Raw genomic sequence first — 177,292 nt, forward strand, 5'->3', positions numbered from 1 at the left:
CTATCTTTCTCTGCTCGCTGTCAGCTGTAGCGTCAGCGCCGCAAAATACCCTGTTCTGACAGAAAGTTCGCCAGAGAAAGCAGGGTTCAACGTCGAACGGCTTAACCAGATGGCGAACTGGATTAGCCAGCAAGTGGACGCCGGTTATCCGGGAGTAAGCCTGCTGATTATTAAAGATAATCAGATTGTGTATCGCAAAGCCTGGGGCGCGGCGAAAAAGTACGATGGCAGCGCGTTAATGGCGCAGCCTGTAAAAGCCACCACCGAGACGCTGTATGATCTGGCCTCAAACACCAAGATGTACGCCACTAACTTCGCTCTGCAAAAGCTAATGAGCGAAGGCAAGCTGCATCCTGACGATCGGATTGCGAAATATATTCCGGGGTTTGCCGATAACCCGAACGACACCATCAAAGGCAAAAACACGCTGCGGATAGCTGACCTGCTGCATCACAGCGGCGGTTTCCCGGCAGATCCACAATACCCTAATAAAGCGGTCGCAGGCGCGTTATATTCCCAGGATAAAGGCCAGACGCTGGAGATGATTAAGCGCACGCCGCTGGCGTATCAGCCCGGCAGCAAGCATATCTACAGCGATGTCGATTACATGCTGCTTGGATTTATCGTCGAGTCAGTTACCGGCCAGCCGCTTGACCGCTATGTTGAAGAGTCGATTTATCGCCCGCTCGGCCTGACGCACACAGTGTTTAATCCGCTACTGAAAGGCTTTAAACCGCAACAAATCGCTGCCACGGAACTGAACGGTAATACCCGCGATGGCGTGATCCACTTCCCGAATATCCGCACCACGACTCTCTGGGGTCAGGTACACGATGAAAAAGCCTTTTATTCGATGGGCGGCGTTTCCGGGCACGCTGGTTTGTTTTCCAATACCGGCGATATTGCCGTGTTAATGCAAACGATGCTGAACGGCGGTGGCTATGGCGATGTGAAGCTGTTCAGTGCAGAAACGGTGAAGATGTTTACCACCAGCTCTAAGGAAGACGCTACTTTTGGCCTCGGCTGGCGCGTCAATGGTAATGCCACCATGACACCGACGTTTGGCACGCTGGCAAGCCCGCAAACCTACGGTCACACGGGCTGGACCGGGACGGTAACCGTTATCGATCCGGTGAATCACATGGCGATTGTGATGTTAAGCAACAAGCCACATTCGCCAGTTGCCGATCCGCAAAAAAATCCCAATATGTTTGAAAGCGGTCAGTTGCCAATTGCAACTTATGGTTGGGTAGTTGATCAGGTGTATGCGGCGTTAAAGCAGAAGTAATAAAAAGGCCAGTCAGTAATATTACTGGCTGGCCTGAGAGTGCTGACAAACTCAAAACTGCCTGATGCGCTACGCTTATCAGGCCTACGCGGAGCCCGCAATATATTGAATTAGCAAGATTTCGTAAGCCGGATAAGGCGTTCACGCCGCATCCGGCGTGTACAACGCACACTTGGTCAACAATCTGAGGCCAGTCAATAATGTTACTGGCTGGCCTGAGAGTGCAGACAAACGCAAAACTGCCTGATGCGCTACGCTTATCAGGCCTACGTGGGCCCGCAATATATTGAATTAGCACGATTTCGTAGGCCGGATAAGGCGTTGACGCCGCATCCGGCGTGTACAACGCGCACTTGGTCAACAATCTGAGGCCAGTCAGTAATGTTACTGGCTGGCCTTTAATCAATGAATCAGAAACGCTTACAGCGCCATCAACTTGTCCAGCGACGGAGCGAAATAATAGCCGCCGGTAACCGGTTTGGTGAAACGCAACATCGCGTCTCGCTTACCATCGGTATCGCCAAACATGCTCAGCAGTTGCTGCTCAATGTTATGCAGACGTGCGCAATAAGCGCAGAAGTACAGGCCGTGCGTGCCACTGGCGGTGCCGTACGGCAGGCTCTGACGAACAATCTTCAGCCCTTTGCCATCTTCTTTCAGATCAACGCGGGTGAGGTGAGAGGTTTCCGGACGTTCGTCGCCGTCGATCTCTTCGTTGGCCTCTTTAGTACGGCCGATCATCATCTCCTGATCGTGAACGCTCATACGGTTGAGCTGCTTCAGGTTGTGCTCCCAACGCTGCACAAACACATAGCTGCCGCCCGCATCCACGCCATCTTTGATAACCGCCACTTCGCGACGCGTCTCTTCACCCGCCGGGTTTTCTGTACCGTCAACAAAGCCGCTCAGGTCACGCTCTTCCACCCAACGGAAACCGTGGATCTCTTCTTTCACTTCAATGCAATCACCAAAGGCTTCCATCGCCGCCTGGGCGACGGAGAAGTTTACGTCATGACGCAAAGAAAGAATGTGGATTAACACATCGAACTGAGTGGTCGGCGCAAGGCCTTTACCGTAGCCCGGAAAATCTTTCAGCTCTTCGGCGCCAACGCCGCCGCTCAGAGCACGCCAGGTATTGTTACCAAAGGCAACGACTGCACCAAGATGTGCGTCCGGGAATTTTGCTTCAAAAGTCGCCAGTTTGTCGGCAAATGTTTTACTGGCCGCACGCAGGGCATCAACTTCCCCTTTTACGTTGGCTTCGATCCAAATCGCCGCGCGGCAATGTTCTGGCAAAATGCCACTCTGAACCTGAGACATTGTTCCTCCTGAAAATAAGAATGCCACGCAATCCGTGGCATTGTTGGGCGCTATTTTACGTGTTTTTTGTGATTAGCGGTTTGCTCAGACGCAAATTAACGTCGCCAGATAATTTTACTGACTTTCCAGTTTTTCAAGGTATCGTCCGAAGGCATTAACCCTTCAGGGCCGCTCCATTCACCGCTGAACTGGTAGCTAATATGTTGACTGCCTTCAGCTTTACATTCGACAGCACGATCATCATTACCGTCTGCTTTTTGGCAATTGCCAAATGCTTTGCTGTAAAGGTCGCTAAACGGTGTACCAATTTTAACACCGGTGTCAGCAGGAATATTGCTATCTGAAACGTCAATGCGGCTGATTGTACCTTGATCACCGTTAATCACCATCGCCACGCTGTCGCCTTTCATCACTTCAAAAAAGCGCACAACATTACCGTTAGCGGTTTTCATTCCGCTGCGCAGGCGATAATCACCATCAAGTGCACCAGCAATAGCTTGTTCTTGTAATGGTGTGGACGCCGTTAATTCCCCCACGCCCTGCTCGCTCACTTTGGTAGAGGAACCAAACCAGTTCCACGGATTAGCGGCAGACCAGTTAACTGACGACATCGTGGAACAGCCAGTTAGCATCAACGGCATAGCGCATAACAATAAACGCAGCGATTTCATGTCACTTCCTTTGGTTATTCAATAACGTTGCTTGGAGTGCTAATTTGCAAAAAAGTGCCGCCAGAGGCTGATGACAAACACAAAATTGCCTGATGCGCTACGCTTATCAGGCCTACGTTTTCCTGCAATATATTGAATTTGCGAAATTTTGTAGGCCGGATAAGGCGTTCACGCCGCATCCGGCATAAACAAAGCGCACCTCTGCGTTATTCTTTTTCTTCATTAAAACAAGCGCGTAAACGTCGATTGGTCAAAAGCCAGATTAACGCCACAATATCCGCCACTACCAGCGCCAGACCAATACCGCTAATTGATTCACCGTTCAGCCACAGCCACGGTTGCCAACAAAGCAAAACGAGCTGCGCCAACAGCAACAGAAAATAGAGCACATGCCAGCAACGAGGAAACGTAGCACGCCGACCACTCAGCAAAAACGCCAGCACCGCTGGAATGCCTGGAATCAACCCCAGCCAGAAATTATCGTGATCGGGATAAAACAGATACAGCAACGCAGTACCCTGCTCACGCGACGCGCCGGCAATCACAAACAGCACCCACGTTCGCGCCTGGAGTAAAAGCACAAGCCAGAAGAGGAAGGGTAAACGCAGGCGTCCGTGCGCATCATAATAGACAGGATGAAACTCAGTACTCTTCATCTTCAATCAAACGCTTGCCCAGACTTAACACGTCGGCGTGTTCATATCCCAGACGTTCATACATCCCAAGCACCATGTCATTATCTTCCGGCACGTTGATCTGAATTTTCGGGCAGCCGCGGGCAATTAACTTTTTCTCCAGCCGATTAAGCAACGCGTTAGCAATGCCGCGCCCGCGAAACTCCGGATGCACGCCAAGATAATAAGCAGACCCACGATGCCCGTCATAACCGCCCATCACCGTTCCCACCACTTCACCGTTCACTTCCGCGACCAGGAACAAACTGACGTCATGGTTCATCTTGCGCTCGATGTCCATTTCCGGATCGTTCCACGGACGCAGCAAGTCGCAACGCTCCCAAAGGGTGATGACCTCTTCGAAATCTTCCTGGCGAAATACGCGTATCTCCATGGTATTGGTTACCTTTTTGGGGGTTAAAAGGGTGATTATGGCGTGAACGGTCGAATTAGCCAATATCTGACGAAAATCGGTTGAAAAAGTGGCATAATGGCACGTTGTCATTTATTGAAATGAAAAGTAAAACAATTCTCACCAGCAAACCGTCGTAACGGATTACGCGATACGATATAACATCTGGAACTTCATTATTACAACTCAGGCCGTATGAGCACTTTTAAACCACTAAAAACACTCACTTCGCGCCGCCAGGTGCTGAAAGCCGGATTGGCTGCCCTGACGTTGTCAGGAATGTCACAAGCCATCGCCAAAGAAGAACCTTTAAAAACCAGCAACGGACACACTAAGCCGAAAACCAAAAAAGCCGGGAGCAAGCGGGTAGTCGTTCTCGATCCAGGCCACGGCGGGATTGATACCGGGGCGATTGGCCGCAACGGGTCGAAAGAAAAACACGTGGTGCTGGCGATTGCCAAAAATGTCCGTTCCATATTGCGCAATCATGGTATTGATGCGCGGCTGACACGTTCTGGCGACACCTTTATTCCACTGTACGATCGCGTTGAAATCGCCCATAAACATGGTGCTGACCTGTTTATGTCAATTCACGCCGACGGTTTTACTAACCCGAAAGCTGCCGGAGCATCGGTCTTTGCCCTCTCTAACCGTGGCGCAAGTAGCGCGATGGCAAAATATTTGTCGGAACGCGAAAACCGTGCAGATGAAGTCGCCGGGAAAAAGGCGACCGACAGGGATCACCTATTGCAACAAGTGCTGTTTGATCTGGTGCAAACAGATACCATTAAAAACAGCCTGACGCTCGGCTCGCATATTCTGAAAAAGATTAAGCCGGTGCATAAACTGCACAGCCGCAATACTGAACAAGCCGCGTTTGTGGTGTTGAAATCACCGTCGGTTCCTTCGGTGCTGGTGGAAACCTCGTTTATCACTAACCCGGAAGAAGAGCAGCTGTTAGGCACGGCGGCGTTTCGCCAGAAAATCGCCACAGCGATTGCCGAAGGCGTGATCAGTTATTTTCACTGGTTTGACAACCAGAAAGCACACTCGAAAAAGCGGTAAGTTATGAAACCCGACGCACACCAGATTAAACAGTTTCTGCTCAACCTTCAGGATACGATTTGTCAGCAGCTGACCGCCGTCGATGGCGCAGAATTTATCGAAGATAGCTGGCAGCGTGAAGCGGGTGGCGGCGGGCGTAGTCGGGTGTTGCGTAATGGTGGTGTTTTCGAACAGGCGGGCGTCAACTTTTCTCACGTCCACGGCGACGCGATGCCCGCTTCCGCCACCGCTCATCGCCCGGAACTTGCCGGGCGCAGTTTCGAGGCGATGGGCGTTTCTTTAGTGGTGCACCCGCATAATCCGTATGTTCCCACCAGCCACGCTAACGTGCGCTTTTTTATGGCCGAAAAACCGGGTGCCGATCCCGTCTGGTGGTTTGGCGGTGGTTTTGACTTAACCCCTTTCTATGGTTTTGAAGAAGATGCCATTCACTGGCACCGCACCGCCCGCGACCTGTGCCAACCGTTTGGCGAAGATGTTTATCCACGCTACAAAAAGTGGTGCGACGATTATTTCTACCTCAAACATCGCAACGAACAGCGCGGCATTGGCGGACTGTTCTTTGATGATCTGAACACGCCAGACTTCGACCACTGTTTTGCCTTTATGCAGGCGGTAGGTAAAGGCTACATCGACGCTTATTTACCGATTGTTGAACGGCGTAAAGCAATGGAATACGGCGAACGCGAGCGCAATTTTCAGCTCTACCGTCGCGGTCGCTATGTCGAATTCAACCTGGTATGGGATCGCGGCACACTGTTTGGCTTACAAACTGGCGGGCGCACCGAGTCTATCCTGATGTCAATGCCACCACTGGTACGCTGGGAGTATGATTATCAGCCAAAAGATGGCAGTCCAGAAGCGGCGTTGAGTGAGTTTATTAAGGTCAGGGATTGGGTGTAACTCCCTTACCCCAACTCCTGCATCCGCTGATGCAACGTCAACGACGGCTTCTCGGCAAACAGTTGCTGGTAATCCGTAGCGAATTGCCCCAGATGCCAGAATCCCCACTGCATGGCGGCATCTTTTACCGTTGTGCTTTGCGACCACGGGCTTATCAGTTCACGGCGCACGGCGTTCAGGCGAATGCGTTTCAGCCACGCGTTCGGGCCAATACCTAAAATAGCGTGAAACGCGTTTTGTAGCGTGCGGCGGCTGACGTGCAGATGATTACATAAGTCCAGCACGGTTACCGGTTCGGACATGTTTTCCAGCACATATTCACGGGCGCGGGAAAGCAATCGGCGGTAACTCTGATGACTGATGCTTTGCGCCGTCACCATTGGCTGCGCTTCTTCCAGCATCGCCCCCATCGCCATTAGCAAATTATCACCAAGCACTTTACGCACCGCAGGCTGATGCAAATTCTCCGGGTTCTCGCAAAATGTCGCCAGAGCCTGTTGCACAAAACCCCACAAAGCGGCTTTATGCTGCTCTTTCACTTCCAGCGCCGACTGGTTACGCAGCATATGTAATACCCGATCCGGATTATGCAAAAAGTTAGCCTGCCGGGTAATGACATCTTCTGAAAGCACCACGCCAAGGATCGTGTAATCGTCTGGCGTACTCAGTTCAAACTCCGTGCCGCCAGGGCGCGTCGCAATTTCCGCGCTTCCCAGACATTGCGATCCAATGAATCCTTGTTCGCCGCGCGTCGCCGGAATGCCAAACCAGAACGAGTTCGGCCAGACCAGGCACGACTGGCGCAGCGCCAGACCGGTGTACTCACGAAAGACCTGAATATCATCGAGTAGAATTTCCGTAAATTCACCATGAAACTTGCCCGGATGCAGCTGATCGTAAATCTGCTGCCAGGCGGTAATCGTCAAAGCATGTTCATAGACATCCGTTGTCTGTCGTTGATGAACATTATCCACTTCGACCTTCGGCGTAAGCTTCAGGTTTTCGGATAAGGGTTCATGATAAAGATGGTGCAAATTGGCTGTACGGGTCTTTTTCATGATGTTAATGCCGGGTGTTATATGACACCCGGCACCTCCGACAGATTAATGGGACTTGAGACGATAACGACTGCTGCGTTTACGTAACGTCCCAGCAGAAAAGAGCTGTTCGAGCGCATTTCTGGCTTTTTCCAGCGGCCAGTCAAAGTGGGCAGCCACTTCTCCTGCCGTCATTCCCTGACGTACTGATGTTAACAGCGTCAACAACTCGTCAGGAGACTCCTCGACGATAGCAGGCACGCAGGGTTCCTTTCCAGGTTGCTTCGGCTGGCGGTTAAAGCCACCAATCAGCCACTGGGTGTCATCATCTGGCCGACCGATTTCTTTACGGCTGATGACACGCCCGGTACGCATCGCAGCAGCACAACCTGCGTCCAGCGCCGCACGACACGCCTCCAGATCGCCTTCCACCACCAGCGTTAACCGGCCAGGGTCAAGCACTTCATGACTCAGCAGACGCACGTTAGCCGCTTTCAGCATCGCATCCGCCGCATCGATTGCGGCGACCATGCCGTCCACTTCCAGCAATCCCAGTGCATTGATCATCAGCAACCTCCGTTACGCACGCTGGATTGGATTACGCGCGATTTCCAGCACTGCATCGGTAAAGGCGTTGCAGGCCGCTTTACACGCTGCCTGGCTACCGGTTAAAAATGCCGCTGAATAGTTGGTCTCAGACGGCGGCGGGACATAGGTCACCAGCTGTACGTCGGCAGATTTCAACGCTGCATCAATGCCGTAGGTCGCTTCCAGCGGCGGTGCCACCAGATACGCCATCGGATCGCCAAGCGTGATCCCGGCGGTTGATGAGAGATAAGAACCGGTACGCGAAACTACATGTGCCAGGAATGCCGTATCTTGCGCATCATTAGCCCACTGGAAAGCAGCGCCATTTTCAATATGCGCAACCATCGCATCCAGACCTGCACGCACTTCCGCCGGGTTTGGCCCACCAAGCATAATCAGCACTTCACCGGCAGTCGGTGACGGGCCGTGTGCCGCTCCCGCATACAGCGAGCGACCATATACCACTTCTACCATCGCTTGTTTGGTCGCTTCGTCAGCCGCAATGTAGGTTACGTCATCGGAGTCGGCAGAAATCAGACCGAGGCTACGAATATGCGGCGGCAATTTCAGTTCACGCGCAAAATCGGCGTTAACGGAGGCAATCACCCGCATAGCGGTGACAGACGGTCGAATCAAATCTAAAGCTGGCATGATGCCTCCTTATCGGGTCATGTTGATGCCGGATGCTTTCTGCTCCAGCATACGTTTTGCCAAATCCACAATGACTGCTGCGGCTTCAACCGGCGGGGTACCGCCCTGGTGAATGTTAGAGATGCAGGTACGGTCGGCCTCAACGGTGGTCGCCATACGCGGCGAGTAAACGGCGTAGCAGGAGAGGCTTTCTGACTGCCCCAACCCCGGACGTTCGCCCACCAGCAGGATCACCACTTTCGCCCCGAGGATCTCACCGATCTGATCTTCAATCTTCACGCGACCATAACGAACAAAGAATGGTGTACCGACTTTCAGCCCGGCCTGTTTCAGGCCCGCCATCAGCGGTGGCAGGATCTCTTCGTAGTTCACGGTGATCGCATCAGTCGACAGGCCATCGGAGATAACGACCTGGACGTCCGGATTGGCGACACACTGTGCTTTCAGCGCTTCAACAGCTTCTGCACACAAGCGGCGACCCATATCCGGGCGAGTCAGGTAGAGATTTTTGTCGCTGATTTCGGAGCGGACTTCCAGCAAGCCCTGCGCTTTCACCCACTCTTCCGGCACTTCTTTAAGTACGGTATCTTTCGAACGAGAGTGATCGGCCAGGAAACGCAGCAGCGCCTGGGTGCGCGGACGCGGACCGGCACGACCGGTACAAACGCGGGCCACGGTGCTGCGGCGCAGTTCTGTTAACACATCCGCACGATGCGGATTTTCAACGCCAATCCACGCTTTTGCTTCCGCGGAACCTAAATCCAGCGCACAGCTTTCCGAGGTCACCGGTGCCGCACAGTTGGTGGTGGCGCACTTTGCTTCTGACGGCGCGGGGGCCGTTTGTCCCATTGACGCCATCACGCTGCGTACAATTTCTTCAATCTGTTTTTGATCCATGATGTGTTATCTCCGCGTCATCAGAAGAACAGTGACGGATCGCCCGCCCGTTTGGTCAGGCGACCGTTTGCCATAATGCCCATGCTTTCCAGCCAACGTTCAAACTCTGGTGACGGACGCAGGTTGAGTAACTGACGCACAGTGGCGGTGTCGTGGAACGCCGTGGTCTGGTAGTTGAGCATGATGTCATCGCCCAGCGGCATCCCCATGATGTAGTTGCAGCCTGCGGTCGCGAGCAGGATCATCAGGTTTTCGTTGAGGTTCTGGTCAGCGTCAGCGTGGTTGGTGTAGCAGCAGTCACAGCCCATAGAGATGCCACTCAGCTTGCCCATAAAGTGATCTTCTAAGCCAGCACGGATAATCTGGCGGTCGTTGTAGAGATACTCCGGCCCAATAAAGCCGACCACGGTGTTGACGATAAACGGATCGTAATGACGCGCCAGCCCGTAGTTACGCGCTTCCATGGTCACCTGGTCTGCGCCGTAGTTGGCTCCCGCCGACAGCGCCGAACCTTGCCCGGTTTCAAAGTAGAGGCAGTTTTCCCCGGCAATACGGTTGAACTCCGCGCCCACTGCGCGCGCTTCGTCGAGCATCGCCAGCTCCACGCCAAACTCTTTCAGCCCTTTTTCGCTGCCGCAGATACTCTGGAAAATCAGCCCGCCCGGCGCGCCGCGACGGATCGCTTCAATTTGCGTGGTGACGTGCGCCAGTACACAGCCCTGGGTTGGGATGTTGAATTTGTCGATCACGCCATAGATGGTGTCCAGCACGCGGCTTAAGTTTTCCACGTCGTCCGTCACTGGGTTTACGCCGATCACCGCATCGCCCACCCCGAAGGAAAGCCCTTCGTAGATTTGCGCGGCGATACTTTGCACGTCGTCACGGGTATCGTTCGGTTGCAAACGGGCGCTGAAGGTGCCCGGAATACCGATAGTGGTATTGGCCTTTTTGATCACCGGCATTTTCTTCGCGCCGTAGATCAGGTCCGCGTTGGAGCAAATCTTCGCTACCGCCGCAACCACTTCCGAAGTCAGCCCTTTGCGGGTAAAGGCAATGTCGTCCACGCTGGTTTCGTCGCTCAGCACATACTCACGCAGTTCGCTGATGCTCCAGTTTTTAATCTGGTTATAGGCCGTTTCGTTAACGTCGTCCTGAATCAACCGCGTCACACAGTCATCTTCATAGGCAATCACCGGATTGTTGCGGATGTCTGCCACCGTCATTTCCGACAACACCTGCTTTGCCGCCACGCGCTCCTGTGAGCTTGCCGCTGCGACGCCCGCCAGCACATCCCCCGAACGCAGTTCGTTGGCTTTAGCCAGCACCTCTTTTACATCCTTAAACTGATATACATTGCCGAACAATGTGGTCTTTAGTTTCATAAGTCGTTCCCTCAGGAAGGAAATGCGAGTGATTTCACCGTCACCGGCACAACCGATCCGCCAAAAAGAGGCGTACCAATGTCGATATAGTCCCCCGCGCGGACAATCACTTCGTCAATGACTGCCAACGGGAGTTGTTGTAGCTGTGGGCGCAACAACATGCCCAGAGCTTTACCAAAGTCCTGCCCGGCCACCACCAGCAGGGGATGCGGATTCGGAAAACGCGCGACGAAATCGACCAGCGCGTTGATGACCGTCAGTACCGCGGCGTAACGCACAGGCAGCGAGGCGGGAAGCGCCAGCACGTACGCGTCAGTTTTGGGATCAAGATCCAGCTGAATCAGCGCCTGTTGCCAGGCACTCACCAGATCCGTTTCATCAATCGGGATCGCCACCGGCAAATTGCGCAGCGGCAGTTGTACGCCCTCAAGCCAGATTGTGCTGCCAGAGAGCGAAAGGGTATGCGCGCCCGCGCCAATCACCGTGGCGCGCACGGTTTGCGCCGGAAACTGTACGTTCATCTCACGCAGGCGCGGATGGTCATGCAGCGCCGTTGCCAGCAGCGGGCCAATATCGGCAAAACAGAACGGGTCGGCGGGCTGGTGGCGATAACATTCGCCCACGCCGCCAGAAAGCGTAATGATTTCGGGCGTAACACCTGCGGGCAGCAAACCGGTTTGCATTAATGCCTGTGCGAGCGGCGAGAGCGTTCCGTCAATCACTTCGACAATCAGTTCTGCCATCCGCCGGGTAACCTGCACCAGCTGCGCGCCGGTCAGCGAACGGGCGTCAGTGCCTGCACCGAAGCACTCATCCACAATCATCTGCCCCGGTTTATGAGCGTAGACCACGCGCCCCTGGCTGTCGGTTTCCAGCAGGCGACCACCGACGTTGAGGCAGGCAGTGCCGCTGATTTTTCCGGCATCGAACAGGGCGTAGTTCGCGGTGCCACCGCCGATGTCGATATTCAGTACCCGACACAGCCGTTGTTCAGAAAGGGTTTGCGCCCCGGCACCGTGACCGGCGATCACGGATTCGAGGTGCGGCCCGGCGCTGGCGACGACAAAATCGCCCAGCGACTGAGAGAGCGCCATCACCGCCGGGCGAGCATTGCGGGTTTTTGCGCTTTCACCGGTGATGATGATGGCACCGGAATCAACGCTTTCTGGCGCAATGCCCGCGGCCTGATATTGCTCGAGGATTAAGGTTTTCAGTTCCGCTTCTTTTAAACCGCCCTGTTTATCGACAGGAGTAAAGAACACCGGACTTTGCCAGCTAATTTCGCGTTTGATGAATTCGTAGCGCGGCACCTGCGACACCGCCGCACGGTTAACCAGCTCCAGGTGGGAGAAGATCACCTGGGTGGTGGTGGTGCCGATATCGATACCGACGCTCAGTAGCTGGCGAGTACTCACGATTGCGCCTCCGCTGCGGTTTTAGCCGTGGTCGCGTCTTCTTTTGGCACCAGCATCATCGCTACGCCAATCGCCGTAACACCGCCAATCAACTTGCCGACAATCATCGGGAAGATCATGGCGTTCATGTTGGCAGCGGCGAAGCCTAAGTGGTCGCCCAGGGCGAAGGCAGCGGAAACGGCGAATGCGCAGTTGATCACTTTGCCGCGGGTATCCATCTGCTTCATCATGCCGAACATGGGGATATTGTTGGCAAGCGTTGCCACCATGCCTGCCGCCGCGATGTTGTTCATATTCAGCACTTTACCGACGCTCATCAGCGGTTTTTCAAACCAGCGAGTCAGCAACAGCACCATCGGATACGCACCTAACAGCACGCAGGAGATAGAGCCGATAACTTCAATGGCGCGCATCACTTCGCCTGGTTTATCGCCAGGGGCCATAAAGATAGGATCAAGTCCTGGGATCAATTCCCAGCCGAGCAGGAATTTCACTACTGCGGCAGCAAGACCGAGGGTGATCAATGCGACGAGAAATTTGGCAAAGATCTGGAAGCCATTGATCATTTTTTCCGGGATGAATTTCAGCCCCAGCGCCACCAGTACCGCGACGATAAGTACCGGGATCATGTTCATCAGGATCAGGGCAAAAGTGAATTCCACCGGCTGACCGTTGATTTGCACACCGGAATACATAGCCACCAGACCACCAGCGATACAGCCAATCGGAATGGTCACAATGCCCGCCAGTACGCCGAGCGCCAGGTAACGACGGTCAGAAGGTTCGATAATGCCGAGCGCCACCGGAATGGAAAACACAATCGTTGGCCCCATCATCGATCCGAGAATTAACCCAGAGTATAGCCACGCTGCTACGTCGCCGCCCGCCAGCTCTTTGGCGAGGAAGAAGCCGCCCATATCGCACGCCAGCAGCGTTCCGGCGAACATTGATGGGTTTGCGCCGAGCATTTCGTAAACCGGGATAATTACCGGCCCAAGTACGTGGGCCAGTACCGGTGCCAGCGCGGTCATACCGACCATCGCCAGGCCCAGAGCGCCCATTGCCATAAAGCCTTCTTCGAACTGACCGCCTGATCCTTCGATACTTTTACCGAACTTACCGAGGAAACGAGCAGAACCGCCGAACTGCGACAGGATCCTGTCTACGGCAGCTATCAGCATAAAGAACATCATGATGTACATGATGATTTCGTTAATTCCCATCGCCTTTACTCCCTGTTAGTTGTTATTTATTAGCGGATGCTGCGTGAAGCCTTATCCGCCCTACATGTGCAATCCCGTAGGCCGGATAAGACGCGGCAAGCGTCGCATCCGGCATTTGCACCGCGCCACTGGCGGATGCGGCGTGAACGCCTTATCCGCCCTACATGTGCAATCCCCCAGGCCGGATAAGACGCGGCAAGCGTCGCATCCGGCATTTGCATCGCGCCACTGGCGGATGCGGCGTAAACGCCTTATCCGCCCTACATGTGCAATCCCGTAGGCCGGATAAGACGCGGCAAGCGTCGCATCCGGCATTTATTGCGCCGCTGCATACAGGCCGATAATCTGCTCCAGGCTGGCGGTACGCGGGTTGCTGCGCAGACAAATATCGTCCAGCGCGGCCTGTGCCCATGCACCGTAATGCGCAGATGTCGCACCAACATCGCCCAGTCGTTTACCAATCCCAACTTCCGCAATCAGCTCACTTACCGCGTTAATAGCGTCACGATCGTCGGATTTTTTAGTTCGCAGCGCCCGACCAATCTGGCTAAAGCGTTCACGACAGACCATCCGGTTAAATTCCATCACCGTTGGCAGCAGCATGGCGTTCGCCAGACCGTGCGGAATATGCAGCGCCGCGCCCGGCTGATGCGCCATCGCGTGGCACAACCCCAGCCCGGCGTTGGAAAACGCCATTCCCGCCATGCACGAGGCGAGCAACATGCTCTCGCGGGCGGCAAGGTCGTGACCGTAGCCCACCGCTTTCGGCAGCGATTTGCCAATCATCGCAATGGCACCAATCGCCAGACTGTCGGTAAACGGTGTGGCGTTCAGCGCGCTGTACGCTTCAATGGCATGAGTTAACGCATCAATGCCGGTCATGGCCGTGACATGCGACGGCACACCTTCGGTCAGCGCGGCGTCGAGGATCGCCACATCCGGCATCAGCGAGGCATGCGCTAACACCTGCTTGCGCCCGCTCACCGCGTCGATAATCACCGTCACGTTAGTCGTTTCAGAGCCAGTTCCGGCGGTAGTTGGAATGGCAATCAGCGGCAAGCGCGGTTGCAGAACGCTGGTTTCTGACATTTCTGCCAGCGTGATATCCGGGTTCGTCACCAGCAACGCCACGGCTTTCGCTGCATCGAGCACCGAGCCGCCGCCAAACGCGATCACCCCATCACAGCCTGATTCACGCAACTGCGCCACGGCTGCACACACGTCGGTGATGCACGGTTCGCCCACCGGACATGGCCAGAGCGTCATGGCGATACCTTTTACGGCCAGGCTGCGCGTCAGCCCGGCGATCATCCCCGCCTGATGCAAAAAGCTGTCTGCCATCACGAACAGATGTTTCAGCCCACGCGTTTGCACTTCCTGCCCGCAACTGCTCACCGCGCCCGGACCGCAAAGCGTCACCGGTGGAACGCTAAATGTTTTTACCCGTTGCAGATTCAGGGTGTCGAACGCCTGAAAGAGCGCGCTCTGCAATTCATTTTGCATATAGCCCCTCCGCTTTCTCTCGCCCGCTACTGGCAATCGCCAGCGGGGTCATAAATAGACTGTGCTGCGGTAAATACACCTGTAACGCCGGGAATTGTTTACGAAACAGTTCCGCCACGCCCGGTTGCATACAGGCACCGCCCGCCAGCCATAAATCGGCAATGCCCTGCCCTTCAATATGTCGGGCGACAATGTCTGCCATTTTTTCGTAGACCGGTTTCACAACCGGCCAGATTTCCTGCGCATTACTGCGCTTGTACTGCTCCGCCTCTTCCAGCGAAATACGGCGATTTCCGGCAAGGGTCAAAGAGATGTGATGTCCGCCGGTCGCTTCATCTGCCGAGTAAGTCACCTTGCCCTTTTTCACGATGGCAATGCCGGTAGTGCCGCCGCCGATATCCACTACGCCGGCGTTGTCCAGTTGCAGCAGATCCGCGACTGCGGTTGGTTCATCCAGCACATGGCTCACTTCCAGCCCGGCAGACTCCAGCACGTTGATGGAAATACGCGGGTCCGTACCAGGAGGAAAAGAGGTCGCCGCATGGCTAAAACGGCGACCGAATTGCTGCTCAAGGGTGTCGAGATGGCGACGAATAATGGTGACAGCGCCGAAGAAATCCCAGACGATGCCGTCGCGGACCACATCGGCCCAGTCGAGGCATACCGCCACCGGCTGACCGTCGCGGTCGACAACCATCGACACCACATCGCAGGTGCCCAGATCCACCCCCAACCACAGCGGAGATTCCGTAACGGCGGGCGTCTGGTTACACAGCGTTGCCGCCGTTTGCAGACGTGGGGTGAGCCATTGTTCGTCGTGCGCCATCTGTTACTCCTTAAACAATGCGAAACGCATCGACTAATACACAGCGACGCAGACGGACAAACGTACGCGCGCTGGTTACCCCTTCACCGGTTGGCGTGGTGATGGTCATGGTGGTCCAGCCTTCCCCGCCCAGCCCCAGCCCGGCAATGCACGGTCCGTTCTTGACGAAAATGCTGGTATCAATAGCGTTCGCCATCTGATTCATGTTCTCGATATTGCGCGAGTGCATTGCCGCCGTGTGGTGGCAACCGCCTTCCAGTTTCACCGCCAGCGCAATGGCATCCGCCACGTTGGCGACGCGCACGACGGGCAGCACCGGCATCATCAGTTCGGTCACGGCAAACGGATGTTCTGCGGTGGTTTCCACAAACAGCAGACGCGTTTCTTGCGGAACTTTAAGGCCGATTGCCGCCGCGATTTTGCCTGCGTCGCGACCAACCCAGTCACGGCTGACGGTGCCTTTTCCGCGCTCGTCGATATTTTTCAGCAACACCGGTTGCAGCTGCTGCGCCTGTTCTGCGGTCAGTTTCACCGCGTGCTGGCCTTCCATCAGACGCATCAGTTCATCGGCTACGCTATCAACAACAATCAGTACCTTTTCGTCGGCACAAATGATGTTGTTATCGAAAGACGCGCCTTTGACGATGGACTGAGCAGCACGGGCGAGGTCAGCGGTTTCATCCACCACTAGCGGCGGGTTGCCAGCGCCTGCGGCAATTAGACGTTTATTGGTGTGTTTACGCGCCGCTTCTACTACCGCTTCGCCGCCGGTCACCACCAAAAGGCCTATGCCCGGAAACTTGAACAAGCGTTGCGCGGTTTCGATATCCGGATTTGCTACAGTAACCAGTAAGTTTTCCGGCCCGCCTGCGGCAACAATCGCCTGGTTGAGCAGCGTGATCGCCCGCTGGGAGACTTTTTTCGCCGCCGGATGCGGGGCAAAAATGACGCTGTTGCCCGCGGCAATCAGGCTGATGGCGTTGTTAATTACGGTTGCCGCCGGGTTAGTGGACGGCGTTACCGAAGCCACTACGCCCCAGGGCGCGTTTTCAATTAACGTCAGGCCGTTGTCGCCGGTCAGCACCTGCGGAGAGAGGCACTCTACGCCCGGCGTGCCGCGCGCCTGGGCGACGTTTTTGGCAAACTTATCTTCAACGCGACCCATGCCGGTTTCACTGACGGCAAGTTCCGCTAAATCTCTGGCGTGTTTTTCGCCTGCTTCACGAATGGCAGCAATGGCTAACTGGCGCATTGCCACGCTTTTTAACCCAAGTTGCGCCACTTTAGCGGCTGCAACGGCGTCATCCAGGGAAGCGAAAACGCCCATCTCATGAACGGCGGCGGGCGGCGTATCACTGCTTTGCATTTTCAGCAGTACCGCTTTCACCACCTGTTCAATATCCTGTTGATTCATGATGTTCTGCCTTATTTGTGGAAAATTACCTGACCGCCAGACACCACCTCATCGACGATGCCAATCACGCATAGATCGACCGGTGACGTTTCGCTTTTATGCGCCTGGCGGGCGGAACTACCGCTCACCAGCAACACCCACTCCCCGGTTCCCGCGCCAATATTGTCGATGGCGACGGCACATTGCCCGTCAGGCTTACCTTGTGGATCAATCATTTCCACCATCAGCAATTTGTCATGCGCCAGTCCGTGATGGCGTACGGTACAAACAATTTGTCCAGTGACGACTGCCAGTTTCATACCCGCCTCCGTGGCGTATTTCAGGTAAAAGCTCCCCCTACCCTCCGCAGAAGGTAAAATGAAAAAGGAGAGAGCGTGACGCCCGAATCGACGTCACACAGGGTGATTACAGGTTGCTGCTATCGCCTTTCAGGCCGATCGGAAAAACTTCTTCCAGGTCGCCGTGCGGACGCGGGATAACGTGTACGGATACCAGCTCGCCGATACGCTGTGCCGCTGCGGCACCTGCATCGGTCGCGGCCTTACAGGCTGCAACATCACCGCGAACCATCGCAGTACACAGGCCACCGCCAATCTGCTTAACACCAACCAGCTTGACACGCGCAGCTTTAACCATCGCGTCAGAAGCCTCAATCAGTGCAACCAGGCCCCGGGTTTCGATCATTCCTAATGCTTCCATTGTGTTTTCCTCTTTATAAGGGTCCAGAACGGGACCGTTCATTCAACCAGTGTTTGTAAACTGCTCTCGCGGTTCACTTCTGTCTGACGTGGTACGGCTGCTACCAGCGCCAGTTCGATAATTTCCTGCACGCTACAACCACGAGAGAGATCGTGCATCGGCGCGGCAAGTCCTTGTATCAATGGCCCGACAGCACGATATCCGCCGAGTCGTTGTGCGATTTTGTAGCCAATATTTCCGGCTTCCAGCGACGGAAAAACCATTACATTAGCTTTGCCCTGTAGCGGGCTGGCAGGCGCTTTTTGCGCCGCGACATCCGGCACAAAGGCGGCGTCAAACTGCAACTCGCCATCGACTACCAGCTTTGGTGCGCGCTCACGGACGATTTCTGTCGCCTGCTGGACATTGGCAACGCAGGGGTGACGGGCGCTACCGTTACTGGAAAACGACAGCATCGCCACGCGCGGCTCTTCTCCGGTGATGGCGCGCCAGGTTTCGGCGCTGGCAAGCGCGATATCCGCCAGCTGCGCCGCCGTCGGCTGTGGCACCACGCTGCAATCGGCAAAGCCCAACGCCGGGCCGCTGTACTGCGGCAACATCAGGAAAATGGAGGAGAGCGTTTTACAGCCCGGCTGCAAACCAATAATGCGTAATCCGGCACGCAGCACATTCGCTGTAGAAGAGAGGTTGCCTGCAATACAGACATCCGCTTTACCGGCGCTAACCATTGCGGCGGCGAACATCAGCGGATCGGTGAGTTTTTCCAGCGCATCCGGCGGTGTTTTTTCTCCCGCGCGAGCTAACCAACGTTGGGCAAATTCTTCCCGCATTGTGATGTTGCCATGCGGATCAATCACCTGTAGCCCGTCCATCGCTACGCCGTGACTGAGCGCAAACTGACGAAGTTCAAACGGACTGGCGACCAGAATAGGCGTCGCCAGTCCTTGTTGATGCAGGTACTGCGCGGCTTTCAGTACGCGCTGGTCTAACGCATCCGGAAAAACCACTCTGGCGGGCGCTCGCAACGCCAGTTCACGACAACGTTCAATAATCATTGCGTTTCTCCCAGTCGTTGTTGGATCTGCTTCACCGTTAGCGGGTGCTTCGTTACGCTCAGGATCATCATTACGTAAACCGTGCTGGAAAGGCGGTTCAGCGCCTGCAAGATGTCCGGGCGTAATACTTCAAAACTGCGGTTGATAAACACCTGCGCCGCTACGGTTTCGGCTTCACGCACTTTGGTGCGTAGCAGATTCAGCAACGCCGCATCGCGTCCGTGGCTGGCTTCCGGCACCAGATGATCGTGGTCGAGATAGCGCAGCGGCTGGTGAGAAAGCCGGTGCAGATCTTCATCAGAAAGTCCGACAATCGCCTGGCAGCCCAGCGGTTCGCTCAACGCATCGGCACGCATAATGTTGCCAAGACGCGAACGGATATCCGCCAGCCACGGCTGCCACGGTTCTGCCAGTTCAATTTGCAGCCACACTGCCAGCGCAATGGTGCTGTCGAGAACAGCGCGAAAACCCAGACGCGGATCGCTTTTGGCGACCATTTTTTCCGCCGACAGGTGAGTCAGCGTATCCGGCTTTTTCGCCACCGGCTGGCGGCACAGTTCGCAGCATGCCTGCGGATGGTCATCGCTACTGGTCAGACCGTGAACGGGCTGCGGCTGCTGCTGTTCATCGTCAACGAACAGGCTGCCCCGCTCGTCAATAAACTTGATGCGCAGATGGCGGCTTTCCAGTAACTCCCGGGCAGAGGGCGTCAGGCGACTGTCCGCAGGGAGATGGATCTCTGCGCCTTCGCTGAGCGTATGGTTCGCTCTTAGCCATGCTTCGGTGATGAAATCTTTCATAGGGATTGCCAGTTAGCCGGCCAGGCGACATACAGGAATTTCACGCTGGATGTCGTACCAAATTCAATGCTGGAGCCTTTCGGGATAAACATCACGTCGCCCGCTTTGGCGATCATGGTTTCGCCTTCGTGGCGAACATGCAGTTCCCCTTCCAGTACCATGTCGATTTCGTCGTAGTTCAGGGTCCACGGGAAGAAGGCGTTGTCCCACTGCATAAAACCGGCGGCCATGCTGCTGCCGTCGTCTCCGGTGACCAGATCCGTTAAACCGACGCAGTGCGGCTCTGCACCGTCGAAACGACCAAACTTAACGCTGCTGCCGTCGATCACTTTAATGCCGCCTTTACCCGTCACCGATTTAAAGCTCGGCTGCATTGCGCCCTGCTCCAGCGACTGTTTTTCCTTCATCACTTTTTCCATCAACTGCGCGACCAGACTTTCGGTAAACTGGCCTTCCGGCAACTGGGCGATGATGGTTTCGCGGATGCGCTGGATGTCGTTTTTATCGGCTGGCGCGCTGGCGGGAACGGATGCCGTTACCGGGGTCGATTCATCGCATTCGGTGATGGTAAAACCCAGCAGGTCCGCCACTTCGCGGGCTTCCGGGGTAATAATGCTGGCGCGCAGAACCACGGACATTGCCTGTTCGCCGCGCGCGTGTGCTTCACGAATATCATTCGCTGTGATGAGTTTTTTCACCTGCTTCCTCCTGTTCGGTGAGAGATGCCAGATAATCCACCAGTTGCTGCACGCTTTGCGGGTCATGGCTGTTTAGCGTGAAAATTGGCTCTTCAAAGCCAGTCTCAAGCAATAACTGTCGCGTTGCGGTGACGTCAGCATCCGGCATGTCCGTTTTACTGATGACGGCGATTTGCCGTTTACTGGCGCCAATATCCAGCAGCCCGGCAGGTAATCGGCTTTCCGGATCATTCGCGCCGTGGACATATATCAGCATGTCCACATCCTGTAGCGTGGTTATTAAGGCGTGATACCACCGGGGATGGCTAAAATATTCACCCGGAGTATCAATATCACCATTATGATTAAATTCCACAGCCTGTGTTTTTCTGGCGAGGGTATAATCTCCCTGCAACGCATTAAATAACGTTGTTTTTCCTGCCCCGACGGTACCCACAAACGCAATTCGTTTCATGAATGCCTCGTATTAACTTTTGGTCATTTCACAAAGCGTATAATTTAATAAGCGTCCTAAACCGCTGACGGTTTGTGATAACGCTTCTTCTACTGCGCCCACCGAGCCATAAATCACCAGCGCGCCGCTAAAACGGTCGAGAAAACCGATATGCACATCAGCGGCTTTTAGTGCTAAATCACCGGCAATCATCGCTGTTTCGCCTGGAGTTAGCGTCATAATGCCAATTGCGCCCGCATCCGGAACGCCGATTTTCTTCGCCAGTTCTTCGCCTGGATGCGCGATCAGATGCGCCAGCGTAACCTGTTTTCCGGGTACAAATTCCTGAATGATGCGTTCTTTGTCCATGAGTCGCCGCCTGTAAAAAACGTGAGTGTATCGTGACAATTTTTCGTCAGAGTAAATAACAAAATTCGGCAATCGCGTTTAAAAGGTGAGATAGATCACTAAGAATGGAGAGATATTTACCGTGAGATATAAACTTTCATATGCAGCGCATGAATAAATATAAAAATATTACTTTTTAATGTCGGGTAATTTATTTGCTATTAGTAAAAGCAGTAAGAGGTATTGATAATATAAAAATCGCTTACCCCGAATTACTCAGGGTAAGCGTGATAGTTAAGGAAGAATTACAGCGGCTGGGTTTGCGCTTCAACCACGGCGAGCGCCACCATGTTGACAATACGACGCACTGACGCGATCGGCGTTAACACGTGAACCGGTTTTGCCACACCCATCAGCACCGGGCCGACAGTGACACCTTCCGAGCTGGAAACGCGCAGTAAGTTGTAACTAATTCGAGCTGCTTCCATGTTCGGCATCACCAGAATATTAGCGGAACCTTTCAGGGTGCTGTCCGGCATACGGTCGTTGCGAATCGCTTCTACCAGCGCCGCATCGCCGTGCATTTCACCATCAATCATCAGTTCTGGCGCACGTTCCCTGACCAGTTCCAGCGCCTGACGCATTTTGCTCGACGACGGGCAGTCAGAAGAACCAAAGTTGGAGTGCGACAACAGAGCAACGCGCGGTTCAATACCGAAACGACGGACAGTTTCTGCCGCCATCAAGGTGATCTCCGCCAGCTCTTCTGCGTCTGGTTCGTCATTGACGTAGGTATCGGCAATAAAGGTGTTACCACTCGGCAGCAGCAGCGCGTTCATTGCACCTGCGGTGTGAACGCCATCGCGATAACCAAAGACATTTTTCACCACGCTAAAATGTTCATGATAATCGCCCACCGTACCGCAGATCATTGCATCGGCTTCCCCACGCTGAACCATGATCGCACCGATCACCGTCGGGTTGCTGATCAGCGCACGCTGCGCCTGTTCCTGAGTGACACCACGGCGCTTCATGATCTGGAAGTATTCGCTCCAGTACTCTTTAAAACGCGGATCGGATTCGTTATTGACAATCTCAAAATCAACGCCCGCTTTGATCTGCAAGCCCAGTTTCTGAATACGCATTTCGATAACGTTCGGACGCCCGATAAGGATCGGTTTCGCCAGTCCCAGGGTTACCAGTTCCTGAGTCGCATGCAGAACGCGCGCCTCTTCCCCTTCCGGCAGAACTACGCGCTTCGGCGCTTTGCGAGCCTGGGAGAAAATCGGCTTCATAAACAGGTTGGTTTTGTAAACGAACTCAGTCAGCTTATCGATGTAGACATCGAAATCAGCAATCGGACGCGTCGCTACGCCGGACTCCATCGCCGCTTTCGCCACCGCAGGGGCGATCTTGACGATCAGACGCGGATCGAACGGTTTTGGAATGATGTATTCAGGGCCAAAACTCAGATCCTGATCGCCATACGCTGAAGCCACCACTTCGCTCTGTTCCGCATGGGCCAGTTCTGCAATCGCGCGTACCGCCGCCAGTTTCATCTCTTCATTGATAGCCGTTGCGCCAACGTCAAGCGCTCCACGGAAGATGAACGGGAAGCAAAGCACGTTGTTGACCTGGTTTGGATAGTCAGAACGGCCGGTACAGATGATGGCATCCGGACGCACTTCTTTCGCCAGCGGCGGCAGAATTTCCGGTTCCGGGTTCGCCAGCGCCAGGATCATTGGCGCGCGAGCCATTTTCTTCACCATCTCCTGAGTCAGCACTTTCGGGCCGGAACAGCCAAGGAAAATATCCGCGCCTTCAATCACATCATCGAGGGTACGTTTGCCGTCATCCACTACCGCATATGCGGCTTTGGTTTCCGCCATGTTTGGCTCACGCCCTTGATAAATAACGCCTTTTGAGTCGCACACCACGATGTTATGTTTTTGCAGACCCAGCGCCACCAGCAGGTTCATACAGGCAATTGCCGCTGCGCCCGCACCAGAAACCACCATCCGTACGTCGGAGATATTTTTCTCTACCACGCGTAAGCCGTTGAGAATGGCGGCGGTGCTGATAATTGCCGTCCCGTGCTGGTCATCGTGGAATACCGGAATGTTCATCCGCTCGCGCAGTTTCTGTTCAATATAGAAACATTCTGGCGCTTTAATATCTTCGAGGTTGATACCGCCGAAGGTCGGTTCAAGTGCGGCGACCACTTCGATAAATTTGTCCGGATCCAGTTCATCCACTTCGATGTCAAACACATCTATCCCGGCGAATTTCTTAAACAGAACGCCCTTACCTTCCATCACCGGTTTACCTGCCAGCGCGCCAATATTACCCAACCCCAGCACTGCAGTACCGTTAGAGATAACTGCTACCAGGTTACCGCGCGCGGTGTATTTGTAGGCTTTTAACGGATCTTTTTCGATTTCAAGACAAGGCGCGGCGACACCCGGTGAATAGGCCAGCGCCAGATCGCGCTGCGTTGCCAGAGGTTTGGTCGGAGAAACCTGGATTTTTCCTGGTACAGGAAATTCATGGAAATCAAGTGCACTTTGTTTTAACTGCTCATCCATTTGGTTGTTCCTTTCACGTAACGTTCACAAAAATAGGTGTGGGCAACGGCCTCAGCCCACAACGTGGCGCACATTATTACCTTGCCGGAGCTTCGAGACTCTGAGCAAGCCCAAACTCTCCCCCATTAAATAATGTTTTGGTAATAATCCTATAACACTGATGTTACCTGCTTCATCCAGCAATACCATGCCTGTCTGCTATGCTTTTTTGATGCGTTTAGCGAAATTTCTCAGAAGTGTGAATTAACGCACTCATCTAACACTTTACTTTTCAAGGAGTATTTCCTATGAACGAGTTAGACGGCATCAAACAGTTCACCACTGTCGTGGCAGACAGCGGTGATATAGAGTCCATTCGCCATTATCATCCCCAGGATGCCACCACCAATCCTTCGCTGTTACTCAAGGCTGCCGGTTTATCACAATATGAGCATTTAATAGACGATGCCATTGCCTGGGGTAAAAAAAATGGCAAGACCCAGGAACAACAAGTCGTTGCGGCCTGTGACAAACTGGCAGTCAATTTCGGTACAGAAATTCTCAAAATCGTACCCGGTCGCGTGTCGACAGAAGTTGACGCACGCCTCTCTTTTGACAAAGAAAAGAGTATTGAAAAAGCGCGCCATCTGGTGGACTTGTATCAACAGCAAGGCGTTGAGAAATCACGCATTTTGATAAAGCTGGCTTCAACCTGGGAAGGAATTTGCGCGGCAGAAGAACTGGAAAAAGAAGGTATTAACTGCAACCTGACGCTGCTGTTTTCTTTTGCTCAGGCACGGGCCTGTGCAGAAGCTGGCGTTTTTCTGATTTCCCCGTTTGTAGGTCGTATTTATGACTGGTATCAGGCGCGCAAACCGATGGATCCGTATGTGGTAGAGGAAGATCCAGGTGTCAAATCTGTGCGCAACATCTACGACTACTACAAGCAACATCGCTACGAAACCATTGTGATGGGCGCGAGCTTCCGTCGCACCGAACAAATCCTCGCCTTAACCGGCTGTGACCGTCTGACTATCGCACCGAATTTGCTGAAGGAGCTGCAGGAAAAAGTTTCGCCAGTGGTACGTAAATTAATCCCACCTTCTCAGACGTTCCCACGCCCAGCTCCCATGAGCGAAGCGGAGTTCCGTTGGGAGCACAATCAGGATCCGATGGCGGTAGAAAAACTGTCTGAAGGCATTCGTCTGTTCGCCGTTGATCAACGCAAACTGGAAGATCTTCTTGCCGCCAAACTATAAACCAGCCACGGAGTGTTATATGTCCCGAAAAGACCTTGCCAATGCGATTCGCGCGCTCAGTATGGATGCAGTGCAAAAAGCCAATTCTGGTCACCCCGGCGCGCCAATGGGTATGGCAGATATTGCCGAAGTGCTGTGGAACGATTTTCTCAAACATAACCCCACCGATCCGACCTGGTATGACCGCGACCGCTTTATTCTTTCCAACGGTCACGCCTCGATGTTGCTCTATAGTTTGCTACATCTGACTGGTTATGATTTACCGCTCGAAGAACTGAAAAATTTCCGTCAACTGCATTCGAAAACGCCAGGCCATCCAGAGATTGGCTATACGCCAGGCGTTGAAACCACCACGGGTCCTCTTGGGCAAGGGTTAGCGAACGCGGTTGGACTGGCGATAGCGGAACGCACGCTGGCAGCGCAGTTTAACCAGCCGGATCATGAGATTGTCGATCACTTCACCTATGTGTTTATGGGCGACGGCTGCCTGATGGAAGGTATCTCTCACGAAGTCTCTTCGCTGGCGGGAACGTTGGGACTCGGCAAGCTGATTGGCTTTTACGATCACAACGGTATTTCGATTGATGGTGAAACCGAAGGCTGGTTTACCGATGATACGGCAAAACGATTTGAAGCCTACCACTGGCATGTGATCCACGAGATCGACGGTCACGATCCGCAGGCGGTTAAGGAAGCAATCCTCGAAGCACAAAGCGTGAAAGATAAACCGTCGTTGATTATCTGCCGTACGGTGATTGGCTTTGGCTCGCCTAATAAAGCGGGTAAGGAAGAGGCCCACGGCGCACCGTTGGGTGAAGAAGAAGTGGCGCTGGCGCGGCAAAAACTGGGCTGGCATCATCCGCCATTTGAGATCCCAAAAGAGATTTATCACGCCTGGGATGCTCGCGAAAAAGGCGAAAAAGCGCAGCAGAGCTGGAATGAGAAGTTTGCCGCTTATAAAAAGGCCCATCCGCAACTTGCAGAAGAGTTTATCCGTCGGATGAGCGGTGGTTTGCCGAAGGACTGGGAGAAAATTACCCAAAAATATATCAATGAGTTGCAGTCGAATCCGGCCAAAATCGCTACCCGTAAAGCGTCGCAAAATACGCTTAACGCTTACGGGCCAATGCTGCCGGAACTGCTTGGCGGTTCGGCGGATCTGGCCCCAAGTAATCTCACTATCTGGAAAGGATCTGTGTCGCTGAAGGAAGATCCCGCAGGGAATTATATTCACTACGGGGTGCGTGAATTTGGCATGACCGCTATCGCCAACGGCATCGCGCACCACGGCGGCTTTGTGCCGTATACCGCGACGTTCCTGATGTTTGTTGAATACGCCCGTAACGCCGCGCGGATGGCGGCACTGATGAAAGCGCGGCAGATTATGGTTTATACCCACGACTCAATTGGTCTGGGCGAAGATGGCCCGACGCACCAGGCAGTGGAGCAACTGGCCAGTCTGCGCTTAACGCCGAATTTCAGCACCTGGCGACCGTGCGATCAGGTGGAAGCCGCCGTAGGCTGGAAGCTGGCGGTTGAGCGCCACAATGGGCCGACGGCGCTAATCCTCTCAAGGCAGAATCTGGCGCAGGTGGAACGTACGCCGGATCAGGTTAAAGAAATTGCCCGTGGTGGTTATGTGCTGAAAGACAGCGGCGGTAAGCCGGATATTATTTTGATTGCCACAGGGTCAGAGATGGAAATCACGCTACAGGCCGCAGAGAAACTGGCGGGAGAAGGGCGTAATGTACGCGTAGTTTCCCTGCCCTCGACCGATATTTTCGACGCCCAGGATGAAGAATATCGGGAGTCGGTGTTGCCTTCTAACGTTGCAGCTCGCGTGGCGGTGGAAGCGGGTATTGCCGATTACTGGTACAAATACGTCGGCCTGAAAGGGGCGATTGTCGGGATGACGGGTTACGGGGAATCTGCTCCGGCAGATAAGCTGTTCCCATTCTTTGGCTTTACCGCCGAGAATATTGTGGCAAAAGCGCATAAGGTGCTGGGGGTGAAAGGTGCCTGATGGTGCCAGGATGCTGCATGTTCCCCTCACCCTAACCCTCTCCCCAAAGGGGCGAGGGGACGGTCCGTGCGCTTTTCAGGGCCGCACCTGCGATTTTGTTTAACGCGTGATCCACAACGTGGGCCAGGCGTCTGGCCCATGCCAGTTATCGCAGGTCGGTTCTGCGGCGTAACGCACCAGGCGAAAACGCTGACCGTCAAAGCGCCAGCGCGCCTGAATACCACAATCGCTTAATCCGCGACCTTTCGCTAAGGTCACCAATTCACGCGTTTTTTCATCAAATGTCGCGTTCATCAGTTCCAGTTCATTCGTCTCCTGACCGTTGTTGAATGGCAAACGTAACCGCACCGGGCGCGAGGCCAGTGGCTTTTTACGCGACACAATCCACGCAAGATCAATGGTGTTATACGCGCCTGCTTCACAGCTAATCATCATTAATGCTTTATCATCGGTCAGCGCCGTAACGGTCACTTCACGACGCAACGGATCAAGCGAACAGCGCAGACCATTCATCCGCCAGTTACCGTAATCCAGCAAATCGTTACGTTCTTCACTAGAAAGCGGTGTCGGCGTCGGGTTCACCACGGCGACCTCTTTTAGCGCAGGCGCTGGCGGCACACTCAGCGGCGGCTCGTCCCCTTTTTTAATCCACGCGGTTTCACTGCCGACACGCTTTTGCTGGGCATCAATAAACAACAACGCTGCTTTTAATCCGGCCAGAGAAATAGTCTGATCGCCGTCACGTAAGGTGACGGCCTTCCCTTCCTGAATCATCTTTAAAAATGCAGTGATGGTCGCCGTATCATCGGTCACTAATAACCACGGTGAAATCCGCCATTTGTCCCCGCTTAACGCCAGCGGCTCACCATCTAACAGCAGTCGCGACGCTATCGCCTCTTCTGACGCACCCGGTGAATGCAATCCACCACGCTCGATACGTAAAACGGCGTCGGTATGCGCCCCGGCGCTGCGGCTTAGAGTCATCACCAGTCCATTATGATCGCCTGTGTTTCGCGCCACGCAGAAGTTTTGGTTATTACAGGTGACCTGCCAGTCGGAAAACGCCCGTTGCGCTGGTGCCGCCCACGCCAAAGACGTCGGCAACAAAGCGAAAAAAAAGAGAAGAAAAATGCGATAGCGCATGGACGGTACGACCCCAGAAGTTCAAACAAACAGCACAAGTCGTATCTTCGTTGCGCAGGTAGCGCGGCTCAATCGGATTTATCGGATTGAGCCAATAATAATCAACTAAATATTATTGTTATTTTTCAGTCCATTAAATGCGACGCTTGCAAATAGTTAAGTAATAACACCGTCTTACCGTCTCGTATCTCACCGGTTTTGATCATCTCCAGTGCCTGGCTGAACGGCAGCTCGAGCACTTCAATATCTTCATCTTCGACGCCGCCACCGGCGTTAGCGCGCTGATTGTCACTGTATTCAGCGATAAAAAAGTGGATTAGCTCAGTCACGCCGCCAGGCGACATATACAGTTCAAATAATTTGCGCACTTCGCCCACTTCATACCCTGTCTCTTCAATCGCTTCTTTTCGAATGCAGACTTCTGGTTCATCGTTGTCCAGCAGCCCGGCGCAGGTTTCAATCAGCTGCCCGCTTTCATTGCCATTAACCCACGTGGCGACGCGGAACTGGCGAATCAGTACTACGGTCTTTTTCTTCGCGTTGTACAGGAGGATTGTCGCGCCATTGCCGCGGTCGTAAACTTCACGTTTATGGCGGATAACTTCGCCATCTTTGCGGGTAAGATCGTAGGTAATGTTGTGCAGGGTGAAATAGTTATCGGAGAGAATTTTGTTTTTAATGAGGGTGATTTGTTGCGTCATACCGACTCCACAGCGCGAAATGAACGATTATCTTACGCTGTGAAGTCATGTTTGTCTGCGGAGGCTATCAGTGAGATTTGACTGATTTTACCCCCAGCCAGTCAATAATCCCCTGTGCCGCATGGCGGCCTTCGGCCATTGCGGTAACCACCAGATCCGCACCACGTACGGCATCGCCACCGGCGAAGATTTTCGGATTGGTGGTCTGGTACCGGTACTGGCTTTCCACATCCGCGATGATGCGGCCCCATTTGTCTACCGTTACACCGTGCGACTCCAGCCACGGCATACCATGGGGATTAAAGCCAAATGCCATGATCACCGCGTCAGCTGGCATGACAAATTCACTGCCTTCCACCGGTACTGGACGCCGACGCCCCTGGGCATCCGGCTCGCCAAGACGCGTACGCAGGAAACGAATCCCGCAAACGTGACCTTGTTCATTCAGCTCAAGCGCCACCGGCTGGACGTTAAATTCGAAGTTCACCCCTTCTTCACGGGCGTTCTTCACCTCTTTTTTCGAACCTGGCATGTTAGCTTCATCACGACGATAAGCGCAGGTGACGTTACTCGCGCCGTGGCGCAGCGCAGTGCGTACACAATCCATCGCGGTGTCGCCGCCGCCCAGTACCACGACGTTGAGTCCGGCGGTATTGATAAACGGCTCTTCCGGTAGCTCTTCGAGTCCCATCACCTGTTTAGTGTTGGCGATGAGGAACGGCAGCGCGTCATAAACGCCCGGCGCATCTTCATTGGGTAAACCCGCTTTCATGGAACGGTAAGTGCCTACGCCAACGAAGACCGCGTCGTATTGTTCCAAAAGCGAATCCAAAGAGACATCTTTACCCACTTCACAATTGAGTTCGAAGTGAATCCCCATTGCGCTGAAGATTTCCCGACGGCGTGCCAGCAGTGATTTATCCAGTTTGAAAGAAGGAATGCCGAAAGTGAGCAAGCCACCGATTTCTGGATGGCGATCGTACACCGTCACCGCCACGCCATTGCGGGTCAGAACATCCGCACAGGCCAGCCCTGCCGGACCCGCACCGATAATCGCCACCCGCTTGTCCACTTTGGTGACATGGCTTAAGTCAGGACGCCAGCCTTTCGCCAGCGCCTGATCCGAAATGTAGCGTTCAATGTTGCCGATAGTTACCGCGCCGTGCTCATCGCGAATGGTGCAGGCACCTTCGCACAGCCGGTCTTGCGGGCAAACGCGCCCGGTAATTTCAGGCAGGGTGTTGGTCTGGTGAGAAAGCTCAACGGCGGCGTCGATATCTCCGGCTTTCACCAGTTCAATCCACTGCGGAATATGGTTATGCAGCGGGCAGGTCCATTCACAAACGCTATGCTCGCCGCACTTCAGGCAGCGCGAGGCTTCCCGTTGTGCCTGGTCGGCACGAAACGGCAGATAAATTTCATCAAAGCCAGTTTTGCGTACCTCAATCGCCAGTTTATCCGGTTCGCCGCGCGCGGGGGTTGCCTGCATTTGTTCTACTTTACTGATGACTGGCATTTCTTGTGCCGGGACGCTCGCATGCCACGGTTGATGTTCCTGGCGCGCGGTGCGCAGGCGGCGGGATTTCGCCATGCCGGAGAGTGCGGAGTCGGTCACCAGTTGCAGCGCGTCCGCCGGACAATTCTCGACACAGGCAGGGCCGTTCTCTCGCCCTGCACACAGGTCACATTTATGCGCGGTGGCTTTCACTTTACCCACGGCGACAGGCGTCAGGACAATTTGCATAGTGCCAAACGGACAGGCCACCACGCAGGATTTACAGCCAATACACTTTTGCTGATTGACCTGAATGCTGTCATCAACGTGGCTGATCGCGCCATTAGGGCAGCTACGGGCGCAAGGCGCATCTTCACAATGGTGACAGGTCACTGCGCTACGTTGCTGCTGATGTTTGATAACCGTAATTCGGGGGTGGAAATGGTGCTGACTCAACACGTGTTGCTCATCATTGTGAGCCATCACACAGGCCACTTCACAAGCATGGCACCCCAGACATTGCTGACTGTTGGCCATAATAAAACGATTCATAACGACCTTCTTTTTTGGTTGTAAAAACCTTATTCTTTATATGAGTGTTGTTATTACCCGACTTACAGGGGAATCGGCAATGTTCATTTGCCCGGAACAAGTAACTATTTCGCTATAAACTGTGGCAGATCAAATAATCCCATCATTGACTAAATTGCGTTTCAGCGAACTGGAACATTAATGATTTTTTGTGGAGAAGACGCGTGTGATTGTTAAACGACCCGTCTCGGCCAGTCTGGCCCGGGCCTTTTTTTACATTGTGCTGCTGTCGATTCTTTCCACGGGTATCGCTCTGCTAACTCTGGCGAGCAGCTTGCGCGACGCTGAGGCTATCAATATTGCCGGATCGCTGCGTATGCAGAGTTACCGCCTGGGCTACGACTTGCAAAGTGGCAGTCCACAACTCAATGCACATCGCCAGCTGTTTCAGCAGGCACTGCATTCACGGGTATTAACCAATCTCAACGTCTGGTATGTACCAGAGGCAGTAAAAACTCGCTATGCGCATCTGAATGCCAACTGGCTGGAGATGAATAACCGACTCATTCAGGGCGACTTGCCGTGGTATCAGGCCAATATTAATAACTATGTTAATCAGATAGACCTGTTCGTGCTGGCTTTACAGCACTACGCTGAACGCAAAATGCTGCTGGTAGTGGCGATTTCGCTGGCTGGCGGTATTGGTATTTTCACGCTGGTCTTTTTTACTCTGCGCCGCATACGCCATCAGGTGGTTGCTCCGCTGAATCAACTGGTAACCGCCAGTCAACGTATTGAACACGGGCAGTTCGACTCGCCGCCGCTGGATACCAGCCTACCCAATGAACTGGGTCTGCTTGCAAAAACCTTTAACCAGATGTCGAGCGAGCTTCATAAGCTGTACCGCTCGCTGGAAGCGTCAGTAGAAGAAAAAACTCGCGATCTCCACGAAGCCAAGCGACGTCTGGAAGTTCTTTATCAGTGTTCGCAGGCGCTGAACACCAGCCAGATTGATGTGCATTGTTTCCGCCATATTTTGCAGATTGTTCGCGACAATGAAGCAGCTGAATATCTGGAGCTGAACGTTGGGGATAACTGGCGGATTAGCGAAGGGAAGCCAAACCCTGAGCTACCAATACAGATTTTACCGGTCACCATGCAAGAGACTGTTTACGGCGAGCTGCACTGGCAAAATAGCAACCTGTCGGCCTCTGAACCGCTACTTAACAGCGTTTCATCGATGCTGGGCCGTGGTTTGTACTTTAACCAGGCTCAGAAGCATTTCCAGCAGTTGTTGTTGATGGAAGAGCGCGCGACCATCGCCCGCGAATTGCACGACTCGCTGGCACAGGTACTTTCTTATTTACGTATCCAGTTGACGTTACTGAAACGTTCGATACCCGAAGATAACGCCACTGCACAAAGTATCATGGCCGATTTCTCCCAGGCGCTGAATGATGCTTATCGGCAGTTACGCGAGCTGTTAACCACTTTCCGACTGACGCTACAGCAGGCGGATCTTCCCTCTGCGCTGCGTGAAATGCTGGATACATTACAAAACCAAACCAGCGCCAAATTGTCGCTCGACTGCCGTCTGCCAACCCTGGCGCTGGATGCGCAGATGCAGGTACATTTGTTGCAAATTATTCGCGAAGCGGTGCTGAACGCCATGAAGCACGCCAACGCCAGCGAAATTGCCGTTAGCTGCGTCACCGCGCCGGATGGCAATCACACAGTCTATATTCGTGACAACGGTATTGGCATCGGTGAACCGAAGGAACCCGAAGGCCATTATGGTCTGAATATCATGCGAGAACGCGCGGAAAGATTGGGTGGGACGCTGACTTTTTCGCAACCTTCCGGCGGCGGCACGTTAGTGAGTATTAGCTTTCGCTCTGCGGAGAGCGAGGAAAGCCAGCAGATATGATGCCGCTTACTGTTCAATAAATACTGGCACTTTAGGTTCAGTATAAAAGGGTATGATAATTTACATTATCTCCTTTTTTTCTCCACGATTGGCTCGTACCTTGCCGCTACAGTGAAGCAAGGCATGCCCATAACGATACGCAGCAATACGAGGTCCTCTTTTAATGGCGAATTTCTTTATTGATCGCCCCATTTTTGCCTGGGTGCTGGCAATTCTGTTGTGTCTGACAGGAACCCTGGCCATTTTCTCTTTGCCCGTTGAACAGTACCCGGATCTCGCGCCACCGAATGTGCGAGTGACCGCTAACTATCCGGGCGCGTCGGCCCAGACACTGGAAAACACCGTGACCCAGGTTATCGAGCAGAATATGACTGGCCTCGATAACCTGATGTATATGTCATCACAAAGCAGCGGTACTGGACAGGCGTCGGTAACCCTCAGTTTTAAAGCTGGCACAGATCCGGACGAAGCAGTGCAACAGGTGCAGAACCAGTTGCAGTCGGCCATGCGTAAACTGCCGCAGGCGGTGCAAAATCAGGGTGTAACGGTGCGTAAAACCGGGGATACCAACATTCTGACCATTGCCTTCGTATCAACCGATGGTTCGATGGATAAACAGGATATCGCCGATTACGTTGCCAGTAATATTCAGGACCCGTTAAGCCGCGTGAACGGTGTTGGTGATATCGACGCTTACGGTTCACAATATTCGATGCGTATCTGGCTGGATCCGGCAAAACTAAACAGTTTCCAGATGACAGCCAAAGATGTCACTGACGCCATTGAGTCGCAGAACGCACAGATTGCGGTTGGGCAGCTTGGCGGCACGCCGTCTGTCGATAACCAGGCACTCAACGCCACCATTAACGCCCAATCACTGTTGCAAACACCAGAACAGTTCCGTGATATCACTCTGCGAGTGAATCAGGACGGTTCGGAAGTGAAACTGGGTGATGTCGCCACCGTCGAAATGGGTGCGGAGAAATACGATTATCTTAGCCGTTTCAACGGAAAACCAGCCTCGGGGCTGGGGGTAAAACTGGCCTCCGGCGCGAATGAAATGGCAACGGCAGAACTGGTGATCAACCGTCTGGATGAACTGGCGCAGTATTTCCCGCCCGGACTGGAGTACAAGGTGGCGTATGAAACCACCTCGTTTGTTAAGGCCTCCATTGAAGACGTAGTGAAAACTCTGCTAGAAGCTATTGCGCTGGTTTTCCTCGTTATGTATCTGTTCCTGCAAAACTTCCGCGCTACGCTGATTCCAACTATCGCCGTGCCGGTAGTGTTGATGGGAACCTTCTCGGTGCTTTATGCCTTCGGCTACAGCGTGAACACCTTAACCATGTTCGCGATGGTGCTGGCGATCGGCCTGCTGGTGGATGACGCCATCGTGGTGGTGGAAAACGTCGAACGAATTATGAGTGAGGAAGGACTCACTCCTCGCGAAGCCACACGTAAATCGATGGGGCAGATCCAGGGCGCACTGGTCGGGATTGCAATGGTGCTTTCTGCCGTATTTGTGCCAATGGCCTTCTTTGGCGGCACCACCGGGGCTATCTATCGCCAGTTCTCTATAACCATTGTTGCGGCAATGGTGCTGTCGGTTCTGGTGGCGATGATCCTGACTCCAGCATTGTGCGCAACACTACTTAAGCCATTGAAAAAAGGTGAACATCACGGGCAGAAAGGCTTTTTTGCCTGGTTTAACCAGATGTTCAACCGCAACGCCGAACGCTACGAAAAAGGGGTGGCGAAAATTCTCCACCGCAGCCTGCGCTGGATTTTGATTTACGTCCTGCTGTTAGGCGGCATGGTGTTCCTGTTTCTGCGTCTGCCGACGTCGTTCCTGCCTCTGGAAGACCGTGGCATGTTTACCACCTCGGTACAATTACCCAGCGGCTCGACTCAGCAACAGACCCTGAAAGTAGTGGAACAGATCGAGAAATATTACTTCACCCATGAGAAAGACAACATCATGTCGGTGTTTGCCACTGTAGGTTCTGGCCCTGGAGGAAACGGGCAAAACGTGGCACGAATGTTTGTCCGCCTGAAAGACTGGAGCGAACGCGACAGTAAAACAGGCACTTCGTTTGCCATTATCGAACGTGCAACGAAAGCATTTAATAAAATCAAAGAAGCTCGCGTTATCGCCAGTAGCCCGCCAGCTATCAGCGGCCTTGGCAGTTCCGCTGGATTTGATATGGAGCTGCAGGACCACGCTGGGGCGGGTCACGATGCGCTGATGGCCGCGCGTAATCAGCTGCTGGCGCTCGCGGCGGAAAACCCGGAGCTAACCCGTGTGCGCCATAACGGCCTCGACGACAGTCCGCAGTTGCAGATTGATATCGACCAGCGTAAAGCTCAGGCGCTGGGCGTTGCCATTGACGATATTAACGACACGCTGCAAACCGCGTGGGGGTCAAGCTATGTGAATGACTTTATGGATCGCGGTCGCGTGAAGAAAGTCTATGTGCAGGCTGCCGCGCCGTATCGCATGCTGCCAGATGACATCAACTTGTGGTATGTACGTAACAAAGACGGCGGCATGGTGCCTTTCTCCGCCTTCGCGACCTCTCGCTGGGAGACTGGCTCGCCGCGTCTGGAACGCTATAACGGCTATTCTGCGGTAGAAATTGTCGGGGAAGCCGCTCCGGGCGTCAGTACGGGTACAGCGATGGATATTATGGAATCGTTGGTGAAGCAGTTGCCGAACGGCTTTGGACTGGAGTGGACAGCGATGTCGTACCAGGAACGACTTTCCGGTGCGCAGGCTCCGGCGCTGTATGCCATTTCATTGCTGGTGGTATTCCTGTGTCTGGCGGCGTTGTATGAAAGCTGGTCGGTGCCGTTCTCGGTAATGCTGGTTGTACCGCTGGGGGTTATCGGCGCGCTACTGGCAACCTGGATGCGCGGGCTGGAAAACGATGTTTACTTCCAGGTGGGCCTGTTAACGGTCATTGGTTTATCGGCGAAAAACGCTATCCTGATTGTTGAGTTTGCCAACGAGATGAATCAAAAAGGCCACGATCTGTTTGAAGCGACGCTCTACGCCTGCCGTCAGCGTTTACGCCCAATTCTGATGACATCGCTGGCATTTATCTTCGGCGTACTGCCAATGGCAATCAGCAACGGTGCCGGTTCCGGCGGTCAACACGCAGTCGGTACTGGCGTAATGGGTGGGATGATTTCTGCCACCATTCTCGCGATTTACTTCGTGCCACTATTCTTTGTGCTGGTGCGTCGTCGCTTCCCACTGAAGCCTCGACCAGAATAAGCAATAAAAAAGGCGACATACGTATATGTCGCCTTTTTCAACTGTCTGATAAAGAACCTGACGTCAGGTTCTTTCATTTCCTGTTCTGGAAATTACTTACGAAGCATAACTTCGATAAAGTCTTTCCAGTTCCCCAGTTCACGTTCAATCATAACAACCTCTCTTATAATTATGGGTATTCTACGGAAACAATATACCGTGGTGAAGCTAATTTATTCGATTGCTGTGATTACTACCTCCGGGGCAAAGCCTACATAAATACTATGGCCCTGTGACAGGGATTTTTATGTGATGAACAGCAACATTTCGACATATTCATACGGATTCTAATACTGAATTAATTTTGTTGAAAATACAAAAATATACCAAGGAGAACATTCTTAATAATTGCATTAAAATTGTTCACAACCATTTAATAATTGTTAAGTTAAATACCTTAATAATGTTATATTACCTGATAATCATTTGCGGGAAAAATGTATTGACCGTTAAATGATTAGTTATTCTTAATAATCGCAAAAGGATTCACTATGGTTACCCTTTACGGTATCAAAAATTGTGACACCATAAAAAAAGCACGCCGTTGGCTGGAAACCAATAACATCGACTTTCGCTTTCACGATTACCGTGTTGATGGCCTGAACAGTGAATTGTTGAACACCTTTATCAATGAATTAGGCTGGCAAGCGTTACTTAACACCCGTGGCACTACCTGGCGCAAACTGGACGAAGCCACCCGCAACAACATCACCGATGCGGCCTCCGCTATGATATTAATGACTGAAATGCCTGCAATCATCAAACGCCCATTGCTCTGTGCGCCAGGGAAGCCTATGCTGCTGGGTTTCAGTGAATCCAGTTATCAGCAATTTTTCCATGAGGTGTAGTCTATGTCGTGTCCGGTTATTGAGCTGACACAGCAGCTTATTCGCCGCCCATCCTTAAGTCCTGATGATGCAGGATGTCAGGCAATCATGATCGACCGTCTGCAGGCAATCGGTTTTACCATTGAACGCATGGATTTTGCGGATACGCAGAATTTTTGGGCGTGGCGTGGGCAAGGAGAAACATTGGCCTTTGCCGGACATACTGACGTAGTCCCCCCTGGCGATGCCGACCGTTGGATCAACCCACCATTTGAGCCGACCATTCGCGATGGCATGTTGTTCGGGCGTGGCGCAGCTGATATGAAAGGCTCGCTGGCGGCAATGGTGGTGGCAGCAGAACGTTTTGTCGCACAACATCCAAACCATAAAGGCCGACTGGCGTTTCTGATCACCTCAGACGAAGAAGCCAGCGCCCATAATGGCACGGTCAAAGTAGTCGAAGCTTTAATGGCGCGTAATGAACGGCTGGATTACTGCCTGGTCGGTGAGCCGTCAAGTATCGAAGTGGTTGGCGATGTAGTGAAAAATGGTCGTCGCGGATCGTTAACCTGTAATCTCACCATTCATGGCGTGCAGGGGCATGTGGCCTATCCGCATCTGGCAGATAACCCGGTACATCGTGCTGCGCCATTCCTCAATGAGTTAGTGGCTATTGAATGGGATCAGGGGAATGAATTTTTCCCGGCAACCAGTATGCAGATTGCCAATATTCAAGCGGGAACCGGCAGTAACAATGTTATTCCGGGTGAACTGTTTGTGCAGTTTAACTTCCGTTTCAGTACTGAATTGACCGACGAAATGATCAAAGCGCAGGTGCTTGCCTTGCTGGAGAAATATCAGCTGCGCTACACCGTCGACTGGTGGCTTTCTGGTCAGCCATTTTTGACAGCGCGCGGTAAACTGGTGGATGCGGTGGTTAACGCCGTTGAGCACTATAATGAAATTAAACCGCAGCTACTGACTACAGGCGGAACGTCCGACGGGCGCTTTATTGCTCGCATGGGGGCGCAGGTAGTGGAACTCGGGCCGGTCAATGCTACCATTCATAAAATTAATGAATGTGTGAATGCTGCCGACCTGCAGCTACTTGCCCGTATGTATCAACGTATCATGGAACAGCTCGTCGCCTGATGAGTCGTTCTGTAAGAGGAAATAAGCATGGACTGGCTGGCTAAATATTGGTGGATTCTGGTGATTGTCTTTTTGGTGGGCGTCCTGCTGAACGTGATTAAAGATCTCAAGCGCGTCGACCATAAGAAATTTCTCGCCAACAAGCCGGAGCTTCCCCCGCATCGTGATTTCAACGATAAGTGGGACGATGATGACGACTGGCCGAAGAAGGATCAACCGAAGAAGTAAGCTGGGCGCTCAACCGCAGGCCGGATAAGGCGTTCACGCCGCATCCGGCAATGGTGAACGATGCCTGATGCGACGCTCACGCGTCTTATCAGGCCTACGCGGCTGTTATTACATCATTTCAATCACATCATCATCGCCAGGCTTACCGCCGCTTAGCGCTTCGTCGAAATAATGTTTCGGAATGGTATAACGCAAGTGATCCAGGGCAAATTGCATACTGCGATTGTCGATCGCATGGCCTAAATCCTCCACGATATCCAGCGTCACGTCACCACCGGCACTGATTAACGCTTCCTGCGCCGCAACTGCATGCGCCAGATCGATAACCGGATCTTCACCGCCATGAATCAGGTGAATTGTCGTGGCTGTAGACGCGGTTTCCGGCAGGCTCGCATAGCGTCCGTTAAAGGCAATGACGCGTGAGGCAAGGCCCGGTTCGGCTTTAATGCTCTCCAGCGCCATAATCGCGCCTTGTGAGAAACCGATTAGCGCCGTGGCGTTAGCCGCTACTCCGCTCTGTTTCTGCCAGTAGCGCACCGTCTCAATAAAGGTCGGCATGATGGCATCCACGCGCGCCTGGCGGTTTTCTTCCGTTATGCCCTGCACCGAAAACCACTGGCGCCCCGCCGGATTACCGCTCGGCTCCGCGCCACCGACACTCACCACCAGCGCATCCGGGAATAGCGGTGCAAACCAACTGCCGATCTCCCCCATCGCTACCGGGTTATCGCCGACACCGTGAAAAAGCAGTAACAACTGTTGCGCAGGTTTATCCGGGCTTTGAACAACAAAATGGTCATGTTTCATGGCGAACTCCTTAACTGATGTCATTAATTTTACGCCGCTGACTCACAATGACCATGAGATAAAATTGAAGGAGTCAGTGAAAAAATTGCCATTGCGTTATGCGATCGCGCAGGCGTTCAGCACGGGCATCATCAAGTGCGAATAGCGCCTGTGCCGCCTCTTCACGCTGACGGGCCAACAGCGCCTTACGACCCGAAAGTTTAAGTGTGGTACATAACTGCGCGTCGCTGACGTTTTTCTGCAAGCGCCCACGCAGCGCTGGTAATGTCAGTTCACTGATTTGCAGCAGACGCATTAAACAGCCTAACGACGTTAAAAGCGGACGATGAGCGAAAGCAAAACCAGCCAGTTCCAGCCAGTCGCCATCAGTAACCACGACATCGTTAAGCGGATCGACTGGAATAGTTTCGCCATTCCACTGCGCGAGAATTTGCGCATCGCGGCGTAAACGAAAATGCTCACGTTCTGCCAGTTGCTTACCCGCTTCACTAATCGGTAACAACGCCATCGCCGTGTAACAGCCGCTACTGGCTTCGCGATGATTGCCCATCCGCACCAACACAAATCCGCATCGTTGCCAGAAACGCCATAATTCCTCGGTGTAGCCAAAGCTGACCGAAAGGTAGTCGAGGCCATGCGTATATTGCAAAGCGCTGGCAATAAGCTGTTGCCCAATGCCTTCGCGCTGACGCGCCGGATGGACTGCAATCCGGCTGACACGTCGCCCGTACAACGTCGCCGCCAGTGGATTGCCACCATGTGCCGCCAACGACTGTGCCACCAGATTGCCCCGTGGGCGACGATAACCCGCCCATACCGCCTGACTGAGTTCTTCCGGTAGCCCGCCCTCATCCACCAGCCACAGCGCCCCGGCGATCTCGTTTTCGCAAGCCGCCTGTAAAAAATGTTGCCCTGGTGCATCCATCATCCGGCGTAAATCCAGCGGTGATGTCCGGTAATGCGCACCAGACAATAGCTGATATACCTTTAACGGTGTATCCGGATCGCTTCGCCATAAGGCCTGTTCAAAAGCGGAAATGACGATGTCACCTTGTGGTTCGGGAGTGAAGTTTTCGTCGTCAAAAACCAGTGCTTCACTGACTATTTTTTCCAGTGGACAGCCCTGCGCCCAGCGGATCGGCTGTTGCAATTCAAAACGGTGAAGACGCGGAAAACGAGCGCAAAATTTCAGCAAGAATCCTCGTCCGGTGCCTTCATAGCCCTGTACCGTTGTAGTTAACAAGGTACGTGAGAAACGCGATACCAGCTGATGCAACAGTGGAGCAGGAATAGCTGCTGCTTCGTCAACCACCAGCCAGTCGGCTTTTTCATCACTGGCTAATAAGGCATCTGGCGCCACAAAGCGATACTTCTCGCCCGCAAACTGCGCCAGCACATCCGTTGCAGCCTTCGCAGGTGCTGTAACAATCGCACTGCCAGCAATACGAGAAATGAGTTGCCCCGCCAGCGCCGACTTACCGCGCCCGCGCGCAGCAGTTACCGCTGTCACGCCCGGCGGCATGGTCAGCAGTTGCTGTAATATGTGCTGTTGTTCTGATTGCGGCTCGCCAGTAGCAGGGCGCCAGTCTGAACGAGGAGCAAAATGAGCCAACTTGAACGGCTGATTTTGTCGCCAGAGGATAGCGTTGTTATCTGCCGCAAGTACACGTTTGAGATGTTGGACAAAATGCGGAGTCGCGACAGGACCAGGGCAATCACTCCAGCGCAGCGAATCGACATCAGGATGGTTTTCCCATTCTTCCCATGCGGGGAACAACACCACCAGCCAGCTTCCCGCTTTCAGCGTTCCGCTAAGTGCCGCAAAAGCGGCGGCATCAAAGCCCTGGCGGGCGTCGAATACCGCATGCTGAAACTCGCGCCCAAGTAACGTTTGCAGTGCTGATGGCGTACAGTGGTTTTCAGAAGCTGGCTGTGGCGAAACCCACAGCCAATCGCCCGGTAAGACGTCACGCAACTTAAGCGCATGATCACCGCACCAGCTTCCTTCGCCGCTCAACACCAACAAGCGGCGAATCCCTTCGCGTTTCATTTGCGCTGTTAATGTGTAAAGCGCAGTCAGTTCAGCCATCCCTGCCCCGGAAGTTAAATGCTTTTACCGAAAGTATTGCATTGTGCCGGATCGCCGCTGTCGAAACCACGTTTAAACCAGCTGTAGCGTTGCTGAGATGTACCATGGGTAAAGCTGTCTGGCACCACCTGTCCCTGACTTTGCTGTTGTAAACGGTCATCGCCGATGGCCTGCGCCGCGTTCAGCGCCTCTTCCAGATCGCCGGTTTCCAGAACGCCTTGCTGCTGCATGCTATGCCCCCAGACACCGGCAAAGCAGTCGGCCTGGAGTTCCATACGCACAGATAAGCGGTTGACTTCCGCTTGCGTCGCGTTTTGTTGCAGCTGACGGACTTTCGGCTCGATACCTAACAGTTTCTGCACGTGATGACCGACTTCATGGGCAATCACGTACCCTTGAGCAAAATCACCATCCGCGCCCAGTTTGTCTTTCATGTCATCATAGAAGGAGAGATCGATATAGACCGTGCCATCCGCCGGGCAATAAAACGGTCCCATAATGGACTGCCCCGCCCCGCAACCGGTGCGAGTCATTCCACGATACATCACCAGCTTCGGCTGCTGATAGGTCTTACCCATCTTCTCGAATTGCTGTCCCCAGGTGTCTTCCGTGGTTGCCAGAATCACCGAAGTGAATTTTGCCGCTTCGTCTTCATTTGGGCTAATTGAACGCGTTGATTGCTGTTGTGAAATGGGCTGTCCGGTCATCAATCCAGTTAAATCAACACCATAGTAGCCAGCGACCAACACAACCACTAATAAAATTAACCCACCTTTACCGGTTGGTAAGCGAAAACCGGGACCGCCCATTGACGGACCACCGGAGCTGTTTCGCCTGTCTTCAACATTGTCACTTTCACGACGCCCTTGCCAGCGCATAGATACCTCAACAATATATTCATTATAGGAATGATCGTAGGTGGTTCAGAGGAAGATTACCACAGGAAAGCGGGAGGAAATGATGGAGGAATGAGCGTTCAATTCATGTCTAACAAGAGCTGTCATCTTGCCGTGCCAGCAGCACGGCAAGATGGTGAACAGAAAAATCAGTCCAGCTGAACACCCAGACGGCGGGCGACGGCTTCATAGGCTTCGATCAAGCCACCGAGGCTCTGGCGGAAACGGTCTTTGTCCATTTTCTCCAGCGTTTCTTTGTCCCAAAGGCGGCTACCGTCCGGGGAGAACTCGTCGCCCAGTACCACTTCGCCTTTGTACAGACCAAACTCCAGCTTGAAATCGACCAGAATCAGACCGGCATCGTCGAACAGTTTTTTCAGCACGTCGTTCGCTTTGTAGGTCAGCTCTTTCATGCGTGCCAGGTTCTCTTTGCTTACCCAGCCAAAGGTTTCGCAGTAAGATTCGTTGACCATCGGATCGTGCATGGCGTCGTTTTTCAGGAACAGATCGAACAGCGGCGGGTTCAGCTCAATACCTTCTTCGATTCCAAGACGTTTCACCAGAGAGCCAGCAGCACGGTTACGCACGACACACTCAACCGGCACCATATCCAGTTTTTTCACCAGACATTCGGTATCAGAGAGCAGACGCTCCATTTGAGTCGGGATACCCGCTTCAGCCAGTTTGCTCATAATGAAGTAGTTGAACTTGTTGTTCACCATACCTTTACGATCAAACTGCTCAATGCGCGCGCCATCCCCTGCTGACGTATCATTGCGGAATTCGAGCACCAACAGGTCCGGGTTTTCCGTGCTGTATACGGTTTTCGCTTTACCACGATACAACTCAGCTTGCTTTTGCATCTTTATCACTCCTGGGTGTGAATTAACGTTTTAAAATCTTTTGCTGTCTGGTGTGCCTGTCGTTTTGCCGGATGCGCCGTGAACGCCTTAACCGACCTACGCTGACAAACAAATTTCGTGCGAATTAACGCTAAAATCGCGTTTTTCTGCTGACGCACACGTTTGCGTATCATATCAGAAAAAAGGGCCGGATGACTCCAGCCCTGTATTTTTACTTGCTAAACGCAGCCTGGAAGACAGATACCAGTGCGTCGTTTTGGCTTTGTGTCAGCGTATGACCTTTTGGATCAATAAACTGTAAGCTGCTGCGGTTATCTAAATCGCCAACCTGCAGTTTGTAGTCGCCGGATGCCAGTTCAGGATCTCGGGCGCCCAGTTCCTGCCAGTCGCTGTCAGACAGTGGCTTGTAAGTTACGGCCATGCTGCCCTGTGAACGAGTGCTGTCGGTCACTTTCATGCCCACTTTTTCCAGCGCTGCAGGCAGACGTTGCCATACTACGTTGAACGGACCACGCACGACCAGCATCGGTAAACCAGTGTCGTCAGCGGCGCTTTGTACATCCATTGTTGTGGAAGCACGATTTTGCGCCGCATTAGCCGCGTCGGTGACGGATTTATCCAGACCAGCGGAAATGACGTTCATCATCTCAGCGCTGTAACGCTGCATAGACGCTGCATCTGCAACCGGCTTGCCGGCCTGCTCCAGGTTCAGCAATTTCACCGTTACCGCCTGCTGATAACCCTGCGGTTTAACAGAGATTTGATAACGACCACGATACTGCTCGTCTTCGTCCAGACGGTTCCATTGTACCCAATCAGTGGTCAGCGTCTGACCGGCATCATCGCGTTGGGTAATGGTATAGTTTTTCGCCTGCAGAACGCTAACGACCTGTGGCCACAACGTTGCACCACGACCATTTTCCACCAGCAGCGAAGCGGTATCACCCGTGAACTGAGTACGCGCGCCTGAAACCAGTGCCAGCGGCTGCGCTGGCGGACGAATATCTAACGCTTTACCAACTGCGCCACTACCGTTAGTTACCGGAATCGCATAGTCGCCGGAGGTCACCGGCAAAATCATTCCTGCCGGGGCGTGAAGTTCTGCAAGCGGTGCCGCTTCCAGGTAGGCTTCATCGCCGCTCACCTGACGCTTATAACGTGAGTCCGAACTACAGGCTGCGAGTAAAAGAACAAGCGAAACACCCGCAACCTTTGCCAGGCGCGACTTTTGTACAGAGTAAGCCATCAAATCTCCCTAAACTTTACAGCAAACCGGCATGCTTAAGCGCCGCTCTGACCGTCTCACGACCACTGTCGGTGATTGGCGTCATTGGCAGGCGCAGCGTATCGGTCGCCACAAGACCCAGTTCCTTACATGCCCATTTCACCGGGATTGGATTGGGTTCGACAAATAGTTTGTTGTGTAATGGCATCAGACGCTGATTAATAACGCGTGCCTCGGCAAAATGCCCTTCTGCCGCCAGTTTGCACATCTGGGCCATATCTCGCGCTGCGACGTTAGCCGTAACGGAAATTACGCCATGACCGCCTAACTGCATGAAGTCCAGCGCGCTCGCATCATCGCCGCTCAGCAGAACAAAATCGTCTGTAACCAGCTCTTTGATCTGGTTTACCCGCGTTAAGTTCCCTGTTGCTTCTTTGATTCCGACAATATTTTTCACTTTCGCCAGACGGCCCACCGTTTCTGGTAGCAGATCGCAGCCAGTACGGGACGGCACATTATACAGAATTTGCGGCAGGTCAGTATGTTCAGCGATGGCTTTGAAATGCTGATACAGGCCTTCCTGCGACGGACGGTTGTAGTAAGGGGTCACCGTCAGGCAGCCGACGATACCGCTGTTATTGAAACGCTGCGTCAGGCTAATGGCTTCTGCGGTAGCGTTAGCGCCGGTTCCAGCAATCACCGGAATGCGCCCGTCAGCCAGCTCCAGCGTCATCATCACCACATCGCCATGCTCGTCATGGTTCAGGGTGGCAGACTCGCCAGTAGTGCCAACAGAAACGATCGCCGAAGTACCGCTGGCGACATGATAATCAATCAGTTTTTTTAAGCTAGCCCGACAGACATTACCTTTTTCATCCATCGGAGTAACAATCGCGACAATACTTCCCGTGAACATGGGCCATCCTCTGTGCAAACAAGTGTCTCAATGGTACGTTTGGTATGGCATTAAAAGCAAGCAAACAGAACCGTTCTGATTGTTGTATGCATGTTTTTTTTATGCTTTCCTTAGGAACATCTCACCCCCTTAAAGGAATAACCAGTTTGACACTGTCATCGCAACATTATCTGGTGATCACTGCGCTGGGTGCCGATCGCCCAGGAATTGTGAATACCATCACTCGTCATGTCAGTAGTTGCGGCTGTAATATCGAAGACAGTCGCCTGGCGATGTTGGGAGAAGAGTTCACGTTTATCATGCTGCTTTCCGGTTCATGGAACGCCATCACCTTGATTGAATCAACGTTACCGTTGAAAGGCGCCGAGCTGGATCTTTTAATCGTGATGAAACGAACGACCGCTCGTCCGCGTCCACCGATGCCCGCATCTGTCTGGGTTCAGGTCGATGTGGCGGACTCCCCGCATTTAATTGAGCGCTTCACAGCACTTTTCGACGCGCACCATATGAACATTGCAGAGCTGGTGTCACGCACGCAACCTGCTGAAAATGAACGGGCTGCACAGTTACATATTCAGATCACCGCCCACAGCCCGGCATCTGCGGACTCAGCAAATATTGAACAAGCCTTCAAAGCACTATGTACAGAACTCAATGCGCAAGGCAGTATTAACGTCGTCAACTATTCCCAACATGATGAACAGGATGGAGTTAATTAATGAATCCACTGAAAGCCGGTGACATCGCACCGAAATTTAGCTTGCCGGACCAAGACGGAGAACAAGTTAATTTGACCGACTTCCAGGGACAGCGTGTTCTGGTTTATTTCTACCCGAAAGCCATGACCCCCGGCTGTACCGTACAGGCCTGCGGCTTACGCGATAACATGGAAGAGTTAAAAAAAGCGGGCGTTGATGTGCTGGGTATCAGCACCGATAAACCTGAAAAACTTTCCCGTTTCGCAGATAAAGAACTGCTTAACTTTACGCTTTTGTCCGATGAAGACCACCAGGTATGCGAACAATTCGGCGTCTGGGGCGAGAAGTCTTTCATGGGCAAAACCTACGATGGCATTCACCGCATCAGCTTCCTGATCGATGCCAACGGCAAAATCGAACACGTATTTGACGATTTCAAAACCAGCAATCACCACGACGTAGTGCTTAACTGGCTAAAAGAACACGCCTGATTACTTTGCTCCATTCCGTGCTGGCTGCGCTTGCGGCCAGCACATTTCACATCCGGTGATGTAAATCGCGCCCTGCAACGCTCGTTTCAAGGCCCTTTTCGCTGAAGATTACTCTTGAGCGATTTGACCATCCGGCCAGGCATGGATTACCGCTTTGATTAGCGTCGCCAGTGGGATAGCGAAGAATACGCCCCAGAATCCCCACAGCCCGCCGAAAATCACCACCGATAAAATAATCACCAGCGGATGCAGGTTAACGGCTTCAGAGAACAACACTGGTACGAGTAAGTTACCGTCCAGCGCCTGGATAATCAGATACACTGCGAAGCAGCTCCAGAACTCGGTGCCAGCGCCAAACTGGAATAGCGCCACGCCGACCACCGGAATGGTCACCACAAATGCGCCAATGTACGGAATAAGCACCGAGAAACCGACCAGCACCGCCAGCAGTAGCGAATAGTTCAGCCCGAAGAGTAAGAATCCCAGCCAGGTGGCGATACCCACCACGATCATCTCCAGTACCTTTCCACGGATATAGTTGGTGATTTGTTGATTCATCTCCTTCCACACCTGTCCTGCCAGTCCACGGTTGCGCGGCAGCACCCGACGAACGGCGTTCAGCATCTGCTCTTTGTCTTTCAGCAGGAAGAAGACCATCAATGGCACCAGCACCAGATAGACGGCAATGGTCAGCAAACCGACCAGCGAGGCGAGAGAGATTTTCACCACCGAATCGCCCATGGTAAGCATCCGGCTACGCATATTTTCAGCCATCGCATCAATAATGCCCGCATCCATCAACGCCGGATAACGGCGCGGCAACGTGGCGGCAAAATCAGAAAGCTTATTGAGCATGCCCGGCATATCGCGGATTAAATAAATGCCCTGTTGCCAGGCGATAGGCATGACCACAAATGCCATCAGTAGCAGGATGCCAACAAACAGGACCAGCACAATCGACGTCGCCCAACGGCGGGAACAGCCTATAGATTGCAGGCGCACAGTGGGCCACTCCAGCAAATAGGCCAGCACAATAGCCACCAGCAACGGCGCGAGTAATCCACTAAAGAAAAAGATAATGCCAAAACCGGCAACTAAAATAACCAGCAAGGCAATCGCTTCCGGGTCGCTAAAACGGCGGCGATACCATTGCATCAACATTTCGAGCATAAAGACCTTCCCTGAACCTCAAGAGGGGGATTGCGATCCACAATTGTATCGAAATGTCACAAAAAAGACTTCGCTTTTTATGACGGATTCAGGAAACTGAAAAGTCATTTGAGTGGGCTAGTCTTCACCGTTACACTCAAAGACGGCGCGGTGGGAACGATATTTCACAGTATCGGTCAAATGACTATCTCCAGAAATACAGGACAGAGGTTATGTTCAGGCAGTTGAAAAAAAACCTGGTTGCTACCCTCATTGCTGCTGTGACCCTCGGTCAGGTGGCCCCGGCGTTTGCCGATAGCGCAGACACCTTGCCGGATATGGGAACCTCCGCAGGAAGCACGCTTTCCATTGGTCAGGAAATGCAAATGGGCGACTATTACGTTCGCCAATTACGCGGCAGCGCGCCGTTAATTAATGATCCGCTATTAACGCAATACATTAACTCGCTGGGGATGCGTCTGGTTTCGCATGCCAATTCAGTTAAGACGCCATTCCATTTCTTTCTGATCAATAACGACGAAATTAACGCCTTTGCTTTCTTTGGCGGCAACGTGGTGCTGCATTCTGCCCTGTTCCGTTATTCCGATAACGAAAGCCAATTGGCTTCGGTTATGGCGCATGAAATCTCCCACGTCACCCAGCGTCACCTGGCGCGAGCGATGGAAGATCAGCAACGTAGCGCACCGCTGACCTGGGTCGGGGCGTTAGGTTCTATTTTGCTGGCGATGGCCAGCCCGCAGGCGGGAATGGCGGCGCTAACCGGTACGCTGGCAGGAACACGCCAGGGAATGATCAGCTTCACCCAGCAAAACGAACAGGAAGCAGACCGCATTGGGATTCAGGTGCTGCAACGCTCGGGGTTCGATCCGCAGGCGATGCCGACCTTTCTCGAAAAATTGCTCGATCAGGCACGCTACTCTTCGCGTCCACCGGAAATTTTGCTGACTCACCCGTTGCCGGAAAGCCGTTTGGCTGATGCTCGTAACCGTGCTAATCAGATGCGCCCGATGGTGGTGCAATCGTCAGAAGATTTCTATCTGGCAAAAGCGCGTACTCTAGGGATGTACAATTCCGGACGTAATCAGCTCACCAGCGATTTGCTGGATGAATGGGCGAAGGGCAATGTTCGCCAGCAACGGGCGGCACAGTATGGCCGTGCTTTACAGGCGATGGGAGCCAATAAGTTCGATGAAGCACGGAAAACGCTTCAGCCATTACTGGCGGCAGAACCGGCTAATGCATGGTTTCTCGATCTGGCAACCGATATTGACCTTGGGCAACACAAAGCCAATGACGCGATCAATCGGCTGAAAAATGCCCGCGATTTACGCACCAGTCCGGTGTTGCAGCTCAATCTGGCAAACGCGTATCTGCAAGGCGGTCAACCGCAGGAAGCGGCCAATATTCTGAATCGCTATACTTTTAATAATAAAGATGACAGCAATGGCTGGGATTTGCTGGCACAGGCGGAAGCCGCGCTAAATAACCGCGATCAGGAACTGGCTGCGCGAGCAGAAGGTTATGCACTGGCCGGGCGACTCGACCAGGCCATTTCTCTGTTAAGTAGCGCAAGTTCTCAAGTGAAATTAGGCAGCCTACAACAAGCGCGTTACGATGCGCGCATCGACCAGTTGCGCCAGTTGCAGGAACGCTTTAAGCCTTATACCAAGATGTAATTTGCATTAAAGGAAGAACAATGACCAAACAGGTAAAAATCTACCACAACCCACGCTGCTCAAAGAGCCGTGAAACGCTGAACCTGCTGAAAGAAAACGGCGTGGAGCCGGAAGTGGTGCTCTACCTTGAGACACCAGCCGATGCGGCAACGCTGCGTAATTTGCTGAAAATGTTGGGTATGAATAGCGCCCGTGAATTGATGCGCCAGAAAGAGGATCTTTATAAAGAGCTGAATCTTGCAGACAGTTCGCTTAGCGAAGAAGTGCTGATTCAGGCGATGGTGGATAATCCGAAGCTAATGGAACGCCCGATTGTGGTCGCGAATGGCAAAGCGCGGATTGGTCGTCCACCGGAGCAAGTACTGGAAATCGTAGGATAAGATGTGCCCCATCGCTAGCTGAAGCGCATTGCCGGATGCGACGCTTGCCGCGTCTTATCCGGCCTACGAATACAATGGATTCACTTCGCCTGGGTCGGATAAGGCGTTCGCGCCGCATCCGACAATAAACGTTTTGTCTACAGCTTTAGAATTTCTTTCACAAACGGAATGGTCAACTTACGTTGTGCAGTAATTGATGCACGATCCAGCTGATCCAACGTCATAAACAGCGTGCGCATCTCTCTGTCGAGCCGCTTCAGCAAGAAACGTCCCACATCTTCCGGCAGTTCAAAGCCACGCAAACGGGCGCGTAACTGTAAAGCCTGCAATTTGTCTTCATCTGAAAGCGGCTGCAGCTTGTAGATCTGCCCCCAGTCGAGACGTGACGCGAGATCCGGTAATCCCAGATTCAACTGACGTGGCGGGCGATCGCCAGTGATCAGCAAGCGTGTTTTACCCGACTCCAGAATCCGATTGTAGAGATCGAAAATAGCCATCTCCCACAACTCATCGCCAGCAATACACTCAATATTGTCGATGCAAACTAGCGACAGTTGTTCCATACCATCGAGCACTTCCGGAACAAACCAGGTGCGTTTATCCAGCGGGACATAACCTACCGCATCGCCACGCTGCGACAATTCCGCGCAAGCCGCGTGCAGCAGATGGCTGCGCCCCGCGCCTTCGCGTGCCCAGAGATAGATGTAACCGCTATGTTCCTGACGCAGCACGTTTTTCATCGCGGCCAGTAAAGAGGAGTTATCCCCCGGCCAGAAACTTGCAAAGGTTTCGTCGTCAGGAAGATAAAGTGGCAAAGAGAGCTGTGCCGGTGTGTTCAGAGATACCTCAACCAGGGATTTCACAAAATCGCGAGCAGTTTACCACAGAATTCCATCATGTTTGAACCGGGCAGCATTACTGCCCGGCCGCTACATTATTTTTCTGTTATATCGGCATCTTCTGCATCCAACACCACTTCTTCCGGGCGGAGCACGCTAATCAATTTAAAGATCAGGCTTAAACCAATGCCGACGATGGTCGCCAACGCCATACCTTTCAGTTCTGCTGCACCTATGTTTACCTTCGCGCCGCTGACGCCGATGATCAGGATCACGGAAGTCAGGATCAGGTTCTGTGCTTTGTTGTAATCCACTTTCGATTCAATAAGCACACGAATACCAGAAGCGCCGATGACACCGTAAAGTAGCAGCGAAACGCCGCCCATCACCGGCAGTGGGATCATCTGGATAGCAGCAGCCAGTTTACCAACACAGGAGAGCAGGATAGCGAAGATCGCCGCGCCACCGATTACCCAGGTACTGTAGACGCGGGTGATAGCCATAACACCGATGTTTTCCCCATAGGTGGTGTTTGGTGTGGAACCAAAGAACCCGGAGATAACGGTCGACAGACCATTAGCGAACATGGAACGGTGCAGACCGGGATCGCGCAGCAGATCTTTTTTCACGATGTTCGCCGTTACCACCAGATGCCCAACGTGTTCGGCAATGACCACCAGTGCCGCTGGCAGAATGGTCAGAATGGCGAACCACTCAAAGCGCGGTGTATAGAGGGTTGGCAGCGCAAACCAGTGAGCGTTAATAATCGGCGTAGTATCAACAATTCCCATTGCGAAGGAGAGCGCGTAACCCACCAGCACACCAATTAAAATCGGGATAATTGCCAGGAAACCCCGGAACAGCACGGAACCTAAAACCGTAACCGCCAGCGTGGTAATGGAGATGATGATGGTTTTGGAATCTGGCGTTTGCCCTTCAGCCGGGAGTAAGCCTGCCATGCCAGCAGCCACGCCCGCCAGCTCCAGACCGATGACAGCAACGATTGCCCCCATTGCCGCTGGAGGAAACAGCACATCCAGCCAGCCAGTCCCTGCTTTCTTCACAATAAAAGAAACCAGACAGAACAGCACGCCGCACATAATAAAGCCGCCCAACGCGACTTCATAACCCAACGGCAACAGCAGTAACACCGGAGAAATAAAGGCAAAGCTCGAACCAAGATAAGCCGGGATTTTCCCTTTACAGATGAAGAGATACAGCAGTGTTCCGATACCGTTAAATAACAGTACGGTCGCCGGGTTGATATGAAATAAGACGGGGACCAGGACGGTTGCACCAAACATGGCGAACAAATGTTGTAAACTAAGCGGGATTGTCTGTAAAAGTGGCGGTCTTTCACTCACCCCGATAGCACGGCGCGTCATAGTATTATCCTCTGTATATTATGTGTTATAGGCGCTTTACTCAAAAAAAAGCCGACTCTTAAAGTCGGCTTTAATTATTTTTTATTCGTTATTTCGTACCAAAGATTTTATCACCGGCATCGCCGAGGCCCGGAATAATGTATCCGTGCTCATTCAGCCCCTGGTCAATCGATGCGGTATACAGCTCAACGTCCGGGTGCGCTTTTTCCAGTGCAGCGATACCTTCTGGTGCAGCTACCAGCACCAGAACTTTGATGCTGCTGCAGCCCGCTTTTTTCAGCAGGTCGATGGTCGCGATAACAGAACCACCGGTTGCCAGCATTGGGTCTACGATCAGCGCCATACGCTCATCGATGTTAGACACCAGTTTCTGGAAGTACGGTACTGGCTCCAGCGTTTCTTCATTACGGTACATACCGACTACGCTGATGCGCGCGCTCGGAACGTTTTCCAGCACACCGTCCATCATCCCCAGGCCTGCACGCAGGATCGGCACCACGGTAATTTTCTTACCTTTGATCTGGTCGATTTCTACCGGGCCGTTCCAACCTTCGATAGTGACTTTTTCTGTTTCGAGGTCGGCGGTCGCTTCGTAAGTCAGCAGGCTACCCACTTCGGAAGCGAGTTCGCGAAAGCGCTTGGTACTGATATCTTGCTCACGCATCAGTCCCAGCTTGTGTTTGACGAGTGGGTGTTTGACTTCCACGATCTTCATACTCTTTCTCCTTTGAGGGCAGCCACAAAAAAAATCGACGGATTATACCGCCTTTTTTTAGGGCGGCAATATTATTTTCGTTGACTTTAGACAAACCAACAACGATTAGATAATAAATTATTTTATATTCAAATAGTTATTAATCACAAATATCGCTCATAACAATCATTCATTGCCTTTGTCCATGCACGACTTCGCTGCCATGTAGGCTGAAAAAGGTTATGTAAAGCAGTCTCGCAAACGTTTGCTTTCCCTGTTAGAATTGCGCCGAATTTTATTTTTCTACCGCAAGTAACGCGTGGGGACCCAAGCAGTGACCGATAAAACCTCTCTTAGCTACAAAGATGCCGGTGTTGATATTGACGCAGGTAATGCTCTGGTTGGCAGAATCAAAGGCGTAGTGAAGAAAACGCGTCGCCCGGAAGTGATGGGCGGTCTGGGCGGCTTCGGTGCGCTGTGTGCATTGCCGCAAAAATATCGCGAACCTGTGCTGGTTTCCGGCACTGACGGTGTAGGCACCAAGCTGCGTCTGGCCATGGACTTAAAACGTCACGACACCATTGGTATCGATCTGGTCGCCATGTGCGTTAATGACCTGGTGGTACAAGGCGCTGAACCACTGTTTTTCCTCGACTATTACGCAACCGGAAAACTGGATGTTGATACCGCTTCAGCGGTGATCAGCGGCATCGCCGAAGGTTGCCTGCAATCAGGCTGTTCGCTGGTAGGTGGCGAAACAGCGGAAATGCCGGGGATGTATCACGGCGAAGATTATGATGTTGCTGGTTTCTGTGTTGGGGTGGTAGAAAAATCAGAAATCATCGACGGATCTAAAGTTAGCGACGGCGATGTGCTCATTGCACTCGGCTCCAGCGGCCCACACTCGAACGGTTACTCGCTGGTACGCAAAATTCTCGAAGTCAGCGGTTGCGACCCGCAAACTACAGAGCTGGACGGCAAACCCTTAGCCGACCATCTGCTGGCGCCAACCCGTATTTATGTGAAGTCCGTGCTGGAATTGATTGAAAAGGTTGATGTTCACGCCATTGCTCACCTGACCGGCGGCGGTTTCTGGGAAAACATTCCTCGCGTATTACCAGAAAATACCCAGGCAGTGATTGATGAATCCTCCTGGCATTGGCCGGAAGTGTTCAACTGGCTGCAAACGGCAGGCAACGTCAGCCGCCATGAAATGTATCGTACCTTCAACTGCGGCGTAGGGATGGTTATCGCCCTGCCTGCTCCGGAAGTGGACAAAGCTCTCGCCCTGCTCAATGCCAACGGTGAAAACGCGTGGAAAATCGGTATCATCAAAGCATCTGATTCCGAACAACGCGTGGTTATCGAATAATGAATATTGTGGTGCTTATTTCCGGCAACGGAAGTAATTTGCAGGCAATTATTGATGCCTGCAAAACCAACAAAATTAAAGGCACCCTACGGGCAGTTTTCAGCAATAAGGCCGACGCGTTCGGCCTTGAGCGCGCACGCCAGGCGGGTATTGCAGCGCATACGCTTATTGCCAGTCAATTTGACAGTCGGGAAGACTATGACCGGGAGTTGATGCACGAAATCGACGTGTACGCCCCCGATGTGGTAGTTCTGGCCGGTTTTATGCGCATTCTCAGCCCAGCGTTTGTTTCCCACTACGCCGGGCGTTTGCTGAACATTCACCCTTCCCTGCTACCGAAATATCCCGGTTTGCATACCCATCGTCAGGCGCTGGAAAATGGCGATGAAGAACACGGTACATCGGTGCATTTCGTGACCGATGAGCTGGACGGCGGCCCGGTGATTTTGCAGGCTAAAGTTCCGGTTTTTGCCGGTGATACGGAAGATGAAATCACCGCTCGCGTGCAAACTCAGGAACACGCTATTTACCCGCTGGTCATTAGCTGGTTTGTTGATGGTCGTCTGAAGATGCATGAAAACACCGCGTGGCTGGACGATCAGCGTCTTCCACCGCAGGGCTACGCCGCCGACGACGAGTAATCTTCCGCATATTTAAAGCGCCAGCGCTACTGCTGGCACTTTTCATTTCTCCTGTAAATCGCAGGCTTCAGCAGTTTTTTTTCCCCTTTTCTGGCATAGTTGGACATCTGCCAACATTGCTCGCCATAATATCCAGGCAGTGTCCCGTGAATAAAACGGAGTAAAAGTGGTAATGGGTCAGGAAAAGCTATACATCGAGAAAGAGCTCAGTTGGTTATCGTTCAATGAACGCGTGCTTCAGGAAGCGGCGGACAAATCTAACCCGCTGATTGAAAGGATGCGTTTTCTTGGGATCTATTCCAATAACCTTGATGAGTTCTATAAAGTTCGTTTCGCTGAACTGAAGCGACGTATCATTATTAGCGAAGAACAAGGTTCTAACTCTCATTCCCGCCATTTGCTGGGCAAAATTCAATCCCGCGTGCTGAAAGCCGATCAGGAATTCGACGGCCTTTACAATGAACTGTTACTGGAGATGGCGCGTAACCAGATTTTCCTGATTAATGAACGCCAGCTCTCCGTTAATCAACAAAACTGGCTGCGACATTATTTTAAGCAGTATCTGCGTCAGCACATTACGCCGATTTTAATCAATCCTGACACTGACTTAGTGCAGTTTCTGAAAGATGATTATACCTATCTGGCAGTGGAGATTATTCGTGGCGATACAATCCGTTACGCGCTGCTGGAGATCCCATCGGATAAAGTTCCGCGCTTTGTGAACTTGCCACCGGAAGCACCGCGCCGACGCAAGCCAATGATTTTGCTGGATAACATTCTGCGTTACTGCCTTGATGATATCTTCAAAGGCTTCTTTGATTATGACGCGCTGAATGCCTATTCGATGAAGATGACCCGCGACGCCGAATACGATTTAGTACACGAGATGGAAGCCAGCCTGATGGAGCTGATGTCTTCCAGTCTCAAGCAGCGTTTAACCGCAGAACCAGTACGTTTTGTTTATCAGCGTGATATGCCTAACGCGCTGGTTGAAGTGTTGCGTGAGAAACTGACTATTTCCCGTTACGACTCTATCGTCCCCGGCGGCCGTTACCACAATTTTAAAGACTTTATTAATTTCCCTAATGTCGGCAAAGCGAATCTGGTTAACAAACCACTGCCGCGTTTACGCCATATCTGGTTTGATAAAGCCCAGTTCCGCAACGGTTTTGATGCCATTCGCGAACGCGATGTTCTGCTCTATTATCCTTATCACACCTTTGAGCACGTACTGGAACTGTTGCGTCAGGCCTCGTTCGACCCGAGCGTGCTGGCTATTAAAATCAACATTTACCGTGTAGCAAAAGATTCACGCATCATCGACTCGATGATCCACGCAGCGCACAACGGCAAGAAAGTGACCGTGGTGGTTGAGCTACAGGCGCGTTTTGACGAAGAAGCCAACATTCACTGGGCGAAGCGCCTCACCGAAGCAGGCGTGCATGTGATCTTCTCGGCGCCGGGGCTGAAAATTCACGCCAAACTATTCCTGATTTCACGTAAAGAAAACGGTGAAGTCGTGCGTTACGCACATATCGGGACCGGGAACTTTAACGAAAAAACTGCGCGTCTTTATACCGACTATTCGCTGCTGACCGCCGATGCGCGTATCACCAACGAAGTGCGGAGGGTATTCAACTTTATTGAAAACCCATACCGTCCGGTGACATTTGATTATTTAATGGTGTCGCCGCAAAACTCCCGCCGTCTGTTGTATGAAATGGTGGATCGCGAGATCGCCAACGCACAACAAGGACTGCCCAGCGGTATTACTCTGAAACTGAATAACCTGGTCGATAAAGGACTGGTCGATCGTCTGTATGCGGCATCCAGTTCCGGCGTGCCGGTGAATCTGCTGGTACGCGGGATGTGTTCGCTGATCCCCAATCTGGAAGGCATTAGCGACAATATTCGTGCTATCAGCATTGTTGACCGTTACCTTGAACATGACCGGGTATATATTTTTGAAAATGGTGGCGATAAAAAGGTTTACCTTTCTTCCGCCGACTGGATGACGCGCAATATTGATTATCGTATTGAAGTGGCTACGCCGCTGCTCGACCCGCGCCTGAAACAGCGGGTGTTGGATATCGTAGAAATTCTGTTCAGCGATACGGTGAAAGCGCGTTATATCGATAAAGAACTCAGTAATCGCTACGTTCCCCGCGGTAATCGCCGTAAAGTTCGGGCGCAGTTGGCGATCTACGACTACATAAAATCACTCGAACAACCAGAATAACCTATGCCAATACACGACAAATCCCCTCGCCCGCAGGAGTTTGCTGCGGTCGATCTTGGTTCAAACAGTTTCCACATGGTTATTGCCCGTGTGGTGGATGGCGCCATGCAGATTATTGGCCGCCTGAAACAGCGGGTACACCTGGCAGATGGTCTGGGGCCAGATAATATGTTGAGTGAGGAGGCGATGACTCGCGGTTTAAGCTGTCTGTCACTGTTTGCCGAACGCTTGCAAGGTTTCTCTCCCTCTAGTGTCTGCATTGTCGGGACACATACGCTACGTCAGGCGCTGAACGCCACTGATTTTCTGAAACGCGCCGAAAAGGTTATCCCCTATCCGATTGAAATTATTTCCGGTAACGAAGAAGCTCGTCTGATTTTTATGGGTGTGGAACATACCCAGCCGGAAAAAGGTCGCAAACTGGTTATTGATATTGGCGGCGGCTCAACGGAGCTGGTAATAGGAGAAAATTTCGAACCGATTCTCGTCGAAAGCCGCCGGATGGGTTGCGTCAGCTTTGCCCAGCTTTATTTTCCGGGCGGGGTCATCAATAAAGAGAATTTTCAGCGCGCACGTATGGCGGCGGCACAAAAACTGGAAACATTAACCTGGCAATTCCGTATTCAGGGCTGGAACGTTGCGATGGGGGCTTCCGGCACGATTAAAGCCGCCCATGAAGTGTTGCTGGAAATGGGCGAGAAAGACGGAATCATCACACCAGAGCGCCTCGATAAACTGGTGAAAGAAGTTTTACGGCATCGTAACTTCTCGGCATTAAGTTTGCCGGGCCTGTCGGAAGAACGGAAAACGGTTTTTGTTCCTGGTCTGGCTATTTTGTGTGGTGTATTTGATGCCTTAGCAATTCGTGAACTGCGGCTTTCTGACGGGGCGCTGCGTGAAGGCGTTTTGTATGAAATGGAAGGACGTTTCCGCCATCAGGATGTGCGTAGCCGCACCGCCAGCAGCCTCGCCAACCAGTATCACATTGACAGTGAACAGGCCCGACGGGTGCTCGACACAACCATGCAAATGTACGAACAATGGCGGGAACAGCAACCGAAGCTGGCTCATCCACAACTGGAAGCATTACTGCGCTGGGCCGCCATGCTGCATGAAGTCGGATTAAGCATTAATCATAGCGGCCTTCATCGCCATTCGGCGTATATCCTGCAAAATAGCGACTTGCCTGGATTTAATCAGGAACAACAACTGATGATGGCGACGCTGGTGCGTTATCATCGTAAAGCGATTAAGCTCGACGATCTGCCGCGCTTTACGCTGTTTAAGAAAAAACAGTTCCTGCCATTAATTCAGCTGTTGCGCCTTGGCGTATTACTTAACAATCAACGTCAGGCAACCACGACACCGCCGACATTGACCCTGATTACTGATGACAGCCACTGGACGTTGCGTTTTCCACATGACTGGTTTAGCCAGAACGCGCTGGTATTGCTTGATCTGGAAAAGGAGCAAGAATACTGGGAAGGCGTGAGTGGCTGGCGGTTAAAAATTGAAGAAGAAAGCACGCCGGAAATCGCGGATTAATATGAAATGAAAACGGGCCAACTTGTTGCGTTGGCCCAAATGAATTACGCGCTTTCTCGAACAGGTTCTCTTTCAGCCGTAATCGCAATTAACGGCTGCGGTTCACCAATCAAAAAGCCTTGCAGGTAATCAATACCCAAAGAGTGCACGGCGTTGCGAATCTCTTCATTTTCAACATACTCCGCAACCACTTGCATTTTCTTCATTCGTGCCAGATGACAAATCGATGCCACTATCTGGTAATCCAGACTATTCGAGGCAATATTACGGATGAAGCTGCCATCAATTTTTAATAAATTGGCATTCACATTTTTTAGCCGTGCATAACTTGCGTATCCGGTGCCGAAATCATCAATAGCAATCTGGCATCCTAACTCCTGAAGATGTTGTAACGTGTTCTGTGCCTGCTTAACGTTGGTAAGGGCATTACTTTCGGTGACTTCAAAGATAAGCTGCCACGCCTCTATTTGGTATTTCGCTAATAACTGACTAATTTTAACCGGAAAGCGGGCCTGACAAACTGAAGTTGGCGACAAATTAATCGCAAATCGTTGGGCGGGCATTTTCTCTTTATTTTCCGCCATAAATTGCAATGTATGTTCGATGACCCACATGTCGATACTGGACGATAAGCCAAATTCATGCGCAACCGGCAAGAAATTATCAGGATTGATGAGTTCATCATTCTCCCCTCGCATACGCAGCAAGATTTCATGATAGACATCGCCGCGCACACCAGTAATTGGCTGGGCCATAAGGCAAAAATCGTCGTGTTCAAGCGCCTGCTGTAGCCGATTCATCATTGCCACTTTGTCTTTTAATTCTCGCTGCAGATACATTGCCCCGCGACGCTGCATATTTTCCGGGGTATTAGTCACTATAGAGAGTTCAGCAACCGTACTTAGCTCGCCTAACAGCAAATAAATATGATTCACTGGCGAACGGACATAGCAATAGCTGACGCCAATCTGTGGTTGCAATGGCATATCATCCCAAAAGAAACGAAACTGCTTAAGATGGTTATCCAATGCGATAATGCGCTCCTGGTGAGACTCTGTATTCAGTCGCAGCGCGAGATCATTGCCAGAAAGCTGATAAACGTCTTCTCCGGGTTCCAATAAAGATGCCAGCCAATGTGAAAGCTTTTGTTTGTATTGGATACGCAGCATGATGCCATAGTTCTTTACCAGCATTTCCATACCGGGAATGCGTAAATAACATAGCGCCGACCAGGGCGCATCACGCAGCGCGCGATTCAAGGCACGAACATTCGGCAGGTGAACAACCGGGTCCACGTAAGCCAGCCGCTGAATGCGTCTGGTCACCGCTCGTTGACGCGTTGCCAGAACAGCCATGTAATTGACGATAAAAGAAAATACCAGATAACTGGAGGAGGTTATGGTCAGTTGAGTGGTATACCCATGATAAAAGGGAATATAATTCTGGTAGCTATGGATACTTATCATCAGCACAATTGCCCAGAGCAACGAGATCAGCTTGTAGCCATAACGCATCGCTCCCCACATCATCAGCGGCAGCAATAACGACAAGGTATAGTTGGTGCTGAAAATTGTGCTTTTTTCATTTAAAGGCATACATAGCAGCAATAACAATGCGCCCAGAGCAAGCAACCACAGCGCGAACTCTTTTTTTGTAACTTTACTGTCAATCTGTTGTTTTAATTGAGAATAGTAGCATCGCAAATAAAATGGATTTCGTACAGAACGAATGATGAAGTAGCAAAGCGGAACGCCGATCAGATTACCCACCAACAAGGCCTGGTAATTGATTAAGGTTCCCAGATTAAAGGGCATGACACCAACCAGATTTGTTCTGCTCGCCAGTAAACCTACAAACGCCGCAAACTGGAAGAGCACCAGAAACAACGTTGCAGGGAAAACAATCTGCCAAAAAATGCGCTGGGAAATTAAGCGGGTATCACCATGTGAAACGTTGTTACGCCGGGGGGTAAACACCCTATAGCCCCCCCAACAAAGAATGATAATGATAATGAAATTAACCGTTAACGAGATCGTTTCATAAAAACCAAGTTCGGCATACTTGCGAACAAAAATCCCTAAAGCAATACCTGGTAATGCTGCCCAGCTAAAAAACATCATCATGCTGATCATCAGCGCTAGCGGCAGATAAAAGAGAAAAACTTCACCAGAAGAAATATGTGCGTAAGTATTTATATGGGCGAAAACGGGCAAGATTATAGACGGCAGGAACAGCGGAAGCCCCCACCATTTATCACGTATATTTATATAAGTTGCATTCAGTTTCATAGATGCTCAGCAGAACCCCTTACATCCTGAAAGGGTGTATTCAGACAGGCATCCCACCTGACTTCGATGGATGATTATTCATCGCTATTAAGGAACATTGATTCTAATTGTCATATGAAAGTTCCAATTGATATATATCAAACAAAATTACCCTGATTAATGAATTATTACGTTTATAATGTTAACTCGTCATTATCACATCATCACTGTAAATAATTAAATTAACTTCCATAACATTAAAATATGTATCAGCTGACGCTTTTTTACATAATGAACAATTGACCATTGCGCCCAGGTATGCCTTAATGTAAGTACCGTCCATGGCATGGACATACCTTGAGGAACCCTTTTGTGAGTCAGCCAACCAGTATGCGAAAACGACACCGATTTAACAGTCGCATGACTCGTATCGTATTGCTTATCAGCTTTCTCTTCTTCTTTGGCCGCTTTATCTACTCCTCCGTTGGCGCCTGGCAGCATCATCAGAGCAAAAAAGAAGCTCAGCAATCCACACTCTCTATCGAATCTCCGGTACAACGCTAGCGGTTACCTTCATCACCTTTACTGAACAAGACGGCTCAATGCTGTCCGATACGGTTGCTCTTTGTTGTTATCAAAGCGGCAGGCATTTATTTATCTAAATTTTTACATATTTGTCCTGATTTCGAATCATTCTGCAATAAGACGCAATGTATATTAGATATAATATATATTTTTTTATTATGCGTGCGTGCAATTTTATTTATTTGATGAATTTAAATAAATTTAATCTATTCTTCCATAGTCTATACATTTACTTTCCTCTTTCGATGATCTTAAATGTCTTGTTTTTCGTAAAGTCTATAACAAGGAATAGTGATGAAATTTAAAAAATGTCTTCTGCCTGTGGCAATTTTAGCGTCATTCATGTTGGCAGGATGCCAATCAAATGCTGACGATCATGCCGCCGATGTTTATCAAACTGATCAACTGAATACCAAACAAGAAACCAAAACCGTTAATATCATTTCCATTCTTCCCGCAAAAGTTGCCGTAGACAACTCCCAAAATAAGCGGAACGCACAAGCCTTCGGCGCGCTTATTGGCGCAGTCGCTGGCGGCGTTATCGGCCACAACGTCGGGTCTGGCAGTAATTCCGGAACGACGGCAGGTGCAGTTGGCGGCGGAGCTGTAGGCGCAGCAGCGGGTTCTATGGTGAATGATAAAACCTTAGTGGAAGGTGTTTCTTTAACTTATAAGGAAGGCACCAAAGTGTATACCTCCACCCAGGTGGGTAAAGAATGCCAGTTTACGACGGGTTTAGCTGTCGTTATTACCACGACGTATAACGAAACGCGTATTCAGCCAAACACCAAATGTCCTGAAAAGAGCTAGTAATCAGGAGGAGTCATGAAGAAAGTTTTTCTTTGCGCCGTCTTAGCCGCTGTTAGTAGCTCGGCTTTCGCCTCTTCATTACAGGATCAACTTTCAGCTGTCGCAGAAGCTGAACAGCAAGGTAAAAATGAAGAACAAAGACAGCATGACGAATGGGTAGCAGAGCGCAACAGGGAAATTCAGCAAGAGAAACAGCGTCGCGCAAACGCTCAGGCCGCCGCCAATAAAAGAGCGGCGGCAGCAGCAGCGGATAAGAAAGCTCGCCAGGATAAACTGGACGCCGAAGCCACTGCGGATAAAAAACGCGATCAAAGTTATGAAGATGAGCTGCGCAGCTTAGAGATTCAGAAACAAAAGCTGGCGCTGGCGAAAGAAGAAGCCCGCGTTAAGCGAGAGAACGAATTTATCGATCAGGAGCTGAAGCACAAAGCCGCGCAAACTGATGTCGTGCAATCTGAAGCTGACGCTAACAGAAATGTGACAGAAGGCGGCCGCGATTTGATGAAAAGCGTGGGTAAAGCAGAAGAGAATAAATCGGACGGTTGGTTTAATTAATCGTCTTTCTACCACAAAGCCCATGATTCGTGAGAGTTATGGGTTTTTTAATGCCAAAGGATGCACTACCCCAAAAAGTTGGACTCCAACAACATTATGTGAACAGGTCAGAGATGTTCAAAAAATCGAGTTTACCAAAACGATTCGAGGCGTTTCCAATATAGTTGTTTTCTAACAAGTTAATTTGTCTTTTCTGTGTTATCAGAATTTACTTATTGGTTCGATTTTGACTGGCAAAATATATGGTTTATTTTGAATTTTTCGAGCAATCGCATGTCCGATTGCTACAAAAGGTTTCTCAATAAAATTATACGATATAATAGATACTATGAAGGTTGCGCAGACCAAAGCAAGAAAAACCCCAAAACCCTTGCTATCCAATATCCCATAGGGCTTAAGGTATACAACAGCCAGGGTATAAACAACCATATGATTAATGTAAAGTGAATAGGATATTTCACCAACATAAGTTAGCGCCTTATTACAATATACATTTCTGCATTTAGAAATAAGAACCAGAGGAGCAACAATCATAAATGAATACCCCCCCCACGCCACAATTCCAGGACCAGTTTTTAAACCAAGGCATAGAAGAAGGAGGGCAAACAGAGCAGTAATATTAAGAAATTGAATAACAGGCATTTTATCTAAAAAATCAAAAGGCACATTAATGTACGCCTCTGCCACAACCATCCCCAATATAAAATCATAACTTATGGGGTTAGAAACAAATACTAGATTGCGAATAATTCCATCCCCAAATGGTGGTTGCGCAATGGGGTTTAAAAAAACATTTCCATGGAAGTACACTTGGCTCAACATACAAATAGTTATTAATATAGACGAAGCAATTATAGTCCTGTATTTGTGGCTTATGCATAATGAAACACAAAATACAGTATAAAACCAAATCTCATAAGTTAAAGTCCATGCTGGTATTATTATACTATAACCTGACCAAGGACCAATAAAATTATAATCTATAGGTATGAGCATATAGCTTTTTATTATCTGTGATATTGTATATATTGTTTCATAATTCAGGGATATAACTAAAGTCAACACTATGAAATACACAGGATACAATCTAAAAAAACGTTTTATTGCAAACTCCAATGGTTTGTTTCTATCTTTATTGATTGAGGAATAGGTTATTATAAATCCACTTATGACAAAAAAAATGTCAACACCTACTTCTCCGATCCTAAACATGATATCCCCTAAATCCTTTTGGGCATACACTCCGTTTAAATATACTCTAAAATGGAATGCAATAACTAATAGCACTGCAATTCCCCTAAGAACTTGAATTGAGTCTAACTTATTTACTTTCCTTTCCATGTCAAAAATTTACTTGCTGATGATTTTTTCAAACCTTATCAAATTTAGTGAACCTTTTCAATTAAAATATATTTTAAATTTTCCCTTGCGAGTTAAATCTTACAGTCCATTATCACGGAATACGTTATATGTCTACGAACTAGACTAACTGATAGATTACTATTTATAACTCTATTTTTATCCTTAATTCAAACTGACGTAAAAATGGTAAATAAATTGTTTTAATTTTGCTTTAAATATTGTTGCATGCTGCCAATGACGCACATGGAGAGATTACCATAATTAACACACTTCCAATCTATCATCACCTAATATTAACATTGGCAACAACCATTATTTCTTCGATAAAATACAGCAACCGATAAACCTTCAATGAGATGTTTAATACATTAATTAAGATAATTAACGTTACAATATAGATTATTAGCTCATCCGAAAAATCCCAAATTTCAGGACGGTGATATAAATTGCGGTAATTGCGTAACATTACTTGACCATCATCAATATTACTTACATTTTTCAGTGTATTTTGTACGACATATAAAATGCGCATACAAACACAGATTTTATCCAACAGCCAATCAGGTCGAGTTTCTAGCTAAGGTTTTATTGCGCGCTTTTTTATAACAGAATTTTCGCTGGCGGGATGAGGCATATTATTAACGTTAGAATAAGAACGGCTATAAGCAAGCCAACGCCCGATTTACAGCATTATAAAAAGAGCCAGAATTTTGGTGGCTAAACATTTTCCAACATACCGGTGCAGCAAGCTATGCCTTACCAACAATCCTGTTCATCACACTTTTTCGCTGGGTGTACCAAATACCCAACACTCAAAAATCGACTCCATAAACAGGTACCTACGTTCACCTATGCCACGTTTAATACGTCAAAGGAAAGCAGCACATGGCAAAAAGCAAAACGCCGCCAGACTTACGCTGGAGCTGTAATTTGCCATCTGCACCATTCTCGTTCGCGACCGGCAAAGATGCTACCTAACGATATTTCTTGTTCTGCCTTTGCGAATTTGAACCTACATCATTGCAGATTAACATTTCCACGGTGGGCATTGATATTGGTTTAAAAGATTTGTTCGTCACCAATACCGGGTTAAAACAAAGCAATACCCGCCTTAAAGCTAAATACACGGCACTCATGTCACGACTCCAGCGCCGGTTGAGCCAGAAAGACTAATGATGAAAACACGTTACCAGAACCCGCTTAAAGGTGGTCCATCTCAAGGCGAAAATAGCCAAGTGCTTGATGGATGTTCTACGCAAGAAATCCTGCAACGAAAATCAGGTTGTTTGAGTCAACTCTCTAAAAATGAGGAACACGATACGCAACCCGTCGCTGTCCAGAGCGAGAGCATACGCGGGATGGGGCGAGCTTTAGTATCAGTGCCGATACAAAAACGAATGGGCGGGATATTCAGTTGCAGCCATAGAGCAATTTCCCCGTCCTCAAAACGCTCTAGTTACTGGTATATCCACTGCAAAACAAAGCCTCCTGGCGTGTGTAAATGGCACTGTCCGGAATGTGAGACAAACCACGAATGCGGCACGGAATATCAAAGTTGCCGGGCTAGCAGTGTTAGTCCATAGAGAGCCTGTAATCTATTAATAGTATTGTTGCTATTTATATTCAGCTCAGTGAAGTGGGGATCCTCATCGTTTACGGCGGCGAGCAATCATTTTTTTCGAATATTAAAGATGAGGCGGGCAAAAATTGAGCAAAAAAATCGAGTTTGTTAACACGTTACGAGGCGTTGCCAGCATGGTTGTTATGCTGGCTCATTATATAATATCATTTAATGCATTTTCTGGAGGTTATGGTGGCCTGCCAAAAATAGAAGGCGGTGTGTTTGATTTTGCTTCTGGTCTGTTAGGTTTTGGAATGCCAGGTTTCAGTTACGGAGCATTTGGTGTAGCTCTGTTTTTTTTAGTAAGCGGTTTTGTTATACCATTATCCCTAACAAAATTAACCACTCAGCGATATGGAATACTTGCCTTCATAGTTTCCAGGGTTTTAAGAATATGGCCAGTATATATAATCGGTTTTACTATATCATTACTGTTCAGGTGGCTGTCATTTCATGGTTCAGAATTAAAAGATGCCTACAACATACATGATGTCATTTATCATTTGACTCTTTTCAGGGATTGGATTGGCGGAATGCCTTTAGATGGAGTAGGCTGGACGCTTGAAATTGAGATTAAGTTCTATCTTCTTTCTGCTGTATTCGCCTATGCAACGGTTAAAGGAAAACAATATCTAACAGTCGTCGCTATACTCGGTGCTTTAACTGGTTACTACTATGGCGTACAAACCCCAATATATTTCATGTTCCCTCACAGCATTTTATATTGTTTCCAGTTCATACTTTTTATGACAATAGGAACTAATTTATACTTATTATATTCAGGCGCAATAAGCAAGAACAAAGCTATAATGTGGATCTGGTTATCACTAGCTTCATTTATATACATTTGCCCTTCTGACGCAAAATTAGGATATCTAATCGCATTCTTAGTATTTGTGTCATGCTATATTGGAAGAGATAACTTCACTGGTAGTATAGTGACATCATTTTTTGCTAAAATAAGCTATCCAATGTATGTGGTTCACGCACTTTTTGGATACGTGACAATGTGGTATATGATTAATGCAGGATTAAACGAATATATTGCTTTATTAATTCAAATAACTCTTACTATATCATTGTCTTATTTTATTCATCTGTATTTTGAGATACCATCTCAGAATTATGGGAAAATAGCATCAGACTTCATAACTGGAAAGAAAAAGACAGTAGAATCTGGAGTGACAGTTTAGTGGTATTTCTGTGCCAAATTTTCTGTTTTTTTAGAAATATCCTTCTGATAGATAACCATATATACCTGGCTCGCCAGCTATGTTACATGTCCAAACCTTTGGCTGGCCTGACGCAGGGTTACTATTTATGCCCACTCACCAACATCCTAAAATTCAGTGTTTGGAGCGGATGAATATGGAACACAACTTTCTGATGTAGAAGAGTATTATTCATTCATTTGTGCAAGCCAGAGAATACAGTACGAGTTTCGTGTCAGTTTCATCGTGGTCATAGCTCCGACATTATCCATAGACTGGAAACACACACCGATGTCTTCAGACTGAAGCGAGTGGTCACTTGGCTTGAACATTGCAATCGATGAAGATTTGATCTCAGCTGCCGGATAAAAAACTTACGCCTGCAGTAATTAGCATGGTATTTTATGCTAAAGATAATCCTCCGAACCTTTACCGTAAATACTTCAGAATCTCAAATCTTTTTAATGCCATCACCAATATCGGCAAAAAAGTGAAATAGAATGAATAGATATAAATACATATAAACAAAAGCCCCCTGTAAAACAGAGGGCTAATGATGAAATTAAATAATTGTATGATTAGCTACGAACTAGCAGTTAATCACTCCCACTCAATAGTCGCTGGCGGCTTGCCGCTGATGTCATACACCACGCGGGAAATACCGTTCACTTCATTGATAATACGGTTGGAAACGCGGCCGAGGAAGTCATACGGCAGGTGCGCCCAGTGTGCGGTCATGAAGTCGATGGTTTCGACAGCACGCAGAGAGACAACCCAGTCGTATTTACGACCATCGCCCATTACGCCAACAGAACGTACCGGCAGGAAGACAGTGAACGCCTGGCTGACTTTGTCGTACAAATCCGCTTTACGCAGCTCTTCAATGAAGATGGCATCAGCACGGCGCAGCAAGTCACAGTACTCTTTCTTCACTTCGCCCAGTACACGAACGCCGAGGCCCGGTCCCGGGAACGGGTGACGGTACAGCATGTCGTACGGTAGGCCCAGCTCCAGACCAATCTTACGCACTTCGTCTTTGAACAGCTCTTTCAGCGGTTCTACCAGGCCCATCTTCATCTCTTTCGGCAGGCCGCCCACGTTATGGTGAGATTTGATGACGTGTGCTTTACCGGTTGCAGAAGCAGCTGATTCGATAACGTCAGGGTAGATGGTGCCCTGTGCCAGCCACTTCACGTCTTCCAGTTTCAGCGCTTCTTCGTCGAATACTTCTACGAAGACGCGACCGATGATTTTACGTTTTGCTTCAGGATCGTTTTCACCAGCCAGTGCTGACAGAAAGCGATCTTCTGCCGGTACGTGAACAATGTTCAGGCCAAAGTGATCGCCAAACATATCCAGAACCTGCTCTGCTTCGTTGAGACGCAGCAGGCCATTGTCGACGAATACGCAGGTCAGGTTTTTGCCGATAGCGCGGTGCAGCAGCATTGCGGTTACGGAAGAATCCACGCCACCAGAGAGGCCGAGAATTACTTTATCATCGCCTACCTGCTCGCGAATGCGGGCTACAGCGTCGTCGATAATTTTTGCCGGCGTCCACAGAGCTTCACACTGGCAGATATCCAGTACAAAACGCTCCAGCATACGCATGCCCTGGCGGGTGTGGGTGACTTCCGGGTGGAACTGCACGCCGTAGAAGCGTTTTTCTTCGTTGGCCATAATGGCAAACGGGCAGTTTTCGGTGCTGGCAACAGTGATGAAGTCGGACGGGATAGCAGTAACTTTATCGCCGTGGCTCATCCAGACGTCGAGCAGCGGTTTACCGTCTGCGGTCAGAGCATCTTCGATACCGCGAACCAGGGCGCTGTCGTTAACAACTTCAACCTGCGCATAACCAAATTCACGTTCGTTGGAGGCTTCAACGTGACCGCCCAACTGCATCGCCATGGTCTGCATGCCATAGCAAACGCCGAATACCGGTACGCCTGCTTCAAAAACATACTGCGGCGCGCGCGGGCTATTTTCTTCAGTAGTACTTTCCGGGCCGCCGGAAAGAATAATGCCGCTTGGGTTGAAGTCACGAATTTGTGCTTCTGTCACATCCCACGCCCACAGTTCACAATAGACGCCCAACTCACGCACGCGGCGCGCAACCAGTTGAGTGTACTGAGAACCGAAGTCCAGAATGAGGATGCGATGCTTATGAATGTTTTCCGTCATTGACGCTTATTCCGAGGCAAGTGAAACAGATAATATAAATCGCCCGACATGAAGTCGGGCGAAGAAAATCAGGAGCCCAGACGGTAGTTCGGGGACTCTTTGGTGATGGTCACGTCGTGAACGTGGCTTTCCTGAATGCCCGCACCGCTGATACGTACAAACTCCGCTTTAGTACGCAGTTCGTCGATAGTACCACAGCCGGTCAGGCCCATACAGGAGCGCAGGCCGCCCATCTGCTGGTGAATGATCTCTTTCAGGCGACCTTTGTAGGCTACGCGGCCTTCGATACCTTCCGGCACCAGTTTGTCGGCAGCGTTGTCGCTCTGGAAGTAACGGTCAGAAGAGCCTTTAGACATCGCGCCCAGGGAACCCATCCCACGGTAAGATTTGTAAGAACGGCCCTGGTAGAGTTCGATTTCACCCGGGGATTCTTCAGTACCCGCCAGCATGGAGCCGACCATCACCGCGCTTGCGCCAGCGGCGATAGCTTTGGCGATATCGCCAGAGAAACGGATACCACCGTCAGCGATAACCGGAATGCCGGTGCCTTCCAGGGCTTCTACTGCGTCAGCAACGGCGGTGATCTGCGGAACACCTACGCCAGTCACGATACGAGTCGTACAGATAGAGCCAGGGCCGATACCGACTTTAACCGCGCTGCAACCGGCTTCTGCCAGAGCGCGTGCACCCGCGGCTGTTGCCACGTTGCCGCCGATGATTTGCAGATCCGGATATTTAGCACGGGTTTCACGAATACGTTGTAGAACGCCTTCAGAATGACCGTGAGAGGAGTCGATCAGCAGAACGTCAACGCCTGCGGCAACCAGCGCATCAACACGTTCTTCGTTACCAGCACCCGCACCAACCGCTGCGCCAACACGCAGACGACCTTGTTCGTCTTTACAGGCGTTTGGTTTACGTTCTGCTTTCTGGAAGTCTTTCACGGTGATCATGCCGATCAGGTGGAATTCGTCATCAACCACCAGCGCTTTTTCAACGCGTTTTTCGTGCATTTTTGCCAGCACCACTTCACGGGCTTCGCCTTCACGCACGGTGACCAGACGCTCTTTCGGTGTCATGTAAACGCTAACCGGCTGGCTCAGGTCGGTCACAAAACGCACGTCACGACCAGTGATGATGCCGACCAGTTCGTTTTCTTCGGTAACGACCGGATAGCCCGCAAAGCCGTTACGTTCCGTCAATTCTTTCACTTCGCGCAGCGTCGTGGTTGGCAGAACAGTCTGCGGGTCAGTCACCACGCCAGATTCGTGTTTTTTCACACGGCGAACTTCTTCAGCCTGGCGTTCAATGGACATGTTTTTGTGGATAAAGCCGATACCGCCTTCCTGAGCCAGAGCAATAGCCAGGCGCGCTTCCGTTACGGTATCCATTGCTGCGGAAAGCATAGGGATATTCAGACGAATAGTTTTCGTCAGCTGGGTGCTGAGGTCAGCAGTATTCGGCAGAACGGTAGAATGAGCAGGAACGAGGAGAACGTCGTCAAACGTCAGAGCTTCTTTAGCGATACGTAGCATGGGCAATATCTCGACCAGAGTGGTTAATAAATATTGCCGCGGCATTATACAGAGCGTAACCGATTGCATCTACCCCTTTTTGCAAATAATGCTTGCGCTCCCCGGCCAGCACGTTACTATCGATTGAATAACCTGCTGATTTAGAATTTGATCTCGCTCACATGTTACCATCTCAATCCCCCGCAATTTTTACGGTTAGTCGCCTGAATCAGACCGTCCGTTTGCTGCTTGAGCAGGAGATGGGGCAAGTGTGGATCAGCGGCGAAATCTCTAACTTTAGCCAGCCATCTTCCGGGCACTGGTACTTTACGCTTAAAGACGACACCGCCCAGGTGCGCTGCGCGATGTTCCGCAACAGCAACCGCCGGGTCACCTTCCGCCCACAGCATGGGCAACAGGTTTTAGTTCGCGCCAATATTACGCTCTACGAGCCGCGCGGCGACTATCAGATTATCGTCGAAAGTATGCAGCCAGCCGGCGAAGGCTTGCTGCAACAGAAGTACGAACAGCTCAAAGCGAAGTTGCAGGCGGAAGGGCTATTCGACCAGCAATTCAAAAAATCGCTCCCCTCCCCCGCGTACTGTGTAGGTGTAATCACCTCGAAAACCGGTGCCGCGCTGCATGATATTTTGCATGTGTTAAAGCGTCGCGATCCGTCTTTGCCAGTGATTATCTATCCCACAGCCGTTCAGGGCGATGACGCGCCAGGGCAAATCGTTCGCGCCATTGAACTTGCGAATCAGCGCAACGAGTGCGACGTGTTAATCGTCGGGCGCGGCGGCGGTTCGCTGGAAGATTTGTGGAGTTTTAACGACGAACGCGTGGCGCGGGCGATTTTTGCCAGCCGTATTCCGGTGGTCAGCGCTGTCGGGCATGAAACCGATGTCACCATCGCCGATTTTGTCGCTGACCTGCGCGCACCGACACCGTCGGCTGCCGCCGAAGTGGTGAGCCGTAATCAACAAGAGTTACTGCGCCAGGTGCAATCGGCCCGTCAACGGTTGGAGATGGCGATGGATTATTATCTCGCCAACCGCACGCGTCGCTTTACGCAGATTTATCACCGATTACAGCAGCAGCATCCACAGCTCCGGCTGGCACGCCAGCAAACCATGCTAGAGCGTCTGCAAAAACGAATGAGCTTTGCGCTGGAAAATCAGCTTAAGCGTGCCGGGCAACAGCAGCAGCGATTAACACAGCGGCTGAATCAGCAAAACCCACAACCGAAGATTCATCGCGCACAAACGCGCATTCAGCAATTGGAATATCGTCTGGCAGAAACCCTGCGAGCACAGCTTAGCGCCACGCGTGAACGTTTCGGTAATGCAGTAACGCACCTGGAAGCAGTTAGCCCTCTTTCGACGCTGGCGCGTGGTTATAGTGTCACCAGTACAACCGATGGCACAGTGTTGAAGCAGGTTAAGCAGGTGAAAGCGGGCGATTCGCTGACCACGCGGTTAGGTGATGGCGTGGTGATTAGTGAAGTCAGCGCCGTAACGAAAACCCGCAAACCGCGCAAAAAAGCCGCTAACACGTAGGCCGGAAAAGAGGCGCCAGCATCGCATTAGGCAATAGCGCCCAGGCTACGCCAAATGCGCTCCCCTCGTCACTGGAAACAAGTAACCAGACCAGGTTTATTGGCTAACGTGATACTACAATCCTCTGTGCCAGTGCTCTCGTCCATCCCACACCGTTGAGAGGACAAGTAAGGGAAACTTGGCGAAGCTGGCCATCCCAGCGAATTAAACACAGCATACAATGTCTCTAACTCATTGTATGTCGGCGCATTTTCTATATTTCCACACTGCTTCGAGATATCCCATTTGCTGGCATCAGTAATATGCGCAGAAGCCCAGTTTTCGTAGTTAATAATCGGTGAGGATACGGGATTGGCCCCGGACGGTAATTCAGTTGTCAGTATCGGTCGATGTAATGTTTTTCCATTCACCACTGCCGTGTCTGCCATATGCCCCCAGAAGTGAGCAGAAGATACATTTGGGCTGGTCAATACGGTGAAAATAGTGTCCATCATTGCAGTCACTGTTGGGTATTTATCCAGCGTTACCGTCAGCGGCGTTTTATAACCCGGCGTATTGTCCTGACGAACAGTAAAGTTTGCCGTGCCGTCTGCCCCCGTCACGCCACTGATCTCGTTCCCACTAACCGCCAATAGGGTAGCCGCCCCCGATGATGGCTGGATGGTAATATCATCCATAGCCGCCACATCGCCATATAGCGTCGCCCCACTATTACGCGGAGAGGCATCACCACGTCGCAGAGTAAACGCCACATTTGGCACAGGTTTCCCGGCGCTGTCTTTCACCGTCACGGTGACTGGCATTGCCTCGCCCTTCTTCACTTTCGCCGCCTGAGCGGTGGAGTCAAATGCCGTTGACGTCAGGGTGACGGTAGAAACCGTTGAGTGAGGGTGCACCAGGCACGCCTGGAAGGCGCGGCTTTTAGATACAGTAACAATTTGACCTGTATTGAAGTCAAATGATTCACAAGAATTCGCGCCCGCAGGACAATCTGCATTTGTCCACCACACATAGCTATTCTGTTTCACCGGCCAGCCAATCTCATTGACGATAGAGCCATTCGGATAGCGGTTGTATAAAGATTGAAGCTCATCCAACGATGGATATCGTGCGGTTTCACAAGGGGTAAGCTCCGGCAAATATCGCTGGGTAATATATGGCGCAGGCCAGCTTTCATTATTTATATTCACTTTAGTGAGCGAATAACCGCCACCGCTGGTTGCCCCCATTTCGGCCCACAGTTTCATCCGCTCAAACTGCGTTCCGTCTGCTGAGCTTACCGTTTCTGGCATATGTCCCCAGAAGTTGGCTTTTGACGTATCCGGGCTTGTTACTACGGTATACATCAGGTCGAGATCTGACTTCACCGCTGTTTTGCGCGCAAGCGTCGCCGTAAACGGTGTTACCAGCCCCCAGGTGTTATCCTGCGTAGCGGTTAACGTGATGATGCCATTACCGTCCGTAACCCCGTTCCAACTGGCGTTATCTGCCGCAAAGTTGTAATTGGCTTGCGCAACCGGCGTCAGGAACTGTAGCAGCAGATCATCTGCTGTCGAGCTTTTGAAATCACTCGGCGTGCGCACTTGTGCTGTCGCACGCGACAACGTGACGCTTTCATAGGCGGCAGGTCTGCCCGCATCATCCGTGACCTTGATGGTTAACGGTATTGATTCGCCCTTCTTCGCCCATGCGGTCGGACGGTTGTCGTTGATGCCTGTTTTGTCCGCATTCAGCAACGTAGAGGTCAACTCAATCTTCGTTGCCTCAGTGTGCGGGTCAACCAGGCAGAGCATTAAATTGCCCGCCGTCGATGTGGTACTTTCGTTGCGGATAGCACCGTCCATCAGATTAAGCACCTGGTTATACCATGTTGAACTTGAAACAGTTTGATCGTACGCCCACCAGTAATTACCTGCGTTAAGAGGCAGCCCCAAATCAGTTTCCAGCGCACCATTTGGATGGTCGTTGTAAAGCCCCATTAGCTCGCTACTGAAGGGTTGATAAGGCGAAGTGCAGCCTGAGATCGAACTGTTCGCTTTGTTCGTTGCATCTGGTCGCGCCCAGTCTTCATTGTTGATGTTAAAGGACGCGGTCCCGGACAACTCGGCCTTCAACTGTGGTCGCCTGAACTTGACGCCCGCGCTGCTGGTAAAGGTTTCCGGCATATGGCCCCAGAAATTAGCTAACGGCGTATCCGGGCTGGTAATGGTGGTAAAAATCGCACTCAACTCAGTTGAGGTTCTTCCACTGCCGTCATCAATGGTCGCCGTCAATGGAATACGCCCGCCAATCCCCTGATAATTTTGATAAATGGTAAACGTTAACGTGCCGTCAGGCCCGGTCATGCTGTAGAACTTCTGACCATCATTAAAATAACCGTTGGAGTTATTGTAGCTATCCCGAACATAAATGAGTTTTGTCTGATTGGTGATCTTCTGTGTATTAGCCGTACTCTTCGTACGCGGTACTGTGGTGCCGTGGTTTAACGTAAACGGCACATACCCCATCGGATTGCCCGCAGCATCTTTCGTGGTCACCGTCAGGGTGATGGTATCTCCGGTATCGCTGTAATCGGTTCGTACTTTCACCGCATCAACATTGTCATATTTCGCGGTTTGCGTTGATGTCAGCTCAATCGAGTTCACCGGCGGATTCGCGGTAGTCTGACAGGTTAAATACCCCAGGTCTGCCGATGCAAGGCTTTTGCTGGTGCCTTTGCTAATATCCACGGACATATATTTACGATCACTGATACTGTTTTTATCCGGGGTGCTGGAGTCGTATGTTTTTTGCACTGGCCAGCCATCAATGGCATGGCCCTGCCAACTGCTGGAAAGGGCGACCAGCGCATCCTGAGTAGGGATGTATTCCGCACCGCAGCCATTCTTACTGGCATCACCTGCTTGTGCCGAGGTAAACAGTGCCCACGTTTCGTTATCCTCGTCCTGGGACTTACGCTTGTTGGTCACCGCAAGCTCGGCAAACAGTAATGGACGCTTAAAGGTCAGCCCGCCCGCAGTCAGTGTTTCCGGCATGTGACCCCACATCTTCGCCTTGTCAGTATCCGGGCTGGTGGGTACAGTAAAAATGGTGTCCATCGATGCATTTATCGTTGGATCAGAATAGAGCGCTGCAGTGAGCGCTGTTTTAGTGCCATGGGTATCCGGACGAGTGATGGTCAGAATTTTGCTGCCATCAGCGTCTGTTAACGCGGCGTATGCGGTGGCAGAGTCATTCAGTGACGCTTCATCAGACATACCTGCATCAACCACTACTGGTGAGACAATATTGTCACTACCGGCGACATGTTTTTCATTATTTCGGGTATAACCATCGCCACGCTTAAGGGTAAACGGCATTGCCGGCATTGGGTTACCCGCAGCGTCTTTCACCGTGACTTTCACTCGTAACGTTTCGCCTTTTTTCAGTTTTGCCGCATTAAGCGCGCTATTCCACTGTGCCTGATCCACGACCTCCAGCGTAATGGTGCTGGCTGCTGGGTTGGCGTCCCTCAGGCAACTCATATATACCCGATCATTGCCTGTATTCTGAACATTGCCATTATTCAGCCAAACTGAGGCAAGGTGCGGGACTCTATCAATCGGTGTGCTGCTCCAGTACTCTTTAAATACCGTAGGCCAGCCGTGATTGGTTAGGATCCTGTTATTACTGTTCGCATTGTACAACGCAGTCAGTTGTGTTTGACGCGGTACTTTCCGGGTTTCACACCCGCCCGCCGACGTGTTTTCGATATCGGCCTGTGCGACGATCACCCATTTTTCGTTATTTTCCTCACGCGAGTCTTTGCCATTACTCACTTCCAACAATAATTTCGGGCGATTAAAGGTCGTGGAGTCAACGGTTATCGTGTCGTCCATGTGCCCCCACATTCTCGCTCCCATCACATCCGGGCTGGTGGGAACGGTAAAGATCACATAATAGTTAATAGTGTTCGGCAAAACTGAATTAGGAGGCGTGACAACAAGTCGCGTTCTTAAGCCAACGCCTTGTGGCTGCTCAACAACTACGGTTGCCTGCCCCTGTGCGTCTGTAATACCGGAGTAAACCATTGAGGATTGTGAGGTACCGTACTGCGTCCCATTCAGGGTTATTGCGCCGTTACTGGGATCGGTAAACCCGGTTGCGCTTTCTTCACGGTCAAGACTGATATCTTTGGTAATAGTAAAAGCCGTGAACGGTACCCGCTCGCCATTCAGGGCATTAACCGTGCGCACCGTCATGGTGATTTGTTCACCGACTTTCGCCCGTGCCAGGCTGCCCGAGGTAGTATCACGATCGGTTGTCACTTCAACCTTCGCCACCATCTCATTACCAGAGCACGAGAGATAGTTTTGTTTAAAACCGCTATAACTGTCGACGTTCCCTGTTCCGAGGTTTACCGATGAATGTGTTGTCTGCTCCGCGGCAGTTAAATAGTCCTTTACTGCGGTTGGCCAGCCATACTCAGTCCCGATGATATTGCCAGGGTAAGCCGAATACAGACTTTCCAGTGAGATCTCACGCGGTATATGCCCCGTGCCGCATTCTTCCTGCATACTGGTATTTTGATCGAATAACGCCCAGTCTTCGTTATTTTCCCGTACTGTGCCTATTTCATGCGTGGTTTCAGCCGCCAGCAGCGGTCGTTTATATAAACTGCCAGCATCAATAATGCCGTGCATGTGGCCCCACATCCGCGCATATTCGCTGTCCGGACTGGTCACCACCGTAAAGACCACATCTTTGGCATCTTCCGCATTGAAATTACTGCGCATTTTCGCCGTAATATGCGTTTTAACGCCTGCGCCTTCAGGCTGCGTCAGCAGCAGAGTTGCCTGACCATTGACGTCGGTCATTCCCTCATAATTATGATCATCTACCTTTTGCAGGTTGGTGCCGCCGGAAATTTGTACCGGATGCGCTTCCCACGCCGGGTCGGTTTGATTTTTGCGGTTAACGCCGTCATCGAGATGCAGCGAGAAGTAGTAATAAGCCAGCGGCTGATTGTTATTTTTTTTATCGGTAATGGACAGGCGCATCGTAGTGCTGTCACCGACCTCTGCCTTCGCGGCATTTATACTTTCATCAAAGTTACTGGGCGTGAGCACCAACTCTGGCTCAACATCGGGTTCTGCTTTATCCACACAGCTCACGATATACTTTGTACTGTCTGGTTTTTGCGCTTCGCTGCGGTTAGACACATCAGCCGCGTGGTGCTGCCCGGTACTTCCTGCCAGAGATGACCAGTAATAATCACCCTGCATCGGCCAACCGGCGGTCTCCTGAATAGAGTTAGGGATCACCGTAGCCAGCGCGCCAAACTGGCGCATGCCTGGCAAAATATCGCAGTGGTTATCTGCGCCACTCCAGGTGAAGGTCGACCAGGTTTCACCGTGATCATTCACGCTGCCATCTTCGTTATCAACTTCCGCCGCCAATTTCGGACGACTAAAGGTGTAATTCATGGCCGTCAGGGTTTCCGCCATATGGCCCCACATATTGGCCTGCGGGGCATCCGGGCTGGTGAGTACAGTAAATATCACCGCCGTTTCACTGGTTTGTGAGATGCCAGAAAGGCTGACCACCAGCGGCGTTTTGACACCAGGACCATTGGGCTGTATCACCGTGACGGTAGCCGTACCATTAGCATCGGTTGTGCCGTGATACTCTGTTGCTGTGGTGGTGAGTTCGGTGGTGCCAAGTTTGACAGGTGAGGTGTTATTGACCACGCCCTGGCGGTTTTCAGCATCTTTTCGTTTGATAACAAAAGGGATATTGCCCGCAATATTACCTTCACAATCTTTGGTGGTTACGGTTAAGGTGATTGAACCGTCGACAGTAGTCTTTGCCGCTTGTAACGTATCGTCATAGCCACTGGCGCTAATTGTCACCAGGTCTCCCTGGGCGGGAGCAATATTCAGCGTCACTTTATGTTCAGCCAACGGCACCGTCCCCTGATTAGGCACCCCAGTTAACGTGTAGAGGTAGAGTAAAGGTAGCGCTTCCTGCTCATTGATTCGCGGCCACGCCACCAAAGAACGCCCTGCCAGATTCTGCGCGCAGAAAGAGCGGTCCGGGCGTGGTTGTGGGCTGAGCGGCGTATCTGGCGTCGCGGCATCCGCCCACACAAGAGATACAGCAGGAGGCGTCTGGTTTTGCCAGCCTAGCACGGGGGGATTAGAAAAAAGATCGCCTTCAGGATCGTGAGGGTTAACCAGAATCATTCTCGCCGCTGTGTCATCAACACTGAATGCGCTGGGTTTTACAGATGCCTGAATGTCGTAGGTTTTGCTCGGATCAAGCTGAACGCTTCCCTGATAAACGGGTACGCTGGCGCTCTCTGCCCCAGGCACAGTGCCATTGATTGCGTCGGTCGAGATGCCAGTTTGTTGCCACTGGCCACCTTTTAATACTGCCCCAACCTGAAAAGAGAGGAAGAGCAGAAAAACCGCCGTTATTGCTTTTATCAGTTTCAAAGTCCCATCCATGATTGAAACCTGCCCGTTTAAAGTTACTTTTTCACTTCAACCCACTTTGCTTAACGCTGGCTAAGCAAAGTGTGCGGAGAAGCACCATTCCCTTGCTGAAATGACCAGATTGCTGACAAAGTGCGCGTTATTCATGCCGGATGCAGCGTTGATGCCTTATCCGACCTACAAAATTGTGCAAATTCAATACATTGCAGGAACCATGTAGGCCTGATAAGCGAAGCGCATCAGGCAGTTTTGCCTTTGTCATCAATCTGACCATTCCCTTGGGGGAATGGTGCTGGTAAAGATTATTTTCTCTGGTAATCGATGGACAAACCGTAGCCCTGAACACCATCCGCGCCAAGGGTGAGGCCACCTTCGCTGTAGTCGAACGCAGTTTTCGCTTCGGCGTTGGTAACCGGGATAACCAGGTCGCTGTTGTTGTAGCTCGGGTTGACAATCCCGCCGTTGGTATGCAGTTGCAGGCTGGTACCGGTAAAGCGCCAGCGGTAGTTGTAATCGTTGGTAACTTCTTCACCCGTATCGTAGGAGCCGTTGTTGTTTTTATCTTTCCACAGCATGACCTGATAGGTGGTATTGGTTTTGAGTTTGGTTTCTTTGCCCAGCAGGTTTGTGTTAACACCCTGCTCATGAATGACAACTTTAACCGCATCGTCAAATACCGGACCTTCCGGAATATCATCGCTGTCAGAACCACCGCCCGCGTTGGTGGAGAGGTCTAACAGGATCAGTTGTTCTGCAACGTTAGGATCACCGGTCGTGGTGGTCGGGGTAATTTTCAAACCGATGTAGCGATCGGCATCCGCTGCGGCAATGGTATAGGTGTCACTGCCCGTTGTACCGATCTCTTTCGGATCGCCCCCCGCCTGGTTGCTATAGCTCATCCATTGCAACGTCGCTTTGGTTGCAGTGTTGTTGTCGTCAAGGTCGCCCTGGGTATCGCCAATGGCCCAGTTTGCAGTTAACTTGTCACCAATATGAAATTGCTTCTCGCCATCGGTTGAAGCAGAACGTCCGCCACGATCAACGGTAATGGACACATGAGATTTATCAGCATCGGTGATTTCCGTCGCGCTACGAGTGATCCACGGCACTGTACCCTGAATCGTTCCGGTAGTTTCTGTCTCTGATTGCCACTGACCCGCCCTAAGGTTGCCCTGCCCTTCTGCCATAGCAGCAGGCACTGCGCAGTATCCCGCTAAAGCCAGCGCCAGCGCGACTTTAGTCATCGGTCGCTTTAAATAGTGTTTCATTCAACTCTCTCCTTGATTAATTTCCAGCGGCTGGCCGATCGGCCATTACGCCGATCTAGTGCTTGCTGTAAACCACACGTAATCCATACCCCTGCACGCCATCCTCTTTTTGGGCACCAAATTTCTGTACCGCTTCCTCGTTAGTGGCAGGGATGACAATATCTTCATTACTGGTATTCGATTGCGCACCGGTGTAGCCATTGACGCTGTGTCCGGTAAATTCCCACTGGTAGTCGTATTGCGCCATTTCTTCTTCCGTCAGTTTTTCCGACTGCTGGAAAACGCCATCTTTGTTGGCATCACGCCATAAGACAAAACGGTAGGCGTTATCCACCGGCAAATGTTCTTTGTCGTTATCAATAAGGTTGACAGGTTTAGTCGCAGATACACGGTAGATAAAGGCATTAACGTCATTGCCCCCCGCCCCGAGGAAAGTCACATCGACATAGTTACTATCGTCATACGGCGCGGCCTTTGCTTTCCAGCGGAAGGTGCCGGGCAAAGTACTGGAGAGGGTGACGATTCCTTTCTCTTTATCTTGCTTCGCGATAAAGACGCACGGGTTATCGGTCGAGCAGGGTTTATTGGTGAGGGTGACTTTTTTATCCTGAGCATCGTAAAGCTGCGGACTCAGGCCATCTTCCGGCAGCGCATTACCGTTACGGTCAGTGTCATCACCAAAGCTATCGGTAACATCGAGATCCATCACCACGCCATCGACGCCATCCGCCTGAGCGCTGGCTTCATGACTGTGATTGTTTTCATCCGGCACATCCGCAATGTTGTTGACGATCAGTTCAATTTTGCGATCCTGCTGAACGGTGATTTCCACCACGCCGGAGTTTTGCCGGTTGCCTTTTTCATCTTCCAGCGCCAGACGCACGCGCCAGGTATTGAGTTTTTCCTGTTCGGCGGGATCAGAGCTGTACTGCCAGGCTGGCAGCACCAGATTCCAGTGGTTGTTGTTCCCTTCCGTGAGGGTATTTTCTTTGATAACCGGCATCACCAGAGTACGCGCAGCGTTGTTTTTCGCCTGCCAAGAGGCGACGACAATCTTATAGTGATGATTGATTAGCGCATTGATTGTCCACTTACATTTTTCCAGTCCTACCGCAGCTTCGGGGGTATCCTTGATGACACAATCCGGGTGTTCATTGGTGGCGTCAGCCTTCAGCCACAACGTAACGTCGAGAGGATCTTTTTCTTTATATTCCAGAACAATGAAATTATTGCGCTCAACAAAGTCATGGCGGCTGCCCATCAGCGAGTGAGCTGCTTTGACGTTATCGCTATTCAGTTGATCTTTTAGCGGAACACCGAACTGATAGTTAATCGTGGCGTTAACGCTAAGATCACTGTTATCTCCGGTACCTGCTTTATAATCCGTCCCGACAGTCAGTAACGGAACGGGTTGATAGTTCACGCCAAGCGTCACTGCATAGGGATCTTTTTCTAAATTATCGGTGCCGAAGAGCGCCACTTCGTCACCATAATATTGCTCGAAAACAATTTTGCTCCCCAACTGAGGATAAGAAGGAAGCCAGGCTTCCGCCCGGACATCCCAGCCACGTGCGGGGCGTTCTAAATAGAAATCAAAATCTTTTGAATCTTTCCACTCTGAAAGCGGATGATAATAGTTACCAGAAAATTTTAAATAATCCGTCCAGGCTTCTGTTCCTAAACCTAAACGGCGATGTCCGCGGGTGAAATCATAATCATAAAATATATTCCCCCCCAGAAGCCATTTATCAAAATTATGTCTTACACCTAAACCTATATTACCTATCGTGCGTTCTTCTTTTCGTTGCGCAGAAAACTGACTGAAATAGACTGTGCTCTGATTGTCATACCAGGGGACAAAATAGTCGATTGAACTGCCGTCCAGATCGCCACCCTGACCGATGGAAAGGTTAGAGCGAACTTTACCATAAGGAGAAAGCGCACCTTCGATATAAGACTGTGCAGATGATGTGATTTGCCCTTGCAGATAGCTTCTCGCCTGGGATTCAAGAGCTTCTGGAGTCAGGTTCTCGAAGCCCTGCTGGGCGGACTCGGTAACGTAATTGACACCACGTTCCTTGAAAGATTTGCCTTTGTTACTTTGTTCTTCTTGTTGAGCCGTTTCGCTTGCCAGATCAGGTAATGAAGATTCGCTTTGCTTAATATTTATCTCCGGTGCCGCATAAGCAGCACCAGAAATAACGATTAGCGTTATATAGCGAATCCATCGCAGCATCTTTTTCCCTGTGAAAATTTAATTCTGAAATAATGTCTAATATTGTATTCCAGATAGCACAGGAACTGCACGCCATAAGTGCTAAATATAGTCTTAAAATTATAAGAATGTGACTTTACACATTTTTAATTAGTCGTTAATCTAATAGGAAAGAGATTATAATATTTATATTAGGAATATATAATGTGAAATCATATATTCCAGTGATATTAAACAATGACAAATTCAATACGGGTTTTAGAAATTAAACCGTGACCATGCTGGCAGAAATAATCCACCGCACCACACGCTTTTAATACCTGCAACGGTTGGTGGCAGTCAGGACAAAGAGCCTGGACTATGAAATCTTTGTTACACGTTGCGCAGTGAGTAGCCTCGCCATTACGTTCGAGAGGGTTTTGGCAGATTGGGCAGCTGAGTTCCATAAATGATCCTCACATTTTTATGGGTTTCCCTCTCCATATGGAAAGGGAAACCAGATAAGTAATTACTTACTTTTCTTGATATGCTTCATCAGGCGCTTACGCTTACGCATCTGGGTCGGCGTCAGGGTGTTACGCTTATTCGCATACGGGTTTTCCCCTTCTTTGAACTGAATACGAATCGGCGTCCCCATCACATCCAGAGACTTGCGGAAATAGTTCATCAGATAACGCTTGTAGGAATCCGGCAGGTCTTTTACCTGGTTACCGTGAATCACCACAATCGGCGGGTTATAACCACCAGCGTGGGCATATTTCAGCTTCACACGACGACCACGTACCAGCGGCGGTTGGTGATCTTCAACAGCCATGGTCATAATTCGTGTCAGCATAGACGTACCCACGCGACGGGTGGAACTGTCATAAGCTTCACGCACTGATTCAAACAGGTTACCAACACCACTGCCGTGCAATGCAGAGATAAAGTGCACGCGAGCAAAATCGATAAAGCCCAGACGGAAGTCCAGTGTCTCTTTTACCTGCTCTTTCACTTCCTGGCTCAGGCCATCCCACTTGTTCACAACAATGACAAGTGAGCGCCCACTATTGAGAATAAAGCCCAGCAGGGAGAGATCCTGATCGGAAATACCTTCGCGCGCATCAATCACCAGCATCACCACGTTGGCATCTTCAATCGCCTGCAACGTTTTGATTACGGAGAATTTTTCTACTGCATCGGTGATTTTTCCGCGTTTACGTACGCCAGCGGTGTCAATGAGTACATACTCACGTCCGTCACGTTCCATTGGAATGTAGATGCTGTCACGCGTCGTACCTGGCATGTCGTAAACCACAACACGCTCTTCACCAAGAATACGGTTAGTAAGCGTAGACTTACCGACGTTCGGGCGCCCAACAATCGCCAGTTTGATTGGCAGGCTTTGTGGGTCGAAGTCGTCTTCCTCTTCTTCTTCGCCGTTTTCTTCTGCTTCAAATTGCGCCCAGTATTCTGCGTCTTCGTCCACTTCTTCTTGCGGTGCGAGATCTTCCATCCACGGCAGCAGCACGTGCTCCAGCAGACTTAATACGCCACGCCCATGAGAAGCGGCAATTGGGTAGATTTCGCCTAAACCGAGCGAATAGAAATCAACGACTGCCTGGTCTGGATCTAAACCATCAGTTTTGTTTGCCACCAGGAAGGTAGGTTTTTCTCGGGAGCGTAGGTGCTTAGCAATAGCTTCATCTGCTGGCATCAGGCCCGCACGGGCATCAACCATAAACAGTACAACATCTGCTTCTTCAATCGCCAGCAGCGACTGTTCCGCCATGCGGGTTTCAACACCGTCTTCTGTACCGTCAATACCGCCGGTATCAATACAGATAAACTCGCGCCCTTCAATTTCTGCACGACCGTACTTACGGTCACGAGTCAGACCCGGGAAATCCGCAACCAGCGCATCTCGGGTGCGAGTTAGACGGTTAAATAACGTGGATTTTCCTACGTTAGGGCGCCCGACAAGCGCGACCACAGGTACCATGTTTAAAGCCTCATTTTTATAAATCATCAGACAACAATCGCTTTTTTTGCGTCGTTGTTAAAAACAGGAAAACGGCCCCTGTCCAGGAGCCGTTTTCAAAGTGAACGACAGAGACGATTAACGTGTAATGGAGTACACAGTCCCGTCTTTTGCCTGGATCAGCAGTTTGCCATCAGCGGCAACCGGTTCGGTCTGGAAACCGGAGCTATCAACTTTTTGCTGGGCAACGAAACGACCATCTTCGACGTTAATCCAGTGCAGATAGCCTTCACTGTCACCCACTACCAGGTTGCCATTATACAGCACCGGAGAAGTCAGCAGGCGATGCAGCAGATCGCTTTGCGTCCACAGCGTAACGCCGCCATCAATGGTCAGCGCCATCACCCGATCATTCTGATCGACCAGATAGATGCGGTTGCCATCAACGATGAAATCATTCACCGAACCCAGCTCACGTTTCCACATAATCTGACCGCTGCGCAGATCGAGCGCCGTCAGGTTACCATTATAGGCCAGTGCAAAAACAACACCGTTAATGATTACCGGTGTTGTGTCAACATCGCTCAGACGGTCGATTTCAGTAGAGCCGGTCGCCTGCGAGATACGCTGTTGCCAAATCATCTGGCCCTGTTGCATCAACACTGCGCTGACGCGGCCATTATCACCACCAACGACTGCCGCGCCAAATGCTGTTGCTGGTGCAGATTCGCCACGCAAAGAGAGCGAAGGCATATCGAGGTTAACTGTCCATTTAACAGCACCGTCTGCTTCGTTCAGCGCTTGCAACTGACCGTTACTGGTGTGGATAAGTACCAGACCATCGCTAACCACCGGGCGAGAAAGTGCTTCACCCGCGACTTTAGTTTGCCATGCTACAGTACCATCGCTGGTATTCAGCGCGTAAACCTGCGCCTTTTCACTGCCAATGTAAACGTGTCCACCTGCTACGGTCACGCCGCCAGAAAGCAATGCCGGCTCTTTAGACAACCAGCCATCTTTCTCGGCCAGACTGACAGACCAGATTTCTTTGCCGTCATCCGCATTCATCGCTTTTACTAAACCAGCGCGGTCCGCTGCATAGACAACGTTGTCCGCCAGTGCCGGATGAAGATTAGAATAGAAGTTGCCAATGCCGCTACCAACAGAGGTGCTCCACGCCGTGGTCGGCGTAAACTGGTTCTCAACGGTCGGCAATGGGGACATCTTTACCACATCTTCTTCGCTGTTAAACAGCGAACAGCCGCTTAAAAGAGTAACGGAAAGCAGTCCTGGCAGCAGTAATTTACGCAATTGCATCGGGTCCCTCTCAGATGGACAAATTATTAATTTTCATCTGCATCATTTCGCTCAGTGCAGGGGTAACATCGCTTTTAACGCCTGCCTCCCATGCACTACGCGCACCTTGCTTATCACCTTTGCTCAGCAATGCTTCACCACGCAGATCGGCAACAATGGCAGCCCACCCTTCACCTTTAATGGTTTCAAGGGTTTTCAGCGCGGCATCAGCCTGCTTGAGCTGTACCTGAACTCGGGCAAGACGCAGATTTATCACGGCTTTGAGATTTTCATCGCTCGTGTCCGCCAACCCTTGTTGCAATTGGGCGGCAGCTTTCTCTAGTTCATTTTTGTCAACAAATTGCTGCGCAAGTTCCAAAGAAGCCAGCGCGCCATAAGTATTTTTATTTTCAGCAGCAAATTTTTCTGCCGCCGGAATGCTGTCTGGTTTGCCTTCGCTAACTGCGGTAACCGCATTTTGATAGGCAAGAGAAGCGGAGCGTGCGGAATCAACCTGGTGGCTGTTCCAGTAGCGCCAGCCAATCAGTGCGCCAACGCCCAAAATCACCCCAACAGCCAGTGCTTTGCCATTTTCAGCAAAAAAGCGTTTAACCGCTTCAACCTGGTCGTTTTCGTTCTCGTAAATTTCCACGCTGTCCTTCTCCTTCCTTAACCCAGTAACGTGCGCAAATGCGCGGCTACGCTATCCTGCGCAACTGCCGTTTGCTCACCAGAGCGCAAATCCTTCACTACTGCCGTGCCGTTGGCCACTTCGGACTCACCCAGCACCACAGCAACGCGTGCGCCCCATTTATCAGCACGGGCAAACTGTTTCTTAAAGTTGCCGCCGCCGTGGTTGGTCATCAATTTCACGCCTGGTAATTCATCACGCAGACGCTCAGCTAACGCCAGCGCCGCTGATTGTGTATCGGCGCCTGAAGCCACCAGGTATATATCGACAACGGGATCGGCTTTAAATTCCGGATTAACTGCCTGAACTAACAACACAAGACGTTCGAGGCCCATCGCAAAACCGACTGCCGGTGTTGCACGACCACCCAGTTGTTCAACCAGACCGTCATAACGACCACCTGCGCACACGGTCCCCTGGGAACCGAGGCTGTTAGTCACCCATTCGAAAACGGTACGATTGTAGTAATCCAGACCACGCACCAGACGCTGATTGACGGTGTAGGCAATACCTGCACTCTCCAGCAGTTTGCACAGACCAGCAAAATGCTCGCGAGACTCTTCGTCAAGATAATCGCCTAATGCCGGAGCGTCGTTGAGTAACGCCTGCACTTCCGGATTTTTGGAATCCAGCACGCGCAGAGGGTTGGTGTACATGCGGCGTTTGCAGTCTTCGTCCAGTTTTTCTTTATGCTGTTCGAGGAATGCCACTAAAGCATCGCGGTAGTTCGCTCGCGCTTCCAGTGAACCGATTGAGTTCAGTTCGAGGGTAACGTGTTCAGAGATACCCAGCGCACGCCACCAGCGAGCAGTAAGCATGATCAGTTCGGCGTCAATATCCGGACCTTGCAGACCGAAGACTTCACAACCCAGCTGATGGAATTGACGATAACGGCCTTTTTGCGGGCGCTCATGGCGGAACATCGGCCCGATATACCACAGACGCTGTTCCTGATTGTACAGAAGACCATGCTCGATGCCGGCGCGTACACAGCCCGCCGTCCCTTCAGGGCGCAAAGTCAGGCTGTCGCCATTGCGATCCTCAAAGGTATACATCTCTTTTTCAACCACGTCGGTGACTTCACCAATCGCACGTTTGAATAGCGGGGTCTGCTCTACAATCGGCAAGCGGATTTCACTGTAACCGTAGCTGCCGAGCACGTTTTTCAGTGTGCCTTCAATGCGCTGCCAGATGGCCGTTTCGCCAGGCAGGTAATCGTTCATGCCGCGAATGGCTTGAATGTTTTTTGCCACGTTTATTCTCTTTCTGAATATAAAAATGAACCCTCAACGCTTCCGTCAATGTTTCGGGAGCTATGCGGGTTCAATCATACACGGGAAGCGAGGCGCTTCCCATCACGTTATTATTTTTCAACCTGCTGAACGTCAATTCGACGCGCTTCGTCCAGTTGACTGGCTTTCGCACGAATGCGCGCTTCCAGCTGGTCGATCATGTCATTGTTGTCCAGACGGTCTTTGCGCACGCCGTCTTCATAGAGGCCGCTTTTCTTGTTGCCGCCCGTGACGCCGAGTGTAGAAACCAGTGCCTCGCCAGGGCCATTCACCACACAACCAATGATCGAAACGTCCATCGGGGTAATGATATCTTCCAGACGCTGCTCAAGTGCGTTAACCGTACCAATGACGTCAAACTCCTGACGCGAGCAGGTCGGGCAAGCGATGAAGTTGATCCCGCGCGAACGGATACGCAGCGATTTCAGGATATCGAAACCGACTTTGATCTCTTCAACCGGATCGGCCGCCAGCGAAACGCGCAGCGTGTCACCAATGCCTTCAGACAGCAACAGACCTAAACCGATGGCAGATTTCACCGCCCCACTGCGCGCGCCGCCGGCTTCGGTGATCCCAAGATGCAGCGGCTGATCGATCTGTTTTGCCAGCAGACGATAAGATTCTACTGCCAGGAAAACGTCTGACGCTTTGACACTGACTTTAAACTGATCGAAGTTCAGACGATCGAGATGATCAACATGGCGCATAGCGGACTCAAGCAACGCCTGCGGCGTCGGTTCGCCATACTTTTCTTGCAGATCTTTTTCCAGCGATCCGGCGTTAACGCCGATACGGATCGGAATGTTTTTATCGCGCGCACAGTCAACCACCATGCGAATGCGCTCTTCATTACCGATATTGCCTGGGTTAATGCGCAGGCAATCAACGCCGTATTCCGCCACTTTCAGCGCAATGCGATAGTCAAAGTGGATGTCGGCTACCAGCGGTACGTTAACCTGCTGTTTGATGAGTTTGAACGCTTCTGCCGCGTCCATCGTCGGTACAGAGACACGAACGATATCGGCACCAACACGTTCCAGCGCTTTGATTTGATTGACCGTCGCTTCGACATCCGTCGTACGCGTATTAGTCATGGACTGTACGGCGATGGGAGCTCCATCGCCAATCGGCACATTCCCAACGTAAATACGTGTTGATTTTCTACGTTGAATTGGAGCCTGGTTATGCATGCAAAATCTCCCGCGTTACCCGTCTGTTACTGCGCCGGTGATTGTTCGGCATTTAGGGTCAGACGCGCAACCTGGTTAGTTCTGATAAAACGACTCAGATCGACAGGTTTCCCTTGATACTGGATCTGTACTGCGGCTGGCGCACCAATTTTCAGTTTATACGGTGCCTGGCCGGTTAAATTCAAATTACCGTCTTTACGCTGCATCCCGCTGAACAGTTTTTTACCGGTAGCATCGGTGACTTCCAGCCAGCAATCGGCAGTAAAGTTCATCACCAGCGCATTCGGGTCAGCCGCCGGCGTGGTCACACCAGCCTGATCGGTTGGCAGTGGCGCCGCGTCATTTGGCGTCGTTGCAGTTGGCGCGGTCGTAGCCGCGGTATCCACATTCGCCTGCGAAGGCGGAACAACCGCGTTCTGCTGTGGTTCAACGGCTGGTGCTGACGTGGTCACGTCTGACGTTTGCGTGTTTGCAGCGGTAGTATCCGCAGGTGCTGACGTCGTGGTGGAGTCACTCTGGCTAGCGTTTGAGGAGGTATCTAACGGCACGCTCTGCGCCTGGCTGCTATTACCGTTCAGTTCCGCTGTGGTCTGATCGGCCATAGTCGTGATCTCTTCCTGCTGGGCTTTGTGATCTTGCCACCACCAGGCACCGCTCAGTCCAATCACCACGAATAACACCAGCCAGGTGAAGGTCATCAGCCAGCCATCGTGTTTTTTACGTCGCTTACCGAGAGAGAAACTCTGCATAGGCGCAACTTTTGCGGTCCGTAACGGAGCTTGTTTTTCCAGCCCCGGCAGCAGTTCTTCTTCCGGAATATGCACCAGACGTGCATAAGACCGGATATACCCGCGCAGGAATGTTGATGCAAGGTCGGCTGGCGCCTTATCTTCTTCAATATCGCGTACCGTGGAAACCTTCAGACAAAGTCGTTCGGCAACGGCTTGCTGGCTAAGTCCAAGTTGTTCGCGGGCATTACGCAAGCGAGCGCCGGTAGTAAGTGCTTCATTTTGGTCGTGCGTGGCTTCAGTATTCATTCGCTGCAGGTACGTTTAAATGAGAATTGAGATGCCGGTGAGTCATCATGCTCACCCACACCGCGAGACATCCATTAAGTTAACCTTTATCATACAGTATAAGACTGTCTGTGTGCTCATGACAAAGCCCACATGAATCAAAGCTAACTTACTGTTGCATCGTTACATACTGCCTTAAAGTCAGCAAAAACGCACCGTTAATATTGATCAGACAATTGCAACTTAATGCTATATTCATAAAAGATTACGCCACGGTACAAAAAGTAACCGTGGCGTAAAAGACATCAAACCGTTTTCACGTCGATGGCTTCACCCTGCATCCGTTTGCGCAGGGTACGTTTAGTACGGTCGATAACCTCACCCGCTAATTGCCCGCAGGCTGCGTCGATATCATCCCCACGCGTTTTACGCACGATGGTTGTGAACCCATAGCTCATCAACACTTTTGAGAAGCGATCGATACGACTGTTCGAACTGCGGCCATATGGCGCGCCCGGGAACGGGTTCCACGGAATCAGGTTGATCTTACACGGCGTATCTTTCAGCAACTCCGCCAGTTGATGCGCGTGCTCAGTACCGTCGTTAACATGGTCAAGCATCACATATTCAATGGTGACGCGGCCCTGATTGGCATTGGACTTTTCCAGATAGCGGCGTACTGCAGCGAGGAAAGTTTCGATATTGTACTTTTTGTTAATCGGTACAATTTCGTCACGAATTTCGTCGTTTGGCGCGTGCAGAGAGATTGCCAGCGCAACGTCAATCATATCGCCCAGTTTATCCAGCGCCGGAACAACACCCGATGTAGAGAGCGTCACGCGACGTTTAGACAAGCCAAAGCCAAAGTCGTCGAGCATGATTTCCATCGCCGGAACGACATTGTTCAAGTTGAGCAGCGGTTCGCCCATGCCCATCATCACTACGTTAGTGATTGGACGCTGACCGGTGATTTTTGCTGCGCCAACGATTTTCGCCGCACGCCACACCTGGCCAATAATTTCCGACACCCGCAGGTTACGGTTGAAACCTTGCTGGGCAGTGGAACAGAATTTACACTCCAGCGCACAGCCAACCTGCGAGGAGACGCAAAGTGTGGCACGGTCGTCTTCCGGAATGTACACCGTTTCAACACGCTGATCGCCCACGGCAATTGCCCATTTAATGGTGCCGTCAGATGAACGCTGTTCTTCAACCACTTCCGGTGCGCGGATCTCCGCCACCTCTTTTAACTTGCCACGCAACACTTTGTTGATGTCGGTCATCTCATCAAAGTTGTCGCAGCAATAATGATACATCCACTTCATCACCTGATCGGCGCGGAAGGGTTTTTCACCTAATTCTTTAAAAAACTCCCGCATCTGCTGACGGTTGAGATCCAGCAGGTTGATTTTTCCATCTTTCGTGGTGACGTTTTCAGGTGTGACTAATTGTTCAGACATATGCTATTCCGGCCTCGTTATTACACGTTATGGCCCCTGGAGGGTTGAAAAAAGAAACGCCCCGGTGAGCGACTGCTCGTCCGGGGGCGCTGCATTGTACAAATTCTGGCGCATGGATGCCACGTTTGCACGCGGCATTTACGAAAATATTAACGCGTGCGCGGACACACTTCGCCTTCACCGAAGAAGTAGGCGATTTCGCGAGCTGCAGATTCTACGGAATCAGAACCGTGGGTACCGTTTTCGGTCAGGCTGTCAGCGTAATCAGCACGCAGGGTACCGGCCAGTGCGTTTGCCGGGTTGGTCGCACCCAGCAGATCGCGGTGACGCTGAACGGCATTTTCACCTTCCAGCACGGAAACCACGATCGGGCCAGACGTCATGAATTCAACCAGACCATCAAAGAACGGTTTTCCATCGTGTTCAGCGTAAAAGCCACGAGCCTGTTCAACGGTCAGGTGCAGCATTTTGGTGCCGACAATTTTGAATCCAGCAGCTTCAAAGCGCGCAAAAATATTACCAATAACGTTTTTTGCTACTGCATTCGGTTTGATGATGGAAAAAGTACGTTCAATAGCCATGTTTACCTCTGTAAAGTGTTCTGTTGTTGTCTGTACCAGCGTACGAGATGGCGCGGATTATAATGAGCAACAGGGCCGTTGACTATTGATGAAGGTAACATTTTTTTAAAATAAAATGAGCTTTAGCAACAACTCGACTTTTATGGTGCTCTCATCCCATAGCGATGACGTTGGCAATAAAGACAATTTTGCGCATTTTGCTGAAAAGTAAGAAAGGATTTTTGACAGGTTTTACAGACTTTGCGATTAGCATGAAGATTCACAATTTTTGCCGGTAGAATTGTCAATTCAACGGTCATTGCCTGATGAAAACAAACAGCAATACAGTTTTGGCATCCGTTACACAAGGCATCATTTATTTGTAAATGGCCTTCGTTAAGCGAAAAGACCTGTTGCCCGCAGGCCCGCCAGCATGCACCGCAAAGCTGACACTTTTGAGGATCAATTATCGGGCGAGCATCACTAATCTGGGGCCAAAAATAATGTAACCGACGTAATCCTGGTTGTATTTGTGTCATCTGAACATCCGCACGCTGCACATGGAACAAACGACGCCGGGAAACATTCACCTCACTGGTATGTGGAGATACCACAGACCAGCCTTCCTCGCCATATTGCCGTAAGCGTTCATTTAACAGCAATAACGCGCGCTCCCATGCCTTCTCCTGACTCAGATCAATCGCGATCGCCGTGATCCCCTGTTCTTTATGCCATAACAAAAGTTCTTCCAGCGTCGGCGCAATAGTGGTGAAAGGTGCGACCAGGGTGTGATTGCGAAAATAACGTAAAGGAGAATTAACGCCACGAATAGCCTCTTGCGGGCAAATAAACTGGCAAACTGCACACTGAATACATTGTTCAGCGTCGACCGCTACTCCCTCTTCTGTCAGCGTTAGCGCCTGTGCCGGGCAAGCCTCGACACAGGCATGACATGTTGCAAAACGAAAGCGTTGGCGCGCGCATTCCGCGCCAATCGTTATGTCATGACTTAACATTAGCCGATACTAAAAAAGACAAAACGCAGCATAACTTCACTCCCCACTAACAATATGCTGCCGAACAACGCCGCCGGGATATTCTTTTTACAACCACCGAAAGCAAAGAACATCATCCCAATGACGGAAATTCCCCAGCTTAGTGTCAGTATGGGTTTTAACTGTCCCAGCATCGCTAATGACGCATGTGGCAGTGTAGCTATCTGCATCGCATTCGCCGTTAAATCCCCTACCCACAACGGCTGAACCAACAAGCGCAACAGAACCAGGAGAGCGATCACCAACACGCATCCATTACGCAGGGCATCAATCTGCGGCAAAATTCCGCTAATACGAAACACTGCTACCAGCGCTGAACCGAGGATTCCCACTGTACCTAAGAACATAATCAGCGTGTTGTAATGCTGCCAGGTGATAATCGACGTATGGATGTAAACTTGCGCCATGCAGAAAACATCAACAATTCCGACCACTGCCGCTAGCATAAGAAGGAGTTGCCAGCCGCCTTTGCGTAACATGACCAGTAATGTGGTTAAACCCAATAGCGCCAGATACAGCGCACCAAAGATAATTTCCCGACTCAGCCATGAACTGGAAAAGTGACTTAGCGCATGCATCGCATTAAGTGGATAACCCAGGTGTAAGGTAGAAATCAGTAACCCTACTGCCCCGGCCAAAAAAGCCAACAGTAATGGCGGCCGCATAACCGGGCGGGCGCTGGAGGTGATTAAAATATGACGATGAAGAAACGCCAGCCACAGCGTCATACCGACCGATGCCTGTAACAACAGCGTAAAAGCCATTAACGGTAATTCATGCATGATGTGACGCCTCCTTTTCCGCGCCCTGATGCGGTTTAATCACCAGATTTGGCTGCGTAATCGACGAATCAGGTAAACCTTTCACATCACTGACATCGCCATACTTTTCACGTAACTCGTCAATAGGGCCGAACTTAATCGCCCCCAACGGGCACGTTGCCACGCAAATGGGTTGTTCTCCTTTAGCTTGCAGATCAATACAGAAATCGCATTTCGACATCTGCCCGGTCTGCTCATTCATTTGTGGTGCGCCGTAAGGACAGGACCAGGCGCAGTAACCGCAACCGACGCACTTATCAGTATTCACGCGCACAATGCCGTCTCCGGGACGCTTATGCATCGCCATCGTCGGGCAATTTTTGGTACAGATCGGATCCGCGCAATGGTTACAGGAAACAGAAAGGGTATAAGCAAAGACATTATGACTCACACCGCCCTCTCCAGTGGCGATGAAGCCACCGCCGTTCACTTCATACACGCGGCGAAAACGTCGCCCAACCTCAAGGTTGTTTTTGTCTTTACAGGCCACCTGACACGCTTTACAGCCAGAACAACGCGAAGAGTCAATAAAGAACCCTAATTGTTTGTCGCTGACAGATGCAAATTCTTTAAATTGGCTCATGCTTTCTCAACCTCCACCAGCATTGTTTGATGCGAATTCCCTTTCGCCAGCGCCGTAATGCGGGTCGAACTCAGTACATTGGCACAGCCTCCGCGATCGATACCTTGTGCATCCGGTTGCCACCATGCCCCCGCCTGCATAGCAACTACGCCAGGGATGATACGGGGGGTTATTTCCACCGGGATAATGCTCACACCACGATCGTTATAAATTTTTACGCTATCTCCTTCGCTAATCCCGCGCTGTTTTGCATCTTGCGGATTCAGCCAGAGTTTTTGCGTCTGAACTTCTTGCAGCCACGGGTTAGCATACTGGGTGGAATTAGCACGGTTTTTCCCTTTCCAGGTGATGAGCTGCAACGGGTATTTCGCCGTCAGTTTATCTTCTGGCCCTTCAAATGCAGGGACATAGTGCGAAAGCGCGGGAATTTCTGGATCTTGCATATCAAAAAGACGCTTAGAGAAGATCTCAATTTTGCCGGAAGGCGTCGGGAAAGGATTATTCTGCGGATCGCGAATATTTGCTTCGAAAGCGATGTGCGGCGCACTTTTAAAAAGATGTCGACGTGTTTTTTGCAGGGTCGCGAAGTCCGGCAAATTTTCATCCGGCATCGCCAGACGAGTTTGCTCCCAGATATGCTCTACCCATTGCTTCTCATCACGTCCTTGACTGAACTCGGCTTCGACACCCAGTTTTTTCGCCACGTCACGCAACCAGTCATAATCGGTGCGACGCTCAAACTCCGGCTCAATCAGTTTTTCTGACAGAATAAGATAGCTCGCAGTTCCCCATGTTTCGCCGATATTCCAGCGTTCCATAAAGCTGGTTTCCGGCAGCAACACATCGGCATATTTCGCGCTCGGAGTCATGAACAGATCGCTGAGTACGATGAATTCTATTTTAGATTCGTCTTCAAGGAGCTTCGCGGCCTGGTGGACGTCCGGGTTCTGGTTCGCCAGATAATTACCTGCCAGTGAGAACAGCAGGCGGATATTACTGTCGAGTTTATCGACACCTTTAAGCCCATCTTGCGGTGTAACTTTAGAAGCATCATCCGCCGCCTGCATCCAGTTCATAATCGAGATTTTCGCTTGTACCGGATTTTCTGGCATATCGGGTCCAACGCAGAATTTACGATTAGAACTCCCGCCATAACCTGCCGCCCAGCCACCTTTGATGCCGACGTTACCGGTAATCGAGGCCAGTAAAGTTGAACCTCGCGCGGTGCGTTCGCCGCAAATATGTCGCTGCGGTCCCCATCCCTGAATCAGGGCTGCGGGTTTCGTATTAGCGTAATCGCGTGCCAGTTGACGAATAGTTTGTGCCGGAACGTGGGTAATTTTTTCTGCCCATTCCGGCGTTTTGTGAACGCCATCTTTGGCCCCAAAAAGATACGCCACCAGCGATTCGTTGGCTGGTACGCCTTCCGGCATAGAATTTTCATCAAAACCGAGAGTATACGTGTCGATAAATGTCTTATCGTGGAGATTCTCGCTGATAATGACGTACATCATCGCGTCCATCAACGCATTGTCCGTGGTCGGCAGCAGCGGGATCCACTGATCGGCAAGTGAAGATACGGTGTCGGAATAGCGCGGATCGACGACGATAAAACGCGTACCGTTTTGCTTCATTTTTTGAAAATAGTAATTGGTGTGACCGAAGATGGTTTCCGTTGGGTTATGCCCCCAGAGGATCACCAGTTTGGTATCCAGAAGAGTATCCATCGAGTTACCGCTCGCGGCCACGCCATACGTGTAAGGCGTGGCCGCCGCAGTATTACCCAGACTAACTGAGTGATAATATTCAAGATAACCACCGGTTAAATTTAACAGCCGACGCGCCATCGCATCGCCAGAAAATGTTCCACCAGAAACAGCCGTCCCGACATGGACATAACGTGAAGCCGGACCATATTGTTGCGTGATCCTTTTCAGGTTATCGGCAATTAAGGTCGTCGCCTCATCCCATGAGATACGCTCAAATCTTCCCTCCCCTCGTTTACCTACCCGCTTCATCGGATATTTCAAACGGTCAGGATGATAAACAAATTTACGATAGCCGCGACCACGAACACAGGCGCGCATAATCGGCATTTGTGAATCGAGTTCGTTATCGGGAAGTGTGGTAATTTGCGTTACCACGCCGTCGCGCATATGCGCCCGAATATCGCACTTACCTCCGCAGTCAAATGTGCTACAGGTGGGCACGACTTTATCAGCTACTGGAGCTGTAACTTCTGGCGACGCATCTGGGAATTGCGCCTTTGCGGTAGAAGAAATAAAAGGCAAAGTGATAAGCGCGGAAGTCGCTTGTAAAAAACTACGTCGTGATACTTGCGGAAATGTAATGCGTTCCTTTTCGTCTGGCGTATCCATCTTGCGTTCCCGAAAATGAAAAAATAAATATTCACGTATTTATTCGAGAACAATGCTGATAACAATCAAATAATTACTCATTTTAAAAAAACGTGAGATTATTAAATTATTAATGCATTCAAAATATAAATACCATAATTAGATTAATAAATATTTTGTATATTTCACTGAAATGAAAAATGTACTGTCGCGATTTGCCCCACGTCATCCATCACCAGCAATTGATAATCGCCTTTATCCGTCAAATGCAGGGTCACGTTGCGCCCACGTTCAGTTAACGGTTCGCCGTTCAGAAACCACCAGCGTTCACCTGCCCCTCCACTTGATTGCAACGGCAAAGTCGCTTCCGCTGCGCCCGGTAAACGTTTAATAATCGCGCCATCGCGAACGCCTGTCAGCTGCAGCGGGAGCTGGGCATCGTGACCGTATGGCGGGCAAATTGTCGAGGCCTGTGGTAAGCGCACAGCGCGGCGTTCTGATGCGGGCAACCAGGGTTCCAGCGGTAGCGGCCAGACATTTATCATTTCTTGTCGCGCCTGCGGGCAATCAGCGGCAACACGTTTGCCGTTTTCATCCAGCCAGATGGGGAAACGAATGCCATTAATGCCTTCCTGCTCCGGCAGTAACAGAGTTGGCGGCTGGCTCCCGTCCAGCAGCCAGGTTGCCAGGCGGCGGCGACAGTTACCGTCACCTTCCGGTAAGGACTGTCCGCCCGGCCAGCAGATAACTCCACGGCTTACAGAGTCAGGACGCGGGTCTTCCGGCAGATTCGCACTGCGCGACAGTAAGATATTATTCACCTGATTCAACAGCGGTACGGCGCTGGCAAAGCCAAACTGGCCGACCACCGGCGTGCCGTCCGGCCTGCCGGTCCAGATACCGATCACATAGCGAGCGTTTATCCCTATCGCCCATGCATCGCGATAGCCATAACTGGTTCCTGTTTTCCATGCCAGTGGTACGACGCGTGGCAAAGCGCCATCCGGAAGCGGCTGCGCTTTATCTGCCATAATACGGCGGATAATCCACGCGGCCCCCGGTGACATTAACGGTCGCTCAAGTAATGGGTCGCCCGGTTGTAACCGCAACTTACCCACGTTACCGTGGCGAGCAAACGCGGTATACGCTGCCGCCATATCTTCCAGTTTTGCACCTGCGCCGCCGAGAATGAGCGAAAGATTCGGCGCAGCGCCGTTGGGCAGATACAACGGCAATCCAACATTGCGTAACTTTGCCGCAAACCGTTTCGGTCCATAGGCTTCCAGCACCTGCACAGCAGGTAAGTTCAACGAGCGCACCAGCGCCTCGCTCATGCTGATCGGGCCATGAAATCCGCTATCAAAGTTACCTGGTCGATAATCACCGGTGCGCCGGGGAACATCTTGCAACAGCGATGCCGGGTGGATCAAGCCTTCATCCAGCGCCAGACCATAAACAAACGGTTTGAGTACCGATCCCGGCGATCGGATCGCATTGACCATATCAACATGGCCAAAGCGTGAATCATCATTAAGATCAACCGATCCCACCCAGCCGCGAACACGCATATCGGTATGATCAACCACGATCATCGCCAGTGAGCTGCGCGGCGGCAATCGTCCTTTCCAGTTTTGCGCCAGTTCTTCCAGACGTCGCTGAAGCCCGGCATCCAGCGTAGTAACGATTTTGTCGCTTTTACTTTTACCGAGCATCATGCGCGAAAACAGCGGTGCCAGTTGCGGCATTTGTCGGGGTGCCAGCCAGATGGGTTCTTCCCTTGACTCTTTTACCTGCTCACGGGACCACACACCTTGCGCAGCCATCCGTTCGAGCACTTTATTACGCGCGGCTTCGGCACGTTCCGGCCAGCGATCCGGGCGAAGACGGCTGGGCGCTTGCGGCAAAACCGCCAGCATTGCCGCCTCGGAATAGCTCAAATTCGTAGGCGATTTTCCGAGATAAGCCCAGCTTGCCGCACCGATCCCCTGTAACGTACCACCAAACGGGGCGCGGTTAAGATACAAGGTCAGAATTTCACGTTTAGACAGGTGCCATTCCAGTTGAAATGCGCGCCAGAGTTGGCGAATTTTACCGCCAAAGGTTTTCGAATGTGGATCAAGCAGGCGTGCTACCTGCATGGTGAGCGTACTGCCGCCGGAGACAACCCGACCAGAAGTAAGATCCTGCCAGGCAGCACGAGCCACCGAGAATGGATTCACCCCCGGATGCTTCCAGAACCAGCGATCTTCATAATTGATCAGCGCTTCAAGGTAACGTGGAGAAACATCTTCGATGGTTACCGGATAACGCCAGATGCCGTCAGCATCGGCAAAGCGCCAGAGCGGCGTACCATCCTGCGCCACGACGACGCGTGCGGGGTTAACTTCATGTAGCGGCAGAGGCCAAAGTTTATCTGCTCCCCACGCCGCCAGAATGATAATAAAGGGCGTGACTGCCAGCGTTATCCAGCAGCCACGTTTGGTTAACAGACGAGGCATTTACGGTCTGATAATCAGCAAATCTTCAGCCGCGCCAGTCGCCCGCCATTGGGGAACATACATTGATTCCACCATCGGTTGCGGTACCTGATACGTTCCCGGCGTCACCGCCCGCGCCAAATACACCAGCGTTACCGGTTGGTATTCATCAACGGCAACCGCCGCCACAAAGCGATCGTCACGAAACTCAATATGCTTAATGTTCGCTTGTTGCATTTGATTGAGTAGGTTTTGCACTTCGCTGCCACTTTGCTCCAGGCTGGCGCTGCCGTTTGCCAGGTTCTGGTTTTCCAGTTCCAGGCCCGCTGGCAGTAAATCAACGACCAAAGCATCCGGCACGCTGTTACTGGCTTTTACCTGCAACCAGACCAGCACCAGATCGCCGCTACGCAACGAGTCCAGAGACTTACTCTTACCGTCAGTACCAAGAATATGACGCTCGATTTGCAGCACATTGCTCGCAGGTAACGGTGCGGATTGCGGATAACCGCTGGCATCCACACGCAGCCATAACGGCTGGTCACCACGGTTGCTCACCTGCAAGGTGTAAAGTTGATCGCTATTCAGATTGTTGGTTTGCGCTTTCTCGCCTGTCAGCGGCTCGGCAGACAAAGACGTCTGCGCCTGCCATTTACCCGGTAAATCCTGAAGAGTACGGGCGGCCAGGAACAGCGCGTTACTTTCCTGGGTCGAGAGCCAACGTTCGCCAAATGCCTGCTGTGAAAGGGTGTTAAGCAATGCATTCTGTGCATCAGGCAGTAGCTTGTTCTCTTCAAGTAAGGAGAGCATTAACGCGTTGTCGCGCAGTGGGCTACCGTAATCACCCAGCCATTTCCGTTCATCGTTACGCGGCGTTTTCAGCGCCAGCGCAATCGCCTCTTCACCACGCGTCGCATCACCCATGGTTTTCAGCGCAACGCCAAGTTGCAGCAGCGGTAAACCAGAAGCCGCATCTGCACGACGCTCCCAGATTTCACGCAGCGCACCCAGCGGCGCTTTTTGCTGCCGTGCCAGCACCAGCGCTGCGTAAGACTGAACGGCGAATTTACTGGCTTTGAGATTATCCGCATACGGGATCGACATCATGCCCGGGTCTTGTAAATAGCGCAGCAGACGCTCATTCCCCCGGTTAATGGCGTCCGTCGGCACGCTGTAACCTTGCTCACCTGCGCGGACCATGAAATCCATCACGTAAGCCGTCAGCCAGTACTCTTCGTCACCGTTTTTATCCCACAGCGCAAAGCCACCGTTATCACGTTGCATTTGCAGCAAACGGGAAATGCCGATATCAACTGCCGCACGGCGTTTCTCATCACTGTCGCCTTTGATGCCCAACGCCTGTAGCTGGGCTGCGTTGGTATAAAGTGACGGGAACAGGCCGCTGGTGGTTTGCTCCAGGCATCCGTAAGGATACGCTTTTAATTCTTTGATATAACGTGCAATGTTCAACGGTGGTTTGCCGCTCAACAACAATTGCCCTTCCAGGGTAACAGGTGGGAAGTTTTGCAATCCATCCGCCGGAATCGACCATGTCTCACCAGGCTGCAACGCCGTACCGTAATTAACCGTTTGTGCCGGGAATGCCGGACGGACGCCGATTTTCCACTGTTTATGCTGATCGGCAACGGCTTCACCTGGCAAATTAAGGCCACTGATAGTCGCCTTAATTTCACCATCGCCAAACCCCGTCAGCGCACGCACCGGGATAAACAGCGTGGTACGCACCCCTGGCGCTAATTCAACAGGTGAAGGGGAATTACTCACCATTTCAAGCAAACCACTGGCGGTCAGAGCAACGTTAAGTTTTTGCGGTTTATCCGTCAGGTTGGTGATATCCAGCGTCAGGCGCGAGGTGTCGCCGCTAGCCATAAAGCGCGGCATGTTTAGTTCAGCTATTACGGGTGCCGCAACAACCACTTTGCTTTCGTTGCTGCCGAAATCATCTGCCGTCCATGCTTGCGCCATGACGCGCAATTCACCGTTAAAATCGCCAATCGGCAATGTAACCGTGCCTTCGCCCTGTTCATTGAGCGTGACCGGCAGTGCCTGTTGCGCGACAATATTGACGTGATTTACTGGCGGTTTGCCACCGCGTTTCAGTTCATCACCGTCGCCACCAAAGCGCAGTGCTGCCAGACGCCCCTGACCTTCAATAACCTGACCGTAAATATCATAAATGTCTGCGCCGTAGCGTTTCTGACCAAAGAACGCCTGCCACGGATCTGGCGTAACGTAGTCAGTAATATTCAGCACACCACTATCAACGGCAGACACCAGCACATTCACCTGTTTTGGCTTCTCGCCATTTTTAGTGCTGGCTTTAATTTTCACGGTTAATGGTTGATTGGGACGCATTTTGGCTGGTGTTTCCAGCGCCAGCTCGAGGCGACGGTTTTCATCACCAAGCGGCAAATGCAACACACCAACCGCGCGTTTTGGCGTCGCGGAGCGAGATTTATCACCAGGACGCACCACCAGCGTACTCAAATAAAGGTCATGACGATTCCAGGTTTTATCGACCGGAATCGTCAGATCCAGCCCTTGTGCCGGGACATCAATCTCTTGCCACCAGAGTGGCCCTTCACTGGACTCCACCATCGCGTAGCCTTTACCCGCCGTTGGCGCGGCAATATGCAACTTAATGGTGTCGCCTGGGCGATAACTGGCCTTATCCAGTTTCAGCGTGACGCGGTCCGGACGCACTGCGCCGCTACCGTCGCTATTATCCTGCCAGCTATATCCGGCCCAAAAACGCACGCTACTGACCGCTTCATTTGGCGCTTTGACTTCAAGACGGTAAGCGCCCCACTCTACCGGAAAACTTACCTTGCCGGTTTCGTCCGCTTTCAGATCCAGCGTTTGCTCATTTTCGATCAGATCTTTTTGATCGAACTGTGACTTCCAGCCTTCATCTTCTGACCAGTTCCAGTAGTAATCACGGCGTTCGCGAATCAGGCGCACCTGCAAGCCCGACACGGCTTTTTTCACGCCTTGCGCATCGCTATAAACGATGTCAAAAGCGGCGTTACTGCCTTCATCAACAATGGGCTGTTTCACCGTGCTGTCAGTGCGATAATCGTAAACCGATTTCAAGGCGAACTGCGGACGGATCCCCGGCAATGCATCGGCAGGCCAGATAGCCTGCTCAGCGCGGCGCGTCACCGGGCGACCGCCCGATTCCAGCAAACTACCCTGGAAAATAACCTGTAATGGGGAATGCGTTTCCTTCCACTGGCTTTCTGTAGAAACTTCGCCGCGCCCTTTATCATCCAGCGTCAACTGAACTTCATCCAGCGTGCGGGAAAGGTTTTCGGCAGCAATATCGCCAAATTCGAAACCAGGCAATGCAGAAACCGCTTCACGCAGCGGCCGCAGGAAAAGCTGTCCCTGCAAGGTATTACCATTAGCGGGCGCACCGTACAGGTAGTACCCCACCACCGAGAATTTCACTTCATCTTTTGGCGTTAATGGCGTTTTCTCGCCGGTCAGATTCAACGCCATGCGCTCCGGCATAAAATCTTCGACGTGGAAATCCCACATCCGATATTGGTTATCCCCAGTGTTGGCTCGGATATGCCACATTCCGGTTGCCGCAGTACTATCCAGCGGCCAGGTAAAGTGGTAAAGGCCATTTTCCGGCTGGCTAACAACACTACGCAATACCTGCCCGTCGGGTTTAATCACGTCCAGTTTGATGGGTTGATCCGGCAGAGCTTTACCATCTGCATCACGCAGTAAACCGTTGAGGATTACCGTTTCGCCAGGGCGATAAAGATCGCGCGGGCCAAACATAAAGAACTGTTTGCTGTAGCCTGGCGCGCCAGCAATGTTAAATTCCGCTAAGTCTAGTGCCGGTAGTTTTAAATCGAGCAGCGTTGTCTGACCGTCTTTACGTGCCAGCAGTAGCGCCGCGTTTTTATCATTTTCCAACTGCACATGGCCCTGTGAATCAGTGGTCGCCTGAGTCAGGGTCTGCCCTTTCTCATTTAATAAAGAGACTTCAATTCCTTGCTGGGCCGCGCCGTTTTCCAGGCTTTGAGTAAAGATATCCAGACGATTGTGATAACGGTGGGCCGATACGCCGATATCACTTAACGTAAATAGCGTGGCTGGATTACTGTAATCGTAATGTCCGGCCTGATTCATTACAGCCAGATACACGCCCGCCTGCTGAAGCGGCTTGATATCGCCTAGTGGCAGCAATAATTTTTCGCGGGTATTACGCGCAGGATTGAGATCAAACCGCCCGGTATAGACCAGGTCCGCCATCTCCAACAGTTTGTCTGATTGCCAGTTCGCCAGCGAGTTACGGTATTCCCACTGGCTAATGAAAGCTGGCAGCGATTCCGGCTTAACACGGAAGAAGTTAACATCGACATTGTTAACGTTGAGCGCCATTACCGGCAGTCCTTCCACAACTTTTCCAGGCAGCAGCGAACCACGGCTGGCAAAACCGACGCTGGGCTGGATATCGCGGGTGGTGATAGTTTTTTCGTAATCTTTACTGAAGGTTGCGTTGTTGAGTGCCTTAACTTCCTTGCCAATAGTGACGATCAATTCACGTTTCGGTTCGAGGTGGCGTAAACGCAGTTCTTTGAGATTATCTGACAACTCCCAGGCACCATCCACTTTGCCGCTCTTTTTATCGACGACATGAATAACACGCGAGAAGTCCTGAGCCGGGTCGAGAGGGACGGAGAAAGTCAGTACCAGCGTGGCTGCGCCATCGAGCTGTACCTCGGAGAGATCCAGCAATGTCAGTGCCTTACCCGCGCTCTGTTGCGCCAGTTTTTGTCGCTCCGGCGCGGAGAGCTTCGCAGAAGTCGCATTTGTCGAAGATGACTCTTTAGTAACTTCAGAAGGCGCATCTTTTTTCACCGCTGTTGGCGCGTTATCGTTGTTGTCGCACCCTGCCAGCGCCAGCATTAGCATGCAGGCGGCTACGCGTAACTTTTTCATTTTTCATCCCTGCCACAATGGCCCGTTAGCAACGTCGAATAATTATTATGCGTGAGAATTTACGTTATGTAATTCAGTATCACGTCCATACAATCCGAATTTTAGTGAGAATTGTGGCTCAGACAGCCAAATCAGCCTCTTTTGCTTGTCGCTTTTCACTAAACATCCGACAATTTAGCCTAACCCCGGCAAAAATGGAGATGCCTATGACCACGACATGGTTTGTAGGAGCCGACTGGCTCGCCGAACATATTGATGACCCGGAAATTCAGATTATCGATGCCCGCATGGCGTCGCCTGGACAGGAAGATCGTAACGTTGCTCAGGAGTATCTGAATGGACATATTCCCGGCGCAGTGTTTTTGGATATCGAAGCGCTTTCTGATCACACTTCCCCGCTTCCGCACATGCTGCCGCGCCCGGAAACGTTCGCCGTGGCGATGCGTGAATTAGGCGTTAACCAGGATAAGCACCTGATTGTCTATGACGAAGGTAATCTTTTCTCAGCCCCACGAGCATGGTGGATGCTGCGCACCTTTGGTGTAGAGAAAGTGTCGATTCTGGGTGGTGGACTTGCAGGCTGGCAGCGTGATGATCTGCTGTTAGAAGAAGGTGCAGTAGAGCTGCCGGAAGGAGAGTTTAATGCCGTGTTTAATCCTGAAGCCGTGGTGAAAGTAACCGATGTGTTATTGGCAAGCCATGAAAATACGGCGCAAATTATTGATGCCCGCCCGGCTGCACGTTTTAACGCGGAAGTTGATGAACCTCGCCCAGGTTTACGTCGCGGACATATTCCCGGCGCGTTGAATGTTCCGTGGACGGAACTGGTACGAGAAGGCGAACTGAAAACGACCGATGAACTGGATGCAATATTTTTTGGTCGCGGCGTCAGCTACGACAAACCCATTATCGTCAGTTGCGGTTCTGGTGTAACGGCAGCCGTGGTGTTGCTGGCACTCGCGACCCTGGATGTGCCAAACGTGAAACTATACGACGGTGCGTGGAGTGAATGGGGCGCGCGAGCAGATTTGCCGGTTGAGCCAGTGAAATAAGCTTTATACAGGCAATAAAAAACCGCCGATTTGGCGGTTTTTTATTGCTGGTCTGGTTCGCGGCCTTTCCAGCAGGTTGACTTGTGTTGCATGAGCAACGCAGGCACCCCACAGTGTGAAAATACTCTCTTTTATGCCTGGCTATGTCAAGATAATAAATAGAGTAATTATTCAAACATGAGAGTATTATTCTTGACGGCCCTTTTCGCCGTCTCGCAAACGGGCGCTGGCTTTAGGAGAGGATGTCCCATGACCGTAAATGCAGACACCCCACAGGGCTTGCTATCGCGGCAATATCGCCAGTGGTGCTGTCGTAATGCGGTCTTCGCATGGACCGCACAATGAAGATACGGTGCTTTTGTATCGTACTTATTGTTTCTGGTACGCTGTTTTCCGAAGTAAATAATAACCGGAGTCTCTCCGGCAACAATTTACTGGTGGTTAACAACCTTCAGATCAGCAAGTAAGCCCGAATGCCGCCCTTTGGGGCGGCATATTTTAGATTATCCGATTCTGTTTAAAGTCACGCAAAAAGCCACCCCAGCGACGTTCATAGAATGGCGCAATATGTTCGGTAATAAAGTGGCTAATTCCTTTTTCCCCTTTTTTCACCTGACAAATATCGATTGGTTCATCGCCAGGTAATGTATCGGTCGCTACACTTCCCGCCGCCTGAATAATTTCTTCGATATCGCCATCGGCTTCAATGCCAATAAGCAAATTAGGTTGCGCCTCTTCGTTCTCTTTAATTGAACAAATAAAAGCACGCTTCACCGGCTTAATGGTTTTAAATAAGGTGGTGAGTGAATCAATCATTTGTGCTGGTGGCTCTGCGACTTCCGATAATATCAGCGATTCGCCGCCTTCCAGTACTTCCTGGCTGCTCAACGGATTCCCTTCTTCACCGATCAGCAAACTGATTTCACGCGGCATAAATTCTTTACCGGTTGGCAGTTTGGCATTAAGGAAGAGTGTTTCGCCAAGGGTCATCTCAAACAATGTGCGAACGGGCATTACGACAAATGCCTGTTCGCCTTCAACCGCCTGTTGAAGTGCTTCTAACGAGGTGAAAAAAGGAATAACGCTGGTGCCGTCTTCTTTTTCCCAGTGCTGTAAATCAAGCGCGCTATCTTCAACCACAGCCTCGCCCTGCGCCGCCGTACCTGGCACCCAGACGGTGGATTCCAGTAGAGTGCGGAAAAATGCCGGGCGGTGAGCCGGTTCGGTTGCTGCTTTTTCCAGCAGGTCTTCAAGTTCGTTTTTTGTTTCGGACATAAGAACCACAATTCATTCAACGTTCGGGGCGGAAGTGCCTGATGCGCTACGCTTATCAGGCCTACAAGGGATTCGCAATTTGTTGAGTTTGCAATACTTTGTAGGCCGGATAAGGCGTTTACGCCGCATCCGGCATATTAGTTTACGCCGTTAACAGATTAGCAATCGTGCGCACACCAAGTCCCGTAGCACCCGCAGACCACTGTTCAACCGGCGCTTTACGGTAAGTCGCCGAGCAGTCGATATGCAGCCAACCTTGCTGATAGTTCTCAACAAAGTGAGACAGGAAGCCCGCCGCCGTACTTGCACCAGCCGGATAAGCAGCACTGCCTGTATTGTTCAGTTCGGCAAAGTTAGACGGCAACTGGCTGCGGTGGAATTCCGCCAGCGGCAAACGCCAGAACGGTTCGTTCTCCTGCGCGGCACTCGCCAGTAAGCGACCGGCCAGCGCATCGTCAAAACTGAACAACGCGTGATAATCATTACCCAGCGCGGTTTTCGCCGCCCCGGTGAGGGTCGCGGCATCAATAATCAGTTCCGGTTTCTGCGCACTGGCGTCAATCAGGCCATCTGCCAGCACCAGACGCCCTTCGGCATCAGTGTTCATCACTTCAACTTTTTTACCGTTGCGATAGGTAATGATATCGCCCAGCTTGAACGCGTTGCCGCTGATCAGGTTATCGGCACAGCAGAGGAACAGCTTCACGCGCTTGTTCAGACCGCGCGTAATGGCAAACGCCAACGCTCCGGTAACCGTTGCCGCGCCGCCCATGTCCGACTTCATCGAGTCCATAAATGCGGTCTGTTTGATGCTGTAGCCGCCAGAATCAAAGGTGATACCTTTACCTACCAGGCACGCATACACCGGCGCTTCTTTATCGCCAGTCGGGTTGTAATCCAGCGCCAGCAATACCGGGGAACGTTCTGAACCGCGCCCGACAGTGTGCAGCCCCATATAGCCTTGATCACGCAGATCTTCGCCTTTGGTGATCCGATAAGTCACACGATCGTCTGCGACGTTGCTGATCAGATCAACTGCACGCTGTGCCAGTTGCGATGGTCCCAGCTCTTCCGCCGGTGCGTTGATGGTGTCACGCACCCAGTCGATGATCATCAGACGGTTATCCAGTTCCTGGCGCTGGGCATCGTCCAGATCCGGCCACTCCACTTTACGCGTACCTTTCGGGGCTTTGTAACCTTGCCAGAATGCCCAGCAGCGATCCGCATCCCAACCTTCACCGCTTAACTGAACATGCTTGATACCCAGACCGTCAATCTTGCGCGCCGCACGCTGGATCAGCCCCAGATCGTCTGCCCCGTTCAAATGCAGGGTAATGCCATCATTATTAATGCTGTAAGTTGCTTTTTCTCCCCAGCGCGCGTCGGCAGGTTGGGTAGAAAGGGTAATTTTCATCGCTTCTGTCATTTTAGTTATCCTTATTCGTTTAACAGCAAAACGGGCTACCCCAGGCAGCCCGTTTATTCATTCGGCTTCGTCCAGCCAGACCAACAAAATCGCTTCGAGGATTTTCTCGTTGGATGCCTGCGGGTCGTCGTCGAAATCTTCCAGATCGCAAATCCACTGATGCATATCGGTGAATCGAACCGTTTTCGGATCAAGATCGGGATACGCATCGTACAGTGCTTCGCCAATTTCGCGGCTATCGGTCCACTTAAGTCCCATACTAACCTCTGTTAATGCTCACGCGCATGGTTGATAGTGTAACGCGGGATTTCGACCACTAAATCTTCGTCGGTGACGCGCGCCTGGCAGCTTAAACGGCTTTCCGGCTCCAGTCCCCAGGCTTTGTCCAGCATGTCGTCTTCCTGCTCTGAGCTTTCCGGCAGTGAGTCAAAACCTTCACGAACGATGCAGTGGCAGGTGGTGCAAGCACAGGATTTTTCACAGGCGTGTTCAATCTCGATACCGTTACGCAGAGCTGCGTCGAGAATGGTTTCACCGCTATTAGCTTCCAGAACAGCGCCATCAGGGCAGAGATCCTGATGAGGCAAAATAACAATCTTTGGCATATTAAACCTCGTCCACGGAATGGCCTTTCAGCGCACGACGAACCGACTGGTCCATGCGGCGAGCGGCGAAATCCTGGGTTTGTTTGTCTACGTTTTTAATCGCTTGTTCGATGGCGTCAACATCATCGCCCTGCGCCACTTCACTCAGGTGAGCGGCAGCAGCATCAATAACCTGACGCTCTGCGGCGCTTAACAGCGCGGCATCAGCAGCCAGCGCGCCGTGCAGACTTTCCAGCACACGCGCCGCTTCTACTTTTTGTTCTGCCAGCATTCGGGCTTTTACGTCCTGCTCGGCATAGCTCATTGAGTCTTTGATCATCGAAGCGATTTCGCTGTCGGTCAGACCGTAGGACGGTTTGACCTGAATAGACGCCTCAACGCCGGTGGATTTCTCCATCGCCGTCACGCTCAAAAGACCGTCAGCATCGACCTGGAACGTCACGCGAATATGCGCACCGCCAGCCGGTAGCGCCGGAATACCACGCAGCGCAAAACGCGCCAGCGAGCGGCAGTCCTGCACCAGTTCGCGCTCACCCTGCATTACATGGATAGACATCGCCGTCTGACCATCTTTAAAGGTGGTGAAATCCTGGGCGCGGGCCACCGGAATCGTGGTATTACGCGGGATCACTTTCTCCACCAGGCCGCCCATAGTCTCGAGGCCCAGCGACAGCGGGATCACATCCAGCAACAGCATTTCGCTGTCCGGCTTGTTACCCACCAGAATATCCGCCTGAATCGCCGCGCCAATAGCGACGACTTTATCCGGGTCGATGGAAGTCAGCGGTGGACGACCGAAAAATTCGCCTACCCGTTCACGCACCAGCGGCACGCGAGTAGAACCGCCCACCATCACCACTTCCAGCACTTCATCAGCTTCTACACCCGCGTCTTTCAGCGCGCGACGACAAGCCAATAAGGTTCGTTTTACCAGTGGCGCGATCAGTTCATTGAATTGTTCACGGCTGATTTCGCCCTGCCAGCCCGCAACGTTAACGGTCACGGAGTCCGCATCGCTCAGCGCGATTTTGGCTGCAATGGCGGCATCCAGCAGTTCACGCTGAACGCGGTTATCGCTACGGTCAGGAATGCCCGCCTGCTCGCGAATGTAATCCGCCAGCAGATGGTCGAAATCATCGCCGCCGAGCGCGGAATCACCGCCGGTTGCCAGCACTTCAAACACGCCGCGACTTAAGCGCAGAATGGAAATATCAAAAGTCCCGCCACCGAGGTCATAAACGGCGATCACGCCTTCCTGACCGGAATCCAGCCCGTAGGCGATAGCCGCAGCGGTCGGTTCGTTAAGTAAGCGCAGGACGTGAAGGCCCGCCAGACGCGCCGCGTCTTTGGTGCCCTGACGCTGGGCATCGTCAAAGTACGCCGGAACGGTGATAACTATACCATCCAGCTCGCCTGCCAGGGCTTCAGTTGCCCGCGCCGCCAGTGCTTTGAGGATGTCCGCAGAAACGCGCACCGGGTTCAGCAGCCCCGCCGCCGTTTCAATCATCGGCAGGCCGTTTTCGCTGGCCTGGAATTGATAAGGCAGATGCGGATAGCGTTGCTGGATATCAGCCAGCGAGCGTCCCATCAGGCGTTTAACAGAACTAATTGTGTTGGCGGTATCGAGCGCTGCATTAGTACGCGCGTCATAACCCACCGAATGCCCTTGCTGTTGATAGTGAACAACAGATGGCAGCAGGTGACGGCCTTCATGGTCGGCTAACGTTTCGGCCTGACCGCTGCGCACTGTCGCCACCAGCGAGTTGGTTGTGCCCAGGTCAATACCGGCCGCCAGACGACGCTGATGCGGCGCAGCACTCAAACCAGGTTCACTAATTTGTAATAAGGCCATGTTTAGCTTCCAGAAATTAAAAATCGAGCAGTTTTTCTTCGAGTTGTTCGGCACTGCTTCGCAGTTTATCGAGAAAACGCAGCTTACGCACGGTATCCGCCGCCGCGTCCCACGTCTCGTTGTCTAACTGTTCAACCATCAACTGATGGCGGGTATCAAACATCTTTTTCACGCGTTTGATAAAGCTTTCCAGCCGCGCTTCATCTTTCGCCTGTTCGATCTCGTCCAGTTCTTCACGCAGCTCCAATTGTTCCATCAGGAACGCGGTGTCGCGCACAGTGTGCTGCTCGCTGGCGAGATCAAAACCGTGCAAAGAAAGCAAATATTCCGCGCGCATTAACGGATGACGCAGCGTTTGCCAGGCCTGGTTAATGGTTGCAGATTGCTGTACGGCGGCGAGTTGTTCCGCCTGGCTTCCGCTGGCGAATTTATCAGGATGATACTGACGTTGTAGATCCTGAAAACGCAGGCTCAGCGCCTGGGTATCGAGTTGATAACGGGCAGGCAAGCCAAAGAGGGTGAAGTAATCCATAACATTCTCAGGGCTGCGATCCGCCGCGATAACGGCGAATCAGGTAAAACAAACCCCACGCGCAGCTGACCACGGTGGGGTTATCGGTATGCGCATCAAACGTGGAAGCTTTCGCCGCAACCACACTCATCTTTGACGTTCGGGTTAGTGAATTTAAACCCTTCGTTCAGACCTTCTTTTACGAAGTCCAGCTGCGTACCGTCCAGAAATTGCAGGCTTTTGCCATCGACCACGACTTTCACGCCTTTGTCTTCAAACACGATGTCTTCCGGCGTCGGTTCGTCAACAAATTCCAGTACATAAGCCATACCTGAACATCCGGAGGTTCTCACGCCCAGACGCAGGCCAAACCCTTTGCCACGGTTAGCCAGAAAGGTATTTACTCGCGCTGCTGCACTGTCGCTCAGTGTAATCGACATAACCAAACCTCAACTCTTATTTTGCTTCACGTTTGCTTTTATAGTCCGCAATGGCGGCTTTGATCGCGTCTTCTGCCAGAATAGAACAGTGAATTTTCACCGGCGGCAGTTCAAGTTCTTCAGCAATATCGGTGTTTTTGATCGCCTGCGCTTCGTCGAGAGACTTCCCTTTCACCCATTCGGTGACCAGGGAGCTGGAAGCGATAGCGGAACCGCAGCCGTAAGTTTTAAAACGCGCGTCTTCAATGATACCTTCATCGTTGACTTTAATCTGCAACTTCATCACGTCGCCACAGGCCGGTGCACCCACCATGCCGCTGCCGACGTTCTCGTCGTTGTTGTCAAAGGAACCCACGTTACGCGGATTCTCGTAATGGTCGATAACTTTTTCGCTGTAAGCCATTATAAATTCTCCTGATTCCGATACCGATTAATGATGAGCCCATTCGATGCTGTTCAGATCCACGCCCTGCTTGTACATTTCCCACAGCGGAGAAAGGTCACGCAGACGACCGATGGATTTACGAACTAACTCGATGGTGTAGTCGATCTCTTCTTCAGTAGTAAAACGACCTAAAGAGAAACGGATAGAGCTATGTGCCAGTTCGTCGTTCAGCCCCAGCGCGCGCAGCACGTAGGACGGTTCGAGGCTTGCTGACGTACAGGCGGAACCGGAAGAAACCGCGAGGTCTTTCAGCGCCATAATCAGCGACTCACCTTCAACGTAGTTGAAGCTGACGTTGAGAATGTTCGGCGCACCGTGTTCCAGGTCACCGTTCAGGTAAACTTCTTCGATATCTTTGATGCCGTTCCACAGACGGTTACGCAGGCCGCGCAGACGTTCCATCTCGGTCGCCATCTCTTCTTTTGCAATGCGATAGGCTTCGCCCATACCGACGATCTGGTGAACAGGCAGAGTGCCGGAACGCATACCGCGCTCGTGACCGCCGCCGTGCATTTGTGCTTCGATGCGTACGCGCGGCTTACGACGCACATACAGCGCACCGATACCTTTCGGGCCATAGATTTTGTGACCGGAGAAAGACATCAGGTCAACTTTCAACTGGCTCAGGTCGATAGGCAGTTTGCCCACGCTCTGGGTTGCATCAACGTGATAGATAATGCCACGAGCACGGCACATTTCGCCGATAGCCGCGATATCCTGCACCACGCCGATTTCGTTATTTACGTGCATGATGGAAACGAGGATGGTGTCATCACGCATCGCTGCTTCAAGTTCTTTCAGGTCGATAATGCCGTTACGCTGCGGTGCCAGGTAGGTGACTTCAAAACCTTCGCGCTCCAGCTGACGGCAGGTATCCAGTACCGCTTTGTGTTCGGTTTTGCTGGTGATGATGTGCTTGCCTTTTTTCTGATAAAAGTTGGCTGCACCTTTGATCGCCAGGTTGTCAGATTCGGTTGCACCAGAGGTAAAGACGATTTCACGCGGGTCAGCGCCGACCAGATCAGCAATCTGATTACGGGCGATATCAACCGCTTCTTCAGCCTGCCAGCCGAAACGGTGAGAACGGGAGGCCGGGTTACCAAAGGTTCCGTCCATCGTCATAAACTGCATCATTTTCTCGGCAACACGCGGGTCCACCGGCGTGGTTGCGGAGTAGTCGAGATAAATCGGTAATTTCATTGCTCTATAAACTCCGTACATCACTCAATGCAAGGAACCAGGCTACCGGCTGGATGTACGACCGTGTTTACGGAGCGCGATACGCCCCGGCCTGATTCTGAATACTTTTTATCTTTTATGCGCGCAACTTAACATCAATTGCATCGTTACGATTGCTGCGTGGCGCGTCGTGAGTATGCTGACGACCAGACACATCCAGCACTTCCTGGTTATTAACCAGTTCGCCTAAAGTAATGTTGTTGAGAAAACCGGTGAGACGGTCGCTCAAATCACGCCACAGCGCGTGGGTCAGGCATTTATCGCCGCCCTGGCAGCCGCCTTTACCCTGACAACGGGTGGCATCTACAGATTCGTCAACGGCGCTAATCACTTCGCCAACGGCGATGCTGCTGGCATCTTTGCCTAACAGATAACCACCGCCTGGTCCACGTACGCTGGAAACCAGACCATTTTTACGCAGACGGGAAAACAGTTGTTCCAGATAAGAAAGGGAAATTCCCTGACGTTCGGAAATATCAGCCAACGGTACCGGGCCTGCTTCGGAGTTGAGCGCAACGTCAAGCATTGCGGTCACGGCATAGCGCCCTTTAGATGTCAGTCTCATGTCTTACTTCACCTCAAACTCGCCCCTGCCCGGGGTTTTTTATTGTAAAAGTGGGGGTATTGCATAGCAGGGTCAAGTCTGACATTCCCGAGTAAATTGGTCAACTATTTACTTGACTGATTTAGTCGGGTATTTAACCTTCAGTGCCATTTTTTTATCGTGGCGTTTGTACCTGTTGTCGGATGCGGCGTAAACGCCTTATCCGACCTGGGGCTCTGTGCACTGTAGGCCTGATAAGACGCGTTAGCGTCGCATCAGGCAAACGCTGTCGGATGCGGCGTGAACGCCTTATCCGACCTGGGGCTCTGTACACTGTAGGCCTGATAAGACGCGTTAGCGTCGCATCAGGCAAACGCTGTCGGATGCGGCGTGAACGCCTTATCCGACCTGGGGCTCTGTGCACTGTAGGCCTGATAAGACGCGTTAAGCGTCGCATCAGGCAACCACTGTTATTCGGCCTTATTACCTTTATTCTGCTGCTCTATAGAAGCCAGAATCCCGCGCAGGATATTCAATTCCTGGCTTTCCGGGCGCGCACGGGTAAACAGACGGCGCAATTTATTCATCACCTGCCCCGGATGGTTTTCACGGATAAAACCGGTTGCCAGCAACGTTTGTTCAAGATGACCATAAAAACGCTCCAGATCATCGACCAGCGGATACGGAGTCTCTTCATGTTCAACCTGCTTGCCGTTTTCCTGGGTCGCAAGCCAGGCCATACGCACTTCATAGGCAATAACCTGAACCGCCATCGCCAGGTTCAGCGAACTGTATTCCGGGTTAGCCGCAATCGCGACATGATAATGGCACTTCTGCAACTCTTCATTGGTCAAGCCAACGCGCTCGCGACCAAAGACCAGCGCCACCGGAGTATTTGCCGCTTCAGCGACGCTTTTCAGACCGCATTCGCGCGGGTCGAGCATCGGCCACGGCAGCGTGCGCGAGCGTGCACTGGTGCCAACCACCAGGCTACAACCGGCTAACGCTTCGTCGAGCGTATCGACGATGTGAGCATTACCAATCACATCGCTGGCCCCTGCTGCCAGGGCAATCGCCTGGGAGTCAGGTTTCACCAGTGGATTAACCAGCCACAGATTGGTTAATCCCATTGTTTTCATGGCACGGGCAACAGAACCCATATTGCCGGTGTGTGACGTCTCCACCAGCACAATTCGAATATTTTGCAGCATTGTCTTTCTTCATCTAAAGATTATTCACGCATCTTATCATAAAACGAAGACAGATGCCGATCTCGCTGCTATACTCTGCGCCGTTTTCCCGTTCTTTAACATCCAGTGAGAGAGACCGATGCATCCGATGCTGAACATCGCCGTGCGCGCAGCGCGCAAGGCGGGTAATTTAATTGCCAAAAACTATGAAACCCCGGACGCTGTAGAAGCGAGCCAGAAAGGCAGTAACGATTTCGTGACCAACGTAGATAAAGCTGCCGAAGCGGTGATTATCGACACGATTCGTAAATCTTACCCACAGCACACCATCATCACCGAAGAAAGCGGTGAACTTGAAGGTGCCGATCAGGATGTTCAATGGGTTATCGATCCACTGGATGGCACTACCAACTTTATCAAACGTCTGCCGCACTTCGCGGTATCTATCGCCGTTCGTATCAAAGGCCGCACTGAAGTTGCTGTGGTTTACGATCCTATGCGTAACGAACTGTTCACCGCCACTCGCGGTCAGGGCGCACAGCTGAATGGCTATCGTCTGCGCGGCAGCACCGCTCGCGATCTCGACGGTACTATTCTGGCTACCGGCTTCCCGTTCAAAGCAAAACAGTACGCCACTACCTACATCAACATCGTCGGCAAATTGTTCAACGAATGCGCTGACTTCCGTCGTACCGGTTCTGCGGCGCTGGATCTGGCTTACGTTGCTGCGGGCCGTGTTGACGGTTTCTTTGAAATCGGTCTGCGTCCGTGGGACTTCGCGGCAGGCGAGCTGCTGGTTCGTGAAGCAGGCGGCATCGTCAGCGACTTCATCGGTGGCCATAACTACATGCTGACCGGTAACATCGTTGCAGGTAACCCGCGCGTTGTGAAAGCCATGCTGGCGAACATGCGTGACGAGTTAAGCGACGCACTGAAGCGTTAAGTTCTCTGGCGGGTGACTTTCCTCACCCGCCCTCGCCTTTCAGGCGCTATTCCGAAATACTTTCTCACCGCTTTACTTTCCTTTGCCACTCTCCCACCATCTTTTCCCGATTAATGGATTACAAAAAAGCAGTAAGGAAAGGTCATGGTTCTGCCAGCGAACAAACGCGTTCTCAAAATTCTGTTTATTCTTTTTATTGCTGCTTTCTGCGTTTATTTAGTGCCGCGTATCGCCATCAACTTCTTTTATTATCCCGACGACAAAATTTACGGTCCTGATCCCTGGTCTGCGGAATCTGTTGAATTTACTGCTAAAGACGGCACACGGCTGCAAGGCTGGTTTATCCCCTCTTCCACTGGTCCCGCCGAAAACGCTATTGCGACCGTAATTCATGCTCATGGCAATGCCGGGAATATGTCCGCCCACTGGCCGCTGGTCAGTTGGTTACCAGAACGCAATTTCAATGTTTTTATGTTCGATTATCGCGGTTTTGGTAAATCTAAAGGCACGCCATCACAAGCCGGATTACTGGACGATACACAAAGTGCCATCAATGTGGTGCGCCATCGCAGTGATGTAAATCCAAAGCGGTTGGTGTTGTTCGGGCAGAGTATTGGCGGTGCAAATATTCTCGACGTTATTGGACTGGGAGATCGCGAGGGCATACGCGCGGTGATCCTCGACTCCACATTTGCCTCTTATTCGACCATCGCCAACCAGATGATCCCCGGCAGTGGCTACTTACTTGATGAGAGTTACAGCAGTGAAAACTACATCGCCAGCGTCAGCCCCATTCCACTTTTACTGATTCACGGCAAAGCTGATCATGTTATTCCATGGCAGCATAGCGAGAAATTATTTGCCCTGGCGAAAGAGCCAAAACGCCTGATTTTGATCCCCGATGGCGAACATATTGATGCCTTTTCCGATCGTCACGGAGACGTTTATCGCGAGCAGATGGTAGATTTTATCCTTAGCGCATTGACTCCACAGAATTAACCTTATGGTCGAAACCAGATAAAACAGCAAGAAATCACCTTAATGGATGGTATTAAACTGCCAGGAAGTGTTTATATCGATAAAAATTCTGTGATGTTTGTCATCATTTCTGACTAATAGCATTCCATTCACCGTATCCCTAAGCAAACTTTAGCTATTCTTATAAATTATGCTTATGGGAGATCTACAGATGATACCTACACTTGCCCCACCATCTGTACTTTCAGCTCCCCAGCGCCGTTGCCAGGTATTGTTGACGCTGTTTCAGCCGGGGTTGAGCGCCACCACGGCAACTTTCAGCGAGCTTAATGGTGTGGATGATGAAATGGTGAGTCGCGATATCAGCGAAACAGGACGGGAGATCCAGCGCTATCATCAACTCACGATTACAACTGGATATGACGGGAGCTACCGGATTGAAGGTACAATACTTAATCAACGCTTATGTTTATTTCACTGGCTACGCCGCGCTTTTCGCCTTTGTCCGTCATTTATCAGCAACCATTTTACGCCCGCGTTAAAGGGGGAGCTAAAGCGTCAGGGGATTGCTCGTAATTTTTATGACGACACCAATCTACTGGCGTTAGTTAATCTCTGCTCGCGAAGGCTGCAAAAACGCTTTGACGCGCGTGATATTCATTTCCTGTGTTTGTATCTGCAATATTGCTTATTGCAACACCATACCGGAATCTCGCCCCTGTTTAACCCGCTGCAACGTCGCTGGTTGGAATCTTGCATTGAGTTTCAGGTCGCACAGGAAATTGGCCGTCACTGGCAACGGCGGGCGCGTCAACCTGTCCCCCCAGGTGAGCCGCTATTTATGGCATTACTTTTTTCCATGTTGCGGGTTCCCGATCCACTGCGAGACACCCACCAGCATGGCAAGCAGTTGCGTCTGTCAATTAACCGTCTGGTACAGCATTTTCGTCAGTTAAGTAACGTCCGGTTCTATGATGAACAGGGGTTATGCTATCAGCTTTATACTCACCTCGCCCTGGCGTTAAACCGCTGTTTGTTTTCTATCGGCATTGATAACACTTTACCGGAAGAGTTCCGTCGACTTTATCCACGGCTCGTGCACACCACCCGCGAAGCGCTGGTCGGGTTTGAAAATGAGTACAATGTCAGTCTTTCCGATGAAGAAAGTTGTCTGGTGGCAGTGATTTTCGGTGCATGGCTGATGCAGGCAAATGAAATTCACGAAAAGCAGATTATTTTGCTGACGGGCAATGACAGCGAACGAGAAGCGAATATTGAGCTGCAATTGCGTGAGATAACAATACTGCCACTCAATATTAAACATATGTCTGTGAAGACATTTTTGCAGATTGGTGCGCCGCGCAACGCCGCACTTATTATTGCGCCTTATACCATGCCGCTACCGCTTTTTTCACCACCGCTGATTTATACGGATCTGACCCTGACGGCACATCAACAGGAACAGATCCGCAAAATACTTGAATCAGCATGAGGGAACGACTTTCGGGCGCAAAAACATTGCCGGAAACGCCACCAATGCCATCACCCAGAACACGCCATGCCCCAGATATTGATACAGGAAACCGGCGAAGACGGTCATGATGGCGATACTGCCGCCCATCGCGACGGCAGAATAAACTGCCTGTAAGCGGATCACCTCGCTCCCCTGACGAGCAGCAATGTAGCGCATGGCCGCCAGGTGGCACACGGTGAAGGTGCCGCAATGCAGAATTTGCACCATAATCAACCACGGCAGCTCAGTGGTTGCCCCCATAATGCCCCAACGCACAACCCCGCATACCGCCGAGATCAGCAACATATCACGGGCGCTACAACGGCGGAAAAGCTTATTACTCAGCGCAAAGATAATGACTTCCGCCACCACGCCCAGCGACCACAAATAGCCCACCGCCGAGGCCGAATAGCCTGCCGCCTGCCAGTAAATGGCGCTAAAACCATAATAAGCCGCATGCGCCCCCTGCAACAAACACACGCAGGCGAGAAAACGCCAGTTCTGGCGAACCAGCGCCAACCACGCTGGCCAACCGGTGCTCTCCTGCTGGCGGCTTGCTCCTTGTGGTTGAATGGTCGGGCGAATAAGAAAACCGAGCAGCATAGATGCTACGCCTAGCGTCAGCAAGGCCAGAATAACCCGATAATCGAATACGCTGACCAGTTTTCCCGTTAGCGCCGAGCCAATGACAAACGCCACCGAGCCCCAAAGTCGCACTTTGCCATAATCAAGCGGGAACTGCTTTTGCCACGTATTCGCCAGTGCATCGGTCAACGGTACCAGCGGTGAGAAAAAGAGGTTAAAGCCAATCATCACCAGCATCAGCCACGCTACGTGCGCCCCCGCCCAGAAGGCGACAGCAAAGAGAAGTGTCAGCAGTGCCAGCACGCGCAAGGCGGAAATCAGGCGAGAAGGATCGCTGACGCGAGGCGCGATGAGCAAACTCCCGAGAAAACGGGCAACCAGCCCGGCCCCCAACAACAGGCCGATGGTTTCTGGCGTTAAGCCAATCCCCTTAAGCCAGACGCTCCAGAAAGGTAGAAAAATACCGTAGCTAAAAAAGTATGTGAAATAACCGAGCGCCAACCAGCGCGTGGATTGCAAAACCATGAGTCCCTCCCGTCAGGAGGCGTTAGTCTGGAGTTAATCGAATGTTGGTGCAAGTTGAAAAATAAGAATATTCGAGTCCGCTTCCCGCCGATTGTCATGCATATCAGGAAATGACAAAAAGATGCGACCCGCGACGCATGTTGCAAAAATAATGCGTAATTATGCCGTTACGCTTGCCAAACGTTCCTGCACAATGGCGATGAAATCATGTAATGCCGGCTTCATCTCCCCTTTCTTCCACGCCATCAGTAAAGCAATGGAAGGCACATTTCCGGCAATGGGACGAAAAACAACCTGCCCGGTATTAAAATTATTCATATAACCGGGTATCAAAGTGACGCCCAGCCCCATGCCCACCAGATTCATGGTCACCAGAATATTCGTTGCCACCTGGACGATATTTGGCTGGCTGTTTTCTTGTGCAAACCACGCTTTAACGATCGGCGCAAGCGAACCGGAATACGCCGGATCGGTACTGACGAAATTCACGCCATCCAGTTGCGCGGCGGTGATCTCTTTTTCATGTGCTAAAGGGTGATCAACCGGTAACACCACCACTAATGGTTCGTCAAAAAGCTCCAGATAATCAATCTCCGGGCTATAAACAGGATGGCGCATTAAGCCGACGTCGAGTTCACCACGGCGAATTTTTTCTTCCTGTTGCGTGGTAATTAAACTCACCAACTCGATCAAGGTTTCTGGCTGCTTCAGCCGGAACATGGGCAATACTTTTGGCAGTAAATTCACTTCCGCCGATGGCACAAAGCCAATGGTTAATTGTCTGTCTTCCTGAACAATTTTCCGCGCCCGTAATTTGGCATTTTCCGCTTGTTCGAGGATTGCCAGCGCGTCCTGGAGAAAACATTCTCCCGCCGCCGTCAACGCGACTTTACGCTTATCCCTCACCAGTAACGAAACACCGACACAGTTTTCGAGATCGCGGATCTGGCTGCTTAACGAAGGCTGTGAGGTATGCAGTTTTTCCGCCGCACGGGTGAAGTTCAGCGCCTGAGCCACTGCGACGAAATAGCGTAAATGCCGTAGTTCCATCACCTTCCCCTTGTTATCGAAAAAACGTCTCAGCTGGTAGAAATTAACTATTTCACATATTAGCAACCAACCAGCAACATCCTTATGGCACAAAAATAGAAGGTCAATACATCTTATCTTTCAGGATTAAAAAATATGACCACACCCTCAGATTTGAACATTTACCAACTGATTGACACCCAAAACGGTCGGGTCACTCCGCGTATTTATACCGACCCGGACATTTACCAACTGGAGCTTGAGCGTATTTTCGGTCGTTGCTGGCTATTTCTCGCCCACGAAAGCCAGATCCCAAAACCCGGTGATTTCTTTAACACCTACATGGGAGAAGATGCGGTTGTCGTAGTGCGTCAGAAAGACGGCAGCATCAAGGCGTTTCTCAACCAATGCCGCCACCGGGCCATGCGTGTGAGTTATGCAGATTGCGGCAACACTCGCGCCTTTACCTGCCCGTATCACGGCTGGTCTTATGGCATTAACGGCGAGTTGATCGATGTACCGCTGGAACCTCGCGCCTACCCACAAGGGTTGTGTAAATCCCACTGGGGGCTAAACGAAGTTCCTTGTGTGGAGAGTTATAAAGGGCTGATTTTTGGCAACTGGGATACCAGCGCACCGGGCCTGCGTGATTACCTGGGTGACATTGCCTGGTATCTGGATGGCATGCTGGATCGTCGCGAAGGCGGCACCGAAATTGTCGGCGGCGTACAAAAGTGGGTGATCAACTGCAACTGGAAATTCCCGGCAGAGCAGTTCGCCAGTGACCAGTATCATGCTCTGTTCAGCCATGCTTCTGCCGTTCAGGTATTAGGGGCGAAAGATGATGGCAGCGATAAGCGCCTCGGTGATGGACAAACCGCCCGCCCGGTGTGGGAAACCGCCAAAGATGCGCTGCAATTTGGTCAGGACGGTCACGGTAGCGGTTTCTTCTTTACTGAAAAACCGGATGCTAATGTCTGGGTCGATGGCGCAGTTTCAAGCTATTACCGCGAAACCTATGCCGAAGCAGAACAACGTTTAGGTGAAGTTCGCGCCCTGCGCCTGGCGGGTCATAACAATATTTTCCCCACGCTTTCATGGCTCAACGGCACTGCCACGCTCCGCGTCTGGCATCCGCGCGGCCCTGATCAAGTCGAAGTGTGGGCGTTCTGTATTACTGACAAAGCCGCCTCCGATGAAGTTAAAGCCGCTTTTGAAAACAGCGCCACTCGTGCTTTTGGTCCTGCTGGTTTTCTCGAGCAGGATGACTCGGAGAACTGGTGTGAAATCCAGAAATTGCTGAAAGGCCACCGCGCCCGCAACAGCAAACTGTGTCTGGAAATGGGGCTTGGTCAGGAAAAGCGTCGCGACGACGGCATTCCTGGCATTACTAACTATATCTTTTCAGAAACTGCCGCTCGTGGAATGTACCAACGCTGGGCCGATCTTCTGAGTAGCGAAAGCTGGCAGGAAGTGCTCGATAAAACCGCCGCTTACCAGCAGGAGGTGATGAAATGAGTGCGCAAGTTTCACTGGAGTTACATCACCGCATTAGCCAGTTTCTCTTTCACGAAGCCAGTCTGCTGGATGACTGGAAATTTCGTGACTGGCTGGCACAGCTCGACGAAGAGATTCGTTACACCATGCGCACCACGGTTAACGCGCAAACGCGAGACCGCCGCAAAGGCGTCCAGCCACCGACAACCTGGATTTTTAATGACACCAAAGACCAGCTGGAGCGGCGAATCGCCCGTCTGGAAACGGGCATGGCATGGGCAGAAGAGCCGCCGTCACGCACCCGCCACTTAATCAGCAACTGCCAGATAAGCGAAACCGACATCCCAAACGTATTTGCCGTGAGGGTGAATTATCTGCTTTATCGGGCACAAAAAGAGCGCGATGAAACGTTCTATGTCGGGACTCGTTTTGACAAAGTTCGCCGTCTGGAAGACGACAACTGGCGCTTGCTGGAACGGGATATCGTCCTGGATCAAGCGGTGATCACTTCCCATAACCTGAGTGTACTGTTCTGATGAATCGAATTTATGCGTGTCCCGTTGCGGATGTGCCGGAAGGTGAGGCTCTCCGGATCGATACCTCGCCCGTCATCGCCCTGTTCAACGTTGGCGGCGAGTTTTATGCCATTAACGATCGTTGCAGTCACGGTAATGCGTCGATGTCAGAAGGGTATCTGGAAGATGACGCCACGGTGGAATGCCCACTGCACGCCGCCAGTTTTTGCCTGAAAACGGGCAAAGCGTTATGCCTGCCCGCCACCGATCCGCTGACAACCTATCCAGTGCACGTTGAAGGTAGTGACATCTTCATCGACTTACCGGAGGCGCAGCCATGAGCGATTTACATAACGAATCTATTTTTATTACCGGCGGCGGCTCGGGATTAGGCCTGGCGCTGGTCGAGAGATTTATCGAAGAAGGCGCGCAGGTTGCCACGCTGGAACTGTCGGCGGCAAAAGTCGCCAGTCTGCGTCAGCGATTTGGCGAACATATTCTGGCGATAGAAGGCAACGTGACCTGTTATGCCGATTATCAACGCGCGGTCGATCAGATCCTGACTCGTTCCGGCAAGCTGGATTGTTTTATCGGCAATGCGGGCATCTGGGATCACAATGCCTCACTGGTTAATACTCCCGCAGAGACGCTCGAAACCGGCTTCCACGAGCTGTTTAACGTCAACGTACTCGGTTATCTGCTGGGTGCAAAAGCCTGCGCTCCGGCGTTAATCGCCAGTGAAGGCAGCATGATTTTCACACTGTCAAATGCCGCCTGGTATCCTGGCGGCGGAGGCCCGCTGTACACCGCCAGTAAACATGCCGCAACCGGGCTTATTCGCCAACTGGCCTATGAACTGGCACCGAAAGTACGGGTGAATGGCGTCGGCCCGTGCGGCATGGCCAGCGATCTCCGCGGCCCGCAGGCGCTCGGGCAAAGTGAAACCTCGATAATGCAGTCTCTGACGCCGGAGAAAATTGCCGCCATTTTACCGCTGCAATTTTTCCCGCAACCGGCGGATTTTACGGGTCCGTATGTGATGTTTGCATCGCGGCGCAATAATCGCGCATTAAGCGGGGTGATGATCAACGCTGATGCGGGTTTAGCGATTCGCGGTATTCGCCACGTAGCGGCTGGGCTGGATCTTTAAGGAAGCACGATGAAAGAAAAAACGATCATTATTGTCGGTGGCGGGCAAGCGGCGGCAATGTTTGCGGCCTCGCTACGCCAGCAAGGATTCACTGGTGAGCTGCACCTGTTTTCCGATGAGCAACATCTTCCTTATGAACGCCCCCCGCTCTCGAAAACCATGTTGCTGGAGGATTCCCCGCAGTTACAGCCCGTGTTACCCGCTATCTGGTGGCAGGAAAACAACGTTCATCTGCATTCTGGCGTAACCATCAAAACATTGGGACGCGACACACGGCAGTTAGTATTAGCCAACGGCGAAAGCTGGTACTGGGATCAGCTGTTTCTAGCAACGGGCGCTGCAGCCCGACAGTTGCCCTTGCTTGATGCACTTGGTAAACGCTGCTTTACCCTGCGCCATGCTGGTGATGCCGCCAGACTACGGGAAGCACTACAAGCTGAACGGTCAGTGGTGATTGTCGGTGCCGGTACTATTGGTCTGGAACTGGCGGCCAGCGCCACACAGCGCGGTTGTAACGTGACAGTGATTGAGCTGGCGACAACAGTGATGGGACGTAATGCGCCGCCCCCCGTACAACGCTATCTTTTGCAACGCCATCAGCAGGCTGGTGTGCGCGTCTTGCTCAACAATGCCATTGAGCATGTAGTCGATGGTGAGAAAGTAGAGCTGACGTTGCAAAGCGGCGAAACGCTTCAGGCCGATGTCGTGATTTACGGTATTGGCATCAGCGCCAACGACCGCCTGGCACGTGAGGCCAACCTTGATACGGTAAATGGTATTGTCATTGACGAGGCTTGCCGCACCAGCGATCCAGCTATTTTTGCCGGTGGCGATGTGGCGATAACTCGTCTTGAAAATGGTCTGCTGCACCGCTGCGAAAGCTGGGAAAACGCCAATAATCAGGCGCAAATTGCCGCTGCCACAATGTTGGGGCTACCGCTTCCGGAGCTACCACCGCCGTGGTTCTGGAGCGATCAGTACAATGATAACTTACAGTTTATTGGCGATATGCGTGGCGATGACTGGGTTTGTCGTGGCAACCCGGAAACCCAGAAAGCGATTTGGTTTAATCTGCGAAACGGTGTGCTTATCGGCGCGGTAACGCTGAATCAAGGGCGTGAGATTCGCCCAATCCGCAAATGGATCCTGAGCGGAAAACCCCTTGATGCGAAATTGCTAATTGATGAGAACATCGCGTTGAAAACACTGTAACCAGGATTATTAGCGAATATCTCGGCAGCTGGGGCGTGGCGAGGTACCAGAGTGTGTATTACGTTTAAATCACATTATCTTGCAAAGGGATTGGTTATGAACTCACTACGTTATTTTGATTTTGGTGCCGCCCGCCCCGTTTTGTTATTAATTGCCCGTATCGCCGTCATCTTAATTTTCATTATTTTTGGTTTTCCCAAAATGATGGGCTTTGACGGGACGGTACAATATATGGCCTCGCTGGGCGCACCGATGCCAATGCTGGCGGCAGTTATTGCGGTGATTATGGAAGTACCCGCCGCGATATTAATCATACTTGGCTTTTTCACCCGCCCGCTGGCGGTACTGTTTATTTTCTATACGCTGGGTACGGCGGTGATTGGTCATCATTACTGGGATATGACTGGCGATGCGGTCGGGCCAAATATGATTAATTTCTGGAAGAATATCAGCATTGCTGGCGCATTCCTGCTGTTGGCGATTACCGGACCGGGGGCGATTTCTCTCGATCGACGTTAGGAAAGATGCCGGATACGGCGTGAACGCCTTATCCGGCCCACCGCTCCGGCACCGATTGTAGGCCTGATAAGACGCCATAAGCGTTGCATCAGGCATCGTGCGCCGAGTGCCTGATGCGGCGTGAACGCCTTATCCGGCATTTTATAAATTACAGCAACGCAACCCGCAACGACATCTCTGAAATTGTTGATTCCCCTGGTGCAAGCGCAATGAGATCACCACCTTCCGGGCGATGATGGTCATCTGGCGCATGACTCATCGGTTCCAGACAGAAGAAATCAAACGCATATCCTTTATCAAACGCCGGGTCGGAAACAAAGACGAAATAACACGGTGCAGGCGGCGTCGTTTCCATGATGATGGCGTAACCCTCCTGCGGCTGCTCGATGCGGGCCTGACCATTCCATCCGGCAAAACCATTGTTCACCCACTGACGCGGCAACGGCGCAAGCTGGTTGAAATCCAGTTCCTGCGGTAGCTGCTCGCAAAACTCACCCGCCAGCCACTGCTCCCGCTCCAGCCAGTAACCGCTCGCCTGCGCCTGAATCCGCGTTTGTGGTGATAACGGAAAATAAGGATGCCAGCCAGTACCAAATGGCAGCGTCTCTACCCCTTCATTACTGACAGAGAGCGTCACCGTCAGCGTATCCGCCGTTAAATGAAACGCCTGGCTTACCCGATAGTGATAAACACCGCTGCGATGTTCATACACCAGACACAAACTATCATCGCTACGCGAGACACATTGCCACTGACCCAGCCAGCCGTCACCGTGCAGATAATGTGCATCCCATTCAACATTCGGTTGCAGATGATACTCTCGCTCCTGCCAGACAAAACGGTTACCGCTCACCCGGTTTGCAAACGGCACCAGCGGAAAACAGGAGGCATCGGTTGCCACACCGTTTTTTTTACCGGCACGTAAGAGCGGCGTCGTGTCACGCCAGAAGCCTTCGATTACGCCGCCCTGGTCAGAGATATCCAGCTTTAGCGGTCCGTGAGATAAGGTATAGATGGTCATCCGCTAACTCCTTAATCCGGGAAGTTAATCACAACTTTCCCGCATTTGCCGCTCGCCATCAGCGCATAGGCATCACCTGCCTGTTCCAGCGAGAAGCGATGGGTAATGGCGTTACGCGGCCACAGTTTCCAGTCAGTCAAATCGTGGGCGCATTTTTCCATATGGAACAAACTGGTCACCCAGGAACCAATAATTCGCCGTTGATGGTGCATCAGGTCGGCGCTAACCTCGAACTCTACTTTTCCGGTTTCACCAATGTAAACCACGCGTCCCCAGTCAGCGGTGGATTACAGTGCCAGTAAGCGACCTGCGGCATTACCGGAACAATCAAGCGCAACATCCGCGCCGCCGTGAGTGAGTTCGGCGATTATCTGCGGCAGACCTTCAGTGGTCGCTAAATAGCCGTGATCCATCACTCCTAACTGTTTCGCCATCGCCAGACGTTCCGGCAGCATATCAACGCCGATGATCCGTTTTGCACCACGACCTTTCGCCAGCATCATCGCCATCATGCCGACCGGCCCCAGACCAACCACCAACACGTTATCACTGCCGGAAACTTCGCCGCGCAAGATCCCTTCATACGCTGTGCCAACGCCGCAACTGATAAACGCGCCATCTTCGTAGCTCAGCGCATCCGGCAGGAGGATCAGATCTTTTTCTTCCGCCAGCAGATATTCGGCATGACCGCCGTCACGCTGCCAGCCGTAAGCCGCTTTTCCTTTGCCAGTACAAGAGATAGGAAAGCCGCGGCGGCAGTTCGGGCAAAAACCACAGCCAGAAATGTGATACACCAGCACGCGATCACCCTCTTTAAAATGGCGACAGCCTTGCCCCATCGCCACAATTTGCCCGCACGGCTCATGACCGTTGATAAAGCCCTGGTATAACGGTTTATCGGGCGCCGCCGCCGTGGCGCGGTGTTGATGGTAGATATAGTGGACATCGCTTCCGCAAATCCCGGAGGATTTCATTTTGATCAGTACCTGGTTAATCCCCGGCGTCGGCACCGCAACTTCCCGCAGATCGACGGTCGAATTTCCTGGTAAATAAGCTGCCAGCATCGTTTTCATAAATCCCTCATTAACAATACGATTAATTTTCATCCCTGCCGCACCCGCGCCAGGGGCGTTAAGGTTTAGCGTTTCGCTTTACTGCTACGCTGGGTCAGCAAGATATTCGCCAGCACCGCCACCACGATGATGACGCCGCGCACCACCTGCTGGAAAAAGGAGTTAATCCCGAGCAGCACCAGACCGTTACCGATTAGCGTAATCACCAGTACGCCAAGCAGCGTACCGAACAACGAGCCGCGACCACCGGAAAGCGCCGTACCGCCGACCACGACCGCGGCGATGACGTCAAACTCCAGACCGTTTGCGGCACCTGCGTTACCGGAACCGAGGCGCGCCGCCAACAAAATGCCGGTCACCGCCGCTAATAATCCCGAAAGGGTAAAGATAAGAATGCGCACCCGACGAACGTTAATACCGCACAACTGCGCCGCCGTGGCATTACCGCCAACAGCAAAAACCGAGCGCCCGAAGGCGGTTTTGCGGCTGATAAACACAAACAGCGCAAACAACACCATCATGATCAGCGCGGATACCGGCACACCAAGAAATTGTCCGCCCAGCCAGTCCAGCACCTCATTTTCGTCAATCGGCACTGGCAGGGCGTTGGTCATAAACAGCCCCATTCCGCGCAGGGCGCTCCACAGCCCCAGCGTGGCAACGAAACTTGGCACGTTAAACACGCCGCGCAGTACCCCGGCGAGCGTTCCCATCAGCGCGCCTAACAGCAACACCAGCAGACAAGCAATCGCCAACGGAACTTCAAATTGCAGCAAAAATGCCAGGCACACCGAGACAAAAGCCACCATCGGCCCAACGCTGACATCAATTTCACCGGAGATAATAATCAGCGTCATCGCCCAGGCGGCGATCCCAATGGTGGCGGCATCGCGCAGCACGTTCATCTGGTTATTCAATGAGATAAAACCCGGCGCGTTCAGAGAAAAGACCAGATAAAGAATGGCGATTACCACCAGCAAACCGATCTCATTAATATGGCGACTGACAAATTGTTTGAGCGAGACGCTCTTGCCCTGCGGCAATGGTAATGACGAAGCAGACATCTTAGGTTCCTCGGTAAAATTCATCAGTGCACAGACAGAATGGCGGACATCAGCTCATCCACATTGACCGGAGCGTGAAACTCCTGCGAGAACGTACCGTGCTGTAACAACAGAATGCGGTCGCACACCAGCGGTAACTCCTCCACTTCACTGGAGATAAACACCACGCTTTTTCCTTCGGCAGCCAGCTCACGGACAATACGGTAAATCTGCTGTTTGGCTTCGATATCGACGCCGCGCGTTGGCTCGTCGAGCAACAAAATCTGGCTGGCGGCATAGACCCAACGACCGATCACTACTTTTTGCTGATTGCCGCCAGAAAGCGTGCCGATGGGCGTTTCGCTACTGGCGGCCTTGACCGTCATCCGCTGCATCACTTCTTCGGTCAGGCGGCGGATGGTGGACCATTGCAGCACTCCGTTGGCGCTGATTTTTTGCCGATTGGTCAGCACTGTATTTTCGTCAACGCCCAACCAGGGAATGATCCCCGCTTCTTTGCGGTTTTCTGGCGTATAGCCAATGCCGCGTTTCAGCATGTCGCCGTAATCGGGGCGCGTGATTTTCTCGCCGTTGATAACAATTTCGCCCTGTTCATACGTCTCCAGCCCAACAATCGCCTTCAGCAATTCACTGCGCCCTGCCCCCAGCAGACCAGCAATGCCGAGCACTTCGCCACGACGTAGCGTAAAACTGATATCCTCCAGCTTGGGCTTATGGCGTAACGCACGGACTTCCAGCACGGCCTGATCCACAATTTCCTGAGGTGCAACCGGCGCAATATCAACGTGATCGCGCCCTAGCATTAGCGACACAATATGATGCGTGGAAGTGTTTTCGAGCATCACATCGCCCGCCACCTGACCATCGCGCATGACGGTGGCACAGGAGGCAATGCGGCGGATTTCTTCCATCCGGTGGCTGACATAAATCACCGCCACGCCCAGTGCTGACATTTTTTTCACGGCGCTGATTACCAGTTCAACTTCCGCACTGGCAAGCGAGCTGGTAGGTTCATCAAGAATGACCACGCGCGGCTCGCCTTTCATCACCCGCGCAATTTCCACCAGTTGCTTTTGCGCCGGGCTTAGCCCTGAAACAAGTTGTTCAGGGCTAACGTCAACGCCCAGCGCCTGTAAGCAACGTTGGGCATCCTGCGCCATTTGCAGGTAATCAATCATGCCGTTGCGGCGGGGCCACTGACCGAGGCAGAGGTTTTCCGCCACTGTCAGCCCTTCCACCAAACTTAACTCCTGATAAACCGCGCGTACCCCCAGTTCAGCGGCACGGCGAGTCAGCGTAGCTTCGTCGCCTTCCAGTCGCGTCTCACCAATCCAGATATCACCGCTATCCGGACGTTCGCTACCGGTAAGCATTCGAATGAGGGTCGATTTTCCCGCACCGTTTTTGCCTAACAGCGCGCGAACTTCACCTTTATTGAGCGTGAAGTTAACGTTATCCAGCGCAACGACGCCTGGATAACGCTTATTTCCTGCCACCACTTTTGCTACCGGGACTGCCTCTGTTGCCGTGAACATAGGGACCTCTGCGAATCAGCTATTAGGGCAGACCATCAACGTGCGTTGCCAGCCACTGTTTACCGTCTTCAGTTTTGGTATAGAGATCGATTGGCACCTGAATCACTTTTTCACCGTCGGCTTGTTTATTGATAACCTTCAATGTTTGCGCGAAAACAGCATTGCCCATTTTCTTACCAGAAATATCCACTACCGCTTTCAGCACCTGGTTATTTTCCAGTTCCTGAGCAATTTCAGTGGTCATATCCGAACCGAAAACAGCAATTTTTCCAGCCTGATTTTGATTACGTACCGCTTTTACCGCGCCGAGTGTCGCACCGCCCGATTCCCCCATAATGGCGTTGAGATCCGGCGTGGAGATAATCAGTTTTTCACCAACGGAAATCGCTTTATCTAAAACAGTCCCTTCCTGATTAGCGACAATTTGCGCGCCGGGAACGCGGGCTTTTAATACTTCTTCAAACCCTTTACGTCGTTGCACACAAACTTCAAAGGCTTCGCAATTGATGACGGCAATTTTCGGCTGGTCAATTTTGTTGGCAATAAAATAATCGGCGGCAGCGTTACCCAGTTTTTTACCAAATTCCAGCGGGTCACCCACCAGATATGCCGAGACATATTTATCGACACCCTTTTGATTAATACAGGTGTTGTAGCAAATCACCGGAATACCCGCTTCACTGGCGCGACGAACGGTACGGCTACTGCCATTTTCAGACACTGCCGATAAAATAATGGCATCGACATTACGCGCCACGAGGGTATCAACAAAGGTACTTTCTTTCGAAATATCGCCCTGGGCGTTAGTTTCAATTAACTGTACCTGTACTGAAGAATCTTTTGCCGCATCCTGAACGCCCTGACGCACTCCGGCGTAATATCCCTGGGTATCAAGGTATATTGTGCCAATGGTCATTTCTTTATCCGCAGCGTTGGCAAATAGTGCGCTACCCAATAGCGTAGCCATTAATAATAAATTACGGGTTGTTGTCATTTTTTTAGGCATAGTGCCTCCTGTAGGGTTTTTATTTACAACGGCTTATTTTAATTATTTGAGCGTGAGCGGCAGCGCGTGCCGCTCAAATATTACAGTTAATAAGGTTTAGTGAACGTAGTTAAAAATAAAAGGCATCACAGTGGTGAATAATGCCGCTTTCGGCCAGGCCGGATTAATCGCCGTCAATTCAGCGCGAGCAGACTCATATTGCGCAACCTCCCCGAGTCCCGCGGACGCCAGCATCGCCACCATCAGGCATTTTTCTTTATGCTGCTGTTGTAAATCGCCATACAGCGACAACAGATCAGGTTGTGAAACAGCAAAGAAATCCGCCTCAATACTGGTTTTCGCCATCTCTTGCGCCCACTGTTTCATTTCACTAAACAGTTGCTGTGCGATTTGTTGTTCGCCCAGCAGTCGCAGCGCCATTCCTTGCCAGAAGAGATAATCAACCGGCTGATCGTTGTAATAACTGTGGATGTTAATGGTGCGATCGCCGGTCGCCGCCAGACGTAAACAATGCGTCGCTTCAGTTTCATCGCCCTGCGCGTTGGCGCATATCGCCTGCCAGAACCAGATGTCGTTATCAGTTTGCCCCGGTAAACGGCCTTCGCTTAAATTCTCCGGATAATGCAGCGCGGCATGAAGCAGTTCGCTGGCCTGCTGCGGCTGTCTGGCATCAAGATGCTGCCAGGCGCGTAATAACTGGTTGAGGATAAACTGACTGGTGACCTTCCCTTCCCCGCCTTCCCACGGGTGGAATTTGCGCGTGGCGAGAATGTCCGCCGCTTTGTCTGCCTGCCCCGTGAGATGCCACAAATTGAGCAGTTCTGCGGTCATGTCGTCGCGTTTCAGCGCAATTTCCAGATTATTTTCCAGACGCGCCAGTCGTTTCTCCGGTGTGGCTCCACTTAACTTATCAAGCAAATCCCGTTCGAAAAGCAGACGTGCATCCTGCGGCGCAAGCTGATAAGCATTATCAAGATAACGCGCGGCCAGCTCATAATCGTGTTGCTTATTCCACGCATGGATCGCTAACCCGCGCCAGCCGTCGGCAAACTCCGGCGACATCTCTACGCAACGTTGCCATAAGGCAATGGCTTTGTTGTAGCTACGTTTGTTGTAGTAGAAGCAGGCCAGTAAATGGCGAGCAAACCAGCACTCTTCAATACTCTCCAGCGCCGCCACTTCTTCCAGCGTATTCGGGAAACGGACAAACTGCGGGAAGACATCAATGGCTTTTGCGACCAGTTCGCCACGTTCGGCTTTCGGCAGCAAGCTGGCTTGCAGGTAAAGCGGCAGCGTGCGCTGGCAGTCCAGTGCGTTCAGCATCTCTGCCGCCAGGGTGGGCATTCCCCAGTTAATCAGTTGCCCGGCGGTCATCAGGGCGTTAACGTCGCGTCCCTGACACAGACCGCGCCACTGCGCGAGAGCTGATTCGCTACGACCATCGAACCAGTTCAGCCACCACAGAGTGGCGTTCAGCGGATAATCGCGCAGCAGTTTCTCGCGCTGCAAACGCGCGTTGTCCTGACGACCAATTAACACCAGCAGCAGATTATGCAGGCAAAGCACTTCCTGATTGGTTGGGCAGGCGCGAAGACTTTGTTGGCAAAAATCCAGACCCGCGTCGAAGTTACCATTACGCGCCGCCAGTCGTGCCAGACCATAATAGCCTCCGGCTTTACTGTTGCCGCTCCAGACCGCACGCCAGAAATCCTCTTCGGCTTGTTGATATTGTCCCTGACGTTCGTAAGCACTGGCGCGAATCAAACTCGCCTGTCCGCACTGCGGATTTTTGTTCAGCGCATGTGCGCGTTTCAGAGCCTGAGTGGCATACGCCACCGCTTGCGGGAAATCTGCGCGGTTATATTCCAGCATCGCCAGCGCCAGGTTACAGCGGTAATCCAGCGGATCCAGCGCCACGCCTCGCAGGTAGTAATCGAACGGTGAACGGCTGGCGTGATGATATTGCTCCAGATGCTGACCGATAAACCAGGCTTCATCTGTACTGGTAATGTCTTGTGCTGACAGTGGCGCTTTGGCGACGTCCGGCAACGGCAACTCTTGCGGCTGATGTTCCTGATAACTCAGTACAATATTGCCGTCGGCATCAGAGAGCTCAATGGTCAGTCTTTCAGGATTGATACCGTGTAACACGCCCTGGATGGCGGTCGCTGGTGTCAGGGCCACGGCATCATCAAGTAACGCGTTGCATTTGCCGATTTCGCGGATCGCCAGGCGGTATCCGTTCAACGGAGAGATGGCATACAGCCCCCACTCAATCCCCCGCTCACTACGCTGGAGTTTAATCACCGCATCGCGGGAGGCGTTTTGCACCATGCCCAAAGAATGGTAAGGCAGGAAATACTGCTCAAAACGCTTCTCTTCGTAAGCATCAAGCCAGGTAAAATCAGGCTGGTTATCGGCAAAAATACCGGTCATCAGTTCGATATACGGACCGTTATTGTCAGTCAGGCTCTTATCCCACGCCTGGCCAAATTCACTGTGTCCCCAGCTCCACTGTTTTTTACCTGGCGCGATGTGGTGGTTGGCAACGTGTAGCAAACCGCCATCTTCATCGTGACACCATGCGCCGACAAAATCGTACTGTGATTTTTCAGCCATATATGAGGTTGGAACGGGCACATTTTTATAGCGAGAAATGTCCACTCCAGCGGAGTAGTCCACTTTGTAGTAAGTGCCGGTAGCGATAGGGAAAGCGGAGACGGCCCGTTTGCCGTGATCAAACACCGCCGTTACATCCGGCGGGAAGACGCTCTGATGCCCTTCCCCCCCTTTCACTGCCGGGTTGGCCCACCACAAGAAATGACGCGGCGTGGCGTTGCCGTTATAGACGCGGCTGGCGATTTCCAGCGCAGCCCGTTCAGGGCGCAGTGTGAAACCTGTCATCACCTGTAAACCGTGCATCGGCTCCGTTTCGCCGACCCACACCGTCTGTGCGCCGTCTTCATGGGCTTCGAGGGTGAAATCGACGGGCATAAAGGTGGTCGGGCGATGGTGTTGCGGCCAGTTAAACTCAATCCCGCCAGAGATCCACGGTCCCAGCAGCCCCACCAGCGCAGGTTTAATGACTTCATTGTGATAGACAAAATCGCGCTGTTTAACTTTATCCCACGCGCGATGCACCCGACCGCCCAGTTCCGGCAGGATCATCACTTTGATGTAGTCGTTTTCCAGCCACACCGCCTGCCAGGATTTCAGGGTTTTCTGTTCACTCAGCGTATCGGTCACGCCGTAGGGATAAACCGCGCCGGACGATCCCTGATAAACGCGATTTTCCAGGAACATGGGATGTATATCCTGCGGCCCGGTTTCATAGGTCGGGATCTCAACGCGCTCTTGCCACACTTTTACTGGAGTCATGGTGCCCTCAATATTAACAAGACATACTGAATTAAAAGATTTGTGGCAGTGTATTGAACAATCTGGCAATGTTTTCGCGGAATAATCACGCAATTAACTAAACAAGGTTTAGTGAAGATGAGAGCCTGCATTAACAATCAACAGATTCGCCACCATAACAAATGCGTGATTCTGGAACTGCTGTACCGACAAAAACGCGCCAATAAGTCGACGCTGGCCAGGCTGGCGCAAATTTCGATTCCGGCAGTCAGTAATATTTTGCAGGAACTGGAAAGCGAAAAACGGGTGGTGAATATCGACGATGAAAGCCAGACGCGCGGGCATAGTAGCGGTACATGGCTGATTGCGCCGGAAGGTGACTGGACGCTGTGCCTGAACGTGACGCCCACCAGTATTGAGTGTCAGGTTGCTAATGCTTGTTTAAGTCCGAAAGGTGAATTTGAGTATTTACAGATTGATGCACCGACGCCGCAGGCGCTGCTGTCCGAAATCGAAAAATGCTGGCATCGCCACCGTAAATTGTGGCCGGACCGCACCATCAATCTGGCGCTGGCAATCCACGGTCAGGTTGATCCAGTGACAGGAGTGTCGCAAACCATGCCGCAAGCGCCGTGGACAACGCCGGTTGAGGTGAAGTATCTGCTGGAAGAGAAGCTCGGCATTCGGGTGATGGTCGATAATGACTGCGTGATGCTGGCGCTGGCGGAGAAATGGCAAAATAATTCGCAGGAACGGGATTTCTGCGTGATCAACGTTGATTACGGCATTGGCTCGTCGTTCGTGATTAACGAGCAAATTTATCGCGGCAGTTTGTATGGTAGCGGACAGATTGGTCACACCATCGTTAATCCGGATGGCGTTGCCTGCGACTGTGGACGTTATGGCTGCCTGGAAACCGTCGCCTCGTTAAGCGCATTAAAAAAACAGGCGCGAGTATGGCTAAAGTCACAACCTGGCAATACTCAGCTTGATCCAGAAAAACTGACTACCGCGCAATTAATTGCCGCCTGGCAAAGTGGAGAACCGTGGGTCACCAGCTGGGTTGACCGCAGTGCCAACGCCATTGGTTTGAGTCTGTATAACTTCCTCAACATCCTCAATATTAATCAGATTTGGTTGTACGGTCGCAGTTGCGCCTTTGGTGAGAACTGGCTTAATACTATTATTCGCCAGACAGGATTTAACCCGTTCGACCGCGACGAAGGACCGAGCGTGAAAGCGACGCAAATTGGCTTTGGGCAATTAAGCCGCGCACAACAGGTGCTGGGAATTGGCTATTTGTATGTTGAGGCGCAGTTACGCCAGATTTGATGACGCGATAACGTAAAAAGGCTTCCCGAAGGAAGCCTTTTTTCAACAGATTAACCGTTTCGCTTATGCGTAAACCGGGTAACGTGCGCAGATGTCGAGAACTTTACCTTTGATGCGCTCAATAACCGCTTCATCATTGATGCTGTCCAGCACGTCACACATCCAGCCAGCCAGTTCTTTCGCTTCTGCTTCTTTGAAACCGCGACGCGTAATCGCCGGAGTACCCACGCGAATACCGGAGGTCACAAACGGGCTCTTCGGATCGTTCGGTACGCTGTTTTTGTTGACGGTGATGTTAGCACGGCCCAGAGCTGCGTCTGCTTCTTTACCGGTCAGGTTTTTATCAACCAGATCAACCAGGAACAGGTGGTTATCAGTACCGCCGGAAACCACTTTGTAGCCGCGCTCGAGGAACACTTCTACCATCGCTTTAGCGTTTTTCGCGACCTGCTGCTGGTAAGTTTTGAACTCAGGCTCCATCGCTTCTTTCAGAGCAACCGCTTTACCGGCGATTACGTGCATCAACGGACCGCCCTGACCACCAGGGAAGACGGCAGAGTTCAGTTTTTTGTACAGCTCTTCGCTACCGCCTTTTGCCAGGATCAGGCCGCCGCGCGGACCCGCCAGGGTTTTGTGAGTGGTAGTAGTAACTACGTGAGCATGAGGAACCGGGTTTGGATAGACGCCGGCAGCAACCAGGCCCGCAACGTGCGCCATATCAACGAACAGGTAAGCACCGATGCTATCAGCGATTTCACGCATTTTCGCCCAGTCAACCACGCCGGAATATGCAGAGAAGCCACCGATAATCATTTTCGGCTTGTGTTCTTTGGCTTGTTTTTCCAGATCTGCGTAGTCGATATGACCGGTCGCATCGATACCGTAAGGAACGATGTTGTACAGTTTACCGGAGAAGTTAACCGGAGAACCGTGAGTCAGGTGACCGCCATGCGCCAGGTTCATACCCAGAACGGTATCACCTGGTTCCAGCAGCGCGGTGTAGACCGCAAAGTTAGCCTGGGAGCCGGAGTGCGGCTGGACGTTAGCGTAGTCAGCGCCGAACAGCTCTTTCGCACGATCGATCGCCAGTTGTTCAACGATATCAACATACTCGCAACCGCCGTAGTAGCGCTTGCCCGGATAACCTTCAGCATATTTGTTGGTCAGCTGAGAACCCTGCGCCTGCATTACGCGCGGGCTGGTGTAGTTTTCGGAGGCGATCAGTTCGATGTGCTCTTCCTGACGTACTTTTTCCTGCTCCATAGCCTGCCACAGTTCGGCATCATAATCGGCAATGTTCATTTCACGCTTTAACATCCGCATCTCCTGACTCAGCTAACAATAAAATTTTTTCGCCTAATTTTGGCGGTCCTGATGGACAACGGCGAACAGTATAACCGAATCATTGTGCGATAACAGGTCTTGACAAAGGAATTTACGCAAACGATTACCTTCAAGCTGTGCAAGGCTTTGGAGAATAAAGGGCCTGCAACCGGAAACGGATTTCTTTTCAGGTTTGTGATGCAAATTTTTCACTTCATCACATTCTTGATGAAAAACACCAAAAGAACCATTTACAGTGCAGGGCTATTTTTTATAAGATGCATTTGAGATACATCAATTAAGATGCAAAAAAAAGGAAGACTCTATGCTTGACGCTCAAACCATCGCTACAGTAAAAGCCACAATCCCTTTACTGGTGGAAACAGGGCCGAAGTTAACCGCCCATTTCTACGACCGTATGTTTACTCATAACCCAGAACTCAAAGAAATTTTTAACATGAGTAACCAACGTAATGGCGATCAACGTGAAGCCCTGTTTAACGCTATTGCCGCCTACGCCAGTAATATTGAAAACCTGCCTGCGCTGCTGCCAGCGGTAGAAAAAATCGCGCAGAAGCACACCAGCTTCCAGATCAAACCGGAACAGTACAACATCGTCGGTGAACACCTGTTGGCGACCCTGGACGAAATGTTCAGCCCGGGGCAGGAAGTACTGGATGCGTGGGGTAAAGCCTATGGCGTACTGGCTAATGTATTTATCAATCGCGAGGCGGAAATCTATAACGAAAATGCCAGCAAAGCCGGTGGCTGGGAAGGTACTCGCGATTTCCGCATTGTAGCTAAAACGCCGTGCAGCGCACTTATCACCAGTTTCGAACTGGAACCGGTCGACGGTGGCACAGTGGCAGAATACCGTCCGGGACAATATCTCGGCGTCTGGCTGAAACCAGAAGGTTTCCCGCATCAGGAGATTCGTCAGTACTCTTTGACCCGTAAACCGGATGGCAAAGGCTATCGTATAGCGGTGAAACGCGAAGATGGCGGGCAGGTATCCAACTGGCTGCACAATCACGCCAACGTTGGCGATGTTGTGAAACTGGTAGCTCCGGCGGGTGATTTCTTTATGGATGTGACGGATGACACGCCGGTAACACTGATCTCTGCAGGCGTAGGGCAAACGCCAATGCTGGCGATGCTCGACACGCTGGCAAAAACAGGTCATAGCGCTCAGGTAAACTGGTTCCATGCGGCAGAAAATGGCGATGTTCACGCCTTTGCTGATGAAGTTAAGGAACTGGGACAAACACTGCCGCGCTTTACTGCGCACACCTGGTATCGTCAGCCGAGCGAAGCCGATCGCGCTAAAGGTCAGTTTGATAGTGAAGGTCTGATGGATTTGAGCAAACTGGAAGGTGCGTTCAGCGATCCGGCAATGCAGTTCTATCTCTGCGGTCCGGTCGGCTTCATGCAGTTTGCCGCTAAACAGTTAGTGGACCTGGGTGTGAAACAGGAAAACATTCATTACGAATGCTTTGGCCCGCATAAAGTCCTGTGATTTGATGTTGCCGGATGGAAACATCCGGCAACCATGACGCGGTTTAAATTGCCGCGTCGTCCTCTTCGCCGGTACGGATACGAATGACCCGTGCCACATCAAAGACGAAAATTTTACCATCACCAATTTTGCCGGTTTGCGCCGTACGAATAATCGTATCTACGCAGATATCAACAATGTCGTCCGGCACGACGATCTCAATTTTCACCTTCGGCAGAAAATCCACCATATATTCCGCACCGCGATACAGCTCAGTGTGGCCTTTCTGGCGCCCAAAGCCTTTCACTTCGGTCACGGTCATGCCGGTAATACCGACTTCGGCCAGTGCTTCACGGACATCGTCCAGCTTGAAGGGTTTAATAATCGCATCAATCTTTTTCATGCTATTCCTTGAAAAGGTCGCCTGTCTTTTGATCTGCTAAACGTAACACATTACGCCAACTCATTCCTTGAAATCGTTTGCATCCAGCTCGTGTCGGGAAAGCAGTTTATAAAATTCTGTCCGGTTGCGCCCCGCCATTCTCGCCGCGTGGGTGACATTGCCTTTAGTGATTTGCAGCAACTTACGCAAATAGTTGAGTTCAAACTGGTTACGCGCCTCAACAAAGGTTGGCAGCGCCGTGTTTTCGCCCTCCAGCGCCTGCTCTACTAATGCATCGCTAATCACCGGAGATGAGGTCAGCGCCACACACTGTTCAATTACGTTCACCAACTGGCGCACATTGCCCGGCCAGCTGGCAGTCATCAGGCGTTTCATCGCATCGGTGGAGAACGCACGGACAAACGGTTTATGCCGTTCTGCTGCCTGACGCAACAAGTGATTTGCCAGCAGCGGAATGTCTTCTGTGCGCTCCGCCAGCGCCGGAATTTTCAGGCTGACAACGTTGAGGCGGTAATAGAGATCTTCACGGAATTCCCCGCGCGCCATCGCTTTTGGCAGGTCGCGGTGAGTGGCAGAAATAATCCGCACGTCGATGTCAATATCGCGGTTACTGCCCAGCGGGCGGACTTTGCGCTCCTGCAATACGCGCAGCAATTTTACCTGTAACGGCTTAGGCATATCGCCAATCTCATCGAGAAACAGCGTACCGCCTTCCGCCGCCTGGAATAAACCTTCGCGATTGCTGACAGCGCCAGTAAACGCGCCACGCGCATGACCAAACAGTTCCGACTCCAGCAACTGCTCGGGCAATGCGCCACAGTTAATAGCAATAAATGGTTTGCTGTTGCGCGGGCTGGCGTTGTGGATAGCCTGGGCGAAAATCTCTTTCCCGGTGCCGCTCTGGCCATTAATCAAAACGCTAACGTCTGATTGCGCCACCAACCGCGCCTGTTCCAGCAAACGCAGCATCAGCGGGCTGCGGGTGACAATCGCCGCGCGCCAACGTTCGTCGGTGGCTGGGGCGGATTGCTCCAGCGCATCATCAATTGCCTGATATAGCGCGTCTTTATCGACGGGCTTGGTGAGGAAACTAAACACGCCCTGCTGTGTCGCGGCGACAGCATCGGGAATAGAACCATGCGCGGTGAGGATGATTACTGGCATTCCCGGCTGCACTTTCTGGATTTCAGCAAATAGCTGCATACCGTCCATTTCATCCATCCGCAGGTCGCTGATGACTAAATCTACTTTTTCGCGATTCAGTACCCGTAATCCTTCAGCGCCACTTTCCGCCGTGACCACGCTGTAGCCTTCACTGGTCAGGCGCAGACCAAGCAATTTCAGCAATCCCGGATCGTCATCGACCAATAATAAATGCGCAGGTTTATGGCTCATCAGGGGTGACCTCATTGGTGGATGGCGCGTTTTTTTCACTCTCGTGCGGCGTGTCCGGTGGAAAATTTCCGGCCGGTTTGCGGGTCGAGAGCTGGCGTTCAATGTCCGTCAGGTTTTCCAGCTTACGGGTAGTGAGTTCCAGTTGTTGCTGTAGAACGTGATGTTGCTGGCGCAGGGCGTCCAGTTCGCTGTCGCTGGATTGCTGGAGTTTGCTGTAACGTTGGCGCTCTTCCGCCAGTTGCAGTTGCAATGCCTGTCCGTCGCGCCAGAGTTGATACAACGGGCGAACCTGCGCCGGGATTTCAGTACTTAACGCGTCAATGCGCGCGACCAGTTGGCGGCGCTCAAAAGGCGTGATTTTGGCGTCGGCGAGCAAAATCCCCTGCTTAAAGGTATTTTGCCAGCTGCCATCACCATACTTGCGAGCTTCCTGACGCGACTGCGCTGGCATTAAGCGGTTGGCGCAATCCATCGCCCGTAGCCAGTAAAGCGGGTTAGTTTCAGTTGATTTACCTTGCAGCGCCCAGATGTCGCTACATTCGGTTGGAAGATAATCAGCCAGTTGATAAACCGGAATTTTTTCTTCTACTGGCGCATTAATGGCTGGTTTATTGTGATTCTGCACGCAGCCCAGCAATGCCAGACAAGGCAACCCCGCCAGCCACAGCCGTCGGGGCAATAATCGTTGAAAAATGTGTCGCATATTCACCAGACTTAGAGCCTATCCCAGTGGGCGTAATTGTTGCAGGCAGTTTGGGCACAGACAGCGCGGAGAAACCGGAGCGTACATGTCGTACGTGAGGATTTCGAGCTCCGCCCGGGGCCGAACTGGCAAATAAAATAGCCTAATGGGATAGGCTCTTAACATTATTTCGTGTTTTTCGACGAAGGCAATTCAATGCGGAAACAAACGTCTTGCCCGCTCTCGTCGACCAGATACAGTTCCCCCTGCATACGGCGAATACAATCCCTGGCAATGCTTAATCCCAGACCGCTGCCCTTCACCGCCCCTTTTCGCTGGTGGCTTCCCTGAAAAAAGGGTTCGAAGATCATGGCGCGTTCCTCTTGCGGAATGGGCGTGCCTGTATTGATGACATCAATATAAACCCGCGCGCCATGTAAACTGCTGCGAAGGCGAATGTTACCGGATTCAGCCCCGTAGTGCACCGCATTGGAGTAAAGATTATCCAGTACGCTCATCAGCAACATGGGCTCCGCCAGGCAATCTATTGCTTTGAGATCGACGTCGGTATGCATCATTTTAGCCCGTGCGGGCAGGCTGTGAGCGGAAACCACCGTCTCCACCAGCGGCGCCAACTCTACGTTCTCCAGTTCCACCGCACTGTCCGCCTGTTTACGGTTGTAATCAAGCAGTTGTTCGATCAGTTTTTGCAAATTGCGGCTGCTGCTATCAAGAATGCTCACCACCTCTTTTTGCTCTGGCGTAAGCGGCCCGACAACCTGATCAGCCAGTAATTCAGTGCCCTCGCGCATACTCGCCAGTGGCGTTTTTAATTCATGAGATAAATGTCTTAAAAATTGATGGCGTTGGGATTCCAGCCATGACAGGCGCTCACTTAACCATAGAATACGTTGCCCAACCGAGCGTAACTCGCTCGGGCCACTGAACGAGATGCTATTGCCCAGTGAGCGCCCCTCCCCCAGACGATTGATCATGCGCTCGATATTTTTCACCGGACCGATAATCATCCGCGTGAAAAGTAGCACCATTACCAGACTCACCAGAAACAACACCAGTGACTGCCAGCCGAAATACTGTCCGCGTTCGGCTATCTCTCGCTGGAGTTGCTGCCCGCGTGAGAACACCACGGTGCGCGTGGCCTGTACCATTTCGGCATTGGCATTGGCAAAGGCTTCCAGACGCGCGGCAGCTGCCGCATCCGGCCCACTATTGTTACACTGAAGTTGGGCAAGATTGTTCAAATCCTGACGTAATGCCTGGTATAGTTTATCGTCCGGCAACACGCCTGCGTGGGCATCGAGCATTTTACTGTAACGTTTACGCTGGCTTTGATAGACCTTCGCAAGGGTTGGGTCGTCCAGCACGCAATACTGACGGTAGCTACGCTCCATCTCCAGTGCCGCATTAGTCATTGCCTCACTACGCCGGGCGTCAATAAGCGTTGTGCGATTGACCAGCGCCGCCTGATCGCTAAGCGCATTAAGGCTTTGCCATGCTTGCCATGCCAGTACCAGCAGAGGCAGCAGAATCAGCAAGAATGCCAGCATGACTAATTGTCGTAATGAACGGGGAAAAACGGGCCAGCGTTTCAAGGTGTTACTCTCGTCAGACGCGAATAGCCTGATGCTAACCGAGGGGGAGTTCAGATACAACAAAGCCGGGAATTACCCGGCTTTGTTATGGAATAAGGCGGTGCCTAACTCGACGTTTCGCCCGATGGTTGATATAGCTACGCTGATATCAGAAGTTGGACGGCAGGCACCTTGTTGTGCGTCATTCGAATTTTATGTAGCACGTCCCGAAGGGGCTGACATAAGTAGGTGAATGAGCCACTGGTTACTATTATGCAGTAACTGTGCCAATAAATAAAATAGTTTGATAACGTACTGATTCTACGTTGTTTTGATGGATTTATGGCTGTTTCACGATTTGTTTATAAATCAGTCACTATGTCGCCTAACAGAGACAGTTAAGGATAAAAGTATTCGTTTTAAATTAAATCAACAAGTTAAGTGTCTCCTGTGAGCGACATGGCAAACCACCCGTTGTCGTGATTTACAGACACAAAAAAAGCTCCCGGAGTCGGGAGCTTATAATTGTTGGCAAGATTGGTGTTTGCGTTAACGCCTTATCCCAGCTGCTTACGCGCATTGCGGAAAATGCGCATCCACGGACCATCTTCCCCCCAGTTTTCCGGATGCCAGGAGTTGCTGACGGTACGGAATACACGTTCCGGGTGCGGCATCATAATGGTGACACGACCGCTTTCGGTAGTGACCGCAGTAATACCGTTCGGGGAACCGTTCGGGTTAGCCGGGTAGGTTTCGGTGACTTTGCCGAAGTTATCGACATAGCGCAGTGCCACCAGCCCTTTGTTTTCCAGTGCCGCCAGATGCGCCGCATCGCGCACTTCCACGCGCCCTTCACCGTGAGAGACAGCAATCGGCATCTGCGAGCCTACCATCCCCTGCAACAGCAGCGACGGGCTTTGGGTTACTTCTACCAGACTGAAACGTGCTTCAAAGCGATCGGAGGTATTGCGCACAAAACGTGGCCACAACTCGCTACCCGGGATCAGTTCACGCAGATTAGACATCATCTGGCAACCGTTACATACCCCCAGCGCCAGCGTTTGCGGACGGTGGAAGAAGGTTGCAAACTCATCGCGTACACGGTTGTTGAACAGAATAGACTTCGCCCAACCTTCACCTGCGCCCAATACGTCGCCATAGGAGAAACCGCCGCAAGCTACCAGTGCGTGGAAATCCTCCAGACCAGTGCGTCCAGCCAGCAGGTCACTCATATGCACGTCGATAGCATCGAAGCCTGCACGGTGGAAAGCTGCCGCCATTTCAACATGCGAGTTCACGCCCTGCTCACGCAGCACGGCAACTTTCGGACGTGCGCCAGTGGCAATAAACGGTGCTGCCACATCTTCGTTGATATCGAACGACAGTTTCACATTCAGGCCAGGATCGGCGTCGTTGGATTTCGCCTGATGCTCCTGATCGGCACACTCCGGGTTATCACGCAGGCGCTGCATTTGCCAGGTAGTTTCTGCCCACCAGACACGCAACGTGGTGCGGCTTTCGCTAAATACAGTCTGCCCGTTGGCGGTAATCACAAAACGGTCACCGGAAACCGCATGGCCTACATAATGGACGCAATCAGCAAGGCCATGCTGTGCCAGTACTGCTTCGACCGCTTCACGGTCAGCGGCACGAACCTGAATCACCGCACCCAGCTCTTCGTTAAACAACGCCGCCAGGCGATCGTCGCCCAGAGAGGCGATATCCGCTTCAATGCCACAATGACCGGCAAATGCCATTTCCGCCAGCGTTACCAGCAGGCCGCCATCAGAGCGGTCGTGGTACGCGAGCAGCTTACGCTGTGCAACCAGCGCCTGAATCGCATCATAGAAGCCTTTCAGTTGCGCGACGTCGCGTACATCAGCCGGTTTGTCGCCAAGCTGACGATAAACCTGCGCCAGCGCCGTTGCGCCCAGCGCGTTATTGCCTTTGCCCAAATCAATCAGCAACAGTGCGTTATCTTCGGTAGAAAGCTGCGGCGTGATGGTGTGACGAACATCTTCCACGCGGGCAAATGCAGAAATCACCAGCGACAACGGCGAGGTCATTTCGCGCTCTTCGTTACCTTCCTGCCAGCGGGTTTTCATCGACATAGAGTCTTTACCCACAGGGATCGTCAGCCCCAGCGCCGGACAAAGCTCTTCGCCCACCGCTTTAACGGCCTCATACAGGCCCGCATCTTCACCAGGATGACCTGCCGCCGCCATCCAGTTGGCGGAAAGTTTGATGCGTTTGATATCGCCAATCTGCGTTGCCGCAATGTTAGTTAACGCCTCACCAACTGCCAGACGGGCAGAAGCGGCGAAATCCAGCAGTGCAACCGGCGCCCGCTCGCCAATCGCCATCGCTTCACCGTAGTAGCTGTCGAGGCTGGCGGTAGTGACCGCGCAGTTAGCGACCGGCACCTGCCACGGACCAACCATTTGATCGCGCGCCACCATACCGGTTACGCTGCGGTCACCAATGGTCACAAGGAAAGTTTTCTCCGCCACGGTCGGCAGATGCAGCACGCGTTTCACCGCGTCAGCAATGGTGATCCCTTCACGGGCCAGCGCGTCGCCTTTCGCTTTCAGCGTTTGTACGTCGCGGGTCATCTTCGGCGTTTTGCCAAGCAGGACGTCCAGCGGCAGATCAATCGGCTGATTATCAAAATGACGATCGTGCAAAGAAAGATGCAGTTCTTCTGTCGCTTCACCAATCACCGCGTACGGTGCGCGCTCACGCTTACACAGTTCGTCAAACAGCGGCAACTGATCGGCAGCAACCGCCAGCACGTAGCGTTCCTGGGACTCGTTACACCAGATTTCCAGCGGGCTCATGCCTGGCTCGTCGCTCAGGATGTCGCGCAGTTCGAATTTACCGCCGCGTCCGCCGTCGCTCACCAGTTCCGGCATGGCGTTAGAAAGACCGCCTGCGCCGACGTCGTGGATAAACAGGATTGGGTTGGCATCACCAAGCTGCCAGCAACGGTCGATTACTTCCTGGCAACGACGCTCCATTTCCGGGTTGTCGCGCTGGACGGAAGCAAAGTCGAGATCCGCATCAGACTGACCAGATGCCATAGAAGACGCTGCACCACCGCCAAGACCGATGTTCATTGCCGGACCGCCGAGGACGACCAGCTTCGCACCGACGTTGATCTCGCCTTTTTGTACGTGATCGGCGCGAATATTGCCAATCCCGCCGGCCAGCATGATCGGTTTGTGATAACCACGCAGCTCTTCGCCGTTGTGGCTGTTTACTTTTTCTTCATAGGTACGGAAGTAGCCGTTCAGTGCCGGACGACCAAATTCGTTGTTAAACGCCGCGCCACCCAATGGGCCTTCGGTCATGATGTCCAGCGCGGTGACAATGCGCTCAGGCTTACCAAAATCCTCTTCCCACGGCTGTTCGAAGCCTGGAATACGCAGGTTGGAAACAGAGAAACCAACCAGACCGGCCTTCGGTTTCGCACCGCGCCCGGTGGCGCCTTCATCACGAATTTCGCCGCCGGAGCCAGTCGCCGCGCCCGGCCACGGAGAAATCGCCGTCGGGTGGTTGTGAGTTTCTACTTTCATCAGGATGTGCGCCGGTTCCTGATGGAAATCGTAGCGGCCCGTTTCGTGGTCAGCAAAGTAGCGGCCCACTTCAGAACCTTCCATTACGGCGGCGTTATCTTTATAAGCAGAGAGAACGTGATCCGGCGTGGTTTCGAAGGTGTTTTTGATCATCTTGAACAGCGATTTCGGCTGTTGTTCACCGTCGATAATCCAGTCGGCGTTAAAAATTTTGTGACGACAGTGCTCGGAGTTCGCCTGGGCGAACATATACAGCTCGATGTCGTTCGGGTTACGACCAAGCTTTGTGAAAGCATCTTGCAGATAGTCAATTTCATCGTCCGCCAGTGCCAGGCCGAGACGCAGGTTTGCGTCGATCAGCGCCTGGCGTCCCTGCCCCAGCAAATCTACGCTGGTGACCGGAGTCGGTTGATGGTGAGCAAACAGCTGCTTCGCATCATCTAAAGCAAAAAAGACCGTTTCCATCATGCGGTCGTGCAGTTCAGCGGTAACCTGCTGCCATTGTTCATTGGTCAGCGTACCGGCTTCTATATAGTAAGCAACGCCGCGCTCAAGGCGGTTTACCTGTTGCAGCCCGCAGTTATGTGCGATATCGGTCGCTTTCGAAGACCAGGGAGAGATGGTGCCTGGACGCGGGGTCACCAGCAGTAATTTGCCTTCCGGGGCATGGCTGGCGAGTGCCGGGCCATATTTCAACAGGCGTTCAAGTTGCGCGTGCTCTTCTTCGTTTAACGGCGCATTGAGGTCAGCAAAATGGACATACTCGGCGTAAATGTTGTGAACCGGGAGCCTGGCAGCCTGAAAACGCGCCAGCAGTTTATTGATTCGGAATGCCGACAGTGCAGGCGAACCACGCAGAATTTCCATCATAAGTCTCTCGTCTTCTAAGCTTTCGGTGTACCCAAGGGGGGAAACGGGCGTCATTATAAAGAATCTGTTGCGCTGACGAAACCGTTTGCGTGGAAATAAAATCACCATCATGAATTAGCAACGCGTGCCGCCAATGGCTGTAATAAGTTGCCAACTGGCACAGGTTTACGCAAAATGCCGCTCATTGATGATTATACCTTTGTTTAGCATATCGTTTTTTCAAGCCAGGACACGAACGACACAGAGAATTAACTAATTGAAAAAATTAAAGATTAATTATCTGTTCATTGGCATTCTGGCGCTGCTTCTCGCGGTAGCTCTCTGGCCATCTATTCCGTGGTTTGGTAAAGCCGACAACCGTATCGCCGCCATTCAAGCGCGGGGAGAATTGCGCGTGAGCACCATTCATACTCCCCTCACCTGGAATGAGATTAACGGTAAATCTTCCGGGCTGGATTATGAGTTGGCCAAACAATTTGCCGATTACCTCGGCGTGAAACTGAAAGTGACCGTACGGCAGAATATCAGCCAGTTGTTTGACGATCTCGACAACGGCGACGCCGACCTGCTGGCTGCCGGTCTGGTTTATAACAGTGAGCGGGTAAAAAACTATCAACCAGGTCCTACCTATTATTCCGTTTCACAACAACTGGTTTACAAAGTGGGTCAATATCGCCCGCGCACGCTGGGTAATTTGACGGCGGAGCAGCTCTCCATCGCACCAGGACACGTCGTTGTTAACGATCTACAAAGACTGAAAGAATCTAAGTTCCCGGATTTAAGCTGGAAGGTGGACGACAAAAAAGGCTCTGCGGAATTACTGGAAGATGTCATCGGAGGTAAGCTGGATTACACCATTGCTGATTCTGTCGCCATCAGCCTGTTTCAGCGAGTTCACCCGGAACTCGCCGTGGCGCTCGATATCACCGATGAACAACCAGTGACCTGGTTTAGCCAGTTAGATGACGATAATACCCTTTCCGCAGCTCTGCTCGACTTCTTCAACAAAATGAATGAGGACGGCACGCTGGCACGCATTGAAGAGAAATACCTGGGGCATGGCGATGATTTTGATTACGTCGATACGCGCACATTTTTACGCGCTGTCGATGCGGTTCTGCCACAATTAAAACCGTTGTTTGAGAAATACGCTGAGGAAATTGACTGGCGTTTGCTGGCAGCTATTGCTTATCAGGAATCACATTGGGACGCGCTGGCCACCTCACCGACCGGTGTGCGTGGAATGATGATGTTGACCAAAAATACCGCGCAAAGCCTGGGCATTACCGATCGTACCGATGCCGAACAAAGCATCAGCGGCGGCGCGCGTTATTTGCAGGATATGATGAGTAAAGTGCCGGAAAGCGTGCCAGAAAATGAACGGATTTGGTTTGCGCTCGCCGCTTACAATATGGGTTATGCGCATATGCTGGATGCTCGCGCCCTGACAGCAAAAACCAAAGGTAATCCTGACAGTTGGACCGATGTCAAACAACGTCTTCCTTTACTTAGCCAGAAACCCTATTACAGCAAGCTGACTTACGGTTATGCGCGGGGACATGAAGCTTACGCCTACGTCGAAAATATTCGTAAGTATCAGATTAGTCTGGTGGGGTATCTGCAAGAGAAAGAAAAGCAGGCAACAGAAGCGGCAATGAAGTTGGCTCAGGATTATCCGGCGGTGTCGCCAACAGAATTGAGTAAAGGGAAATTTCCTTTTCTCTCGTTTCTTTCACAGTCGTCATCTAACTATCTGACACACTCCCCTTCGCTGCTGTTTTCCAGGAAGGGAAGTGAAAAGAAACAAAATTAATCCGCAGAAGATTGCGCTTTTTTCTGCGCTTTGATTTCCTGGCGGCGCATGCGAAAAAAGTCGCTGAGTAGCGCTGCACACTCTTCCGCCAGTATTCCTTCTGTGATTTCCACCCGGTGATTCATGCCCGGATGGTGCAATACATCCATTAATGATCCGGCAGCCCCCGTTTTCGCATCTCGTGCACCAAAAACTACACGACCAATCCGGCTATGGATCATCGCTCCGGCGCACATCACACACGGCTCCAGCGTGACGTATAATGTGGCGTCGATCAGGCGATAATTTTGCATCACCAGACCGCCCTGACGCAGGGCCATGATTTCAGCGTGAGCGGTAGGATCATGCCGACCAATCGGACGATTCCAGCCCTCGCCGATTACCCGGTTGTTATGCACTAATACCGCGCCGACCGGTACTTCCCGCTCGTCCCAGGCACGCTTTGCCAGCGTAATGGCATGACGCATCCAGTATTCGTGACTAAATTCGACTTCAGACAAAAAGAAAACTCCGGTTATAAAAGCGCGGCGCATTATACACGGACGCTATGCTTTACTCTATTCCAGTTGCTGGAGTTCGCCGCGCGGAGTTACGCGCCAACGGTGCTGACAAAAATAGAGCAGCGGGTTGTCCTGATTACTGTCGCTGTAACCACTGTACAACCGCAGTGGCGTGCCGATTTTGCGTTCCAGTTGCGCGACCTTCTCATGCCCGAGGCAACGCATTGTCAACACCCAGCCACCATAGCCTCGCTGGATTTGGCTGGCGATAAGATTAACCCGTGGCAGCCAGGGCGTATCAAAATAAACCGCCTCAACCAGCGGCTGTGGGGAACCGGTAATCAACCAGATATCAGCATCGGAACTTAACAAGTAGGTAGTCAGGCGCTCTTGCACCAGCGGGAAGGCAGTAACATTGTCGCGAAACCAGTGCACAAAATCGGCTTGCAATGCCTGTAAACGCGCTTCGCTGTGACCAAAAGTACATCCCCACAATAGCAGGCTCATCGGCCAGCGCGCAGCTCGGCCCTTTATCAATAATGCCATGGCAATAACCGGCAATAGCGGCAGGACAAGCAGTGTATTCAGCGGTTGGCGACGCAGTAAGTAGCGCAGAAAACTACCGAACATATCCTGTTGATGCAATGTTCCATCTAAGTCAAAAAACACCACACGACGCTCGTGAGTTGCCAAACCATACTCCTCTGGACTGAAACATCCTGATTAATCATCGCTACTACATAGCCTAACAGATAGATCATCACTTTTCCGGCAACAATCTACCGTATAATGCTGAATGGAATTTTTAATTCATAGATCTTACAAGCTATGGAATATAATATTCACTCGCTTGTGTCTCATATTGCCTGTTGTCGCCATTATTTCATCGCGAGGAAAGATATGAACGGCTTACTTCGTATTCGTCAGCGTTACCAGCAGCTTGCCCAGAGTGATAAAAAACTGGCGGACTATCTCCTGCTACAACCTGATACGGCGCGCCATTTAAGTTCCCAGCAATTGGCCAACGAAGCCGGAGTCAGTCAATCAAGCGTAGTGAAATTCGCACAAAAACTCGGCTATAAAGGTTTTCCTGCCTTAAAACTCGCGTTAAGCGAAGCTCTGGCGAGCCAGCCGGAATCCCCTTCTGTCCCCATTCATAACCAAATTCGCGGTGATGATCCGCTGCGACTGGTGGGTGAAAAGCTCATAAAAGAAAACACGGCTGCCATGTATGCGACGCTGAACGTTAACAGTGAAGAGAAATTGCATGAATGCGTGGTGATGTTGCGTTCTGCTCGGCGGATTATTTTGACTGGCATTGGCGCTTCGGGTCTGGTAGCACAAAACTTTGCCTGGAAACTGATGAAAATTGGTTTCAATGCTGCCGCAGAACGCGATATGCATGCGTTGCTCGCTACTGTACAGGCATCTTCACCGGACGATCTGTTATTAGCCATCTCTTACACTGGTGTACGACGTGAGTTGAATCTCGCGGCGGATGAGATGCTGCGCGTGGGTGGAAAGGTGCTGGCAATTACCGGTTTCACGCCGAATGCTCTGCAACAACGAGCATCCCATTGCCTGTATACTATTGCCGAAGAACAGGCGACGAATAGTGCGTCGATCTCCGCTTGTCACGCTCAGGGAATGCTTACAGATTTGCTGTTCATTGCGCTAATCCAGCAGGATCTCGAACTGGCCCCTGAGCGCATTCGTCACAGCGAGGCACTGGTGAAAAAACTGGTTTGAGTAAAGAATGCGCGTATAATGCCCGCCCGGTTTGTGTTGTTTTGAGAGTTTCCTTATGGCGCTGTTAATCACTAAAAAATGCATCAATTGTGATATGTGTGAACCTGAATGCCCAAATGAGGCTATTTCAATGGGTGAACATATCTACGAGATTAATAGCGATAAGTGTACCGAATGCGTAGGTCACTACGAGACGCCTACCTGCCAGAAGGTGTGTCCGATCCCTAATACCATTGTGAAAGATCCGGCGCATGTCGAGACAGAAGAACAGTTGTGGGATAAATTTGTGCTGATGCACCACGCGGATAAAATTTAATATTCTGCTCCTGAAGTAGAGTATTAATTATTTTTAGGGAAACCTTAACGCTATTATATTTATTTAATTGATGATTATTAGCACAAACATTCACTAAGTTAATTTATATAGTATCTGCCCAGACACTTATTTATAGTTATTAAAGGTGCGTCCGACTGGTTCACCGGACGCACCTTAAGTACGTTTCCTTGTGTTATAAGAACAGAAGGATCAGCTGTAAAACAGCAATGATGATTTTGATGGCCCGTTTAATAAGGTATCGGCAATCAGTCATTCGTTTTTCCTTAAACAAGGAATGCAGCCGTTCAGATTAGCCCTTACATCTCCCCAAAACTGAACGTGCGAGTTATTGAGGGTGCATGCTGCACTCCACACCAGAGCTTTGACGACACCACTCGTTTCAATGGGGGAATTCAGTGGCATGGTGTAAAGCACAGCAAAATCTTCAATAACGAAGCCAATTTTAATGTACTTACGAATTGGTGGTCACGTTAATATTTCCATCAACATCGCTTTCTTCGTTAAGGCTCGAATTTTTATGCTAAAGATTGCAAGTTGCTTGTAAAAGATAACCACACTGATCCATAATCGCTGTTGTTGAGGGTGCATGCTGCACAAAATTAAAGTTGTAAAGTAAAACCCCCGTTCCTTACCAGTTCGGGGGTTTTACTTTTTAAAGAGAACGGTATTATTTTTAACTTTCAATAATTACCGTGGCACAAGCATAGTGGCGTTCATCTGCCAGCGTCACATGCATATGGGCGACGCCCAACTTTTCCGCCAGTTTTAACGCCTCGCCCCATAACCGCAACCGTGGCTTGCCGAGCTCGTCGTTAAACACCTCAAACTGATTAAATGCCAGGCCGTTACGGATCCCGGTGCCAAACGCTTTTGCCGCCGCTTCTTTCACAGCAAAACGCTTCGCCAGAAAACGCACTGGCTGGTGGTGCGTTTTCCAGATTTTCCATTCGTTATCGCTTAATACGCGGCGTGCCAGGCGCTCACCGGATCGGGCGATCACCGCTTCTATGCGAGCGATCTCCACGATATCCGTGCCTAAACCTAATATTGCCATTAGCCACGCGCTTCCAGCATCAGGCGCTTCATTTCTGCCACCGCATCTTTCAGCCCGGTCATCACCGCACGGCCAATAATGGCATGACCGATATTCAGTTCATGCATCTCAGGGATGGCGGCAATGGCTTTCACGTTGTGATAGGTCAGACCGTGACCGGCGTTAACTTTCAGACCGAGACTTGCAGCAAAGGTCGCGGCTTTTGCAATGCGAGCCAACTCTTGCGCCTGTTCAGCTTCAGTTTTGGCATCGGCATAACAACCGGTGTGGATCTCGATAAACGGGGCGCCTACGTCTGCTGCAGCTTTGATTTGCTCTTCATCGGCATCAATGAAAAGAGAAACCTGAATCCCGGCATCTGCCAGACGTTTACAGGCATCGCGCATTTTGTCACGCTGACCGGCTACGTCCAGCCCACCTTCAGTTGTCACTTCCTGGCGCTTTTCCGGTACCAGGCAGCAAAAATGAGGCTTCGTCTCAACGGCGATCGCCAGCATTTCTTCGGTCACTGCCATTTCCAGATTCATGCGGGTATCCAGCGTCTGACGCAGGATGCGCACATCGCGGTCAGTAATGTGGCGGCGATCTTCACGTAAATGCACGGTAATGCCGTCTGCTCCCGCTTGCTCAGCAATAAACGCGGCCTGCACCGGATCCGGGTAAGCAGTACCGCGTGCGTTACGCAGCGTTGCAATATGGTCAATGTTGACGCCCAACAGTAATTCAGCCATGACAATCCTCATCAGTCATTATGTGTTTGCACTGTTCGCTTAGGTATAAACTGCCGGAACAGTTCCCTGCTCTTTAAAGGTTTACCGCCAAGATACGGCTTAAGCGCCATGCGGGTAAAGCGTTTCGCGGCACGCAATGTGTCTGCATCAGGAAATTCCCGCACGTGTAACGCTTTCAACTGCCTTCCGGTGAAGGTTTTATTGTCGATAACTACACTGGCGATAAAACCTTTTTCTTCGCGATAACGATACGTCATGGTGTCATCCACCGGTTCGCCGCTACCTGCACAATGGGTAAAATTGACGCCATAACCCAGATGCCCGAGCAATGCCAGCTCAAAGCGGCGCAACGCGGGTTCCGGTGTGCCTGTGGCTCCAGCCAGAGACTGGATGCAGTGCAAGTAATCGAAAAAGAGTTCCGAGAAGCGCGTCTCGTATTCCAGCACGCGGGAGAGAAGTTCGTTGATGTACAGACCGCTGTAAAGCGTGATACCGCTTAATGGCAGCGCCAATGAGACAGCTTCAGCACTGCGCAGCGTTTTAACTTCGCCACGCCCGCCGAAACGTAGCAAGAGAGGGGTGAAAGGCTGTAATGCACCTTTCAGAGTAGAGCGTTTAGAGCGTGCGCCTTTGGCAACCAGACGCACGCGACCCGATTCCTCCGTGAAGACGTCCAGCATCAGGCTGGTTTCGCTCCATGGGCGACTATGCAGGACAAATGCGCGCTGCCAGCCTTCCATCGGAGTTACTCTTAAAGATCGTCAACATAACCGAGACTGCGCAGTGCGCGTTCGTCGTCGGCCCAACCGGATTTCACTTTTACCCACAGCTCAAGGTGAACAGGCGCTTCGAACATTTCCTGCATGTCTTTACGCGCTTCAATCCCGATGGTTTTGATCTTGGCCCCTTTGTTGCCAATGACCATCTTCTTCTGCCCTTCACGCTCAACGAGAATCAAACCGTTGATGTCATAACCGCCGCGTTCGTTAGAGACGAAACGCTCGATCTCCACGGTCACGGAGTACGGCAGTTCAGCGCCGAGGAAACGCATCAGTTTTTCGCGGATGATTTCAGACGCCATAAAACGCTGTGAGCGATCGGTGATGTAATCTTCCGGGAAGTGATGCGTCGCTTCCGGCAGGTGTTTGCGCACGATTGCCGCGATAGTGTCAACGTTAAGTCCGGTTTCGGCGGAGATTGGCACGATATCGAGGAAATTCATCTGGCTTGCAAGGAACTGCAGGTGCGGCAGCAGATCGGCTTTCTCCTGAACGTTGTCCACTTTGTTCACCGCGAGGATCACCGGCGCTTTGCCATCACGCAGCTTGTTGAGCACCATTTCATCGTCCGGCGTCCAACGGGTGCCTTCAACGACAAAAATCACCAGTTCAACGTCACCAATGGAGCTGCTCGCCGCTTTGTTCATCAGGCGGTTAATAGCGCGCTTCTCTTCCATATGCAGGCCCGGGGTATCGACGTAGATCGCCTGATACGCGCCTTCAGTATGGATACCCACAATGCGGTGACGAGTTGTCTGCGCTTTACGGGAAGTGATGGAAATTTTCTGCCCCAACAGTTTGTTCAGCAGCGTGGATTTGCCAACGTTCGGACGTCCGACGATGGCAATAAATCCGCAGTAACTTTTATCGATGCTCATTCCAGCTCCAGTTTTTTCAACGCCTGTTCGGCGGCAGCCTGCTCAGCCTTACGACGGCTTGAACCTGTGCCAACCACCGGTTCACTCAGGCCGCTGACCTGGCAGTGGATTGTAAATTCCTGATCGTGCGCTTCGCCACGGACCTGGACTACCAGATAAGTCGGCAGCGGCAGATGGCGACCCTGCAAATATTCTTGCAAGCGCGTTTTCGGATCTTTTTGTTTATCGCCTGGGCTAATTTCGTCCAGACGAGTTTGATACCAGTTGAGGATTAACTTCTCGACGGTTTGAATATCACTGTCGAGGAATACGCCGCCAATTAATGCTTCGACGGTGTCGGCGAGGATTGACTCGCGACGAAATCCACCGCTTTTAAGTTCACCCGGTCCTAAACGCAAGCACTCGCCTAACTCAAATTCACGTGCCAGTTCTGCCAGCGTATTGCCACGAACCAGCGTAGCACGCATCCGGCTCATATCACCTTCATCCACACGCGGGAAACGGTGATACAGCGCATTGGCGATAACGTAGCTCAAGATTGAGTCGCCTAAAAATTCTAAACGCTCGTTATGTTTGCTGCTGGCGCTGCGGTGAGTTAATGCCTGCTGCAGCAGTTCCTGATGATTAAAAGTGTAGCCCAGCTTCCGTTGAAGCCGATTAATTACGATGGGGTTCATGCGATACCAATAAATAAATGCGTCAACAATTCAGCACACGAAACAGACCTGATACACATAGGCTCAGTTAACCGCTTTGTTGCGGATTCATTAAGCCATATATGGAAACCAACGCTGTTTCGTGTGCCGTGGCAACCAGAAGGCGCCAACCTTAAACTTCGGGGGAATATTCTATACACAACGATAAGGGATGTCGTTAGCCTGGGGAGATTTATCTCATAAATAATTCACGTTGCCGCCAGAATGACGACAACGTGAACGAGAAGCAGCAATTAATGGATGCCGCCAATGCGACTTAAGCGCACACCTGTCGGCCATTCACCTTCTTGCTTATCGAAACTCATCCAGATAGCTGTTGCACGACCTACCAGATTCGCTTCCGGCACAAAGCCCCAGTAACGGCTGTCCGCGCTGTTATCGCGGTTGTCACCCATCATGAAGTATTGGCCCGGCGGGACAATCCAGGTTGCCAGTTGTTGTCCTGGCTGCTGGTAATACATCCCTACCTGATCCTGGGCGATTGGCACAGTCAGGATGCGATGCGTTACATCGCCCAGTGTCTCTTTACGTTCGGAAAGACGAATACCATTTTCTTTAGTTTCGTTTTTCGGCACTTCAAAGAACCCACTGGTCGCTTCCCCGCCGTTACGGCGTGAGAAGGTCTGAACGAAATCGCTCGGTTCAACGTTGGAATAAGTTACCGGTAGCGCGTTTTCACACGCCTGACCGGAACTGCATCCTGGTTGAATGGTCACTTCTTTCGCGACCGGATCATAAGTGACTTTATCGCCCGGTAAACCTACCGCTCGCTTGATGTAATCAAGCTTCGGATCTTCCGGGTATTTGAAGACCACGATATCGCCACGTTTCGGATGACCGGTTTCGATCAATGTTTTCTGGTAAATAGGATCTTTAATGCCGTAAGCAAATTTCTCTACCAGTATGAAGTCACCGATTAACAGAGTCGGCATCATCGAACCTGACGGGATCTGGAACGGTTCATAAATAAATGAACGCACAATCAATACGATAGCCAGCACCGGAAATACAGAAGCCCCGGTTTCCAGCCAGCCTGGCTTCGGCGCAACCTTTTTCAGCGTTGCTTTATCCAGTGAATCCCCGGCAGCCGCTTGCGCCGCTGCCTGACGTTCCCGTCGTTTAGGTGCGAAAAAGAATTTATCCACGCACCATAAAATGCCCGTCACCAGTGTGGCAATCACCAGAATCAGGGCAAACATATTCGCCATGCCAACTCCTAAGGGTTATTTGTTGTCTTTGCCGACGTGCAGAATGGCAAGGAACGCTTCCTGCGGCAGCTCGACGTTACCGATCTGCTTCATACGTTTCTTACCTTCTTTCTGCTTCTGCAGCAGCTTTTTCTTACGGCTGATATCACCACCATAGCATTTAGCCAGTACGTTTTTACGCAACTGCTTCACGGTGGAACGCGCAATGATGTGCGTACCAATCGCTGCCTGAATAGCAATATCAAACTGCTGGCGTGGGATCAGATCTTTCATCTTTTCCACCAGCTCGCGACCACGGTTTTGCGAATTATCACGGTGGGTGATCAATGCCAACGCATCAACACGTTCACCGTTGATTAAGACGTCAACACGCACCATGTCAGAAGCCTGGAAGCGTTTGAAGTTGTAATCCAAAGACGCATAGCCACGCGAGGTTGATTTCAGTCGGTCGAAGAAATCAAGCACCACTTCCGCCATCGGGATCTCGTACGTCAATGCTACCTGGTTTCCGTGATAGACCATGTTGGTCTGCACGCCGCGTTTTTCCACGCACAGGGTAATGACGTTACCGAGATACGCTTGCGGCAGCAGCATGTGACACTCAGCAATCGGCTCGCGCAGTTCGTAGATGTTATTTACCGCTGGCAGCTTGGATGGACTGTCGACGTAGATAACTTCTTTTGCCGTAGTTTCAACTTCATACACTACTGTTGGTGCTGTGGTAATCAGGTCCAGATCGTATTCACGTTCCAGACGTTCCTGAATGATCTCCATGTGCAGCAGGCCAAGGAAGCCGCAGCGGAAACCAAAGCCCAGCGCCGTAGAGCTTTCTGGCTCATAGAACAGTGAGGCGTCGTTCAGGCTGAGTTTGCCCAGCGCGTCACGGAAGGCTTCATAGTCGTCGGAACTTACCGGGAACAAGCCCGCGTAAACCTGCGGTTTAACTTTCTTAAACCCAGGCAATGCTTTTTCTGCCGGATTACGCGCCAGCGTTAAGGTATCGCCTACCGGTGCACCGTGGATATCTTTAATCGCACATACCAACCAGCCTACTTCGCCACATTTCAATTCAGTGCGGTCAACCTGCTTCGGCGTGAAGATGCCCAGGCGGTCGGCGTTATAGGTCTGCCCGGTGCTCATAACTTTCACCTTGTCGCCCTTACGCAGGGTGCCGTTTTTAATACGGATAAGTGAAACTACGCCCAGGTAGTTATCGAACCAGGAGTCGATAATCAGCGCCTGTAACGGACCTTCTGGATCGCCTTCCGGCGGTGGAATGTCGCGCACCAGACGTTCGAGAACGTCCTGCACGCCAACGCCGGTTTTCGCTGAACAGCGCACTGCGTCGGTGGCGTCGATGCCAACAATATCTTCAATTTCTTCCGCCACGCGTTCAGGATCGGCTGCCGGTAAGTCAATCTTGTTCAGTACCGGCACTACTTCGAGATCCATCTCCATGGCGGTGTAGCAGTTCGCCAGAGTTTGCGCTTCCACGCCCTGCCCGGCATCGACCACCAGCAATGCGCCTTCGCAGGCGGCCAGCGAACGGGAAACTTCATAGGAGAAGTCAACGTGGCCTGGAGTGTCGATAAAGTTAAGCTGATAGGTTTCGCCGTCAGACGCTTTGTAGTCCAGCGTCACGCTCTGCGCTTTGATGGTAATGCCACGCTCACGCTCAAGATCCATGGAATCGAGAACCTGCGCCTCCATTTCACGGTCAGACAGGCCACCGCAGATCTGGATAATACGGTCAGACAGCGTCGATTTACCGTGGTCAATGTGAGCTATGATCGAAAAGTTACGTATATTCTTCATAAAGTATGATTATTGTGCCTTAGCGCCCGGTTAACCAGGCTTTTAGAAGTCGCTGTTCTGAGCTTAACGTCTGTATTAATAGAAACGCCGCATTCTACACTACAACATTGAGGCGAGGAAATGTTCATACCGTATGGATTGTGGTATCTGGAAACGTCCTCGCATTTGTTATGCAAAATGCAACAAAGCCAGTGAAATCACTGGCTCGCGTCTTCCGAAGATGTTTCAAACCGCACAAGGCCTGGCGACAATGCCACGCTTAAAATGATCGGTTGCCATTCAGCTCGGGCAGCAAACTTTCGCGAGTAGCCGCGCGCAATCAGGAATCCACCAACGCCACCAAGAATTGCGCCGCATAACGCCGCGATGTCTGAAGCAAAGAGTAGCTGAAATAACGAAGCAACAAGGAATAATCCCACCAGCGGCGACATATAAACCAGTAATGCGGAGCTAAGCAGGCTACCTTCAGCGATTCCTAATTCGACTTTTTGCCCCGGCACTAACGGTTCATCACAGGCTACGACGATGGTATGTGTGGTTTGCGGACCAAGTTTATTCAACACGCGACTGCCGCAGCCTGCGCGGGAAGCGCAGCTGCTGCATGAGGTTTTAACATCACAACTGACCAGCGCCTGGCCGTTTTGCCAGGAGACGACGGTAGCCCACTCTTTGATCATTGCGCTGCCCCGAACTTAATGTTCTCGGCAATGCGTTTCGCCGTTTGCGGCGGTAGTTCACCAACAATAGTGATTTCGGCGTTGTCACGTATGCTGGTGCTGACTGTTCGACGTCCGGTTCGCAACATCTGATCGGTGCTCGACGGCGTCGCGCGGTTAACGTTTACCGAGAAGCTGAACAACCCGTCAGAATAGAGACGCGATTCGATGGGCATATTGTCCATCGTGGGCAACGGGCGCCGGCTACTGGAGACTTCGCTAAAACCCTGTGGCAACCAGGTTGGCGTCCAGCTGAATTTGGCTTTTTCACCTACAGGAACAGAAAGCAGCGGCGGCAAATTTGCCTTCGCCAGCGTCTGCATACTGCTGCTGATATCCTGATTGACGTTAAAAGCAATCACGCGAAATTGTTCCAGCGTTTCACCATCGCGATCAAGGAGATCAACCCGCATCGGTAACTTCGATTCGGTGTCCATCCACACAATGTAGCTGTAGCGAGTGCCATCACGAGCAACTACGCGAATGACTTCACAAAGACGATCAGCAATACGCGTGCGTCCCACGGAGATGAAGTCGTAGTAAGGAGAAAGGCGTTTGAAATCGGTATAAATGAGCGATGGCAGAGAATCAACAATGTAATCACCATTAAGAGTAAACGGTTCAAGGCCCGGCTCAAAGTAGCTGATTTCATTGCCGCGCTGTACCACTTCCCGGCGCGGGCCATCCATTTGCAACAACTGTGCAAGCGGACGGTTATCGAGGCGTGCATGTCGATAACGCAGAGACTCAACACCTTGTTTATTGATGCTGATGAATGACAGCTCGTAATTCAGTGACTGGCTAGCCAGGTTCATCTGCTGTAATAACGCCCCGGACGCGGGAGTGGCCGAGGCGTTAGCAGAGAATAACAGGCTACCTGTCACTAATGACATGGCAAACCAAAGTTGCTTCATTACTGCGATTGCGTTCCTAAAGTTTGAATTCCTGGCACCTGTACAGCGGCTTGCTGTGTTTGTGCCTGCTCAAACTGAAGCTGTTCGGAGTGGAGTCGACGTTGCAGTTCGTAATCCTGCAACATAGCATTAATGCGACGACGCTGCTCCTGTACCTGTTGCTGTTGACCATTGTTTGCGGTCGCTTCAGAAGGTACTCCCAGACTTACCGGACTGGCTTTACCCATCATCGGCAGAGTATTAAATACCGGTGTTTCGGGCTGCTGGGACGTTTCAGATTGTCCATTATAGTGCTGGACGCCAACGATAACTGCAAGCGATACGCATGCTGCTACGCCCATTTGGGTAATCTGTGCCGCCCATGGACGTACTTTCTGCCAGAATGGCATTTTCTGCCATTGATGCGGCGCAGGCTGGGCCTCTGGGATCAATGTCGTCGGTTGACGAACTGGCTCTTCTTCAATGGCGGCCATCACACGTGATGAGATATCGAAATGAAGCAACTCAGGAGTATCACCCCGCATAGAGTCACGGATTAAGTGATAGCTTTCCCAGGTTTTCTGCATTTCTGGGTTGTGAGCCAGTTCGTTAAGCAGCTCACTATCCAGCGTTTCGCCATCCATTAAAGCGGAAAGTTGTTCTTTCTGCATGCCTAATACCCTTATCCAGTATCCCGCTATCGTCAACGCCTGATAAGCGGTTGAACTTTATTATCAATAGCTTCCCTCGCTCGGAAGATACGTGAACGCACCGTACCTACCGGACAATCCATGATAGCGGCTATCTCTTCATAGCTCAGGCCATCCAGCTCCCGCAAGGTTATTGCCATGCGTAAATCTTCCGGGAGGGACTCAATAGTTCGGAAAACTATCTGTCTCAGTTCTTCTGACAACATTAAGTTCTCAGGGTTCGAAATTTCTTTCAGCGCGCCGCCACTTTCGAAGTTTTCAGCTTCAATGGCATCCACATCACTGGAAGGTGGACGACGTCCCTGAGCAACCAGGTAATTTTTCGCTGTATTTACAGCGATCCGATACAGCCATGTATAAAAAGCACTATCTCCCCGGAACGAATCCAGCGCACGATAGGCTTTAATAAAAGCTTCTTGTACCACATCGGGAACATCACCCGACGGCACATAGCGGGAAACCAGGCTCGCCACTTTATGCTGATAGCGCACTACCAGTAAGTTAAAAGCTTTCTGATCTCCCTTCTGGACCCGTTCAACCAGGACCTGGTCCGTTAACTGCTCGCTCATCCGAGGTAAAGTCTCCCCAAACCAAATTTCCACGCGCTATCGAAACGCCACTCCATTAGCTGCAATTTGAGCAAGCAAAAGGTTAGAGTGTCTCTTTTTTGTAAAGTTCCGTAACGCATCTGTTTTTGTTTGTCATGCTGTAGACGGATCATTATCTATCATTATAAGTCTACAGAATCTGAACATCGCATTATCTGTGTAGAAATGCCCATTTAACTGCCTGAAGAGTACCCCAACGGCCTTTTTATTTCACCACCTAATCCTCCGCCAGCAAGCAACTTCTCTTTTTTCCACCACCCAGGATCTCCCTGTTTAGCCATTGTAACAAATATTAAAATAGCAGGTGTTTAATTACACAACGTGATGCTATGCTGACCAAACTGTGTTTAGTAAATTAAACAAACAAAATGAATACTCTTCCTGAACATTATTGCGATGTGTTGATTATCGGTAGCGGCGCAGCCGGGCTTTCACTGGCACTACGTCTGGCTGACCAGCATCAGGTCATCGTTCTTAGCAAAGGCCCGGTAACGGAAGGCTCAACATTTTATGCCCAGGGCGGAATCGCCGCCGTATTTGATGAAACTGACAGCATAGACTCGCATGTGGAAGACACATTAATTGCTGGCGCCGGCATTTGCGATCGCCATGCGGTTGAGTTTGTCGCCAGCAACGCGCGTTCCTGCGTGCAATGGCTAATCGATCAGGGAGTGTTGTTTGACACCCACATTCAGCCAAATGGCGAAGAAAGCTATCATCTGACCCGTGAAGGTGGGCATAGTCACCGTCGTATTCTTCATGCTGCCGACGCCACCGGTAGAGAAGTAGAAACCACGCTGGTGAGCAAGGCGCAGAACCATCCGAATATTCGTGTGCTGGAACGCAGCAATGCGGTTGATCTGATTGTTTCTGATAAGATTGGTCTGCCTGGAACGCGACGGGTTGTTGGCGCGTGGGTGTGGAACCGTAATAAAGAAACAGTGGAAACTTGCCACGCTAAAGCGGTAGTGCTGGCAACTGGCGGTGCGTCGAAAGTTTATCAGTACACCACCAATCCAGATATTTCCTCTGGTGATGGTATTGCCATGGCCTGGCGTGCTGGTTGCCGGGTCGCCAATCTCGAATTTAATCAGTTTCACCCTACCGCGCTGTACCATCCACAGGCACGGAATTTCCTGTTAACGGAAGCCTTACGCGGCGAAGGCGCTTATTTGAAACGTCCGGATGGCACTCGTTTTATGCCTGATTTTGATGTGCGCGGCGAACTGGCCCCGCGCGATATTGTCGCCCGCGCCATTGACCATGAGATGAAACGCCTCGGCGCGGATTGTATGTTCCTCGATATCAGCCATAAGCCCGCCGATTTTATTCACCAGCATTTCCCAATGATCTACGAAAAGCTGCTCGGGCTGGGGCTTGATCTCACACAAGAACCGGTGCCGATTGTGCCTGCTGCGCACTATACCTGCGGCGGTGTAATGGTTGACGTTCATGGACGTACGGACGTCGAGGGCTTGTATGCCATTGGCGAAGTGAGTTATACCGGCTTACACGGCGCTAACCGCATGGCCTCTAACTCCTTGCTGGAGTGTCTGGTCTATGGCTGGTCGGCGGCGGAAGATATTACAAAACGTATGCCTTATGCGCACGGCGTCAATACGTTACCGCCGTGGGATGAAAGCCGTGTTGAGAATCCTGACGAACTGGTGGTGATTCAACATAACTGGCATGAGTTACGCCTGTTTATGTGGGATTACGTCGGCATTGTGCGCACAACAAAACGTCTTGAGCGCGCACTGCGGCGTATCAATATGTTGCAACAGGAAATAGACGAATATTACGCCCACTTCCGCGTGTCGAATAATTTGCTGGAGCTGCGTAATCTGGTGCAGGTTGCCGAGTTAATTGTTCGCTGTGCAATGATGCGTAAGGAGAGTCGGGGGTTGCATTTCACGCTGGATTATCCGGAACTGCTCACGCATTCCGGTCCGTCGATCCTTTCCCCCGTCAATCATTACATAAACAGATAAAAAGCTTGGGTCAGCGCAGTGTACGCTTCGGAATAGTTCTGGTCTGGCCCACGAATCACTAAGCGATCGCAAAAGCACTCCCCTGCCAGTGGGGAGAATGCCAGCAGCACCCGATGCGGCAATCGCGCTTCGTTTTCTGCCACATCCGTTCGCAAACGTAAATGCCACCCCATGCTTAATGCCAGCTCAGTAAAACTATTACCGATTTGCTCTGGCAGCACCACGCAGAAAAATCCCTCTTCGGTAATGCACTCTGCCGCGCAAGTCAGCAAGGATTGATGATCCAGCGTGGTGGTATAACGCGCCTGTTCCCGCTGCGGTGTCGCACACTCCACTCCCTGCTCATAATAGGGCGGGTTGCTGATGATTAAATCGAAGCGTGCTGTCTGCTGTGTTACCCACTGCTGAATATCCGCCGTATGGACGTTAATCCGCTCTGCCCACGGGGACTGGGCAATATTTTCCTGCGCCTGGGCAGCCGCTTCGTTTTCAAGCTCGACCGCATCAATCATCACACTGTCATCGGTTCGTTGCGCCAGCATCAGTGCCAACAACCCGCTACCAGTGCCGATATCAAGGCAGCGTTTTACCTCTGCCACCGGAGCCCATGCGCCAAGTAAAATTCCATCCGTTCCCACTTTCATCGCACATCGTTCGTGACCGACAAAAAACTGTTTAAAAGTAAATCCATTACGACGAAGCACGGATGTAGACTGTGACATGTAAATCAAACCTTGCTGGAAAAACGGCGATAGCACCGGGTAAGAACAATACCTGAGAAGCGATATCCATACAAACAGATGAAGATTGCAGCCGTAACGTCTATAATCAGCGCCCCACACAGAGGTAGAACATGACTGTAACGACTTTTTCCGAACTTGAACTCGACGAAAGCCTGCTGGAAGCCCTCCAGGATAAAGGTTTCACTCGCCCGACCGCCATTCAGGCTGCCGCCATTCCGCCTGCGCTCGATGGCCGTGATGTACTCGGTTCTGCGCCGACAGGCACCGGTAAAACGGCGGCGTATCTGCTGCCAGCGTTGCAGCACCTGCTCGATTTCCCGCGTAAGAAATCCGGTCCGCCGCGTATTTTGATCCTTACCCCAACTCGCGAGCTGGCGATGCAGGTGGCCGATCATGCCCGCGAACTGGCGAAACATACGCATCTGGATATCGCCACCATCACCGGCGGCGTAGCCTATATGAACCACGCGGAAGTGTTCAGCGAAAACCAGGATATCGTGGTCGCCACGACCGGACGTCTGCTGCAATACATAAAAGAAGAGAACTTCGATTGCCGCGCGGTTGAAACGCTGATCCTCGACGAAGCAGACCGTATGCTGGATATGGGCTTCGCTCAGGATATCGAACAAATTGCTGGCGAAACGCGCTGGCGTAAACAGACCCTGCTTTTCTCCGCAACGCTGGAAGGCGATGCGATTCAGGATTTTGCCGAGCGTCTGCTGGAAGATCCGGTGGAAGTTTCTGCTAATCCTTCCACTCGTGAGCGCAAAAAGATCCATCAGTGGTATTACCGCGCCGATGATCTTGAGCATAAAACCGCGTTGCTGGTGCACCTGTTAAAACAGCCTGAGGCGACTCGCTCAATCGTGTTTGTGCGTAAGCGTGAGCGTGTGCATGAGCTGGCAAACTGGCTACGCGAAGCGGGCATCAACAACTGCTATCTCGAAGGTGAGATGGTACAAGGCAAGCGTAACGAAGCGATTAAGCGTCTGACCGAAGGTCGCGTTAACGTACTGGTTGCCACCGATGTTGCTGCACGCGGTATCGATATTCCTGACGTCAGCCACGTCTTTAACTTCGATATGCCGCGCAGTGGCGATACTTATTTGCACCGTATCGGACGTACCGCGCGCGCCGGTCGTAAAGGAACCGCGATTTCGCTGGTGGAAGCCCATGACCATCTGCTGCTGGGCAAGGTTGGCCGTTACATTGAAGAGCCGATTAAAGCTCGCGTAATTGATGAGTTACGCCCGAAAACGCGTGCGCCAAGCGAGAAGCAGACAGGCAAGCCATCTAAGAAAGTACTGGCAAAACGCGCCGAGAAGAAAAAGGCTAAAGAGAAAGAGAAGCCGCGGGTGAAAAAACGCCATCGCGATACCAAAAATATTGGTAAGCGCCGCAAACCAAGCGGAACAGGCGTACCGCCGCAAACGACAGAAGAGTAATCATAATGCCGGGTTTAAGCCCGGCATTAAAAGTGCTGGCAAACGCAAAACTGCCTGATGCGCTACGCTTATCAGGCCTACGCGGCTCATGCAATATATTGAATTTTCACGATCTTGAAGGCTGGATAAGGCGTTTACGCCGCATCCGGCATGAACAAAGCGCACTTTGTCGACAAGTTGAATGCCGGGTTTAAGCCCGGCATTGAAAGTACTGGCAAACGTAAAACTGCCTGATGCGCTACGCTTATCAGGCCTACGCGGCTCATGCAATATATTGAATTTGCACGATCTTGTAGGCTGGATAAGGCGTTTACGCCGCATCCGGCATGAACAAAGCGCACTTTGTCGACAAGTTGAATGCCGGGTTTAAGCCCGGCATTGTTTTTATCCAGCCACAAAACACTCTTCAACACACTGAATAAAAGTGTGCATCGCTGGGCTAACCGCTTTTCCAGCATGGTGTGCGCACATTGCTGTAATGGTCTGCGGTTGTTCGCCAAAGGGCAATTCAATTAATTCACCGCTTTCAAGCTCTTTTGCCACCGCAAAACGTGGCAAGTAGCTGACACCGATATTTGCCGCAACACAACGCTTGATACTTTCAATGCTAATTAGCTCAATGGTGCTTTCCACTGTGATCCGCCGCTGGCGCAGCGTGCTTTCAAAGATCTGCCGGAAGACGCATTGCGGCTCATTGATGATAAAACTGCAGGCGTTATGCCTGCCAGGCTGCGTAAAATCGACATCTGCAATTTGCGGTGACGCCACCAGCACCAGCGATTGTTCACCCAATTCTCGTCGGTTTAGGGCATCATCATTCCCTACGCGATAAAAAACACCGACATCGGCCTCATCATTCAGTAGCGCATCACGGATCACGTAACAGTTCAGAGACTGCAACGATAAACGCACTTTTGGGGCGCGTTGCCGAAAACGCTGCAACACCTGCGGCATTCGGTAAGAGAGCAACGTTTCGCCCGAAACAACGCGTAGTTCCCCGTCCGGATCCGACTCCTTTTTGGCAGCCTCACGAAGGGTATCCATCACTCTGGTGAGTTCATAAATGTGCGGCAGCAGCTTTTTACCTTCGCGAGTGAGGCACATCCGTCGGCCAATTTTCTCAAATAACCGGACTGAGAACTCCTGCTCAAGCTGCTGAATATGAAAGGTAACCGTCGACTGTGTGCAGCACAATTTTTGCGAAGCACGCAAAAAGGTCCCCTCTTCCACCACGGTTTTAAGCGTAATAAAACGGCGCAGATCCATAATCCCAAACCTATCGAAAATATCGAATTTAGAATGTGAAAACATTCATTTTTTTAAATGTTCTGTGTCGGGTACTGTCTACCAAAACAGAGGAGATAACAAGTGACACCGACCCTTTTAAGTGCTTTTTGGACCTACACCCTGATTACCGCCCTCACGCCAGGACCAAACAATATTCTCGCCCTTAGTTCTGCCACGTCGCATGGGTTTCGTCAGAGTACCCGCGTACTGGCGGGAATGAGTCTGGGATTTTTAATCGTCATGCTGCTGTGTGCGGGAATTTCGTTTTCACTGGCTGTTATCGACCCGGCAGCCGTACATCTGTTGAGTTGGGCGGGGGCGGCATATATTGTCTGGCTGGCGTGGAAAATCGCTACCAGTCCAACAAAGGAAGACGGGCTTCAGACAAAACCGATCAGTTTTTGGGCCAGCTTTGCTTTACAGTTTGTGAACGTCAAAATCATTTTGTACGGCGTTACGGCACTTTCGACGTTTGTCCTGCCGCAAACGCAGGCGTTAAGCTGGGTAGTTGGCGTCAGCGTTTTGCTGGCGATGATTGGGACGTTTGGTAATGTGTGCTGGGCGCTGGCGGGGCATCTGTTTCAGCGATTGTTTCGCCAGTATGGTCGCCAGTTAAATATCGTGCTCGCGCTGCTGCTGATCTATTGCGCGGTACGCATTTTCTATTAATGAAAAAAGCGGAAGAGGTCGCCCTCTTCCGCTTATTAACTTGCTACTTAAGCCTTACAGGCTTTCAGTAAAGGTACGAGCGATAACGTCGCGCTGCTGTTCCGGAGTCAGAGAGTTAAAGCGAACTGCATAACCGGATACACGGATGGTCAGCTGCGGATATTTTTCCGGATGCTTAACTGCATCTTCCAGAGTTTCACGACGCAGAACGTTTACGTTCAGGTGCTGACCACCTTCTACGCGAACTTCTGGTTTAACTTCTACTGGAACTTCACGGTACTCAATGTCACCCAGTTTGCTTACTGCAACCACTTCGTCTTCTGCAAAACCTGCTTTCGCAACGATGCAACGCGCTTCGCCTTTTTCGCTGTCCAGCAGCCAGAAAGAGTTCAGCAGATCGTCGTTAGCGGCTTTAGTAATCTGGATACCTGTAATCATGTGATGCCTCCCCGGCAAAATTTATTTGATTTGATCAGCCTGTCGCGGCCAATTGGTAAAACCATTGTTGCTTGAGTGTATATATACTCCTCAGAGCCCCCTGATTCTTTGATTTAAATCAACAAAAACCACACACCAAGTAAGGTCGCAAATGGATTTTATTGTTTTACATCAACTTATGCGGGTGTGAAATTTTACCAATTTACATTTTTTTTCACGTATTTTTGGCTAAAAAGCGAGCCTGGTTTTGTTCTGTAGAAAGAAGCAGTTAAGCTAGGCGGATTGAAGATTCGCAGGAGAGCGAGATGGCTAACGAATTAACCTGGCACGACGTGCTGGCTGAAGAGAAGCAGCAACCCTATTTTCTTAATACCCTTCAGACCGTCGCCAGCGAGCGGCAGTCGGGCATCACTATCTATCCGCCACAAAAAGATGTCTTTAATGCGTTCCGCTTTACAGAGTTGGGTGACGTTAAAGTGGTGATTCTCGGCCAGGATCCCTATCACGGACCGGGACAGGCACATGGTCTGGCGTTTTCCGTTCGCCCCGGAATTCCAACACCACCGTCACTACTGAATATGTATAAAGAGCTGGAAAATACTATTCCTGGCTTTACTCGCCCAACTCATGGCTATCTTGAAAGCTGGGCCCGTCAGGGCGTTCTGCTGCTCAATACTGTGTTGACGGTTCGCGCAGGTCAGGCGCATTCCCACGCCAGCCTCGGTTGGGAGACGTTTACGGATAAAGTCATCAGTCTGATTAATCAGCATCGCGAAGGTGTGGTGTTTTTGTTGTGGGGATCGCATGCACAAAAGAAAGGGGCGATTATAGATAAGCAACGCCATCACGTGCTGAAAGCACCGCATCCGTCACCGCTTTCTGCGCATCGTGGATTCTTTGGCTGTAATCATTTTGTGCTGGCAAATCAGTGGCTGGAACAACGTGGCGAGACGCCGATTGACTGGATGCCAGTATTACCGGCAGAGAGTGAATAAATTTGCAGGAAAACGCCGGATGGCAGAACTGCCACCCGGCTGATTTATCATATCAGGCTTTATTCTGACGCCACCATTCGCCAAGAAGAACGCCGGTTGCGACAGAGATATTCAGCCCGGCAACGTTGCCAGTACCGTCAATCTTCACGCGTAAATCGTTCGGATCGCGTGCGGCATCCGGTAACCCTTCATATTCCTGACCCAGCACAAGCACCATTTTTTCTGGCAGACTGGTTTTGAACAGCGGTTTACCTTGCTCGCTGGAAGTGGTCACCACGGTGTAGCCCGCCTGACGGAAATCATCCAGCACGTTAACAATGTTGTCGCCAGTAATCGGCTGAACATGTTCTGCGCCGCCTTCTGCGGTACGGATAGCCGCTCCCGATTCCAGCAACGCCGCATCCTGCACCACAACACCTTTCACGCCGAAGTGCGCGCAGCTGCGCATCATGCCGCCCAGGTTATGCGGATTAGATTCGTTTTCCAGCGCCAGTACACAATCCTGCGCGCCTGCCTGACTTACCCACTGCTGCACGGTTGTGCCGTTACGCTTTTTGATCAGGAAGCAAACGCCACCGTGATGTTCCGTGCCTGACGCCTTTGTCAGTTCGGCTTCATCCACCACATGGTACGCTTTGCGGTTTGCCGCCATCCAGCGCAAGGCTTCTTTAAAACGTGGCGTTACGCTCTGGATAAACCAGGCGCGAACAATCGCTTCCGGACGGCTCTGGAAAAGCGCCTGACATGCATTTTCGCCGTAGACGCGGGTTTCTTCCGCACGCTGACGACGCAACACTTCCGGATCAATAAAACTTTTACCACTAATGCCACCGTGATCGGCCTTTTCTGGCGTATCATCACCCGGCGCGCGGGAAACCGTGCGCCACGGCGAATCTTCCCACTTCCGGTCACGGGGCTGACTCTGTTTGTCATCGCGGGCGGGGCGACGGCCACCGTCAGCACGAGATTTTCCTGGACGCCCGCCCCCTTTCCCGGTTCGCGGGTTATGGGTACGTTTATCAGAATCATCATCACTGCGGACATACATCACTTTGACCTTGCCGCTTTTACCTTTCATTTCATCGTTCATGCTTTTCTCCACCAGCGCTGCGCGAAGCGCGCAGATTACCCGAAGTGAGCGCGGTTCGCCATGATTTCGTACCAAAGCCTGCGACTATCGTACCTATTGAATAAAACAGATTGTTGTCTGGAACAATGCCCCCGATAATATGTAACATATTAGAAACATACCGGCGTCGTTGCCGATAAGTCTCCTTACTCATCCCGAGGTTAGTTATGAATACCGTTTGTACCCATTGTCAGGCTATCAATCGCATTCCCGACGATCGGATCGAAGATGCGGCAAAATGCGGACGCTGCGGTCACGACTTGTTTGACGGAGAGGTGATTAATGCGACCGGTGAAACGCTCGACAAATTACTGAAAGACGATCTGCCTGTGGTGATCGACTTCTGGGCACCGTGGTGCGGCCCCTGCCGTAATTTCGCACCAATTTTTGAAGATGTCGCGCAAGAGCGTAGCGGTAAAGTGCGCTTTGTGAAAGTGAATACCGAGGCTGAACGTGAATTGAGCAGTCGCTTTGGAATTCGTAGCATACCGACGATCATGATTTTCAAAAACGGTCAGGTTGTCGACATGCTTAATGGCGCAGTACCGAAAGCGCCGTTCGACAGCTGGCTGAACGAATCGCTTTAACCTTGTCGGGGCACATCTTGTGCCCCGTTTCCTCCTCTGCGACAATGGCGTTTTTTCGACGCTCTCTCTCATGACCGAAAACGCTGTTCTCCAGTTACGCGCCGAGCGTATTGCGCGCGCAACGCGTCCTTTTCTTGCCCGTGGTAATCGCGTTCGTCGTTGCCAACGCTGTCTATTACCAGAGAAATTATGTCTCTGTTCAACGATCACGCCAGCGGAAGCAAAAAGTCGCTTCTGTTTGCTGATGTTCGACACCGAGCCAATGAAGCCCAGCAATACCGGGCGTTTGATTGCCGATATCTTGCCGAATACCGTTGCGTTTCAATGGTCACGTACTGAACCCTCGCAGGACTTGCTGGATCTGGTACAGAATCAGGAATATCAGCCAATGGTGGTTTTTCCCGCCTCGTATGCTGATGAGCAACGGGAAGTCATCGTCAGGCCGCCTTCCGGTAAGCCACCGCTATTTATTATGCTCGATGGCACCTGGCCGGAAGCTCGCAAGATGTTTCGTAAAAGTCCGTATCTGGATAATCTTCCCGTCATTTCCGTCGATCTTTCCCGCCTTTCTGCCTATCGCCTGCGTGAAGCCCAGGCTGAAGGCCAATATTGTACCGCTGAAGTAGCTATCGCACTTTTAGATATGGCGGGCGATACCGGAGCTGCGACTAGCTTAGGCGAGCATTTCACTCGCTTTAAAACACGCTATCTGGCAGGAAAAACGCAACATCTGGGTAGCATCACAGCAGAACAGTTAGAAAGCGTTTAAAATCATTCAGTCACTTCTGCGGGAGACTGGTATGAGTCAGCGAGGACTGGAAGCACTACTGCGACCAAAATCGATAGCGGTAATTGGCGCATCGATGAAACCTAATCGCGCAGGTTACCTGATGATGCGTAACCTGCTGGCGGGTGGCTTTAACGGACCGGTGTTACCGGTGACGCCTGCCTGGAAAGCGGTACAAGGCGTACTGGCCTGGCCGGACATCGCCAGTCTTCCATTTACGCCCGACCTTGCCGTACTGTGTACCAATGCCAGCCGCAATCTGGCGCTTCTGGAAGAGCTCGGCGAGAAAGGCTGTAAAACCTGCATTATTCTTTCTGCCCCGGCATCGCAACACGAAGATCTCCGTGTCTGCGCCCAGCGCCATAACATGCGCCTGCTTGGGCCAAACAGTCTGGGATTACTGGCGCCGTGGCAAGGTCTGAATGCCAGCTTTTCCCCGGTGCCGATTAAACGCGGCAAGCTGGCGTTTATTTCGCAATCGGCTGCTGTTTCCAACACCATTCTCGACTGGGCGCAACAGCGTGAAATGGGCTTTTCGTATTTTATTGCGCTCGGCGATAGTCTGGATATCGACGTTGATGAATTGCTCGATTACCTGGCACGCGACAGTAAAACCAGCGCCATCCTGCTCTATCTCGAACAGTTAAGCGATGCGCGACGCTTTGTTTCGGCGGCCCGTAGTGCCTCGCGTAATAAACCGATTCTGGTGATTAAAAGCGGACGTAGCCCGGCGGCACAGCGATTGCTGAACACAACGGCAGGAATGGACCCGGCATGGGATGCGGCTATTCAGCGCGCCGGTTTGTTGCGGGTACAGGACACACACGAACTGTTTTCGGCAGTGGAAACCCTTAGCCATATGCGCCCGCTGCGTGGTGATCGCCTGATGATTATCAGCAACGGTGCTGCGCCTGCCGCGCTGGCGCTGGATGCCTTATGGTCACGCAATGGCAAGCTGGCAACGCTCAGTGAAGAGACCTGCCAGAAACTGCGCGATGCACTGCCAGAACATGTGGCAATCTCTAACCCGCTCGATCTGCGCGATGACGCCAGTTGCGAGCATTATGTCAAAACGCTGGACATTCTGCTCCACAGCCAGGATTTTGATGCGCTGATGGTTATTCATTCGCCCAGCGCCGCTGCTCCCGCAACAGAAAGCGCGCAAGCATTAATTGAAGCGGTAAAGCATCATCCCCGCAGCAAGTATGTATCTCTGCTGACGAACTGGTGTGGCGAGCACTCCTCGCAAGAGGCACGACGTTTATTCAGCGAAGCCGGGCTGCCGACCTATCGAACGCCAGAAGGAACTATCACTGCTTTTATGCATATGGTGGAGTACCGGCGTAACCAGAAGCAACTACGCGAAACGCCGGCGCTGCCCAGCAATCTGACCTCTAATACCGCAGAAGCGCATCTTCTGTTGCAACAGGCGATTGCCGAAGGAGCAACGTCGCTCGATACCCATGAAGTTCAGCCCATCCTGCAAGCGTACGGTATGAACACGCTTCCCACCTGGATTGCCAGCGATAGCACCGAAGCGGTGCATATTGCCGAACAGATTGGTTATCCGGTGGCGCTGAAATTGCGTTCGCCGGATATTCCACATAAATCGGAAGTTCAGGGTGTCATGCTCTACCTGCGTACAGCCAATGAAGTCCAGCAAGCGGCAAACGCTATTTTCGATCGCGTAAAAATGGCCTGGCCGCAGGCACGTATCCACGGCCTGTTGGTGCAAAGTATGGCTAACCGGGCTGGCGCTCAGGAGTTGCGGGTGGTGGTTGAGCACGATCCGGTTTTCGGGCCGTTGATCATGCTGGGAGAAGGCGGTGTGGAGTGGCGTCCTGAAGATCAAGCCGTCGTCGCACTACCGCCGCTGAACATGAACCTGGCCCGCTATCTGGTTATTCAGGGGATCAAAAGTAAAAAGATTCGTGCGCGTAGTGCACTGCGCCCGCTGGATGTGGCCGGATTAAGCCAGTTACTGGTGCAGGTTTCCAACCTGATTGTCGATTGCCCGGAGATCCAGCGGCTGGATATTCATCCTTTGCTGGCTTCCGGCAGTGAATTTACAGCCCTGGATGTCACGCTCGATATTGCGCCATTTGAAGGCGATAACGAGAGTCGGCTGGCCGTGCGCCCGTACCCGCATCAGCTGGAAGAGTGGGTTGAATTGAAAAACGGCGTACGTTGCTTGTTCCGCCCGATTTTGCCGGAAGATGAGCCACAGCTTCAGCAATTTATTTCGCGAGTCACCAAAGAAGATCTTTATTACCGCTACTTTAGCGAGATCAACGAATTCACCCATGAAGATTTAGCTAACATGACGCAGATCGACTACGATCGGGAAATGGCGTTTGTGGCGGTGCGACGTTTTGATCAAACGGAAGAGATCCTCGGCGTCACGCGTGCGATCTCCGACCCTGATAACATCGATGCCGAATTTGCCGTGCTGGTTCGCTCGGATCTCAAAGGGTTAGGCTTAGGTCGACGCTTAATGGAAAAGTTGATTACCTATACGCGAGATCACGGATTACAACGTCTGAATGGTATTACGATGCCAAACAATCGTGGCATGGTGGCGCTGGCCCGCAAGCTCGGGTTTAACGTCGATATCCAGCTCGAAGAGGGGATCGTTGGGCTTACGCTAAATCTTGCCCAGCGCGAGGAATCATGAGTAAGGTACTGGAAATGTTGACCACTTAATCGGGACTGGTGTTATTATTGCCCGCTTATGTCGTCTGCATTGCACAGAGGACCCTTCAATGAACAGAGAAGAAATGCACTGTGATGTTGTCAAAATTTAAGCGTAATAAACATCAACAACACCTTGCCCAACTACCCAAGATTTCTCAATCAGTTGATGATGTCGATTTCTTTTACGCTCCCGCCGATTTCCGGGAGACGCTGCTGGAAAAAATAGCCAGCGCGAAGCAGCGCATTTGCATTGTTGCCCTGTATCTCGAACAGGATGACGGTGGCAAAGGCATTCTGAGCGCGCTATATGAGGCTAAACGGCAGCGTCCGGAACTGGATGTGCGGGTGCTGGTCGACTGGCATCGTGCGCAACGTGGACGCATTGGCGCTGCGGCATCTAACACTAACGCTGACTGGTACTGCCGCATGGCGCAGGAAAATCCGGGCGTAGATGTTCCGGTTTATGGCGTTCCCATCAATACCCGTGAAGCCCTGGGCGTTCTGCATTTTAAAGGCTTTATCATCGACGATAGCGTACTTTACAGCGGTGCGAGCCTGAACGATGTTTATCTGCATCAGCATGATAAATACCGCTACGACCGTTATCATCTGATTCGTAACCGCAAGATGTCAGACATTATGTTTGAATGGGTTACGCAGAATATTATGAATGGTCGCGGTGTTAACCGTCTGGATGATGAACATCGCCCAAAAAGTCCGGAAATCAAGAACGACATTCGCCTGTTCCGCCAGGAGTTGCGTGATGCCGCTTATCATTTCCAGGGAGATGCTGATAACGATCAACTTTCCGTCACGCCGTTGGTGGGCCTGGGGAAATCGAGTCTGTTGAACAAGACCATTTTCCATCTGATGCCCTGTGCCGAGCAGAAACTGACTATCTGCACACCATACTTCAACCTGCCGGCAATCCTGGTGCGCAATATCATCCAGTTGCTGCGCGAAGGGAAAAAGGTCGAAATTATCGTTGGTGATAAAACCGCGAATGACTTCTATATTCCGGAAGATGAACCATTCAAGATAATTGGTGCGTTGCCTTATCTTTATGAGATCAATCTGCGTCGCTTCCTGAGCCGTTTGCAGTATTACGTCAATACTGACCAGTTAGTGGTCCGGTTATGGAAAGATGATGACAATACTTACCACCTGAAAGGAATGTGGGTTGATGATAAGTGGATGCTGATAACCGGTAATAACCTGAATCCACGCGCCTGGCGTCTGGATCTGGAAAACGCCATTTTGATCCACGATCCGCAACTGGAGCTTGCGCCGCAACGTGAAAAAGAATTGGATCTGATCCGAGAGCATACCACCATTGTTAAGCACTACCGCGATCTGCAAAGTATTGCCGATTACCCGGTGAAAGTTCGCAAACTTATCCGCCGTTTGCGCCGCATCCGCATCGACCGATTAATTAGCCGTATCCTGTAATCTGAACCCCGTCCTGTACGGGGTTTGTTTTTTGGAGGCCGCGTTGCGTATTCTTTTTGTCTGTTCGCTATTGTTACTTTCTGGTTGCAGCCACATAGCTAACGATAGCTGGCACGGGCAGGATAAAGCTCAACACTTTATCGCCTCGGCGATGCTTTCCGCCGCAGGAAATGAATATGCGCAACATCAGGGGATGAGTCGCGACCGCAGCGCGATGTTCGGGCTGATGTTCTCTGTAGGTCTGGGGGCATCAAAAGAACTTTGGGATAGCCGCCCCGAAGGAAGCGGCTGGAGCTGGAAAGATTTTGCCTGGGATGTCGCCGGTGCAAGCACCGGCTATACAGTCTGGCAACTGACCCGTCACTAAAGACGCATCCCCTTCCCTTTGCGGTGCAGCATCAAAGAAACCAGCAATGCCACCACGGCCATTAAGGTCACATACCAGAAGAAGGCTGTTTCCATTCCAATTGATTTCAGCGACAACGCTACGTACTCCGCCGAACCACCAAATATAGCATTGGCGACTGCATATGACAGACCAACACCTAATGCGCGAACCTGCGCCGGGAACATCTCAGCCTTCAGGATCCCGCTGATTGATGTATAAAAACTCACTATCAGCAGGGCGCACATCACCAGACCAAAAGCGGCATAAGGCGAGGAAACGTTCTGTAATGCTGAGAGAATAGGAACGGTAAAAATGGCTGCCAGAGAACCGAAACATAACATTGAGGTACGGCGACCAATCTTATCCGACAGCGCGCCAATGAGTGGTTGAATAAGCATAAATACAAACAATGCCGCGGTCATAATGCCGCTCGCTACGTTTGCGTGCATTCCTGCAGTATTCACCAGATACTTCTGCATGTAAGTGGTGAAGGTATAGAAACAAAGGGAACCCGCAGCAGTGAAGCCAAGAACCATGATGAATGCACGACGATTGCGCCATAATCCCTTCATTGAACCCGCTTCTTTTAAAGCGCGCGTTTCTTGTTGCGAAGTTTCATCTAATTGACGACGTAACCACAACGCTACAACGGCTAACACTGCTCCTAATGCAAAAGGAATGCGCCATCCCCACTCTCTGAGAGTAGAATCTTCCATAGTATGTTGTAAAACCACCACAACCAGTAAGGCCAGCAACTGGCCGCCAATTAGCGTGACATACTGGAACGAAGCGTAGAACCCTTTTCGCCCTTCAACAGCAACTTCACTCATATAAGTGGCGCTGGTGCCATATTCTCCGCCAACGGATAATCCCTGAAATAAACGCGCGAGAAGCAATAATGCTGGAGCCCAGGTACCGATAGTCTCATAACCTGGCAGGCAGGCGATAACCAGTGATCCGAAACACATCATACACACCGATAGCAACATTGATTTTTTACGACCATGTTTATCGGCTATGCGTCCAAATAGCCAGCCACCTATTGGACGCATCAGAAAGCCTGCAGCAAAAACACCGGCTGTCTGCAGTAATTGAGTGGTAGTGTTATCAGAAGGGAAGAAGATGTGAGCGAAGTAGAGGGAACAGAATGAGTAGACATAAAAATCGAACCATTCGACCAGGTTACCTGAAGAGGCTCCTACTATTGCCCAGATGCGGCGACGAGTATCACTACTTGTCAGTTTGCCGTCTGCCGTTACAGTACTTTCTGCCATGCCAATATTTCTCCTGCCATAATCCGATGCTTTGTCGGTCGATGTTGTTTATTATTTAGCGAGGTGAATGTTATACATTTGTTACTTGTATTTATGCAACCATAACTGCGAATTTAGTTAGCAGGAGAATGATTATTCAGGATGGCCTGGTAGAATTTCAGGTGAGGTTGTCTTATGGAAATGGGCGAGCATCTGGCGTATACAAGGGAATGGTAGGATCTTTATTTCTTAGTCAGCTCCGCATCCAGTAGTTTTTACTGTCTACGCTATTCAGGACGGGTCATAGATAAGACAAAAGGCCCAGTCTTTCGACTGAGCCTTTCGTTTTGCACCAACGCAAAAAGGCCATCCTTCCGGATGGCCTTTCGCTTTATTTGATGCCTGGCAG

Annotated in this window: 151 protein-coding genes and 2 pseudogenes (1 of these 153 only partly in view); 48 read left to right on the top strand and 105 right to left on the bottom strand. The window is 51.5% G+C overall.

What is annotated here, in order from left to right; translation table 11 throughout:
* Positions 1-1,288: the 3' portion of a penicillin binding protein PBP4B gene (gene pbp4b / locus D9742_RS18835; RefSeq protein WP_130237868.1), read on the top strand. It extends 17 nt beyond the left edge of the window; 1,288 of the gene's 1,305 nt are visible here — the last part of the coding sequence; its start codon lies off the left edge, out of view; its stop codon occupies positions 1,286-1,288.
* A 420-nt stretch (positions 1,289-1,708) separates the two neighbouring features.
* Here the strand turns inward: pbp4b and yfeX are convergent, their stop codons facing one another.
* From yfeX to D9742_RS18855, 4 genes are all read right to left on the bottom strand, one after another.
* Positions 1,709-2,608 (bottom strand): porphyrinogen peroxidase, encoded by a 900-nt coding sequence (yfeX, locus tag D9742_RS18840; RefSeq protein WP_000084590.1) that lies wholly within the window; start codon positions 2,606-2,608, stop codon positions 1,709-1,711.
* 95 nt (positions 2,609-2,703) lie between these two features.
* Positions 2,704-3,279 (bottom strand): RpoE-regulated lipoprotein, encoded by a 576-nt coding sequence (locus D9742_RS18845; protein ID WP_130237869.1) that lies wholly within the window; start codon positions 3,277-3,279, stop codon positions 2,704-2,706.
* Between the two features lie 206 nt (positions 3,280-3,485).
* Positions 3,486-3,935 (bottom strand): DUF2919 domain-containing protein, encoded by a 450-nt coding sequence (locus D9742_RS18850; RefSeq protein ID WP_130237870.1) that lies wholly within the window; start codon positions 3,933-3,935, stop codon positions 3,486-3,488.
* Positions 3,922-4,347 (bottom strand): GNAT family acetyltransferase, encoded by a 426-nt coding sequence (locus tag D9742_RS18855; protein WP_000406000.1) that lies wholly within the window; start codon positions 4,345-4,347, stop codon positions 3,922-3,924. The genes D9742_RS18850 and D9742_RS18855 overlap by 14 nt, the downstream gene beginning before the upstream one ends.
* Before the next feature lie 213 nt (positions 4,348-4,560).
* Between D9742_RS18855 and amiA the strand changes: the two genes are divergently transcribed.
* A complete protein-coding gene (gene amiA / locus D9742_RS18860; RefSeq protein ID WP_130237871.1) occupies positions 4,561-5,430 on the top strand; it encodes an N-acetylmuramoyl-L-alanine amidase AmiA in 870 nt (289 codons plus the stop codon).
* Positions 5,431-5,433: 3 nt separating this feature from the next.
* A complete protein-coding gene (gene hemF, locus D9742_RS18865) occupies positions 5,434-6,333 on the top strand; it encodes an oxygen-dependent coproporphyrinogen oxidase (RefSeq protein WP_130237872.1) in 900 nt (299 codons plus the stop codon).
* Positions 6,334-6,338: 5 nt separating this feature from the next.
* Here the strand turns inward: hemF and eutR are convergent, their stop codons facing one another.
* The 18 genes from eutR to maeB all read right to left on the bottom strand — a co-directional run bounded on the left by eutR (position 6,339) and on the right by maeB (position 23,887).
* Complete coding sequence (eutR, locus tag D9742_RS18870) at positions 6,339-7,391, bottom strand: HTH-type transcriptional regulator EutR (RefSeq protein ID WP_130237873.1); 1,053 nt, start codon at positions 7,389-7,391, stop codon at positions 6,339-6,341.
* A gap of 45 nt (positions 7,392-7,436) precedes the next feature.
* Positions 7,437-7,937: an ethanolamine utilization microcompartment protein EutK gene (gene eutK / locus D9742_RS18875; protein ID WP_130237874.1), complete on the bottom strand. Its 501-nt coding sequence runs from the start codon at positions 7,935-7,937 to the stop codon at positions 7,437-7,439.
* Positions 7,938-7,949: 12 nt separating this feature from the next.
* Positions 7,950-8,609: an ethanolamine utilization microcompartment protein EutL gene (eutL, locus tag D9742_RS18880; protein ID WP_001111027.1), complete on the bottom strand. Its 660-nt coding sequence runs from the start codon at positions 8,607-8,609 to the stop codon at positions 7,950-7,952.
* 9 nt (positions 8,610-8,618) lie between these two features.
* Positions 8,619-9,506, bottom strand: coding sequence for an ethanolamine ammonia-lyase subunit beta (eutC, locus tag D9742_RS18885; protein ID WP_000372364.1), 888 nt, complete (start codon positions 9,504-9,506; stop codon positions 8,619-8,621).
* A gap of 20 nt (positions 9,507-9,526) precedes the next feature.
* Entirely contained in the window at positions 9,527-10,888 is a 1,362-nt protein-coding gene (eutB, locus tag D9742_RS18890; RefSeq protein WP_040234861.1) for an ethanolamine ammonia-lyase subunit alpha, read from the bottom strand.
* Between the two features lie 11 nt (positions 10,889-10,899).
* Positions 10,900-12,303 (bottom strand): ethanolamine ammonia-lyase reactivating factor EutA, encoded by a 1,404-nt coding sequence (gene eutA / locus D9742_RS18895; RefSeq protein WP_130237875.1) that lies wholly within the window; start codon positions 12,301-12,303, stop codon positions 10,900-10,902.
* A complete protein-coding gene (gene eutH, locus D9742_RS18900; protein WP_130237876.1) occupies positions 12,300-13,526 on the bottom strand; it encodes an ethanolamine utilization protein EutH in 1,227 nt (408 codons plus the stop codon). Before eutH ends, eutA begins: the two co-directional genes overlap by 4 nt.
* 315 nt (positions 13,527-13,841) lie before the next feature.
* Positions 13,842-15,029 carry an ethanolamine utilization ethanol dehydrogenase EutG gene (eutG, locus tag D9742_RS18905; protein WP_130237877.1) on the bottom strand — a complete coding sequence of 396 codons (1,188 nt, stop codon included), beginning with the start codon at positions 15,027-15,029 and terminating at the stop codon, positions 13,842-13,844.
* On the bottom strand, positions 15,019-15,855 hold the full coding sequence (gene eutJ, locus D9742_RS18910; RefSeq protein WP_130237878.1) for an ethanolamine utilization protein EutJ: 837 nt from the start codon (positions 15,853-15,855) through the stop codon (positions 15,019-15,021). The genes eutG and eutJ overlap by 11 nt, the downstream gene beginning before the upstream one ends.
* Positions 15,856-15,865: 10 nt before the next feature.
* On the bottom strand, positions 15,866-17,269 hold the full coding sequence (locus tag D9742_RS18915) for an aldehyde dehydrogenase family protein (protein WP_130237879.1): 1,404 nt from the start codon (positions 17,267-17,269) through the stop codon (positions 15,866-15,868).
* Positions 17,270-17,280: 11 nt separating this feature from the next.
* The gene (gene eutN, locus D9742_RS18920) at positions 17,281-17,568 is read right to left on the bottom strand and encodes an ethanolamine utilization microcompartment protein EutN (RefSeq protein WP_130237880.1); all 288 of its coding nucleotides are present in this window, start codon (positions 17,566-17,568) and stop codon (positions 17,281-17,283) included.
* A gap of 106 nt (positions 17,569-17,674) precedes the next feature.
* Positions 17,675-17,968 carry an ethanolamine utilization microcompartment protein EutM gene (eutM, locus tag D9742_RS18925; RefSeq protein ID WP_000387713.1) on the bottom strand — a complete coding sequence of 98 codons (294 nt, stop codon included), beginning with the start codon at positions 17,966-17,968 and terminating at the stop codon, positions 17,675-17,677.
* Between the two features lie 38 nt (positions 17,969-18,006).
* On the bottom strand, positions 18,007-19,023 hold the full coding sequence (gene pta / locus D9742_RS18930) for a phosphate acetyltransferase (protein WP_130237881.1): 1,017 nt from the start codon (positions 19,021-19,023) through the stop codon (positions 18,007-18,009).
* The gene (gene eutT, locus D9742_RS18935; protein ID WP_130237882.1) at positions 19,020-19,823 is read right to left on the bottom strand and encodes an ethanolamine utilization cob(I)yrinic acid a,c-diamide adenosyltransferase EutT; all 804 of its coding nucleotides are present in this window, start codon (positions 19,821-19,823) and stop codon (positions 19,020-19,022) included. The genes pta and eutT overlap by 4 nt, the downstream gene beginning before the upstream one ends.
* Complete coding sequence (eutQ, locus tag D9742_RS18940; RefSeq protein WP_130237883.1) at positions 19,820-20,521, bottom strand: ethanolamine utilization acetate kinase EutQ; 702 nt, start codon at positions 20,519-20,521, stop codon at positions 19,820-19,822. Before eutQ ends, eutT begins: the two co-directional genes overlap by 4 nt.
* The gene (gene eutP / locus D9742_RS18945) at positions 20,496-20,975 is read right to left on the bottom strand and encodes an ethanolamine utilization acetate kinase EutP (protein ID WP_130237884.1); all 480 of its coding nucleotides are present in this window, start codon (positions 20,973-20,975) and stop codon (positions 20,496-20,498) included. The genes eutQ and eutP overlap by 26 nt, the downstream gene beginning before the upstream one ends.
* A 12-nt stretch (positions 20,976-20,987) precedes the next feature.
* On the bottom strand, positions 20,988-21,323 hold the full coding sequence (gene eutS, locus D9742_RS18950) for an ethanolamine utilization microcompartment protein EutS (protein WP_000356956.1): 336 nt from the start codon (positions 21,321-21,323) through the stop codon (positions 20,988-20,990).
* 284 nt (positions 21,324-21,607) lie between these two features.
* The gene (gene maeB / locus D9742_RS18955) at positions 21,608-23,887 is read right to left on the bottom strand and encodes an NADP-dependent oxaloacetate-decarboxylating malate dehydrogenase (protein ID WP_130237885.1); all 2,280 of its coding nucleotides are present in this window, start codon (positions 23,885-23,887) and stop codon (positions 21,608-21,610) included.
* Positions 23,888-24,174: 287 nt separating this feature from the next.
* Here maeB and tal point away from each other — a divergent pair, with 287 nt between their 5' ends.
* Entirely contained in the window at positions 24,175-25,125 is a 951-nt protein-coding gene (tal, locus tag D9742_RS18960) for a transaldolase (protein ID WP_130237886.1), read from the top strand.
* 19 nt (positions 25,126-25,144) lie between these two features.
* Positions 25,145-27,148 carry a transketolase gene (gene tkt, locus D9742_RS18965; protein ID WP_130237887.1) on the top strand — a complete coding sequence of 668 codons (2,004 nt, stop codon included), beginning with the start codon at positions 25,145-25,147 and terminating at the stop codon, positions 27,146-27,148.
* Between the two features lie 99 nt (positions 27,149-27,247).
* On the opposite strand, the gene D9742_RS18970 is transcribed toward tkt, so the two are convergent.
* The 3 genes from D9742_RS18970 to aegA form a co-directional block, all read right to left on the bottom strand.
* Positions 27,248-28,291 (bottom strand): DUF1176 domain-containing protein, encoded by a 1,044-nt coding sequence (locus tag D9742_RS18970; protein WP_130237888.1) that lies wholly within the window; start codon positions 28,289-28,291, stop codon positions 27,248-27,250.
* A gap of 125 nt (positions 28,292-28,416) precedes the next feature.
* A complete protein-coding gene (nudK, locus tag D9742_RS18975) occupies positions 28,417-28,992 on the bottom strand; it encodes a GDP-mannose pyrophosphatase NudK (RefSeq protein WP_130237889.1) in 576 nt (191 codons plus the stop codon).
* A 67-nt stretch (positions 28,993-29,059) separates the two neighbouring features.
* Positions 29,060-31,039, bottom strand: coding sequence for a formate-dependent uric acid utilization protein AegA (aegA, locus tag D9742_RS18980; protein ID WP_130237890.1), 1,980 nt, complete (start codon positions 31,037-31,039; stop codon positions 29,060-29,062).
* A gap of 205 nt (positions 31,040-31,244) precedes the next feature.
* On the opposite strand from aegA, the gene narQ reads away from it, so the two are divergent.
* Both narQ and acrD read left to right on the top strand, forming a co-directional pair.
* Positions 31,245-32,945, top strand: coding sequence for a nitrate/nitrite two-component system sensor histidine kinase NarQ (narQ, locus tag D9742_RS18985; protein ID WP_130237891.1), 1,701 nt, complete (start codon positions 31,245-31,247; stop codon positions 32,943-32,945).
* Between the two features lie 163 nt (positions 32,946-33,108).
* On the top strand, positions 33,109-36,222 hold the full coding sequence (gene acrD, locus D9742_RS18990; RefSeq protein ID WP_130237892.1) for a multidrug efflux RND transporter permease AcrD: 3,114 nt from the start codon (positions 33,109-33,111) through the stop codon (positions 36,220-36,222).
* A gap of 92 nt (positions 36,223-36,314) precedes the next feature.
* On the opposite strand, the gene ypfM is transcribed toward acrD, so the two are convergent.
* The gene (gene ypfM, locus D9742_RS18995) at positions 36,315-36,374 is read right to left on the bottom strand and encodes a protein YpfM (protein WP_001386977.1); all 60 of its coding nucleotides are present in this window, start codon (positions 36,372-36,374) and stop codon (positions 36,315-36,317) included.
* Positions 36,375-36,752: 378 nt separating this feature from the next.
* On the opposite strand from ypfM, the gene D9742_RS19000 reads away from it, so the two are divergent.
* The 3 genes from D9742_RS19000 to D9742_RS19010 are packed head-to-tail and all read left to right on the top strand — an operon-like array spanning position 36,753 to position 38,468.
* Positions 36,753-37,109 carry an ArsC family reductase gene (locus D9742_RS19000; RefSeq protein WP_130237893.1) on the top strand — a complete coding sequence of 119 codons (357 nt, stop codon included), beginning with the start codon at positions 36,753-36,755 and terminating at the stop codon, positions 37,107-37,109.
* A gap of 3 nt (positions 37,110-37,112) precedes the next feature.
* Positions 37,113-38,240, top strand: a complete 1,128-nt coding sequence (gene dapE, locus D9742_RS19005; RefSeq protein WP_130214573.1) for a succinyl-diaminopimelate desuccinylase — start codon at positions 37,113-37,115, stop codon at positions 38,238-38,240.
* Positions 38,241-38,267: 27 nt separating this feature from the next.
* The gene (locus D9742_RS19010; protein ID WP_000383836.1) at positions 38,268-38,468 is read left to right on the top strand and encodes a YpfN family protein; all 201 of its coding nucleotides are present in this window, start codon (positions 38,268-38,270) and stop codon (positions 38,466-38,468) included.
* 108 nt (positions 38,469-38,576) lie between these two features.
* On the opposite strand, the gene ypfH is transcribed toward D9742_RS19010, so the two are convergent.
* From ypfH to dapA, 6 genes are all read right to left on the bottom strand, one after another.
* Positions 38,577-39,275, bottom strand: a complete 699-nt coding sequence (gene ypfH / locus D9742_RS19015; RefSeq protein ID WP_130237894.1) for an esterase — start codon at positions 39,273-39,275, stop codon at positions 38,577-38,579.
* 73 nt (positions 39,276-39,348) lie between these two features.
* A complete protein-coding gene (tmcA, locus tag D9742_RS19020; RefSeq protein WP_130237895.1) occupies positions 39,349-41,364 on the bottom strand; it encodes a tRNA cytosine(34) acetyltransferase TmcA in 2,016 nt (671 codons plus the stop codon).
* A gap of 14 nt (positions 41,365-41,378) precedes the next feature.
* Positions 41,379-42,242 (bottom strand): neutral zinc metallopeptidase, encoded by an 864-nt coding sequence (locus D9742_RS19025; protein ID WP_130237896.1) that lies wholly within the window; start codon positions 42,240-42,242, stop codon positions 41,379-41,381.
* A gap of 167 nt (positions 42,243-42,409) precedes the next feature.
* The gene (gene purC, locus D9742_RS19030) at positions 42,410-43,123 is read right to left on the bottom strand and encodes a phosphoribosylaminoimidazolesuccinocarboxamide synthase (RefSeq protein ID WP_001295467.1); all 714 of its coding nucleotides are present in this window, start codon (positions 43,121-43,123) and stop codon (positions 42,410-42,412) included.
* Between the two features lie 211 nt (positions 43,124-43,334).
* The gene (gene bamC, locus D9742_RS19035) at positions 43,335-44,369 is read right to left on the bottom strand and encodes an outer membrane protein assembly factor BamC (protein WP_130237897.1); all 1,035 of its coding nucleotides are present in this window, start codon (positions 44,367-44,369) and stop codon (positions 43,335-43,337) included.
* 16 nt (positions 44,370-44,385) lie between these two features.
* Complete coding sequence (gene dapA, locus D9742_RS19040) at positions 44,386-45,264, bottom strand: 4-hydroxy-tetrahydrodipicolinate synthase (RefSeq protein ID WP_130237898.1); 879 nt, start codon at positions 45,262-45,264, stop codon at positions 44,386-44,388.
* A gap of 146 nt (positions 45,265-45,410) precedes the next feature.
* Here dapA and D9742_RS19045 point away from each other — a divergent pair, with 146 nt between their 5' ends.
* Both D9742_RS19045 and bcp read left to right on the top strand, forming a co-directional pair.
* A complete protein-coding gene (locus D9742_RS19045; RefSeq protein WP_130207451.1) occupies positions 45,411-45,983 on the top strand; it encodes a glycine cleavage system transcriptional repressor in 573 nt (190 codons plus the stop codon).
* On the top strand, positions 45,983-46,453 hold the full coding sequence (gene bcp / locus D9742_RS19050) for a thioredoxin-dependent thiol peroxidase (RefSeq protein ID WP_130207453.1): 471 nt from the start codon (positions 45,983-45,985) through the stop codon (positions 46,451-46,453). The genes D9742_RS19045 and bcp overlap by 1 nt, the downstream gene beginning before the upstream one ends.
* Before the next feature lie 108 nt (positions 46,454-46,561).
* On the opposite strand, the gene D9742_RS19055 is transcribed toward bcp, so the two are convergent.
* Positions 46,562-47,623 (bottom strand): AI-2E family transporter, encoded by a 1,062-nt coding sequence (locus D9742_RS19055; protein WP_130237899.1) that lies wholly within the window; start codon positions 47,621-47,623, stop codon positions 46,562-46,564.
* A 212-nt stretch (positions 47,624-47,835) separates the two neighbouring features.
* Here D9742_RS19055 and bepA point away from each other — a divergent pair, with 212 nt between their 5' ends.
* The gene (gene bepA, locus D9742_RS19060) at positions 47,836-49,299 is read left to right on the top strand and encodes a beta-barrel assembly-enhancing protease (RefSeq protein ID WP_130237900.1); all 1,464 of its coding nucleotides are present in this window, start codon (positions 47,836-47,838) and stop codon (positions 49,297-49,299) included.
* 20 nt (positions 49,300-49,319) lie between these two features.
* Positions 49,320-49,679 (top strand): arsenate reductase (glutaredoxin), encoded by a 360-nt coding sequence (arsC, locus tag D9742_RS19065; RefSeq protein ID WP_130214587.1) that lies wholly within the window; start codon positions 49,320-49,322, stop codon positions 49,677-49,679.
* 137 nt (positions 49,680-49,816) lie between these two features.
* Here the strand turns inward: arsC and D9742_RS19070 are convergent, their stop codons facing one another.
* The 3 genes from D9742_RS19070 to upp all read right to left on the bottom strand — a co-directional run bounded on the left by D9742_RS19070 (position 49,817) and on the right by upp (position 52,618).
* Positions 49,817-50,518 carry a DnaA inactivator Hda gene (locus D9742_RS19070; RefSeq protein WP_074399451.1) on the bottom strand — a complete coding sequence of 234 codons (702 nt, stop codon included), beginning with the start codon at positions 50,516-50,518 and terminating at the stop codon, positions 49,817-49,819.
* Positions 50,519-50,613: 95 nt separating this feature from the next.
* On the bottom strand, positions 50,614-51,903 hold the full coding sequence (uraA, locus tag D9742_RS19075; RefSeq protein WP_054494643.1) for a uracil permease: 1,290 nt from the start codon (positions 51,901-51,903) through the stop codon (positions 50,614-50,616).
* Between the two features lie 88 nt (positions 51,904-51,991).
* The gene (gene upp, locus D9742_RS19080) at positions 51,992-52,618 is read right to left on the bottom strand and encodes a uracil phosphoribosyltransferase (RefSeq protein ID WP_001295473.1); all 627 of its coding nucleotides are present in this window, start codon (positions 52,616-52,618) and stop codon (positions 51,992-51,994) included.
* A gap of 313 nt (positions 52,619-52,931) precedes the next feature.
* Between upp and purM the strand changes: the two genes are divergently transcribed.
* From purM to ppx, 4 genes are all read left to right on the top strand, one after another.
* A complete protein-coding gene (purM, locus tag D9742_RS19085; RefSeq protein ID WP_130237901.1) occupies positions 52,932-53,969 on the top strand; it encodes a phosphoribosylformylglycinamidine cyclo-ligase in 1,038 nt (345 codons plus the stop codon).
* Complete coding sequence (purN, locus tag D9742_RS19090) at positions 53,969-54,610, top strand: phosphoribosylglycinamide formyltransferase (protein ID WP_130237902.1); 642 nt, start codon at positions 53,969-53,971, stop codon at positions 54,608-54,610. The genes purM and purN overlap by 1 nt, the downstream gene beginning before the upstream one ends.
* Before the next feature lie 172 nt (positions 54,611-54,782).
* Positions 54,783-56,849 (top strand): polyphosphate kinase 1, encoded by a 2,067-nt coding sequence (gene ppk1, locus D9742_RS19095; protein ID WP_064526252.1) that lies wholly within the window; start codon positions 54,783-54,785, stop codon positions 56,847-56,849.
* Positions 56,850-56,852: 3 nt separating this feature from the next.
* Positions 56,853-58,394 carry an exopolyphosphatase gene (gene ppx, locus D9742_RS19100; protein ID WP_130237903.1) on the top strand — a complete coding sequence of 514 codons (1,542 nt, stop codon included), beginning with the start codon at positions 56,853-56,855 and terminating at the stop codon, positions 58,392-58,394.
* A 44-nt stretch (positions 58,395-58,438) separates the two neighbouring features.
* On the opposite strand, the gene D9742_RS19105 is transcribed toward ppx, so the two are convergent.
* Positions 58,439-60,682, bottom strand: a complete 2,244-nt coding sequence (locus tag D9742_RS19105; RefSeq protein WP_130237904.1) for a sensor domain-containing phosphodiesterase — start codon at positions 60,680-60,682, stop codon at positions 58,439-58,441.
* Positions 60,683-60,863: 181 nt separating this feature from the next.
* A complete protein-coding gene (locus tag D9742_RS23185) occupies positions 60,864-61,004 on the bottom strand; it encodes a hypothetical protein (protein WP_165382788.1) in 141 nt (46 codons plus the stop codon).
* A gap of 29 nt (positions 61,005-61,033) precedes the next feature.
* Between D9742_RS23185 and D9742_RS19110 the strand changes: the two genes are divergently transcribed.
* The 3 genes from D9742_RS19110 (at position 61,034) to D9742_RS19125 (ending at position 62,611) form a co-directional block, all read left to right on the top strand.
* Positions 61,034-61,225 carry a YfgG family protein gene (locus D9742_RS19110; protein WP_165382789.1) on the top strand — a complete coding sequence of 64 codons (192 nt, stop codon included), beginning with the start codon at positions 61,034-61,036 and terminating at the stop codon, positions 61,223-61,225.
* Positions 61,226-61,537: 312 nt separating this feature from the next.
* Positions 61,538-62,056: a glycine zipper 2TM domain-containing protein gene (locus tag D9742_RS19120; protein WP_165382790.1), complete on the top strand. Its 519-nt coding sequence runs from the start codon at positions 61,538-61,540 to the stop codon at positions 62,054-62,056.
* A 15-nt stretch (positions 62,057-62,071) separates the two neighbouring features.
* Positions 62,072-62,611, top strand: a complete 540-nt coding sequence (locus tag D9742_RS19125) for a DUF5384 family protein (RefSeq protein WP_130237906.1) — start codon at positions 62,072-62,074, stop codon at positions 62,609-62,611.
* A 201-nt stretch (positions 62,612-62,812) separates the two neighbouring features.
* On the opposite strand, the gene D9742_RS19130 is transcribed toward D9742_RS19125, so the two are convergent.
* Positions 62,813-63,952 (bottom strand): acyltransferase, encoded by a 1,140-nt coding sequence (locus D9742_RS19130; RefSeq protein ID WP_130237907.1) that lies wholly within the window; start codon positions 63,950-63,952, stop codon positions 62,813-62,815.
* A gap of 1,728 nt (positions 63,953-65,680) precedes the next feature.
* Here D9742_RS19130 and D9742_RS19140 point away from each other — a divergent pair.
* The gene (locus D9742_RS19140) at positions 65,681-66,787 is read left to right on the top strand and encodes an acyltransferase (protein WP_276319725.1); all 1,107 of its coding nucleotides are present in this window, start codon (positions 65,681-65,683) and stop codon (positions 66,785-66,787) included.
* A 618-nt stretch (positions 66,788-67,405) separates the two neighbouring features.
* Here D9742_RS19140 and guaA read toward each other — a convergent pair.
* Together guaA and guaB are read right to left on the bottom strand one after the other, a co-directional pair.
* Positions 67,406-68,983, bottom strand: a complete 1,578-nt coding sequence (gene guaA, locus D9742_RS19145) for a glutamine-hydrolyzing GMP synthase (protein ID WP_064526237.1) — start codon at positions 68,981-68,983, stop codon at positions 67,406-67,408.
* A 68-nt stretch (positions 68,984-69,051) separates the two neighbouring features.
* Positions 69,052-70,518, bottom strand: a complete 1,467-nt coding sequence (gene guaB / locus D9742_RS19150; RefSeq protein ID WP_001296289.1) for an IMP dehydrogenase — start codon at positions 70,516-70,518, stop codon at positions 69,052-69,054.
* Between the two features lie 161 nt (positions 70,519-70,679).
* Here guaB and xseA point away from each other — a divergent pair, with 161 nt between their 5' ends.
* Positions 70,680-72,056 carry an exodeoxyribonuclease VII large subunit gene (gene xseA, locus D9742_RS19155; RefSeq protein ID WP_130237909.1) on the top strand — a complete coding sequence of 459 codons (1,377 nt, stop codon included), beginning with the start codon at positions 70,680-70,682 and terminating at the stop codon, positions 72,054-72,056.
* A 68-nt stretch (positions 72,057-72,124) separates the two neighbouring features.
* Here the strand turns inward: xseA and D9742_RS19160 are convergent, their stop codons facing one another.
* From D9742_RS19160 to yfhM, 18 genes are all read right to left on the bottom strand, one after another.
* Entirely contained in the window at positions 72,125-78,544 is a 6,420-nt protein-coding gene (locus D9742_RS19160) for a DUF823 domain-containing adhesin (protein ID WP_130237910.1), read from the bottom strand.
* A 290-nt stretch (positions 78,545-78,834) separates the two neighbouring features.
* Positions 78,835-79,800 (bottom strand): SinI family autotransporter-associated protein, encoded by a 966-nt coding sequence (locus D9742_RS19165; RefSeq protein WP_130237911.1) that lies wholly within the window; start codon positions 79,798-79,800, stop codon positions 78,835-78,837.
* 55 nt (positions 79,801-79,855) lie between these two features.
* Complete coding sequence (sinH, locus tag D9742_RS19170) at positions 79,856-82,036, bottom strand: intimin-like inverse autotransporter SinH (protein WP_130237912.1); 2,181 nt, start codon at positions 82,034-82,036, stop codon at positions 79,856-79,858.
* A 209-nt stretch (positions 82,037-82,245) separates the two neighbouring features.
* Complete coding sequence (locus tag D9742_RS19175) at positions 82,246-82,461, bottom strand: zinc ribbon domain-containing protein (RefSeq protein ID WP_000423500.1); 216 nt, start codon at positions 82,459-82,461, stop codon at positions 82,246-82,248.
* Positions 82,462-82,523: 62 nt separating this feature from the next.
* Entirely contained in the window at positions 82,524-83,996 is a 1,473-nt protein-coding gene (gene der, locus D9742_RS19180; protein WP_001317982.1) for a ribosome biogenesis GTPase Der, read from the bottom strand.
* A 117-nt stretch (positions 83,997-84,113) separates the two neighbouring features.
* Positions 84,114-85,292 (bottom strand): outer membrane protein assembly factor BamB, encoded by a 1,179-nt coding sequence (gene bamB, locus D9742_RS19185; protein ID WP_130207489.1) that lies wholly within the window; start codon positions 85,290-85,292, stop codon positions 84,114-84,116.
* Positions 85,293-85,302: 10 nt separating this feature from the next.
* Entirely contained in the window at positions 85,303-85,923 is a 621-nt protein-coding gene (gene yfgM / locus D9742_RS19190) for an ancillary SecYEG translocon subunit YfgM (RefSeq protein WP_130237913.1), read from the bottom strand.
* Positions 85,924-85,940: 17 nt separating this feature from the next.
* Positions 85,941-87,215, bottom strand: a complete 1,275-nt coding sequence (hisS, locus tag D9742_RS19195; RefSeq protein ID WP_130237914.1) for a histidine--tRNA ligase — start codon at positions 87,213-87,215, stop codon at positions 85,941-85,943.
* Between the two features lie 110 nt (positions 87,216-87,325).
* Complete coding sequence (ispG, locus tag D9742_RS19200) at positions 87,326-88,444, bottom strand: flavodoxin-dependent (E)-4-hydroxy-3-methylbut-2-enyl-diphosphate synthase (protein WP_000551807.1); 1,119 nt, start codon at positions 88,442-88,444, stop codon at positions 87,326-87,328.
* 26 nt (positions 88,445-88,470) lie between these two features.
* Positions 88,471-89,481, bottom strand: a complete 1,011-nt coding sequence (rodZ, locus tag D9742_RS19205) for a cytoskeleton protein RodZ (protein ID WP_130237915.1) — start codon at positions 89,479-89,481, stop codon at positions 88,471-88,473.
* Between the two features lie 284 nt (positions 89,482-89,765).
* Positions 89,766-90,920: a bifunctional tRNA (adenosine(37)-C2)-methyltransferase TrmG/ribosomal RNA large subunit methyltransferase RlmN gene (locus D9742_RS19210; protein ID WP_130237916.1), complete on the bottom strand. Its 1,155-nt coding sequence runs from the start codon at positions 90,918-90,920 to the stop codon at positions 89,766-89,768.
* Positions 90,921-91,069: 149 nt separating this feature from the next.
* Positions 91,070-91,501 carry a nucleoside-diphosphate kinase gene (ndk, locus tag D9742_RS19215; protein WP_000963837.1) on the bottom strand — a complete coding sequence of 144 codons (432 nt, stop codon included), beginning with the start codon at positions 91,499-91,501 and terminating at the stop codon, positions 91,070-91,072.
* A gap of 140 nt (positions 91,502-91,641) precedes the next feature.
* Positions 91,642-92,496 carry a 4Fe-4S binding protein gene (locus tag D9742_RS19220; RefSeq protein WP_130237917.1) on the bottom strand — a complete coding sequence of 285 codons (855 nt, stop codon included), beginning with the start codon at positions 92,494-92,496 and terminating at the stop codon, positions 91,642-91,644.
* Complete coding sequence (locus D9742_RS19225) at positions 92,496-93,317, bottom strand: dimethyl sulfoxide reductase anchor subunit family protein (RefSeq protein ID WP_130237918.1); 822 nt, start codon at positions 93,315-93,317, stop codon at positions 92,496-92,498. The genes D9742_RS19220 and D9742_RS19225 overlap by 1 nt, the downstream gene beginning before the upstream one ends.
* The gene (locus D9742_RS19230; RefSeq protein ID WP_000077290.1) at positions 93,310-93,939 is read right to left on the bottom strand and encodes a DMSO/selenate family reductase complex B subunit; all 630 of its coding nucleotides are present in this window, start codon (positions 93,937-93,939) and stop codon (positions 93,310-93,312) included. The genes D9742_RS19225 and D9742_RS19230 overlap by 8 nt, the downstream gene beginning before the upstream one ends.
* On the bottom strand, positions 93,936-96,317 hold the full coding sequence (locus tag D9742_RS19235) for a DMSO/selenate family reductase complex A subunit (RefSeq protein WP_130237919.1): 2,382 nt from the start codon (positions 96,315-96,317) through the stop codon (positions 93,936-93,938). Before D9742_RS19235 ends, D9742_RS19230 begins: the two co-directional genes overlap by 4 nt.
* 164 nt (positions 96,318-96,481) lie before the next feature.
* Positions 96,482-98,794, bottom strand: coding sequence for a peptidoglycan glycosyltransferase PbpC (gene pbpC / locus D9742_RS19240; protein ID WP_130237920.1), 2,313 nt, complete (start codon positions 98,792-98,794; stop codon positions 96,482-96,484).
* Positions 98,795-103,753 carry an alpha2-macroglobulin gene (gene yfhM / locus D9742_RS19245; protein ID WP_130237921.1) on the bottom strand — a complete coding sequence of 1,653 codons (4,959 nt, stop codon included), beginning with the start codon at positions 103,751-103,753 and terminating at the stop codon, positions 98,795-98,797.
* A gap of 206 nt (positions 103,754-103,959) precedes the next feature.
* Here yfhM and sseA point away from each other — a divergent pair, with 206 nt between their 5' ends.
* Together sseA and timP are read left to right on the top strand one after the other, a co-directional pair.
* Complete coding sequence (sseA, locus tag D9742_RS19250; RefSeq protein WP_130237922.1) at positions 103,960-104,805, top strand: 3-mercaptopyruvate sulfurtransferase; 846 nt, start codon at positions 103,960-103,962, stop codon at positions 104,803-104,805.
* Positions 104,806-105,146: 341 nt separating this feature from the next.
* Complete coding sequence (gene timP, locus D9742_RS23725; RefSeq protein ID WP_276319726.1) at positions 105,147-105,272, top strand: small toxic inner membrane protein TimP; 126 nt, start codon at positions 105,147-105,149, stop codon at positions 105,270-105,272.
* A 31-nt stretch (positions 105,273-105,303) separates the two neighbouring features.
* On the opposite strand, the gene sseB is transcribed toward timP, so the two are convergent.
* The 12 genes and pseudogenes from sseB to trmJ form a co-directional block, all read right to left on the bottom strand.
* Complete coding sequence (gene sseB / locus D9742_RS19255) at positions 105,304-106,080, bottom strand: enhanced serine sensitivity protein SseB (RefSeq protein WP_001337650.1); 777 nt, start codon at positions 106,078-106,080, stop codon at positions 105,304-105,306.
* Positions 106,081-106,115: 35 nt separating this feature from the next.
* Positions 106,116-106,214: pseudogene (locus D9742_RS23730) on the bottom strand (hypothetical protein); the annotation flags it as partial.
* A gap of 8 nt (positions 106,215-106,222) precedes the next feature.
* Positions 106,223-107,506, bottom strand: a complete 1,284-nt coding sequence (gene pepB, locus D9742_RS19260; RefSeq protein WP_130237923.1) for an aminopeptidase PepB — start codon at positions 107,504-107,506, stop codon at positions 106,223-106,225.
* A 57-nt stretch (positions 107,507-107,563) separates the two neighbouring features.
* Positions 107,564-107,764 carry a Fe-S cluster assembly protein IscX gene (gene iscX / locus D9742_RS19265; protein WP_000523616.1) on the bottom strand — a complete coding sequence of 67 codons (201 nt, stop codon included), beginning with the start codon at positions 107,762-107,764 and terminating at the stop codon, positions 107,564-107,566.
* An 11-nt stretch (positions 107,765-107,775) separates the two neighbouring features.
* Positions 107,776-108,111: an ISC system 2Fe-2S type ferredoxin gene (fdx, locus tag D9742_RS19270; RefSeq protein WP_001124469.1), complete on the bottom strand. Its 336-nt coding sequence runs from the start codon at positions 108,109-108,111 to the stop codon at positions 107,776-107,778.
* Between the two features lies 1 nt (position 108,112).
* On the bottom strand, positions 108,113-109,963 hold the full coding sequence (hscA, locus tag D9742_RS19275; RefSeq protein ID WP_130237924.1) for a Fe-S protein assembly chaperone HscA: 1,851 nt from the start codon (positions 109,961-109,963) through the stop codon (positions 108,113-108,115).
* A gap of 16 nt (positions 109,964-109,979) precedes the next feature.
* Complete coding sequence (gene hscB, locus D9742_RS19280; RefSeq protein WP_000384413.1) at positions 109,980-110,495, bottom strand: co-chaperone HscB; 516 nt, start codon at positions 110,493-110,495, stop codon at positions 109,980-109,982.
* A gap of 95 nt (positions 110,496-110,590) precedes the next feature.
* Positions 110,591-110,914, bottom strand: coding sequence for an iron-sulfur cluster assembly protein IscA (iscA, locus tag D9742_RS19285; RefSeq protein WP_000028953.1), 324 nt, complete (start codon positions 110,912-110,914; stop codon positions 110,591-110,593).
* A gap of 16 nt (positions 110,915-110,930) precedes the next feature.
* Positions 110,931-111,317, bottom strand: a complete 387-nt coding sequence (gene iscU / locus D9742_RS19290) for a Fe-S cluster assembly scaffold IscU (RefSeq protein ID WP_000331707.1) — start codon at positions 111,315-111,317, stop codon at positions 110,931-110,933.
* A gap of 27 nt (positions 111,318-111,344) precedes the next feature.
* Complete coding sequence (iscS, locus tag D9742_RS19295) at positions 111,345-112,559, bottom strand: cysteine desulfurase (RefSeq protein WP_001295373.1); 1,215 nt, start codon at positions 112,557-112,559, stop codon at positions 111,345-111,347.
* A gap of 115 nt (positions 112,560-112,674) precedes the next feature.
* Positions 112,675-113,163, bottom strand: coding sequence for a Fe-S cluster assembly transcriptional regulator IscR (iscR, locus tag D9742_RS19300; protein ID WP_001241354.1), 489 nt, complete (start codon positions 113,161-113,163; stop codon positions 112,675-112,677).
* Positions 113,164-113,612: 449 nt separating this feature from the next.
* The gene (gene trmJ, locus D9742_RS19305) at positions 113,613-114,353 is read right to left on the bottom strand and encodes a tRNA (cytosine(32)/uridine(32)-2'-O)-methyltransferase TrmJ (RefSeq protein WP_130237925.1); all 741 of its coding nucleotides are present in this window, start codon (positions 114,351-114,353) and stop codon (positions 113,613-113,615) included.
* A 118-nt stretch (positions 114,354-114,471) separates the two neighbouring features.
* Here trmJ and suhB point away from each other — a divergent pair, with 118 nt between their 5' ends.
* The 3 genes from suhB to csiE all read left to right on the top strand — a co-directional run bounded on the left by suhB (position 114,472) and on the right by csiE (position 117,745).
* Positions 114,472-115,275 carry an inositol-1-monophosphatase gene (gene suhB, locus D9742_RS19310; RefSeq protein ID WP_130237926.1) on the top strand — a complete coding sequence of 268 codons (804 nt, stop codon included), beginning with the start codon at positions 114,472-114,474 and terminating at the stop codon, positions 115,273-115,275.
* 144 nt (positions 115,276-115,419) lie between these two features.
* Complete coding sequence (locus D9742_RS19315) at positions 115,420-116,274, top strand: alpha/beta hydrolase (RefSeq protein ID WP_130237927.1); 855 nt, start codon at positions 115,420-115,422, stop codon at positions 116,272-116,274.
* Between the two features lie 190 nt (positions 116,275-116,464).
* Positions 116,465-117,745 (top strand): stationary phase inducible protein CsiE, encoded by a 1,281-nt coding sequence (csiE, locus tag D9742_RS19320; RefSeq protein ID WP_130237928.1) that lies wholly within the window; start codon positions 116,465-116,467, stop codon positions 117,743-117,745.
* Here csiE and D9742_RS19325 read toward each other — a convergent pair.
* Together D9742_RS19325 and hcaR are read right to left on the bottom strand one after the other, a co-directional pair.
* Positions 117,737-118,876: a 3-phenylpropionate MFS transporter gene (locus D9742_RS19325; RefSeq protein ID WP_130237929.1), complete on the bottom strand. Its 1,140-nt coding sequence runs from the start codon at positions 118,874-118,876 to the stop codon at positions 117,737-117,739. The genes csiE and D9742_RS19325 overlap by 9 nt on opposite strands.
* A gap of 159 nt (positions 118,877-119,035) precedes the next feature.
* Positions 119,036-119,926, bottom strand: coding sequence for a DNA-binding transcriptional regulator HcaR (hcaR, locus tag D9742_RS19330; RefSeq protein ID WP_130237930.1), 891 nt, complete (start codon positions 119,924-119,926; stop codon positions 119,036-119,038).
* Positions 119,927-120,061: 135 nt separating this feature from the next.
* Here hcaR and hcaE point away from each other — a divergent pair, with 135 nt between their 5' ends.
* The 6 genes from hcaE (at position 120,062) to D9742_RS19360 (ending at position 124,798) form a co-directional block, all read left to right on the top strand.
* Positions 120,062-121,423 carry a 3-phenylpropionate/cinnamic acid dioxygenase subunit alpha gene (gene hcaE / locus D9742_RS19335; RefSeq protein WP_000211172.1) on the top strand — a complete coding sequence of 454 codons (1,362 nt, stop codon included), beginning with the start codon at positions 120,062-120,064 and terminating at the stop codon, positions 121,421-121,423.
* Positions 121,420-121,938 carry a 3-phenylpropionate/cinnamic acid dioxygenase subunit beta gene (gene hcaF / locus D9742_RS19340; RefSeq protein ID WP_001276072.1) on the top strand — a complete coding sequence of 173 codons (519 nt, stop codon included), beginning with the start codon at positions 121,420-121,422 and terminating at the stop codon, positions 121,936-121,938. The genes hcaE and hcaF overlap by 4 nt, the downstream gene beginning before the upstream one ends.
* Positions 121,938-122,258, top strand: a complete 321-nt coding sequence (locus D9742_RS19345; RefSeq protein ID WP_001080104.1) for a bifunctional 3-phenylpropionate/cinnamic acid dioxygenase ferredoxin subunit — start codon at positions 121,938-121,940, stop codon at positions 122,256-122,258. The genes hcaF and D9742_RS19345 overlap by 1 nt, the downstream gene beginning before the upstream one ends.
* Positions 122,255-123,067: a 3-phenylpropionate-dihydrodiol/cinnamic acid-dihydrodiol dehydrogenase gene (hcaB, locus tag D9742_RS19350; RefSeq protein ID WP_130237931.1), complete on the top strand. Its 813-nt coding sequence runs from the start codon at positions 122,255-122,257 to the stop codon at positions 123,065-123,067. The genes D9742_RS19345 and hcaB overlap by 4 nt, the downstream gene beginning before the upstream one ends.
* A gap of 9 nt (positions 123,068-123,076) precedes the next feature.
* Complete coding sequence (gene hcaD / locus D9742_RS19355) at positions 123,077-124,279, top strand: phenylpropionate dioxygenase ferredoxin reductase subunit (RefSeq protein WP_130237932.1); 1,203 nt, start codon at positions 123,077-123,079, stop codon at positions 124,277-124,279.
* Between the two features lie 96 nt (positions 124,280-124,375).
* Positions 124,376-124,798 (top strand): DoxX family protein, encoded by a 423-nt coding sequence (locus D9742_RS19360; protein ID WP_001087245.1) that lies wholly within the window; start codon positions 124,376-124,378, stop codon positions 124,796-124,798.
* A 148-nt stretch (positions 124,799-124,946) separates the two neighbouring features.
* On the opposite strand, the gene D9742_RS19365 is transcribed toward D9742_RS19360, so the two are convergent.
* The 6 genes and pseudogenes from D9742_RS19365 to D9742_RS19390 form a co-directional block, all read right to left on the bottom strand.
* Positions 124,947-125,819 (bottom strand): aldose 1-epimerase, encoded by an 873-nt coding sequence (locus D9742_RS19365; protein WP_130237933.1) that lies wholly within the window; start codon positions 125,817-125,819, stop codon positions 124,947-124,949.
* An 11-nt stretch (positions 125,820-125,830) separates the two neighbouring features.
* Positions 125,831-126,925 (bottom strand): annotated as a pseudogene (locus D9742_RS19370) (zinc-binding dehydrogenase).
* 32 nt (positions 126,926-126,957) lie between these two features.
* Positions 126,958-127,956 (bottom strand): ABC transporter permease, encoded by a 999-nt coding sequence (locus tag D9742_RS19375; protein WP_001276664.1) that lies wholly within the window; start codon positions 127,954-127,956, stop codon positions 126,958-126,960.
* Between the two features lie 23 nt (positions 127,957-127,979).
* Entirely contained in the window at positions 127,980-129,491 is a 1,512-nt protein-coding gene (locus tag D9742_RS19380) for a sugar ABC transporter ATP-binding protein (RefSeq protein WP_130237934.1), read from the bottom strand.
* Positions 129,492-129,513: 22 nt separating this feature from the next.
* On the bottom strand, positions 129,514-130,497 hold the full coding sequence (locus D9742_RS19385; RefSeq protein WP_130237935.1) for a substrate-binding domain-containing protein: 984 nt from the start codon (positions 130,495-130,497) through the stop codon (positions 129,514-129,516).
* 96 nt (positions 130,498-130,593) lie between these two features.
* Positions 130,594-133,875 (bottom strand): DUF5107 domain-containing protein, encoded by a 3,282-nt coding sequence (locus D9742_RS19390; RefSeq protein ID WP_130237936.1) that lies wholly within the window; start codon positions 133,873-133,875, stop codon positions 130,594-130,596.
* A gap of 117 nt (positions 133,876-133,992) precedes the next feature.
* On the opposite strand from D9742_RS19390, the gene D9742_RS19395 reads away from it, so the two are divergent.
* Positions 133,993-135,186 carry an ROK family protein gene (locus D9742_RS19395; RefSeq protein ID WP_130237937.1) on the top strand — a complete coding sequence of 398 codons (1,194 nt, stop codon included), beginning with the start codon at positions 133,993-133,995 and terminating at the stop codon, positions 135,184-135,186.
* Between the two features lie 63 nt (positions 135,187-135,249).
* Here the strand turns inward: D9742_RS19395 and glyA are convergent, their stop codons facing one another.
* Positions 135,250-136,503, bottom strand: coding sequence for a serine hydroxymethyltransferase (glyA, locus tag D9742_RS19400; RefSeq protein WP_000919159.1), 1,254 nt, complete (start codon positions 136,501-136,503; stop codon positions 135,250-135,252).
* Positions 136,504-136,834: 331 nt separating this feature from the next.
* Between glyA and hmpA the strand changes: the two genes are divergently transcribed.
* On the top strand, positions 136,835-138,025 hold the full coding sequence (gene hmpA / locus D9742_RS19405) for an NO-inducible flavohemoprotein (protein ID WP_130237938.1): 1,191 nt from the start codon (positions 136,835-136,837) through the stop codon (positions 138,023-138,025).
* Positions 138,026-138,068: 43 nt separating this feature from the next.
* Here hmpA and glnB read toward each other — a convergent pair whose 3' ends face one another.
* The 5 genes from glnB to purL form a co-directional block, all read right to left on the bottom strand.
* Positions 138,069-138,407, bottom strand: coding sequence for a nitrogen regulatory protein P-II (glnB, locus tag D9742_RS19410; protein ID WP_000717691.1), 339 nt, complete (start codon positions 138,405-138,407; stop codon positions 138,069-138,071).
* A gap of 60 nt (positions 138,408-138,467) precedes the next feature.
* Complete coding sequence (gene glrR, locus D9742_RS19415) at positions 138,468-139,802, bottom strand: two-component system response regulator GlrR (protein WP_130237939.1); 1,335 nt, start codon at positions 139,800-139,802, stop codon at positions 138,468-138,470.
* Positions 139,792-140,505, bottom strand: a complete 714-nt coding sequence (qseG, locus tag D9742_RS19420; RefSeq protein ID WP_130237940.1) for a two-component system QseEF-associated lipoprotein QseG — start codon at positions 140,503-140,505, stop codon at positions 139,792-139,794. Before qseG ends, glrR begins: the two co-directional genes overlap by 11 nt.
* A gap of 164 nt (positions 140,506-140,669) precedes the next feature.
* Positions 140,670-142,097 carry a two component system sensor histidine kinase QseE/GlrK gene (gene qseE / locus D9742_RS19425; protein WP_130237941.1) on the bottom strand — a complete coding sequence of 476 codons (1,428 nt, stop codon included), beginning with the start codon at positions 142,095-142,097 and terminating at the stop codon, positions 140,670-140,672.
* A 536-nt stretch (positions 142,098-142,633) separates the two neighbouring features.
* Positions 142,634-146,521, bottom strand: coding sequence for a phosphoribosylformylglycinamidine synthase (gene purL / locus D9742_RS19430; RefSeq protein WP_130237942.1), 3,888 nt, complete (start codon positions 146,519-146,521; stop codon positions 142,634-142,636).
* Positions 146,522-146,777: 256 nt separating this feature from the next.
* Here purL and mltF point away from each other — a divergent pair, with 256 nt between their 5' ends.
* Positions 146,778-148,334 carry a membrane-bound lytic murein transglycosylase MltF gene (mltF, locus tag D9742_RS19435; RefSeq protein ID WP_130237943.1) on the top strand — a complete coding sequence of 519 codons (1,557 nt, stop codon included), beginning with the start codon at positions 146,778-146,780 and terminating at the stop codon, positions 148,332-148,334.
* Here mltF and tadA read toward each other — a convergent pair.
* Together tadA and yfhb are read right to left on the bottom strand one after the other, a co-directional pair.
* Positions 148,331-148,834 (bottom strand): tRNA adenosine(34) deaminase TadA, encoded by a 504-nt coding sequence (gene tadA / locus D9742_RS19440; RefSeq protein WP_240780485.1) that lies wholly within the window; start codon positions 148,832-148,834, stop codon positions 148,331-148,333. The genes mltF and tadA overlap by 4 nt on opposite strands.
* 57 nt (positions 148,835-148,891) lie before the next feature.
* Positions 148,892-149,527 carry a phosphatidylglycerophosphatase C gene (gene yfhb, locus D9742_RS19445; protein ID WP_130222054.1) on the bottom strand — a complete coding sequence of 212 codons (636 nt, stop codon included), beginning with the start codon at positions 149,525-149,527 and terminating at the stop codon, positions 148,892-148,894.
* A gap of 207 nt (positions 149,528-149,734) precedes the next feature.
* On the opposite strand from yfhb, the gene D9742_RS19450 reads away from it, so the two are divergent.
* Both D9742_RS19450 and yfhL read left to right on the top strand, forming a co-directional pair.
* Positions 149,735-150,583, top strand: a complete 849-nt coding sequence (locus tag D9742_RS19450; RefSeq protein ID WP_130207550.1) for a MurR/RpiR family transcriptional regulator — start codon at positions 149,735-149,737, stop codon at positions 150,581-150,583.
* Positions 150,584-150,638: 55 nt separating this feature from the next.
* Positions 150,639-150,899, top strand: coding sequence for a 4Fe-4S dicluster ferredoxin YfhL (gene yfhL, locus D9742_RS19455; protein WP_001196294.1), 261 nt, complete (start codon positions 150,639-150,641; stop codon positions 150,897-150,899).
* 193 nt (positions 150,900-151,092) lie between these two features.
* Here yfhL and shoB read toward each other — a convergent pair whose 3' ends face one another.
* The 13 genes from shoB to rseD all read right to left on the bottom strand — a co-directional run bounded on the left by shoB (position 151,093) and on the right by rseD (position 161,141).
* The gene (shoB, locus tag D9742_RS19460; protein ID WP_000128773.1) at positions 151,093-151,173 is read right to left on the bottom strand and encodes a type I toxin-antitoxin system toxin ShoB; all 81 of its coding nucleotides are present in this window, start codon (positions 151,171-151,173) and stop codon (positions 151,093-151,095) included.
* 420 nt (positions 151,174-151,593) lie between these two features.
* Positions 151,594-151,974, bottom strand: coding sequence for a holo-ACP synthase (acpS, locus tag D9742_RS19465; protein ID WP_130237945.1), 381 nt, complete (start codon positions 151,972-151,974; stop codon positions 151,594-151,596).
* Positions 151,974-152,705 carry a pyridoxine 5'-phosphate synthase gene (gene pdxJ / locus D9742_RS19470; RefSeq protein ID WP_064526152.1) on the bottom strand — a complete coding sequence of 244 codons (732 nt, stop codon included), beginning with the start codon at positions 152,703-152,705 and terminating at the stop codon, positions 151,974-151,976. Before pdxJ ends, acpS begins: the two co-directional genes overlap by 1 nt.
* A gap of 11 nt (positions 152,706-152,716) precedes the next feature.
* On the bottom strand, positions 152,717-153,445 hold the full coding sequence (gene recO, locus D9742_RS19475; RefSeq protein ID WP_130237946.1) for a DNA repair protein RecO: 729 nt from the start codon (positions 153,443-153,445) through the stop codon (positions 152,717-152,719).
* Between the two features lie 11 nt (positions 153,446-153,456).
* Positions 153,457-154,362 (bottom strand): GTPase Era, encoded by a 906-nt coding sequence (gene era / locus D9742_RS19480; RefSeq protein ID WP_000020737.1) that lies wholly within the window; start codon positions 154,360-154,362, stop codon positions 153,457-153,459.
* Positions 154,359-155,039, bottom strand: coding sequence for a ribonuclease III (gene rnc, locus D9742_RS19485; protein ID WP_001068343.1), 681 nt, complete (start codon positions 155,037-155,039; stop codon positions 154,359-154,361). The genes era and rnc overlap by 4 nt, the downstream gene beginning before the upstream one ends.
* Positions 155,040-155,311: 272 nt before the next feature.
* The gene (gene lepB, locus D9742_RS19490; protein ID WP_000002532.1) at positions 155,312-156,286 is read right to left on the bottom strand and encodes a signal peptidase I; all 975 of its coding nucleotides are present in this window, start codon (positions 156,284-156,286) and stop codon (positions 155,312-155,314) included.
* Between the two features lie 15 nt (positions 156,287-156,301).
* Positions 156,302-158,101, bottom strand: coding sequence for a translation elongation factor 4 (lepA, locus tag D9742_RS19495; protein WP_000790173.1), 1,800 nt, complete (start codon positions 158,099-158,101; stop codon positions 156,302-156,304).
* A gap of 197 nt (positions 158,102-158,298) precedes the next feature.
* Entirely contained in the window at positions 158,299-158,778 is a 480-nt protein-coding gene (gene rseC, locus D9742_RS19500; RefSeq protein ID WP_130237947.1) for a SoxR-reducing system protein RseC, read from the bottom strand.
* Complete coding sequence (gene rseB, locus D9742_RS19505; protein ID WP_000812050.1) at positions 158,775-159,731, bottom strand: sigma-E factor regulatory protein RseB; 957 nt, start codon at positions 159,729-159,731, stop codon at positions 158,775-158,777. The genes rseC and rseB overlap by 4 nt, the downstream gene beginning before the upstream one ends.
* Complete coding sequence (gene rseA / locus D9742_RS19510) at positions 159,731-160,381, bottom strand: anti-sigma-E factor RseA (protein ID WP_130237948.1); 651 nt, start codon at positions 160,379-160,381, stop codon at positions 159,731-159,733. The genes rseB and rseA overlap by 1 nt, the downstream gene beginning before the upstream one ends.
* 32 nt (positions 160,382-160,413) lie before the next feature.
* Positions 160,414-160,989, bottom strand: coding sequence for an RNA polymerase sigma factor RpoE (rpoE, locus tag D9742_RS19515; protein ID WP_001295364.1), 576 nt, complete (start codon positions 160,987-160,989; stop codon positions 160,414-160,416).
* Entirely contained in the window at positions 160,986-161,141 is a 156-nt protein-coding gene (rseD, locus tag D9742_RS19520) for a rpoE leader peptide RseD (protein WP_064526141.1), read from the bottom strand. The genes rpoE and rseD overlap by 4 nt, the downstream gene beginning before the upstream one ends.
* 255 nt (positions 161,142-161,396) lie before the next feature.
* On the opposite strand from rseD, the gene nadB reads away from it, so the two are divergent.
* Positions 161,397-163,019, top strand: coding sequence for an L-aspartate oxidase (nadB, locus tag D9742_RS19525; RefSeq protein WP_130237949.1), 1,623 nt, complete (start codon positions 161,397-161,399; stop codon positions 163,017-163,019).
* Here nadB and trmN read toward each other — a convergent pair.
* Positions 163,004-163,741 (bottom strand): tRNA(1)(Val) (adenine(37)-N(6))-methyltransferase TrmN, encoded by a 738-nt coding sequence (gene trmN / locus D9742_RS19530; protein WP_130237950.1) that lies wholly within the window; start codon positions 163,739-163,741, stop codon positions 163,004-163,006. The two genes, nadB and trmN, sit on opposite strands and share 16 nt — an antisense overlap.
* 131 nt (positions 163,742-163,872) lie before the next feature.
* Here trmN and srmB point away from each other — a divergent pair, with 131 nt between their 5' ends.
* On the top strand, positions 163,873-165,207 hold the full coding sequence (gene srmB, locus D9742_RS19535; RefSeq protein ID WP_000219199.1) for an ATP-dependent RNA helicase SrmB: 1,335 nt from the start codon (positions 163,873-163,875) through the stop codon (positions 165,205-165,207).
* A gap of 384 nt (positions 165,208-165,591) precedes the next feature.
* Here srmB and D9742_RS19540 read toward each other — a convergent pair whose 3' ends face one another.
* Positions 165,592-166,473, bottom strand: coding sequence for a LysR family transcriptional regulator (locus D9742_RS19540; protein ID WP_130237951.1), 882 nt, complete (start codon positions 166,471-166,473; stop codon positions 165,592-165,594).
* 102 nt (positions 166,474-166,575) lie between these two features.
* On the opposite strand from D9742_RS19540, the gene eamB reads away from it, so the two are divergent.
* Positions 166,576-167,163 carry a cysteine/O-acetylserine transporter gene (gene eamB / locus D9742_RS19545; RefSeq protein WP_130237952.1) on the top strand — a complete coding sequence of 196 codons (588 nt, stop codon included), beginning with the start codon at positions 166,576-166,578 and terminating at the stop codon, positions 167,161-167,163.
* Positions 167,164-167,217: 54 nt separating this feature from the next.
* Here eamB and grcA read toward each other — a convergent pair whose 3' ends face one another.
* Complete coding sequence (gene grcA, locus D9742_RS19550) at positions 167,218-167,601, bottom strand: autonomous glycyl radical cofactor GrcA (RefSeq protein ID WP_000627804.1); 384 nt, start codon at positions 167,599-167,601, stop codon at positions 167,218-167,220.
* Positions 167,602-167,906: 305 nt separating this feature from the next.
* Between grcA and ung the strand changes: the two genes are divergently transcribed.
* Positions 167,907-168,596 carry a uracil-DNA glycosylase gene (ung, locus tag D9742_RS19555; RefSeq protein WP_130237953.1) on the top strand — a complete coding sequence of 230 codons (690 nt, stop codon included), beginning with the start codon at positions 167,907-167,909 and terminating at the stop codon, positions 168,594-168,596.
* 52 nt (positions 168,597-168,648) lie between these two features.
* Here ung and D9742_RS19560 read toward each other — a convergent pair whose 3' ends face one another.
* On the bottom strand, positions 168,649-169,686 hold the full coding sequence (locus D9742_RS19560; RefSeq protein WP_130237954.1) for a tRNA/rRNA methyltransferase: 1,038 nt from the start codon (positions 169,684-169,686) through the stop codon (positions 168,649-168,651).
* A 206-nt stretch (positions 169,687-169,892) separates the two neighbouring features.
* Here D9742_RS19560 and trxC point away from each other — a divergent pair, with 206 nt between their 5' ends.
* The 5 genes from trxC to D9742_RS19585 all read left to right on the top strand — a co-directional run bounded on the left by trxC (position 169,893) and on the right by D9742_RS19585 (position 175,609).
* A complete protein-coding gene (gene trxC / locus D9742_RS19565; RefSeq protein ID WP_001098726.1) occupies positions 169,893-170,312 on the top strand; it encodes a thioredoxin TrxC in 420 nt (139 codons plus the stop codon).
* Between the two features lie 70 nt (positions 170,313-170,382).
* Positions 170,383-171,081, top strand: a complete 699-nt coding sequence (gene tapT, locus D9742_RS19570; protein ID WP_130237955.1) for a tRNA-uridine aminocarboxypropyltransferase — start codon at positions 170,383-170,385, stop codon at positions 171,079-171,081.
* A gap of 31 nt (positions 171,082-171,112) precedes the next feature.
* On the top strand, positions 171,113-173,773 hold the full coding sequence (gene pat, locus D9742_RS19575) for a protein lysine acetyltransferase (protein WP_130237956.1): 2,661 nt from the start codon (positions 171,113-171,115) through the stop codon (positions 173,771-173,773).
* 113 nt (positions 173,774-173,886) lie between these two features.
* Complete coding sequence (pssA, locus tag D9742_RS19580) at positions 173,887-175,242, top strand: CDP-diacylglycerol--serine O-phosphatidyltransferase (protein WP_130237959.1); 1,356 nt, start codon at positions 173,887-173,889, stop codon at positions 175,240-175,242.
* 43 nt (positions 175,243-175,285) lie between these two features.
* A complete protein-coding gene (locus D9742_RS19585) occupies positions 175,286-175,609 on the top strand; it encodes a YfiM family lipoprotein (RefSeq protein ID WP_130237957.1) in 324 nt (107 codons plus the stop codon).
* Here D9742_RS19585 and kgtP read toward each other — a convergent pair.
* Positions 175,606-176,904 carry an alpha-ketoglutarate permease gene (gene kgtP / locus D9742_RS19590; RefSeq protein WP_130237958.1) on the bottom strand — a complete coding sequence of 433 codons (1,299 nt, stop codon included), beginning with the start codon at positions 176,902-176,904 and terminating at the stop codon, positions 175,606-175,608. The two genes, D9742_RS19585 and kgtP, sit on opposite strands and share 4 nt — an antisense overlap.
* Between the last annotated feature and the right edge of the window lie 388 nt (positions 176,905-177,292).

Source organism: Escherichia sp. E1V33, assembly GCF_004211955.1.
Classification (GTDB): Bacteria; Pseudomonadota; Gammaproteobacteria; order Enterobacterales; family Enterobacteriaceae; genus Escherichia.

Coding starts and splice junctions, on each gene's coding strand:
- yfeX (WP_000084590.1), bottom strand. CDS start 2,608: ATGTCTCAGGTTCAGAGTGGCATTTTGCCAGAACATTGCCGCGCGGCG.
- D9742_RS18845 (WP_130237869.1), bottom strand. CDS start 3,279: ATGAAATCGCTGCGTTTATTGTTATGCGCTATGCCGTTGATGCTAACT.
- D9742_RS18850 (WP_130237870.1), bottom strand. CDS start 3,935: ATGAAGAGTACTGAGTTTCATCCTGTCTATTATGATGCGCACGGACGC.
- D9742_RS18855 (WP_000406000.1), bottom strand. CDS start 4,347: ATGGAGATACGCGTATTTCGCCAGGAAGATTTCGAAGAGGTCATCACC.
- amiA (WP_130237871.1), top strand. CDS start 4,561: ATGAGCACTTTTAAACCACTAAAAACACTCACTTCGCGCCGCCAGGTG.
- hemF (WP_130237872.1), top strand. CDS start 5,434: ATGAAACCCGACGCACACCAGATTAAACAGTTTCTGCTCAACCTTCAG.
- eutR (WP_130237873.1), bottom strand. CDS start 7,391: ATGAAAAAGACCCGTACAGCCAATTTGCACCATCTTTATCATGAACCC.
- eutK (WP_130237874.1), bottom strand. CDS start 7,937: ATGATCAATGCACTGGGATTGCTGGAAGTGGACGGCATGGTCGCCGCA.
- eutL (WP_001111027.1), bottom strand. CDS start 8,609: ATGCCAGCTTTAGATTTGATTCGACCGTCTGTCACCGCTATGCGGGTG.
- eutC (WP_000372364.1), bottom strand. CDS start 9,506: ATGGATCAAAAACAGATTGAAGAAATTGTACGCAGCGTGATGGCGTCA.
- eutB (WP_040234861.1), bottom strand. CDS start 10,888: ATGAAACTAAAGACCACATTGTTCGGCAATGTATATCAGTTTAAGGAT.
- eutH (WP_130237876.1), bottom strand. CDS start 13,526: ATGGGAATTAACGAAATCATCATGTACATCATGATGTTCTTTATGCTG.
- eutG (WP_130237877.1), bottom strand. CDS start 15,029: ATGCAAAATGAATTGCAGAGCGCGCTCTTTCAGGCGTTCGACACCCTG.
- eutJ (WP_130237878.1), bottom strand. CDS start 15,855: ATGGCGCACGACGAACAATGGCTCACCCCACGTCTGCAAACGGCGGCA.
- D9742_RS18915 (WP_130237879.1), bottom strand. CDS start 17,269: ATGAATCAACAGGATATTGAACAGGTGGTGAAAGCGGTACTGCTGAAA.
- eutN (WP_130237880.1), bottom strand. CDS start 17,568: ATGAAACTGGCAGTCGTCACTGGACAAATTGTTTGTACCGTACGCCAT.
- eutM (WP_000387713.1), bottom strand. CDS start 17,968: ATGGAAGCATTAGGAATGATCGAAACCCGGGGCCTGGTTGCACTGATT.
- pta (WP_130237881.1), bottom strand. CDS start 19,023: ATGATTATTGAACGTTGTCGTGAACTGGCGTTGCGAGCGCCCGCCAGA.
- eutT (WP_130237882.1), bottom strand. CDS start 19,823: ATGAAAGATTTCATCACCGAAGCATGGCTAAGAGCGAACCATACGCTC.
- eutP (WP_130237884.1), bottom strand. CDS start 20,975: ATGAAACGAATTGCGTTTGTGGGTACCGTCGGGGCAGGAAAAACAACG.
- eutS (WP_000356956.1), bottom strand. CDS start 21,323: ATGGACAAAGAACGCATCATTCAGGAATTTGTACCCGGAAAACAGGTT.
- maeB (WP_130237885.1), bottom strand. CDS start 23,887: ATGGATGAGCAGTTAAAACAAAGTGCACTTGATTTCCATGAATTTCCT.
- tal (WP_130237886.1), top strand. CDS start 24,175: ATGAACGAGTTAGACGGCATCAAACAGTTCACCACTGTCGTGGCAGAC.
- tkt (WP_130237887.1), top strand. CDS start 25,145: ATGTCCCGAAAAGACCTTGCCAATGCGATTCGCGCGCTCAGTATGGAT.
- D9742_RS18970 (WP_130237888.1), bottom strand. CDS start 28,291: ATGCGCTATCGCATTTTTCTTCTCTTTTTTTTCGCTTTGTTGCCGACG.
- nudK (WP_130237889.1), bottom strand. CDS start 28,992: ATGACGCAACAAATCACCCTCATTAAAAACAAAATTCTCTCCGATAAC.
- aegA (WP_130237890.1), bottom strand. CDS start 31,039: ATGAATCGTTTTATTATGGCCAACAGTCAGCAATGTCTGGGGTGCCAT.
- acrD (WP_130237892.1), top strand. CDS start 33,109: ATGGCGAATTTCTTTATTGATCGCCCCATTTTTGCCTGGGTGCTGGCA.
- D9742_RS19000 (WP_130237893.1), top strand. CDS start 36,753: ATGGTTACCCTTTACGGTATCAAAAATTGTGACACCATAAAAAAAGCA.
- dapE (WP_130214573.1), top strand. CDS start 37,113: ATGTCGTGTCCGGTTATTGAGCTGACACAGCAGCTTATTCGCCGCCCA.
- D9742_RS19010 (WP_000383836.1), top strand. CDS start 38,268: ATGGACTGGCTGGCTAAATATTGGTGGATTCTGGTGATTGTCTTTTTG.
- ypfH (WP_130237894.1), bottom strand. CDS start 39,275: ATGAAACATGACCATTTTGTTGTTCAAAGCCCGGATAAACCTGCGCAA.
- tmcA (WP_130237895.1), bottom strand. CDS start 41,364: ATGGCTGAACTGACTGCGCTTTACACATTAACAGCGCAAATGAAACGC.
- D9742_RS19025 (WP_130237896.1), bottom strand. CDS start 42,242: ATGCGCTGGCAAGGGCGTCGTGAAAGTGACAATGTTGAAGACAGGCGA.
- purC (WP_001295467.1), bottom strand. CDS start 43,123: ATGCAAAAGCAAGCTGAGTTGTATCGTGGTAAAGCGAAAACCGTATAC.
- bamC (WP_130237897.1), bottom strand. CDS start 44,369: ATGGCTTACTCTGTACAAAAGTCGCGCCTGGCAAAGGTTGCGGGTGTT.
- dapA (WP_130237898.1), bottom strand. CDS start 45,264: ATGTTCACGGGAAGTATTGTCGCGATTGTTACTCCGATGGATGAAAAA.
- bcp (WP_130207453.1), top strand. CDS start 45,983: ATGAATCCACTGAAAGCCGGTGACATCGCACCGAAATTTAGCTTGCCG.
- D9742_RS19055 (WP_130237899.1), bottom strand. CDS start 47,623: ATGCTCGAAATGTTGATGCAATGGTATCGCCGCCGTTTTAGCGACCCG.
- bepA (WP_130237900.1), top strand. CDS start 47,836: ATGTTCAGGCAGTTGAAAAAAAACCTGGTTGCTACCCTCATTGCTGCT.
- arsC (WP_130214587.1), top strand. CDS start 49,320: ATGACCAAACAGGTAAAAATCTACCACAACCCACGCTGCTCAAAGAGC.
- uraA (WP_054494643.1), bottom strand. CDS start 51,903: ATGACGCGCCGTGCTATCGGGGTGAGTGAAAGACCGCCACTTTTACAG.
- upp (WP_001295473.1), bottom strand. CDS start 52,618: ATGAAGATCGTGGAAGTCAAACACCCACTCGTCAAACACAAGCTGGGA.
- purN (WP_130237902.1), top strand. CDS start 53,969: ATGAATATTGTGGTGCTTATTTCCGGCAACGGAAGTAATTTGCAGGCA.
- ppk1 (WP_064526252.1), top strand. CDS start 54,783: ATGGGTCAGGAAAAGCTATACATCGAGAAAGAGCTCAGTTGGTTATCG.
- ppx (WP_130237903.1), top strand. CDS start 56,853: ATGCCAATACACGACAAATCCCCTCGCCCGCAGGAGTTTGCTGCGGTC.
- D9742_RS19105 (WP_130237904.1), bottom strand. CDS start 60,682: ATGAAACTGAATGCAACTTATATAAATATACGTGATAAATGGTGGGGG.
- D9742_RS23185 (WP_165382788.1), bottom strand. CDS start 61,004: ATGGACGGTACTTACATTAAGGCATACCTGGGCGCAATGGTCAATTGT.
- D9742_RS19125 (WP_130237906.1), top strand. CDS start 62,072: ATGAAGAAAGTTTTTCTTTGCGCCGTCTTAGCCGCTGTTAGTAGCTCG.
- D9742_RS19130 (WP_130237907.1), bottom strand. CDS start 63,952: ATGGAAAGGAAAGTAAATAAGTTAGACTCAATTCAAGTTCTTAGGGGA.
- guaA (WP_064526237.1), bottom strand. CDS start 68,983: ATGACGGAAAACATTCATAAGCATCGCATCCTCATTCTGGACTTCGGT.
- guaB (WP_001296289.1), bottom strand. CDS start 70,518: ATGCTACGTATCGCTAAAGAAGCTCTGACGTTTGACGACGTTCTCCTC.
- xseA (WP_130237909.1), top strand. CDS start 70,680: ATGTTACCATCTCAATCCCCCGCAATTTTTACGGTTAGTCGCCTGAAT.
- D9742_RS19160 (WP_130237910.1), bottom strand. CDS start 78,544: ATGGATGGGACTTTGAAACTGATAAAAGCAATAACGGCGGTTTTTCTG.
- D9742_RS19165 (WP_130237911.1), bottom strand. CDS start 79,800: ATGAAACACTATTTAAAGCGACCGATGACTAAAGTCGCGCTGGCGCTG.
- sinH (WP_130237912.1), bottom strand. CDS start 82,036: ATGCTGCGATGGATTCGCTATATAACGCTAATCGTTATTTCTGGTGCT.
- D9742_RS19175 (WP_000423500.1), bottom strand. CDS start 82,461: ATGGAACTCAGCTGCCCAATCTGCCAAAACCCTCTCGAACGTAATGGC.
- der (WP_001317982.1), bottom strand. CDS start 83,996: ATGGTACCTGTGGTCGCGCTTGTCGGGCGCCCTAACGTAGGAAAATCC.
- bamB (WP_130207489.1), bottom strand. CDS start 85,292: ATGCAATTGCGTAAATTACTGCTGCCAGGACTGCTTTCCGTTACTCTT.
- ispG (WP_000551807.1), bottom strand. CDS start 88,444: ATGCATAACCAGGCTCCAATTCAACGTAGAAAATCAACACGTATTTAC.
- rodZ (WP_130237915.1), bottom strand. CDS start 89,481: ATGAATACTGAAGCCACGCACGACCAAAATGAAGCACTTACTACCGGC.
- D9742_RS19210 (WP_130237916.1), bottom strand. CDS start 90,920: ATGTCTGAACAATTAGTCACACCTGAAAACGTCACCACGAAAGATGGA.
- ndk (WP_000963837.1), bottom strand. CDS start 91,501: ATGGCTATTGAACGTACTTTTTCCATCATCAAACCGAATGCAGTAGCA.
- D9742_RS19220 (WP_130237917.1), bottom strand. CDS start 92,496: ATGTTAAGTCATGACATAACGATTGGCGCGGAATGCGCGCGCCAACGC.
- D9742_RS19225 (WP_130237918.1), bottom strand. CDS start 93,317: ATGCATGAATTACCGTTAATGGCTTTTACGCTGTTGTTACAGGCATCG.
- D9742_RS19230 (WP_000077290.1), bottom strand. CDS start 93,939: ATGAGCCAATTTAAAGAATTTGCATCTGTCAGCGACAAACAATTAGGG.
- D9742_RS19235 (WP_130237919.1), bottom strand. CDS start 96,317: ATGGATACGCCAGACGAAAAGGAACGCATTACATTTCCGCAAGTATCA.
- pbpC (WP_130237920.1), bottom strand. CDS start 98,794: ATGCCTCGTCTGTTAACCAAACGTGGCTGCTGGATAACGCTGGCAGTC.
- yfhM (WP_130237921.1), bottom strand. CDS start 103,753: ATGAAAAAGTTACGCGTAGCCGCCTGCATGCTAATGCTGGCGCTGGCA.
- sseA (WP_130237922.1), top strand. CDS start 103,960: ATGACCACGACATGGTTTGTAGGAGCCGACTGGCTCGCCGAACATATT.
- timP (WP_276319726.1), top strand. CDS start 105,147: ATGAAGATACGGTGCTTTTGTATCGTACTTATTGTTTCTGGTACGCTG.
- sseB (WP_001337650.1), bottom strand. CDS start 106,080: ATGTCCGAAACAAAAAACGAACTTGAAGACCTGCTGGAAAAAGCAGCA.
- pepB (WP_130237923.1), bottom strand. CDS start 107,506: ATGACAGAAGCGATGAAAATTACCCTTTCTACCCAACCTGCCGACGCG.
- iscX (WP_000523616.1), bottom strand. CDS start 107,764: ATGGGACTTAAGTGGACCGATAGCCGCGAAATTGGCGAAGCACTGTAC.
- fdx (WP_001124469.1), bottom strand. CDS start 108,111: ATGCCAAAGATTGTTATTTTGCCTCATCAGGATCTCTGCCCTGATGGC.
- hscA (WP_130237924.1), bottom strand. CDS start 109,963: ATGGCCTTATTACAAATTAGTGAACCTGGTTTGAGTGCTGCGCCGCAT.
- hscB (WP_000384413.1), bottom strand. CDS start 110,495: ATGGATTACTTCACCCTCTTTGGCTTGCCTGCCCGTTATCAACTCGAT.
- iscA (WP_000028953.1), bottom strand. CDS start 110,914: ATGTCGATTACACTGAGCGACAGTGCAGCAGCGCGAGTAAATACCTTT.
- iscU (WP_000331707.1), bottom strand. CDS start 111,317: ATGGCTTACAGCGAAAAAGTTATCGACCATTACGAGAATCCGCGTAAC.
- iscS (WP_001295373.1), bottom strand. CDS start 112,559: ATGAAATTACCGATTTATCTCGACTACTCCGCAACCACGCCGGTGGAC.
- iscR (WP_001241354.1), bottom strand. CDS start 113,163: ATGAGACTGACATCTAAAGGGCGCTATGCCGTGACCGCAATGCTTGAC.
- trmJ (WP_130237925.1), bottom strand. CDS start 114,353: ATGCTGCAAAATATTCGAATTGTGCTGGTGGAGACGTCACACACCGGC.
- suhB (WP_130237926.1), top strand. CDS start 114,472: ATGCATCCGATGCTGAACATCGCCGTGCGCGCAGCGCGCAAGGCGGGT.
- D9742_RS19315 (WP_130237927.1), top strand. CDS start 115,420: ATGGTTCTGCCAGCGAACAAACGCGTTCTCAAAATTCTGTTTATTCTT.
- csiE (WP_130237928.1), top strand. CDS start 116,465: ATGATACCTACACTTGCCCCACCATCTGTACTTTCAGCTCCCCAGCGC.
- D9742_RS19325 (WP_130237929.1), bottom strand. CDS start 118,876: ATGGTTTTGCAATCCACGCGCTGGTTGGCGCTCGGTTATTTCACATAC.
- hcaR (WP_130237930.1), bottom strand. CDS start 119,926: ATGGAACTACGGCATTTACGCTATTTCGTCGCAGTGGCTCAGGCGCTG.
- hcaE (WP_000211172.1), top strand. CDS start 120,062: ATGACCACACCCTCAGATTTGAACATTTACCAACTGATTGACACCCAA.
- hcaF (WP_001276072.1), top strand. CDS start 121,420: ATGAGTGCGCAAGTTTCACTGGAGTTACATCACCGCATTAGCCAGTTT.
- D9742_RS19345 (WP_001080104.1), top strand. CDS start 121,938: ATGAATCGAATTTATGCGTGTCCCGTTGCGGATGTGCCGGAAGGTGAG.
- hcaB (WP_130237931.1), top strand. CDS start 122,255: ATGAGCGATTTACATAACGAATCTATTTTTATTACCGGCGGCGGCTCG.
- hcaD (WP_130237932.1), top strand. CDS start 123,077: ATGAAAGAAAAAACGATCATTATTGTCGGTGGCGGGCAAGCGGCGGCA.
- D9742_RS19360 (WP_001087245.1), top strand. CDS start 124,376: ATGAACTCACTACGTTATTTTGATTTTGGTGCCGCCCGCCCCGTTTTG.
- D9742_RS19365 (WP_130237933.1), bottom strand. CDS start 125,819: ATGACCATCTATACCTTATCTCACGGACCGCTAAAGCTGGATATCTCT.
- D9742_RS19375 (WP_001276664.1), bottom strand. CDS start 127,956: ATGTCTGCTTCGTCATTACCATTGCCGCAGGGCAAGAGCGTCTCGCTC.
- D9742_RS19380 (WP_130237934.1), bottom strand. CDS start 129,491: ATGTTCACGGCAACAGAGGCAGTCCCGGTAGCAAAAGTGGTGGCAGGA.
- D9742_RS19385 (WP_130237935.1), bottom strand. CDS start 130,497: ATGCCTAAAAAAATGACAACAACCCGTAATTTATTATTAATGGCTACG.
- D9742_RS19390 (WP_130237936.1), bottom strand. CDS start 133,875: ATGACTCCAGTAAAAGTGTGGCAAGAGCGCGTTGAGATCCCGACCTAT.
- D9742_RS19395 (WP_130237937.1), top strand. CDS start 133,993: ATGAGAGCCTGCATTAACAATCAACAGATTCGCCACCATAACAAATGC.
- glyA (WP_000919159.1), bottom strand. CDS start 136,503: ATGTTAAAGCGTGAAATGAACATTGCCGATTATGATGCCGAACTGTGG.
- hmpA (WP_130237938.1), top strand. CDS start 136,835: ATGCTTGACGCTCAAACCATCGCTACAGTAAAAGCCACAATCCCTTTA.
- glnB (WP_000717691.1), bottom strand. CDS start 138,407: ATGAAAAAGATTGATGCGATTATTAAACCCTTCAAGCTGGACGATGTC.
- glrR (WP_130237939.1), bottom strand. CDS start 139,802: ATGAGCCATAAACCTGCGCATTTATTATTGGTCGATGACGATCCGGGA.
- qseG (WP_130237940.1), bottom strand. CDS start 140,505: ATGCGACACATTTTTCAACGATTATTGCCCCGACGGCTGTGGCTGGCG.
- purL (WP_130237942.1), bottom strand. CDS start 146,521: ATGATGGAAATTCTGCGTGGTTCGCCTGCACTGTCGGCATTCCGAATC.
- D9742_RS19450 (WP_130207550.1), top strand. CDS start 149,735: ATGAACGGCTTACTTCGTATTCGTCAGCGTTACCAGCAGCTTGCCCAG.
- yfhL (WP_001196294.1), top strand. CDS start 150,639: ATGGCGCTGTTAATCACTAAAAAATGCATCAATTGTGATATGTGTGAA.
- shoB (WP_000128773.1), bottom strand. CDS start 151,173: ATGACTGATTGCCGATACCTTATTAAACGGGCCATCAAAATCATCATT.
- acpS (WP_130237945.1), bottom strand. CDS start 151,974: ATGGCAATATTAGGTTTAGGCACGGATATCGTGGAGATCGCTCGCATA.
- pdxJ (WP_064526152.1), bottom strand. CDS start 152,705: ATGGCTGAATTACTGTTGGGCGTCAACATTGACCATATTGCAACGCTG.
- recO (WP_130237946.1), bottom strand. CDS start 153,445: ATGGAAGGCTGGCAGCGCGCATTTGTCCTGCATAGTCGCCCATGGAGC.
- era (WP_000020737.1), bottom strand. CDS start 154,362: ATGAGCATCGATAAAAGTTACTGCGGATTTATTGCCATCGTCGGACGT.
- rnc (WP_001068343.1), bottom strand. CDS start 155,039: ATGAACCCCATCGTAATTAATCGGCTTCAACGGAAGCTGGGCTACACT.
- lepB (WP_000002532.1), bottom strand. CDS start 156,286: ATGGCGAATATGTTTGCCCTGATTCTGGTGATTGCCACACTGGTGACG.
- lepA (WP_000790173.1), bottom strand. CDS start 158,101: ATGAAGAATATACGTAACTTTTCGATCATAGCTCACATTGACCACGGT.
- rseC (WP_130237947.1), bottom strand. CDS start 158,778: ATGATCAAAGAGTGGGCTACCGTCGTCTCCTGGCAAAACGGCCAGGCG.
- rseB (WP_000812050.1), bottom strand. CDS start 159,731: ATGAAGCAACTTTGGTTTGCCATGTCATTAGTGACAGGTAGCCTGTTA.
- rseA (WP_130237948.1), bottom strand. CDS start 160,381: ATGCAGAAAGAACAACTTTCCGCTTTAATGGATGGCGAAACGCTGGAT.
- rpoE (WP_001295364.1), bottom strand. CDS start 160,989: ATGAGCGAGCAGTTAACGGACCAGGTCCTGGTTGAACGGGTCCAGAAG.
- rseD (WP_064526141.1), bottom strand. CDS start 161,141: ATGATCCGTCTACAGCATGACAAACAAAAACAGATGCGTTACGGAACT.
- nadB (WP_130237949.1), top strand. CDS start 161,397: ATGAATACTCTTCCTGAACATTATTGCGATGTGTTGATTATCGGTAGC.
- trmN (WP_130237950.1), bottom strand. CDS start 163,741: ATGTCACAGTCTACATCCGTGCTTCGTCGTAATGGATTTACTTTTAAA.
- srmB (WP_000219199.1), top strand. CDS start 163,873: ATGACTGTAACGACTTTTTCCGAACTTGAACTCGACGAAAGCCTGCTG.
- D9742_RS19540 (WP_130237951.1), bottom strand. CDS start 166,473: ATGGATCTGCGCCGTTTTATTACGCTTAAAACCGTGGTGGAAGAGGGG.
- grcA (WP_000627804.1), bottom strand. CDS start 167,601: ATGATTACAGGTATCCAGATTACTAAAGCCGCTAACGACGATCTGCTG.
- ung (WP_130237953.1), top strand. CDS start 167,907: ATGGCTAACGAATTAACCTGGCACGACGTGCTGGCTGAAGAGAAGCAG.
- D9742_RS19560 (WP_130237954.1), bottom strand. CDS start 169,686: ATGAACGATGAAATGAAAGGTAAAAGCGGCAAGGTCAAAGTGATGTAT.
- trxC (WP_001098726.1), top strand. CDS start 169,893: ATGAATACCGTTTGTACCCATTGTCAGGCTATCAATCGCATTCCCGAC.
- tapT (WP_130237955.1), top strand. CDS start 170,383: ATGACCGAAAACGCTGTTCTCCAGTTACGCGCCGAGCGTATTGCGCGC.
- pat (WP_130237956.1), top strand. CDS start 171,113: ATGAGTCAGCGAGGACTGGAAGCACTACTGCGACCAAAATCGATAGCG.
- pssA (WP_130237959.1), top strand. CDS start 173,887: ATGTTGTCAAAATTTAAGCGTAATAAACATCAACAACACCTTGCCCAA.
- kgtP (WP_130237958.1), bottom strand. CDS start 176,904: ATGGCAGAAAGTACTGTAACGGCAGACGGCAAACTGACAAGTAGTGAT.